The 189,670-nt window shown below is 74.3% G+C and carries 170 protein-coding genes, 2 tRNA genes and 3 pseudogenes; 75 read left to right on the forward strand and 100 right to left on the reverse strand.

All coding sequences use genetic code 11. The features are described 5' to 3' along the window. Positions 1–408: pseudogene (locus tag BM093_RS11580) on the forward strand (HD domain-containing protein); the annotation flags it as partial. An 83-nt stretch (positions 409–491) separates the two neighbouring features. Next, positions 492–1,238: a DUF4190 domain-containing protein gene (locus BM093_RS11585; RefSeq protein ID WP_093341467.1), complete on the forward strand. Its 747-nt coding sequence runs from the start codon at positions 492–494 to the stop codon at positions 1,236–1,238. 152 nt (positions 1,239–1,390) lie between these two features. Here the strand turns inward: BM093_RS11585 and BM093_RS11590 are convergent, their stop codons facing one another. After that, a complete protein-coding gene (locus BM093_RS11590) occupies positions 1,391–1,810 on the reverse strand; it encodes a MarR family transcriptional regulator (protein ID WP_093341469.1) in 420 nt (139 codons plus the stop codon). 79 nt (positions 1,811–1,889) lie between these two features. Here BM093_RS11590 and BM093_RS11595 point away from each other — a divergent pair, with 79 nt between their 5' ends. From BM093_RS11595 to BM093_RS11615, 5 genes are all read left to right on the forward strand, one after another. Continuing rightward, a complete protein-coding gene (locus BM093_RS11595) occupies positions 1,890–2,381 on the forward strand; it encodes a DUF1059 domain-containing protein (RefSeq protein ID WP_093341471.1) in 492 nt (163 codons plus the stop codon). A gap of 297 nt (positions 2,382–2,678) precedes the next feature. Next, positions 2,679–3,362, forward strand: coding sequence for a hypothetical protein (locus BM093_RS11600; RefSeq protein WP_093341473.1), 684 nt, complete (start codon positions 2,679–2,681; stop codon positions 3,360–3,362). Positions 3,363–3,651: 289 nt separating this feature from the next. Continuing rightward, positions 3,652–4,788 (forward strand): acyl-CoA dehydrogenase family protein, encoded by a 1,137-nt coding sequence (locus BM093_RS11605; RefSeq protein WP_245773463.1) that lies wholly within the window; start codon positions 3,652–3,654, stop codon positions 4,786–4,788. Then, positions 4,788–5,630, forward strand: coding sequence for a phosphate/phosphite/phosphonate ABC transporter substrate-binding protein (locus tag BM093_RS11610; RefSeq protein WP_218162741.1), 843 nt, complete (start codon positions 4,788–4,790; stop codon positions 5,628–5,630). The genes BM093_RS11605 and BM093_RS11610 overlap by 1 nt, the downstream gene beginning before the upstream one ends. After that, entirely contained in the window at positions 5,627–6,835 is a 1,209-nt protein-coding gene (locus BM093_RS11615) for a ferritin-like domain-containing protein (RefSeq protein WP_093341476.1), read from the forward strand. Before BM093_RS11610 ends, BM093_RS11615 begins: the two co-directional genes overlap by 4 nt. Here BM093_RS11615 and BM093_RS11620 read toward each other — a convergent pair. Continuing rightward, positions 6,828–7,778, reverse strand: a complete 951-nt coding sequence (locus tag BM093_RS11620) for a LysR family transcriptional regulator (RefSeq protein ID WP_093341478.1) — start codon at positions 7,776–7,778, stop codon at positions 6,828–6,830. The two genes, BM093_RS11615 and BM093_RS11620, sit on opposite strands and share 8 nt — an antisense overlap. A gap of 144 nt (positions 7,779–7,922) precedes the next feature. Here BM093_RS11620 and BM093_RS11625 point away from each other — a divergent pair, with 144 nt between their 5' ends. The 3 genes from BM093_RS11625 to BM093_RS11635 all read left to right on the forward strand — a co-directional run bounded on the left by BM093_RS11625 (position 7,923) and on the right by BM093_RS11635 (position 14,264). Further along, positions 7,923–11,405, forward strand: coding sequence for a bifunctional proline dehydrogenase/L-glutamate gamma-semialdehyde dehydrogenase (locus BM093_RS11625; protein ID WP_093341480.1), 3,483 nt, complete (start codon positions 7,923–7,925; stop codon positions 11,403–11,405). A gap of 31 nt (positions 11,406–11,436) precedes the next feature. After that, on the forward strand, positions 11,437–12,948 hold the full coding sequence (gene putP, locus BM093_RS11630) for a sodium/proline symporter PutP (RefSeq protein ID WP_093341482.1): 1,512 nt from the start codon (positions 11,437–11,439) through the stop codon (positions 12,946–12,948). An 83-nt stretch (positions 12,949–13,031) separates the two neighbouring features. Beyond that, positions 13,032–14,264, forward strand: coding sequence for an AI-2E family transporter (locus tag BM093_RS11635; RefSeq protein WP_245773464.1), 1,233 nt, complete (start codon positions 13,032–13,034; stop codon positions 14,262–14,264). 683 nt (positions 14,265–14,947) lie between these two features. Here BM093_RS11635 and BM093_RS11645 read toward each other — a convergent pair. Then, the gene (locus BM093_RS11645; protein ID WP_093341487.1) at positions 14,948–16,384 is read right to left on the reverse strand and encodes a DUF2252 domain-containing protein; all 1,437 of its coding nucleotides are present in this window, start codon (positions 16,382–16,384) and stop codon (positions 14,948–14,950) included. A gap of 24 nt (positions 16,385–16,408) precedes the next feature. Beyond that, on the reverse strand, positions 16,409–16,906 hold the full coding sequence (locus BM093_RS11650; protein WP_093341490.1) for an NUDIX domain-containing protein: 498 nt from the start codon (positions 16,904–16,906) through the stop codon (positions 16,409–16,411). A gap of 211 nt (positions 16,907–17,117) precedes the next feature. Here BM093_RS11650 and BM093_RS37150 point away from each other — a divergent pair, with 211 nt between their 5' ends. Both BM093_RS37150 and BM093_RS37155 read left to right on the forward strand, forming a co-directional pair. Then, on the forward strand, positions 17,118–17,867 hold the full coding sequence (locus BM093_RS37150; RefSeq protein ID WP_245773465.1) for a diacylglycerol/lipid kinase family protein: 750 nt from the start codon (positions 17,118–17,120) through the stop codon (positions 17,865–17,867). 31 nt (positions 17,868–17,898) lie between these two features. Further along, positions 17,899–18,483 carry a diacylglycerol/lipid kinase family protein gene (locus BM093_RS37155; RefSeq protein ID WP_245773466.1) on the forward strand — a complete coding sequence of 195 codons (585 nt, stop codon included), beginning with the start codon at positions 17,899–17,901 and terminating at the stop codon, positions 18,481–18,483. 16 nt (positions 18,484–18,499) lie between these two features. On the opposite strand, the gene BM093_RS11660 is transcribed toward BM093_RS37155, so the two are convergent. Next, positions 18,500–19,039: a hypothetical protein gene (locus BM093_RS11660; RefSeq protein WP_245773467.1), complete on the reverse strand. Its 540-nt coding sequence runs from the start codon at positions 19,037–19,039 to the stop codon at positions 18,500–18,502. An 84-nt stretch (positions 19,040–19,123) separates the two neighbouring features. Further along, the gene (locus BM093_RS11665) at positions 19,124–19,330 is read right to left on the reverse strand and encodes a hypothetical protein (protein WP_093341492.1); all 207 of its coding nucleotides are present in this window, start codon (positions 19,328–19,330) and stop codon (positions 19,124–19,126) included. Positions 19,331–19,493: 163 nt separating this feature from the next. On the opposite strand from BM093_RS11665, the gene BM093_RS11670 reads away from it, so the two are divergent. The 4 genes from BM093_RS11670 to BM093_RS11685 all read left to right on the forward strand — a co-directional run bounded on the left by BM093_RS11670 (position 19,494) and on the right by BM093_RS11685 (position 27,744). Then, a complete protein-coding gene (locus BM093_RS11670; RefSeq protein ID WP_177238408.1) occupies positions 19,494–22,055 on the forward strand; it encodes a winged helix-turn-helix domain-containing protein in 2,562 nt (853 codons plus the stop codon). A 120-nt stretch (positions 22,056–22,175) separates the two neighbouring features. After that, the gene (locus BM093_RS37895) at positions 22,176–24,872 is read left to right on the forward strand and encodes a winged helix-turn-helix domain-containing protein (RefSeq protein ID WP_093341496.1); all 2,697 of its coding nucleotides are present in this window, start codon (positions 22,176–22,178) and stop codon (positions 24,870–24,872) included. 173 nt (positions 24,873–25,045) lie between these two features. Further along, positions 25,046–27,454 carry a winged helix-turn-helix domain-containing protein gene (locus tag BM093_RS37900; protein ID WP_143105341.1) on the forward strand — a complete coding sequence of 803 codons (2,409 nt, stop codon included), beginning with the start codon at positions 25,046–25,048 and terminating at the stop codon, positions 27,452–27,454. Positions 27,455–27,534: 80 nt separating this feature from the next. After that, the gene (locus tag BM093_RS11685) at positions 27,535–27,744 is read left to right on the forward strand and encodes a hypothetical protein (RefSeq protein ID WP_093341502.1); all 210 of its coding nucleotides are present in this window, start codon (positions 27,535–27,537) and stop codon (positions 27,742–27,744) included. A 31-nt stretch (positions 27,745–27,775) separates the two neighbouring features. Here BM093_RS11685 and BM093_RS11690 read toward each other — a convergent pair whose 3' ends face one another. Continuing rightward, entirely contained in the window at positions 27,776–28,192 is a 417-nt protein-coding gene (locus BM093_RS11690) for an SHOCT domain-containing protein (protein ID WP_093341813.1), read from the reverse strand. 210 nt (positions 28,193–28,402) lie between these two features. Between BM093_RS11690 and BM093_RS11695 the strand changes: the two genes are divergently transcribed. After that, complete coding sequence (locus tag BM093_RS11695; protein WP_245773468.1) at positions 28,403–28,930, forward strand: potassium channel family protein; 528 nt, start codon at positions 28,403–28,405, stop codon at positions 28,928–28,930. Positions 28,931–28,948: 18 nt separating this feature from the next. Here BM093_RS11695 and BM093_RS11700 read toward each other — a convergent pair whose 3' ends face one another. The 4 genes from BM093_RS11700 to BM093_RS11715 all read right to left on the reverse strand — a co-directional run bounded on the left by BM093_RS11700 (position 28,949) and on the right by BM093_RS11715 (position 31,833). After that, on the reverse strand, positions 28,949–29,170 hold the full coding sequence (locus BM093_RS11700) for a lipopolysaccharide assembly protein LapA domain-containing protein (protein ID WP_093341506.1): 222 nt from the start codon (positions 29,168–29,170) through the stop codon (positions 28,949–28,951). Continuing rightward, positions 29,170–29,589: a DUF7144 family membrane protein gene (locus tag BM093_RS11705; protein ID WP_093341508.1), complete on the reverse strand. Its 420-nt coding sequence runs from the start codon at positions 29,587–29,589 to the stop codon at positions 29,170–29,172. Before BM093_RS11705 ends, BM093_RS11700 begins: the two co-directional genes overlap by 1 nt. A gap of 110 nt (positions 29,590–29,699) precedes the next feature. Continuing rightward, a complete protein-coding gene (locus BM093_RS11710) occupies positions 29,700–30,200 on the reverse strand; it encodes a DUF1269 domain-containing protein (protein ID WP_093341815.1) in 501 nt (166 codons plus the stop codon). A 103-nt stretch (positions 30,201–30,303) separates the two neighbouring features. Continuing rightward, positions 30,304–31,833 carry an MFS transporter gene (locus tag BM093_RS11715; protein ID WP_093341510.1) on the reverse strand — a complete coding sequence of 510 codons (1,530 nt, stop codon included), beginning with the start codon at positions 31,831–31,833 and terminating at the stop codon, positions 30,304–30,306. Between the two features lie 283 nt (positions 31,834–32,116). Here BM093_RS11715 and BM093_RS11720 point away from each other — a divergent pair, with 283 nt between their 5' ends. Together BM093_RS11720 and BM093_RS11725 are read left to right on the forward strand one after the other, a co-directional pair. Continuing rightward, complete coding sequence (locus BM093_RS11720; RefSeq protein ID WP_245773469.1) at positions 32,117–33,466, forward strand: aromatic ring-hydroxylating oxygenase subunit alpha; 1,350 nt, start codon at positions 32,117–32,119, stop codon at positions 33,464–33,466. After that, entirely contained in the window at positions 33,463–34,566 is a 1,104-nt protein-coding gene (locus BM093_RS11725) for a mandelate racemase/muconate lactonizing enzyme family protein (RefSeq protein WP_093341513.1), read from the forward strand. The genes BM093_RS11720 and BM093_RS11725 overlap by 4 nt, the downstream gene beginning before the upstream one ends. 57 nt (positions 34,567–34,623) lie before the next feature. Here BM093_RS11725 and BM093_RS11730 read toward each other — a convergent pair. The 5 genes from BM093_RS11730 to BM093_RS11750 form a co-directional block, all read right to left on the reverse strand. Next, positions 34,624–34,700 (reverse strand) — tRNA-Thr (locus BM093_RS11730). A gap of 59 nt (positions 34,701–34,759) precedes the next feature. After that, positions 34,760–35,911, reverse strand: a complete 1,152-nt coding sequence (locus BM093_RS11735; RefSeq protein WP_093341515.1) for a DNA polymerase III subunit delta' — start codon at positions 35,909–35,911, stop codon at positions 34,760–34,762. Next, entirely contained in the window at positions 35,908–37,914 is a 2,007-nt protein-coding gene (locus tag BM093_RS11740; protein ID WP_093341518.1) for a bifunctional MFS transporter/dTMP kinase, read from the reverse strand. The genes BM093_RS11735 and BM093_RS11740 overlap by 4 nt, the downstream gene beginning before the upstream one ends. 103 nt (positions 37,915–38,017) lie before the next feature. After that, on the reverse strand, positions 38,018–38,635 hold the full coding sequence (locus tag BM093_RS11745) for a hypothetical protein (RefSeq protein ID WP_143105342.1): 618 nt from the start codon (positions 38,633–38,635) through the stop codon (positions 38,018–38,020). An 89-nt stretch (positions 38,636–38,724) separates the two neighbouring features. Continuing rightward, positions 38,725–41,127, reverse strand: a complete 2,403-nt coding sequence (locus BM093_RS11750) for a penicillin-binding protein (protein WP_342742984.1) — start codon at positions 41,125–41,127, stop codon at positions 38,725–38,727. Positions 41,128–41,287: 160 nt separating this feature from the next. Between BM093_RS11750 and BM093_RS11755 the strand changes: the two are divergent. Together BM093_RS11755 and BM093_RS11760 are read left to right on the forward strand one after the other, a co-directional pair. Beyond that, positions 41,288–41,638 (forward strand): annotated as a pseudogene (locus tag BM093_RS11755) (WhiB family transcriptional regulator); the annotation flags it as partial. Between the two features lie 116 nt (positions 41,639–41,754). Further along, positions 41,755–42,450, forward strand: a complete 696-nt coding sequence (locus tag BM093_RS11760; RefSeq protein ID WP_093341525.1) for a class I SAM-dependent methyltransferase — start codon at positions 41,755–41,757, stop codon at positions 42,448–42,450. Here the strand turns inward: BM093_RS11760 and bagB are convergent. Next, complete coding sequence (gene bagB / locus BM093_RS11765) at positions 42,422–43,591, reverse strand: ArsA family ATPase (protein WP_093341526.1); 1,170 nt, start codon at positions 43,589–43,591, stop codon at positions 42,422–42,424. The two genes, BM093_RS11760 and bagB, sit on opposite strands and share 29 nt — an antisense overlap. After that, positions 43,588–44,640, reverse strand: coding sequence for an ATPase BagA (bagA, locus tag BM093_RS11770; protein ID WP_093341528.1), 1,053 nt, complete (start codon positions 44,638–44,640; stop codon positions 43,588–43,590). The genes bagB and bagA overlap by 4 nt, the downstream gene beginning before the upstream one ends. Before the next feature lie 147 nt (positions 44,641–44,787). Between bagA and sp36 the strand changes: the two genes are divergently transcribed. The 4 genes from sp36 to BM093_RS11790 are packed head-to-tail and all read left to right on the forward strand — an operon-like array spanning position 44,788 to position 49,569. Then, a complete protein-coding gene (sp36, locus tag BM093_RS11775; protein ID WP_093341530.1) occupies positions 44,788–44,958 on the forward strand; it encodes a Sp36 family protein in 171 nt (56 codons plus the stop codon). Continuing rightward, positions 44,955–45,413, forward strand: a complete 459-nt coding sequence (locus BM093_RS11780) for a RidA family protein (protein WP_093341532.1) — start codon at positions 44,955–44,957, stop codon at positions 45,411–45,413. The genes sp36 and BM093_RS11780 overlap by 4 nt, the downstream gene beginning before the upstream one ends. Position 45,414: 1 nt before the next feature. Beyond that, the gene (locus BM093_RS11785; RefSeq protein WP_093341534.1) at positions 45,415–45,981 is read left to right on the forward strand and encodes a hypothetical protein; all 567 of its coding nucleotides are present in this window, start codon (positions 45,415–45,417) and stop codon (positions 45,979–45,981) included. Between the two features lie 45 nt (positions 45,982–46,026). Next, positions 46,027–49,569, forward strand: a complete 3,543-nt coding sequence (locus BM093_RS11790) for a hypothetical protein (RefSeq protein WP_093341536.1) — start codon at positions 46,027–46,029, stop codon at positions 49,567–49,569. Here the strand turns inward: BM093_RS11790 and BM093_RS11795 are convergent, their stop codons facing one another. Then, entirely contained in the window at positions 49,570–50,469 is a 900-nt protein-coding gene (locus BM093_RS11795; RefSeq protein ID WP_093341539.1) for a Gfo/Idh/MocA family protein, read from the reverse strand. A gap of 52 nt (positions 50,470–50,521) precedes the next feature. On the opposite strand from BM093_RS11795, the gene BM093_RS11800 reads away from it, so the two are divergent. Both BM093_RS11800 and BM093_RS11805 read left to right on the forward strand, forming a co-directional pair. Next, entirely contained in the window at positions 50,522–51,322 is an 801-nt protein-coding gene (locus tag BM093_RS11800) for an NUDIX hydrolase (RefSeq protein WP_093341543.1), read from the forward strand. Between the two features lie 11 nt (positions 51,323–51,333). Then, positions 51,334–52,122 (forward strand): MBL fold metallo-hydrolase, encoded by a 789-nt coding sequence (locus BM093_RS11805; RefSeq protein WP_093341546.1) that lies wholly within the window; start codon positions 51,334–51,336, stop codon positions 52,120–52,122. An 8-nt stretch (positions 52,123–52,130) separates the two neighbouring features. On the opposite strand, the gene BM093_RS11810 is transcribed toward BM093_RS11805, so the two are convergent. From BM093_RS11810 to BM093_RS11825, 4 genes are all read right to left on the reverse strand, one after another. Further along, positions 52,131–52,829 carry an HD domain-containing protein gene (locus BM093_RS11810; RefSeq protein WP_093341549.1) on the reverse strand — a complete coding sequence of 233 codons (699 nt, stop codon included), beginning with the start codon at positions 52,827–52,829 and terminating at the stop codon, positions 52,131–52,133. Between the two features lie 266 nt (positions 52,830–53,095). Beyond that, positions 53,096–54,358 (reverse strand): MFS transporter, encoded by a 1,263-nt coding sequence (locus BM093_RS11815; protein WP_093341822.1) that lies wholly within the window; start codon positions 54,356–54,358, stop codon positions 53,096–53,098. Between the two features lie 94 nt (positions 54,359–54,452). Further along, entirely contained in the window at positions 54,453–55,127 is a 675-nt protein-coding gene (locus BM093_RS11820) for a Crp/Fnr family transcriptional regulator (protein WP_093341552.1), read from the reverse strand. Between the two features lie 184 nt (positions 55,128–55,311). After that, positions 55,312–55,560 carry a hypothetical protein gene (locus BM093_RS11825; RefSeq protein WP_093341554.1) on the reverse strand — a complete coding sequence of 83 codons (249 nt, stop codon included), beginning with the start codon at positions 55,558–55,560 and terminating at the stop codon, positions 55,312–55,314. 223 nt (positions 55,561–55,783) lie between these two features. On the opposite strand from BM093_RS11825, the gene nth reads away from it, so the two are divergent. From nth to BM093_RS11845, 4 genes are read left to right on the forward strand one after another with little or no spacing between them, the layout of a single operon-like run. Continuing rightward, positions 55,784–56,584, forward strand: coding sequence for an endonuclease III (nth, locus tag BM093_RS11830; protein WP_218162742.1), 801 nt, complete (start codon positions 55,784–55,786; stop codon positions 56,582–56,584). Continuing rightward, positions 56,581–57,234, forward strand: coding sequence for a TlpA family protein disulfide reductase (locus tag BM093_RS11835; protein WP_218162743.1), 654 nt, complete (start codon positions 56,581–56,583; stop codon positions 57,232–57,234). Before nth ends, BM093_RS11835 begins: the two co-directional genes overlap by 4 nt. Continuing rightward, a complete protein-coding gene (locus BM093_RS11840; protein ID WP_093341556.1) occupies positions 57,231–58,109 on the forward strand; it encodes an NUDIX hydrolase in 879 nt (292 codons plus the stop codon). Before BM093_RS11835 ends, BM093_RS11840 begins: the two co-directional genes overlap by 4 nt. Before the next feature lie 2 nt (positions 58,110–58,111). After that, a complete protein-coding gene (locus BM093_RS11845) occupies positions 58,112–59,311 on the forward strand; it encodes a MarP family serine protease (RefSeq protein WP_093341830.1) in 1,200 nt (399 codons plus the stop codon). A gap of 41 nt (positions 59,312–59,352) precedes the next feature. Here BM093_RS11845 and BM093_RS11850 read toward each other — a convergent pair whose 3' ends face one another. Beyond that, positions 59,353–60,480 carry an aminotransferase class V-fold PLP-dependent enzyme gene (locus BM093_RS11850; protein WP_177238409.1) on the reverse strand — a complete coding sequence of 376 codons (1,128 nt, stop codon included), beginning with the start codon at positions 60,478–60,480 and terminating at the stop codon, positions 59,353–59,355. A 58-nt stretch (positions 60,481–60,538) separates the two neighbouring features. On the opposite strand from BM093_RS11850, the gene BM093_RS11855 reads away from it, so the two are divergent. After that, on the forward strand, positions 60,539–61,729 hold the full coding sequence (locus BM093_RS11855) for an MFS transporter (RefSeq protein ID WP_093341561.1): 1,191 nt from the start codon (positions 60,539–60,541) through the stop codon (positions 61,727–61,729). Between the two features lie 6 nt (positions 61,730–61,735). Here the strand turns inward: BM093_RS11855 and BM093_RS11860 are convergent, their stop codons facing one another. Next, positions 61,736–63,010, reverse strand: a complete 1,275-nt coding sequence (locus tag BM093_RS11860) for an adenylosuccinate synthase (RefSeq protein ID WP_093341563.1) — start codon at positions 63,008–63,010, stop codon at positions 61,736–61,738. A 218-nt stretch (positions 63,011–63,228) separates the two neighbouring features. On the opposite strand from BM093_RS11860, the gene BM093_RS11865 reads away from it, so the two are divergent. The 7 genes from BM093_RS11865 to BM093_RS11890 all read left to right on the forward strand — a co-directional run bounded on the left by BM093_RS11865 (position 63,229) and on the right by BM093_RS11890 (position 70,762). Further along, on the forward strand, positions 63,229–63,804 hold the full coding sequence (locus BM093_RS11865) for a hypothetical protein (RefSeq protein ID WP_093341566.1): 576 nt from the start codon (positions 63,229–63,231) through the stop codon (positions 63,802–63,804). Between the two features lie 116 nt (positions 63,805–63,920). Further along, the gene (locus BM093_RS38340) at positions 63,921–63,989 is read left to right on the forward strand and encodes a putative leader peptide (protein WP_425439143.1); all 69 of its coding nucleotides are present in this window, start codon (positions 63,921–63,923) and stop codon (positions 63,987–63,989) included. A 191-nt stretch (positions 63,990–64,180) separates the two neighbouring features. After that, the gene (locus BM093_RS11870; RefSeq protein ID WP_093341833.1) at positions 64,181–65,818 is read left to right on the forward strand and encodes an ABC transporter substrate-binding protein; all 1,638 of its coding nucleotides are present in this window, start codon (positions 64,181–64,183) and stop codon (positions 65,816–65,818) included. Continuing rightward, complete coding sequence (locus BM093_RS11875; RefSeq protein WP_093341568.1) at positions 65,799–66,761, forward strand: ABC transporter permease; 963 nt, start codon at positions 65,799–65,801, stop codon at positions 66,759–66,761. Before BM093_RS11870 ends, BM093_RS11875 begins: the two co-directional genes overlap by 20 nt. Next, the gene (locus BM093_RS11880) at positions 66,758–67,618 is read left to right on the forward strand and encodes an ABC transporter permease (protein WP_093341570.1); all 861 of its coding nucleotides are present in this window, start codon (positions 66,758–66,760) and stop codon (positions 67,616–67,618) included. The genes BM093_RS11875 and BM093_RS11880 overlap by 4 nt, the downstream gene beginning before the upstream one ends. Before the next feature lie 7 nt (positions 67,619–67,625). Beyond that, on the forward strand, positions 67,626–69,332 hold the full coding sequence (locus BM093_RS11885) for a dipeptide ABC transporter ATP-binding protein (RefSeq protein ID WP_093341572.1): 1,707 nt from the start codon (positions 67,626–67,628) through the stop codon (positions 69,330–69,332). Next, positions 69,329–70,762 (forward strand): NtaA/DmoA family FMN-dependent monooxygenase, encoded by a 1,434-nt coding sequence (locus BM093_RS11890; RefSeq protein WP_218162744.1) that lies wholly within the window; start codon positions 69,329–69,331, stop codon positions 70,760–70,762. Before BM093_RS11885 ends, BM093_RS11890 begins: the two co-directional genes overlap by 4 nt. Here the strand turns inward: BM093_RS11890 and BM093_RS11895 are convergent. The 4 genes from BM093_RS11895 to fbaA all read right to left on the reverse strand — a co-directional run bounded on the left by BM093_RS11895 (position 70,723) and on the right by fbaA (position 74,187). Next, complete coding sequence (locus tag BM093_RS11895; protein ID WP_093341837.1) at positions 70,723–71,358, reverse strand: lysophospholipid acyltransferase family protein; 636 nt, start codon at positions 71,356–71,358, stop codon at positions 70,723–70,725. The genes BM093_RS11890 and BM093_RS11895 overlap by 40 nt on opposite strands. Before the next feature lie 145 nt (positions 71,359–71,503). Then, the gene (locus tag BM093_RS11900; RefSeq protein ID WP_093341574.1) at positions 71,504–72,670 is read right to left on the reverse strand and encodes an FUSC family protein; all 1,167 of its coding nucleotides are present in this window, start codon (positions 72,668–72,670) and stop codon (positions 71,504–71,506) included. A 4-nt stretch (positions 72,671–72,674) separates the two neighbouring features. After that, positions 72,675–73,088 (reverse strand): DUF3151 domain-containing protein, encoded by a 414-nt coding sequence (locus BM093_RS11905; protein ID WP_093341577.1) that lies wholly within the window; start codon positions 73,086–73,088, stop codon positions 72,675–72,677. 61 nt (positions 73,089–73,149) lie between these two features. Next, the gene (gene fbaA / locus BM093_RS11910) at positions 73,150–74,187 is read right to left on the reverse strand and encodes a class II fructose-bisphosphate aldolase (RefSeq protein WP_093341580.1); all 1,038 of its coding nucleotides are present in this window, start codon (positions 74,185–74,187) and stop codon (positions 73,150–73,152) included. A gap of 177 nt (positions 74,188–74,364) precedes the next feature. Here fbaA and BM093_RS11915 point away from each other — a divergent pair, with 177 nt between their 5' ends. The 3 genes from BM093_RS11915 (at position 74,365) to BM093_RS38155 (ending at position 76,502) form a co-directional block, all read left to right on the forward strand. After that, positions 74,365–75,045 carry an RNA polymerase sigma factor gene (locus tag BM093_RS11915; RefSeq protein ID WP_177238410.1) on the forward strand — a complete coding sequence of 227 codons (681 nt, stop codon included), beginning with the start codon at positions 74,365–74,367 and terminating at the stop codon, positions 75,043–75,045. After that, positions 75,042–75,404, forward strand: coding sequence for a hypothetical protein (locus BM093_RS11920; protein WP_093341589.1), 363 nt, complete (start codon positions 75,042–75,044; stop codon positions 75,402–75,404). The genes BM093_RS11915 and BM093_RS11920 overlap by 4 nt, the downstream gene beginning before the upstream one ends. A gap of 87 nt (positions 75,405–75,491) precedes the next feature. Then, positions 75,492–76,502, forward strand: coding sequence for a DedA family protein (locus BM093_RS38155; protein WP_143105343.1), 1,011 nt, complete (start codon positions 75,492–75,494; stop codon positions 76,500–76,502). A gap of 3 nt (positions 76,503–76,505) precedes the next feature. On the opposite strand, the gene BM093_RS11930 is transcribed toward BM093_RS38155, so the two are convergent. The 3 genes from BM093_RS11930 to BM093_RS11940 are packed head-to-tail and all read right to left on the reverse strand — an operon-like array spanning position 76,506 to position 78,519. After that, a complete protein-coding gene (locus BM093_RS11930; RefSeq protein ID WP_093341592.1) occupies positions 76,506–77,198 on the reverse strand; it encodes a TrmH family RNA methyltransferase in 693 nt (230 codons plus the stop codon). Continuing rightward, a complete protein-coding gene (gene pyrE, locus BM093_RS11935; protein ID WP_093341594.1) occupies positions 77,195–77,749 on the reverse strand; it encodes an orotate phosphoribosyltransferase in 555 nt (184 codons plus the stop codon). The genes BM093_RS11930 and pyrE overlap by 4 nt, the downstream gene beginning before the upstream one ends. After that, positions 77,746–78,519 (reverse strand): SDR family NAD(P)-dependent oxidoreductase, encoded by a 774-nt coding sequence (locus BM093_RS11940; protein ID WP_093341596.1) that lies wholly within the window; start codon positions 78,517–78,519, stop codon positions 77,746–77,748. Before BM093_RS11940 ends, pyrE begins: the two co-directional genes overlap by 4 nt. Before the next feature lie 151 nt (positions 78,520–78,670). Between BM093_RS11940 and BM093_RS37905 the strand changes: the two genes are divergently transcribed. Beyond that, positions 78,671–80,266 (forward strand): flavin-containing monooxygenase, encoded by a 1,596-nt coding sequence (locus tag BM093_RS37905; protein ID WP_093341599.1) that lies wholly within the window; start codon positions 78,671–78,673, stop codon positions 80,264–80,266. Between the two features lie 15 nt (positions 80,267–80,281). Here the strand turns inward: BM093_RS37905 and add are convergent, their stop codons facing one another. The 9 genes and pseudogenes from add to BM093_RS11985 form a co-directional block, all read right to left on the reverse strand. Next, positions 80,282–81,019: an adenosine deaminase gene (gene add, locus BM093_RS11950; protein ID WP_245773470.1), complete on the reverse strand. Its 738-nt coding sequence runs from the start codon at positions 81,017–81,019 to the stop codon at positions 80,282–80,284. 100 nt (positions 81,020–81,119) lie between these two features. Then, a pseudogene (locus BM093_RS37180) lies at positions 81,120–81,305 on the reverse strand (adenosine deaminase); the annotation flags it as partial. Positions 81,306–81,330: 25 nt separating this feature from the next. After that, positions 81,331–82,422 carry an SDR family NAD(P)-dependent oxidoreductase gene (locus BM093_RS11955; RefSeq protein ID WP_093341600.1) on the reverse strand — a complete coding sequence of 364 codons (1,092 nt, stop codon included), beginning with the start codon at positions 82,420–82,422 and terminating at the stop codon, positions 81,331–81,333. A 90-nt stretch (positions 82,423–82,512) separates the two neighbouring features. Next, positions 82,513–83,160 carry a type III secretion system chaperone family protein gene (locus tag BM093_RS11960; protein WP_093341602.1) on the reverse strand — a complete coding sequence of 216 codons (648 nt, stop codon included), beginning with the start codon at positions 83,158–83,160 and terminating at the stop codon, positions 82,513–82,515. 92 nt (positions 83,161–83,252) lie between these two features. Beyond that, positions 83,253–84,188 carry an SPFH domain-containing protein gene (locus BM093_RS11965; RefSeq protein WP_143105344.1) on the reverse strand — a complete coding sequence of 312 codons (936 nt, stop codon included), beginning with the start codon at positions 84,186–84,188 and terminating at the stop codon, positions 83,253–83,255. Positions 84,189–84,247: 59 nt separating this feature from the next. Beyond that, a complete protein-coding gene (locus tag BM093_RS11970) occupies positions 84,248–84,589 on the reverse strand; it encodes a type VII secretion target (RefSeq protein ID WP_093341606.1) in 342 nt (113 codons plus the stop codon). Then, positions 84,586–84,918: a YbaB/EbfC family nucleoid-associated protein gene (locus BM093_RS11975; protein WP_093341608.1), complete on the reverse strand. Its 333-nt coding sequence runs from the start codon at positions 84,916–84,918 to the stop codon at positions 84,586–84,588. The genes BM093_RS11970 and BM093_RS11975 overlap by 4 nt, the downstream gene beginning before the upstream one ends. Before the next feature lie 48 nt (positions 84,919–84,966). Then, a complete protein-coding gene (gene clpB / locus BM093_RS11980) occupies positions 84,967–87,600 on the reverse strand; it encodes an ATP-dependent chaperone ClpB (RefSeq protein WP_093341610.1) in 2,634 nt (877 codons plus the stop codon). A 999-nt stretch (positions 87,601–88,599) separates the two neighbouring features. Continuing rightward, on the reverse strand, positions 88,600–89,403 hold the full coding sequence (locus BM093_RS11985; protein ID WP_425439136.1) for a pyridoxamine 5'-phosphate oxidase family protein: 804 nt from the start codon (positions 89,401–89,403) through the stop codon (positions 88,600–88,602). Between the two features lie 326 nt (positions 89,404–89,729). Here BM093_RS11985 and BM093_RS11990 point away from each other — a divergent pair, with 326 nt between their 5' ends. Then, positions 89,730–90,902: a globin domain-containing protein gene (locus BM093_RS11990; protein ID WP_093341612.1), complete on the forward strand. Its 1,173-nt coding sequence runs from the start codon at positions 89,730–89,732 to the stop codon at positions 90,900–90,902. 4 nt (positions 90,903–90,906) lie between these two features. On the opposite strand, the gene BM093_RS11995 is transcribed toward BM093_RS11990, so the two are convergent. The 4 genes from BM093_RS11995 to BM093_RS12010 form a co-directional block, all read right to left on the reverse strand. After that, positions 90,907–91,716, reverse strand: coding sequence for a TauD/TfdA family dioxygenase (locus BM093_RS11995; protein ID WP_177238411.1), 810 nt, complete (start codon positions 91,714–91,716; stop codon positions 90,907–90,909). A gap of 90 nt (positions 91,717–91,806) precedes the next feature. Then, on the reverse strand, positions 91,807–92,667 hold the full coding sequence (locus tag BM093_RS12000; RefSeq protein WP_093341617.1) for an ABC transporter permease: 861 nt from the start codon (positions 92,665–92,667) through the stop codon (positions 91,807–91,809). Beyond that, entirely contained in the window at positions 92,664–93,605 is a 942-nt protein-coding gene (locus tag BM093_RS12005; protein ID WP_093341619.1) for an ABC transporter permease, read from the reverse strand. The genes BM093_RS12000 and BM093_RS12005 overlap by 4 nt, the downstream gene beginning before the upstream one ends. Further along, positions 93,602–95,161, reverse strand: a complete 1,560-nt coding sequence (locus BM093_RS12010; RefSeq protein WP_093341622.1) for an ABC transporter substrate-binding protein — start codon at positions 95,159–95,161, stop codon at positions 93,602–93,604. The genes BM093_RS12005 and BM093_RS12010 overlap by 4 nt, the downstream gene beginning before the upstream one ends. A 156-nt stretch (positions 95,162–95,317) precedes the next feature. Here BM093_RS12010 and BM093_RS12015 point away from each other — a divergent pair, with 156 nt between their 5' ends. After that, complete coding sequence (locus tag BM093_RS12015) at positions 95,318–96,628, forward strand: MDR family MFS transporter (RefSeq protein ID WP_245773471.1); 1,311 nt, start codon at positions 95,318–95,320, stop codon at positions 96,626–96,628. 31 nt (positions 96,629–96,659) lie between these two features. Here the strand turns inward: BM093_RS12015 and BM093_RS12020 are convergent, their stop codons facing one another. Further along, positions 96,660–97,067, reverse strand: a complete 408-nt coding sequence (locus tag BM093_RS12020) for a RidA family protein (RefSeq protein WP_093341628.1) — start codon at positions 97,065–97,067, stop codon at positions 96,660–96,662. Positions 97,068–97,133: 66 nt separating this feature from the next. Between BM093_RS12020 and BM093_RS12025 the strand changes: the two genes are divergently transcribed. Next, positions 97,134–97,766 carry a TetR/AcrR family transcriptional regulator gene (locus tag BM093_RS12025; protein WP_245773472.1) on the forward strand — a complete coding sequence of 211 codons (633 nt, stop codon included), beginning with the start codon at positions 97,134–97,136 and terminating at the stop codon, positions 97,764–97,766. Between the two features lie 19 nt (positions 97,767–97,785). Here the strand turns inward: BM093_RS12025 and BM093_RS12030 are convergent, their stop codons facing one another. From BM093_RS12030 to dnaK, 4 genes are all read right to left on the reverse strand, one after another. After that, on the reverse strand, positions 97,786–98,211 hold the full coding sequence (locus BM093_RS12030; RefSeq protein WP_093341842.1) for a heat shock protein transcriptional repressor HspR: 426 nt from the start codon (positions 98,209–98,211) through the stop codon (positions 97,786–97,788). Between the two features lie 50 nt (positions 98,212–98,261). Next, a complete protein-coding gene (dnaJ, locus tag BM093_RS12035; RefSeq protein WP_093341634.1) occupies positions 98,262–99,482 on the reverse strand; it encodes a molecular chaperone DnaJ in 1,221 nt (406 codons plus the stop codon). Between the two features lie 88 nt (positions 99,483–99,570). Further along, positions 99,571–100,293, reverse strand: a complete 723-nt coding sequence (gene grpE / locus BM093_RS12040; protein WP_281248703.1) for a nucleotide exchange factor GrpE — start codon at positions 100,291–100,293, stop codon at positions 99,571–99,573. Continuing rightward, positions 100,290–102,158: a molecular chaperone DnaK gene (gene dnaK / locus BM093_RS12045; protein WP_093341640.1), complete on the reverse strand. Its 1,869-nt coding sequence runs from the start codon at positions 102,156–102,158 to the stop codon at positions 100,290–100,292. The genes grpE and dnaK overlap by 4 nt, the downstream gene beginning before the upstream one ends. Before the next feature lie 255 nt (positions 102,159–102,413). Between dnaK and BM093_RS12050 the strand changes: the two genes are divergently transcribed. From BM093_RS12050 to BM093_RS12060, 4 genes are all read left to right on the forward strand, one after another. Beyond that, complete coding sequence (locus BM093_RS12050) at positions 102,414–102,980, forward strand: DUF3558 family protein (RefSeq protein WP_177238412.1); 567 nt, start codon at positions 102,414–102,416, stop codon at positions 102,978–102,980. Positions 102,981–103,052: 72 nt separating this feature from the next. Further along, a complete protein-coding gene (locus BM093_RS12055) occupies positions 103,053–103,436 on the forward strand; it encodes a hypothetical protein (RefSeq protein ID WP_245773473.1) in 384 nt (127 codons plus the stop codon). A 9-nt stretch (positions 103,437–103,445) separates the two neighbouring features. Next, on the forward strand, positions 103,446–104,897 hold the full coding sequence (locus BM093_RS35885) for a hypothetical protein (RefSeq protein WP_177238413.1): 1,452 nt from the start codon (positions 103,446–103,448) through the stop codon (positions 104,895–104,897). Continuing rightward, entirely contained in the window at positions 104,894–105,715 is an 822-nt protein-coding gene (locus BM093_RS12060) for an ESX secretion-associated protein EspG (protein ID WP_177238414.1), read from the forward strand. The genes BM093_RS35885 and BM093_RS12060 overlap by 4 nt, the downstream gene beginning before the upstream one ends. Positions 105,716–105,724: 9 nt before the next feature. Here BM093_RS12060 and BM093_RS12065 read toward each other — a convergent pair whose 3' ends face one another. The 6 genes from BM093_RS12065 to BM093_RS12090 are packed head-to-tail and all read right to left on the reverse strand — an operon-like array spanning position 105,725 to position 113,178. After that, positions 105,725–106,753, reverse strand: a complete 1,029-nt coding sequence (locus BM093_RS12065) for a C40 family peptidase (RefSeq protein WP_093341649.1) — start codon at positions 106,751–106,753, stop codon at positions 105,725–105,727. Beyond that, positions 106,750–107,343, reverse strand: a complete 594-nt coding sequence (locus BM093_RS12070; RefSeq protein ID WP_245773474.1) for a hypothetical protein — start codon at positions 107,341–107,343, stop codon at positions 106,750–106,752. Before BM093_RS12070 ends, BM093_RS12065 begins: the two co-directional genes overlap by 4 nt. Next, positions 107,333–109,243, reverse strand: coding sequence for a hypothetical protein (locus BM093_RS12075; RefSeq protein ID WP_093341653.1), 1,911 nt, complete (start codon positions 109,241–109,243; stop codon positions 107,333–107,335). The genes BM093_RS12070 and BM093_RS12075 overlap by 11 nt, the downstream gene beginning before the upstream one ends. Next, positions 109,240–112,191: an ATP-binding protein gene (locus BM093_RS12080; RefSeq protein ID WP_425439137.1), complete on the reverse strand. Its 2,952-nt coding sequence runs from the start codon at positions 112,189–112,191 to the stop codon at positions 109,240–109,242. The genes BM093_RS12075 and BM093_RS12080 overlap by 4 nt, the downstream gene beginning before the upstream one ends. Beyond that, positions 112,178–112,897: a hypothetical protein gene (locus tag BM093_RS38160; protein ID WP_177238416.1), complete on the reverse strand. Its 720-nt coding sequence runs from the start codon at positions 112,895–112,897 to the stop codon at positions 112,178–112,180. The genes BM093_RS12080 and BM093_RS38160 overlap by 14 nt, the downstream gene beginning before the upstream one ends. A gap of 5 nt (positions 112,898–112,902) precedes the next feature. Next, the gene (locus BM093_RS12090) at positions 112,903–113,178 is read right to left on the reverse strand and encodes a hypothetical protein (RefSeq protein WP_177238417.1); all 276 of its coding nucleotides are present in this window, start codon (positions 113,176–113,178) and stop codon (positions 112,903–112,905) included. 538 nt (positions 113,179–113,716) lie between these two features. Here BM093_RS12090 and BM093_RS12095 point away from each other — a divergent pair. Continuing rightward, entirely contained in the window at positions 113,717–116,173 is a 2,457-nt protein-coding gene (locus BM093_RS12095) for a (Fe-S)-binding protein (protein ID WP_093341656.1), read from the forward strand. A 60-nt stretch (positions 116,174–116,233) separates the two neighbouring features. Here the strand turns inward: BM093_RS12095 and BM093_RS12100 are convergent, their stop codons facing one another. Genes BM093_RS12100 through BM093_RS12110 form a run of 3 tightly spaced genes read right to left on the reverse strand, consistent with a single transcriptional unit; the run spans position 116,234 to position 119,102 of the window. Beyond that, positions 116,234–117,274 (reverse strand): hypothetical protein, encoded by a 1,041-nt coding sequence (locus BM093_RS12100; RefSeq protein ID WP_093341658.1) that lies wholly within the window; start codon positions 117,272–117,274, stop codon positions 116,234–116,236. A 36-nt stretch (positions 117,275–117,310) separates the two neighbouring features. Continuing rightward, positions 117,311–117,895, reverse strand: coding sequence for a dCTP deaminase (gene dcd / locus BM093_RS12105; protein WP_093341661.1), 585 nt, complete (start codon positions 117,893–117,895; stop codon positions 117,311–117,313). 25 nt (positions 117,896–117,920) lie between these two features. Next, entirely contained in the window at positions 117,921–119,102 is a 1,182-nt protein-coding gene (locus BM093_RS12110) for a UDP-N-acetylglucosamine 2-epimerase (protein ID WP_093341665.1), read from the reverse strand. Between the two features lie 166 nt (positions 119,103–119,268). On the opposite strand from BM093_RS12110, the gene BM093_RS12115 reads away from it, so the two are divergent. Both BM093_RS12115 and BM093_RS12120 read left to right on the forward strand, forming a co-directional pair. Beyond that, a tRNA-Gly gene (locus BM093_RS12115) sits at positions 119,269–119,339 on the forward strand. A 288-nt stretch (positions 119,340–119,627) separates the two neighbouring features. Further along, positions 119,628–120,095, forward strand: coding sequence for a transposase (locus tag BM093_RS12120; RefSeq protein ID WP_093341668.1), 468 nt, complete (start codon positions 119,628–119,630; stop codon positions 120,093–120,095). 358 nt (positions 120,096–120,453) lie between these two features. Here BM093_RS12120 and BM093_RS12130 read toward each other — a convergent pair whose 3' ends face one another. Beyond that, positions 120,454–121,011 (reverse strand): YceI family protein, encoded by a 558-nt coding sequence (locus BM093_RS12130; RefSeq protein ID WP_093341671.1) that lies wholly within the window; start codon positions 121,009–121,011, stop codon positions 120,454–120,456. A 143-nt stretch (positions 121,012–121,154) separates the two neighbouring features. On the opposite strand from BM093_RS12130, the gene BM093_RS12135 reads away from it, so the two are divergent. Further along, positions 121,155–122,045: a universal stress protein gene (locus tag BM093_RS12135; protein ID WP_177238418.1), complete on the forward strand. Its 891-nt coding sequence runs from the start codon at positions 121,155–121,157 to the stop codon at positions 122,043–122,045. A gap of 4 nt (positions 122,046–122,049) precedes the next feature. Here the strand turns inward: BM093_RS12135 and BM093_RS12140 are convergent, their stop codons facing one another. Beyond that, on the reverse strand, positions 122,050–123,198 hold the full coding sequence (locus BM093_RS12140; RefSeq protein WP_245773475.1) for an HNH endonuclease signature motif containing protein: 1,149 nt from the start codon (positions 123,196–123,198) through the stop codon (positions 122,050–122,052). Positions 123,199–123,597: 399 nt separating this feature from the next. On the opposite strand from BM093_RS12140, the gene BM093_RS12145 reads away from it, so the two are divergent. Beyond that, positions 123,598–124,380: an aminoglycoside phosphotransferase family protein gene (locus BM093_RS12145; RefSeq protein ID WP_245773476.1), complete on the forward strand. Its 783-nt coding sequence runs from the start codon at positions 123,598–123,600 to the stop codon at positions 124,378–124,380. Here BM093_RS12145 and BM093_RS12150 read toward each other — a convergent pair. Together BM093_RS12150 and BM093_RS12155 are read right to left on the reverse strand one after the other, a co-directional pair. Beyond that, positions 124,358–125,017 (reverse strand): class I SAM-dependent DNA methyltransferase, encoded by a 660-nt coding sequence (locus BM093_RS12150; RefSeq protein ID WP_093341680.1) that lies wholly within the window; start codon positions 125,015–125,017, stop codon positions 124,358–124,360. The two genes, BM093_RS12145 and BM093_RS12150, sit on opposite strands and share 23 nt — an antisense overlap. Positions 125,018–125,027: 10 nt before the next feature. Further along, positions 125,028–125,687, reverse strand: a complete 660-nt coding sequence (locus BM093_RS12155) for a TetR/AcrR family transcriptional regulator (RefSeq protein WP_093341848.1) — start codon at positions 125,685–125,687, stop codon at positions 125,028–125,030. Between the two features lie 137 nt (positions 125,688–125,824). On the opposite strand from BM093_RS12155, the gene BM093_RS12160 reads away from it, so the two are divergent. Further along, positions 125,825–127,009, forward strand: a complete 1,185-nt coding sequence (locus BM093_RS12160) for a cytochrome P450 (RefSeq protein WP_245773477.1) — start codon at positions 125,825–125,827, stop codon at positions 127,007–127,009. A gap of 9 nt (positions 127,010–127,018) precedes the next feature. Here the strand turns inward: BM093_RS12160 and BM093_RS12165 are convergent, their stop codons facing one another. From BM093_RS12165 to BM093_RS12200, 8 genes are all read right to left on the reverse strand, one after another. After that, complete coding sequence (locus BM093_RS12165; protein WP_093341685.1) at positions 127,019–128,782, reverse strand: MFS transporter; 1,764 nt, start codon at positions 128,780–128,782, stop codon at positions 127,019–127,021. 101 nt (positions 128,783–128,883) lie between these two features. Next, positions 128,884–129,522 carry a pyridoxamine 5'-phosphate oxidase family protein gene (locus BM093_RS12170; RefSeq protein ID WP_093341688.1) on the reverse strand — a complete coding sequence of 213 codons (639 nt, stop codon included), beginning with the start codon at positions 129,520–129,522 and terminating at the stop codon, positions 128,884–128,886. A gap of 46 nt (positions 129,523–129,568) precedes the next feature. Continuing rightward, positions 129,569–130,525 (reverse strand): ketopantoate reductase family protein, encoded by a 957-nt coding sequence (locus tag BM093_RS12175; protein WP_093341690.1) that lies wholly within the window; start codon positions 130,523–130,525, stop codon positions 129,569–129,571. Beyond that, positions 130,522–130,860 (reverse strand): MmcQ/YjbR family DNA-binding protein, encoded by a 339-nt coding sequence (locus BM093_RS12180; RefSeq protein WP_177238419.1) that lies wholly within the window; start codon positions 130,858–130,860, stop codon positions 130,522–130,524. The genes BM093_RS12175 and BM093_RS12180 overlap by 4 nt, the downstream gene beginning before the upstream one ends. 43 nt (positions 130,861–130,903) lie before the next feature. Further along, positions 130,904–131,629 (reverse strand): alpha/beta fold hydrolase, encoded by a 726-nt coding sequence (locus tag BM093_RS12185; RefSeq protein ID WP_093341695.1) that lies wholly within the window; start codon positions 131,627–131,629, stop codon positions 130,904–130,906. Between the two features lie 9 nt (positions 131,630–131,638). Beyond that, complete coding sequence (locus BM093_RS12190) at positions 131,639–132,451, reverse strand: hypothetical protein (RefSeq protein ID WP_143105345.1); 813 nt, start codon at positions 132,449–132,451, stop codon at positions 131,639–131,641. Positions 132,452–132,524: 73 nt separating this feature from the next. Further along, the gene (locus BM093_RS12195) at positions 132,525–132,872 is read right to left on the reverse strand and encodes a hypothetical protein (RefSeq protein ID WP_143105346.1); all 348 of its coding nucleotides are present in this window, start codon (positions 132,870–132,872) and stop codon (positions 132,525–132,527) included. Positions 132,873–133,155: 283 nt separating this feature from the next. Further along, complete coding sequence (locus BM093_RS12200) at positions 133,156–135,093, reverse strand: Hsp70 family protein (RefSeq protein WP_093341702.1); 1,938 nt, start codon at positions 135,091–135,093, stop codon at positions 133,156–133,158. 234 nt (positions 135,094–135,327) lie between these two features. On the opposite strand from BM093_RS12200, the gene BM093_RS12205 reads away from it, so the two are divergent. The 4 genes from BM093_RS12205 (at position 135,328) to BM093_RS12220 (ending at position 140,622) form a co-directional block, all read left to right on the forward strand. Next, a complete protein-coding gene (locus tag BM093_RS12205; RefSeq protein WP_093341705.1) occupies positions 135,328–136,164 on the forward strand; it encodes a hypothetical protein in 837 nt (278 codons plus the stop codon). A 118-nt stretch (positions 136,165–136,282) separates the two neighbouring features. After that, entirely contained in the window at positions 136,283–137,116 is an 834-nt protein-coding gene (locus tag BM093_RS12210) for an IniB N-terminal domain-containing protein (RefSeq protein WP_093341708.1), read from the forward strand. 198 nt (positions 137,117–137,314) lie between these two features. Beyond that, on the forward strand, positions 137,315–139,144 hold the full coding sequence (locus tag BM093_RS12215) for a dynamin family protein (protein ID WP_093341710.1): 1,830 nt from the start codon (positions 137,315–137,317) through the stop codon (positions 139,142–139,144). After that, positions 139,141–140,622 (forward strand): dynamin family protein, encoded by a 1,482-nt coding sequence (locus BM093_RS12220; protein WP_093341711.1) that lies wholly within the window; start codon positions 139,141–139,143, stop codon positions 140,620–140,622. The genes BM093_RS12215 and BM093_RS12220 overlap by 4 nt, the downstream gene beginning before the upstream one ends. On the opposite strand, the gene BM093_RS12225 is transcribed toward BM093_RS12220, so the two are convergent. After that, positions 140,619–141,515 carry a DUF2268 domain-containing putative Zn-dependent protease gene (locus BM093_RS12225; RefSeq protein ID WP_093341714.1) on the reverse strand — a complete coding sequence of 299 codons (897 nt, stop codon included), beginning with the start codon at positions 141,513–141,515 and terminating at the stop codon, positions 140,619–140,621. The genes BM093_RS12220 and BM093_RS12225 overlap by 4 nt on opposite strands. 47 nt (positions 141,516–141,562) lie before the next feature. Beyond that, positions 141,563–142,609, reverse strand: coding sequence for a zinc-binding dehydrogenase (locus BM093_RS12230; protein ID WP_342742986.1), 1,047 nt, complete (start codon positions 142,607–142,609; stop codon positions 141,563–141,565). A 76-nt stretch (positions 142,610–142,685) separates the two neighbouring features. Here BM093_RS12230 and BM093_RS12235 point away from each other — a divergent pair, with 76 nt between their 5' ends. Next, entirely contained in the window at positions 142,686–143,264 is a 579-nt protein-coding gene (locus BM093_RS12235; protein WP_218162746.1) for a TetR/AcrR family transcriptional regulator, read from the forward strand. Positions 143,265–143,268: 4 nt separating this feature from the next. On the opposite strand, the gene BM093_RS12240 is transcribed toward BM093_RS12235, so the two are convergent. After that, positions 143,269–145,917, reverse strand: a complete 2,649-nt coding sequence (locus BM093_RS12240; protein WP_143105347.1) for a helix-turn-helix transcriptional regulator — start codon at positions 145,915–145,917, stop codon at positions 143,269–143,271. Positions 145,918–145,999: 82 nt separating this feature from the next. Between BM093_RS12240 and BM093_RS12245 the strand changes: the two genes are divergently transcribed. Then, positions 146,000–146,653, forward strand: coding sequence for an IspD/TarI family cytidylyltransferase (locus BM093_RS12245; protein WP_218162747.1), 654 nt, complete (start codon positions 146,000–146,002; stop codon positions 146,651–146,653). 160 nt (positions 146,654–146,813) lie between these two features. Here the strand turns inward: BM093_RS12245 and BM093_RS12250 are convergent, their stop codons facing one another. Next, the gene (locus tag BM093_RS12250; protein WP_093341722.1) at positions 146,814–148,439 is read right to left on the reverse strand and encodes a GMC oxidoreductase; all 1,626 of its coding nucleotides are present in this window, start codon (positions 148,437–148,439) and stop codon (positions 146,814–146,816) included. A gap of 24 nt (positions 148,440–148,463) precedes the next feature. Then, the gene (locus BM093_RS12255) at positions 148,464–149,093 is read right to left on the reverse strand and encodes a TetR/AcrR family transcriptional regulator (protein WP_177238420.1); all 630 of its coding nucleotides are present in this window, start codon (positions 149,091–149,093) and stop codon (positions 148,464–148,466) included. A gap of 57 nt (positions 149,094–149,150) precedes the next feature. Here BM093_RS12255 and BM093_RS12260 point away from each other — a divergent pair, with 57 nt between their 5' ends. Continuing rightward, a complete protein-coding gene (locus BM093_RS12260) occupies positions 149,151–149,594 on the forward strand; it encodes a hypothetical protein (RefSeq protein WP_218162748.1) in 444 nt (147 codons plus the stop codon). Here the strand turns inward: BM093_RS12260 and BM093_RS12265 are convergent. After that, positions 149,525–150,739: a class I SAM-dependent methyltransferase gene (locus BM093_RS12265; RefSeq protein ID WP_177238421.1), complete on the reverse strand. Its 1,215-nt coding sequence runs from the start codon at positions 150,737–150,739 to the stop codon at positions 149,525–149,527. The genes BM093_RS12260 and BM093_RS12265 overlap by 70 nt on opposite strands. Before the next feature lie 77 nt (positions 150,740–150,816). Then, positions 150,817–151,995 (reverse strand): peptidoglycan recognition protein family protein, encoded by a 1,179-nt coding sequence (locus BM093_RS12270; protein WP_143105348.1) that lies wholly within the window; start codon positions 151,993–151,995, stop codon positions 150,817–150,819. A gap of 262 nt (positions 151,996–152,257) precedes the next feature. Here BM093_RS12270 and BM093_RS12275 point away from each other — a divergent pair, with 262 nt between their 5' ends. Then, on the forward strand, positions 152,258–154,093 hold the full coding sequence (locus BM093_RS12275) for an acyl-CoA dehydrogenase (protein ID WP_093341732.1): 1,836 nt from the start codon (positions 152,258–152,260) through the stop codon (positions 154,091–154,093). Positions 154,094–154,198: 105 nt separating this feature from the next. Here BM093_RS12275 and BM093_RS12280 read toward each other — a convergent pair whose 3' ends face one another. From BM093_RS12280 to BM093_RS12295, 4 genes are all read right to left on the reverse strand, one after another. Then, entirely contained in the window at positions 154,199–154,624 is a 426-nt protein-coding gene (locus BM093_RS12280) for a CBS domain-containing protein (protein ID WP_093341734.1), read from the reverse strand. A 90-nt stretch (positions 154,625–154,714) separates the two neighbouring features. Next, entirely contained in the window at positions 154,715–157,060 is a 2,346-nt protein-coding gene (locus tag BM093_RS12285) for a VanW family protein (RefSeq protein ID WP_093341736.1), read from the reverse strand. 70 nt (positions 157,061–157,130) lie between these two features. Beyond that, positions 157,131–157,451, reverse strand: coding sequence for a GroES family chaperonin (locus BM093_RS12290; RefSeq protein WP_093341851.1), 321 nt, complete (start codon positions 157,449–157,451; stop codon positions 157,131–157,133). A 194-nt stretch (positions 157,452–157,645) separates the two neighbouring features. After that, positions 157,646–158,836 carry an ATP-binding protein gene (locus BM093_RS12295; RefSeq protein WP_093341738.1) on the reverse strand — a complete coding sequence of 397 codons (1,191 nt, stop codon included), beginning with the start codon at positions 158,834–158,836 and terminating at the stop codon, positions 157,646–157,648. A 317-nt stretch (positions 158,837–159,153) separates the two neighbouring features. Here BM093_RS12295 and BM093_RS37910 point away from each other — a divergent pair, with 317 nt between their 5' ends. After that, on the forward strand, positions 159,154–159,288 hold the full coding sequence (locus tag BM093_RS37910) for a hypothetical protein (RefSeq protein ID WP_281248704.1): 135 nt from the start codon (positions 159,154–159,156) through the stop codon (positions 159,286–159,288). Between the two features lie 16 nt (positions 159,289–159,304). Here the strand turns inward: BM093_RS37910 and BM093_RS12300 are convergent, their stop codons facing one another. The 6 genes from BM093_RS12300 to BM093_RS12325 form a co-directional block, all read right to left on the reverse strand. Further along, positions 159,305–159,844, reverse strand: a complete 540-nt coding sequence (locus tag BM093_RS12300; protein ID WP_143105351.1) for an FxsA family protein — start codon at positions 159,842–159,844, stop codon at positions 159,305–159,307. A gap of 59 nt (positions 159,845–159,903) precedes the next feature. Then, positions 159,904–161,478 (reverse strand): dihydrolipoamide acetyltransferase family protein, encoded by a 1,575-nt coding sequence (locus BM093_RS12305; protein WP_093341742.1) that lies wholly within the window; start codon positions 161,476–161,478, stop codon positions 159,904–159,906. Positions 161,479–161,492: 14 nt separating this feature from the next. After that, entirely contained in the window at positions 161,493–162,479 is a 987-nt protein-coding gene (locus BM093_RS12310; protein ID WP_093341744.1) for an alpha-ketoacid dehydrogenase subunit beta, read from the reverse strand. 3 nt (positions 162,480–162,482) lie between these two features. Next, on the reverse strand, positions 162,483–163,670 hold the full coding sequence (locus BM093_RS12315; protein ID WP_093341747.1) for a thiamine pyrophosphate-dependent dehydrogenase E1 component subunit alpha: 1,188 nt from the start codon (positions 163,668–163,670) through the stop codon (positions 162,483–162,485). Between the two features lie 205 nt (positions 163,671–163,875). Beyond that, positions 163,876–164,208 (reverse strand): antitoxin, encoded by a 333-nt coding sequence (locus tag BM093_RS38165; RefSeq protein WP_093341749.1) that lies wholly within the window; start codon positions 164,206–164,208, stop codon positions 163,876–163,878. A 149-nt stretch (positions 164,209–164,357) separates the two neighbouring features. Continuing rightward, positions 164,358–164,942 (reverse strand): peroxidase-related enzyme, encoded by a 585-nt coding sequence (locus BM093_RS12325; protein ID WP_093341751.1) that lies wholly within the window; start codon positions 164,940–164,942, stop codon positions 164,358–164,360. A 62-nt stretch (positions 164,943–165,004) separates the two neighbouring features. Between BM093_RS12325 and BM093_RS12330 the strand changes: the two genes are divergently transcribed. Beyond that, complete coding sequence (locus BM093_RS12330; protein ID WP_093341753.1) at positions 165,005–165,349, forward strand: DUF3024 domain-containing protein; 345 nt, start codon at positions 165,005–165,007, stop codon at positions 165,347–165,349. Between the two features lie 8 nt (positions 165,350–165,357). Here the strand turns inward: BM093_RS12330 and BM093_RS12335 are convergent, their stop codons facing one another. The 5 genes from BM093_RS12335 to BM093_RS12355 form a co-directional block, all read right to left on the reverse strand. Next, positions 165,358–167,466 (reverse strand): hypothetical protein, encoded by a 2,109-nt coding sequence (locus BM093_RS12335; protein ID WP_093341755.1) that lies wholly within the window; start codon positions 167,464–167,466, stop codon positions 165,358–165,360. Positions 167,467–167,791: 325 nt separating this feature from the next. Further along, a complete protein-coding gene (locus tag BM093_RS12340; protein WP_093341757.1) occupies positions 167,792–167,971 on the reverse strand; it encodes a YbdD/YjiX family protein in 180 nt (59 codons plus the stop codon). Further along, positions 167,968–170,166 (reverse strand): carbon starvation CstA family protein, encoded by a 2,199-nt coding sequence (locus tag BM093_RS12345; protein WP_425439141.1) that lies wholly within the window; start codon positions 170,164–170,166, stop codon positions 167,968–167,970. The genes BM093_RS12340 and BM093_RS12345 overlap by 4 nt, the downstream gene beginning before the upstream one ends. A gap of 208 nt (positions 170,167–170,374) precedes the next feature. After that, entirely contained in the window at positions 170,375–172,198 is a 1,824-nt protein-coding gene (locus tag BM093_RS12350) for a phosphoenolpyruvate carboxykinase (GTP) (protein WP_093341760.1), read from the reverse strand. Between the two features lie 389 nt (positions 172,199–172,587). After that, on the reverse strand, positions 172,588–172,947 hold the full coding sequence (locus BM093_RS12355) for a hypothetical protein (RefSeq protein WP_093341855.1): 360 nt from the start codon (positions 172,945–172,947) through the stop codon (positions 172,588–172,590). 351 nt (positions 172,948–173,298) lie between these two features. Here BM093_RS12355 and BM093_RS12360 point away from each other — a divergent pair, with 351 nt between their 5' ends. Further along, positions 173,299–173,754: a hypothetical protein gene (locus BM093_RS12360; protein WP_093341762.1), complete on the forward strand. Its 456-nt coding sequence runs from the start codon at positions 173,299–173,301 to the stop codon at positions 173,752–173,754. A gap of 67 nt (positions 173,755–173,821) precedes the next feature. On the opposite strand, the gene BM093_RS12365 is transcribed toward BM093_RS12360, so the two are convergent. After that, positions 173,822–174,079, reverse strand: coding sequence for a DUF6802 family protein (locus BM093_RS12365; protein ID WP_143105352.1), 258 nt, complete (start codon positions 174,077–174,079; stop codon positions 173,822–173,824). Between the two features lie 100 nt (positions 174,080–174,179). Next, entirely contained in the window at positions 174,180–175,190 is a 1,011-nt protein-coding gene (locus BM093_RS12370) for a hypothetical protein (protein WP_093341766.1), read from the reverse strand. A gap of 251 nt (positions 175,191–175,441) precedes the next feature. Between BM093_RS12370 and BM093_RS12375 the strand changes: the two genes are divergently transcribed. From BM093_RS12375 to BM093_RS12390, 4 genes are all read left to right on the forward strand, one after another. After that, positions 175,442–176,407: a glycosyltransferase family 2 protein gene (locus tag BM093_RS12375; RefSeq protein ID WP_245773478.1), complete on the forward strand. Its 966-nt coding sequence runs from the start codon at positions 175,442–175,444 to the stop codon at positions 176,405–176,407. Between the two features lie 60 nt (positions 176,408–176,467). Continuing rightward, positions 176,468–177,487 carry a glycosyltransferase family 2 protein gene (locus BM093_RS12380; RefSeq protein WP_093341769.1) on the forward strand — a complete coding sequence of 340 codons (1,020 nt, stop codon included), beginning with the start codon at positions 176,468–176,470 and terminating at the stop codon, positions 177,485–177,487. After that, the gene (trmB, locus tag BM093_RS12385) at positions 177,480–178,235 is read left to right on the forward strand and encodes a tRNA (guanosine(46)-N7)-methyltransferase TrmB (RefSeq protein WP_093341772.1); all 756 of its coding nucleotides are present in this window, start codon (positions 177,480–177,482) and stop codon (positions 178,233–178,235) included. The genes BM093_RS12380 and trmB overlap by 8 nt, the downstream gene beginning before the upstream one ends. Positions 178,236–178,297: 62 nt before the next feature. Then, a complete protein-coding gene (locus tag BM093_RS12390) occupies positions 178,298–179,866 on the forward strand; it encodes a nitric oxide synthase oxygenase (RefSeq protein WP_425439142.1) in 1,569 nt (522 codons plus the stop codon). Positions 179,867–179,884: 18 nt separating this feature from the next. Here the strand turns inward: BM093_RS12390 and paaI are convergent, their stop codons facing one another. Next, on the reverse strand, positions 179,885–180,340 hold the full coding sequence (gene paaI / locus BM093_RS12395) for a hydroxyphenylacetyl-CoA thioesterase PaaI (RefSeq protein WP_093341777.1): 456 nt from the start codon (positions 180,338–180,340) through the stop codon (positions 179,885–179,887). Positions 180,341–180,418: 78 nt separating this feature from the next. Between paaI and BM093_RS12400 the strand changes: the two genes are divergently transcribed. Beyond that, entirely contained in the window at positions 180,419–181,063 is a 645-nt protein-coding gene (locus BM093_RS12400) for an NYN domain-containing protein (protein WP_093341780.1), read from the forward strand. After that, entirely contained in the window at positions 181,060–182,403 is a 1,344-nt protein-coding gene (locus BM093_RS12405; protein WP_093341783.1) for an amidohydrolase family protein, read from the forward strand. Before BM093_RS12400 ends, BM093_RS12405 begins: the two co-directional genes overlap by 4 nt. Positions 182,404–182,435: 32 nt before the next feature. On the opposite strand, the gene BM093_RS12410 is transcribed toward BM093_RS12405, so the two are convergent. Continuing rightward, positions 182,436–183,665 carry a D-arabinono-1,4-lactone oxidase gene (locus BM093_RS12410; protein ID WP_093341786.1) on the reverse strand — a complete coding sequence of 410 codons (1,230 nt, stop codon included), beginning with the start codon at positions 183,663–183,665 and terminating at the stop codon, positions 182,436–182,438. Between the two features lie 599 nt (positions 183,666–184,264). Continuing rightward, entirely contained in the window at positions 184,265–184,732 is a 468-nt protein-coding gene (locus BM093_RS12415; protein WP_093341789.1) for a hypothetical protein, read from the reverse strand. 531 nt (positions 184,733–185,263) lie between these two features. On the opposite strand from BM093_RS12415, the gene BM093_RS12420 reads away from it, so the two are divergent. Both BM093_RS12420 and BM093_RS12425 read left to right on the forward strand, forming a co-directional pair. Further along, the gene (locus BM093_RS12420) at positions 185,264–186,673 is read left to right on the forward strand and encodes an AI-2E family transporter (RefSeq protein ID WP_245773479.1); all 1,410 of its coding nucleotides are present in this window, start codon (positions 185,264–185,266) and stop codon (positions 186,671–186,673) included. A gap of 71 nt (positions 186,674–186,744) precedes the next feature. Beyond that, positions 186,745–188,367 carry an SDR family oxidoreductase gene (locus tag BM093_RS12425; protein WP_093341795.1) on the forward strand — a complete coding sequence of 541 codons (1,623 nt, stop codon included), beginning with the start codon at positions 186,745–186,747 and terminating at the stop codon, positions 188,365–188,367. A gap of 15 nt (positions 188,368–188,382) precedes the next feature. Here the strand turns inward: BM093_RS12425 and BM093_RS12430 are convergent, their stop codons facing one another. Next, a complete protein-coding gene (locus BM093_RS12430) occupies positions 188,383–188,877 on the reverse strand; it encodes a universal stress protein (protein ID WP_093341798.1) in 495 nt (164 codons plus the stop codon). 79 nt (positions 188,878–188,956) lie between these two features. Further along, positions 188,957–189,670 (reverse strand): MFS transporter (locus BM093_RS12435; protein WP_143105353.1); only part of this gene is annotated, 714 nt, incomplete at its 5' end.

Here is a 189,670-nt window from a genome sequence, read left to right on the forward strand (position 1 = left end):
CAGCGCTTCGAGATCGACGGCGCCGACGAGGCCCGCCGCTTCCTGCACGGCCACGGCATCACCGGCGACAGCGCGGACCGGGTGTGGACCGCGATCGCGCTGCACACCACCCCGGAGATCCCGCTGCACATGGCACCCGAGATCGCCCTGCTCACCCGGGGTGTGGAGCTCGACGTGCTCGGCATCGGCTACCACGCGCTCTCCGAGCAGCAGCGCGCTGCGGTGGTCGAGGCCCATCCCCGCCCGGACTTCAAGAACCGCATCCTGGCCGCGTTCACCGAGGGCATCCGGGACCGCCCGGAGACCACCTTCGGCAACGTCAAGGCCGACGTGCTCGCCCACTTCGTGCCCGGATTCGTCCGCGGGGACTTCGTCGAGGTCATCCGGAACTCGGACTGGCCGGAGTAGCCCAGCGGCGCGGCCTCTCATCAAAGTGGATGATCCGTCGCCCCGGCGAGAAACAACCGGGTCGACAGCGCGACAGAGTTGGCGTGACTACCTCACGCGAGCCGGAGTACCGGCCCATCCCGCCCCAGCCCTACCAGCAGCAGCCGCCCCAGGGCTGGGCCCCGCAGCCGCCCGCCCCGAAGAACGGGTTCGGCACGACCGCGCTCGTTCTCGGCATCCTGGGCGCGCTGTTCTCGTTCATCCCGTTCATCGGGGTGGTCGCCTGGCCTCTGGTTATCCTCGGTCTGATCTTCGGCATCATCGGATTCCTCCGCTCGAGGTCCGGGAAGGCCACCAACGGCGGTGTCGCCATCGCCGGCGCGGTCCTGTCGCTGATCGGTCTGGTCATCTGCGTGGTGTACGCCTCCGCGTTCACCTCAGCGGTCTCGAACCTGCCGGCCGCCCCGGCGTCTCCGGCGACTGCCGGCACCCCGACGGCGACCGGCAACCCCGGTGACACCCTCACCTCGGGCGACCTGCAGCTGACCGCCGGACCGCTGACCGACCGGACCCAGTTCGGCATGGCCATGAAGTGCGCCGAGGTCACCTACCTCAACAACGGCACTGCACAGGCGCCGTACAACACCTTCGACTGGAAGCTGCAGGACCCGGCGGGCGCGATCACCGCGCCCGGCATCAGCGGCGAGAACACACTGGCTTCCGGCCAGCTCGCGCCGGGGGGCACGACCTCCGGCCAGGTCTGCTTCGACACGAAGGGCACCCAGACCGGTGCCTACACGCTCACCTACGACGGCATGCTGTTCGGCAACGCCGTGTCCTGGAACAACTGACGGTCCACCCGCCCACCTCCCTCGTGCCCCCTGCCCGGACCCGAGGTAGTCACGCACCATCCCGGGCAGTGCAGGAGAGGTCCCCTCGCCCTCGGGCGGGGGGACCTTCGCCGTCCCGGCACGGCACCTCCGGTCGCCGCGGCCGACCTACGTCACGGCCGGGGCGCGAGCGCCTCACCCGCCGCCCGCAGGAAGCCCAACAGCTGCGGGCGCCCCGTGGCCGGCAGGGCGGGTACCAGCCGCTCGGCGAAGTCCCGGTAGGCGCCGGTCACCAGCTCGTGCCCGCTCATGGTGAGCTCGACCAGCAGCTTGCGACGGTCGGTGGGGTGCGCCCGACGTCGCACGTGCCCGGCCCGTTCGAGCTTGTCGAGCAGCTCGGTCGCGGACGCGGTGCTCACCCCCAGGTTCCGGGCGATCCCGGTCGGGGTGCACGGGCCGTCGTGGAAGAGCTGCCCGAGCGCGCTGAGCCGGGTCGGGTCCAGCTGCCGGGACCGGCCGGCCGCGAGCCGGTATCGCTCGCCCGCCACGACAAGATCCCGCACCGCCCGCGTGAGGGCCACGTCGTCGTCCATATTGATTAGGTTACCTAGCTGCTCGGTTTCCTGGTGATACGTTCGAACCGGCCACCACCGCGACGACCAGGAGCCGATCATGGCCCGGATGACGCTCGACTGCCGGAAGATGCCCAGCGACAGCGGATGCAGCCTGACCCTCAGCGGGGAGGCCGAGGAGGTGCTGCGCGCGGGTGTCGCGCACGCGGTCGACGTCCACGGCCACACCGACGACGAGGCCCTCCGCACCGGGATGCGCGCCGCGCTCGCGCCCGCGGCGGACGCCGCGATGGCCGAGGGCTCGTTCGTGCAGCTGATCGAGATCGGGACCGGCCGGATCGACGACGTCGTCGCCGCCGACCACGAGTGGACCGACGCGATCGGGGACGCCCGCACCGTGCGGTGGGCGCTCTACACCGCCGAGCGCGACCGGCCCGACCACTACGTCGCGATCGTCGGTTTCACCGACGCCGACAGCGCCGCCACCAACTCCGGGCACCCGGCCACGGCCGCGTTCGCCGACCGCCTGAGCAAGCTCTGCGACGACGGCCCGACCTTCCGCGACCTCGACGTGCGCGGCGCGCTGAGCTGACGCGCCCGGCGCCGGAATCCGCCGCCCGTGGGTGTGAGGCGCCGATTCCGGGGAACCCGGTGTGCACGGAGAGACTCCGTGATCGCGGTGCCCGTGACGGCACCGCATGTGGTGGATGAGGCGGGGCGTGGCGGTGCGGGGCACCACCGCCACGCCCCCACCGCCCGGGCGTCGCGGCATGGTCCCGTCATCACTTCCGATGAGTGACCGATCGGCGGTCTAACGTTGCTCCGGTCGCCGCGATGGAGTGGGCGGGTGGGTCGTATCGGGCGGCCCGGACCGAGTGGAGACCGGACGATGGCCTCGCACCGCCGCCGAAGGGATTCCGTCCGCCGCCCCTTCCCGTGGAGCCCCGGCCCGTGGAGCACCGCCCTCTGGCGCGTCGCCCTGCGGAGCGTCGCGGCGACGACCCTCGTCGCCGCGCTCGTCGTCGCCGGCACGCTCTCGTTCGCCCAGGAGTCGTCGAGCCTGCAGCTCGCGGCCGAGACCCCCGCCCCCACCACTGCCGCTCCGGTGGTGGCCGACCTCGTTCCGGCACCGCCGCTGCCGGCCCGGGTCGTCCCCGATTTTCCGCTCCCGGAGCCCCGGCCGGAGCCGACGAGCACGGACGGCTCCACCGACCGGTGCGAGGATCGCGCCTGGTGGCAGTCACGCAACCACGGCGACCCGAGCGACTACGTCGTCGCCTGCGGGAGCTGGCCGTCGTGGGTCGACCGTGGTGAGACCCCGTGCCTGCCCGGTGAGCGCGACTGCCCCGATGCGATGACCTCCGGTTCCGGGGCTGCCGGTTCCGGGGCTGCTGCTTCCGGGGCTGCTGCTACCGGGGCTGCTGCTACCGGGGCGTTGCCCTACACCGGTCCGACCGTCGGACGGGAGTGGTCGCCGGAGCACGGCTACTACGAGGGCCGGACCGACGGTCCGAAGAACAGCCACGGCGAGCCCTGCATGCAGGGACGGGACAACCACGACCCGAACTGCTGACGCCGTCCCGGCGAGCCCGACGACCGCCACCGCACCCGCGACCGTCCGATGTGACCCGATCTCCGGATTGCCGCCGTCACCGGCACGACCGATGCTGGCAGCGCGTGCGCGCCGTCGCGCCGAGGTCCGCCTGCGACCGGAGGGAGGGACCGTGTTCCGCCGTCGTTGAGCCGTCCCCCAACGCCGTCCGGTCGGGCGGCCCCCACACGGTCGTGACGGCGCACCGGGATCGAGCTGAGCTCTCCACTCCGTCGCGATCGCCACCCGCGATCCTTCAGGAGGAGCGCTCGTGACCACTGCTGCCATCCCGTCGTCTGCCCTGGCCGACGTGGCCGAACGAACGATCTCTCCGCACGCTGCGGAGACCGACCGCACCGGGGTGTTCCCCCGCCCGAGCATCGACGCGCTGGCCGGCGCCGGAACCCTGGGCCTGCTCAGTGCCCCCGAGGTCGGCGGTTCCGGCGGTTCGCTCGCCGACGTCGCCGCGACCGTGGAGCGGATCGCCCGCGCCGACGCCTCGGTCGCGATGATCGTGCTGATGCACTACGCCGCCGTGTCGGTGATCGAGGCCCACGGCCCCGACGACGTCCGCCGCGCGGTCGCCGCCGGGGAGCACCTGAGCACGCTGGCGTTCTCCGAACGCGGTTCCCGCAGCCACTTCTGGGTCCCGGTGAGCACCGCGACCGCCGCCGGTGACCGGGTCCGCCTGGACGCCGCGAAGAGCTGGGTGAGCGCGGCCGGCGAGGCCGACAGCTACGTCTGGTCGAGCCGTCCGGTCTCCGCCGAGGGCCCGATGACGTTGTGGCTGATCCCCGCGGCCACGCCGGGCGTCGAGGTCGCCGGGGAGTTCGACGGGTTCGGGCTGCGCGCCAACGCCTCCCTGCCCGTCGTCGCCGACGGCGCGCTCGTCGACGCCTCCGCCCGGCTCGGTGACGACGGCGACGGGCTGGACATCGCGCTGGGGAGCGTGCTGCCCACGTTCCTGGTGGGCAACGCCGCGGTCTCGCTGGGGCTGATGGAGGCCCTCGTCGAGGAGGCCGCCGGGCACCTGCGGAACTCCCGCCTCGAGCACCTCGACCAGACCCTGGCCGAGCAGCCCACCAGCCGGCACGCGTTCGCGGCCCTGCGGACCCGGGTCGACCTGACCCGCGCGTTCCTGTCCGACACGCTCACCGCCCTGGGCACCGGCCGGGAGGACGCCACCCTGCGGGTCCTGCAGGTCAAGGCGGTCGCCGCCGAGGCGGCGGCCGAGGTCGCCGACGGGGTGATGCGGCTGTGCGGCGGCGCGGCCTTCCGCAAGGAGCTCGGCATCGAACGCCGCTACCGCGACGCCCTCGCGGCGCGGGTGATGGCGCCGACCACCGAGGCACTGCACGACTTCGTCGGTCGCGCCGCGCTCGGCCTGCCGCTGTTCGGGGGTGCGTGATGACGCTGATCATGGGCGGGGTCGCCTACGACCCCAAGGTCCTCACCATCTGGGACGGGTTCCGGCAGTGGCTGCGCGGCCAGGGCCTGGACTTCGACTACGTCCTGTACTCGCACTACGAGCGGCAGGTCGAGGACCTCGCCGACGGCCGGATCCACGCCGCGTGGAACTCGCCGCTGGCCTGGCTGCGGACCGAGCGGCTCGCCGCCGCGCGGGGCCGGACGGTCCGGTCGGCGGTCATGCGCGACACCGACCAGGACCTCACCTCGGTCGTCGTCGTCCGCGCCGACTCGCCGGCGACCACGCCGGGCGACCTCGCCGGCGGGACGGTCGGCGTGGGGGCAGTCGACTCGCCCCAGTCGACGCTGATCCCGTTGTCGTTCCTGCGGCACTCCGGTCTCGACGACGTGCGGGTGCGGCGCTTCGACGTCGGGGTGGGGCTGCACGGCGACCACATCGGCGGGGAACGCGACGCCGCCCGCGCGCTGGTCGCCGGGGAGATCGACGCCGCCTGCATGATCGACGGCAACCACCTGCTGTTCGGTCAGGAGGGCACGCTCCCGGCCGGGTCGACCCGCGTGCTCGCCCAGACCGGCGTCTACGACCACTGCACGATGGCGATCGTCGACACCGCACCCGCCGACGAGGCCGACGAGTTCGTCCGGCTGCTGCTGTCGATGTCCTATGCGGACCCGCAGGTGCGGCCGCTGCTCGACCTCGAAGGACTCAAGCAGTGGGTCCCGGGACGCACGAGCGGTTTCGGCCCGCTCGCCCGGGCCGTCGACGAGACCGGCTTCTACGACGCCGCCGGCACGGTCACCGCCCGGGAGTACGACCCGTGACCGAGCAGCACCACCCGGGCGCCCCGCTCGACCTCGGTGTCCTGGGGTTCGAGCGGGGCGCCCACCTCCTCGTCCGGCGGGCGCTGCACGGGGTGCCGGTCGGCGGCCGGATCACCGTCACCGGCGGCGACCCCGCTCTCGGAGTGCACCTGCGGGCCTGGGCCCGCCGGGAGGGGCACGGGTTCTCCGCGGTCACCGGCCGCACCGCCACCTGGGAGCTGGCCCGCGGTTCCGCGGAGACCGACCGGTGGGCCGGCGCCGAGCGCGCCGGCGGCCCCGGGCCGGACGGGATCGTGGCCCGGCCGCCGGCGCACTGGGGTCTCGCCGCCCGTGGTGCACTCGTCGAGGCCGGCGGCCCCGACGTGCGCTTCGACGTCGACGACCGCGACGTCGTCTGGGCCGACCTGGCGCCGCGGCTCTACGCGCACGCCGCTGCCGCGCAGTGGGATCCGGCCACCGCGGTCGACTGGGACGCGACCACCGACGTGCCCGCCGAGGTCGAGGCGGCCGTCGTGCAGGTCATGACCTACCTGGTGGAGAACGAGCAGGCCGCCCTCGTCGTCCCGGCCGGCCTGCTCGCCCGCGTCCACCCGCACTTCCGGGAGGTCCAGCAGCTGCTCGCCGTGCAGGCCGCCGACGAGGCGCGGCACATGGACGTCTTCACCCGGCGGGCCCTCCTGCACGGCGGGCGGATGGGGACCTCCTCGGCCGGGGGACGCTCGTCGCTGGCGACGCTGCTCGCCGAGCCGGACTTCTCGCTGGCGTCGTTCCTGCTCTCGGTCCTCGGGGAGGGCAGCTTCCTCTCGCTGCTGGCCTTCCTCGAGCGGCACGCCCCGGACCCGGTCACCGCGCAGATCACCCACCTGGCCCGGGTCGACGAGGCCCGGCACGTCGCGTTCGGCGTCGCCCATCTGGAGCACCAGAGCGGCGTCGATCCGTCGTTGCGCGGGAAGCTGCGCACCGCGATCGAACGTCGGCACGACGCGCTCGCCGACACCGCCGGACTCAACGCCGACGTGTTCGACGCGCTCGTCGTGCTGGCCGCCGGAGCCTGGACCCCGGAGGCGATCGCCCGCGGTCACGACGCCGTGCAGGAGCTCCACCACGCCATGGACGAGGGACGGCGGCAACGCCTGGCCCGGCTCGGCTTTCCGCCCGACGAGGCGGCCGAGCTGTCGGCGCTGCACACCCGTAACTTCATGTGAGCGCGGTGGGGCCGGCCGGCTGTCCGCGCTCGCCCCGGGACGGCGCGGCCGGCCGGGCCCGCCCGACGGCCTCGAACGCCTCGGCGAGGGCGGCCCGGACCGCCCGGACCGCGGGCCGGGACGCCGCCGCGCTCCGGACCGAGGTGAACAGCTCCCGGTGCGACGGACCGGGCAGCTCGATCAGCCGGACGCCCTCGGTGTTGCCGGTCCACACCAGATCGGGCAGCAGCCCGACGGCGTGCCCGGCCCGCACCAGGTGCACGTGGATCTCCAGGTCCGCCGAGTCGAACCGGATGTCCGGGTCGAACCCGGCCGCGCGGCACTGCTGCACCGCCCAGTTGCGTGCCGCGGTCCCCTCCGGCTCCAGCACCCAGGGCAGGGTCCCGGCGTCGGCCAGCCCGCCGACCCCGGAGCCGGCCGGGACCACCAGCCGCACCGGGTCCGTACCGAGGGTCTCCCGGTCGAGCCGTTCGCGGTGCGCGCGGGTGTGGCCCGGGTACTGCTCGGCGATGGCCAGGTCGAACCCGCGGGCCTCCAGCTCGGTCAGCCCGATCTCGGGCGGCACGACCGCGGCCTCCACCCGCAGGTGCGGTGCCGTGGTCCGCAGCCGGGTCAGCGCTGCGGGCAGCAGCGCGCGTCCGGTGGTCTCCAGCGTCGCGATCCGGACCGTCTCCGCGACCGCGTGCCCCGGACCGAGCTCGCTGCGGACCCGTTCCTCCAGGTCGAGCACCTGCGCCGCGTGCCGGGCGACCCGCTCGCCGTGCGCGGTGAGCCGGATCCGGCGGCCGTCCGGCTCGAGCAGCCGGACACCGACCTCGTCCTCCAGCTTGGCCAGCTGCGCGGACACGCTCGACGGGCTGTAGTTCAGCGTCCGCGCCACCGCGGTGACGGTGCCGCGGCGCCGGAGTTCGTGCAGCAGGTGGAGCCGGTGCAGGTCCCACATGGTCGCTCGTCCTCCCGGGGAACCACCCGTCATCGAACCGTGCGGTTCTTCCGAACACTACCCTTCTCGAATCATCGCTGTTCTCGAAGCGTGAGTGCTGGGACTCTCCTCCGAACGGACCACGCCGAACGACGGGGAGAGGACATGAGCACCGACCACGCGATCGCGGTGGACGACCAGCAGCCCACGCTCGAGGAGATGGCCGACGACGCCGTCGCCCTCGTCCGGCGCTGGCTGGAGGCGGCCCGGCACGAGCCGGTCGACGCGTCCGCCCGCCGGCTCGCCGGTGTACTGGCCGATCCGAACGGGCTGGCGTTCACCGTCGGGTTCGTCGACGGCGTGATCCGCCCCGAGGACCCGCGGGCGGCGGCCCGGAACCTGGCGTCGCTGGTGCCGATCGTCCCGCGCTTCCTGCCGTGGCCGCTGCGTGCCGCCGTCCGGACCGGTGCGGTGGTGGGACGGGTGCTGCCCGGCGTGGTGGTCCCGCTCGCGCAGGCGTCGCTGCGCCGGATGGTGCGCCACCTGCTCGTCGACGCCTCCGAGCGCCGGCTCGGCCCGGCGATCGAACGGATCCGCCGCTCCCAGGGCGACGCCCGGCTCAACATCAACCTGCTCGGTGAGGCGATCCTCGGCGACGACGAGGCGGCCCGCCGGGTCGAGGGCACCCGCGCGCTGCTCCTCCGCGACGACGTCGACTACGTGTCGATCAAGGTATCGTCGACCGTGTCGCCGCACGACCCGTGGTCGTTCGACCGGGCGGTCGCCGACGCCGTCGAGGCACTCGCCCCGCTGTACCGGGTGGCCCGCACGGCCCCCGGCGGGCCGAAGTTCCTCAACCTCGACATGGAGGAGTACAAGGACCTCGACCTCACCCTCGCCGTCTTCACCGCCCTGCTCGACCGGCCCGAGTTCCACGACCTGCAGGCCGGGATCGTCCTGCAGGCCTACCTGCCCGACGCCCTGTCGGTGATGATCCGGCTGCAGGAGTGGGCCGCGGCCCGGGTCGCCGGCGGCGGCGCGCCGATCAAGGTCCGGGTGGTCAAGGGCGCCAACCTGCCGATGGAGCAGGTCGACGCGGAGCTGCACGGCTGGCCGCTCGCGACCTGCGGCAGCAAGCAGGAGTCCGACGCCTCGTACAAGGCCGTGCTCGACTACGCGCTGCGGCCCGAGCACACCGCGGCGGTGCGGATCGGCGTCGCCGGGCACAACCTGTTCGACATCGCGCTGGCCTGGCTGCTCGCGCAGCGGCGGGATTGCACGGACGGTGTCGAGATCGAGATGCTGCTCGGCATGGCGACCGCGCAGGCTGCGGCCGTCCGCGCCGACGTCGGTTCGCTGCTGCTCTACACCCCCGTCGTGCACCCGGACGAGTTCGACGTCGCGATCGCCTACCTGATCCGCCGGCTCGAGGAGGGGGCCTCGTCCGAGAACTACATGTCCGCCGCGTTCGACCTCGACGCCGACCCGGGCCTGTTCGAGCGGGAGAAGCAGCGGTTCCTCGCCTCGGTCGCCGCGATGCCGGTCGCACCGCCCGCACCGAACCGGGTGCAGGACCGCACGCGTCCGGCGCCGTCGGGTAGGTGGATCGGCGCGGCACCCTTCGTCAACACCCCGGACACCGACACCGCGGTCGCGGCGAATCGGGGATGGGGCGCGGCGATCCGCTCCCGGATGCGCGACTCCGCGCTCGGTGAGCGGACCGCCGCCGACGGGGTCGTCACCTCCCGCGGCGCGCTCGAGGAGCTCGTGACCGGCACCCGGGCGGCGGGCGAGGCGTGGCGCGCGCTCGGCGCCGACGAGCGGGCCACGATCCTGCACCGGGCCGGGGAGGAGCTCGCCGCCCGGCGCGCCGAGCTGCTGGAGGTCATGGGCTCGGAGTGCGGGAAGCTGCTCGAGCAGGGCGACCCGGAGGTCAGCGAGGCCATCGACTTCGCGCACTACTACGCCGAGGCCGGCCGCAGGCTCGAGACCGTCGAGGGTGCCCGGTTCGAGCCGCCGCGGCTCACCGTGGTGACCCCGCCGTGGAACTTCCCGGTCGCCATCCCGGCCGGGTCCACACTGGCCGCGCTCGCCGCCGGGTCACCGGTGGTGCTCAAACCGGCCGACCCCGCGCACCGCTGCGGTGCCGTGGTGGCCGAGGCGCTGTGGGCGGCCGGGGTCCCGCGCGACGTGCTGCGCTACGTCCGCCTCGACGAGGGCGACCTCGGCCCGGAGCTGATCGCGCACCCGTCGGTCGAGCGGGTGATCCTCACCGGCGCCTACGAGACCGCCGAGCTGTTCCGCTCGCTGCGGCCCGACCTGCCGCTGCTGGCCGAGACCAGCGGAAAGAACGCGATCATCGTGACCCCGGCCGCGGACCTCGACCTCGCCGCCCGCGACGTCGCCCGGTCGGCCTTCGGGCACGCCGGTCAGAAGTGCTCGGCCGCGTCGCTGGTCGTGCTCGTCGGCTCGGTCGCGACCTCGACGCGGTTCCGCCGCCAGCTCGCCGACGCGGTGTCCTCGATGCGGGTCGGTCTGCCCTGGGAGGAGGGAACCCAGGTCGGCCCGCTGATCGGGCCGGCGCAGGGCGGGCTGCTCTCGGCCCTGACCACGCTCGGCCCCGGGGAGCGCTGGATGATCACCCCCGAGCGGCTCGACGAGGACGGGACGCTGTGGCGCCCCGGCGTGCGGGAGGGGGTGCGGCCCGGGTCGGAGTACCACCTCACCGAGTACTTCGGACCGGTGCTCGGGATCATGACCGCGCAGACCCTGGAGGAGGCGGTCGCGCTGGTGAACCGGATCGAGTACGGCCTCACCTCGGGCCTGCACTCGCTGGACCCCGACGAGATCGACACCTGGCTGCGCACCGTCGAGGCGGGCAACCTCTACGTGAACCGGGGCATCACCGGCGCGATCGTGCAGCGCCAGCCCTTCGGCGGGTGGAAGAAGTCCGCCGTCGGCACCGGCGCCAAGGCCGGCGGCCCGAACTACCTGGCCGGGCTCGGTGGGTGGACCGACGCCCCCGTCCCGGCCGGCTCCCCCGGCGACGCGCTCACCGAGCGGGTGCTGCAGGGCGCCCGCGCGGCCGGGATCGGCGCCGACGACCTGGCCTGGCTGACCGGCGCGCTGGGTACCGATGTCACGGCGTGGCGGGACGAGTTCGGCCTCGCCCGGGACGCGACCGGGCTGACCGGCGAGCACAACGTGCTGCGCTACCACCCGATGCCGGTCACCGTCCGCCACGACGGCGGCCGGGCGGTCGAGCTGCTGCGGATCGTCGCGGCCGGAGCACGGGCGTCCGCGCCGGTGACGGTCAGCACCGCCGGCCCGCTGCCCGCCGCGCTGCACGACGCACTGGTCGCGCTCGGGGCCTCGGTCCGCCACGACGACACCGGTGCCTGGCGCGCGCTCGCCCGCCGGCTCGGCGTCGAGGGCGGCCGGCTCCGGCTGGTCGGCGCCCCGGCCGACGAGGTCACCGCCGTCACCGGTGGCTCGCCCGCGCTGGCCGTGTACGACGGCCCGGTCGTCGGCGCGGGCCGGGTCGAGCTGCTGACCTTCCTGCGCGAGCAGGCCGTCTCGGTGACCGCGCACCGGTTCGGGACCCCGCACCCCCACGCCGTACCGGCCGTCGTGCCGGCCCACCACTGACCCCCTGCCGGAACGAGCACAGGAGCTCCCGATGCCGGACCAGACCTTCCAGATCAGTGCACTCGTCGTCTACTTCGCCGTGATGATCGGCATCGGCTGGTACGCCTACCGGCAGACCAGCGACCACGAGGGCTACATGCTGGCCGGGCGGCAGCTCCCACCCGGGACGGCGGCCCTGAGCGCCGGGGCGTCGGACATGTCCGGCTGGCTGATGATGGGTCTGCCCGGGGCGATCTACGCCGCCGGCCTGGTCGAGGCGTGGATCGCCATCGGCCTGACCGCCGGGGCGTACCTCAACTGGCGCTACGTCGCCCCGCGGCTGCGCTCCTACACCGAGGTCGCCCGGAACTCGATCACGATTCCGAGCTTCTTCGAGAATCGCCTGCACGACACCTCGCGCAGCCTGCGGGTCGCCTCGGGGGCCATCGTCCTGGTGTTCTTCACCTTCTACGTCTCGTCCATGCTGGTCGCCGGGGGTGAGTTCTTCGGGCTCGCGTTCGGTGGCTCGTACCTGACCGGCATGCTGATCGTCGCCGTCGTGACCGTGGCCTACACCGTGATCGGCGGCTTCCTCGGGGCGTCGCTGACCGACGTCGTGCAGGGCGTGATGATGATGCTGGCACTGCTGGTCGTGCCGGTCGTCGCCATCGGTGCGATCGGCGGGCCGGGCGAGACCCTCGCGGGGGTCCGCGAGATCGACCCCGCGCGGCTGTCGCTGCTGGGCGGGGAGGCGCTGTCGGCCACGACCCTGCTCGGCGTCGTCTCCGCCGCGGCCTGGGGCCTGGGCTACTTCGGCCAGCCGCACATCATCGTGCGGTTCATGGCCATGCGCGACGCCGCCTCCGCCACCGCGGCGCGCCGGATCGGGATCAGCTGGATGGCCGTCTCCCTGCTCGGGGCGGTCGCCTGCGGGCTCGTCGGCATCGCGTTCTTCCACCGCACCGGGAACACGCTGGACAACCCGGAGCTGGTGGTGCTGGCGATGTCGCAGATCCTGCTGCACCCGCTGGTGGTCGGGTTCGTGTTCGCGGCGGTCCTGGCCGCGATCATGAGCACGGTGTCCAGCCAGCTGATCGTCAGCTCCTCGGCGTTCGTCGAGGACCTGTACAAGGTCTTCGGCCGGGAGACCTCGCCGCGCACTCTGATGCTGCTCGGCCGGGTGTGCGTGGTGGGGGTCGCGGTGATCGCCGGCCTGCTCGCGCTCGACCCCAGCGACACCATCCTCGACCTGGTCGGCTTCGCCTGGGCAGGCTTCGGTGCATCGTTCGGGCCGGCGATCCTGCTGTGCCTGTTCTGGCGCCGGCTCACCAACTGGGGCGCGCTGACCGGGATGGTCGCCGGCGCGGTGACGGTCTTCGCCTGGGACTCCTTCGGTCCCGAGATCGCGGGCACCGAGCTGTACGAGATCATCCCCGGGTTCGCGGTGAATCTGCTGTTCGCCGTCGTCGTGAGCCGGCTGACCTGGACCGCGAACGAGGAGATCGACCGCGAGTTCGACGCGGCGGTCGAGGGCTCCGGGGCCCGGAAGGCCGTCGCCTCCTGAGCGCCGTTCCGAACGGCCGCGCACCCGGGATCACCCCGGGAAGGTGAGGCCGGGGCCCCGCACCTTCCCTACCGTCCCGCCCCGTGAGCTCGTCCACCGTGGTCCCGCGCCGGCCGGCACCCGGGAGCCGTGCGCCCCTCGTGCCACGCACCCTGGTCATCCTTCTCGGCGCGGCGTCCATGGTGATCGTCCTGACCGGGGCACGGGCGGTGGCGTGGCTGATCGGCCCGGCGGCCCTCGCCCTGATCATCGTGATCGCGATCGCGCCGCTCCGCACCCGGTTGCACCGCCTGGGCTGGCCGGGCTGGGCGAGCACGCTGGTGCTCGTCGTGGCCATCTACGCGATCATGATCGGGCTCGCGCTGGGCATCATCGTCTCGATCGCCCAGCTCGCCACCGAGCTGCCGCGCTACACCGGCCAGGCCACCGCGATGCTCCACTCGAGCTCGGCCCGGCTCGCCGAGCTGGGCATCGGTCCGGAACAGATCGCGGCAGCGCGCGAGTCGCTGGACCCCGGCAAGGTGGCCGCACTGCTGGGCTCCCTGCTCAGCAGCGTGGCGGGGCTGGCCTCCAACCTGGTCTTCCTCCTGGCCCTGCTGCTGTTCCTGGCGCTCGAGGCCTCCGGGGCCGGCGAACGCCTCGCGTCGATCGCCGTCGACCGGGAACCCGTCGCCGACGCCCTGCAGCGGTTCGCGCACGGGTCCCGGCAGTACCTGATCGTGACCACGGTCTTCGGACTGATCGTCGCGGTGCTCGACACGATCGCGCTGGCCCTGCTGGGCGTCCCGCTCGCCGTCACCTGGGGCCTGCTGGCCTTCATCACCAACTACATCCCCAACGTCGGCTTCGTCATCGGCGTCGTGCCGCCCGCGCTGCTGGCGCTGTTCGTCGGCGGGCCGGGGCTGGCGGTCACCGTGATCGTCGTCTACATGGTGCTGAACTTCGTCGTGCAGTCACTGATCCAGCCGCGTTTCATCGGGGACGCGGTGGGCCTCTCGGTCACCGTGACGTTCGTGTCCCTGATGTTCTGGGCCTGGCTCCTCGGTGCGCTCGGCGCGATCCTCGCCGTCCCGCTGACGCTGTTCTGCAAGGCCGTGCTGGTCGACATCGACCCGCGGGTCGGCTGGGCCGACGCGCTGCTGCGCTCGACCCCGGGCGCCACCGAGCCCGATCACGAGCCCGCCGAGCCCGATCAGCGAACCGTCGCGCCGCGCGACCGGACGAGCTCGGAGCTGACGACCGCGGACCCGACCAGCAGCAGCCCGAGCACCAGCAGCCAGGAGAGCACCGCCACCGCGACCCCCACCGTGCCGTAGCGCGCGGCGTCGCGGCCCACGGCCACCGGGAGGTAGAGCCCCGAGGCCATATTCACGACCTGGCCGGTGCCGGTGAGGGCCGCGCCGGGCAGCAGCGTCCACCATCCGATGCGGCCGCCGAGCAGCAGGAACAGGATCGGCCACCACAGCAGCACCGCCGCCACCGCCCGCACGAGCAGCCCGGCCCAGGAGTCGTTCAGGATCCCGGCGAACACCGGCCCGAGGCAGGCGAGCAGGGTGAACTCACCGACCAGGGCGACCGCGGCGAGCAGGCCGTACACGTACCCGCGTCCCCCGCGGGGCGGCAGCTCCCAGGACGCCTGGTACACCCGCTGCAGGGTCCGGGTGAAGCCCAGGACCGACAGCACCAGCAGGACCATCCCGAGCACGGTCAGCGGCTGCACCCCCGGCGGCTGCGTGTACAGCTCGGACAGCGCCGCCCCCGCCTGCCCGGAGGGGTCCAGACCGGACACGAGCCCGCGGGTGGCCGCACCGTCCGACGGGTCGAGCGCGGCCACGGTCATGACGAGCGGGGCGAGTGCGACGAACGCCTGCGCCGACAACGCGAGGGCACGGTCGTACCCGCCGATCGCGGTCATCCGCCGGAACACGCGCAGCGGGACCGCGTCGCCGTGGCGCAGCAGCACGCGGTCGTAGCGGTCGCGCAGGGACACCCGCGACGCCTACCCGCCCGTGGGGTCCGCGGCGATCCGGCCGTCGTCGATCGCCGCCACCAGGTCGCGGTGGTCACGCTCGTTGCGGTCGGCGTAGACCCGGGCGAACTCCGCCACCGCCCGGTCGAAGACGGGGCCGGAACCGAGGTAGGCGGCGATGGCGATGCGGTCACCGGAACGCGCGTGCGCCTTGGCCAGGGTCCAGCCGCACAGCTCGCCGTAGACCTGCAGCTCCCGCGGGCCCATCGACCCGATGTCCGCGGAACCCTTCCAGTCCCGCAGCTGCCGCAGGTGGAAGTCGCGGTCGCGACCGTCGAAGCCCTCCGCCCGCACCCAGCTGAGGAAGATGTCGCCGACGGTCTGGACGAGCCGCTGCCCGACGACGATGCGCTCACCGTTGTTGCCGAACCCGCTCGGCCCGAGGAACCGTTCCAGGACCGACGGGCCGGCCTCCTTCGCCTGCAGGAACAGCGCGTCGTCGGGGTCGTCCCCGAGCAGCAGGACCATGTACGTGCGGGTGCCGACGCTGCCGACACCGACGACCTTGCGGGCGACGTCGACCAGCCGGTACCGGTCGAGCAGGACCCGCCGATCCGGCTCCAGGTTCGCCCGGTAGCGATCGAGGACCCGCTGCAGGCCCTGTGCCACGTCGGCACCGTCCACGACCAGGTCACGGACCGGGGTGATCAGCGGCGGGGCCGCGGCGATGCACGGCCGGCCGTCGCGGACGCCGGCGAACCGTCCGAGCGATCCCAGGTGGTCGCGGGTGTAGGCCTTGGCGATGGTGCCGCGCAGCTTCGCGCGCCGGGCCCCGGAGAGGCGGGGTGCCAGCCCGGCCTGCAGCGTGGCGACGTCGCCCAGGGCGTACCAGACCTCCAGCGCGGGGCGTCGGGCGAAGTCGCGCATCGCGTGCCGGTACGCCGCCACCGCGGCGACGACGATGTCCCGGCGCCGCCCCGCCCCGACGTCGTTGTCGCGCCCGGCGACCTCCAGGCTCGCCGCGAGCCGCTTCACGTCCCACTCCCAGGGCCCGGGGGCGGTCTCGTCGAAGTCGTTGATGTCGAAGATCAGGCGCCGCTCGGGGGAGCCGAACATCCCGAAGTTGCCCAGGTGGGCGTCCCCGCACAGCTGGGCGGTCAGCCCGGTCCGGGGCGTGCCGGCGAGGTCGCTCGCCATCGGGAGCGCCGCACCCCGGAAGTAGCTGAACGCCGAGGCGGCCATCCGGCCGTAGCGGAGCGGAACCAGTTCCGGCACCCGCTCGGCGTCCTGTCCGGCCAGCAGGGTCAGCGGATCCGGGCACGCGGGATCCCGGACGAACTCCGCGTGGCTGCCCCGGGGCGTCCCGCGACGCGCCGCCTTCCCGTACGCCGCGCGCTGCTCCCGCGTCGGTGACGGGACCTCGCCGATCGCACGGGCGTCCCTGCCTCGTGCGGCGTCTACCGCCATCGGTGCACCTCCGGTCCGCCGCGCTCAGTCCAGGTACGGGTCGGGTGCCCCGGACAGCGCCGCCGCGACCCACTGGCCCGCGCCGGGCTCGACCGGGAGCGTCGCGACGTCCGCCGGGTCGAACCAGGCCGCGGCGACGGTCTCGTGCCGGTCCGGTCGCGGCTCCCCGCGCACGTGCCAGGCGTGCAGGCACACCACGAACTGCTGGCGGACCTCCTCGCCGGTCGCGCTGACCACCACGAGCTCCGGGTCGGTGAACAACCCGACGACCCCGGTGACCCGCACCAGTACCCCCGCCTCCTCCACGGTCTCCCGGACCGCCGCGGTGAGCAGGCTCTCCCCGACGTCGACCCGGCCGCCGGGCAGCTCCCACATCCCGCTGTCCACCCGGCGCACGAGCAGCAGCCGGCTCCGGTCGTCCCGCGCGGCGACGAACACCGACGGGGTCACGACGGTCGCGGGCGGGGCCGAGCGGTCGTGGAAGTGCACCCGCCGGACGGGCATCGGGATCGTTCCGCTCATCCTGCACCCCCGTCTCCCGCACCCCGGAGAGCAGGATCGGCCACCCGGTCGCCCCGGCACATCCCCTGGACGGGGTGACCCGGTGCGGAGTCATCCGGGCCGGGTGACGCGACGGGGCACGGGACGGGCCACGGTCGAGGTGCCCGGCCGGAGGAGTGCCCGTGTCGAGGAAGTGCCCGTTGCGAGGAAGTGCCCCGTAGGAGTGATTGCCATGCCGGATCCCGCGGTGCCGGCCCCACCGTCCGTTCCACGGCGCGTCGCCGCCGCCGTCGCGCTGCTCGCACTCCTCACCGCGCTCGCCGTCGTCCTCACCGCGGTGCTGCGCGACCCCCTCCGGGCGCTGCTGCTGCCGGTGCTCCTCCTCGCGTGCGTGACCGCCGCCTGGACGGCACTGGTGAACGTGGACGGCCGACGCATCGTCGCGGCCCTGGTCGCGCTCGTCGCGTTCGTGGCGCTCGCGGCGCTGCTGCTCGCCGGGCCGCTGCTGCGGACGGCGCTCGTCGTGGTGCTCGTCGTGATCGCGGTCGGGGCGGCCCAGCTCGCGGTCGCCCGGGATCTCGTCCACGGGCCGGGGGAGCGGCGGCCGGTCGGCGCGGCCCGCCACGGCGTGCTGTTCCTGAACCCGTGGTCCGGAGGCGGAGCGGTGGCCCGGTCGGGTCTGGTCCAGCGGACCCGGGAGCTGGGCGTCGACCCGGTCCTGCTGGGTGAGGGCGAGGACCTGCGGGAGCTCGCCGAACGCGCGGTCGCGCGGGGCGCGGACGTGATCGGGATGGCCGGTGGCGACGGGTCCCAGGCGGTGGTCGCCGACGTCGCCCGGCGGCACGACGTCGCGTTCGTCTGCGTCCCCGCGGGCACCCGCAACCACTTCGCACTCGACCTCGGGCTCGACCGGGCCGACCTGCGCGCTGGAGGCGTTCGGCACCGCCGTCGAGCGACGGGTCGACCTGGCCACGGTCGGTGACCGGGTCTTCGTCAACAACGCCTCGCTGGGCGTGTACGCCACCGTCGTCCGGTCGGAGGACTACCGCGCGACGAAGCTCGCGACGACGGCGCGGCTGCTGCCGGACCTGCTGGGGCCGGACGCGGCGCCGTTCGACCTGCGGTTCCGCTCGTCCGACGGGCAGAGTGCCCGCACCGCGGATCTCCTGCTGGTCTCCAACGGTCCGTACCGTCTCGGCCATCTCGGTGGGTTCGGCACCCGGGAGCGGATGGACACCGGGTTGCTCGGTGTCGTGACGGTGACGGTGGACCGCGCGTGGGACGTGACCGCGCTGCTCGCCGCGGAGGCCGGTGGGCACCTCGAGCGGTTCCACGGCTACCGGGAGTGGACGACCCCCGCGTTCCGGGTCGACTCCGGGGTGGCCGCGATCGACCTCGGGATCGACGGGGAGTCGGTGCAGCTGGCCCCTCCGCTGGAGTTCCGCTCCCTGCCGGGTGCGCTGCGCGTGCGGGTCCCGGTGGAGGCTCCGGGCGCACCCCCCGCCGCGGTCGCCCCCGCCGGGCTGTCCGCGGCCGTCACCGCGCTGTTCCGGGTGCTCGCGGGCCGGTCGGCCCGGCCGCCGGCCCCCGGCGGGTGATCCGGCGGCGCCGCGGTCAGTGCAGCGACAGCTTCAGCACGATGATGACCACCCCGAGCCCGGCGCTGAGTGCGCCCCACCCGACCGCCGCGGCCGGTGGGGCCCCCGCCCGCCGCGCGGCGAGGTGCCCCAGGCCGCCGAGCAGCACCGTGGCGACGACGAGCGCGATGAGCACCCCGGTGCGCAGGTCGTCGGTGACGCTCTCGACCAGCACCAGCACCACGAGCGGGGTGGAGGCCGCCTGCACCATGGGCCAGCCGTGCCGGAGCACCTCCGCCACCGCGTCGAGCCGGTGCGTGCCGTCGACCACCACGCTCAGCACGCGGGCGTACCGCTCGGCCACCCAGTACACGAGCACCGTCACGACGACCGTGACCACGACCTCGCCCAGCGTGCCGTGCAGGCTGGCGGCGGTCAGGGCGGCGGCCCCGACGACGGTCCCGTGGATCGCGTGGGCGAGTTCGCGGGCGTCCGACCACTCCCGATGACCCCAGTGCAGCAGGCGGGTCAGCCGGGTGGGACGCCGGCGCCTGCCGCGCGCCGGGGACTCGGTCACGGCGCCGTCCCCATTGCCGCTCGTGCCATGCCGGCACCATGCTCCACCGTCCCGGTGCCGGCTCCACCCGCGCGGGGTGAGCCGTCACTCCCGCAGCGGCTGTGCCGAGACGACGACCAGCCCGTGCACCCGGAACCGCGCCATGATCCCGTGCAGGTGCGACTCGTCGACGACCTCGCCACGCAGGACGAGACCGGCGGGCACCTCTTCGATGTCCAGGTCCGCGAACGACTCGCGGCCCTGTTCCGCGAGGTACCCCTCGACCTGGAACTCGTACGGTCTCACCGCCATGACACCTCCGTCGGGGATCCGCACGGATGGTCGCGCTCCTGCCGGTGGCCCGGCATCGCCCGCACGGGACGAGGCGGGCTCACCCCGGGCCGACGCACACTCGCCGCGGGTGGCGGCGGCCGGGCGATCGGGAACGGATCCGTCCACCGGGGCCGGAGGGGAGATGGCGACCATCGCGCTGTCCAGGACCACACCGCCCGCGCTGCCGCGGGACCTCGTCCCCCGCCCGGCGTTGCGCCGGGTGCTCGACGAGGGTGCGGACCGGGCGCTGACCCTCGTGTGCGCGCCGCCCGGTTTCGGGAAGTCGCTGCTGCTCGCGGAATGGGTGCGGCGGTGCCCGCAGGCCCCGGCGGTGTGGGCGTCCCTCGACGAGGAGGACGACGATCCGCGGCAGTTCCGGAGCGTGCTGCTCGAGGCGCTGCGCGACAACCCGGCCGTGCCGGCGTCGAGCGGGCTGCAGCGGCTGCTCGTGTCCCGCACGGGCCTCGACCGGGACCTCCTCGACGAGCTGTGCGCCGCCCTCGGCGAGCTGCCACGGCCGCTGCGGCTGATCCTCGACGACGTCCACCACCTCCGGAGCGCACCCGTCGTCGAGGACCTCCGCACGCTCGTCCGCGGGTCCGGACCGGCCCTGCAGCTCGTGGTCGCGAGCCGGCTCGACCCGCCGCTGCCGCTGTCCCGGCTGCGGCTCGACGACGAGCTGTGCGAGCTGCGTGCCGGACAGCTGCGGTTCTCGGAGGCGGAGACCGCGCTGCTGTTCGAGCGGGGCGGCGTCCGGCTCGGTCCGGATCACCGCGGGGTCCTGCAGGACCGGACCGGCGGCTGGCCCGCCGGGCTGCGCCTGGCCCAGCGTTCGCTGCACGGTCATCCCGACCCCGACCGGTTCGTCACCGCGTTCTCCGGCGACGAGTGCTCCGTCTCCGACTACCTGATCGGGGAGGTCCTCGCCGGCATCGGCCACGTGGCGCGGGAGGTGCTGCGCCGGACGAGCATCGCCGATCCCGTGCCGGCCGCGCTGGCCGTGGAGCTCTGTGAGCGGGAGGACGCCGCCGACATCCTCGACACACTGGTACGCGACCTCGGCCTCCTCACGACGACCGGTGCCGGCCGGTGTGACTACCGGGTCCAGGAGCTCCTCCGCTCCCACCTGCTCGCCGACCTCGGGCGGGGCGGCGACGAGTGCGTCGCGGCGCTCCACCGGCGCGCCGCACACTGGTGGGACCGGCAGGGACACCCGGTACAGGCCCTGCGGCACGCCTCCCGGTCCGCCGACCGGACGGTGCTCACCGACCTGCTGCACCGCCGGGCGGGCGTGCTCGTGGCGCGCGGGGAGCACGCCGCGGTGCAGGGCGCCGCAGCGGCCCTCGCCGCCTCCCCGCCGGCCACCGCCTGGCAGGCCACGGCGGCCGCCTGGGGAGCGCTCGAGCGGGGCGACCGCCGTGCCGTCACCGCACAGGCACGACGGGCACGGGGCGCCGGGGCGCCGCCCGACCCCACCAGGGACGCGCTGCTGCGCACGGTCGAGCGGTTCGCCGGGCTCCGCACCTGCGCACCGGAGCCCGCCCCCGCGCCCCGGGACCCGGCGCTGGGCGCACTCGTCCTCGCCGGCCGGGGGACCACGCGCGGCCTGCTCGCCGCGGGCCGGCAGGACCTGGGGTCGGCCCTCGCCCGAGCCCACCGGCTCGACCTGCCCCTGCTCGAGGTGCACTGCCGGTGCGTACTCGGCGTGTCGGCCTGGGCGGACGGCGATCTCCGGGCGGCCGCGGACGCCGCCGGTGCGGCGACGGCCGCGGTGCGCGACGGTGGGTGGGCGGGTACGGGCTGGGCGGCGTGTGCGCACGCGCTGACCGGCCTGGTCGCGCTCGAGCGGGGCGAGGCCCACGCCGCCTCGGAGACCGCCGAGGCGGGGCTGCGCACCGCGCCCGCCGGGCTCGACCCGGTCCTCGACTTCGCCCTGCGCGCGGTGCACGGGGGCGCGCTGTTCGACCGCGGGGAGAAGGCCGCCGGCCTGCTCGAGCTGCGGCAGGCGCACGCCGCCGTGGCCGGGACGGTCGTCCCCGCGGTGCTCGCCGCAGCGGTCGCCCTGATCGAGCACCGGATCGCGCTCGGGCTCGGTCATGCCTCGGCGGCCGCGGGTGCGGCGGACCGGCTCACCGGCCGGCCGGGTACCCGGGCCGAACGGATCCTGATGCAGGCGCGGACCGAGTCGGCGGCCGGGGCGTTCGCCCGGGCCCGCACGACCCTCGCCCCGCTGCTGCACCCGTCGGCGGGTCCGGCACGACCGGCCACGGTGGTGGAGGCCTGGTTGGTCGCGTCCGAGGTCGCCCTCGCGTCCGATGACCGGCTCGCCGCCCGCCAGGCGCTGCGGGCGGCGCTGGACCGGGCCCGCCCCGTCGACGTGGTGCGCCCGTTCCTGCTCGCCCGGGCCGGGGTGCGGGCCCTGCTCGTCGACGAGCTCGTCGACACCGACGACCGCGGTCGCTTCGCGGCCCGCCTGCTCGGCCCGCGGCCCGCGGTGCTCCCCGCAGCCGTGTCGCTCACGCCACGCGAGCACGAGGTCCTGACCCGGTTGCCCTCCCTGCTGAACCTCGCCGAGATCGCCGACGACCTCGTGGTCTCGGTCAACACCGTCAAGAGCCACGTCCGGTCGATCTACGACAAGCTCGGCGCCGGGACCCGGCGCACCGCCGTGCTGGCCGCGCACGAGCGCGGGCTGCTCGGCTGACCGGCCGCCCAGGACAAGGACAAGGACAAGAACACGGACACGGTCCGGGTCGAACGGCCGATGCACGAGGCAACGGTGGCTCGGTAGATTCCCGCTCCGCTACCGAGGTGGTGGAGCCGGATGGACGCGACGCGGCGGGACCCGACGGTGACGGGCGTCGGGGTGGGGCCGGACCACCCGTCCGGGGTGAGGTCCGTCCTCGCCGGGCGGCACGGGCCGGCGGGCCCCGCGGTACCGATGGCGAACCACGTGGTGCCGCGCCCTCGTGTGTTCGACCTGCTCGACGGGTGTGCCCGGTGCCCGGTGACGCTGGTCGCCGCCCCCGCGGGCTGGGGCAAGACGCTGCTCGCGGCCTCCTGGACCGCGGCGGGCGGAGGTGGCTGGTCCCCGGCGTGGGTGCGGTCGGCTCCCGGCGGCGACGCCGGTTTCTGGCCCGCCGTGGCCGGCGCGCTCGCGGCGGTGTCCGGCCCGGAGGCGGCTACGCACCTGCGCCGGCTCGCGGTGGACGGCGACGCCGTCGACGATCCGCCCGGCGCGATCGCGGCCGCGCTCGCCCGCGCCGGCCGGCCGGTCCTCCTCGTGCTCGACGACCTGCACGAGGTGACCTCGCCCGCGGTGCACGCCGGGCTGATCCGCCTCGTCGAACGCCCGCCCCCGCAGCTGTCGCTGCTCGTCCTGACCCGCCGGGATCCGCCGTGGCCGATCGCCCGGCTGCGGCTCGCGGGTCTGCTCACCGAGGTGCACGCGCCGGACCTCGCCTTCCGGGTCGACGAGGCGGCCGAGCTCCTCGCCCTGCTGCGCGTCGACCTCGACGACTCCCGCATCGCCCGGCTGGTCGAACGGACCGAGGGGTGGCCGGCGGCGCTGCGCCTGGTCGCCCTGCACCTGCAGGGACAACCGGATGCCGGGGCCGCCGTCGCGGCGTTCTCCGGCGCCGACCACAGCGTGGCCCGGTATCTGGACACCGAGGTACTCGGGTCGCTGCCCCCCGGGCCGATCCGGTTCCTGGAGCGGATCAGCGGCCTCGACCACGTGTGCGCCGACCTCGCCGACGCGCTGACCGGGCGGCGGGACGGTGCGGCGCTCCTCGCCGAGCTCGCGGCGGCACATCTGGTCGTCCCCGTCACCGACCGGCCCGGACGGTGGTACCGCCCGCACCGGCTCGTCGCCGACCTGCTCCGGGCCCGGCCGGTGCCGCGTCGCGCACGCCGGGATCTGTGGCGCCGGGCCACCGAGTGGTTGCAGCGCAACGACATGCCCGTCGAGGCACTCTGGTCGGCCGTACACGGCGAGCTGTGGTCGCTGGCCGCGGTCCTGGTGGGCCGCCAGCTCCTCACGCTGACCTCCGACGGGCGGGCACAGGAGCTGGAGCGGGCGCTGGAACAGGTACCCCGCACCACCCTCGTCGCCCACCCCGAGCTCGTGTGCGGGCTCGCGGCGGCGCGCCTGGTGCGCGGGGACGGGACCGAGGTCGCCGAGCTCGTCGCGTACGGCCGCACGCGGCTGCGGTTCCTGTCCGCGCAGCGCGCCGCGCGGGCGCAGGTCCTGCTCGACCTGGTCGCCGGGGCCCTGGCCCGGATGACGGGGAACTGGGACGAGGTCGTCGCGCTCTACCGGTCGGCGCCGACCGACCCCGTCACGCTGGCCGGTCTCGGCCTCGCCCGCGCCGAGCTGGTGCCGGCGCTGGTGAAGAACTTCCTGGGCGTCGCGGCGTTGCTCTCGGCCGACCTGGTGACGGCCGAGCGCGACCTCGGCGCGGCCGCATCGGCCGGGGTGCCCCGCCCCGGCTCACAGCTCAATGCGGCGGCCCATCTGAGCCTCGTGCACTGCGCCCGGGGCGAGCTCGGCCCGGCTCAGCGCGCGGCGATGGACGTCGTCCGGTGGGCGGAGGACGCCGGGCTCGCACGCACCGGTCAGGTCGTGGCCGCCCACCTCGCGATGGCGCACGTCGCGCTGGACCGGATGCATCCGGAGGAGTTGGACACCTGGCTCGGTCGCGCGGCAGCGGCCGAGGCCGTCGGCACGGAGGTCCACCTCCGGGTCGAGGCCGTCCTCCTCCTCACCGCGCGGCGCGCGGCGGCGGGGGACCGGGAGCAGGCGCTGACCGCCCTCCGGGTCGGTGCGACGGAGCTCGACCTCGCCACGCTGCCCCGGACGCTGCAGGAACGGTGGTCGCTCGCCGAGGCCGGGCTCCTCGCCGGTTCGGGCGTTCCACAGCAGGCCCGCGCGATCCTCGACCGGCTGGGGCGGCCGGCGACCGCGGCCGCACGGCTCGCCACGGCACGCCTGTGGCTGCAGCTGGGTGACCTGCCGTCGGCGCTGGCCGTCCGGGCCGGGGTGGAGCCCGAACGGCACCCGCGCGGCACCGTCGACGCGGCGCTGCTGGACACGGCACTCGCGACCGCGTCCGAGGACGAGGAGACCGCGCTGGACCGGCTCGAGGACGCGCTCGCCGCGGCCGCGCCGTGGTACCTGCGTGGTCCGTTCCGCAGCGAGGTGCTCGACCTGCGGCCGCTGCTCGAACGCCGGTTGGAGCAGGGGACGGTCGCCCCGGTGTTCACCGTCGACCTGCTGGCACGGCTGTCCGGGACACCGGTCCCCCTCACCGGTCCGTCGGTGCTCACCGAGCCGTTGACCGGGCGGGAGCGCACCGTCCTGCGCTACCTGGCCAGCACCCTGTCGAACGCGGAGATCGCAGCGGAGCTCGTCGTGTCGGTCAACACCGTGAAGACCCACCAACGGGCCGTGTACCGCAAGTTCGGCGTGACCAACCGGCGCGACGCGGTGGAGCGGGGCCGGCGGCTGGACCTGTTCTGAACGGGCCGGGCACCGGGCCGCGGCCGGGCTCATCCCGCCAGGAGGACGCCGCCTCACCCGGGCGGCGTGATCCTCGACCACGGAGGGGGCATGATGCGGATCCCGCCAGGCAAGATCACGGTGCCGTCACCGCCCGCGGGGGCGGTGTCCCGCCCCGACCTGTGCTGCGGCGGTTGGACCGGGCGGGCGCGGGCCGGCTCGTCGTCGTGACGGCGCCACCCGGCTACGGCAAGACGACACTGTTGGCCGACTGGCTGCGCAGCCCGGACGGCCGGCCGTCGGCCTGGGTCGGCGTCGAGGCCGGCGACGACGCCCCGCGGCTGCGGGCCGCCCTCCTCGCCGCGCTGCGGGCGGTCCCCGGCCTCCCGCCCGCCGGCCCGCTGCAGGCGGTCGGGGCCGGCGGCGGCGCGGGTCCGCCGGAGCGCGGCCCGATCGGGGAACTGGTCGCGGCCCTCGACGCGACGCATCCGGGCATCCGGCTGGTGCTCGACGACGTCGACGAGCTGACCGACCCCGAGGCGCTGCGCGATCTGTCCCGGCTCGTCCGCGGTCGCCCGGCGGGCCTGCGCCTGGTGCTGTCCGGCCGGACGGACCCGCCGCTGCCGCTGGCCCGGATGCGTCTGGAGGGCCGGCTGCACGAGCTGCGCGCGGAGGATCTGCGTCTCGACCTCGACGGGGCGGCCGCGCTGCTGGGTGCGGCCGGGACCGCCCTCACGCCGGCGCAGGTGGCGACCCTGCACGCCCGGACCGGTGGCTGGGCGGCCGGTCTCCGGCTGGCCGCCCGCGCGCTGCGGGGTCGCGACGACCCGGCGGCGTTCGTCGCGCAGTTCTCCGGCAGCGAGGGCGCGGTGGCCGACTACCTCACCGACGAGGTGCTGGCGGTGCTGCCGGAAGAGACCCGGCGGCTGCTCCTGTCCTGCGCCGTCTGCCCGCAGCTCCCGGCCGGGCTGGCCACCGCGCTGAGCGGGCGGGCCGACGCCGAACGGGTGCTCGCCGATCTCACCCGGGTCACCGCGCTCGTCGAGCGTGTCGAGCCGCGCACCTACCGCGTCCACACCCTGCTGCGGACCTGTCTCGCCGCCGAGCTGGAGCGGCACTTCCCCACGCTGCGCAGGAGGTCCGATGCCACCGCCGCCCGCTGGTGGCTCACCGCCGGCGAGCCCGAGCACGCGCTGCGGCACGCCGAACGCAGCGGCGACGCCGGCCTGGTCCTCGAGATCCTGCGGGCGGGCGGGGACCGGCTCGTCGCGACCGGGCGGCTGTCGGTCGTGCGACGCGCCCTCGCCGCCTGCGACCCCGCGACCGGCGATCCCACCGCCGGCACCGTCGGCACCGTCGGCACCGCCGGCCGGGCCGCACCGGGTGCGGCCCCGGTCCCCGGTCCGGGAGGACCCGGGGGCCGGCATGTCCGTGTCCCGCCGGAGCGGGAGGCGCTGCAGCGGTTGAGCTCGATCGCCGCGCTGGTGCGGGCGGAGACGGCCGTCCCCGGCGACGGCGTCGCGGCACGCCTGGCCGAACTGGCGATGTTCGCGCGCGAGCACGGCTTCCCGTACGTCGAGGGGCAGGCGCTGTCCCTGCTCGCGGGCGTCGAGGCGATGCGGGGCGAGTACCGCTCGATGAGCGTCACGGCCGCGGCCGCCGTCGCTGCGGCCGCAACGGTCGACGACGACGCGGCGGCCCGGTCGCCCCGGGCGGCGGGCCTGCTCGCCTACGGTGACCTGCTGGCGGGCGACCCCGGCTCGGCCTCGGCGCGTGCCCGGGAGGTGCCGGCGGCGCCGGGGTGGCCCGCACCGGCGGACGACCCCGTCGCCCGGGTGGTCCGCCGGGTGGCGGACGCGGACCTGGCCGGACCCACCGGCCGCCGCGGTCCGGGTCGACCGGCCGAGGTCGGCGACGCCGCGCTCCCGGTCGCGTTGCTGGCCGCACTGGCGCTGCTCGAGCATCCCGTGGACCTGGCGCAGGGCGGGCCGCGGCAGGCCGCGGAGACCGCCGCCCGGCTCGGGCGACGGGCGGGGGACGTCGGTGAGCTGCGGCTGATGGACGCGTGGGTGCACCTCCACGCCGGCCGGCCGGATGCGGCCCGCACCGCGGTGGACCCGCTGACCGACGGCTCGGTCGCGACGCTCGTCCCGTACACACTGCTCGAGGCGCATCTCGTCCGGACCGAGGCCGCGCTCCGCGGCGGGGACCCGGTCACGGCCCGGACGGAGCTCGACGCGGCACTCGCCCGGGGCGCCGCACTCCGGATCCTCCGGCCGTTCCTGCGCACCGGCGCCCTGACCAGGGAACTGCTCGGGACCGGGCCGACGGCCGGGACGGACGCGGAGTTCGCCGGGCGGCTCGCGGCGGCGCTGCCGGGCGGCCGCGCGGTGAGCGAACGCGAACTCGTCGTCCTCGTGCTCCTCCCGTCGCTGCTGACCACCCGGGAGATCGCCGCGGAGCTCACGGTGTCGGTCAACACGGTGAAGAGCCACATCCGCTCGATCTACGTGAAGCTCGGCGTCGCGACCCGGCGCGACGCCATCCGCCGCGCCCACGAGCTCGGCCTGCTCGCCGGCGGCGCCTTCACCCCGACGAGGTGACACGCTCCGGCCCGCGGCACGGGACGGTGTCCGGTACACGCCGGCCGAGGACGGGCGTGCTCACCGGGAGGAGGCCCGCCGTGGCCGAGCGACGCTACGAGTTCCGGATCGCCGGACGGCTCTCGGCACGGACCCGGGGTGCCTTCCGTGGGATGGAGGTCCGAGAGGTGCCCGCCGAGACGGTGATCTCGGGAGCGGTCACCGAGGAGGACGGCGTGCACGAGGTGCTGACGCTGATCCAGTCGCTGGGCCTCGAGATCGTCTCGGTCCGCCGGACCCCGGTGACCTGAGCGCAGCCCGGTCCCGCCCCGGCAGGCCCGGTCACGACGGCGGGGCCGCCGTGACGGTGCCGGGTGCGGTGCCCAGCACCGTGCGCTTGAGCTGCTCGAACTCCTCGAGCGTGATGGCGCCGGACGAGAGCAGCCGCTCCGCCTTCGCGATCTGGTCCGCCGGCCGGTCCCCGTCGCCTGCGATGCGCCGGACGTCCTGCTCGAACCGCTCCCGGCCGGCCGCGGCGTCCTCGTTGCGCCGCCGGGCCATGGCCCGGCCCTGCGCGATCAGATAGGCGAAGACGCCAAGGAACGGCAGGACGATCATGAGCAGCAGCCAGCCGGTCTTCCCCCACCCGGAGACGTCGTCCCGGCGGAAGACGTCACCGATGACGACGAAGAGCAGCCAGAACCACAGGACGAACCCGAAGATCACCAGCATGGTCCAGAAGAACTCGAGCACGGGCATCGTGATCACCTCGGTGGTCGGCGGTGGATGGATCGGGGTCACCGACCCTGCCCCGCCGAACAGCGCCGGACCTCACCCGCGCAGGAGGAACCGGGCCGGAATCGCCTTCCGTGGGTGGTCCGCGGGACGGGTCCCGTTCGTGAGAGTCGGTGCTCCCCGGACCGGAGGGACGGTGAACGAGGGATGGGGCACCGACCCACACCACGGCAGGTGGCCGTCAGCCTGCTCCGCACGGCGTTCACCGTCGTGTCGATGGTGGCCGTGTACTACCTCGCCCCGCTCGGCCCGGTCGGCCAGATGCGGATCGGCCTGTGGCTGCTGGTCGCACTCGCCGGTCTGGGGGCGGCGCTCACCTGGCAGATCCACGCGGTGACCGTCTCGACGACGCCCCGGCTGCGGGCCACCGAGACGATCGCCGTCGGGCTGCCGCTGCTGCTGTTGCTCTTCGCGGAGGTCTACCTGCTCCTCTCCTACGACGCGCCCGCCAGTTTCACCCAGCCGCTCAACCGGACGGGCGCGCTCTACTTCACGATGACGGTGTTCGCCACGGTCGGCTTCGGCGACATCGCGCCGCTGACCGACCAGGCCCGGGTCATCACGATGACCCAGATGCTGGCGGGGCTGATCGCGGTCGGCCTGGTGGCCCGGGCGCTGGTCTCCGCCGTACAGCGGGCCGTCGCCCGCGAGTCGGACGCCCGCGAACCGGACCACGGCGGGGACGAGCAGCCGCGGACGTAGCGGGCACTGCAGGGACCGCTACTTCCGCCGGGTGGCGAGCACCCCGATGACGACGCCGAGCACCAGCACGATGAGCAGCACGAACCACAGCGCCGCGGTCACGGTGAGCGTGAAGAACGCGATCTGCACCGCGTCCCGGTTCTGCAGGATGAAGATCAGCGTGAGCACCGCGACGGCGAGCGCGACGATCTGCTTCGTGCTCACCGTGCGCCGGGCGGGCCCGGCCGGTGCGCTGCTCATCAGGCGTCGCGCCGGTACGTGGCCAGCGCCCAGATCACCGCGACGTCCAGGGCGATGATCAGCAGTGACCAGATCGGGTAGTGCGGGATGAACAGGAAGTTCGCGATCAGGCTCAGGCCGGCCAGCACGATGCCGACCCCCCGCGCCCAGGTCTGGCCGCGGGCGACGCCGAAGCCCGCGAGCAGGAGCAGGACACCCATGAGCAGGTGGACCCAGCCCCAGGCCGTGAGGTCGAACGAGTAGACGTACTCCGGGGTGGCGACGTAGACGGTGTCCCGGAACAGCGCGGCGAGTCCGGCGAGCAGGTGCCATACACCGCCCACCACCATGAGGACTGCTGCGAAGAGGCTGAGGCCGCCTGCCCACGGGGACACGCGCTCCGTGCTCTCGACGGGCCGGGGCGGGATCGTCGTACTCATGTGGTCCTCCTTGACCGTGGGTGGAGAGGCGCCGATCGTCGCGGTGCGTGCCGGGAGCGGCGTCGCCCGGAAGGGGTGAAGCCGGTTCCCGGCACGCGGCCGACGGGGTGTCAGGCCTTGATCTCGACCTCTTCGAACGCCTCGCGCAGCTTCGCCTCCTGCTCGGCCGACAGGTTCGTCGAGATGAGCTCGGCACGGGTGCCGCGGAACTGCTCCAGCACCCGGTCGGTGACCGCGTCGGTGGTCATCGCGAACAGCGCGGAGGTGCCCGGGGTGACCTCGTCACGCACCCGGCGGATGAAGCCGTCGTCGATGCCGACGTCGGCCAGCGAACCGCTCAGCGCGCCCATGGCGGCACCGACGGCCAGGCCGAGCAGCGGCACGAAGAAGATCAGGCCGAACAGCAGGCCCCAGAAGCTCCCGCCGAGCGCCCCGGTTCCGACGAGCCGGTGCAGCTGCTCGGTCCGTGGCTTCGACCGTCCCTCGGGCCAGGTCACGACCGCCGCGTCGACGACGTTGATCAGTTCTTCCTTCTGCAGGCGTTCGATGGTGGTCAGGGCGTCCCGCGCACCCTCGGCCGTGTCGAACCGCCATACCGTCAGTGTCGCCATCTCGTGGACCTCGCTCACTCGTCGCAGGACTGGTGCTGTCGCAGAACGTGAGCGGCCACCCTCCGGGGCCGGGGCGGCGGACGGCATCACCCCGGCCGGGTGGTCAGCGGGGTTCCGGGGCCGGGTCGCCGGCACCGGGTGCCGGCTCCGGGTCCCGGACGGGCACGGTGTGCGCGGTCGACGCCGCCGCGGCCGCGTAGTCCGCGACGCCGGGCCGGCCCGGGCGCCGGGCGGCCAGCAGGGCGAGCAGGATCCCGGCCGCGGAGAACAGCGTCAGCGCGAGCGAGGCCGCGGCGAAGCCCGCGGACAGGGCGGCGTCCGGTCCGGCCCCGGTCGTCGCGCGGGCGGCCGTCACGTTCGCGTAGATCCCGGCCGCGACCGCGGTCATCACCGCACCCCCGACGTAGCGGGCCATGTTGGAGATCCCGGAGGCCGCACCGACCTGCTCCGGGGACACACAGGCTGTGGAGATCGACGACGCCGGACCGTTGGACAGCCCGAGCCCGACCGCGATCGCGAGCAGCGGGAGCACGAACGCGCCGTAGCCCCACGACGGCCGGACCGCGACGAGCGTCGCGAACCCGGCGGTGAGCAGCACGAACCCGGCCATGATGACCGGCCGGGTACCGAAGCGGTGGGCGAGCGGGGTGATCGCGGGCGCGACGAGCACGACGACGGCCGCCACCGGCAGGGTGGCCAGACCGGCGGCGAAGCTGGACATGCCGAGACCGGCCGGGTCCTGGAAGTACAGGCTCAGCAGCAGGCCCAGCGCCGCGATCGCCCCCGCACCGATGAGGATCGCCAGCGTCGAACCGACCAGGAGCGCGTTCCGCAGCAGCCGGAGGTCGACCAGCGGGGCCGCGACCCGCCGCTCGACGACGACGAAGCCCACGACCGCGAGCACCGAGACGACCAGGCAGGCCAGCGTGGGCACGCTGACCCATCCCCAGGACGCGCCCTCGGTCATCGCGAACACGAACGGGACCAGGATGCAGGCGATCAGCGCGGTGCCGGCGAGGTCGATCGTGCGGGGCCGGGCCGCGTCCGACGACTCGAGGACCGTCCGCAGGGTGAGCGGGATGCAGGCCAGCGCGATGGCCGCGTCGATCCAGAACAGGCCCTGCCACCCCGTGGCCTCGTCGAGGACACCGCCCACGAGCGGGCCCGCCGCCGCGCCGGCGGCCGCGGCGGCGCCCCAGAGGGCGACCGCCCGCATCTGCCCGGCGCCCGAGGACGCGACCGAGAGCAGGCTCAGGCCGCAGGCCAGGATCGTCGCACCCGCCGCGCCCTGCACGACCCGGCCGAGCACCACCATCCATCCCGACCCGGCGAGCGCGATCAGGACGCAGGAGGCGATGAAGACCCAGAGCCCGGCGAGGAACACCCGGCGCCGGCCGAGGACGTCACCGAGCGCACCGGAGGTGACGATCACCGCGGCGCCGACCAGCAGGTAGCCGGTGACGGCCCACTGCAGCAGCCCGAGCGGGGCGCCGAGGTCGGTGGCGATCGAGGGCAGCAGGATGCTGACCGCCGAGGTGTTCGCGTTGACCACGAACGTCGAGACGCAGGCCGCCGTGAGCACGCCCCGGCCGGGGCGGACACCGGCCTCGGTGAGGCTGCCCGAGCCGGTCACGTCGGGCCGTCCGCGGTGGGAACGCGCTGCTCGGTCATCACTTCTCCTCGGCCGGAGCCGGCAACCGGGTCGACGGCAGGGGGACGCGAGCCTGCTCCGCGCCGTCGCCGCCGGCCTCACCCGGGCCGGGTGAACGCCGGCGCGGGAGAACGGCCGGTCGCGTCCACCGTCCGATTCCCGTACAAGATCACGGGTTCGAATCTGAGATGGACCGCAATGATGTGAGCCCCGACACTCGGCGGCACCGGCCCCCGGTCCTCGCCGCACGAAGGGAGACCCCGCGTTGGCACCCGACCCGACGTCCACCCACGGTGTGGATCTCCACAGCCCCGGCGACCTCTCCGGCGCGGACCTGTACCGGACACTCCCCGCCCGGCCGATCGACCCGGCCGGCTTCACCCACGAACACACGTACCGGCACACCCGCCTGCCGGTCGAGCTCGCCACGACCCTGATCCCGGACGCCTACAGCTCCCCGGAGTTCTTCGCGCTGGAACAGGAGAAGGTGTTCACCACCGGGTGGGTGGCGGTCGGATTCGTCGCCGACGTCGACCGCCCCGGCGCCTGCATCGTCGTCGAGGTCGCCGGCCGGTCGGTCATCGTCACCCGGAACCGGCACGGCCAGCTGCGCGGCTTCCACAACGTGTGCCGGCACCGCGCGACGCGGCTGCTCGACGCCGACGCCCGCGAGGTCGGGCACCGCGGCCGCATCCGCTGCCCGTACCACAGCTGGACCTACGACACCGACGGCACGTGTCTCGGCACCCCGCTGTTCGAGGGCTCCGACGTGCCCGCCGGGCAGGAGGCCGTCTTCGACACCTCGGGCGCCCGGGGGTTCGACAAGGCCGACCACGGCCTGCTCGGCGTCGCCGTCGACACCTGGGGGCCGTTCCTCTTCGTCACCCTCGCCGCGGAGCCCGCACCGCTGGCCACCCAGCTCGGGGACCTGCCGTGGCGCTTCGCCGACCACCAGCTGCACCGGTGGAGCCCGCAGCGCCGCCGTACCTACGACGTCGCCGCGAACTACAAGCTCATCGGCGAGAACTTCATGGAGTACTACCACCTGCCGTGGGTGCACCCCGAGCTCAACAAGGTCTCGCGCTTCTCCGACCACTACCGGTGGCAGGGGCCGGGCATGTACACCGGCATGTGCACCACCCCGGTGTCGCGCAACACCGAGGCCGGCGGCTGGGACGGCCTGTCCCCGTTCAGCGCGCTGGGCCCGCGGGACGCCGACGCCGGCCGGTTCGTCTGGCTGTTCCCGAGCACCGCGCTCGTCGTGCTGCCCAACCACGCCTTCGTGCTGCTCACCCGGCCCGTCGGCCCGGACCGCACGGTCGAGACCGCGGCGCTGCTCACCCATCCCGAGTCCCTCGACGACCCCGGCGCCGAGCAGGGGCTCGACCAGCTGGAGTCGTTCTGGGACCTGGTCAACCGCCAGGACGTCGAGATCGTCGAGCGGGTGCAGGACGGCATCGCGAACCCGGCCTACCGGGGCGGGCGGATGTGCTTCCGCTTCGAGGAACCCCTGCACCGGTTCCAGAACATGATCATCGACCGGATGGTCGGCGTCGACCGGGTCCCCGCGGGTGACGAGCACACCATGACCCGCATGTTCCCGGACCCGGGATGAGGATCGCCGAGATCCACGTCCACCGGCACCGCCTGGCGATGCGCGACGGGCCCTACACGCTCGCGCACACCGAGGTCCGCTCCCTGTCGACGGTGCTGGTCGAGGTCGTGGCCGACGACGGGCTCGTCGGCTGGGGCGAGACCTGCCCGATCGGCCCCACCTATGCCGAGGCCCACGCCGCCGGGGCGGTGGCGGCGCTGGGCGAGCTGGCGCCGGGGCTGATCGGCACCGAGGTGCTGCCGGTACCGCTGCACCGCACCATGGACGGGCTGCTCCACGGCCACCGCTACGCCAAGGCCGCCGTGGACATCGCCGCGCACGACCTGCTGGGTAGGAAGCTCGGGGTCCGCGTGGCCGACCTGCTCGGCGGCGCCCTCACCGACCGCGTGCCGTCCTACTACTCCACCGTCGTCGGGCCGCCGGACGACACCGCCCGCCTCGCGGCGGAGAAGGTCGCCGAGGGGTACCCCCGCCTGCAGATCAAGATCGGCGGACGACCGGTCGAGGTCGACATCGAGGCCGTCCGCAAGGTCTGGGAGGTCGTCCGGGGTTCGGGGGTGGGCCTGGCGGTGGACGCCAACCGCAGCCTCACCACCCGGGACGCGCTGCGCCTGAGCCGCGAGTGCCCGGACATCCCGTTCGTCCTGGAGCAGCCCTGCGACACCGTGGAGGAGCTGCGGACGATCCGCCCGCAGCTCGGCCACGGCCTCCACATGGACGAGAACGGCACCAGCCTGAACACGGTGATCACCGCCGCCGGGACCGGGCTCGTCGACGGCTTCGGCATGAAGGTCACCCGCCTCGGCGGGCTGCACCCGATGCGGGCCTTCCGCGACCTGTGTGCGGCGCGCACCCTGCCGCACACCTGTGACGACTCCTGGGGCGGCGACGTCATCGCCGCCGCGTGCACCCATGTCGGCGCGACGGTCGCGCCGGGCCTGCTCGACGGCGTCTGGCTCGCGGCCCCGTTCATCGACGGCCACCTGGACCCGGGCAACGGGATCGGCATCGACGGCGGTCACATCACGCTGCCGCGGGGTCCCGGCCTGGGCGTCGCACCGGACCGGAGGCTGCTCGGTGCCCCGGTGGCGTCGTACTGACCAGCGATCCGGGTGCCCAGCAGAAAACCCCCGATAGCGCTGCTACCAGGGGCTTCGTGGAGCCGCCTGCGGGAATCGAACCCGCGACCTACGCATTACGAGTGCGTCGCTCTGGCCGTCTGAGCTAAGGCGGCGTGCTGCGGAACCAGTGTAGCGACCGCCCACCTGCGGCCCGCGCAGGGCCCCGTATCGGTCACCCCTGATACAGCGCGGTCATCATCGCCTCGACCGCGATCCGCGGTTTCACGTTCTGCTCCAGGGCGTCGCGGCAGGCGAGGACGGCCTCCAACCTGCGCAACGACGACTCGGCGCCCCACTCCGCGGCCGCGACCCGGATCTCCTGCTCGCGGTCCGGGTTGGTCAGCGGCACCGGCGCGCCCGAGGCGGCGACGATCGTGTCCCGGTAGAACCCGGCCAGGTCGACCAGCGCCCGGTCGAGGGCGTCGCGCTGGGTGCGGGTGGCGCGGCTCTTCTGCCGTTTCTCCAGGTCGCGCTCGGCCGCCTTCGCCGACCGGGCCGCCGCGGCGGCGCCCTTGCCGGACCCGCCGGCCCCCATCGCGACGGCGAGCTCCTCGCGCTCGGCCTCGTCGCGGGAGGACCGCAGCTCGTCGGCCTCGTTCTCGGCGGAACGGATCAGCACGTCGGCGTGGAAGAACGCGTCGCCGAGGCGGCGCAGCCGGCGCGGGACGCCGAGGATCTCCTCGCGCCGGGACCGGGCCTGCGGGTCACGCGCGAGCCGGCGGGCCCGGCCGACGTGCCCGCCGCAGACCGACGCCGCCCACTGCGCCTGGTCCGGGTCGATCCCGTCGCGTTCCCGCAGCACCCCGGCGACCGCCTCGGGGGCCGGGCTGCGCAGGTGGACCGGGCGGCAGCGGGATCGGATGGTGACCGGCACGTCGTCGGGGTGGTCCGACGGCGCGCAGAGCAGCCACACCGTCTCCGGTGCCGGCTCCTCGATCGCCTTGAGCAGCGCGTTCGACGCCCCCTCGGTGAGCCGGTCCGCGTCGGCGATGATCACGACCTGCCAGGTCCCGGTGGCCGGGCGGCGGGCGGCCAGCTGCACCAGGGCACGCATCTCGTCGACCTTGATCGACAGGCCTTCGGGGTTGATCTCACGGACGTCGGAGTGCGTGCCGGCCAGCGTGGTCCGGCAGGCGGCGCACTCGCCGCAGCCGTGGTGCGGGCACTGCAGCGCGGCCGCGAACGCCCGCGCCGCGTTCGAACGGCCGGAGCCGGGCGGGCCGGTGAACAGCCAGGCGTGCGTCATCGCCGACGGGTCGGCCGCCGCGCCCCCGAGCTCCGCCACCGCAGCCGGCTGCCCGACGACGTCGCCCCAGACGCTCACGACGCACCCTCCGTGATCCCGGTCGTCGGCAGCAGCGGCAGCACGCCCTCGACCACGCGGGCCGCCACCTCGTCCTCGGTGCCGTCGGCGTCGACGACGACGCTGCGCTGCGGCTCCTGCGTGGCCACCGTGCGGGCCAGCAGCTTCTGCACCCGCGCGTGCTCGACCCCGGCCACCCCGGCGTCGGCGCGGGCGCCGGGGGCGCGGTCGAGCAGCACCGACAGGTCCGGACGCAACCCGCCGGTGGCCCAGCGGGCGAGGTGCTCGAGCTCGCCGTCGTCCGGGCCGTCGCCGATCTGCTCGGCCGCGGCGCCGAACCGGGCGAGCGGGCTGGCCATGAACCGTTCCATGACGACGACCGCACCCCCGTCGAGCGCCGGGCGCACCTCGCGTTCCACCAGGTCGGCCCGGACCGCCGCGGCGGCGAGCGCCTTCGCCCGCAGGCCGGCCAGGTCGGCCTCGCGGGTCGCGGCGGTCCAGCGGGCGGCGTCCTGCGCGCCGGGGCCGGGCTCCACCACCCGGTGCCCGCGCTCGCGCAGGGCGGCGGCGAGCCGGGCGGCCTGCACGGCCGTCTCTTCCGGGGTGGCCCCCTCGACCGCGACCAGCACCCCCGACCCGGTCCGCTGCTGCCCGGAGCGCAGCGCGCCGACCAGGTCCTTGACCAGCGGCTCGAACCGGCGCTCGTCCATCTGCCGGTAGGCGAGCATCCCGACCACCGCCGCCACGATCCCGCCGCCGGCCAGCACGAACCGGGTGCCGTCGACGACGAACGCGGCGCCCCCGATCGTCAGCGTGCGGGTGGCGACGACCCCGACCACGACCGGCACCAGCGACATCGAGCCGAGCAGCACCAGCCGCACCAGCGACTGGACGAACGCGTTGATCCGGCCGCGGATCCCGTCGGCCACCTGGGTCCCGATGATCGTGAGGCCGGTGAGGAAGGCGATCCCGGCGAACGCGCCGACCAGCATCACCGCGGCGATCGCCATGAACAGGTGCACCGCGACCGCGACGACGATCAGCGACAGCCCGGCCGCGACGATCGCGGTGCCGAACAGGCGGTTGTGCGGCAGCCGCTGCGCCAGCCGCGGACCGATGCCCATACCGATCGCGAGCCCGCCGAACACGGCCACGAACAGCACCGAGTACGCGGCGTCGCCGCCACCGAGGCTCGCCGCGTAGAGCTTCGCGGTGGCGATCACCGCGCCGCCCGCGGCGAACGCGCCGATGATGCCGACGACCAGGCCGCGGACCAACGGCGTGTCGACGACGAACCGGAAGCCGTCCCGCAGCAGGAACAGCATCGACGGCGGTGCCTCCCGCCGGTCCTCGGCCACGGCCCGCCCGGAGATCTCGGGGATGCGCAGCAGCACCACGAGCGCCGAGAACAGGAACACGAACGAGTTCAGGAACAGTGCCACGTTCACCGCGGCGACCGGGTCCCCCTCGCCGACCAGCGGTGCGATCTTGGTGACCAGGGCGAACAGGCCGGCCCCGCCGAGCACGGCCACGCCGTAGGTGACGACCAGCCCCAGCTGCGCGGCGGCCTCCATCTGGTCGGGGCGGCGCAGCAGGTTCGGGACCGCCGCGTCCTTCGCCGGGATCCAGAACATCGTGCACAGCTCGATCAGCAGGGTGACCACCAGCAGCCACCACAGCGACCCGGCGAACGGGACCGAGGCCAGCAGCCCGAACTTCACCAGGTCGCAGGTGACCATCACCTTGCGCCGGTCGAAGCGGTCGGCGAGCACCCCGGCCAGCGGCCCGAACAGCAGCGACGGGACGAGCTTGGTCGCCACGACGCCACCGAGGGCGAAGCTCTGCGCGGTGTAGCCGGCACCGGCCGTCAGGTGGGTGGCCAGCGACGTGAGCGCCAGCAGCGACATCCACTCGCCGGTGGAGGTCAGCGCGGTGACCGACCAGAGCCTGCGGAACGCGGGGATCGCGAGCACCGACGACACGCGGTGCGCGGTCGAGGCCGGGGAGGGTTGCGGTGACACCATCGCCGCTCCACCTCCTGACCCGTTGCCGCAGCCCGGGAACACCGCCGTGTTCCCGGCCGGTCCTGCCAGGGTAGTCGGGGGGACCGACGGATCCGCCCGGGCCTCAGACGATCGTCGACAGCGTGTGGACGATGATCACGAGGTAGATCCCCACGAAGAACAGCGTGAACACCCGCGACCCGGTACGGCCGCGGGTGAGCCGGGAGAAGCCGACCAGGCCGGGCTCGAGGTCGACCCGGGGACGCGCGGAGACCGCGGGCGGCCGGTAGACGGGGCCGTCGTCGGCTGCCGCGGCACGCGGGCGGCGCGGGCCGTGCGGGCCCGGTGCGGTCCGCTCCGGGGGCCGGCGGGGCCGCGGTGGCGCGGCCGGGGCCGGCTCCGGGGTGCGGGGCGGGCGGGGGGCCGGGACGGAGTCCACGGAGGACGACCGCGGGGTGTCCGGGGTGGACTCCTCCTCCGCGGCGGCGGGCTCGGCAGCGGGCTCCACAGCAGTCTCCGCAGCGGGCTCCACGGTGAGCTCACCCTGATCGACCGGATCGGCGGCGGGCGCGGCGGGTTCCTCGGTGCCCGGCTCCGCGACGGGCGCGGCCCGCACCGCGGCCGCACGCTCCCGGGCGGACCTCCGTTCCGCCTCGCGCTGCGCGACGAGCCGCGCCACGCCCCAGCGCCCGTCGTCGGCGGGGGCCGGCGCGGTGCGCCTGGTCCTCCACCGCACGGCCATTCCCGCATGCTAGGGCCGCAGCGGAGCCGGCGTCGCCCTCGACGGACGGCACGCCGGGCACTGGCCCCCGGCCGGGTGACGGCCGGGGATCAGCCGCCGTCCGGCGGCGGGCCGCCCTCGGGCTCGCCGCCCTCCGGCGCGCCCCCGTCCGGGCCGGGTGGCGGCCCCTCCGCGGGCGGGCCGGTCGGCAGCGGCGGCGGCGCAGGCACCGTGCCGCTGCTGACCTGCAGGGTCACCGCCTCCCCCGGCAGCGCCGCACCACGGGGCTCCTGGCCGACGACCGTCCCCTCGGGAGCGCGGTTGTCCACCGTCCGGGTCGACACCTGCCAGCCGGCGCCCTCGAGCTCACCGCGGGCGTCACCGGCCGCGCGGCCGACGACGTCCGGGATCCGGGACTCGGCGCCACCGTCGAGGTAGCGGGGGTCCGTCGGCGGCAACGGTGTCGGCGGGGTGCCCTCGACCAGTGGCTTCACCGCGCCGTACCAGGTCCGGGCGGGCGTCTTGCCACCGAAGATGTTGCCCTCACCGCAGGCGAACGGGGCACCGCCGCCGTCGCACAGCGGACGCGGGGAGTTCCCGTTGTCGAACGTGATCACCGCGCCGGACATCTCGGGGATCGCGCCGAGGAACGCCGCCGACTTGTGCTGCTGGGTGGTCCCGGTCTTGCCGGCCATCGGGCGGGTCCAGCCGGCGGCCTGGGCCGCGGCCGCGGAGGTGCCGTTGATGTCGTCCTTGCTCATCCCGTGGACCAGCGTGTTCGCCAGACCGGGGTCGACCACCTGCTCGCAGGGTTCCTCGGTGATCGGGACGTTCTCCCCGTTCGCGTCGGTGATCGACTCGATCGGCGTCGGCGGGCACCAGGTCCCCTCGGAGAACAGCGTCGCGCCCACGTTGGCCATCTCCAGCACGCTGGTCGGCGTCACGCCCAGGGTGAACGACGCCAGCTCCTGCTCCTTGATCACCTCGGCGATCGAGCGGTCGGTGCGCTTGCCGCTGCCCGGGTCCACGAACGGGGTGGTGGCCAGCGACCGCAGCCCGAGCCGGACGGACATGTCGACCACGTCCGGGACCCCGGTGAACTCCTCGAGCTTGATGAACGCGGTGTTCGGCGACTGCGCCAGCGCGTCGGTCATGCTCATCCGCGCCGGCAGCCCCTCGCTGGCGTTGCCGACCGGGATCGGGCGACCGCTGCCGTCGACGTAGATCGGTGAGGCGTAGCCCGAGGGCGGCACCTGCATCGAGTAGTTGATGCCGAGGCCCTTCTCCAGCGCGGTGGCCGCGGTGAAGATCTTGTACGTCGACCCGGCGCCCAGGTTGACCGGCTGGAACGGCAGGCCGTAGCTGGTCTCGTACTCGTCGGCGTTGAGACCGAACGTCCGGCTGGACCCCATGGCCAGCACCCGGTGCGCCTCCTTGCCCGGCTGCACCAGCGACATCACGTTGGCGACGTTCGGGGCGTCCGGCGGGACCTCCTTGTTCAGCGAGGCCTTGACCTGCTCCATCGCCCGCCGGTCCAGGGTCGTGCGGATCGTGTAGCCGCCGCGGGTGATCTGCTCCTCGGTGAAGCCCGCCTCGGTCAGGTACTGGACGACGTACTTGCAGAAGAAGCCGGTGTCGCCGGCGCCGTTGCAGCCGTTCGGCACCCGGACCAGCGGGTCGGCGACGCCGAGCGGGGCGGCCGTCGCCTGGCGCGCCTGGGCGTCGTCGATCATGCCCTGCTGGCGCATCTGGTCGATCACCAGATTGCGCCGCTGGGTCGCGGTGTCCGGGTTCTGCACCGGGTCGAACTGGGTGGTCGAGCGGACCATGCCGGCCAGCAGCGCGGCCTGCGGGATCGACAGCTTGTCCGGTGTGGTGTTGAAGTAGGTCCGGGCCGCCGCCGCGACCCCGTAGCTGCCGTTCCCCAGGAAGACGATGTTGAGGTAGCGGTTGAGGATCTCGTCCTTGGACAGCTGGCGCTCCAGCTGCAACGCGATCCGCGCCTCCTTCAGCTTCCGGGCCGGGGTCTGCTCGGTCGCCTTGAGCCGCTCGGCCTCGGTCTGGGCGTCGACGTAGAGCATGTAGTTCTTGACGTACTGCTGGGTCAGCGTGGACGCGCCCTGCACGACGTCCCCGGACGCGGAGTTCGCGACGACCGCGCGCAGCGTGCCCTGCCAGTCGACGCCCTCGTGGTCGTAGAACCGGCGGTCCTCGATCGCCAGGATCGCCGCCTTCATGGCCGGCGAGATCTGCTCGTTGGGGACCTCGGTGCGGTTCTGGTCGAACAGGTAGGCGAGCGGCTGCCCGTCGGAGTCGGTGACCGTGGTCGTCAGCGGGGCCGGGTTGTTCACCAGATCGACCGAACTGGACGTGACGCTGTCACCGGCCTCGTTGGACAGCATCCCGAGACCACCGGCCAGCGGGAACACCATCCCTGCGGTCACCACACCGAGCAGAACGCACAGGCCCGCGAGCACACCGATCGGGCGGAGCAGGCGCCGGGGGAACCTCACGGGGAGCCAGCCTACGGCCCGCGGCGTCAGTAGCCCGTCAGGTGCGTGTCCCCCGGGTTGCGTAGTTTTGCGCGCTGCCCCGCGCCGCCGCGCCTCCCGAGAATCGAGCCATCGCACCGCGGGCCCCCGAGCAGCCCGCCCGGCACGGGAGGCACACCCCATGACCGCGCACCCCGAGATCACCCGCATCGGCCCCCGGCGTGTCGGGAAGCCCCGGCTGCAGCCCGCCGGACGCCGGCCGTCCGGCCCGGTCTGGAACTGGCGGGTCGCCGCCCGCTGCCGCACCGAGAACGCCGAGGACCTCTTCGTCTCCGGCGCCGACCAGCGCCGGGTCCGGGACTTCTGCCTCGCCTGCCCGGTCCGCACCGAGTGCCTGGCGCACGCGCTCGACCAGCAGGTCGAGTTCGGCGTCTGGGGCGGGATGACCGAACGGGAACGACGGGCGGTGCTGCGGCGACGACCGGAGGTCACCGACTGGGCGGGCCTGCTCGGCCGGGCACGCACCGATCACTACGCCGTGCGGGACCACGCTGCCGTACGGGACCACGACGCCGTGCGAGACCACGATGCCGTACGGGCGACTGTGCCGGGCGGATCCGCGGAGCCCGACCCCGCTACCTTCCCCGCGTGCTCGACTTGATCGCGGACCTCTACCGGACCCACGCCGACGACCTGGCCGCGGTGGTCGCCCAGCAGAAGACGTTCCTGGCCGGGTCCCCGACGGTCACCCCGCAGCTCGACGACGTCGAGGCCGAGCTGACCTACCTGCTGCTGCGCCACCACCGCCCGGCCCACGTGGTGGAGATCGGCACGTACTGGGGCTGGTCGACCACCTGGCTGCTGTCCGCGCTGCGCGACAACGGCCACGGGCACCTGCACTCGTTCGACCTCGTCGACCACGTCCGCACCACCGTGCCCGCCGCGCTGGCCGCGGACCGCTGGACGTTCCACCACGGCGACCTGCGGGAGACCGTCGACGAGGTCCCGCCCGGGACCGGCTACCTGTTCGTCGACGCCGACCACGGCCGCCGGTTCGGCCGCTGGTACCTGCAGAACCTGTTCCCGCGGGTCGCCCCGGGCACCCCGACGAGCGTGCACGACGTGTTCCACCTGCGCTGGGCGCGCCCGTTCACCGAGGGGGCGGAGGTGCTGGGCTGGCTGCGGGCGCGGGGCGCCGGCTGGTTCACCGCCGCGCGGCCGGCCGCGCGGGCGACCCTGCGGGCACTCGACGCCGTCCGCGCCGAGGTGGGCATCGCCGGGGCCCGCGGCACCGACCGGAACCCGATGATCTTCTTTACGATGCCCCCTGCGCGCGGGAGGTAGCGCCCGGCTCCTCCGCACCGCGCACGGCGCCCTCGGCCAGCAGGCCCCCGACCCGGCGCAGGCCGTCCAGGTCGGCGATGTCCCCGGCCAGCGCAGGCACCCGCACCACGGAGACCGACGGGTGCGCCGCGGAGAACCGGGTCAGCAGGTGCTCTTCGCGCTGGTGCAGCTCGACCCGGTCGGCGTGCAGGCGCAGCACCGCGGCCGCGATCTGCGAGCCGGGCCCCCCGACCTGCTCGGCCGCGGCCCGGGCCCGGGCCGCGGACACCGGCGCCAGCACCGGGTGGGTCCGGTTGAGCACCAGACCGGCCAGCGGCATGTCCTCCGCCGAGAGGCGGTCGGTGAAGTACGCCGCCTCGCGCAGCGCGTCCGGCTCCGGCGCGGCGACGACGAGGAACGCCGTCCCCGGCGAGCGGAGCAGCGCGTACGTCTTCTCCGCGCGGTCGGCGAAACCGCCGAACAGGGTGTCGAAGGCCTGCACGAACGCCGAGGCGTCCTGCAGCATCTGCCCGCCGATGATCGTGCTGACGGCCCGGGCGAACAGCCCGAAGCCGGCCTCGACGATCTTGCGCAGCCCGCGCCCGCCGGCCCGCGCGGGCGCGGCCAGCAACTTGATCATCCGTCCGTCCAGGAACCGGGACATCCGCTGCGGGGCGTCCAGGAAGTCCAGCGCCGAACGCGACGGCGGGGTGTCGACGACCACGAGGTCCCAGGTGCCCGCGGCGACGAGCTGACCGAGCTTCTCCATCGCCATGTACTCCTGCGTCCCGGAGAACGAGGAGGAGATGACCTGGTAGAACGGGTTCTCGATGATCTTCTGCGCCTTCTCCGGCGGCGCGTGGCCCTGCACCATCTCGTCGAAGGTGCGGCGCATGTCCAGCATCATCGCGGCGAGCTCGCCCTCGGCGTCGGGCACCGGCGCCGGGTCGTTGCTCAGCTCGTCGACCCCGAGCGCCTGGGCCAGGCGCCGGGCCGGGTCGATGGTCAGCACGACCACCTGGCGGCCGCGCTCGGCCGCGCGCAACGCCAGCGCCGCCGACGTCGTCGTCTTGCCGACGCCGCCGGATCCACAGCAGACGATCACCCGGGTCTCCGGGTCGTCGATCAGCGTGTCGACCTCGAGGGTGTCCGATGAGCTCATCTCCGCGCCTCCACGCGCACGCCCTGTTCGGTCAGCGACTCCGCCAGCTCGTACAACGCGCCCAGGTCGACGCCGCTGAGCAGGTTCGGCAGCGTCAGCCGGGACAGCGGCGGGTCGGGTTCGGTGTCCAGCCTGCCCAGCGCGGCCGTCTCACCGGCGACGGCGACCGCGTGCTCCACGGTCTCGGCCACCAGCCCGTCGATCTCGGCGGGGGCCAGCTCGAGGCCCGCGCTCGACAGGCCGTTGCGGATCCGGGAGGCGTCCACCCGGCCGCCGGCCGCCGCGGTCACCGACCGGTCGGGCAGCCACTGCTCGCGCATCCGGTTGACCACGACCGCCCCCGTCCCGATGTCGGCCCGTTCCAGCTCGGCGACGGTGTCGAGGGTCTCGGTGACCGGCAGGTCGGACAGCAGCGTGACCAGGTGCACCGCGGTCAGCGGGGAGTGGATGAGCTGGTTGACGCCCTCGGCCTGGCCGTGGATCGGGCCGACCTTGGCGAGGTCGGCCATCGCCTTGGTGACGTCGAGGAACGTCACGAGCCGCCCGGTCGGCGGGGCGTCGAGGACGACGGCGTCGTAGGCGGGCCGGCCGTCGGCACCGGTCCGGGTGACGCACTCCTTCGCCTTGCCGGTGAGCAGGACGTCGCGCAGGCCGGGCGCCAGCGTCGTCGCGAACTCGATCGCGCCCATCCGGCGCAGCGTCCGACCGGCCATGCCGAGCCGGTAGAACATCTCGAAGTACTCGAGCAGCGCGGCCTCGCTGTCGACGGCCAGCGCCCGCACCTCGCCGCCGCCCGCGGCGACCGCGATCCGGCGCTCCTCGTAGGGCAACGGGGCGGTGTCGAAGACCTGGGCGATGCCCTGGCGGCCCTCGACCTCGACCAGCAGCACCCGCTTGCCGCCGGTCGCCATGGCCAGCGCGAGGGCGGCGGCCACGGTCGTCTTGCCGGTGCCGCCCTTGCCGGAGACCACGTGCAGACGGGCGTGCGCCAGCTCGTCCGGCCAGGGTGCGGGACGTGCCGGGGATTCGGGGTGGACGGTCGACGTCACGCGATCAAGCGTACGGAGTCGCCGCGCCCGCAGCCCGTCGGCGAGGCAGGCCCCACACGAACCGCCACACGAACGTCCGTCGCAGCGGGAGCGCCTTCCGTCGCGGGAGTCCGGTTCGCCGACGGTGGTCCGGGTTAGAGTCCGGCCATGAGCTCCCCGGTCGTGAAGTGGGAATACCTGACCGCCCCGCTGTTGATCCACAACACCAAGGCGATCCTCGACAACTTCGGCCAGGAGGGGTGGGAGCTGGTCACGGTGACCGCCGGCGCCAACCCCGAGCAGCTGGTCGCGTTCTTCAAGCGCCCGGTGCAGCAGTGAGTGCGCTCGCCCGCCTGTCCGAACTCGGCCTGAGCCTGCCCCCGGTCGCGACGCCCGCCGGCGCCTACGTCCCGGCGCGCCGCACCGGGAACCTGGTGTTCACCGCGGGCCAGGTCCCGCTCGTGGACGGCACGGTCGCCGCGACCGGCAAGGTCGGTGCCGCGGTCTCCGCCGAGCAGGCCTACGACCTGGCCCGGATCTGCACGCTGAACGCGCTCGCCGCCGCCGACGGCCTGGTCGGGCTGGACAACATCACCGGCGTGGTGAAGGTCGTCGGCTTCGTGGCCTCCGACCCGTCGTTCACCGGGCAGCCCGGTGTGATCAACGGTGCGTCCGACCTGCTCGGCGAGGTCTTCGGCGAGGCCGGCGGGCACGCCCGCTCCGCGGTCGGGGTGGCCGTGCTGCCGCTGGACGTGCCGGTCGAGGTCGAGCTGGTCGTCGAGGTCCGGGACTGACATGACCGCGCCCGCCGTGGCGCCGGCCGGGCACGAGCTGCTCCTGCGGCTGGCCGGCCGGCTCCCCGACGAGCTGCTGTGGCGGCTGCGCGGGTGGGTCGCCGGAGGTGACCGCGCCGCGGCCGGTGCGGTGCTGTCGCGGACGCTGCTGCGCCAGCGGATCGGGCTGACCGACGAGGAGCGCGGGCTGCTGTCCGAGCTCGTCGAACCGGAGTCACCGACGCGCCGACTGGTGGACGCCGTGCGGGCCGGCTCGCCGCCGGACCCGCCGTCCTTCGGCCCGGAGGAACCGGATCTGGCCGCGTGGTCGGCGGCCTCGGTCGTCGCGGGGGAGGCCGGCGCGCTGTCGCTCGCCGTCCGCGACGACGGTGCCCGGGTGCTGCTGGTGCGCGGCGCCGACCGGCCGCACGCGCTGACCGGGAGCCTGCAGCGGCTGCTGCGGGTGCACGGCGAGCGCGTCCCGCGGGTCGAGGTCTGGGCCGGCGAGGAGCCGCCCACCCCGTATCACGAGGCGGCGTGCGCGGCCGCCGTGCCGCTGTGGACCCGGGTGCCGGTGTCCACCGCCTGAGCCCGCGGGTTCCCCGCTCCCCGGCCCGCCCGCGAAGGAGGCCCCATGTCCGACCCCACGTACCGGCTGCTGCTCGAGCTGGCCGGCCGGGTGGACGACGACCTGCTCGCCGCCGGGCGGGAGCTCGTCGCCGTCGGCGAGGAGGGGCACGCGCTGGAACTGGTGGTGGCCGAGCTGGTCGCCGGCCGGACCGTGCTGCCGCCCGCGGTGCGGTCCGCCCTGGTCGCCGAGACCGCGGCCCGGCGCATCCAGCCGGACGCCGACCGCGGCCTGCCGCCCGCCGGTTCCACCGACGAGCTCCTGCACCGGTTCATCGGGGACGGCCCGCCGGAGCAGGCCCGGGACCTCGCCGCCGCACTCGCCGGGACGAGCGCGCCCGGCGGTGGCTGGTCGCTGGCCTGGCGCGTCACGCCGGCCGGGGCCGCCCCCGGCCCGCTGCCCCAGCCGGTCCTGCTGGGCCGTGCGGGCAGCGACGAGTCGGCCGAGGTGCTGACCTACCAGGCCCAGTCGGCCCTGGGCCGGGCCGGCCTGGCCGCCTCGGTCGAGGTGCACGACGACGGCGATCCCGACACGACCTACCACCGGGCCGCGTGGGCGGTCGCGCGGCCGCTGCCCGCCGGCCCGGTGGCCTCCCACGACCGACCGACCGGCGGCAGCGGCCCGAGCACCGCACCTGCTCCGAATGATGGGGGCACCACTGCCCGAACCGTCGAGCGGCAGACAGGGGCGGCTGAGGACGCCTCCGACGCGGTCGCGGAACAGGGCCCGGCCGGGTCGTCGCGTGCCGAGGCGCACCCGACGGCCGGGGCTGCCGTGCACGCGGTCGCCGGGTCCGCCGCAGCGGCGCACGACGGCACGCCGGTGGCCTCCGAGGCCGATCACGGGCTCCCGGCCGGCGGACCGGACGAGCAGCTCCCGCCGGCAGCACCCGACGACCCCGCGCCGGCCACGCACGACGTGCGCGTGCACCACACCGCGGCCGGTCCCGCCGAGCCGTCGGCGACGAGTGGGCACGACGCGCTGCGCCCCGGCACCGGAGCGGACGGCGACCTCCCGGCGCGTCTGCACACCGCCATCGGATCCGACGGGCCCAGCACGGACGCGATCCCCGGCCCCGCCGGCACGCACACGACGCCCGTGGCCACCGAGCAGGACCCGGCGGATCGCTCCGACGGGTGGCAGCACGCAACCGGCTCTCCCGAGCAGCCGGAGCAGGACCCCGACCGGCCCACCGACCAGCAGCCCGCCGATCGGTCCGACGGGTGGCAGCACGCGACCGGATCCCCCGACCAGCCGGAGCAGGACACCGTCCGGCCCGTCCAGCTGCTCGCGACCGGCCCGTCCGCCGGCCCGGACGCAGCCGGCCCGGCCGGCGACGGACGCCCCGCGGAGCGGTCCGCCCCGGACACCGCCGCCGACGGGCCCGCGGCCGAGGAACCCACCGGCACGGAGCCGGCCGGAACGCCGGACGACGAGGCCGCCGGGGTCGCCGCACCGGACCCGACCGGCGCGACCGGTCCGGACGTCGCCGAGGAGCGCGCGGAACAGGACCCGACCACCACCGTGCTGCCCCGCCGGGGCGTCACCGACCGGACCCGGGAACTGCCGTTCCGGGACCGGAACGTCCGACCAGGACGATCGACTTCCCGGACGCGGTACGCGAACGTCACGTCGCTCCCGGGGATCGCCGGCCCGGGTGTCGGCACGCCGCCCCGGCGCCTGCGGGACACGGCAGCGGGCCCGACCGACGCGGCCGCACCGGGCACGCCGGGCCCGCAGGCCGATCCGGCAGGACCGGGCCCGGCCGACGGTCACGGAACCGGAACCGCGGGCAGTGCCGGGGCCGGGGCCGGGGCGGAGCCGTCCCCCACCGGGCCGCTGCCGCCCCACACCGCCGGGCCGGCCGGCATTCCCACCGACACCGAACCCCCGGCCTTCCTGCCCCCGGACGCCGGGTCACCGAACTCCGAGCTGCCGGACCCCGGCTTGCCGCACTCCGGGCTGGCGAACACCGGGCTGGCGGACACCGAGCCTCCGAACCCTGAGCTGCCGGACGGGCTCCCGGGACGGGTCACGCCGCTGCGCACCGGGTCGTTCCCGCCTCCCGCCGCGGCGCTGAACGGCGTCACCGACCCGACCGGTCCACCGGAGCCGGCCGGACCGGGCGGCGTCCCCCGGGACGTCCAGTGGGGCGCCACCCAGGCCGGGCAGGGTCCGGCCGCACCCGACATCTTCGGCACGCCGCCGGTCGGTTCCGGCCCCGAGCCGAGTCCCGACGAGTACGCGTCCGGGCCCGGCCCGCACCTGCTCGGCCCCGGGGGCGCGACGCCGTTCACCCGCGGACCCGCCGGGCCCATCCCGCCGACGGATACGGCCGCGGACGGGACCGGACCGATCCCGCCCGTCCGGCCTCCACCGCCCCCGGCCGGTCAGGACGGCCCGGGGCTCGGGCCCGCTCCGGGGGCCGGCATGTTCGACGCCGTCGTCCCCGGGCCGGGCGGTCACCGTCCCGCCCCCGGCGACGACCCCACTCCGGCCGGCCCCGGCGACGACCCGACCGGTGCAGGACATCCGGCACCGCGGCCGTCCCCACCGATCCGGGCGTTGCGCCGGGCGACGGGCGACTGGTTCGACGCCGACGACCACCCCCGCGAGGCCGGACCCACCGGCGCGGTTCCCGGGGCCGGTGCTGCACCGTCGGCGGCTGGTTCCGCGGCTCCCGGCGCACCGCGGCCGGAGGGCGACCACGGCTACGCGCGGACCGGGACGGACCCGGGCCCCGCCGAGCCGCCGGCCGGGCGACCGGAGGTTCCCGGGGCCGCGGAGGACGCCTGGCAGCAGGACTGGGCGTCCGGTGCGTGGGTCGGGGACGTGCTGCCGGTCGCCGACCCGGTGCCGGGGACCGAGCTGCTCCCCACCGCGGACGGTGCCGAGATCGACGCGCCCACCCCGCCGCCCGGGGTGCCGATCGCGTACGCGCCCCCGGTACCCACATCGGCACTGCCAACAGCCGGTCCGCAGGGCCCCCGGCACCTGCTGCTGACCGAGGACTCCGACGACCCGGGCCAGGACGACCCGGGTTACGGCGCCACCGACCCTGGCACCGCGGACTACGGCACCGCGGGCTACGCCGACTCCGGCCACGGCGACTCCGGCCCTGACGGCTCGGGGCGCGACGGCTCGGGGCGCAGCGACACGGGGCTCGGGGACACGGGGCTCGAGGACACGGGCCAGGCCGACACCGGCCAGGTCGCCCCGGGCTACAGCGGCTCGGGCTACGCCGACGACGGCCACAGCAACGACGACCGCGACGGCGAGGGGCACGACGGTGTGAGCTCCGGTGCTGTGGGCGCCACCGGCGCGGACACCAGCAACGGGAACCCCGGCGGCATGAGATCCGGAGCCGCGCCCGCCGCGGAGACACCCGGCGACATCCCGGAGATCCCCCGGCCGACCGGCGGCCTCGCCGACCGGCTCAGCCCGACCGAGCACGACCTGCTGCAGCGGCTGCACGAGGAGCTTGCGGCCCGGGAGAACGGCGGCGAGCCCACACCGCGGAACGGGACCGCCCGCCCCGACCGGAACTGATCAGCCCGCGACGCGGCGCAGCACCTCGTCGACGATCCGCTGCAGATGCAGGGCCCGGTGCGCGCCCACCGGGAGCCTCCGGTCCCCGGTGTCGATCGCGGTGGCCAGGTCGTCGAGCAGCCGGCCGTAGCAGGCGGCCGCGTCGTCCGGGCGGTGGTCCACGACGTGACGGCCCCGCCCGCCGGGCCCGACGCCGCCGATCACGGCGATCTCGAAGTCGGTCGGCTCGACCGGGGTCCGCAACGACAGCACGACCGAGCTCCGGGCACCACCGGCGTGCTCCAGGCCGATCCGCCAGAGGTCCGGGTCGTCGCGCCGCGCCTGGTCGACGCCGGTCACCGGTCCGAGCGCGGCGTCGAGCAGGTCGATCACGTGCGGTCCGACGTCGAGCAGCGCCCCGTGCTCGGCCCGCCACGCCGACGCCGCGAACGGACCGCCGAGCAACGCGCCCGACAACCAGCGCGCCGTCCCGACCGTCCCGGCGCCGTGCGGGCCCTCGTCAACCCCGTCCAGCCAGTCCCGGACCACCGGGTCGAACCGCAACGTCAGCACGGTCGCCGAGCAGACCCCGGCGTCGTCGATCGCGGTGGCCGCCCGCTCCGCAGCCACCAGGTCCGCCGCCAGTGGCTTCTCCAGCACCAGGTGCCTGCCCGCGGCCGCGGCCGCGGGAACCAGCTCGCCCTGCAACCGCGGCGGGACCGCGAACGCGACGGCGTCACAGGCGTCGAGCAGCTCCTCGAACGACGCGTGCGCGGGGCCACCGGCGATCGCGGCGACCTCGGCGGCCGCCTCGGGCCGCCGGGCCCACACCCCCGCCGACGACCAGCGCGGATGCGCGGCGATCGCGGGCGCGTGCACGGTCCGGGCCCACGGCCCGGCACCGACGAGTCCGATCCGCATGCGGGCATTCTCACCATCGGAACCGGACGCCGGTGACCTAGGGTCGGCATTCATGAGCACCGCAGCTCCTGAACCGGCGGAGCCGAAGCCCGCAGCCACCGTCCTGCTGCTGCGCGACGAGCCCGGCGCCGGCGAGCTCCAGGTCTTCCTGCAGCGACGGGTCGCCGGGATGGCGTTCGCCGGCGGGATGACGGTGTTCCCCGGCGGCGGGGTCTCCACCGACGACGTACCCGACCCGGCCCGCTGGCGTGGACCCGACCCGGACCGCTTCGGTGCCCGGCTCGGACAGCCCACCCCGCTCGCCGCCGCGCTGGTGACGGCGGCGGTCCGCGAGACCTTCGAGGAGTGCGGGGTCCTGCTGGCGGCCCGCCCCGGCACCGAACCCGGCCCCCTCCCCGTGACCACCGCGTGGCGCGACGCGCTCGTCGGACGGCAGGCGACCCTGCCCGGGCTGCTCGACGAGCACGACCTGGAGCTGCGGGCCGACCTGCTCGTGCCCTGGGCGCGGTGGATCACGCCGCCGCGGAACCCGAAGCGGTACGACACCGCGTTCCTCGTCGCCCGCGTGCCCGACGGCCAGGTCGCCGACGACTCCACCACCGAGGCCGTGGAGGCCGGCTGGTGGAGTCCCGCTGACGCGCTCGCCGGCTACGAGGCCGGTGACATGCAGCTCATGCCACCCACCCTGCGCACGCTGCAGGAGCTGTCCCGCCACGACACCGCCTCCGGAGTGCTCGACGCCGCGGCCCGCCGCGACATCGAGCCGATCACGCCGGAGGTCCGCCGGGAGGGCCGCGTCGTGACGATCACGCTGCCCGGTGATCCGGACTGGCGATACGAGGAGGCGCGATGACCCCACAGGCAGTGGGCCACCCGCTCTACGGCAGCCTGCGCGCGGTGCACCCGCTGGCATCGGTGCTGCTGCAGGACAACCCCGGCACGATGACGCTCGACGGCACGAACACCTGGATCGTCTCGGTCCCGGACTCCGGCAGGCGGATCGTCGTCGACCCCGGTGAGGACGACGGTGTCCACCTCGAGGCGCTCGCCGACGGCGCACCGGTGGCCGCGATCGTGCTCACCCACCGGCACCCCGACCACGCCGGTGGGGTCGGCCGGTTCGTCGAGCTGACCGGGGCGCCGGTCCACGCCGCCGACCCCTCGCTGGCCACCGGCACCACGCCGCTGACCGACGGCACCGTGATCGAGGAGGCGGGCGTCGAGCTTGAGGTCATGACGACCCCCGGACACACGTCGGACTCCGTGTCGCTGCTGCTCACCGGGCCCGGCTCGGACGGCACGGCGCTGCTGTCCGGCGACACGATCCTGGGCCGCGGCACCACCGTGATCGCCCACCCGGACGGGGCACTGGGCCCCTACCTGGACTCGCTGCGGCGGGTCGCCGAGCTGCCCGCCGGCACGCCGCTGCTGCCCGGGCACGGCCCCGAGCTCCCGGACGCCGCCGAGGTCGCGAACGCCTACCTCACCCACCGCGAGCAGCGCCTCGAGCAGGTGCGCGAGGCGCTGACCGACCTCGGTCCCGACGCCACGCCCCGGGACGTGGTCGAGGTCGTCTACGCCGACGTCGACACCTCGCTGTGGCCGGCCGCGGAGCTGTCCGTGCGGGCCCAGCTGGATCACCTGCGCGGCTGACGCACCGGTCAGGGCACGGGCGGCGCGGTCGCCGTGTCGCCGTGGGCGTCGATCCACTCCTCGCGGAAGCGGTGCAGGAACTCCTCCAGCGCCGCGTGCCGGCGCTCGCCCAGCTCCCGCCCGGTGGCCGTGCGGAGCTCCCCGCGCAGCCGGAGCAGCTTCTCGTGGAAGTGGGCGACGACCGAGCCGGTCGGCCCGGAGCGGTACCCGTCCTCCGACGGCGGCGCCGCCGGGTCCCACAGCGGCTCACCGATCGCGCCGCCGTAGGCGAAGGCGCGGGCGATTCCCGTGGCGCCCATCGCGTCGAGCATGTCCGCGTCGTGCAGGCAGGCCGCGATCGCGGTGGCGGCGGCCGTCGGGGGCGGGCCGGGCTCGGCGGCGTCGCCCCCGTCGCCCGCGGCACGCCCGTCGCCCGCGGCACGCACCGAGAACGAGTAGCGGCCGGTGGCCTCGACGGCGTCCAGCACCGGTTCCCACAGTGCGGGGTCGATCCCGCTGCGGCGCAGCGCGTCCCGTGCCTCCGTGCGGCACTCGGCCGGCGCGACGACCCGGCCCAGCCGCGCCTCGGCCGCCCGGTGGTGGTCGTGCACGTACGCGGCGACCGCGGCGACGAACCCGTCGAGTCCCTCGCGCGTGGCGAGCCGCGCGGACAACCCGGCCACCCGATCGAGGTGCCCGAGGTCGTGTGCGACGTCCGCGCCCGCCATGTCCGCCGCGACGACCTCGCGCAGCCGGCGCAGGTCCGCCGCCGAGGCCCGGGCCGTGCTCCCAGGGGCACCCTCGGGGCGTCCGGCGCCACCAGGGGCACCCTCGAGGCACCCGGCAGTCCCGGCGTCCCCAGGGGCACCCTCGGGGCACCCCGCGTTCCCGGCGTCCCCAGGGGCACCCTCGGGGCACCCGGCGCTACGAGGGGCACCCTCGGGGCGGCCGGGCGGCGTAGCGGGGCCGGCGGGCGGCGTGCCGGGGCCGCCGCTCACGCGAGGCTCCCGGCGGGCTCGCGGGCGGCGTCGGCCGCGGCGACCGTGCCGCGCCGCAGCCACAGCAACGCGGCGACGAGCAGGCCGAGCGCACCGCCCGCCGCGTACCCGCCCGGCCCCAGGACGTCGATCAGCGTGCCGGACAGCGCCTGCCCGGCCGAGACCCCCAGCACCGCCGCCATCACCATCCAGTTGAACGCCTCGGTGGCCGAGTCCGCGGGCGCGGTCAGCTCGACGCCCAGCGAGTGCGCGGTGGTCTGCGGTGTGATGAGCCCACCGGCGACCAGCATGATCACCGCGAGCAGGACCAGCGAGCCGAGCGGGGAGACCAGCCCCATCGCCGTCACCAGCAGGGCGAACCCGCCGAGCAGCACCGGGAGCCGCAGGTGCAGCGGGCGGGGCCAGGGCCGCATCCCGTAGAGCACCCCGGCCAGCACCGACACGACCGACCACGCCGACAGCAGCAGACCACCGGCGGCGGGGGAGCCGGCGAACTCGGCGGCCGCCAGCACGCCGACCTCCGCGGTCCCCGCGACGAGGCCGAACCCGAGCGACGCCAGCGCGACCGTGCGCAGCCCCGGCCGCCGGAACACGCCGAGCAGCCCGGCCTCGCGGGTGAGCGAGCCGGCCGCCCGGGCGGCGCGGATCCGGGCCGACCGCCGCCGGACCGCGGCACTCAGTGCGAACCAGGTGGTGCCGACCAGTTCGGCCGAGGCCGCGACGACGAGCGCGGTCCCCGGCCACGGCGTCGCCACGACCAGCATCGCGGCCAGTGCCGGGCCGAGGATGAAGAACGTCTCGAGGCTGATCGCCTCGTAGGTGTAGGCGGCCTCGCGGCGCGGCCCGGCCGGCACCAGGTCCGACCACAACGCCCGTGACGAACCTTCGATCGCCGGGGTCAGCAGACCCGCGAGCAGGCCGACGAGCAGGGTGCCGGCGAGCGGGACGCGGCCCTCGATGCAGGCGATCAGCCCGGTGATCGCGATCAGATAGCCGGTCGCGAGCGCGAGCAGCGGACGCGACGGGCCGAGCCGGTCGAGCAGGCGCCCCTGGACGACCGTGCCGGCCGCCGTCCCCACCAGCAGCGCCGCGGACACGGCGCCGGCGACGGTGTAGGACCCGTCGATCTCACGGACGTAGAGCAGTGTCGCCAGGCTGTGCATGGCGATCGGGAACCGGCCGATCGCGGAGGCGCAGACCGGGCCGGCGGCACCGGACGCGCCCAGCGCGGCGCGGTAGTCGGGCAGGGAGGCGGGCACGACAGCCAGGATCACACGAACTGGTACGGGCGTACCAGAGGATTCCCCGGGAACGCCTCGCGAGTGCGATGCGCCCGGGCGCGACCGACCGGGGTCAGCGGGCCCGGCGGGCCAGGCGCTCGGGCTCCAGGATCAGCACGCTCTTGCCCTCGAGCCGCAGCCAGCCGCGATGGGCGAAGTCGGCGAGCGCCTTGTTGACCGTCTCGCGGGAGGCACCGACCAGCTGGGCGATCTCCTCCTGGGTGAGGTCGTGGGTCACCCGCAGCAGGCCCGACTCCTGGGAGCCGAACTGGCGCGCGAGCTGCAGCAGCGACTTCGCGACCCGGCCCGGGACGTCGGTGAAGATCAGGTCCGCGAGCATGTTGTTGGTGCGGCGCAGCCTGCGGGCCAGCACGCGCAGCAACTGCTCGGCGATCTCGGGACGCTTGCCGATCCACTCGCGCAGCGCGGTGCGGTCCATGGTGTAGGTCCGCACCTCGGTGACCGCGGTGGCCGACGACGTGCGCGGACCCGGGTCGAAGATGGACAGCTCACCGAACATGTCGGACGGGCCGGCCACCATGAGCAGATTCTCCCGGCCGTCGGGCGACTTGCGGCCGAGCTTCACCTTTCCGCCCGCCACGATGTAGAGGCGGTCGCCGGGCTCGCCCTCGGAGAAGATGACCTGCCCGCGGGAGAAATCAACGGCTTCCAGCGCCTCGGCCAGCGCCTCGGCGGCCTGGGGCTCCACACCCTGGAAGATCCCAGCCCGGATCAGAACCTCGTCCACTGCAACTCCTCGTTCACCGGCCGCGATCCTCACGGCGGGTCGTCGGCGCGCCAGTGTAGAGGCCTTCGCCACACACGTGCGCACCACCGGCCCGATCGACACTCGTCCGATCGGGCCTGTTTCGTGCATCGGGCGCGCCACCGCCCCCGTAGACGATCTTGTCAGACCGCCCCTCGGACCGCTGTCACACCGATGGCACCTGGCTGCGCCGACCGCCCCGGCGACGACGGTTGCGCAGCCGGAAGAGCTCCAGCGCCCGGCTCGTGCCGGACCGGAACAAGGCGCGCACCTCGTCGGGGCGGGGCTGCTCGAGCATCTCGTCGAGCTCGTCCTGCCGCACCGTCGACTCCCGCAGGCGGGACTCGACGCGCTCCATGCCGAGCGCGAAGAACATCACGAGCAGCGGGACGAGAACGCTCAACCAGGCAGTCATGGCACCTCCGATCCTCTCGCACTGATTCGTACGTGTCCGCATCGGGGGTAGCCGATGCACCGGCTTCGTGATGCTTTCGTGATCTCGTCGGCCACCGGCCGGACGCTCGGCGGTGGTGGTGGACCGTTCGGCGTCGCCCGGCGTCGGCGACCGGTGTGCCCGGCGGCACGGCCCGCACGACACCGTGACAGGAGTGTCGGGGGCCACCCGTACGCTCGGTGACGTGAGTACCTCCGTCCGGCGTCCCACCCGGCGCGCCGCGGCCGGTCTCGCCGCGCGGGTCGCAGCCGGGGAGAACCCGATCGGGCGAGCGCGGCGGGTCAACCGGATCCTGCGCGCACTGGCCGAGGCCTACCCGCACGCGCACTGCGAGCTCGACTTCGCGACACCGATCGACCTCGCCGTGGCCACCATCCTGTCCGCGCAGTGCACCGACGAGCGGGTCAACCAGGTGACGCCCGCGCTGTTCGCCCGCTACCCCACCCCCGCCGACTACGCCGCGGCCGAGCGCACCGAGCTCGAGGAACTGATCCGCTCGACCGGCTTCTACCGCAACAAGGCGACGTCCCTGATCGGGCTGGGCGCCGCGGTCGTCGAACGGCACGGCGGCGAGCTGCCCGCCACCCTCGACGACCTGGTGAAGCTGCCCGGGATCGGCCGCAAGACCGCGAACGTCATCCTCGGCAACGCGTTCGACGTCCCCGGGATCACCGTGGACACCCACTTCGGACGCCTGGTGCGTCGCTGGGGCTGGACCACCGAGGAGGACCCGGTGAAGGTCGAGCACGCCGTCGGCGCGCTCGTCCCGCGTCGCGACTGGACGATCGTCTCGCACCACGTCATCTTCCACGGCCGGCGCGTCTGCCACTCCCGCAAGCCGGCCTGCGGCGCCTGCACCCTGGCCGCGGACTGCCCCGCCTACGGACTCGGCCCGACCGACCCCGGCGAGGCGGCGGCCCTGGTCAAGGGCGTGGAGCGGGAGCACCTGCTGGAGCTCGCGGGGATCACCGGGGACGGCCCGTGAGCCGGATCGGCGCCCGCCGTTCCGAGATCGTGTCGACGGCCGTGGTCGTGCTGCTGGCCGCGCTCGCCGTCTGGGCCCTGTGGCCCGCCTCCCCGGCGCCGCCGGGCCCGGCCGCACCGTCCGCGGCCGCCCCCGTGGAGTCCGACCCGGCCACCGCCGACCCGGCCGCACTGGGCGCCGCGCGCGACGCCGCCGGCCTGCAGCCCTGCCCGGCCCCGACCGGAACCCCGGCGGCCGGCCCGCTGGCCGGGATCACCGTGCCCTGCCTGGGCGCCGACGGCGAGGTCGAGCTCGGCGCCGCGCTCGCGGGCCGGCCGGCGCTGGTCAACTTCTGGGCGTCGTGGTGCGTGCCCTGCCGGGAGGAGCTGCCCGCGCTGGCCGAGTACGCCGGGCGTCCCGGCTCGGTGCCGGTCCTGACCGTGGACGTGCAGGACGACCCGGTCGCGGCGCTGCGGCTGGTCGCCGACCTGGGGATCACGCTGCCCGCGGTGACCGACCCGCGCGGCGAGCTGCGTGCCGTGCTCGACACGCCGCCGGTGCTGCCGTTCTCCTACGTCGTGCGGGCCGACGGTACCCCGGCCCGGGTCGACCCACCGATCCCCTTCCGGTCGGCCGACGAGGTCGCCGCGGCCGTGGAGCGGCTGCGATGACCGCCGTCGAGATCCCCGCACCGGACCCGGACGCGGCCCCGGAGGCGTTGAAACCGCTGGTCGAGGGCGTACTCGGGCTCGACCCGGCCTGGTTCGGGACGCGCCGGGACCCCGCGGGCCAGGAACGGGGCGTCCGCCGGGCCGCCGTACTGATGCTGTTCGGCCGGCACGACGACCGGCGGCCGGGCGCCGACGGCCCGGACGAGGGGCCCGGCCTCGACGTGCTGCTCACCGAGCGCTCCTCGACGTTGCGCTCGCACGCCGGGCAGGTCGCGTTCCCCGGCGGTCGCGTCGACCCCGGCGACACCGGGCCGGTGCACGCCGCGCTGCGCGAGGCGCAGGAGGAGACCGGGCTGGACCCGGCCGGCGTCGTACCGCTGGCCGTGCTGCCCGAGCTGTTCATCCCGCCGACCGGCTTCCTGGTGACCCCGGTACTGGCGCACTGGGCCGACCCGGTCCCGGTCCGGGCGATCGACCCGGCCGAGGTCGCGCGGGTGGTCCGGGTGCCGGTCCCGGTGCTCACCGACCCGGCCAACCGGTTCACCGTGCGCGGGCCGCGGGGCCACACCGGGCCGGCCTTCCGGACGTCGGGGCTGGTGATCTGGGGGTTCACCGCCGGCCTGCTGTCCGCCCTGCTGCAGCGGTCCGGCTGGGAGCGCCCCTGGGACGGCACGCAGGTCGAAGAGCTCGAGGACGCCTGGACCGTCGCCCGGCGGCTCCACGGGAGCCCGGGACCCGCCGCTCCGGACGACGGCGACCGGCACCATGCCGACCGGAACCATGCAGACCGGAACCACGGCGACCAGTACGACGCCGAACTGCGAGGAGAACGTGTGACCGATCCCGGCGGGTCCTCCCACGAGGTGGGCCGGTGATCATCAGTTGGGTCGACGTCGTCGTCGTCATCCTGGCGCTGCTGGCCGCGGTCTCCGGCTGGCGGCACGGGGTCGCGGTCGCGCTGCTGTCGTTCGTCGGCGTGCTGACCGGCGCCGTGCTGGGTCTGCGGCTCGCGCCGCTGGTGGCCGCCCAGGTCGAGTCCCAGCAGGCCAAGGTCCTGCTCGGGGTCGGCGCGGTCGTGCTGCTGGTCGCGCTCGGCGAGGCCACGGGTGTGTACCTGGGCCGGTTCATCCGGGACCGGATCCGCCGCGAGGGCACGCTCAAGGTCGACTCCACGCTCGGCGCCGGGGTGCAGGCGGTCGCCGTGGTGGTGGCCGCCTGGCTGATCGCGTTGCCGCTGGCCTCGACCGGTTTCCCCACGCTGACCGGCGGGATCCGCGACTCGCGGGTGCTCGCCGGGGTCGACGGGGTGATGCCCGACGCCGCCCGCCAGCTCCCCGCCGAGCTCCGGCAGATCCTCGACGACTCCGGCTTCCCGGACGTCGTCAGCCCGTTCTCCCGTACTCCGGTCGCCGCCGTCGGCCCGCCCGACTCGAGCCTGGCGCAGGACCCGATCGTCACCGAGGTCCGCGACCGGGTGCTCAAGGTCCGCGGGCGGGCACCGTCGTGCCGCCGGGCCCTGGAGGGCACCGGGTTCGTCGTCGCGCCGCAGCGGGTCATGACGAACGCGCACGTCGTCGCCGGTACCTCCAGCACGACCGTCGAGGTGACCACCGACAGCGGCCGTTCCCGCAGGCTGGACGCCGAGGTGATCCACTACGACCCCCAGGTCGACGTGGCCGTGCTCGACGTGCCCGCCCTGGAGGAGGAGCCGCTGCGGTTCACCCCGGACCCGGCGAGCGTCGGCGACGACACGATCATCGTCGGCTACCCGCTGGACGGCCCGTACACGGTCACGCCGGGCAAGGTGCGCGAGCGGATCCGGCTGCGTGGCCCGGACATCTACGAGCAGGGCAGCGTGGTGCGCGACGTCTACACCGTGCGCGCCGTGGTCCGCTCCGGGAACTCCGGCGGACCGATGATCACCCCGGACGGCCGGGTGGTCGGCGTGGTGTTCGGGGCCGCGCTGGACGACTCCGAGACGGGCTTCGTGCTCACCGCCGAGCAGGTCGCGGAGGCCCTGAACGTCGCCGCGGACGACTCGGCGACACCGGTCGACACCGGGGAGTGTGCTTCCTAGGGCTCGTGAGTGGTTGTCGCGGTCGGAGCCGCGACAACCACTCACGGAACGAGTGCGGCGCGCACCCGGTCGAGGTCGTCCGGGCGGGTGAAGTGGTGCGGCGCCAGCCGCACCCCACCGGCCCGCAGCGAGCAGACGACGCCCCCGGCTCGGAGCCGCTCGTGCAGTGCCGCACCGGACCCGTCCGCCGGGGACGCGAGGACGATCCCGGAGTGGCGCGCGGGCGGGCCGGGCCGGTGCACCGCCAGGCCTGCCGCGCGCAGCGTGTCCGCGAGCGCGTCGGCGGCGCCGAGGACGCTCCGCTCGACCCGGTCCCGGCCCAGCTCCAGGACGAGGTCGGCGGCGGCGCCCAGCCCGGCGATCCCGGCGGCGTTCTCGGTCCCGGACTCGAAGCGGCTCGCGCTCGCCGACAACCGGGGCTGCGGGGCGAAGGCGAACGGGTCCTCGACGCTGAGCCACCCGACCGTGGACGGCTGCAACTCCTCCATCGCCCGCTCGGACAGGTGCACGAACCCGATCCCGAACGGGCCGAGCAGCCACTTGTGCGCGCTCACCGCCAGCACGTCGATCCCGGTGTCGTCGGCGTCGACCCGCAGGGCGCCCACGCACTGGGTCCCGTCGACGACGAACAGCGCGGAGTGCCGCCGGCAGATCCCGGCGAGCCGGGCGAGGTCGTAGCGGTGACCGGAGCTGTACTGGACGGCACTGACGGCCAGCACCCGGGTCCGCGCGTCGACCAGCTCGGCGACGCGGTCGCCGTCGGCGAACCCGCCGGGCGCCGGGACGGTGCGGATCTCGACACCGCGCCGCCGCAGCGCCAGCCACGGGTACAGGTTCGACGGGAACTCCCCCTCGGGGACGACGACGTTGTCCCCGGGCAGCCATCCGGTCCCGTTGACGACGAGCGCGAGTCCGGTGCTGGTGTTCTGCGTGAAGGCCACGCGCTCCGCGGCCCCGCCGACGAGCGCGGCCACCGACCGCCGCACCCGTCCGGCCCGCGCACGCCAGCCGGCGGTCGCCGCGATCCCGGACGCCAGGTGCTCGTCGAGCACGCTCCGGGCGGCGTCCCGGACCCGGGTCGAGATCAGGCCCACGGCCGCGCAGTCCAGGTAGCCGGCCGCGCCCGGGTAGAGGTCCGCCACGCGCTCGTCGAGGGGGAATGTGCTCACCGTCCCATATCCTAGGACGATTTGGTCAGGGAGTGGGACGCCGGGCTAGCGTGGCCGGGTGCCCACCACGCTCGACGTCACCCGGAGCCGCCGTCGCTGGGTGGTCCTCGCGGTCGGTGTGCTCGCCCAGACGGCCGCCTGCTCGTTCGTCTACGGGGTGCCGTTCCTGGTCCCGCTGCTGCGCGACGCCGAGGGGCTGTCGCTGGCCCGGGTCGGCGCCTACGTCGGGGCCCCGACGGCGGGGCTGCTGCTCACCCTGATCGCCTGGGGCGCCGCGGCCGACCGCACCGGGGAGCGCCGGGTGATGGCCGCCGGGCTGACCGTGTGCGGGCTCGGTGTCGCCGGGACCGCGTGGGTGCCGGACCCGGCCGTCCTGCCGCTGCTGGTGCTCGGCGGCGCCGGGGCGGCGTCGGTGTTCGCGGCCAGCGGCCGGATGGTGATGGGCTGGTTCGGCGCCCACGAGCGCGGTACCGCGATGGGGATCCGGCAGACCGCGCAGCCGCTCGGCGTCGCGCTCGCCGGCCTCACGCTGCCGTCGCTGGGCGCCGCCGTGGGGCCGTGGACGGCCCTGCTGCTGCCGGCCGGGCTGTGCCTGCTCTCGGCGGTGCTGGTGCCGGTGCTGGCACCCGACCCGCCCCGGGCCGTGCGCCCGGCCGGGGCCGCCCGGGAACGCTCCCCGTACCGCACGCCGGTGCTGTGGCGGGTGCACGGCGCGTCCGCGCTGCTGGTCGTCCCGCAGTTCGCGGTCGCCTCGTTCGGCACCGAGTACCTGGTGCGCGAGCAGGGGTGGGGCGTGGCGGCGGCCGGTGCGTTCGTCGCGGCCGGCCAGGTGGCGGGCGCGCTCGGCCGGATCGCGACCGGCTGGTGGTCGGACCGCGCCGGCTCCCGGATGCGGCCGATGCGCCACATCGCGGTCGCCGCCGCGGCCGTGCTCCTGCTGTTCGCCCTCGGGGACGCCGTGGCCGGCGCGCTGGCGGTGGCGATGCTGGCGGTCGGGGCGGTCGTCACCGTCGCGGACAACGGGCTGGCCTACACCAGCACCGCCGAGCTGGCGGGCCAGGCCTGGTCCGGGCGGGCGCTCGGGATCCAGAACACCGGCCAGAACGCGCTCGCCTCGGTCGTCCCGGTCGCGCTCGGCGCGCTGGTCGGGGCGGCGGGGTACGGCGTCGGGTTCGCCGTCGCCGCCCTCGCCCCGCTGGCCGCCGTCGCCGTCACCCCGGTGCGCGACGAGCCACCGGTGCGCGGCTGAACCCGCTCAGCGCGTGATCGTCTGGTCCCGGCCGGGGCCGACGCCGATCGCGGACACCGGCGCACCGGTGAGCTCCTCGATCCGCTCCACGTAGGCCTGGGCGGCGCTGGGCAGGTCCGCCCAGCTGCGGGCGCCGGAGATGTCCTCGAACCAGCCGGGCATCTCCTCGTACACCGGCACGGCGTGGTGGAAGCCGGTCTGGGTCATCGGCATCTCGTCGACCCGGTGCCCGTCGACCTCGTAACCGACGCAGATCGGCACGTTCTCCAGCCCGGACAGCACGTCCAGCTTGGTGAGGAAGAAGTCGGTGATCCCGTTGACCCGGGCGGCGTAGCGGCCGATGACGGCGTCGAACCAGCCGCACCGCCGGGCGCGGCCGGTGTTCACCCCGACCTCGCCGCCGGTCTTGCGCAGCCACTCGCCCATCTCGTCCTGCAGCTCGGTCGGGAAGGGGCCGGAGCCGACACGGGTGGTGTAGGCCTTCAGGATGCCGATCACCCGGTCGATCCGGTTCGGGCCGATGCCCGAGCCCACCGACGCCCCGCCCGCGGTCGGGTTCGACGAGGTCACGAACGGGTAGGTGCCGTGGTCGACGTCGAGCAGGGTGCCCTGCGAGCCCTCCAGCAGCAGCGTCTCGCCGCGCTCGAGGGCCTGGTTGAGCAGCAGCCGGGTGTCGACGATCTTGTCGGCGAACTCCCGCGACTGCTCCAGGACGGTGTCGACGACCTCGGTGAAGTCGAGCGCGCGCCGGTTGTAGACCTTGACCAGGATCTGGTTCTTCAGCTCGAGGGCGGCCTCCACCTTCTGGTGCAGGATCTTCTCGTCGAGCAGGTCGGCGGCGCGCACCCCGACCCGGGCCACCTTGTCCTGGTAGGCCGGGCCGATGCCGCGGCCGGTGGTGCCGATCTTGGCCTTGCCGAGGTAGCGCTCGGTGACCCGGTCGATCGCCACGTGGTACGGCATGATCAGGTGCGAGTCGGCCGAGATCAGCAGGCCGGAGGTGTCGACGCCGCGCTTCTCCAGCCCGGCCTTCTCCTCGATCAGCGCCTCGGGGTTGACGACCACGCCGTTGCCGATGACGTTCTTGACGCCCGGGGAGAGGATCCCGGACGGGATGAGCTTGAGCGCGAAGTCACGACCGTCGGGGGTCACGACGGTGTGCCCGGCGTTGTTACCGCCCTGGTAGCGCACGACCCAGCCGAACTCGCCGCTCAGCAGGTCCGTCGCCTTGCCCTTGCCCTCGTCGCCCCACTGGGCGCCGATCAACACGATTGCGGGCATGTAAGAGACTCCAGTTCAACACGCTCGTCACGGCCGCGGACCCGGGCGTGGTTTCCGGATTCCGCGGCGGGGAGGGTACTCGATCAGTGGGTTCGACCGATCCCGAAGCAGTGCTGCTCACCTGCGTACCGCAGGAACGTCACCGACTTCGGCTCCACGGTATCCGGCCGGGCGCGCGCCGGGAACGCCCACCTGCGGCTCTGCTGGGCGACCCGGCGGTGCGCTCGGTCACCGCGGGCCCGCGGCCGGGCAAGGATGTCGTCGATCCGCTGCTCGACAACGGCGCGGTGCGCCGGTTGATCGTGCACGGTGACGACGCCGACCTGGCCGCGGTGCTGGTCCGGTTGCTGCGCCGCTCCGCGCTGACCACCGAGGTCGCCTACCTGCCGGTGTCGCGCCGGTCGCGCGCGGCGGCGAACTGGGGCCTGCCGCGGTCTTACGCGGCGCTCGTCGCCCTCGCCCGCGGCGGGACGGCCCGGCCGCAGCCGCTGCTGCGCGACGACTCCGGCGGTGTGCTGGTCGGCCGCGGCGAGATCCCCGGCCTGCACGGCGAGGCCTACTGCGACGCGACCCGGGTGTTCCACGGCCGGATCCCGCGGCTGGTCGTCGACGCCGGCCCGGCCGGGGTGCAGGTCCGCGCCGGGCGCGGGGTGCGGGCCGCGGACGGGCGGGCCGTCCAGATCGGGACGACGGGCGCGACCCCGATCCGCGACGGCGAGCCCTACCCCCGCGAGATCAAGCGCTGGGCCTGGTACAGGCACACCGAGCCCTGGCACCCCGTCCTGCCGGACTGACCGCCGCCCCCGTGCAACGCGGGTCACAGTCCACGCCGGACTGTTGACCCCGGACCGCACCGTGTACCTAGAGTGAATCCGGTTCGAGGATCGTCCACTCGAACGAGGGGGAGGACATGTTCCACGGGGTGCAGCGCCGCCACGTCGACCTCCTCCGTACCGCCAGCGCCGGCTGTCGGGGCTGACACCGGCCCCGGCGCTGCGACGATCGCGGCGCCGGACACGCGGCCCGCCCCCTGCCGTCCTCCGGCACCGGCCCGCCGTCACCGCATCGCCGGGACACGCCCGCCGGCCCTCTCACCGGCGCCCGTGCCTCCCCGGGCAACCCGTGCTCGAGCGCCTCCGCGCGCCCGCCGTTCCCGAGGACGCCATCGCCGTGAGACCGACCCCTGCCCGCCTGCTGCTCGCCGGCCTGACCGCCGCGCTCCTGTCGCCCGTCACCGCCTGCACGACCGGCCCCCGGGTCGAGCCGGCCGCGCTCGTCGCGCCCGCGGCCGCGTCCGACACGATCGTCTACGGCCACCAGCAGGAACCTCCCTGCGTGTACGGCGGATGGATCGAGCAGGGCTACCTGTCCGGCCAGATCCTCGACAACGTCGTCGCGCTCGACGACGACGGCCGCGTCGTCCCGTGGCTCGCCGAGTCCTGGACCGTCGCACCGGACGGTCTGACCTGGACGTTCCGCCTCCGCCGGGGCCCGACGTTCAGCGACGGCACCCCGGTCGACGCCGCCGCGGTCGCGGCCAACTTCGAGTACTGGAGCACCGGCGGCAACTCCACGGTGCAGGCGTGGATCGGCGGCTACTTCGACGCGGCCCGCGCGCTCGACGACCGCACCGTCGCCGTCCGGCTCAGCCGCCCGTACCCGCGGTTCGCCGAGAACATGACCCAGCCCTACTTCGGGCTCCAGTCGCCGCGGGCCCTCGCGACCCGCAGCGAGGAGGAGAACTGCACGGCGCCGATCGGGTCCGGCCCGTTCGTCGTCGAACGGTGGAACCGGGGCAGCGACATCCAGCTCGTCCGGCGCGCGGACTACGACTGGGCGCCGGCGAACGCACAGCACTCCGGCCCGGCGCACGTGGCGCGGGTCGACTGGCGGTTCGTCGCCGACCCGACGGCGCGGACGGCGGCGCTGCGCTCGGGTGAGCTCGACGCGATGTACGACGTGCCGGCGTTCGAGTGGGCCGGGCTGGAGGCCGAGGGCTACGCACTCGCGCGGTACGTGACCGGCGGCCGGCCGCAGCAGATCAGCTTCAACACCGAGCGCGGCCCGTTCACCGACCAGCGGGTCCGGCAGGCGTTCGCGCTGAGCCTGGACCGTCGCGGGGCGGTCGAGGCGGTCGGCAAGGGCGTCATCCCCTACGACGGCAACGGCCCGGTCAGCCGGTCGACCCCGGCCTACGACGAGCGGGCCGCGGCCCGCTACGGCCACGACCCCACGGCCGCCGCCGCGCTGCTCGACGAGGCCGGCTGGCACCCGGGCCCGGACGGTGTGCGCACCCGGGACGGACACCCCCTCGAGGTGGTGTTCCCGTACGCGGTCAACCGGACCGTCAACCAGGACGGTGTGGCGATCATCCAGGCGCTGCAGCAGCAGGCCGGGACGGTCGGGTTCCGGGTCCGGCTCGTGCCCTACCCGCCGAGCGCCGCCGCGGCCGGTGCCTACTCCGGCCCCGGCGACTACGACCTGATGATCGGCTACTGGACCGCGGTGAACGCCGGGATCCTGCACGTCAACTGGCGTCGGGACCTCCCGGACGCACCGAACAAGGCCAACTCGGCGTTCTACGACGACCCGGCCCTGGAGGACCTGATCCTGCGGGCGAACTCCGAGGCGGACCCGGACCGGCAGGCCGAGCTCTACCGCTCCGCGCAGCGCTACATCGCCGATCGGGCGCTCTCGATCGGTGTCTACGACCGGCTCAGCACCCTGGCCGTGAAGCCCGGCCTGCGCGGGGTGCGCCAGGAGCAGTCCCAGGGAGGGCCGATCTTCCATGACGCGCATTTCGCCTGATCAGAGCAGGTGGTGGCGGCGCTGGGCCGGCCGGGCCGGGTCCGCGGTGGTCGTGGTCTGGGGTGCGGCCACCGTCGCCTTCCTCGCCCAGCTCGCCCAGCCCGGTGACCGGGCGACGGCGGTGCTGAACCTGCGGACCGGCCAGACTCAGGAACGCTCGCCCGACGAACTCGCGCCGATCAACGCGGAGTACGGGTTCGACCGCTCCGCTCCGGCCCAGTACCTCGAGTACCTCACCGGTCTGCTCCGCGGCGACCTGGGCACGTCGTACCAGCAGCACCGGCCGGTGTGGGACGTGGTCTCCGAGCAGCTGCCCGGCACACTCGCCCTCACCGGCACCACCCTGATGCTGGCCTGGGTGCTGATGCTCGCCTGGGTACTGCTCACCGCCGGCCGCGGCCGCCGGATCGGGGGCTGGGGCGCCGCGGTCGACTCGGTCCTCGCGAGCCTGCCCCAGTACTGGCTCGGGGTGGTGCTGCTGCTGGTGTTCGCGTTCGGACTCGGCTGGTTCCCGGTCGTGGGCGGAACGGGGCCGGTCAGGATCGTGCTCCCGGCGCTGACCCTGGCGCTGCCGCTGGCCGGGTTCCTCGCCCAGTCCACCCGCACCGAGTTCGAGCGGGTGCTCGAGCAGCCGTTCGTGCTCTCGGCGCGGCTGCGCGGCTCCGGTGACCTCGCCGTGCGGCTGCGGCACGTGCTGCGGCACGCGGCGCTCGCCCCGCTCACCCTCACCGGCTGGGCGCTCGGCGCGACGATCTCCGGCGCGGTGATCGTCGAGACGGTGTTCGCCCGGCGCGGCATCGGTCGCACGCTCGTCACCGCCGTCGAGTCCCAGGACCTGCCGATCGTCACCGGGATCGTCGTGCTCACCGCGGTGGCCTACGTCGTGATCAACCTGGTGCTCGACGCCCTGTACCCGCTGCTCGACCCGAGGGTGACGCCATGACCACGACCACCACCCGGCCCGAGGCACCGGCCGCGGCGCGGCCCGCACGGGCGGCCCGGCCGCGGCCCGGTGTCCTGTTCACCGGTCTGGCCGCGGTCGTGCTCGGCGTCGCCGCCGCCGCACCGTGGCTGCTCGCCCCGGCCGACCCGGACGCGATCGATCTGGCGGCGACCCTGCAACCGCCGTCCCCCACCCACTGGTTCGGCACCGACGAGATCGGCCGCGACCTCTACACCCGCGTCGTGCACGGCGCCGGCCAGTCACTCACGATCGGGGTGGGGGCGGCCGCGGTGGCCCTGCTGCTCGCCGTGCTGCTCGCGCTCGCCGCGACCCTGGCCCCCGGCCCGGTGGCCACCGCGACCGACCGCGTCATCGACGTGCTGTTCGCCTTCCCGACCCTGCTGCTGGCGTTGCTGCTGGTCAGCGTGCTCGGTCCGGCACCGCAGACGCTCGTCGTCGCGGTCGGGGTGGGCGTGGCGCCGGGCTACGCCCGGATGGTCCGGGCCCAGCTGCTCGGGGCGCGGCGCTCGCCCTACGTCGAGGCCGCGACCGCGCTCGGGCACCGCCGGACCCGCATCGTCGCCCGGCACGTCCTGCCCAACGCGCTCCGGCCGCTGGTCGCGGTGTTCGCGCTGTCGGTGGGCCAGTGCGTGGTCTGGGCCTCGAGCCTGTCGTTCCTCGGCCTGGGCGTCGCCCCGCCCGCCTCCGAGTGGGGCGCGCTGCTCGAGGCCGGGCGCGCCTACGTCACCGTCGCCGGCTGGCTCGTCGTGCTGCCCGGCCTGGCCATCGTCGCGCTCGCGGTCACCGCCACCGCGCTCGGGCGCGCACTGCAGTCCCATCTCGAACCCGGGGAGTGAGCACCGCATGTCCTCTGCCACCGTCACCACCCACCCCACCGCCGCGGACGCGCCGGTAGCCGGCCCCGCCGTCGTCGTGGAGAACCTGCGGGTCGCCTTCGCCGGCCGGGAGGTCGTCCACGGCATCTCCTTCGCCGCGGAACGCGGGAGCTGCCTGGCCATCGTCGGGGAGTCGGGTTCGGGCAAGAGCGTCAGCGCCCGCAGCCTGGTCGGGCTGGCCGGGCCGGGCGCCGAGGTCCGGGCCGACACCCTGGCCGTCGGCGGCCTCGACGTCCGCGGGTTCGGCGAGCGTTCCTGGCGCCGGGTCCGCGGCGACCGGATCGGATTCGTGCTGCAGGACGCGCTCGTCTCCCTCGACCCGGTGCGCCCGGTCGGCCGGGAGATCGCCGAGGCGTTGCGGGTGCACGGCGTCGTGCCCCGCTCCGGCCGCCGGGAGAAGGTCCTCGAGCTGCTGCGCGACGCCGCGGTGCCCGAGCCGGAGCTGCGGGCGGCGCAACGCCCGGGTGAGCTCTCCGGCGGGCTGTGCCAGCGCGCCCTGATCGCCTCCGCGCTCGCCGCCGACCCGGACGTGATCGTCGCCGACGAGCCGACCACCGCGCTCGACGTGACCGTGCAGGCCCAGGTCCTGGAGCTGCTCGCCGACCTCAAGCGGGCCGGCCGGACGATCGTGCTGATCAGCCACGACCTGTCCGTGGTCGCGCACCTCGCCGACCACGTGCTCGTGATGGCCGGCGGCCGGGTGGTGGAGGAGGGCCCGGCCGGGCAGGTGCTCGGCGCGCCGCGCGAGCCCTACACCCGGGCCCTGCTGCAGGCGGTGCCCGGCGCCGGCACCCGCGGGCAGCGGCTGTCCCCGGCGCCGCAGGTGCCGCTGCCCCCGTCACCGGGCCGCCGGCGCAGCGCGCCCGGCGCGGACGGGTCGCCGGTGCTGGCCGCGCACGGCCTCGTGAAGGACTTCCCGCTCCCGGACGGCGGCCGGTTGCGTGCCGTCGACGACGTCGGCTTCAGCCTGCGGGCCGGCTCGACGCTGGGGGTGGTGGGCGAGTCCGGATCGGGCAAGTCGACCACGGCCCGGCTGGCGCTGGCCCTGGAGAGCGCCGACCGCGGGTCGGTCGAGCTGCACGGCGCCGCGTGGTCCGGCCTGGCCGAGAAGCACCGCCGCGGCCGCCGCGGCGCGATCAGCGTGGTCTCCCAGGACCCGCTGAGCTCGTTCGACCCCCGCTGGAGCGTCGAGCAGGTCCTGCTCGACGCCGTCCCGGGCGCGGACCACCCGACGGCGGCGGCCCGCCGGGCCCGCGTCGCCGACCTCGTCGCCCGGGTCGGGCTGGACCCCGCCGTGCTCGGGCGCCGGCCGCTGACCCTGTCCGGTGGCCAGCGTCAGCGGGTCGCGATCGCCCGGGCGCTCGCCCCCGACCCGGACGTCGTGGTCCTCGACGAGGCCGTCTCGGCGCTCGACGTGTCCGTGCAGGCGCAGATCCTCGACCTGCTCGTCGACCTGCAGCAGGCGTTCGGCCTGGCCTACCTGTTCATCTCGCACGACCTCGGCGTGATCAGCCACCTCAGCGACCACGTGCTCGTCATGAAGGACGGCCGGGTCGTCGAGGAAGGCCATCCGGAGCAGCTGTTCACCCCCCCGGCCGACCCCTACACCCGCCGGCTCGTGGCGTCCCTGCGCCGGCTGGAGACCCGTCCCGCACTCGAGAGGACCACCCCGTGACCACACCGCTGCTGTTCAACGCGTTCCTGATGAACACCCCGTCGCACATGCAGCACGGCCAGTGGCGCCACCCGCAGGCCCGGCAGACGGAGTTCGACACCCTCGACCTGTGGGTCGAGCTCGGCCGGACCCTGGAGGCCGGGCTGTTCGACGCGATGTTCTTCGCCGACGTGTCCGGGCTCTACGGGCCGGCCGACGGCAGCTATGTCGACAACGTCCACGAGGGACTGCAGATCCCGAGCAACGACCCGACCGTGCTGCTCGGCGCGCTGGCCGCGACCACGAAACGGATCGGGCTGGCGACCACGTCGAACGTCATGCAGAACCCGCCGTTCAACTTCGCCCGGCAGATCTCCACGCTCGACCACCTGACCCGCGGCCGGGTCGCCTGGAACATCGTCACCTCCACCCAGGAGAACGCGGCGCGCAACTTCGGCCTCCCGGGCCTGGTCGAGCACGACCAGCGCTACGAGTGGGCCGAGGAGTACGTCACCGTGGCCTACAAGCTGTGGGAGGGCTCCTGGGAGGACGACGCGCTGCTGGTCGACCGGGACGGCGGCCGCTACTCGGACCCGGCGAGGATCCACAAGATCCACCACGAGGGTCCGCGGTACCGGGTCGAGGGCCCGCACCTGCCCTCGCCGAGCGCGCAGCGCACCCCGCTGCTGTTCCAGGCCGGTGGCTCGCCGCGCGGCATCGCGTTCGCCGCCCGGCACGCCGAGGCCGTCTTCATCAGCACCCCGTCGCCGGAGGTCGCGGCCGAGCACATCGCCCGCACCCGGGCGCTCGCCGAGGCCGAGGGCCGCCGGGGGGACGACATCCGGTTCTTCCAGGGGCTGAGCATCGTGCCCGGGCGCACCGACATCGAGGCCCAGCAGCGCTACGACGACCTGCTCGCGCACGCCTCGATCACCGGCTACCGGACGCACGCCGCGCTCGGCATCCGCCCGGACGGGACCCGGCTGCCCGACGACACCCCGCTGCGCGACATCCCGAACAACGGCGGCCGCGGGCACGTCGACTGGCTGCGCGCGGAGAACCCGGACCGCGAGCCGGTGCTGGCCGACCTCGCCCACCGGCGCATGATCGGGCAGTCCGTGGTCGGGACGCCCGACTCGATCGCCGACGAGCTGGCGCGCTGGCGCGACGCCGGGGTCGACGGCATCAACCTGGTCAATCATCGGCTGCCCTCGAGCTACGAGGAGTTCATCGAGCTCGTGCTCCCGGTGCTGCAGGACCGCGGCCTGGCCAAGACCTCCTACGGTGACGCGCACACGCTGCGCGGGCGGCTGTTCGGCCACGACCGGCTGCCCGACCGGCACCCCGCGGCCCGGTTCCGCGGCGCGTTCGGTGACCGGGAGCAGGCCGTCGCCGGTGCGGGCGGCGGTTCTCAGGCGGCGTCGCGCAGCTCGTCCGGGCGGCGGTGGTAGGAGTCCACGTAGGTCTGGCCGGACAGCTCGGCGATGGCGTCCATGATCTCGTCGGTGACGGCCCGGCGGATCGCCGGTGCACCGTCGAGCCCCTCGTACCGGCTGAACTCCAGCGGCGTGCCGAACCGGATCTCCACCCGGGCCAGCCGGGGGAGCAGCCGTCCGACCGGCTGCACCCGCTCGGTACCGCGCAGGCCCACCGGGACGACGACGGCGCCGGTCGACAACGCCAGGCTGGCCACCCCGGTGTGCCCGCGGTACAACCGTCCGTCCAGCGACCGGGTGCCCTCCGGGTAGATCCCGAACGCGCCGCCGGCCTCGAGCACCTCGCGGCCGGCGGCGAGTGCGGCCAGCCCGGCGCGGGCGTTGCCGCGGTCGACCGGGACGTACCCCAGTGCCCGCAGGAACGCGGCCGTCAGGCGTCCGCGCACGCCCCGGCCGACGAAGTACTCGGCCTTGCCCAGGAACGCGACCCGGCGCGGGGCCACCAGCGGGATGAACGCGGTGTCGATCGCGGCCCGGTGGTTGGCGGCCAGGATCACCGGCCCGTCGAGCGGGATCCGGTCGGCGCCGTGCACACGCGGACGCCACAGCATCCGCACCAGGGGAGCCAGGACGTAGCGGATGAGCAGTTGCACGAGTACCCCGTTCGCCTGCCGAGCCGCGGGCGGGACTCCCGTCCGCGTCGGACAGTGCCCGATTCTGCTCCGCGACCGGCACGGGACGGAACCCCGCCGGCCGTCATTCCGGGCCGGGCCGCGCTTCCGTGTCGGGCAACCGTTCCGGGTCGGGCAGCTGCTCGCGCAACGCACGCATCGCCTCGGTGCGGGTCATCCCGGTCGCCTGCAGGAGGTCGACGGCGATCGAGCGCACCTGGGCGGTCAGCACCGGCAGCGAGGTGGCCGGGACCGGCTCCTCCCAGGTGGGGGCCGGCACCGGCGCCCCGCTGAGCACCGGAGCGTCGCACGCGTCCAGGATCGCGGGCCGGGCCTGCTCCCGGTGGCCGTCGCGGCTCAGCTCGCGGATCAGCGCACCGGCCGCGGTCGCGAGGTCGGTGATCGCGTCGGCCAGCTCGGGCGGGACCTGCTCGCCGTCCTCCAGCGCGGTCAGGGCACGGCGGGCCAGCACGCGGGCGTTGCGGTGGGCGTAGTCGGCGCGTTCGGTGAGCTCGCGGTAGCGGCGCAGCAGCCGCCGCCGCGGGCGGTGCAGCGGCGAGACCACCGCGACCTCGCCCGCCGAGCGGACCGCCGTGCGCATCTCCTCGATCGCGGTCTGGGTGTCGCGGGCCCGGCGCAGCGCCCGCGACGCCGACCGCGGGTCGGCCTCGCGCAGCGCGGCCGCGATCTCGGTGAGCACCGTGACCAGGTCGTCGAGCACCCGCCTGGCCTCGCGCCGGACGATCCGGACCGGGTGCACCGGGATCGCGGCGGCCACCAGCAACCCGGCCGCACCGCCGACGAGCGCGTCCAGGCAGCGTTCGAGGCCGCCCATGTCGCCCGGGGGCAGCAGCGTGGTCACCAGCACCGCGGACGCGCCGGCCTGCACCGCGATCACGTTGCCGCCGTCGAAGAACGTCGCGAGCAGGATCGCCAGCGCGACGACCAGCATCAGCTGCCAGACCCCGCTGCCGATCTGCGCGATGATCAGGTCACCGACCAGCACGCCGAGCGCCACCCCGACCACCAGCTCGGCGGAGCGGCGCAGCCGCGAGTTCAGCGAGATCCCGAGGCTGACCACCGCGGCGATCGGGGCGAAGAACGGCCGCGGGTGCCCGAGCACGTCGGCCGCGACGAAGAGCGCGAGCCCGGCCGCGAACGCGCACTGCAGGATCGGCAGCCAGGACGCCCGCACCCGCCGGGTGCCGGCCCGGAACCGGTCCCGGACCCGGTCGGCGGCGCTCCGCCCCACGGCGTCAGTCGACGCCGAGTGCGGCGAGCGCCGCCGGGTCCGAGTCCGAGATCAGCGTGCGCAGCCGATCCACCTCGGCGCTCTCGCCGACCCGCTGCGCGGCCTGCAGCAGCACCCCGCAGGACCGCAGGAAGCCCCGGTTCGGCTCGTGCGACCACGGCACCGGGCCGAAGCCCTTCCAGCCGTTGCGCCGCAGCTGGTCGAGCCCGCGGTGGTAGCCGGTGCGCGCGTAGGCGTACGCGGCGACGGTCTCGCCGGCCGCCAGCGCCCGCTCGGCGAGCTCGGCCCAGGCGACCGACGACGACGGGCTCCCCGCGGCCACCTCGGCCGGGTCGGCCCCGCCGTCCAGCTCGGCCGCCGCCGGGTCGACGGGCAGGCGCGTGGCGTCCGGTTCGAGCAGGTTGCCGTGCAGACTCATACCCCCATCTTGGCCCTTCGGGCCCGTGAGTGGTTATCGCGGTCCCGACCGCGACAACCACTCACGAGCGCGACAGCGCCTTGCCGGCCGACTTCAGCGCCTCGCACGACTCGACGACCCGCTCGCTCATCGCGACCTCGGCCTTCTTCAGGTACGAGCGCGGGTCGTAGACCTTCTTGTTGCCGACCTCCCCGTCGATCTTCAGGACGCCGTCGTAGTTCTCGAACATGTGCGACGCGATCGGCCGGGTGAAGGCGTACTGGGTGTCGGTGTCGACGTTCATCTTCACGACGCCGTAGCCCAGCGCCTCGTGGATCTCCTCCAGCAGCGAGCCGGACCCACCGTGGAAGACCAGGTCGAACGGCTTCTCCGCGGCACCGGAGCCGAGCTTCGCCCGGGCGACCTCCTGGCCCTTGGCGAGGATCTCCGGACGGAGCTTGACGTTGCCCGGCTTGTAGACGCCGTGCACGTTGCCGAACGTCGCCGCCAGCAGGTAGCGGCCCTTGTCGCCGGCGCCGAGGACCTCGACGGTGCGCTCGTAGTCGCCGGGGGCGGTGTAGAGCTTCTCGTTGATGTCGTTCGCGACGCCGTCCTCCTCGCCGCCGACGACGCCGATCTCGACCTCGAGGATGATCTTCGCCTTGGCCGCCTCGTCGAGCAGCTCGGCCGCGATCGCGAGGTTCTCCTCCAGCTCGACCGCCGAGCCGTCCCACATGTGCGACTGGAACAGCGGGTTCTCACCCTTGGCGACGCGCTCCTGGCTGATCTTCAGCAGCGGGCGGACGAAGCCGTCGAGCTTGTCCTTCGGGCAGTGGTCGGTGTGCAGCGCGATGTTCACCGGGTACTTGTCCGCGACGACGTGCGCGAACTCGGCCAGGCCGACCGAGCCGGTGACCATGTCCTTGACCCGGGTGCCGGAGAGGAACTCCGCACCGCCGGTGGAGACCTGGACGATGCCGTCCGAGCCCGCCTCGGCGAACCCGCGCAGCGCTGCGTTCAGGGTCTCGGTGCTGGTCACGTTGATCGCCGGGTAGGCGAACTCCCCGCTCTTGGCGCGGTCCAGCATCTCGTTGTAGATCTCGGGCGTGGCGATCGGCACGGCCGGCCTCCTCGTCGTCGACGGTCGCTGCTGCTCGCAGCGCTTCTCTCCCCGGTGAGTATCACGTACCCGCCGAGCGGTGGCAGCCATCCCGCGAATGGGTCTGGTCACCTGTTCCGGACGGCGCAACCGATAAGCCCGTGAGGCGTGTCGGGGGTGGTCGCTACCCTGGGGCCCGTGGAGGAGGAGCGGGCCGAGAACGCGGTCGACCGGACGCTGGGCCGGTTGCGCGCCATCGACAGCCGACCAGCACCGGAGGACACGGGTGCCCGGCCGAGCCCGTTCCCGCCCGGGGCGGTGCCCGACGCGCCCGTGCCGGACGGGCCGGAGGGACCGGACGGGCCGCCGCTCACGCTGGCCGATCTCTACCGCGACCACCGGCTGCGGCTGATGCGGCTGGCGATGCTGCTCGTCGACATCCCGGCGACCGCGGAGGACGTCGTGCAGGAGGCCTTCACCGGCCTGCACCGGCACTGGACCGGCCTGCGGGACGAGACGGCCGCCGTCGCCTACCTGCGCGCTGCCGTGGTCAACGGCTCCCGCTCGGTGCTGCGCCGCCGGCGCACCGCCCGGGAGTACGTCCCGCCGCACTCGGCCAACGCCCGCTCGGCGGAGTCGCTGGCGATGCTCTCGGCCGAGCACCAGCAGGTCGTCGACGCGCTGTCGCTGCTGCCGCCGCGCCAGCGCGAGGTGCTGGTGCTGCGCTACTACGGCGGCCTGACCGAGTCCGAGATCTCGGAGGCGGCCGGGATGAGCCGGGGCACGGTCAAGTCGACCGCCAGCCGGGCCCTCGACGCCATCGCACGGATCATGGAGGAGCGGGCCGGGGCGGCCGCCCGCCGTGGGGAAGCACGATGAACGGTCAACCGGGTTCGTACGACCACCACGAGGAGGCCGCCCGCCGGGTCGGGGAGGCCCTGAACGCGCAGGCCCGCGGCCGCCCGATGCCGCCACCGCGCCCGGGCGGCCCGCCACCCGCACCGCCGCGCGTCCCGGGCCGGGTCCCGCCACCGGCGCCGCGCCCGCTGCCACCGCAGCAGCAGCACCGGCCCGCCCCGGCCGCCGCACCCGCGGCCGCGGCCCCGGCGGCGTCCGGATCGGCGGGCAGCCAGATCCTCTGGGCCGCGCTGATCGCGCTGCTGGCCGGCGCGCTGCTCGGTGGCGGGATCGCACTGGTGTCGGTACTGCTCCCGGGAGCGCTCCCGGCCCTGGGATGACCGGTTTCGAAGCCGGTGTCCGATTGACCCTTTTCGCAGGTGACGCGGCGCCCGGACGCGATCACCCGACCGGTAGCGTTTCGCTGCGTGACGGTTCTCGCCGCGACCCAGACGCTCGCCCTCGGCCCTTCCTGGCTGGACCCTGCGGTGATCATCGAATCCCTCGGCCCGTGGGCCCTGGTCGGTGTCGCCGCGATCATCTTCGCCGAGTGCGGCCTGCTGCTGGGCTTCTTCCTGCCCGGTGACTCACTGCTGTTCACCGCGGGGCTGTTCGTCGCGCAGGGCGCGATCGGGGTCCCGCTGTGGCTGGTGTGCGTGGTGCTCGTGGTGTCCGCGTTCGCCGGGAACGCCGTCGGGTACGGCATCGGCTACCGCGCCGGCCCGGCGGTGTTCGACAAGCCGCGCTCGAAGCTGTTCAACCCCAAGCACGTGGACAAGACCCACGAGTTCTTCGAGCGCTACGGCAACCGGGCGATCGTGCTGGCCCGGTTCGTGCCGATCGTGCGCACCTTCATCACGGTCAGCGCCGGTGTCGCGCGGATGGACCCGAAGCGCTACCTGACCTACTCCCTGATCGGCGGGGTGGCCTGGGCCGCCGGGGTCACGGTGCTCGGTTACTTCCTCGGCCAGTTCAGCTTCGTGCGCGAGCACATCGACCTGATCCTGGTCGGGATCGTGCTGATCTCGGTGCTGCCGATCCTGTTCGAGGTCCTCCGGGCGCGGGCGCTCGCCAAGCGCGGTGCCCCGGCCGGTGAGGTGGACGCCGTCGGGGCGACCGCCGCCGGGGCCGCCGCGGCGACCGTCACGGGCCGGGCCGGGGACGCCGACCCCACCTCCGCCACCGTGCGCATGCCCGCCGTCGGCCGGCCGGGGGCCCGGCCGCACACGCAGCCGCCGGCACACCCCGCACCGCAGCCCGCCCCGGCACCGCACCCGGGCACCGCACCGCATCCGCACGCCGCACCGCCCCCGAATGCTGCAGCCCGTCCGGACGCTGCACCCCGTCCGAACCCGGCGCAGCCCCCGGCCCCGGCCGCGCAGGAGCCGCCGTTGCGGCACAGCAGCGGCCGCCCGACGATGCCGCCCCGCCAGGGCTGAGCCTCACCAGGCCGCGGTCAGGTCCGCGTGCTCGCGGACCCAGGCGTGCATCACGATCCCGGCCGCGACCCCGGCGTTGATCGAGCGCGTGGAGCCGAACTGGGCGATCGAGACGGCGAGGTCGGCGGCGTCGCGGACGGCCGGCGACAGCCCCGGCCCCTCGGCCCCGAACAGCAGCACGCAGTCCCGGGGCAGCGCGGTCTCCTCCAGCCGGACGGCACCGGGCAGGTTGTCCACCGCCACCAGCGCGAGCCGGTGCGCCCGGGCGAAGTCGACGAGCCCGCCGGCGTCGGGATGGTGGTGCAGCGACAGGTAGCGGTCGGTGACCATCGCGCCGCGCCGGTTCCACCGCCGGCGTCCCACGATGTGCACGCCGGCGGCGCCGAAGGCGTTCGCCGTCCGGACCACCGTGCCGATGTTGTGGTCGTGCCCGAGGTTCTCGATCGCCACGTGGAACGGGTGCGCCCGGCGCGCCAGCTCCTCCGCGACGGCCTCGCGCCGCCAGTAGCGGTAGGCGTCGACGACGTTGCGCCGGTCCCCCTCGGCGAGCAGCTCGGGATCCCAGTGGTCGCCCACGGGCGTCGGCCCGGTCCACGGTCCGACCCCGACCTGACCGGGCACCTGCCACTCGCTCGGTCCGGGTGCTGCGTCGCCGGGTGCTGCGTCGCCGGGGTCCGGCTCGCCGGAGCCGGTCATCCCAGCTGCAGGTCCGCCAGCCCCAGCAGGGCGCGGTAGGGCACGCCCTCGGCCTCGACGGCCTGCCGGGCGCCGGTGTCGCGGTCGACGACCGTGCACACGCCGGCGACGTCCGCCCCGGCCGCCAGCACCGACCGCACCGCCGTCAGCACCGATCCACCGGTGGTCGAGGTGTCCTCGACGACCAGCACGGACCGGCCGGTGACGTCCGGACCCTCGATGAGGCGCTGCAGGCCGTGCTTCTTGGTCTCCTTGCGGACGACGAACGCGTCCACCGGGTCGGCGCCCTCCAGCGCGGCCGCATGCAGCACGGCGGTCGCGACCGGGTCGGCGCCCAGTGTCAGCCCGCCCACCGCCGAGTACGCCCAGTCCGCGGTGAGCTCGCGCAGCAGCCGCCCGATCAGCGGCGACGCCTCGTGGTGCAGCGTGACCCGGCGCAGGTCGACGTAGTAGTCGGCCTCCGCGCCCGAGGACAGCGTCACCTTCTCGTGGACCACGGCCAGCTCGCGGACCAGCGCGGCGAGCCGGGCCCGGTCGGCGTGCGCGGTCATGTGCGGTCCCGGTCGAAGCTCGCCGTGATCCGCCGCAGGACCCCGCGGGGCAGCGCCCCGGCCAGTCCGACGATCGCCTTGTACTGCCTCGAGGGCACCGACACCACCCGTCCCCGGTCCAGGTCCGCCAGGGCCTCGTCGACCACCTGTGAGGCCTCCAGCCAGAGCGGGCCGCGCCGGGCTCCCGCGTCGATCCCGGCCCGCTCGTGGAATTCCGTTCGTACGTACCCGGGGCAGAGCGCCATCGCCCGTACCCCCGTGCCCTGCAGCGACGCGGCCACACCCTCGGTGAAGGTGATGACCCAGGCCTTGTCGGCGGCGTAGGTGGAGCCGCGCCCGGCGAGGAAGCCGGCCACGCTGGCCACGTTCACCACCGCCCCGGTGCCGCGGTCGACCATCCCGGGCAGCGCCGCCCGGGTCAGCTCCAGCACGCTCGCGACGTTGACCTGCAGCTGGCGGGTCAGCTCCGCCGGCTCGTTGTCCAGGAACGCCGCGCCGAGCGAGAGCCCGGCGTTGTTGACCAGCAGGTCGACCGGGGCGACGTCCGGGTCCGCCAGCCGGCGGGTCACGCGGGCGCGCTCCCCGGCGTCGGCCAGGTCGGCCGGCAGCACCTCGACGGCGACGCCCAGGTCGCGGTAGCGGTGTGCGGCCGCCTGCAGGCGGTCGGTGTCGCGCGCCACGAGCACGAGGTCGCGGCCGTCGGCGGCGAGCCGGTCGGCGAACGCCGCCCCGATCCCCGACGACGCGCCCGTGATCATGACGGAGGGCACGCGGGGAGCGTAGTCCGTCGGCCGGGCCGGGACGCAGCCGCGGCGCGGTCCGCGGACCCGTGTGTGATCTCCGCTACACCGGTTCCGGACTCTCCGTGAGACGTGCCGCTCTCGCGTGCCGCACTGTTACGGAGCCTTTACCGTCGAGACCATGACGTCCGAGGCGCTGCCGATCCAGCGACCGGCCGACCAGACGCCGGACGCCGACGACCTCCCGGCCGGTTCGTCCCCGCGGCACTCGCGCGTCGCCGTCGTCGGTGCGGGCTTCACCGGTCTGGCCGTCGGTCTGGCGCTGCTGCGCCGCGGGGTGCACGACTTCGTCCTGCTGGAGCGGGCCGACGACGTCGGCGGGGTCTGGCGGGACAACACCTACCCGGGCGTCGGTGTGGACACACCCTCACCGCTCTACCAGCTCCGCGCGATGACCAACCCGGACTGGTCCGACCTGTACGCCCCCGGGCACGAGGTACAGGACTACGCCCGCCGCCTCGCCCGCTCCACCGGGCTGCTCGAGCACGTCCGGTTCGGGGCCGACGTGCTCTCGGCCCGCTGGGACGACGCCGGGTCCCGCTGGCGGATCGAGACGCCGATCGGGCGGTTCACCGCCGACGTCCTGGTCAGCGCGGCCGGGCTGGTCGCCGACCCGAAGCTGCCCGACGTGCCCGGGCTCGAGGAGTTCCCCGGGCCGGTGTTCCACTCCGCGCGCTGGGACCACTCGGTCGACCTGGCCGGCAAGCGCGTCGCGGTCGTCGGGACCGGGGCGACGGCGATCCAGCTGATCCCGGAGCTGCAGCCGGAGGTCGCGGAGCTGCACGTCCTGCAGCGCACGCCGCCCTGGATCCTGCCGAAGCCCGAGCGTCCGGTCGGCGACCTGACCCGCCGGGCGCTGGCCGCCAGCCCGGTGCTGTCCCGGATGCAGTTCGACCTGATCTACGTCGGCGCGGAGCTGCTCGCCGCGACCCGCCGGTCCCGGCTGCTGCGCGAGACCCTGGCCCGGGTCGGCCGACGGCACCTGGCGACCCAGGTCCCCGACCCGGACCTGCGGGCCCGGCTGACCCCGCAGTTCGACTACGCGTGCAAGCGCCCGCTGGTGTCGAACACCTACCTGCCCGCGATGTGCGCCCCCGGGACCACCCTGCACACCGGCGGGCTGTCGCACGTGGACGGCAGCACCGTCGTCTCCGGCGACGGCACCCGGGCCGAGGTCGACGCGCTCGTGCTCACCACCGGGTTCGAGGTCGGCGCGACCGCACCGATCGCCCGCCGGCTCCACGACGCGACCGGCCGGTCGCTGCACGACCACTGGGGCGCCTACCCCCGCGCCTACCTGGGGATGAACTACCCCGGCTTCCCCAACCTGTTCCTCATGCAGGGTCCGAACGCGACCAGCGGCGCGAGCTCGACCCTGCTGTTCTCCGAGGCCCAGGCGCGCTACGTGGCCGACGCGGTCTGCCGGATGGCCGAGGAGGGGATCCGCGCGCTCGACGTGAAGCCCGAGGTCGAGCAGCGCTGGACCCGCCGGGTCCGCAGGCGCTCGGCCCGCACCGTGTACGAGACCGGTGGCTGCACGAGCTACTACCAGAACGACGAGGGCTTCAACGTCGTCATGTGGCCGGCCAACACCGCCGAGTACCAGCTGCGCACCCGCCGGTTCCGGCTCCCGCCGTTCCGGGCCGTGCGCGGCCGGACCGGGGCCGGCCGCCCGCTGGAGCCGCTGCGCCCGATCCGCCTCGCCGCGACGGCCTGAGCCCGCACGACCCGCTCAGCCCGGCTGCCCGCTCTCCCACGCCCGGACCTCCCGGGTGAACGCGGTCCGGGCGGCCTCGTCCAGGAACGACGACCGGAACGAGTTCTCGGCCAGGGTCCGCAGCTCCTCGGTGGACAGCCCCAGACCGTCCCGGGCGGCGGCGTAGTTGGTGTCGGCGTAGCCGCCGAAGTACGCCGGGTCGTCGGAGTGCACCGAGACGTTCAGCTCCGCGGCGAGCATCTCCGGCAGCGGGTGCAGCCCGATCCCGGGGACGCACCCCAGTCGCACGTTCGACAGTGGACAGACCGTGAGCGGTGTCCGGTCGCGACGGAGCCGGGCGACCAGGTCGTCGTCCTCGATCGCGCGGATGCCGTGGTCGACCCGCAGCACGCCGAGCTCGTCCAGCGCCTCGCGCACGTACCCGGCCGGGCCCTCCTCGCCGGCGTGCGCCACCGGTTTGAGGCCCAGCTCGCGGGCGCGGTCGAACACCGCGGTGAACTTCGACGGGGGGTGCCCGACCTCGGCCGAGTCGAGCCCGACCCCGACGATCCGGTCGAGGTGGGGCTCGGCGGCGCGCAGGGTCGCCTCCGCGTCGGCCACGGGCTGGTCGCGCAGGAAGCAGAGGATCAGCGCGGCGGAGACCTCGCCGGCGTGCTCGTCGATCGCGTCGGACAGGCCGCCGATCACGTCGGCGATCGGGACGCCACGGGCCATGTGCGCCTGCGGGTCGAAGAACATCTCGACGTGGCGCACCCCCTGCTCCGGGCAGCGGCGCAGGTACGCCGACGCGAGCTCGGCGGAAATCGTCCCGGGTGCGCAGGACGACCATGTTGGCGTAGTAGACGTCCAGGAACGACTGCAGGTCGGTGAAGGCGTAGCGGGACCGCAGGTCCTCGACCGAGGAGTACGGCAGCTTCTCGGACGGCAAGGCGATGTCGTGCCTGCGGGCCAGCTCGAAGACCGTCTCCGGTTCGAGCGTGCCCTCGATGTGCAGGTGCAGCTCCGCCTTCGGCAGCGGCGGGGTCCCCGTCGTCGTCATCGGTGCATCCTCCCCCGCCTCGCGATCACGTGTCGCCGGTAGCTCCGGTGATCTCCGTCCGGGCCGGGGTGTGCCGCCGGCGGGCGCGGCCGTGGGCCGCGGCCTCGGCCGAGGCACGCGCCCGGGCCCGCTGTTCGGCGGTCCGCGGCGCCCCGCCGACGTAGTGGGCCGACCGCCCGCAACCCGCGGTCGCGACCATCCGGTGCCCGGCGTCGGGCCGCGCCGGGAGGTCCGGAAGACGCGACGGCAGGCGCACCGGCCCGGCCTCGCCGTCCGTCAGGATCTCCTCCGGGGTGCGCCCGCAGCCGGGCGCCGGCACCGGGCGGCGCGTCGCGGACGGCACGGGCCCGTGCGCCACCGGCTCCGGTGGGGCCGGCGCGGCGGTGGGCGGCACGAGCGGCCCGCGGGTGGCGTCGGAGACCAGTTCGGCGCTGCGACGCGCGGCCCGGGCACCCGCCTCGACCGCGCGGCGCGGCAGGCCTCGCAGCGCACCGGGCCCGGCGCCGGGGAGGCTCACGGTGCGGCCCGCATCGAGGTCGGCGAGCACGGCCTCGGCCTCGGAGCGGGTCCGCCGGGAACGCCCGTCCGGGCGGACCGCGAGGGCGCGCACCCCGGTGCCACCCAGGGTGGTGGCCAGTGCCGAGACGAAACTGACCGCCCAGGCCGTGACCGGCTCCCCGCCCGGCCCCGACGGTGCGCCGATCGCGACGACCGCACCCGAACCACGGCGCAGCATCCCGGGCAGGACGGCGTGGGTCAGGCGCATCGTCGCCGTCACGCCCAGGTCGATGCGGTCCTGCTCGCGGTCGGCGACCTCGGAGCCGGCGACCTTCGAGACGGCGACCTCGGAGACGGCGTCGTGCACGAGCACGTCCACGGCCGGCGCCTCCGGGCCGGAGAGCAACGCCGCCAGGCGGAACAGCCCGTGCCGGGTCGCGAGGTCGGCGGTCAGGACGTCGGCCCGGACGCCGTAGCGCCCGGAGAGCTCCCGGGCGGCCGGGTGCATCCGGCCGGGGTCACGGGTGACGAGGAGCAGGTCGTGTCCGCGGGCCGCGAGCCGGTCGGCGAGCGCCGCACCGATCCCGGACGCACCGCCGGTGATGAGAGCCAGAGCCACCCGAAAAGGTTAGCGAGCCCCGTTCGGGGTAGCGCGTTCGGGTGGTCACGTGTCGTGTCGGTCAGCAGACGGAGAGTGAGAACCGTCTGGTCAGGACTCGACAGCGGGCCGCTTGACGTGCAGGCCCTCCTCCAACGCGGTGGCCACCTCGGCGAGGTCGGCGAGCAGGTCCTGCATCCGGTCGGCGGAGATGCCGACGGGCGCGGCGGCGAGCACCCAGGCCTCCTCGGCCCAGAGCAGCTCGACGTCCTCCCCGACCGCGTCGCTGGCGTCGGCCAGCCGCGAGGTGAGCAGCGGGCGCACGGCGTCGGCGTCGGAGACGAACGCGTAGCGCTCACCGACCGGCTCCAGCAGGTCCAGCCCGGCGTCGTCGGGCAGCGGGGCGGACGGCAGCCGCAGCTCGACGGCCGCCGGCAGCGACTCCTGGACCTGCACGGCGCAGAGCACGGAGCTGATCCGCCCGGCCTGCTCGTGGTCGAAGGCGTGGGCCTTGCGCGGGCCGTCCGGGGTGGGGACGTCACCGGAGACCAGGTTGCGGGCGACCCCGGGGCCGCCCTGGTGGATCGTCCCGTAGCGCCAGCGGCTGGGCAGCACGGGGTCGGAGTCGAGGTACTCCCATTCCCGCAGCTGGGCCCAGCGCTTCCGGTCGCGGGTCGCGCCCCCGCGGAACCGGTCGTAGACCAGCAGACCGACGCCGACGACGATCGCGACGAGAGCGATGACGAACCAGACCGACATGCGGCGGAGCGTAGTACCGGAAGGGGCTGTGACGTGGTAACGCCACGACTCCGACGTGCCCCTTTCCGGGAACGACGGGTGCCGGGGACCGCTCACGGGGCCGGTTCGGCCCGCCCCTCGGCCGCACTCACACGGGCCGCCGCGTCCTGTTTGCCGTGCTCGACGGCCCGGTCCAGCTGCGGGAGCGCGGCCCGCAGCACCCGCTCGGCCTCCTCCGCGACGCCGGCCGCCCGCCGGAGCGCCTCGATCAGGGCCGTCACGCGATCGCTGAGCCGGTGACCGAGCTGCACGGCGTCGAGCACCGCGTTCGTGACGGTGAGCGGGGCCGCGGCCCCGCTGGTGATCAGTGACAGCACGCCCGCCGACACCAGCGAGGCCAGGAAGTCGGCCACGGCGTCGCGCAGGATCGCCCGCTCGGCACCGACCGTCGCGCCCGTCCGCAGCACCAGGTCCGCCACCAGCATCGACTGCTCGGCGGCGCGCGCCGCGGCCGCGGCACCCTCGCCCGCCGTGTCGGCGAACCCGTCACAGGCCGTGCCCTGCCAGGCCCCGCAGGCGTCCGCGGCGGTCGCGCGCAGGGCCGCGGCCGCGGCGGTCAGCTCCCGGGCGAGCTCCTGGCGGCTCCGCGCGACGGCGGCGATCTCGTCCGGATCACCGGCGAGGGCGTCGAGCGGCTCCCGGAGGAACCACAGGTGCTCGATCGCCCAGCCGGCCAGGGCGGAGCCGAGCGCGCCGAACGGGTCGGCGACGAACCCCAGGGTGTCCAGGCCCGCGGCGGCCGCGGCCCAGGCGACGCCTGCGCCGTCCTGGTCCTCGAGCGCCGCGCCGAGGTCGTGGTACGACGAGACGATCCCGCTGCCCTCGGCCCAGCTGCTCCCGCTCCCCTCGGCCCCGCTGCTTCCGCCCTGGCCGCCATCGGCGTCACGACCGGCACGCCCGTCTCCATCGGCGTCACCACCTGGGCGCCCGCCACCGGGACCGCCGCCGTTCGCCGGCCTGCCGTCGTCGGCACCGCCGGCGTCGCTCACGGCACTCCCGCCCGGCTCGCCGCTGCGCCGATCGGTCCCGTCGGCGGGCGCGGGTGCCGTCATCGGCCGGTGCCGGTGCTCGGGGTTCGCGGCACCTCGACCTCGAGGAACGACCGGGCCGCGTCGAGGTCGGTGAGCTCGTAGTCGCGCACCGCGGCGCGGAGCGTGTCGGCCGCCTCGGCCAGGCTCCGGCCGAGGTCGGCGACCGCCGCGTCCCCGGCGCGCATCGCCGAGGTCGCGGCGCCGGCGAAGAACCCGCCGACCAGCCCGAACGCGTCCCCCGAGACCTGCGCACCGGGCGAACGCACCCGGTCGACACCGGCGACGATCCCGGCGATCCGGTCCGCCACCGCCTCGAGCCGGGAGGGGTCGAGCCGGAACCCGCCACCGGCCCCCGTCACGGCGCGCCCTCCGCGGTCAGCGGCTCCATAATCGCTGCGACCCGGGCGCGGGCGTCGGCGGCCGCCTCGGCCGACAACCGCAGGACCGTCTCGGCCAACCGGGCCCGGGACAGCTCCTCGGACCGGACGCCGAGCCGCAGCTCGGTCAGCGCCCCGGAGGCGTCGACGGTGACCGCGACCGCACCGTCGCGGGTCTGCGCGGTCGCGGTCACCATGAGCACCCGGGCCCGGGCGTGCTCCGCCCGGGCCCGGATCTGCTCGATGCGCGTGCGGTATTCGGCGAGCCACGTCTCCGCCGTCGGCGGAGCGGAGGACGGGGTGCGTTCCATGGCCCGACGATGCGCCGGTCGGCCCGGCCCCGCGGCCGGAGCCGGGGATCAGTTCGCGATCGCGACCGTGTCCAGCGCCTTCCCGACGACCAGCGCCCCGGTCCCGCCGGACGCCGCCGGATCGAGATCGACCCGGACGGTGTCGCCCTCGCGCACGGTCCCGGCCAGCAGCTCGCGGGCGAGCTGGTCCCCGATCGCGGACTGCACCAGCCGGCGCAGCGGCCGCGCCCCGTAGACCGGGTCGAACCCGTTCATCGCCAGCCACTCGCGGGCCGCGTCGGTGACCTCGAGGGCCAGCCGCCGCTTCGCGAGCCGCCCGCCGAGCACGCCGACCTGGATGTCGACGATGTGGGTCAGCTCGTCGGTCGACAGCGCGTGGAAGACCACGACGTCGTCGAGCCGGTTGAGGAACTCCGGCTTGAAGTGCGACCGGACGACCGACATGACCGCGTCCCGGCGGCCCTGGTCGTCGAGCGACTGGTCGGCGATGGCCTGTCCACCGAGGTTGGACGTCAGCACCAGGATGGTGTTGCGGAAGTCCACCGTGCGGCCCTGGCCGTCGGTGAGCCGGCCGTCGTCGAGCACCTGCAGCAGCGTGTCGAACACGTCCGGGTGCGCCTTCTCCACCTCGTCCAGCAGCACGACCGTGTACGGCCGTCGCCGCACCGACTCGGTGAGCTGGCCGCCCTGGTCGTAGCCGACGTAGCCGGGCGGGGCACCGACGAGACGGGCCACCGAGTGCTTCTCGGAGTACTCGCTCATGTCGATGCGGACCATCGCCCGCTCGTCGTCGAACAGGAACTGCGCCAGCGCCTTGGCCAGCTCGGTCTTGCCGACGCCGGTCGGGCCGAGGAACAGGAACGACCCGGTCGGCCGGTTCTCGTCGGCGATCCCGGTGCGGGCCCGCCGGACCGCGTCGGACACCGCGCGGACCGCCTCGGCCTGACCGACGACCCGCTCACCGAGCTCGTCCTCCATCCGGAGCAGCTTCGCCGTCTCACCCTCGAGCATCCGGCCGGCCGGGATGCCGGTCCAGGAGCTGACGACGTCGGCCACGTCGTCCGGGCCGACCTCCTCCTTGAGCATCACGTCCGTGTCGCCGCCGGCTGCGCGCTCGACGCTCTCGGTCGCCGCGGCCAGCTCCTTCTCCAGTTGCGGGATGCGCCCGTAGCGCAGCTCCGCGGCCCGGCCCAGGTCACCGTCGCGCTCGGCCCGCTCGGACTCGCCGCGCAGTTGCTCGAGCTGCTCCTTGAGCTCGCGGGTCGACTCGATGGCGCCCTTCTCGTTCTGCCACCGTGCGGTGAGGGCGGCGAGCTCCTCGCGCTTCTCGGCCAGCTCGGCCCGCAGCGCGACGAGCCGGTCGGCCGAGGCGGCGTCGGACTCCTGGGTCAGCGCCATCTCCTCGATCTCCAGCCGGCGCACGGCCCGCTCCACGGTGTCGATCTCCACCGGGCGCGAGTCGATCTCCATCCGGAGCCGGGACGCGGCCTCGTCGACCAGGTCGATGGCCTTGTCGGGGAGGAACCGGGCGGTGATGTAGCGGTCCGACAACGTCGACGCGGCGACCAGCGCGGCATCGGTGATCCGGACGCCGTGGTGCACCTCGTAGCGTTCCTTGAGCCCGCGCAGGATGCCGACGGTGTCCTCCACGCTCGGCTCGCCGACCAGCACCTGCTGGAAACGGCGCTCCAGGGCCGCGTCCTTCTCGATGTGCTTGCGGTACTCGTCGAGCGTGGTGGCACCGACCATCCGCAGCTCACCGCGGGCGAGCATCGGCTTGATCATGTTGCCGGCGTCCATCGCGCCCTCGCCGGACGCGCCGGCGCCGACGATCGTGTGCAGCTCGTCGATGAAGGTGATCACCTCACCCGCCGAGTCGGTGATCTCGGTGAGGACGGCCTTGAGCCGCTCCTCGAACTCACCGCGGTACTTCGCGCCGGCGACCATCGAACCGAGGTCGAGCGCGATGACCCGCTTGCCCCGCAGCGACTCGGGCACGTCACCGGCCACGACCCGCTGGGCGAGGCCCTCGACGATCGCGGTCTTGCCGACGCCCGGCTCGCCGATCAGCACCGGGTTGTTCTTGGTGCGCCGCGACAGCACCTGCACGACGCGGCGGATCTCGGTGTCGCGGCCGATCACCGGGTCGAGGTCGCCCTCGCGGGCCCGCGCGGTCAGGTCCTGGCCGTACTTCTCCAGGGCCTGGTAGCTGCCCTCCGGGTCCGGGCTGGTCACCCGGGCCGAGCCGCGGACGTGGGCGAACGCGTCGCGCAGCGCGTCCGGTGTGGCGCCGTGGCGCTGCAGCAGCTGCGCGACCTGGCCGCCGGCCCGCGCGAGGCCGACCAGCAGGTGCTCGGTCGAGACGTACTCGTCGCCCATCTCGGTGGCGAGCTGCTGCGCCGCGGTGATCGCGGCGAGCGCGTCCCGCGACAGCTGCGGGGCGCTCACCGAGGATCCGGACGCCGACGGCAGCCGGTTCCCGAGCACGGTCAGCTCCTGGCGCACCGTGTCGGGGCTCGCGCCGACCGCCTCCAGCAACGGGGCGGCGATGCCGTCGCCCTGCGCGAGCAGGGCCCCGAGCAGGTGCGTCGGCCCGACGTCGGGGTTGCCGGCCAGCGTCGCAGCCTGGACGGCGGCGGAGACGGCCTGCTGTGTACGGGTGGTGGGGTTGAAGGAGTCCATGCTCCGCGTTCCTCCCGGTCCTTCTCTTCGAACATCGTCTCTGGGTGGGGAGCGGCACCCCGGCCCGTCTCTCGACACAGTCTGCCCGGCTGGTGCACCTCTCGACACATTCAACGGCAGGAAAGTTGAGTCTGTTCCGCTCAGGGCGAAGAATTTCCGGACGGCCGGACTCCCTCACGGGGCACGCGGGCCCGGCGGCCCACCCCGGTCGCGGCACGGGTCGCGGCACGGCACTCGGGGCCGAAACGTGCCGCTCGGCGGGGTCCGGGCGTCCAGCCGCACTCCTCGGCCCCGGCACGGGCGGAAACGTGCTGATCACGAGCGTCCGTGCGGCCGGCCTGCACGCTCCCGCCCCCGCGTGGGCGAGAGCGTGCCGATCAGCGGCGCGCACGAGCCGGCCGAACCATTTCTCATCCGTGCGACGAGAACATGCGGGCACCTGGGTCTGCGTCGACCTGCACCCGGCACGGCACCGGCCCGGAGCCAGAGCTCTGCGAGCCGGTGCGCGTTGCCGCCCTCGCGGGGCCGACAGCGTGCTGATCACCCGAGCCTGCGCGATCCGGATGCCCGCATCCGCCCGCACGAGGGCGAGAGCGTGCACGTCACCGGGCGACCGCGACCCAGATGCGCGACAACGCCCTCCCGCGGACGGCAGCGTGCAGATCACCCGACCCCGCGCGATCCAGACGCACACATCCGCCCGAAAGAGGGCGAGAGCGTGCACGTCACCGGGAAACCGCCATCCAGGCGCGCGTCAACGCCCTCGCGAGGGCAGCAGCGTGCTGATCACCCGACCCCGCGCGATCCAGACGCACACATCCGCCCTCGTAAGGGCGGCAGCGTGCTGATCACCCGAGCCGGCGTGATCCAGGTGCACGCATCCGCCGTCGGCGGGCGCGAGCGCGCTGAGCATCCGGGCCCGGTGTGGGAGTCCGGCGCGGCGCGGGTGCCGGGTGGTGCGGGGACCGACCAGCGAGTGCCCGCGTGGCAGGGACCCGGTCAGCGGCTGTCCGGGCGGCGACGCAGCGTCCGGGAGGCGCCGGCGCCCAGGTGCGTCGTGCTCGGGAAGCGGCGCCGCGGGCGCGGGGCGCGCCGCGGGGTGCCCTTGGCGCCGAAGAAGTCGCCGCCCTTGCGGGCCGGGTCGTCGGTACCCCAGGCCCGCCGCTCGGTCACCCGCTCCATCCGCGGGATGTGCTTGCGGCAGTGGATGTAGGCCTCCTCGACCTCCACGACCACCCAGCGCTCCGCACGCCGTCCCCCGGTGCCGTCCTTCGCGTGCTCGGGGAAGGCGCCGCGGAAGGCGTCGTCGTCCATGATCCGGGCACGGCCGTTCACGTGCAGCCCGATCAGCGACTCGGTGAAGTCGACCATGAGCAGGCCGATGTGCGGGTTCTCGACGAGGTTGCCCAGGCTGGCGTAGACCCCGTTGCCGCGGTACTCGGGGTAGGCCAGCGTGAACGCGTCGATGACCTGCACGAACCCGGGCGGGCCCGCGCGCAGCGAGCTGTCGCACTCGCCGTGACCGTCGGACGTGGCGACGAACGCCATCTCCATCCGCCCGATGAACTCGATCATGCGGGGCAGCAGGCGGTCCCGCATCTGGTCACCGTAGAAGCGATCCGCCCGCGCGGTGCTGCCGCGCTCGTCCTGCAGGACGTGTTCACCCGCGGACCCGGGCCGCTCGGGAACGTCCGGCTCGACCACGGGGGGAGCGGGACGCGGGAGGGTGTCCGGATGGGCGGCGGGGCGCTCCTGGCCGGGGAGCTGGCCGGGGAGCACCGGTACGGGGGTTCGCAGCGGCACGGACACCACCGTGCCATCCGGGCCGCCGAGTACCAAATGGATCAGGGCCGGCGCGACCCACCCGTCGACCGTCCCACTCCACGTCGGCATTCCGGCAGACGGACGCTATCCTTGGCTCCGGCGCCACCCACGCCGACCCGAGTACCCCCGTCCCCGAACGGATGATCAGTGACCGTGCGAACCCACTCCACACCCGTCGGCGGGCCGGTGGGCAGGCGAGGTCCAGTCGCGTGGAGTCGCTCACGTACCCTAACCGGCGGTGACCAGGCGGTGACACCCGGTGTCATCGCGGCACGGAGCACGACCGAGGAGAGTGTCCGCCAGGCATGACTGCTGACCAGCTGATCGCCGGCGGCGTCGCCCCGCAGCGACGCCCCGCCTCGGAGGCGGACCGGACCGTCGAGCTCATCCGCGACAGCTTCGCCGTCGCCGAGCCGCACTCCGAGGAGCTCGGCAAGCACTTCTACTCGAACCTGTTCCGCCTGGCCCCGGAGACCCGGGACCTCTTCCCGGTCAACATGGAGGTGCAGCGCAGCCGGCTGCTGCGGGCGGTCGTGTACGTGGTGCAGATGGTCGACCAGCCCGACGACCTCGTGCCCTTCCTGCGCCAGCTCGGCCGCGACCACCGCAAGTTCGGGGTCCTGGCCGCGCACTACAACGCGCTCGGCCAGGCACTGATCGGGAGCATCCGGGACTTCGCCGGGTCGGTGTGGACGCCGGAGGTCGAGCGGGCCTGGCAGGACGCGTACGCCCTGGTCGCGAAGTCGATGCAGGAGGCCGCCGCCGCCGAGCGCGGCCCGGCGTCCTGGCTGGGCCGGGTGGTCTCCCACCGCCGGATCGGCTGGGACCTGGCCGTCGTCACCCTCGAGACCGACCAGCCGGTTCCCTACCAGGCCGGTCAGTACGTGTCGGTGGAGACGCCGCACCGCCCGCGGTTGTGGCGCTACCTGTCCCCGGCGAACGCCCCGCGCCACGACGGGACGGTCGAGTTCCACGTCCGCGCGGTGGAGAACGGCTGGGTGAGCCGGGCGATCGTCGCGCACAGCCAGGTCGGCGAGACGTGGCGGATCGGCCCGCCGATGGGGCGGATGTCGGTCCCCCAGAACTCGGACCGCGAGCTGCTGATGGTCGCCGGCGGCACCGGCGTCGCCCCGATGAAGGCGCTGCTCGACGAGGTGCGGCAGCGGCCGCGCCCGCCGCGCACCCAGGTCTTCGTCGGCGGTCGCAGCTGGGAGGACCTCTACGACTTCACCTCGCTGCGCAAGCTCTCCTACAGCTACCCGTGGCTGGACATCATCCCGGTCGTCGAGCAGGAGGACGACCCGTCCGGTGCCGAGGTCGGCACCCTGGCCGACGTCGTGACCCGCTTCGGCGCCTGGAGCGACCACGACGTGCTGGTCTGCGGCTCGCCGGCGATGATCCGTTCGACGGTGTCGCGGATGCTGGTGGCCGGTACGCCGTTGGACCGGATCACCTACGACCCCTTCACGATGGACTGATCCGCTAGAAGGCCTCGGTCGTCCGGACCGACAGCACGTGCAGGGCGCGGGACCCGGTGAAGGCGTCCCGGCCGTGCAGGAACCGGTAGTTGTCGAGGACCAGCAGGTCCCCGGCGTCCATCCGGAACCGCGGGGCCGCCTCGAATGCCGTCGCGAGCAGGTCGGCGTACTCCTCGATCCGGGCGAGGTGCTCGTCCCACTGGGGTTCGCGGGGCACCGGCAGCGCGTAGTCGCTGGCCCGGACCGCCCGCCGTCCCCCACGGGTGTGCTCGATCATCCGGCGCAGCAGCGGGGTGTCCGGCACGCCCCGCGGCGGGTTCACCCGGCTGCCGAAGAAGTCGACGTCGGCGCCGGTCAGGAACGCGTGCAGCCCCGGGTCGTCGGTGGCGAGCCGGTCGGCCAGCGCGTAGCCGTCGACGAGCACCGAGTCCCCGCCGGACGGCGCCGGTACCGAGCAGTGCATGAGCAGGTAGTCCTCGTCCGGGTCGCGCAGCCGCACGGTCCGCCCGTGTACGTCCCCCTCGAGGAACGCGCCGTCGTTGTGCAGACCCAGGACGGGTGAGTCGGTGCCGCCCTGCGGCCGGATCCCGAACAGCTCCCGCAGACGCCCGCCGAGCACGCGCGCGGCGGCGACGACCAGCACCTCCGGGTCGTTCCCGGCACCGGGGACCCGCACGACGCCGTCCGCGGCCAGTACGGCCCCGGCGTCGTCCAGCGACGCCGCACGCGGCGTCACCCCGACGTCGTCCACCAGGCCCTTCAGCTCGGGCCGGGCCTCACCCCGCCGCCGTCCGTCCGCACCGGTCTGCGCCACGCCACGTCCTCCTGCCTTACGCCTGCACTCGCACCATGCTGTACTCGCACAATCCTGTACTCGCACAATTCTGGCAGGAACGAAGGCGTATCAGAACTGGCCGGACGGCCCGGTCGGCCGGCGCCGCTCCAGCGCCCGGCCGATACCGGTGACGACCAACGCCGTTCCCACGACGGCGAGCGCGGGCAGCACGACGAGCTGTGGCGCGTTGAACATGAACTGCCGGCCCTCAGCGAGCATCGCGCCCCACTCCGGGGTCGGCGGCTGCGGTCCGAGCCCGAGGAACGACAACCCGGCCACTGTGAGCAGGACGTTCGCGAACCGCAGGCACAGGTGCGCCAGCAGCGGCCGGCTCAGGTTCGGCAGCACGTGCCGGAACGCGATGCGGCCCGGGGAGGCACCGATCGCGAGTGCCCCCTCCACGTACTCGCGGGACCGCTCCCGCACGACGAGCTGGTGGGTGAGCCGGGCGAACGGTGTCCAGCCGGTGATCACCACCGCCAGCAGCAGCGACCACAGCCCGGGCGCGCCGCCCGAGGCCGCGACGACGACCAGCCCGATCAGGATCGCCGGGATCGCGACGAGTACGTCGATCGTGCGCTGGAACAGCTGTCCGAGGGTGCGTCCCACCCAGCCGGCGAGGGTCCCGATCAGCGTGCCGGCCACCCCGCAGATCACGAGCACGACCAGCGTGAAGCCGATCGAGATCCGGGCGCCGACCACGAGCCGCACCAGGACGTCCCGGCCGAGCTGGTCGGTGCCCAGCGGGTGCTCGAGCGACGGTCCGGCGAAGCGTTGCGACAGGTCGTTCGCGGTGGGATCGAGCGGCAGCATCATGACCAGCACCAGCACACCCAGCAGCAGGACGGCACCGGCCCGCAGCGGCCGCTGCAGGCGTCGTACCCAGGGGGCGGCGGCGAACCGGCGCCCGGTGACGACCTCGGCGCTCACCGGACCGCGCTCCGGGCGACGGGGTCCAGCGCGAGCGCGAGCAGCTCGGCGGCGATGCCGGCGAGCGCGGCCAGCACGATGACCACCAGCAGGCCGGCCTGGACCACCGGGAGGTCCTGGCCGAGCACCGCGTCGTAGAGCAGGCGACCCACCCCGGGGACCGAGAAGAGCACCTCGACCACGACCGAGCCGCCCAGCAGACCGCCCAGGAACAGCCCGGACAGCGACGTCACCGAGGTCAGCGCCAGCCGGCCACCGTGCCGCCACAGCACGACCCGGTCCGGCAGCCCCTTCGACCGGGCGACGGTCACGTGGACCCGGCCGAGCACGTCGATGGTCTCGGCCCGCACCAGCTGGGCGGCCAGCGCGGCCGGGAACGCGGCGAGGGTGACCACCGGCAGCACCGCCTGCGCCGGGGAACCCCACCCGGTCGCCGGCAGCACCGGCACGGTCACCGCGAACGTCAGCACCAGCACCGTCCCGAGCACGAACTCGGGCACCGCGACCCCGAGCACCGATCCGGCGGTCAGCGCGCGGTCGAGCCGGCCACCGGGCCGTCGGGCGGCGTGCACCCCGGCCGGGATGCCGACGAGCCCGGCCACGACGAGCGCCGCGACCGTCAGCGTCAGCGACACGCCCAGTGCGGGCCAGAGCAGGCCCGAGACCGGCGTGCGCGCGGTGTAGGAGACCCCGAGGTCACCGGTGAGCACGGCACCCGCCCAGGCCGTGAACTGGTCCCACCAGCTGCCGTCGAGCCCGAACCGCTCCCGCAGCGCGGCGAGGACCGCCGGGTCCGGGTCGGCCTCGCCGGTGCGGCTGCGCAACACCGCCAGCGCGGTGTCCTGACCGGAGAAGCGGGGCAGCAGGAACACCAGCACCGCCGCCGCCACGACGACCAGCGGCAACGCCAGCAGCCGGCGGAGCAGCAGCGCCGTCACCCCGTCTTCGCCAGCCCGGGTACGACGAGCGTCTTCGCCAGCGGGTCGACCGTGTAGCCGGCGACCTGGTGGCCCACCCCGTTCGCGCGGGTGTGCACCAGCGGGACGCCGACCGCGTCCGTGACGAGCTTCGCCGACGCCTGCCGGAAGACCTCCTGGCGGGCGGCCGGGTCGGTCTCGCTCGCGAGCGGCGCGAGCAGCGCGTCGAACTCGGGCGAGCAGTACCGGTTGATGTTGTAGGAGCCCGCGCAGGAGTAGTCGCTCTGCAGCGTCGCGCCGGCGTCCGGCACGTCGAGCAGGTAGCTGCGCGAGACCAGGTACATGTCGTAGTCACCGGCCAGCAGATCGGGCTCGCGCGCGTCGTAGTCGCCCACCCGGATGTTCGCCTCGATCCCGGCCGCGCGCAGCATCTCCTGCACCGCGGTCGCCAGGGTCGGCAGCTCGGGGCGGTTGGCGTAGGTGCCGAGCTCGACGCGCAGCGGGTTCTCCGGGCCGAAGCCGGCCTCGGCGAGCAACTGCCGGGCGCGGGCCGGGTCGGCCGGGGGCGGCGGCTCCTGCGCCCCCCAGGTCACGGCGGGGCCGAACAGCTCCGCGGCCGGGACCGCGGAGCCGGCCAGCGCCTGCTCACCGAGTGCCGTCCGGTCGATCGCGGCGGTGACGGCCTGCCGCACCCGGAGATCGGAGAACGGCGCGCGCGACTGGTTGAGCTGCAGCGACGCCGTCCGCGGCGCGGCGACGGTCTCGTTGGTGTACTCGTCGCCGGTGAACTCGAGGGTGGCCGTGTCGGGGAGCTCCTGCGCGATGTCGGCGTCGCCCGCGCTCAGGGCCAGCGCCCGGGCCGCCGGGTCCGGGACGAAGTTCGCGGTGACCCCGGCCAGCTGCGGGCGCTCACCCCAGTAGGTGTCGTTGCGCTGCAGCGTCGCGGACTGGATGCCGTCCGCCCGGGTGAGGGTCATCGGCCCTGTACCGGTGCCCTGCACGGCGGGCGGGGTGGACGCGTAGGCCGAGGGCGCGAGGATTCCGGTGTTCGCGCTGCTCAGCCGCAACGGGAGGACCGGATCGGGGGCCGTGGTGGTGACCCGGACGGCGGTCGCGCCGTCGGCGGCGGCGTCGAGGCCGATGCTCTTGATCGCGCGCGGTGGCGCCTCGACGCCGGCCAGCCGGTCGAGCGCGTTGGCGACGGCCTCCCCGGTCAACGGCTCACCGTTCTGGAAGGTCACTCCCGGCCGCAGCTCGAACCGCCAGGTCCGCGGGTCGGGCTGCTGCTCCCACGCCGTGGCCAGTGCGGGCCGGGCCTGCCCGTCGGCTCCGGAGGCGACGAGCGTCTCGGTCACGCCGAGCTGGGAGAGCACGAACGCGTCATCGGTGTCGATCGCGTAGCCGGCCCCGGGGGCGAAGGCCATGGCCACGGTGAGCTGCGCGTCGGGGACGACCTGTCCGGTCCCCTCCCCGGAGCCACCGCAGGCGGCCAGGACCGCCGCGCTCGCGGCGAGGGCCGCGGCGATGCGCAGACGGGGTCGACGATGTGGTGGAGCGGCGGCCGGTGCGGCGGGCATCAGACGGAGTCCTTTCCGGCGCCGACAGGGGGTGACCGGGCGCCCGAAAGATCGTCGGAAAGTGTGAGCAAGCGGTCAAGGATGTGCGTGAGTGCGCATATGTGCTTACTGCCATGGAGTCGCGACTGCAATACCGAACCTGATAACACTGCGTTCGTGCTCCGCAGCCTGCTCCGCCGGCCGGCCGACCCCGGCTCGGACCCGCGCCCCACCGCCCCGCCGCGTACCGGTCGCCGGGCCCGCTTCGCCGCCCTGCCGCCGGTGATGAAGCTGCTGATCTCGACGCAGCTGGCGTTCAACGTGGGCTTCTACATGGTGCTGCCGTACCTGGCGACGCACCTCGCGGACGACCTCGGGCTGGCCGCGGCGGCCGTCGGGCTGGTGCTGGGACTGCGGACGTTCAGCCAGCAGGGCATGTTCGTGGTCGGCGGGGCGCTGACGGACCGCTACGGCGCGAAACCGGTCGTGCTCGTCGGCTGCGCGCTGCGTGTGATCGGGTTCATCGCGCTCGGGGCGGCCGGGACCCTGCCCGCGGTGGTCGGCGGCGCGCTGCTCACCGGCTTCGCCGCCGCGCTGTTCTCCCCGGCGGTCGAGTCCTCACTGGCCCACGAGGCCGGCGTGCGGGAGCGGGCCGGCGAGGGTCCGGCGCGGACCGAGGTGTTCGCGCTGTTCGCCGTCGCCGGGCAGATCGGGACCGTCACCGGCCCCCTGGTCGGGACGGCACTGCTGCTCGTCGACTTCCGGACCGCGTGCCTGGTCGCAGCGGCCGGGTTCGTACTGGTCGGGCTCGCGCACTGGCGGTGGCTGCCGCGACGCGCCGCCGAACAGGCCGGGCACCCCGTCCTCGCCGGTTGGGGCGAGGTGCTGGGCAACCGGCGGTTCATGATCTTCGCGGTCGGCTACTCGGGCTGGCTGCTCTCCTACAACCAGCTCTACCTGGCACTGCCGGCCGAGCTGGAGCGCGTCGAGCGGACCGCCGCCCTCGGGTTCCTGTTCGTGATGATGTCGGTGCTGGTCATCGGCCTGCAGCTCCGGGTGACCGGCTGGTCGCGACGGCTGGGGGCCGGACGGTCGGTGGTGCTCGGCTTCGGGCTGATGGCCACGTCGTTCGGGGTCGTCGCCCTGGCCCGGCTGCTGCCGGACCTGCCCGGCTGGTGGGCGCTCGCCCCGGCCGTGGCGATGGTGCTGCTGCTGACCTTCGGCGAGATGTTCGCGGTGCCGGTCGCGCAGGACCTGGTGCCCCGGCTGGCCGGGGAGCGGCGGCTCGGTGCCCACTTCGGGGTGCTCGCCTCGTTCGGCGGGCTGATGGTGCTCATCGGGTCGACCGGCGTGGGCGCCCTGCTCGACCCGACGTTCCCGCCCGCCGTGCCGTTCCTGGTGCTGGCCGCGATCCCGCTGGCGGGGGCCGTGGTGCTGGGGATGCTCGCGCGCCGGGGTGGACTGGCCGCGGCGCCGGCGGCCGCCTGATCGTCTCCGGCGGCGGCCGTCGGCCCCCACCTCACGGCATGACGGCGACGGCCTCCACCTCGACGAGCAGGTCCGGCTCGCCCAGTGCGGCCACGCCGAGCAGGGTGATCGGCCGGATCAGGTCGCGACCCAGCCGGGCCGACGCCCGGCTGATCCCCTCACCGAGCGCCGCTACTTTGGACTGGTCCCACTCGACCACGTAGAGTGTCAGCTTCGCGACGTCGTCGAAGCTGCCGCCGACGCCGCACAGCGCGATGTCGACGTTGACGTAGGCCTGCTCCACCTGAGCGGCGAGATCATCGGATCCCACCGGCTCACCGTCCGCCGTCCGCGCGACCTGCCCGGCGACGTACACCGTCCGCGAGCCGGATGCCACCGCGACCTGGCGGTAGTGCTCCGGCTGCGGGAGTCCGGGCGGGTTCAGCAGTTCGATCGGCATGACGTCTCCTCGTTCCACAACGCTGCAAATGGGCGATGCTATAGCAGCGCTATGTATTCTGGACAGGTGCCTCGTCGCGCCCCCACCGCTGTCCGGACGATGCTCATCGAACGCGCCGCCGCCATGCTGGGGCGTCACGAACCGGTCAGTCTCCGCAGCGTGGTCGCCGGTACCGGGGTGTCGACGATGGCCGTGTACACCCACTTCGACGGCATGCCCGGCCTGTGGCGCGCGGTCCGTCAGGAGGGTTTCGCCCGCCTGGAGGAGCAGATCGCGGCCGTGGGGATCACCGACGACGCGGTCCGGGACCTCACCGCGCTCGGGGTCGCCTGCACCGAGAACGCGCTGAGCGCCCCGGATCTCTACCGGGTCATGTTCGACGCGGCCACCGGCTCCGAGGACGCCACGGCAACAGCCACCACCAGCGCCGCCGCCACCGACGAGACGTTCGACGCGCTGGTCGACGCCGCAGCCCGTGCCCGGGCCGCCGGGCGGTTCCGGGCCGACATCGACCCCGCCCGGCTGGCGTTGCGCTGGCGGGCGGCCGGGCACGGCCTGACGATGCTGGTGCTCGGCGGGGTGATCACTGCGAGCACCGCCCGCGCCGAGGCAGAGACGGTCGCGACCGCGCTGTTCGTCGATGCGGGCGACGATCCCGACCGGTGCCGCCGGTCGGTGGCAGCCGGGTGGGCGGACTGAGCCGGGCCGCCCGGCCCCGTCACTCCGGCTGGGCCGGCCGCCACCGGACGACCGCCTGCCGGCGATCGACCGGGACCAGGTCGCGCCGGTAGGAGCGGTGCACCGCGGCGGTCGCCTGGGCCGCGGCGGCGCGGACCGCGTCCAGCTCGGCCGTGGTCTCGTCGAGCCGGGCCTGCAGCTCGTCGACGAGCTGTTCCAGCTCGATGATCCGCTTCACCCCGGCGAGGCTGACGCCCTCCTCCTGGGACAGTCGCTGGACCTCGCGGAGCAGCGCGATGTCACGCTGCGAGTAGCGGCGACCACCGCCGGCGGCGCGGCCCGGGCTGACGAGCCCGAGCCGGTCGTAGCTGCGCAGGGTCTGGGCGTGCAGGCCGGAGAGCTGCGCGGCCACCGAGATGACGAACACCGGGTTGTCGTGCCCGACGTCGGAACTCACGGCGTCGATCGGGGTCCGGTCCCGTCCCGTGCCGTCCGAGGAACGTCCGGCCACCGCACTCACCTCCTGGCGCCACCGAGCAGGTCGCTCCGCGGGTCGAACGACGTCGTCGCCTCCGCATAGGCCTGCAGGGCGTCGGCCGCCGCCTGGTCCAGCTTCTGCGGTACCGCCAGCTCGACGGTGACCAGCAGGTTGCCGGTCTTGCCGTTCTTCCGTTCGACCCCGCGCCGGGCGACCCGGAAGGTCCGCCCGCTGGAGGTCCCGGCGGGGATCTTCAGCGAGACGGTGCCGTCCAACGTGGGCACGGTCAGCGTCGCACCCTGGACGAGCTCGGGGAAGGTCACCGGCACGGTGATCGTCAGATCGTCGGGATTCTTGCGCGACCGGCTGAAGATCTTGTGGGGAGTGACGCCGACCGTGACGTACAGGTCGCCGGCCGGCGCGCCGCCCCGGCCGGGCTCGCCCTGACCGGCCAGCCGGATCTTCTGCCCGTCGTCGACCCCGGCCGGGACCCGCACGGTCAGCGAGCGGGTCCGGGTGGACACGCCGTCGCCGCGGCACTCCGGGCAGGGGTCGTCGATGAGCCGGCCGGTCCCGCGGCAGTCACGGCACGGCTCGGAGAACGAGAACGCGCCCTGGCTGCGGCTCACCAGGCCGGCACCGTTGCAGGTGGGGCAGGTGCGCGGGGTGCTGCCGGGCCGGGAACCGGTCCCGCCGCAGCGTTCGCACCGCCCGGGCGAGGACAGCGTGATGGGCACCGTGGCGCCCCGCACCGCGTCCTCGAAGGAGATGGTCAGGTTGCTCTCGACGTCCTGGCCGCGCCGCGCACCGGTGGGGCCGTAGCCACCGCTGTTGCGGGCCGCCCGGCCGAAGATGTCGCCGAGGATGTCGCTGAAGTCGCCGGCGCCACCAGCGCCGCCGCGCCCGGCTCCGCCGAACAGGTCATTGATGTCGAACCCGCCGGCGCCGGCGCCGCCACCCGCACCGCCGCCGCCGGGGAAGCCGCCGCCGGTACCGAAGCCGCCGAAGCCGCCACCGCCGCCCGCGAACATCGCGCGGGTGTCGTCATACTCCTTGCGCTTGCCCTCGTCGCCGAGCACGCCGTAGGCCTCGGAGACCGCCTTGAAGCGGGTCTCGGCCTTCTCGTCGCCGGGGTTGGCGTCCGGGTGCAGCTCGCGGGCGAGCTTCCGGTACGCCTTCTTGATCTCGTCCTGGGACGCCGTCGAGGAGACGCCCAGCTCGCGGTAGTAGTCCTTCTCGATCCAGTCGCGCTGGGTCACTCCGCCTCCTTTCCGTGTACGCCTGCCGTGCGGCGGGCCGCGCGCACGCAGCCCGCCGCACCGCTCGGCACCGTCCCTGCCGTCCCGGTCAGGCCGGGGCGGACCCGTCCTCGCCGGACCCGTCCGGCTGCGCCGCGGCCGCTTCGGGGGCCTCGGCCTCCGGACGGTCCTGCACCGTCACCATCGCCGGCCGGAGGATCCGGTCGGCGATCCGGTACCCGCGACGCAGCACCGCGGACAGCACGGTGACCGTCGGGCCGGAGCCCTCGGCCGGCTCGTGCTGCACGGCCTCGTGCAGCTGCGGGTCGAACGGCTCGCCCTCGGCCCCGAAGGCCTCCAGCCCGAGCCCGGTGGCGACGCCGGTGACCTTGTCGGCCGCCGACTTGAACGCTCCCGTCAGATCCCCGTGCTGCTCGGCGCGCTCGAAGTCGTCGAGCACGACGAGCAGGTCGGAGAGGAACGAGACCTTCGCCGCGAGCTTGGCGTCCTCGCGGTCCCGGTCCGCCCGGCGCCGGTAGTTCGCGTACTCGGCGGTGACCCGCTGCAGGTCCGCGGTGCGCTCGGCGACCTCGGTGGTGAGCTTCTCGATCTCCGGGTCGGCCCCGTCGGCCGGCCCGGCGACCGGGTCGGCGCCCGCCCCGTCCGGGGCCGCCTCCGCGGCGGCCCCGGACGCAGTGGCGTCCTCGCTCAGACGGGCCTCACCCGTCTCCGGGTCGATCTTCCGGCGGTCCCGGAAGGTCACGGGCTCGTCCTGCTGGTTCTCGTCTGCCATGTCGACCGTCCCGTCTCCTGGATGGCCGTCGGCCCTCACTTGTCGCCCTTGTCCTTGTCCTCGTCCACGATCTCGGCGTCGACGACGTCGTCCTGCTGCTCACCGGCGGACCCGCCGGCCGCACCGGCGTCGCCGGCCGCACCCGCGGCGCCCTCCGCGCCCGGCTGCGAGTACAGCGAGGACCCCATCTTCTGGGACTCGGTGGCCAGCTTCTCCATCGAGGACTTGATGGCCTCGTGGTCGGTGCCCTTGAGCGCCTCCTGGGTCTCACCCAGCGCGGCGTTCACCGAGTCCTTGACCTCGGACGGGAGCTTGTCGTCGTTCTCCTTGACGAACTTCTCCGTCTGGTAGACGAGGGTCTCCGCCTGGTTGCGGGTCTCGGCCTCCTCGCGGCGCTTCGCGTCCTCCTCGGCGTGCGCCTCGGCCTCCTGCACCATGCGGTCGATGTCGTCCTTGGACAGCGCCGACCCGCCGGTGATCGTCATCTCCTGGCTCTTGCCGGTGCCCATGTCCTTCGCGGACACGTTGACGATGCCGTTGGCGTCGATGTCGAAGGACACCTCGATCTGCGGGACGCCGCGCGGGGCCGGCGCGATGCCGGTCAGCTCGAACATGCCGAGCTTCTTGTTGTACGCGGCGATCTCGCGCTCGCCCTGGAAGACCTGGATCTGCACCGACGGCTGGTTGTCGTCCGCGGTGGAGAAGACCTCCGAACGCTTGGTCGGGATCGTGGTGTTCTTCTCGATCAGCTTGGTCATGACGCCGCCCTTGGTCTCGATGCCGAGGGACAGCGGGGTGACGTCCAGCAGCAGGACGTCCTTGACCTCGCCGCGCAGCACGCCGGCCTGCAGGGCGGCGCCGGCGGCGACGACCTCGTCCGGGTTGACGCCCTTGTTGGGCTCCTTGCCGCCGGTCAGCTCCTTGACGAGCTCGGTGACGGCGGGCATCCGGGTGGAGCCACCGACGAGCACGACGTGGTCGATCTGGCTCACCGAGATGCCGGCGTCCTTGATGACCTGGTTGAACGGCTGGCGGGTGCGGTCCAGGAGGTCCTGGGTGATCCGCTGGAACTCCGCGCGGGACAGCGACTCGTCGAGGAACAGCGGGTTCTTGTCGGAGTCGACCGTGATGTAGGGCAGGTTGATGTTGGTCGAGGACGAGCTCGACAGCTCGATCTTCGCCTTCTCCGCGGCCTCACGGAGCCGCTGCATCGCCATCTTGTCCTTCGTCAGGTCGATGCCCTGCGAGGACTTGAACTTGTCGACGAGCCAGGTGACGATCCGCTCGTCCCAGTCGTCGCCACCGAGGTGGTTGTCGCCGTTGGTCGCCTTGACCTCGACGACGCCCTCGGCGATCTCCAGCAGGGACACGTCGAACGTGCCGCCACCCAGGTCGAAGACCAGGATGGTCTGCTCCTTCTCGCCCTTGTCGAGGCCGTAGGCCAGCGCGGCCGCGGTCGGCTCGTTGACGATGCGGAGCACGTTCAGGCCGGCGATCTGGCCGGCCTCCTTCGTCGCCTGCCGCTGCGCGTCCTCGAAGTAGGCGGGGACGGTGATGACCGCGTCGGTGACCTCGTCGCCCAGGTAGGACTCCGCGTCACGCTTCAGCTTCTGAAGGACGCGGGCGCTGATCTCCTGCGCGGCGTAGGTCTTGTCGTCGATCTCCGGGGTCTTCCAGTCGGTGCCGATGTGGCGCTTGACCGAGCGGAAGGTGCGGTCGGAGTTCGTGACGGCCTGGTTCTTCGCGGACTGACCGGTGAGAACCTCGCCGTTGCGGGCGAACGCGACGACCGACGGAGTGGTGCGGGCACCCTCCGAGTTCGCGATCACCGTCGGCTCGCCACCCTCGAGGACGGCGACGACGGAGTTGGTGGTCCCGAGGTCGATACCGACCGTACGAGCCATGGTGACTGCCTCCGTTGAGCATTGACTGCAGGGAATGAGTGCGTCCGGCTCAAGTTGTACCAGGCCGGCGAGCGCGGTGCGTACAGGCCCTGAGTGGGGCCTGCTCAACTTGCTCTCGACCGGATCAACGAGCACCCCGGCAGAGTTGTTCCCACCCGGCTCAACTTTCTCCCCGATTTCTCGGATGCGTCGAGTCGCCGTCGATCCCGGCGAACCGGGCTACCCTGCAGACCGCTCCTCGACGCCGGAGGTCCCGTGGCACGACAGGTCCGGCGCCACGCGCCCGCACCAGCTCTCCTGACCCTCGGGCTCCTCGCGGCGGTTCTCGTCGGGTGTGGAGGGTCACCGGCGGAACCGGAGAGCCCGTTCCCCGCGCGGCCGGCGGACATCGACGTCTCGACACTCGATCCGTGCACAACGCTCACCGAGCAACGACGCGCTGACATGGAGCTCTCGGAGGGGCGCCCGACGAATGTTCCGGTAGGCGAGGTGACGTCACGAGCGTGCGCGTGGAGCAACTTCGACGACGGCTTCAACTACACCGTGCAGCTTCTCCCCATGGACGCTGCCGACGCCGTCGGCTCGGACGATTCCTCGCTGACACAGATCAACGGCTTCGGGGCGGTACAAGGAACCGGGCTCGGCAGCTCGACCCCGATCTGTCAGCTCATCATCGACGCCGGTCCGGGACAGGCCATTCGGGTACAGGCACAGTCGACCCTCCTCGACGACGAGGGACAACCGCTGACGTTCGACCAGGTGTGTCCACGGGTATCCAACTTCGCGACCGCAGTCGTGGAGAGCGCTCTCGCACGATCGTGAGCGGTTCACGATTGCGATCGGGACTCCTCATCACGCCCTGGGCGCCAAGTCCGTGCACGTAGCTTCGCATTCATGCCGATCGATGCAGCGCTCCCACGAGGCACGGCGTCAGACACGCTCATGACCCAGATCGATCAGGACAACGTCCTGGCCGCGTATCGGGTCTTCCGGGAGCAGGCCGAGAACATGCAGATCACGATCACCGAGGCTGCGTGGATGAACGACATCCCGCGCTGCGGGGAGGACGTGATCTCCCGCGACGCCAAGGCGGTCTTCCAACCAAAGATCGACGAGATCCTTCTCGTACACGCGGCCCACCAGAAGGAGGTGCACGAGGCCGCGGAACGACTCCGCGAGGCAGCCGTGCAGTACGGGTTGATCGACGAACATGCCGCGAGTTCACTACGCCCGACGGATCGTTCCTCCGGAGGTCGTGGTCATACGGTGGAGAAGTAGGCGGCCGACGTGGCTCTCCCCGTCTGCTACAACTTCGAGGCCTTCGACATGGCGACGAAGTTCGCCTGGGTGAACGACCAACCCGGGATGGCTGCCGCCCAGCAGGTCTCGGACGGCCTGACGACGCTCACCGGCTCCCTCGAGACCGCACGGACCGCCACCGACGACGCGACGTCCCGGCTCGGCATCTCGTGGCAGGGCCCGGCGGCCGAGGCGGCTCGGACGTCACTGACCGCGACCGCGGACGGCGTCTCCGACTCCGCGACGATCGCCCGCAACGGCGCCGACCGCATGCTCGACCACGGCCACTCGTTCGAGGCGATGCGCCGTCAGATCACGTACCTGGATCCCGCGGACTACTCCTGGGTGCAACGGGTCGGCGACAACCTCAGCGAGGCGTGGCACTCGGCGTGGGGCGCCGGCGCCGATCATGTCACGATCGCCGAGCACAACCAGGTCAACGACGAGGTCGCGAACCGCGCGCTGCAGCAGTACGCCACCGAGACCTCCGCGACCGACGACCGGTTCACGACGGCCGCGGCTCCTCCACCGGATACGCCCGGAGCCTCCGGGGCCGGCGGAGCGCCCGGCCCTGCCGGAGCCGGGCCCGGAGCCGGCGCGTTCGGTACCGGCAGCCCGGGAAGCGGTGGCCCCGGCGACGGTGGAGCCGGGAGCAGAGGGGCCGGTGACGGTGGGGTGGGGGCCGGGGCCGGTGGGGCCGGTGGGGTCGGTGGGGCCGGCACGGGCGGGAACGCGGGGCCCGCGGGTGGGCCGCGGCCTCCGGAGCAGGCCGGTCCACCGACAGGCGGCGCGGAGCCCCGTGCCGGCGGATCCGTCCTGTCGCCCGACCGGCCCGGTAGCGCGGCGACCGGCCCGGACGACCCGCGTGCGCACGCCGGGGATCCCGCGCCGCGGTACCCGACGACCACCGCCGAGGACGCCGGCCAGGTCCGCGGCGAGCGCGTTCCCGCACCGCTTCCCGAGCGCCCGGCGTACCCGGCGGCACCCGAACGCTCGGCGGCCCTCCCGGCACCGTTCCTCACCGCGCCCGGCACCGATCCCGGCCGCGCCCGCGACGAGCTCGCCCGCCGGTTCGCCGAGGGCGCGCGACAGCATCAGCCGGCCCGCCCCACGACGGGCCCGCCCGACGCGCTCCGCGGCCCCGACCAGCCGCGCGGCCCCGCCGGGCGCGGCGCGGGGCCGGGGGCCGGCGCCTGGGCCACCGAGCCCCGCGCTCCGGGCGGCCGGGCCGGCGTCGGCGAACCGGCCGCCTGGACCGGGCGCGGAGCCGACCCGGGCCGGGGCGCCGGCACCCCCGGGTACGGCCCGATGATGGGAGGCGCCGCCCCGCGGGACGGGCAGGACCACCGCAACCGCTACATCGTCCCGACCGACGAGGTGTTCGCCGTCGAGGTCACCGCGACCGACGCCGTCCTGGGACCCGAGCAGGACCCGCGGTGATCGACTGGACCCGCGCCACCGTCCTGACCGGGACGGAGTTCGACGTCGTCCGGGACCTGCTGGGGCTCGGCCCGAACCCGGCCGTCCTGGACCTGCTCGCACCCGGGACGACCGACCTGGAACGGGCCCGGGTCGTACGGGCCGCCACGGCCTCCGCGGCGGCGCGCGGCCTGGTCGTCGACGGCGTGCCCGTCCCGCAGCTCGCCGACGACATCCGGACCCTGACCACCCCGGATTTCCGGTTCGACCTGGTCGTCGCACCGCCGTACCGGCAGCGCGCGCTGGTCGGGCTCCGCGCGGGCCGCGCGGTGCTCGCCGCCCGGATCGACGACGACGTCGCGCTGCTGCGGCTCCGCCCGGCCGACGCCCCCGCCACGCTCGTGGGCCTGCTGGGTGACGTCGTGCCCGGCCCCGGCCCGACGGTGCGGATCCCGGTCGAGGTGCTGGCCGGCGCGGTCGACGCGGCCGGTGACGACGCCGACCGGTTCGTCCGCGAGCTGCTGCGGCGCGGCTGCACCGACGCGGAGGCCGACCTGGTCCGGCGGATGGGCCGGGTCGACGGGATGGCCCAGCTCGGGGCGGGCCGCGGAGGAGCCGACCCGTGCCGGGCACCGGCCGTCCTGCTGGTGCACGTCACCGCGCAGGGCTGCTACTACCAGCGGCGTCCGGCACCGGACATGCCCGGACGACCGCTCCCGCAGGGCGCGACCGTGCACGCGGGACCGGCCGACGTCACCGTCCTGGCCGGCGAGCTGGAGCGCCTCGCCGACGCCGCGCGGCGGCGCCGCACCCCGGTCGGTGCGCGCCGGGCCTGGTGACCGGCCGCCTCACGCGGGGTTCGGCGTCGTCCCCGGCCGGGTCGCGAGCGGGACGAGGTCCTCGAAGTCCCACGGCACCGGCTGCACCCGCACCGGGTGGTCCTTGTTCGGCGCCTCGACCATCTTGTCGTCGCCGATGAACATCGTGACGTGGTAGATCGTCGACGGGTCCGAGGGGTCGTGGGCGTAGAACAGGAAGTCGCCCGGCTGCACGTCCTGCACCGGCAGGTGCCCACCGGAGTTGTACTGGTCGCGCGAGACCCGCGGGATCGTCATGCCCGCCGCCTCGTAGGCGCGCAGCAGCAGCCCGGAGCAGTCGTAGGCGTTCGGGCCGGTCGCCCCCCACACGTACGGCTTGCCCACCTCGCCGAGCGCGAACCCGATCGCGGCACCGGCGGCACCCGGCGGCAGCGCGCCCGTCGTACCGGGCTCGCACCCGGTCGGGTTCGTGACGTCGCCGATCTGCTCGACGATCGAGACCGCCAGCGGCTCCCACTTGGCGTACGCGTCGGGGAAGGCCGAGCGCTGCACGGTCTGCGCTGCGACGGTGACCGGCATGCTGTCCCAGCCCGGCACCTCCAGGAGCCGCTCGTAGAAGATCCGGCTGCTGTAGGCGGGGTCGGTGACCTCCGCCGGCGTCCCCCACCCCATCGACGGCCGCTGCTGGAACAGTCCCAGCGAGTCCCGGTCGCCGTAGTCGATGTTGCGCAGGGTGGACTCCTGCATCGCGGTCGCCAGCGCGACCAGCCACGCGCGGGGCGGCAGGTCCATGTCCTTGGCGACCGAGATGATCGCGGACGCGTTCTGCTTCTGCTCGTCGGTGAGCGTCTCGATGGTGGCGCCGGCGTTGCCGCCACGCCCGGCGGTCGCGGTGGAGATCCCGGTGTCGCACCAGTCGGCGCCCGACTGGCGCCCGCCGATGTTCGGGCTGAACGCCAGGAAGCCCACGGTCAGGAACAGCACCAGGGCCATCCCGATGACCACGAACGGCAGCAACAGCCGCAGGGGCCGCAGGGCCCGGGTGAACGGCGTGCTCATGCCCGGTCGTAGCGGGACACCTTCCAGCCCGCGTCCGTGTCCACGACCAGGATCGTCAACCGGAGCGCGTCGGTCGGCACGTCGACCTCGACGCTCTTCTCGGCCACCCGGGTCGGGGTCGCCGGCCCGGTCACCCGGTTCGCCGGGATGTTGACCGGGTCGACACCGGCCAGGACACCGAGGAACTCGTCGGTCGTGTACGGCCGCAGCCCGGCCAGCCACTGCTGGGAGGTCGTCCCCTCGGGGTGGTTGACCCACGCCGAGGTCCAGACCCGCGCGACCTCGAGCGCCTGCGGCGGGGCCTGGTCCAGCGGCTGCGCCTCGGGCGTCAGCTCGGGCACCGGTGGCAGCATCGTCGGGGTCGGGGTGGCGGAGACGCCGGACCCGCCGGCGTCCCACCGGTCGCCCTGGGTCGCGCCCGGGCCGCCACCCCCGGTGGTGCCACCGACCTGACCGGCGAGGTGCACGAGCCCGAACACGAGCGCTCCGAGCACGACGACGGTGACCGCCAGCCGGACGGGCGAGCGCAGCGGCCACTGCCAGATCGCGCGGTAGGCCGCGGCGCGGCCGCGCGGGGACCTAATCGGCACGGCCACCCCTGCCGTCGGAGGTCCGCGCGGCCCGCGGCCGGTAGATCTTGTAGACGGGAACGCCGTCGACGAGCTCGGGAGCCACCGGCGCCGGGTCGCCCGGCCGGCGCGGCCCCGCGTCGTCGCGGCGGTAGATCGACCGGTCGTCGATCTCACCCGGATCGGTGCGGCCCGGCACCCCCGTGTCCGGGCGCCCGGACGCCCCCACCGGCAGCTGGGCGCGCCGTGGGTCGGCGAGGCGGGTGTCCCGCCCGCCGTCGGCCGGGTCGGCCACCGGACGGCGCCGCCACGGCCGGGCACCCGGACCGGCGACCGTCTCCGCCTCCGGACGGGCCGTGTCGGGGTCCCCGCCCGCGGCGCCGGGGCCACGCTCGGACCACCAGCGGGCCTGCCGCTCGTCACCCGGCAGCGGGCCGCGCATGCGGTTCCACACCCGCGACATCGGACCGTCACCGGCCCCGGGGACGATCCCGCCGAACTGCTCGCGGGTCAGCGACACCATCGACACCAGCCGCCGGAACGGCCGCGCGACCGCCCACATCACCAGCGTGACGACCCCGGTGACCAGCAGGGCGAGCCACAGGTCGATGCCGGCGCCGGGCGCGAACAGCGACACCACGAGCAACGCGTGCAGGCCGGCCAGCGCGCCCACGACCAGCGTGTTCACCACCGCGGCGCCGGCGACGCGCAGGATCGCCGGGATGACGTCCGGTTTGAGCAGCGCGATCACCGCGACCGCCGGGGCGCACACCACGAGCAACCGGATGATCAGCAGCGCGACCAGCACCAGCACCTTGGCCAGCAGCTGGAACAGCGCGATGCACGCGGCCTGGATCAGGGCGAGGGTCCCGGCCCCGATCCGGCTGCCCGACGCCCCGGTGAAGTAGGGGTACCGGTCGCCCATCCGGTCGGCGATCGCGGCGTAGTCGGCCTTCTTCCGCTCAGCCGTCTCCGAGGTGTCCTGGCCCTGGTCGACCTCGTCGATCGTGAACGCCTGCGCCCGCAGCAGGTCCCGGCCCAGCTCCTGGGCCTGCGGGACGTCCGGCGCGCCGAAGGTCCCGCGCAGCCAGTTCTGGTAGGCGACCTGGTCGACGAGCACGGTCGGGAGCGTGTCGCGGGTGCCGAGCCCGACCTGGCCGAGGAAGCCCTCCTGCATCTGCGTGACGCCGTCGAGCAGCAGGTCGTCGGCCGCCTTGGACCAGTCCACCGGGGCGAGGTAGGCGGCGGAGCCGAGCATCAGCGCGAGGACCGCGATCCCCGTGCGCTGGGCCTGCCGGGCGAGTTCCCCGCGCATCGCCAGCAGCAGGATGATGATCGCGAACCCGAGCAGGGCCAACCCGACCCAGGTGGTGAACACCGTCTCGTACATGGCCCGGGTCGCGGTCGTGATGACCTCGTCCAGCGGCTCGAACAGCGCCCCGCCGTCGGCGATCAGGTAGTGCGCCCAGTTCACGCCGCCGACGGCGAGCTTGGCCAGGTTGAAGACCTGGTTGCCGAGCCAGGTGTCGGTCGTGACCGACGGGTTCAGCACGCCGGACGCCGCGCAGCCGAGGTCGTAGTTGTGCCAGATCATCCCGGCGTAGCCGACCTCGGTGTAGACGCTGCCGGCCTCGCCGTGCAGCGCCGACGGCCGGTCCAGCGACCCGACGAGGCCGGTACCGGGGCGGTCCGGTTCCGGCGGGGTCTTGCAGTCCAGCGCCTGGGCCATGGCCGGCGTGCCGATCAGCAGCGTTCCGGCGGCCAGCGCCGCGACGACGAGCACCGCCCGGCGGCGGCGACGCGGCCGGGCCGGGGTGTCCCGGCGGACCGCACGGCGGACCGCGACCAGCACCGCGGCGAGCAGCACTCCCAGCACGACCCAGAGGCCGGCCCCTCCGGACGGATCCAGCCCGTGGGTCACTGCCGGGTACCGCCGGGGTCGTCCGGCCGGTGCCCGGCACCGTTGCGGGCGGCCGGCGGCGGCTCGTCCACCACCCAGTCCTCGTCGAACTCGTCGAGCAGGTCGATCTGCTCGTCGTCGTAGAGCTCGGCGGACACGACCCGCACGCTCCCGGCCCGGACCTCACCGGCCAGCACCGGATCGGCGTCGCCGGGCCCGATGCGGGTGTCGACGTCGAGGTCGTCGCCGTCGAGGTCGGGCAGCACCGACGGGAGCTCCTGGCGCGGCGCCGGCGGCAGTGGGGCCGGCTCGTCCGGTGCGTTCATCTCGGGGCCGGACTCGCGGGGGACGGCCGCGCGGGTGGCGTCCGGGTTGGTGTCCAGCGCCTCACGGACGTGCTCCAGATGGGGACCCTCCAGGTCGATCCGGATCTTCTCGACGCCACCGTGGCCGTCGGCGAAGACGAACTGGCGCGGGGTGTCGTCCGGGCGGTCGTCGTGCCGCGGCCGCGGCGACAGCGTCCCGAGCATCTCCTCGTAGCCGACGTCGGTGGGCACCCGCAGCAGCCGCAGCGCCTCGGACTGCGCCTCCTCGTCGTCGGTCCGGCCGACGAACACCGCGTTGACCAGCGACGCGAACCCGGACACCCGCAGCAGGTCACCGGCCAGCTGGGAGGCGAACAGCGCCCGGACGTTGAACTTGCGGGAGTCGCGGGCCAGCCGGTCGATCAGGACCTTGCCGGTGGGGACCTGGGACAGGAAGTGCGTCTCGTCGAGCGCGACGCCCTTGCGCAGGTTCCGGTCGGCGTCGTAGATCGTGCGCTGGGTCAGCCAGGACGCCAGGTTGAGCAGCTCGACGCCGAGCGACTCGTTGTCGGTCCACTCCTCGCGCGGGCTGCCCGGCCGCGGCAGCGACAGCCCCTGCATGGTCAGCACGGTGAGGCGGTAGTCGCGGTCGGCGCGCCACGGGTCGTACCGCGTCTCGTCCGGGAACAGGAGCGCGGCCTGCGGGAGCTCGCGGCGCTCGTCGAGGAAGTCCGCGACGACACCGGCGTGCTCCTCGCCCTCGGACGCGTGCCGGCGCAGCGTGTCGATCACCATGCCGGGATGCCGGTCCGGTGCGCCGCCGACCTCGCGGACCGCGCGCAGCAGCACGATCCGGGTGTGCGGCTGGCGCGCGACCTCGTAGGGCAGCAGGCCGGACAGCACGTCCAGCACGAGCCGGCGGCGGGTGGCCGCGGCCAGCGAGCGTTCCCGCTTCCAGGCCCGCTCGGGGTCCTCGTCGTCGGCGAAGTGGTCCGGGCGCGGCTCGGCGACCACCCGGTACGGGTTGAGGATGCCCGGGTCGGCGCGCAGCAGGTTGATGTGGCGGGAGAACGGCTGCAGCTCCGGCAGCCGGGCCAGCTCGGCGAGCGGCCCGGACGGGTCGAGCACCGTCCAGCGGGCCCCGGCGCGCAGCGACTTGTAGACGATCAGTCCGGTGAGGAACGACTTGCCGGACCCCAGGCCACCGACGATCGCGGTCAGCCCGGACGCCCGGCGGACCTCCTGGGCCAGCCACGGGTCCCACGCGACGGGGCGCCGGGTCGCGGTGCAGGTCTCGCCCAGCATGATCCCGCGCCGGTCGCCGACGCTCGCGGTCGCCGCGGGCACCCCGGCCGCGGCCCAGATCACCGAGCCGCGACGCCGGTAGGCGGTCGAGGCCAGGGGCTCGCCGGGGATGAACTCGCGGGCGTAGCGGTACTGGGCCTCCGGGTGCTCGATCTGCACCTTCGGCCGGTACAGGTCGACGACCTGCTGGGCCCGCGTCGTGGCCTCGGCCTCGTCGCGGCCGGAGACCGCGATCCGCCACCAGCCGGAGATCCGGGTGTTGAGCTGGGTGAGCCCGGTGGTCAGCTCGTCCTCGACCTCGAGGACCCGGTCGGCCTGGCGGGCCAGCGACATCGGCGGGTCGAGGTCGTGGTCGTGGGTGTAGTGCCGGATCTGGCTGCGGACCCGCCCCATCTGGCGCTGCAGCTCCCCCGTGACGTCCTCCGGGCGCCGGACGTAGATCCGGGCGGACCACTCGACGGGGAACGGCAGGCGGTCCGAGTGCTGCATCCACGGGTCGTCGATCTCGGGGATGCGCAGGCCCTCCATCAGCCCGACCGACAGCACGGCGACGTTGCGCGACACCGCCTGCGAGCGCATCCGGCCGACCACCTGCACGGTCGGCGCGTACGGCTCCTGGTGCAGGTCGACACCCTCGGTGAAGGCGGCGAGGTCCTCGGCCTCCCAGGTGGAGACCCCCCGGGGCACCGACGACAGCCCGCGCGGCGCCGGCAGCCCGAGCGCGACCGAGCGGTGCATCAGCCAGGCCATGTCCTCGGCGCTGGCCGGGACGGCGTCCAGCCCGGACCCGGCGACGAGGACGTCGAGGTGGTTGACCTCGGACTCCAGCGCGGCGAGCTCGGCCCGCACCGCGGACGGCGCGATCCGGTCGAGGACCGGGGCGGCGCGCTCGACCCAGCGGTCGAGCAGGCCGCGGCCGGAGACCTCGATCCCGAGGAAGACCTCCTTGTCGGCCATCGACAGCCCCATGAGGTGGCGCTGCTCGCCTTCCAGGAAGCCGTCCCAGCCCAGCGCCCCGGGGACGTCGGGCATACGGGCGAGCGCGTTCTGGTCGAACGACTCCGCCCACATGTGCACCGGGTAGGGCCGGGTCGTGACGCGCAGGTGCAGCCAGCGGCCCTGCAGCTCGCCGAGCTGGGCGGCGATCTGGCGGATCAGCACCTCGCGCTGGGTGTCGCTGCGGAAGCTCCAGGCCTGCGCGGCGAGCCGGTACCAGGCCATGACCTGGGTTCCGGTGCGGGTGAGGTGCCCGTCGATCGAGCGCAGCGCGATCGAGGGCGTGTAGTCCGACCCGCCCTCGCCGGCCTTGGCCCGGCCTCGCCTGCGCAGCCGGCGGGAGGTCTTCTCAGGTGCGGCCACGGTGGCCACCCCTGCGCCACGGTTCCGGACGGCTGGTGCGGGCCGGCGCGGTGGCCCCGCGACCGCGGGTGCGGCCGCGGGCCTTGCGGAACCGGCCCGGCTTCGGGGCACTGCCCGGCTCGGGCAGCGGCGGCACGACGCGGGCCGGCGCGACGGGGGCGGCCTCGGCCCCGGCCTCGTCGGGGGCAGCCTCGTCGGGCCCGGCCGCCTGCGTCACGGGTGCGTCGACGACGACCGGCTCCGCGGGCGGCGGTGTGACCGCACCCGACCGCGGCAACGGCGTGCGGGAGGAACCGGAGACCTTCCAGGGCCGGGTCCCCGCGCCCAGGGCCGGCGTGCCCGGGTGGGCCCGCGACGTGTGCACCCGCACGTGTCCCGCCCGGACCGCGCCGCGGGCCGGCTTCCGCCCCGCGCGCGGGCCGGTGACCTCGGCCCAGAACTGGGCGAGGACCTGGCCCAGCGGCCGCTCGTAGTCGATCTTCTTGCCGAGGATCCGGGTGATCGCGACCGTGCCGACGAGTGCCCAGGCGACCGAGAAGAAGTCCAGGCCGATGCCCAGCTGCCGCTGCACCATCATGATCAGCATCATCGCGAGGAGCCCGACGCCGTAGCTGACGTAGCGGGCACGCCAGGGGAACGTGGCCCGGGGCGGGCCGAGCCAGACCGCGTCGACGCGGTAGACCTCGTCGTCCGTGCGAACCAGCAACCGGATCAGCCCGTGGACACGAGCAGGTTGGCCAGCGCCTGACCGACGGCCGGACCGTTCCCGGTCACGGCGATGCCCAGCGCGACGAGCCCCACCAGCAGCCCGACGCTGCGCCGGGCCACGCCGGCGTTGTCCCCCCGGCCGCCGATCCACAGCAGGATGACGGCGATCGCGAGCAGGATCAGCGGCACGATGTTGTTCGTGATCCAGTCGCGGAGGTTGACGGTCGTGAGCTCGCCCTGCGCGAGCACCAGCTGGATCGCCTCGAACGAGGTCTTCACAGCTCCTCCTAGCGGATTCCGCTTCCTGATCGCTCCCGCAGGCGAGTAGACCACGAGACTCGTCGGTGATAGTAGAGGAGTGGCCCGTACGCGCGGTGTGAGCACCACGCAGCGCGGTCGGTCGAACACGGTCGGCCGAACGGCCCCTCCACCGCGGAGCGTGACTCCTACCTCACCTCGGCCGCCCCCGGTAGGCCCTTCCCGGGTGCGAATGTCATGGTCAACGGCGGCTACTGTTCGGTAACAAGATGCCGCCCGTCCTTCGAGGGGGCGGGGACACGCGGGACCGGGCGCACTACCCTTCGCCCGACCACCGTCGCGTCCCACCACATCCACGCGACGGTGACGTTCGAGGAGGCACTGCGATGGAGAGGCCCGCCCCGTCCCGGCGGCACGGTCCGCCGTGCGCGCGGTCGCGCGGCTCCCGCCCGGCCTCCCTCGGACGCCGATTCACGATTCCCGTCCCGTTCCGCCGCGACGACCGCGTCCAGCCGGACGCCCGTCCCAGGCCGGCAGCTCTCAAGGGAGGTTCCTCCACATGACCTGGGTGCAGTACCTGTTCGGCACCATCACGGTGGTGTCGGCGATCGTCGCGGTCGCTCTGGTCACACGGACCGTCGCGAAGATGGTGTCGATCATCCGGCTCGGGGAGTCGGACCCGACCCGCACCGGCCCGTTCGGCCCGCGGTTCGTCACGATGCTCAAGGAGACCCTGGGTCACACCAGGATGCTCAAGTGGAGTCACGTCGGTGTCTTCCACTGGCTGGTGATGGTCGGCTTCGGCGGGCTGTTCCTGGCCCTGATCGAGGCGTTCGTCGAGGTCTGGAACCCGACGTTCCACCTGCCGCTGATCGGCGAGTGGTCGATCTACTCGCTGTTCGTCGAGATCCTCGGCGTCGGGACCGTGGTCGGCATCGCGGTGCTGATCGTGATCCGGCAGCTCAACCACCCGCGCAGCCAGGGCCGGATGTCGCGGTTCTACGGCTCCTACCAGGGCCGTGCCTACTTCGTCGAGGCGATCGTGTTCCTCGAGGGCCTGGGCATCCTGGTGGTGCGCGGCGCGAAGGACGCGCTGGGCGTGTTCGACGTGCCGACCTGGTCGGCGCCGGTGTCGAAGGCGCTGGGCACGATCCTGCCGGCCTCGCCGACGCTGGTGACGGTGTTCGCGACGGTGAAGGTGCTCTCGGCGACGATCTGGCTGATCGTGATCGCCGCGAAGCCGACGATGGGTGTGGCCTGGCACCGGTTCACCGCGTTCCCCAACATCTACTTCAAGCGCAACGACGACGGCTACAAGGCGCTCGGCGCGGTGCGGCCGATGATGTCGAACGGCAAGCCGCTCGACTTCGAGGAGGCGGACCCGGACGAGGACACCTTCGGCGCGGGCAAGGTCGAGGACTTCACCTGGAAGGGCCTGCTCGACTTCACCACCTGCACCGAGTGCGGCCGCTGCCAGTCGCAGTGCCCGGCCTGGAACACCGAGAAGCCGCTCTCGCCGAAGCTGCTGGTCAACGCGCTGCGTGACCACGCCTACGAGAAGGCCCCGTACCTGCTCGCCGGCGGCAGCAAGGACATGGCCGGCGACGAGGTCGGCATCACCGGCGACGACGCCGAGGCCCGGCTCGCGGCGATCCCCGAGTCCGCGCGCAACGCGGCCGAGCGCCCGCTGATCGGCGGCGAGGACGTCCTCGGCGTGATCGACCCGGACATCCTGTGGTCCTGCACGATGTGCGGTGCCTGCGTCGAGCAGTGCCCGGTCGACATCGAGCACGTCGACCACATCGTCGACATGCGCCGCTACCAGGTGATGATCGAGTCGGAGTTCCCGACCGAGCTGAACTCGCTGTTCAAGAACCTGGAGAACAAGGGCAACCCCTGGGGCCAGAACGCCAAGGACCGCCTGGAGTGGACCAAGAGCCTCGACTTCGAGGTCCCGGTCGTGGAGAGCGAGCTGCCGGCCGAGACCGAGTACCTGTTCTGGATCGGCTGCGCCGGCGCGTTCGACGACGGCCAGAAGAAGACCGTCCAGGCCACCGCGGAGCTGCTGCACCGCGCCGGGGTCGACTTCGCGGTCCTCGGCTCCGGCGAGACCTGCACCGGTGACCCGGCGCGGCGCTCGGGCAACGAGTTCGTGTTCCAGATGCTGGCCCAGCAGAACGTCGAGACCCTCAACGGCGTGTTCGAGGGCCGCGAGCCCGGCACCCGCAAGATCGTCACGACCTGCCCGCACTGCCTCAACACCCTGGGCCGGGAGTACCCCCAGCTCGACGGGCACTACGAGGTCGTGCACCACACCCAGCTGCTGAACAAGCTGGTGCGCGAGAAGAAGCTGGTCCCGGTCAACGCCCCCGCGGGCGAGGAGTCGGGCCCGGTCACCTACCACGACCCCTGCTACCTGGGCCGGCACAACGAGGTCTACGAGGAGCCGCGTGCCCTGATCAACGCCACCGGCGCTGCCGGGTCGACGACGCTGTCGGAGATGCCGCGCCACGCCGACCGGTCGATGTGCTGCGGTGCAGGTGGCGCCCGGATGTGGATGGAGGAGCGCATCGGGCAGCGCATCAACTTCACCCGCGCCGAGGAGGCCGCCGACACCCTGACCAAGGCCGGCGGGAACGGCGAGCCGTCGGGCACGCTGGCGGTCGGCTGCCCGTTCTGCCGCACGATGATGACCGACGGCGTCAAGCAGACCGCCGGTGAGGCCGTCACCGTCAAGGACGTCTCGCAGATGCTGCTCGCCGCGGTCAAGCGCGGCGACCCGGCGCCGGCCGAGGCGACCGCCGAGGACGCGCCGACGACCGACACCCCGGCCGTCGCCACCCCGGCCGGTGAGATCGCCGAGGAGAAGGCCGAGCACGACGAGGGTCAGCACGACGGCGGCGAGCCCGCCGGCTCCGACGGCGCGTCCAGCACCGGGACGGCGGCGTCGGGGAACGGCTCCTCGAACGGCTCGACCCCGGAACAGGTCTCGCAGGAGAAGTCGAGCGAGAACTGACCGGACCCTCCGACACCGGAACGGCCGGGCACCCACAGCGGGTGCCCGGCCGTTCCGCGTTCAGCAGGGGGCGAAAGAGCCGACCTGGAAGGTCGGTTTCACGGCCTCGGTCCGGGTGAGCACCACCCGGCCCAGCTCCCGGCCCGCGGCCGCGCCCCAGGCGGAGTCGCACGCGTCGACGGTGAGGGTGCCGCCGGGCGGGACGTCCGGTTCGGACTCGCGGTCCGGCCGGGTGATCTCGGCGTCGGCCGGGACCCGGGCGTGCAGGACCGCGACGGCGTCCTCACAGCTCGTGGTGCCGGTGGCGGCGCGGAGCTGCTCGATCGCCGGGTCCTGGGCGACCCGGCAGACCCGGGAGGCGTTGCCGTCGGCGACACCGGTGTCGAGGGCGACCAGCGCCAGCTGAGGCCGGTCGACCCCGAGCGCGGTCCGCATCTGCGCACCCGCCTGGGCGTCGACGCGGGCCTGGTCCTGCTGCAGCTCCACCGAGCGGAACGTGTAGCCGATCCCGGAGAGCACGAGCAGCACCCCGCCTGCGGCGAGGAGCTTCCAGCGCGGCAACAGCAGCAGGCCGGCGACGACGACGCCCACGCCGAGCGCCAGCCCCCACGCCCACGGGTTGCGCGCCGTCCCGTACACCAGCGCGCCGACCAGGACGACGCCCGCGACATGGGGGGCCCAGCCGTTCAACAGCCGGTCGAGCCGCAGCAGGGTGAGCAGGACCAGGGTGCCGAAGCCGAGTCCGACCGGCACCCACCAGCGGTCCGGGTCGTCGAGGAAGGGAAGGAGCAGCACGGCGGCGCCGACGAGTCCGAGCGCGGTGGCGCCGCGCACCGTGCGCGGACGGAGCCTGCGCCAGTGCCGCCAGGGGTCCTCGCCGTCCGGACCGCGCCCGGACGCGGACCCGGGTTCGGGCGCGGGTTCGGCGACCGAGCCCTCCACCGTCGTCGGCGGCGGTTCCCGGTCGGCGGCGGGACGGCGTTCGAGTGCCTGCCCGGGTGTGGCGGCCGCGGACGGCCGGCCCCGGTCCGGACGCCCGGGACGGCGCCGCCCGGTCGCCCAGGGGTCGGGATGCTCCGGTGAGCTGCGGTCGGCGTCCATCACCGGTCAGGGTAGCGAGCGCGCGGCCCGCCGCCGTCAGATCCGGCGGGTGTCCGTGCGGTGGAAGCTGCGGAACGCCCGGGACGGTGTGGGCCCGCGCTGACCCTGGTAGCGGGATCCGACACCCTCGCTGCCGTAGGGCCGCTCGGCCGGGCTGGACAGCCGGAACAGGCACAGCTGACCGATCTTCATGCCGGGCCACAGGGTGATCGGCAGGTTCGCCACGTTGGACAGCTCGAGGGTGATGTGCCCGGTGAAGCCGGGGTCGATGAACCCGGCGGTCGAGTGGGTCAACAGGCCCAGCCGCCCCAGCGAGCTCTTGCCCTCCAGGCGGCCGGCCAGGTCGTCGGGCAGGCCCACCCGTTCGAAGGTCGACCCGAGCACGAACTCGCCGGGGTGCAGCACGAACGACTCGCCGTCCGGTGTCTCGACCGGGGTGGTCAGCTCGTCCTGCTGCTGGGCCGGGTCGATGTGGGTGTAGCGGGAGTTCTGGAAGACCCGGAAGTACCGGTCCAGCCGGACGTCGATGCTGGACGGCTGGAGCATCTCGACGTCCCACGGGTCGAGCACCAGTCGGCCGGACTCGATCTCCTTGCGCAGGTCGCCGTCGGAGAGCAGCACGTCGACACCCTAGCGAGCGGGCCGGTCAGGCCTCGGAGGCCTCCTCCGAGGACGGGCCGTTCGCGCTGTGGCGGCCCTCCTCGGCGCGCGGCAGATCGTCAGGGAGCTGCGGTGAACGGCAGAGTCCGAACATCCAGGCCACCGCCTGCTCGGCGCGGGCGGCCTCGAACCCGTCGGACGGCGCGGGCCGGCGGCCGTGGTCGCCGTCCATCACCTGGGCGACGGCCGGGGCGGCGTCGCGCGCGGCGATGCTGCGGATCGAGTCGCCGGGCTGCGGGACGTTCGGCCCGTCGACCAGCACGGCCAGGGTGCCCAGGCCGGGGGCGTCGGCGACGAGCTCGTGGTCGTCGCTGAGCAGGACCGTCGCCGCGGCCAGCACCGCCAGCTCGTCGGGCGCACTGAGGTCGGGTACGACCGTGACCCGCGGATGACCCGCCAGCGCCGATGCCGGATCACCGGCCGCGAGCGCCCCGGTCACCACGAACTCGATGCGCGGGTAGCGCTCCAGCAGGTCGGGCAGCCCGTCGAGCACCGGCGACGACGACGCCCGTTCCAGGTCCACCAGCACGAGCCTGCGGTGCGCGTCGCACACCCGCGCCAGGACGTCCGCGCACCCGGGGTCCGACGGGCCGGGCAGCGAGTTGATCGTGTCGCCGATGGTGAGCACGTTCGGGCCGAGCGGGCTGCCGAGGGCGGACCCGCTCGTGGTCAGGAACAGCGACGCGAGCTGCCCGATCACGCGGCGGTGCGCCTCCTGCGGGAACGGGCAGAGCAGGTCGTCGGTGCCCATGCCGGCCTGCAGGTGGACGATCGGGATCCGGCGCCAGAACGCGACCGATGCGGCGACCGCGGCGGCCAGCCCGCCCCCGTGCACGAGGACGGCGGACGGGTCCTGGTCGACCAGGACCCGGTCGAGCCGGGTGAACAGGGCGGCGGCGACGTCGGCCATGCCCGGGCCCGCGTCGGCGGGCAGCAGGATCGTGATGTCGGTCGGCACGCCGAGCGCCTCGAACGCCTCGTGCACGGCCATCGGGTCGGGACCGGTGGCGACGGTGATCCCGCAGATCCGGTCCGCGGCAGCGATGGCGGACGCGACCGGTGCCAGCCGGGCGACCTCGGGGCGGCTCCCGGCGATCAGGAGGATGTCGTGTTCATGATCCGGCCCGTCACCGACCGAGCCGCCCGTCAGCGGGTCGAACACGCTCATCGTGGTCCCTTCCGGTCGGGGAGCTGACCGACGCCTGCGAGTGTGCGCGCGGACCGGCGGGCGGGTCGACCCGCCCGCGCCCGGTGGTCGGATCCTGCGGCGACCGGACCTGCCGACGGCCCGTGACAGGGCCCGGGACGGTGATGCTAAGCTGATCTCACCCGATGCGGATGTAGTTCAATGGTAGAACATCAGCTTCCCAAGCTGAATACGCGGGTTCGATTCCCGTCATCCGCTCGCAAGACGAAGGCCCAGGTCAGCGGGTTGTTCCCGCCGAGCCTGGGCCTTCGTCGTTCCGTAGGTACCGGTCCGCGTGCGATCCCCGTGCGACCTGGGTCCGCGCCGGTGGTCGTCGACCAGGCCGCGCAGCTCGTCGGCAATCCGTCGGTCCACTTCCAGGATCCGGCGACAGACGGGGCAGCACGGGAGATCATTCGCTTGACCTCGACTGCACTTGAGGTTCTACGTTCCTCATGACCTGCACGGATGCAGGCTCCGCATCGAAGCAGCAGGAGGGGACACCTCATGACGACCCAGCAGATGTCCGACGCCGAACTCGCCGGACAGCCCGCCGCCTACTGGACCGGCGTCGCCTACGAGGCGCTCATCGCCCACACCCGGGCCCGGCAGTCCGAAAAGGGCTACACCCAGCCCCAGTTCTGGCTACTGCGCAACCTGTCGGGCAACGACATCTCACCCGACGGAAAGGGAATGACGCTCCCCGAACTGCAGGCCGCCATGGCCTCCTACATACGGCCCGAAGATGATCTGGCAGCGGAGGCCGGAGTGCTCCTGGAACGCGGCTGGCTGACCCGGGACACCGAGGACCGGCTGTGGATCTCCGAGGAGGGAGAACGGGCCCGCGTCGAGCTCGCGCGCAACGCTCCCGCGATCCGCGCCGCCCTCCACGAGGGCATCGACGACGCGGACTACGTCACGACGGTGAAGGTGCTTCAGAAGTTGATCCTCAACGCGGGCGGGGTGGCCGCCTGACAGACTCCGGAGGGCGGCTACCCGAAGTCCGTGTTCGAGCAGGTCGAAGACGGCATCGAGCGCGGCGCGAGGATCGCGTTCGTCGCTGACGAACCGTGGGATCTCCAGAACGTAGCGTGCCATGGCACGCGCAATGACGTCGTCAGGATCCAACGACCCAGCCAGTGGGGCGGCCGGCCCGGCACCGGAATGTTCGACGCTCGATCTGTTCCACCGCGGCTGGGTCCTGCTGTCCGAAGACGGGCGGTGGGCCACCGCAGCCGGCCGGACGGGTACATCGCTCGTAAGACGAAGGCCCAGGTCAGCGGGTTGTTCCTGCCGAGCCTGGGCCTTCGTCGTCCGCGGACACCCCGGGTCCTCAGCCCTGCTTGATGGCCGAGACCTCGAACTCGAGCACGACCTTGTCGCTGACCAACACACCGCCAGTCTCGAGCGCGGCGTTCCAGGTGACGCCGAAGTCCTTGCGGTTGATCGTGGTCGAGCCCTCGAAGCCGACGCGGACGTTGCCGAAGGGGTCGGTCGCCTGCCCCTCGAACGCGAACGGGACGGTGACCGGGCGGGTGACGTCCTTGACCGTCAGGTCGCCGGTGACCTCGAACTCGGTGTCGCTGACCCAGGTCACCGCGGTCGAACGGAACACGATCTGCGGGTACTCGTCCATCTGCAGGAAGTCGTTGCTGCGCAGGTGACCGTCGCGGTCGGCGTTGCGGGTGTCGATGCTGGCGGCCTGGATCGTCAGCTCGACGGTCGAGTCGGCGGGGTTGGCGCCGTCGATGCGCGCCGTGCCGCTGAACTCGTTGAACGCGCCCCGGACCTTGGTGACCATCGCGTGCCGCGCGACGAAGCCGATCCGGGTGTGCGCCGGGTCGATCTCGTAGGTCCCGGCGAGCCGGCTGATGTCGATCGAGGTGGTCATGTCGTCCTCCGTGTTTGTTGACGTAACAACTACATCTGACGATAGCCAGAACTAGTTGAGCTGTCAACTTCATGGGCGGGGCTTGCGCTGTGGCCGCGGGTGCCCGACGCTTCCGGGCCCGGGCATGTCCTGATCGGAGAGAGATGAGCGCACGAGCAGTCGTCGTCGGGGTGGACGGGTCGGAGCCGTCGCAGCAGGCCGTTCGGTGGGCCGCGCACGAGGCGGGTGCGCGGAACGCCCGGCTGGTGCTGGTGCACGCCTTCGACACCGAGCGGCTGCGCACCAGTGCCGGTGCCCAGATGTGGATCGACGAGGTCGAGGCGTCGATCGCCGCCGAGTCCACGGCGATGCTCGACCGCGCGATGGCCGAGGTGGAGCGCCTCGACTCCGGCGTGGCGGTGGAGACCCGCTGGGACCGCGCGGATCCCGCGGAGGCGCTGTGCACCGCGTCGCGGGACGCCGCGCTGGTCGTGCTGGGCTGGACCGGTCGCGGCGTGCTCGGTACCGCCCTGGGGTCGGTCACGCTGGCGGTGGCCTCGCACGCCGAGTGCCCGGTCGTCGTGGTCCGCGGGGAGACCACTCGCAACGAGCCTCGCCCGGTCCTGGTCGGCGTCGACGGCGGTCCGCTGTCCGACGTTGCGCTGGCGCACGCCTTCGACGCGGCCGCGCTGCACCGCGACCCGCTGGTCGCCCTGCACACGTGGACCGACGCCGACACCCGGCGCGCCCATCTGAGCACGCTGTTCGAGGCGAGCCCGTGGCAGACGATGCGTGAGGAGGAGGAACGTGCACTGGCCGAGCGACTGGCCGGTTGGCGGGAACGCCATCCCGACGTCTCCGTGGAGCCGGTCCTCGAACAGGCGGACCCGCGCAAGGCGCTGGCCGAACGCAGCACGCACGCCCGGCTCGTCGTCGTCGCGACCCGGGGCCGCGGCGGGTTCACCGGACTGCTGCTCGGCTCGACCGGGCTGGCGCTGATCCAGCACGCCGGCTGCCCGGTGATGCTCGTCGGGCCGGACGCCGCCTCCCCCTGACCGCTCACTCCCGCCGAGTGTCGAAACGGTCCTCGGGGGCGAGGTAGGTGTGCCCGGTCGGGGTGGTGGTCCGTACGCCGTCGGGGCTGCGTGCCACGTTCCAGCCGGGTTGTTCGCGGATGTAGTTGTGGAACTCGCAGACGGCGCGCCCGTTCTCGAGCGCGGTCGGCCCGTGCTCGGCGGAACGGTCGATGTGATCGATGTGCCGGGCCGGGGCGTCGCAGTACGGCTCGGTGCAGCGACGGCGGGCGCGGGCTTTCACCAGTTCGGCGAGCAGCCCGGTGAAGAAGCGTTGCCGGGACCCGCCGCCGATGATGAACCCGTTGCGGGTCAGCAGCCGGCGGAGCGCTTTTCGTCCGGTGGTGGTGGCCAGCAGGTCGACCGGGACGGGGCCGTGGCCGGGGACCTCGGCCGGCAGCGGGCTGTCGGGGTCGATCAACGCCTCGACCGGCACCAGTACCTGGACCTCGATGTCGACGTCGGTCGCGGCGGACTTTCCCGTGGCGCGTTCGACCAGGGTGTCGGCCATGACCTGCCCGCGGGAGCGGGTCAGCGGTGCCGGGGCGATCGAGACCTCGGTGAACGCCTTGCGCAATGCGGCCAGGCAGGCGACGCCCTGCTCCACGGGCAGGTAGGCGGTCAGGTAGCTCATCCCGTCCGGGGCGGGGCGCAGCGTGACCCGGCGTTGGGCGCGGGCGGCCTCGACCCGGGAGCGGAACTTCTCCGGGGCGATCTCGGCGACCAGCCGGCGCACCAGGTCGCGTAGCCGTCCGATCCCGAGCCGGGTCAGGTCGTGTGCGGCGAGGCGGGCGTCGACCGCGGCGCGTTGGCCGGTGTCGAGGTCGGCGGTCGCGGTGACGATCGCGGCGATCTTGTCCCGGCTCAGCTCCCCGGCCACGAACAGGCCACGGATGTGGTCGAGGCCCTCACGCAGGTCCCGGGCGGCGCGCAGCCGGGAGCGGGCCTCGGTCGGTGAGACTCGGCAGGCCAGCCCGAGCTGGGCGATCACCCCGCGTTCGAGCTTGTCCGGGTCGACCACCCCCGCGCTGATCCGTCGGTCGACGTGGGTGCGGGCGAAGGAGCGGATCCGGTTCGCCTGCAACGCCGCGAGAGAATTCTGCAGGGATTCGATCTGCTGGATCTGATCGATCAACTCGGATTCCCCACACGATTCCGCGTCAACCGTGGCGGCCTGTTCGACCGCGACCTGCATCAATACGAGATCGACCTGTGGGAATCCGGGCTCGCCGGCACCCGGGTGGGTGCCGGGAATCGGGGGATCATGAACTGCGGTCACGCATCCCAATCTACTCGAACTGGTGTTCGATGCCACGAATCTGGAAGATCGTTTGCAATCGCGAATCGCGAACGGAAGCCGACGACCCGGGGCGTACGGAGCCGCATGTGCCAACCTGCACCGACGAACAGCCGACAGGGGACGACGGTGGACTTCACCTACACGCAGGACCTGGTACGCGCACTCCTGAGAGACCAGCACCCGGACCTCGCCGCTCTCGAGCTCCGCGACGTCGAGGGCGGCTGAGACAACCAGATGTGGCGGCTCGGGGACGAGCTGGCGGTGCGCCTGCCCCGCACCGAGCGCGCACCCGCGCTGCTGCGCACCGAGCAGGCATGGCTGCCGGTGCTGGCGCCCCGCCTGCCGCTGCCGGTTCCCGCCCCGGTGCGCATCGGCACGCCGTCGAGCCGCTTCCCGCACACCTGGACGATCGCGCGCTGGGTCCACGGCGAGCCCGCCGACCGGTCACCGCTCACCCGGATCGACGCGGCCGACGTCCTTGCGGGGTTCCTCCGCACCCTGCACGACCGGGCGCCCGCCGAGGCGCCGGCCAACCCGGCCCGCGGCGTCCCGCTCGCCCGCCTGCATCACGGGGACGACGACCCGTTCGCAGCGCTCGCCGACCATCCGGGCATCGACGGCGCACGGGAGCTCTGGCAGGACGCGCTGGCCGCACCCGACCGGCAGGGACCGCCGCTCTGGCTGCACGGCGACCTGCACCCGGCGAACGTGGTCGTCCGGAACGGGACGCTCGCGGGGGTGATCGACTTCGGCGAGCTGTGCGCAGGCGACCCCGCGACGGACCTGTCGGCCGCCTGGCTCCTCCTTCCCGCCGGCGCGGCGAGCCGGTTCTTCGACGCCTACGGGCCGGTCGACGACGCGACCATGGCCCGGGCTCGCGGCTGGGCCCTCCTGCGGGCCGCCGGCCTGATCGGGATCGGGCGGAACGGCCGGCTCGGCCTGCCCGGGGGCAAGCCGACCCGGGAGCCGGCGGGTCACGCCGCACTGGAACGGATCACCCGGGCCGGCGCGCGATGACGGCGGCCTGCGGCACCGCAGCGGCCGAGCTGCGCCGCTCGGGAGCCCGGACGAGCCGGGCGACGAGCTCGAGACCCGCGCCCTCCGTCATCGCCACGACCGCGTCGGGATCGAGCCGGTGGAAGTCGAGCGACACCTGCTGTCCGAACGCCTCGTCGAGGCGCAGCGTGTCCGTGCCGGCCTGGAAGCCCAGCAGCAGGTAGCCACCGGGCCGGAGCACCCGCCGGAACTCCGCCAGCACCGCGGGCCGGTCGCCCTCCGGGACGTGGATGAGCGAGTACCAGGCCACCACCGCCGCGAGGGTCGCGTCCGCGGCGTCGAGCCGGCCCATCTCACCGACCGCGAAGCCGACCTGCGGGAACGTCCGCCGGGCGAGCGCCACCATGGCCGGCGACAGATCGATCCCGCGGACCTGCAGCCCCAGCCGTCGCAGTTGGTCGGTCACGACGCCCGGCCCGCACCCCGCCTCGACCGTGCTGGGATCGGCGTGCTCGCGCCGGACCGTCTCGGCGAACCCCGTGAGCAGGGCGCGGTCGAGCGGGGCGTCGTCGAGCTCGGTCCGGAACAGTTCCGCGTAGTCCTCGGCGATCGCGTCGTAGAAGGTCCTCGTCGCGATCACGTGTGCAGGCTCGGTCACGAGCCGGAGGTTAGGGCGCACCCCCGACATCCGGGCCGGTCACCGGCGACAGCCACACGCCCACGACCGCGTCGACCAGCCCGGTCGCGGCCTCCGACCAGGTGGCTCGCGCGGTCGGGGCTCCCTCGGCGACCGCACGTTCGCGGTCCGCGAAGAAATGGATCATGAGGAGCCGGCAGATGTCGGTGCGCTCCAGCCGGACCTCGACCGGCAACGCCGGCAGGCAGGAGTTCAGCCCCTCCAGCGCGGTCGTGAGGACCGGCGACCCGAGCGACTCGGCCACCATGAGGTCGCGGGAGGCCGGATCGGTGAGGAGCTGGGCGGCGAAGCGGGCGTACCAGGTGGGGGAGCCGAGCTCGCCGAGATGGTCCGCCGTCGGCCGGACGAGGCAGTCCACCCACTCGCGGACCCCCGGCCCCGGCGGGAGCGCCGCGACCCGCGCGGCGCGGAGCCGGTCGATCTCCACCGTACGGCGGCGGACGAGCGCGCGCACGAGGTCGGCCTTGGTACCGAAGTGATAGCTGACGACGGCGTTGTTGCCCTGGCCCGCCGCCTCGGCCACGGCCCGGTTGGAGATCGCGTGGACGCCGTGCTCGGCGAAGAGCCGCTCGGCGGCGTCCAGGATCCGCTCCCGGGTCGCGCCGCTGCGGTCCGTCCGCGCTCGAGCCATCACGGCCACCCCCTCTCCGTCCGACCGTTTCCGCTGGTCACGGGCAATTCTCGATGCACCGTTCGATTAAGTCAAGCGGATGATTTACGTTTCAGCGGGTCTCCGACGACCCTATGCCCACCACCGAGGAGCACCGGATGAGCACCACCGCCACCCGCCCGGCCGGCTTCGGCCCGGCACCCGACGTCGAGGCCCTGCGCGAGCGGCCCGGACCCGTGCAGGTCCCGACCCTCTTCGGGCCTCCGGCCTGGCTGCTGACCCGGCACTCCGACGTCCGCCGGATGCTCGGCGACGCCGAGACCTTCCGCAACGGGTGGACCCCCGCCGACCTGCAGGGCGACACCGCCCGCGACCCGCGGCAGCTCTCCGGTGACCGCAGCGGCAACCTGCTGGCGCTCGACCCGCCCGACCACACCCGGCTGCGCCGGATGCTCACGCCGGAGTTCACCGTGCGCCGGATGCGCCGGCTGGAGCCCCGGATCGTCGAGATCGTCGACGACCACCTCGACGCGCTGGAGCGGCACGGCCCCCCGGCCGACCTCGTCTCCCGCTTCGCGCTGCCGATCCCCTCGCTGGTGATCTGCGAGCTGCTCGGCGTCCCGCCCACCGACCAGGACGAGTTCCAGACCCGCACGGCCCGCCAGCTCGACATGACGCTGGGCGAGGAGGAGCGGACCTCGCTCGCCGCGGAGGCGCTCGCGTACATGCAGGACCTGGTCGCCCGGGCCCGCCGCACGCCCGGTGAGGACCTGCTCGGGATGCTGATCCGCGAGCACGCCGACGCGATGAGCAACGACGAGCTCGTCGGCGTCGCGAACCTGCTGCTGGTGGCCGGGCACGAGACGACCTCGAACATGCTCGCGCTCGGCACGCTCGCCCTGCTGCGCCACCCCGAGCAGCTCGCGCTCGTCCGGGACGACGACGCGGCCGTCCCCGCGGCGGTGGAGGAGCTGCTGCGCTGGATCTCGATCGTGAACTCGGGCTCGCCGCGGCTGGCCACCCGCGACGTCGAGTTCGACGACGCCGTCGTCCGCGCGGGCGACCTGGTCCTGTTCAACCTGCCCACGGCCAACCGCGACCCGGCGGCCACCGACGACCCGGACCGCCTGGACGTCACCCGGGGCCAGACCGGCCACCTCGCGTTCGGGCACGGGGTCCACCACTGCCTGGGTGCCCCGCTGGCCCGGATGGAGATGCGGGTGGCCTTCCCCGCGCTGCTGCGCCGCTTCCCGGGGCTGCACCCGGCCGTCGCCGACGAGGACATCGCCTGGGCCCCGCACAAGGCGATCTTCGGCCTCGAGGAGCTCCCGGTCGCCTGGTAACCGGAGCGGTCAGCCGCGGTGGCGGCCGTTCGCCGAGAGGGCCTCCGCGAACGGCATCACCGGGGTGACCGCCGGTCCGTCGGTCCGCTCCGGCCGGTCGGCCGGGTGCAGCTGCACGTCCCGGTGGTGCGGGCCGGCGCCGGTGAGGTGCTCGGCGTGCGACAGCCCGTCCCGCTGGACGACGAGCAGCTGCGACGCGCCGGGCTCCGCCGCCGGCACCGCGTAGGTGCCGTCCGGGCCGCTCCGGGACCGCCCCAGCAGCACCCCGCCGTGTCCGACGACGGAGACGACGGCGTCCGGCACCGCGGCGCCCGCGGTGCGCACCACGCCGCGCACCAGCGCGTCCGCGGGCGCCTCGTCGGCCGGGGCGGCGGCCGGCGGCGTGGCCTCCGGGCGGCGCGGGATGAACCCGGTGATCACCAGGGCGACCAGGGCGGTCGCCGAGCCGAGCAGCATGGCCAGCACGAACGCGGCCTCGGTCGGCACCGCGCTCCCACCCGTCGAGACCGTTATCCGGGCGAGCAGGACGCCGGTGACCGCGCTCGCCGTCGAGGTGCCGATGGCCCGCATCAGGTTGTTCAGGCTGTTCGCCGCCGCGGTCTGCGTGACCGGGACCGCGGCCATCACCAGCGACGGCATCGCGCCGTAGGCCAGACCGACGCCGGAGCTGATCACCACCGAGCTGAGCAGCAGGTGCCAGACCGCGGAGTGGAACGCGGCGCCGAGCAGGTAGCCGGCCGCGACGACCGCGGCGCCGACCATGAGCGTCGTCCGCGGGCCCGACGCGGCACTGATCCGCGCCGACACCGGCGACATCGCCATCATGCACAGACCACCGGGCGCCAGGATCAGACCGGCGACGACGATCGACTGGCCGAGTCCGTAGCCGGTCTCGGCCGGCAGCTGCAGCAGCTGCGGGAAGACCAGCGACATCGCGAACATCGAGAAGCCGAACACCGCCGAGGCGGCGTTGGTCAGCAGCACCTGACGGCGACGGCTGATCCGCAGGTCCACCAGCGGGTGCGGGGTGCGCAGCTCCCACAGCCCCCAGCCCAGCAGGGCGACCACGGCCACCGCGAACAGCGAGAGGGTGGTCGGCGACGCCCAGCCCCAGCCGCCGCCCTTGGACACCGCCAGCAGCAGGCAGATCAGGGCCACCGACAGCGCGACCGCCCCGAGCAGGTCGAACCGGCCACCCGCGCGCTGCGGCGACTCCGGGACCAGGGTCACCACCAGCACCGCGGTGACCAGGCCGAGCCCGCCCGCCGCCCAGAACAGCACGTGCCAGTCCGCGACCTGGGCCAGCAGCGCCGACAGCGGCAGGCCCAGCGCCCCGCCCACCCCGAGCGAGGCACTCATCAGTGCCGTGGCCGACCCGAGCCGCGACGCCGGCAGCTGGTCGCGCATGAGGCTGATGCCCAGTGGCACCACGCCCGCGGCGAGGCCCTGCAGGGAGCGGCCGACGACGAGCGGGACCAGCGTGCTGCTCAGCGCGGAGATCGTGGAACCGACGACCAGCACCATCAGGCAGAACAGGAGCATCCGGCGTTTGCCGACCATGTCGGCGAGCCGGCCCACCACCGGGGTCGCGACGGCCGCGGCGAGCAGGGTGGCGGTCACGACCCACGTGGCGTCCGCGGCCGAGGCGTCGAGCAGCCGGGGGAACAGCGGGACCAGCGGGATCACGATCGTCTGCTGCAGCGAGACGACGATGCCGGCCAGTGCTAGTACGGCGACGAGCACGTTGTCGCGGCCGGCGACGGGGCGGGTCATGGAGACTCCGGGAGGGGGAGGCGAGCAGAACCTCCTCAATGTAAATCAGGTGCTTGACTTAAGCGAATCCGGCAAATCCGGCCGGAGTGCTTCCTCCCCGGTCAGTACAGGCGTTCGGCGAGGGACCGGCCGTAGTACTCCTCGAGCTTCTCCAGCGGCTCGTCCGGGCGGGCGAGCTGCTTCGCGATCGCGGCGACCGAGGGGAGCCGGTCCTCCTGCGGCCAGCTGTCGGTCCGCCACAGCTCGGAGCGCATGAAGGCCTTCGGGCAGTGGAAGAACACCTGCTCGACGGTGACCTCGCAGGCGAGCAGCGGGCGGCGCCCCCGCACGGCGAGCGCGTCGAAGTAGTCCGCGTCGCGCACCAGGCGGGCCCGGCCGTTGATCCGGAGCGTGTCGGTGCGGCCGGGCACCAGGAAGATCAGCCCGGCGTGCGGGTTCTCCAGCACGTTGCGCCAGCCGTCGACGCGGCCGTTGCCCGGGCGCTCCGGGATCACGACCGTGCGCTCGTCGACGACGTGCACGAAGCCCGCCGGGTCGCCCTTCGGGGAGACGTCGCAGCTGCCGTCCGCGCCGGCGGTCGCCAGCAGGAGGAACCGGGACACCGCCAGCCACTCGCGATGGACGTCGAGCAGACGGTCGCGTTCCTTGGCCAGGGCCGGGCCCATCGGCTCGCCGGTGATCTCCTGCAGGTCGGCGAGCGTGCGGATCTCGGTCGCGGAGTGCTCGGTCGTACTGGTCATGGGCCCACGGTAGGTATCGCGCGACCGGTGGACGTCCTCTTTTCGGCTACAGCTCCGCGGCCCGCCGCGAGGCGGGCGGCTCGCCGGCGGCGGCCATCTCCTCGGCCACGCGCAGCAGCTCGGCGTTCACCGGGGTCGGGACACCGTGCACCGCACCCAGCGCCACGATCTCGCCGTTGAGGTGACGGGCCTCGATCGAACCGCTGCCGCGGGAGAGGCTCTGCCAGGACGACGAGCCCCGCCGACGGTGCCCGGCGACCGGCCGCTCGGTGATGATCCCCTCCCGGCGGACGCGGTCGTCGTCACCGGTGCGGGCGGTGATCCCGGCCGCGGCCAGGCACGCCCGGCCCTCCGCGGTGGCGGCCCGGACCACCCGTCCGGCGTCCGGGTCGGCGAATCCACTGATCGCGTCCACCGCGTTGCCGAGGTTGGTGAGCAGCTTGCCGTACTTGGCGTCCAGCACCGCGGGATCGGTTCGGGAGGCGAACCCGGCGGCCGTGAGGTCCGCGGCGATCGCCGTGCTCGTCGCGTCCACCCCGCACGGGTAGGCGCCGACGTCGAGCACCCCGGGCACCGGAGCCGACGACGCGATCACCACGCCGGGCGCGTAGTGCTCGGCGGGGAGGATCACCAGCACCGCCTGCACCCGGTCGAACAGCTCCGCGGCGGCACGTTCGTTGGCGACGCCGTTCTGCGCACAGGCCACGGTGACCCCCGGCGCGACGGCGGCCAGCTCCGCCAGCACCGCGGCGGTGTCCTGGGACTTCACCGCCAGCACCGCGACATCGCCGGGGCACCAGGACACCTCGGTCACCGACCCGGCCACCGGGACCCGGTGCACGGTCGAGCCCTCGGGGGTGTCCAGGCGCAGGCCGTGTGCCCGGATCGCGTCCCGGTGCGCGCCGCGGGCGACCAGCACGACCTCGCGGCCGGCGCCGTGCAGCCGGGCGCCGATCGTCCCGCCCACGGCACCGGCGCCGACGACCACGTAGCGGGCGCTCACGCGTCGAACCTGCGGACCACTGTCACCGGCGCCTTGCGCCGCCACGCCTCCTCGATCAGCTCGGCGAGCTGAGCCGGGTCGACGCGGTCGAGGTCGACGAGGATCGCGCCGTAGCCGTCGTAGTGCGGGGTGGTGGTGAAGGCCGGGTCACCGGAGGCGAGCAGGGCCTCCTTCTCCTCGAGCGAGCACATCAGCACCAGCAGGTCGTCGGCCTCGGTGCGCAGCCGGGCGAAGCTCCGGGAGCGGACCTTCAGCGCCGGCGTCCGGTAGGACGTCGACTCCTCGACCTCCGGCAACGCGCATCCGATGCGCACGACGTCGTCCCAGCTCGGCATGCGGACCATCCTGCCCTGCCCGGGCCGCGCGTTCGTGGAGGAATCAGACCGGTAGGTGCTCCGCCAGGAAGCCGTCGACGGCGGCCCTCCCCGCGGGCACGTACTCCCCGGCCTTCCACCGCTCCACCAGCTCCGCACCCGGCGCGAGGTCGGCGAGCCGCCGGGACACCGACTCGGGGTGGTACTCGTCGCCGCCCATGAGGACCAGCCACGGCGTCGTGACCCGGGCGAGCGCCTCGTCGGGCACGGAGAACAGCATTCCGCCGCCGCCGTACATGTTCGTCCGGAACGAGGCCCAGTCGTCCTCGGACGCCTCCGGGTGGCCGGCCGCCAGCCCGTCCCGCCAGGTATCGAAGATCTCCTCGAACCGGTGCTGGTTGCCGTCCCGGCCGATCGGCTGCAGGGCGACCGCCGCACGGACCCGCTCCGGTGCGGTGACCAGCAGGTTCGCGATGTAGGCCCCGCCGATGCACATGCCGAGCACCGCGCACTCGTCGACACCGAGGTGGTCGAGCAGGGCGAGCTGGTCGGCGGTGTAGGTGGGCCAGCCGTCCGAACCGTGCACCTCGGCGACCGAGGACCCCGCGTTCCGCTGGTCCATCGCGATCAGCCGGTACCGGTCGGCGAGGTGCTCGATCGGGTTCCACGGCGCCGAGTCCCAGGCGCTGATCGCCGACCGCATCCCACCGGGCGCGATCAGCAGGATCGGGGGTCCGGAGCCGTACTCCTCGTAGTGCAGGGTGACGCCGGGACGCTGCAGGGTCGGCATGCCGGGAGGTTAGGTCACCCGGGAGGGGGCCCGCTTTTCCGGACGCCGGCGCGCCAGGACCGAGGTCCCGTAGACGACCAGCACCAGGCCGAGGACGAGCAGCCAGGTCGCGCCGGGTCGCACGGTGTCGTCGAGCAGGGTGATGCCGACCATCCCGGGCACCACGACCTGCACCACCATGTACAGCGCGGTCACGGTGGCGATGTCACCCAGCTGCAGCGCGCGGGCGTAGTTGTAGAGCCCGGTCACCGCCATCCCGGCCAGCACGTAGACCAGCGGCTCGGCCAGCAGCCCGGCCAGCTCGATCCCCTCGGAGACGTGCATGGCGCGGATGCACACCGAGCCGCCGCCGAGGCCGAGCCCGGCGAGCACCGCCGACGGCCACGGCCTGGTGAGCGGCCGGACCGCGAGCGTCGCCACCATGAACAGGACCAGCGCGGCGACCAGGACGGTGACCGTGGTGCCGTGGCCGGTCAGGGCCTGCTTGCGCTCGGTCCCGGCGCTCCCCGCGACCAGCGCGAGCCCGATCATGCTGGCACCGATCGCGAGCCGGTGCACCGGGCGCAGCCACTCGCCGCGGAAGTACCGGGCGTAGAGGGCCGTCATCGCGATCGCACCGGCCAGCGTCGCCTGCACGGCGAAGATCGGGATGAACTGCAGGGCGACGACCAGGCAGAGCCAGGTCACGATGTCCATGCCGATCCCACCGACGAAGCGGGGCCGGGTCAGCACCGCGCTCGTCCGGCCGCCCTTGCGGGCCGCGTCGGCCTGCAGGATCGCCGCGACCGTGCTGCACAGCATCGCCAGCACGGCGAAGAGCATGCCGATCAACACGGACGCCCCCGGACGAACCGGATACGAGCGGTCACGGAGATCGGCACCGCTCGATTGTCGCCTATCGCTTGCGGGTCTCCGCCGGGCGGGCGGGCGACGACAGGGCGCTGCGCTGCTCCGGCACCGTCCTCGGCTGCGGGCTGATCTCGAAGAACCCGCTCATCAGGCCGGCGCCGCCGTTCTCCCCGCGCTCGGCGGCGTTCTTCCAGGCGGAGGCACCGGTGACCGCAGCGCGCCGCTCGACCAGCAGGGCCCGGGGGCGCTCGGTGAGCACCAGGACGAGCACCGTGATCGTGACGCCGACCAGCAGCGGTCCGCCGATCAGCAGGATCGGCCAGCCGAAACCCAGATATGCGAGTGCCAGGGCACCCGTCGCCATGGCGATGACCGCCCCCGCCAACCGTGTCACCACGCGCTCCCCTCGAACCGTGCTCACCGCGTGACCACCCGTAGTTTAACCACGTCAGTGGGGTGATCCGGCGCGACGCGGCCGGGTGCGCGGTCACACCTTCGCGGGCGGTCGGCCGACGGTCACGAGGGGCCGAGCCGGCGTGGGGGCTCCCGGTTCCACGCCGGCCCGGCGGTCCGAATCATCCCGCCCCACACGGAGTGCCGGGGGGCCGGGGGTCACTGGCCGCTGTCGTTGCAGCGCAGTGGGTGATCGGGTCGATCGGGCGGGGAGTGCCGAACGGTCAGGCGACCGCCTCCGACGCCGCGGTCGGCTCCGGGGTGACCGGCGTGGCCGGGGTCGTCTCCCCGGCCCCTTCGGTCGGGGCCGGTGCCGGGGACGCGGCCGAGTCGGTCGGGTCCGGTGTCGTCTGGTCCGAGGTGGCCGGGGGCGGTGTCGTCGTGTCCTCGGCGGGAGCCGGCGGAGTCGGGGCCGGCGGCACGGCGGGTGCGGACGTGCCCGCACCCGGGGTGGCGGTGCCCGGGCGGGCCGGTGCCGTCGTCCCCGGCGCCGTGGCGGTCGCCGGCCCGGCGGCCCCGCTCCGCCCGGCGACGGTCGCGTCGGCGGCGCGTGGGGCGGCCGGACCCGGGCCCGTGGAACCTCGCGGGGCGGTGGCCTCTTGCGAGTTCGTGGTGTCTCCCGGGGTGGCGCCTACCTGGGCAGCGCCTCCCGGAGCCGTGGTCCCGGGCGGCGGGGCGACGGGAGCCGGCGTGGGCACCGACGTCGACGGCAGGACCGGTGCGGCGCTGAGCTCCCCGATCGACGACTGCGTGGACGGCCAGAACAGCAGCGCCCCGGCGATCAGGGCCGCTCCGGCGACGCCGCCGGCGCCGAGCAGCAGCCGCTGCCGGGCCGCGGTGCGCGGCACGACGGGTGCCGTGCCGGTGTCCTGGGTGACCAGGGTGTCGAGGGCGGGCCGCTCGGGGTCGGCGGCCGCCGACGGTGCGGCGGCGTGGCGGGGCCGGCCGGGAACCCGGTGGGTACGCACGGACGGGAGCGGGCCGGTCGGTGCCCCCAGCAGCCCGACCGCAGCACCGGGCGCGGGGTCGTGGCGCGGCACCGGCTCGGGCCCGCGCGGGGCCGGAACCCGCTGCTGGGCGATCCCTCCCGGGACCGGCGCGATCCGGGTGCCCGGCCACGAGGTCCCCGCACCGGGGGCCACGGCCAGTGCCGCGCCCCGGGCGGCGTCGAGCACCGGGTCGGCGGCGACCGACAGCGGCCTGCCGAGCGCGGCCGAGAGCACCTGGACGGCCATCGGCATCCGCGCGGTGCCCCCGGCGAGCAGCACCTCGGCCTCCGGGGCCTCCGCGAGGGCCGCCTCGACCAGGTCGGCCACCGGATCGAGGACCGGGCGGGCGAGCTCGTCGAGATCCGAGCGGTGGATCCGGACCGTGGTCCGGATCCCCGGCAGCTCCACGCGGACGGTCGCGACGGTGTCGCTGGACAGCAGCTCCTTGGCCGAACGGCACTCGTCACGCAGGACGGTCAGGGCGGCGAGCACCGCGGGGGCCTCGACGTCCAGCGCGTCGAACGCGGCGGCCAGGTCCGGGGTGGCCCGGCGGACGAAGTCGAACACGGCGTCGTCGACGTCGGCACCGCCCGCGTCGGCCGCAGCGGTCGGTGCCGTGATCGACGGCAGCACCCCGGCAGCGGCCGGGGCCAGCACGGTCGCGGTGGCGCCGTTGCCGCCCAGGTCGACCACGGCGAGCGGCCGGGAACCGGGGGCACCGGTGCGGTGGGCCAGCGCCACCGCCTGCGGGGCCGCCACCAGGGAGACGGTCAGGCCGATCCGGTCCAGGGCCGCGGCCAGCAGGTCCCGCTTGTGCCGGCCCCAGGACACCGGGTGGGTCAGGCCGATGCGGGCCGGGAGCGCACCGCGGCGGGAGGCCACCTCGTCCACCAGGTAGCGGACCAGGCGCGCACAGAGGTCCTCGGCGTGGTGGGGGACGCCGCCGAGCGAGAGCGGGGTCGGGTCGCCGACCCGCGCGAGGAACCCGCGGGCCACCCGGTCCGGGTCGGCGGGCGCGCGCCGGCGCGCCGCCGTGCCGCAGAGCAGGTCACCGGCCGGGGTCGTGACGATGACGGCGGGCAGCTCGTGCACCGCACCTCCGCCGCCGGAGAGCGGGCGCACGGCGGCGGTCACCGTGGTCGCGCCCAGGTCGATCCCGAGCAGATAGGACATGTCCCTTCCCCTCGTCGGCGGCAGGTCCCCTCCCGAGTCCCATCGCTCGGTGACACCCCGTCGTTAGCCGGTCTCGCACAGCGATCCCCGTTGGGGGGCCGATCCCCTAACGCCCCCCATCGGGACCCGGAGCGATCCCCGATGGCCGGTGCGGCCGGCCCCCTTAACTTCGTTCCCATCACCGGCCGACGCCCTCGAGCCGGTCACACACCGAAACCCTCGGAGGCGAGTTCCATGGCGAACATCCACAGCCTGATCGACCTGATCAAGGTCCTGCTCAGCGGCGACAGCGAGAGCGTCCAGATCCAGGACTGGTACGAGAAGGACCCGCAGGCGGTCCTGCAGTACTACGGCCTCGACGAGTACACCCCCGAGGACGTCCACGACGCCATCGTCCTGATGCAGGACAACGACACCGTCTCCTTCGACCGGAACTACGACACCGGCTTCGACGGCGGCAAGGGTGGCTGGAACTGGGACGGCGGCAAGGAGGGTGGCCACGACGGCGGGCACCACCACGCGGCCGCGAGCCACGAGAAGGTCCACGTCACGGACAACTACTACGAGTACGACGTCGACGACCGCGACACCATCGTCGACAACTCGATCAACCAGAACGTCGACACCGGCGGCGGCGACTTCCGCCAGGACATCGAGACCAACTCGGTGACCGCCTCCGGCGACGGTGCCGTGGCCGCCGGTCGCGACATCGACGACTCCACGATCACCACCGGCAACGGCAACATCGTGGGCGACGACAACAACGTGGTCGACGGCGACGGCAACACCACCGCGTTCGGCTCCGGCGACGCCACCAGCGTCGGCGACATCAAGGCCGACAACGGCTCCGCGGTCTCCATCGGCGGCAACGCCACCGGCTCGAACGACACGGTGGACTCGTACAACGAGGACAACGACACCACCACGAACGAGACCGAGATCGAGGACTCGTACAACCAGGACAACAGCACGGACAACAGCCAGGACAACGACTCCTACCGCGAGGACAACAGCGTCACCGAGAACCACTTCGGTTCGCACAACTCGCTCGACATCGGCGTCGAGGCCTGATCGGTCCGACCGACCCGGTCACCGGGCCGGGCCCTGACCCGGCCCGGTGACCGCCCCCTCCCCGTTCCCGCCTCCCGTCGCCCGCCCGAGTGCGACGGCCCCCTCAGAGGAGATCGCCATGTCCGCCGAGAAGTCCCTGATCGAGTTCATCCTGGACCTGCTCCGGGACCCGGAGAAGCTGGCCGAGTTCAAGGAGAACCCGCACGGGATGCTGGCCTCCTGCGGCCTGTCCGAGGTGAGCGCCGACGACGTCCGCGACGCCATCGTCCTGGCCCAGGACAACGACGACGTCTCGTTCGACCGGAACTACAGCACCGGCAGCGACAAGGGCGGCGACCACAGCGGCGGCGGCCACCACGCCCCGCCGCCCCCGGTCGAGCACCCGAAGCCCGGCCAGGACCCGGTCGAGTACATCGACAAGTACGTGACCAACAACCACTACACGTACAACGTCGACGACCGCGACACCATCGTCGACAACTCGATCAACCAGAACATCGACACCGGCGGCGGCGACTTCCGCCAGGACATCGACACCAACTCGGTGGTCGCGTCCGGCGACGGTGCCGTGGCCGCCGGCCGTGACATCTCGGACTCGACCATCACCACCGGCGACGACAACATCGTCGGGGACGGCAACAACGTGGTCGACGGTGACGACAACACGACCGCCTTCGGCTCCGGCGACGCCACTCGGACCGGCGACATCTCGGCCGACGACGGCTCCGGCGTGTCCGTGGGCGGCAACGCCACCGGCTCGAACGACACGGTGAACTCGGGCAACGAGGACAACGACACCACCACGACGACGACCGACACCTCGGACTCGTACAACCAGGACAACAGCACGGACAACAGCCAGGACAACGACTCCTCGGTCGTCGACAACAGCGAGACCGTGGACCACACGCTGTCGCACAACGACGCCACCGCAGACGTCGTCCTCGGCTGACCCCCGTGAGTGGTTGTCGCGGCTCTGACCGTGATAACCACGCACGGGCGACTGGAGCAGTCGGTTCCACCGCACGACCCATCGGCCCCGATCACCCACCCGTGGGGTGACCGGGGCCGATGGCGTTCGTGTATCCATGACAGGAACGTGACGAGCGGTGTCCGGACCGCTCCGACAGCGATGGGGGGCGCAACGCACGTGGCGGTACCGGAAGCGGTCGGCCTGATCGATCTGGCCCTGAAGGCGGTGACCGCCTACGACCGCCCGGACCTCGCGCCCCGGCTGAAGCAGGCGAAGGGCCGGCTGACCGACCCGGCGGTGCGCGTGCTGGTCGTCGGCGAGTTCAAGCAGGGCAAGAGCCAGCTGGTGAACGCCCTGGTCAACGCCACCGTGTGCCCGGTGGACGACGACATCGCCACCGCCGTCCCCACCCTGGTCCGGTACGGCGAGGACACCACCGTGACCCTGGTCCGCGAGTCCACCGGCGGCGACGGCACCCCCGGCGAGCACGCCGAGCGCACCCCGGTCCCGCTCGAGAAGCTCGCCGAGTACGTCTCCGAGGGCGGCAACCCCGGCAACCGGGCCGGCCTCACCCGCGCCGAGGTCACCCTGCCCCGCAAGCTGCTGCAGAGCGGCCTGGTCCTGGTCGACACCCCGGGCGTCGGCGGGCTGGGCTCCGCGCACGGGGCGGCGACGATGTCCGCGCTGCCGACCGCCGACGCCGTCCTGCTGGTCTCCGACGCCAGCCAGGAGTACACCGCGCCGGAGATCGAGTTCCTGCAGGCGGCGCGCAAGCTCTGCCCGAACGTCGCCTGCGTGGTCACCAAGACCGACCTGTACCCGCACTGGCGGCGGATCGTGGAGCTCGACGAGGGCCACCTGCGGAACGCCCGGATCGGCGCGGAGCTGCTGCCGGTGTCGTCGGCGCTGCGGCTGCACGCGGCCCGCACCCAGGACCTCGACCTCATCGCCGAGTCCGGGTTCCAGGCGCTGGTCGGCTTCCTGCTGCGCAAGGTGGTCTCCCGGGCCGACGACCTGAGCCGCCGCTCGACCAGCCAGGACGTCCTCGCCACCTGTCAGTCGCTCGAGTCGCGGATGCGCGCCGAGCTGATGTCGCAGAACGACCCGGAGAAGGCCGGGGCGCTGGCGAAGGACCTGGAGGCCGCCCGGGCCCGGGTGGACGCGCTGCGGCAGCGCTCGGCCCGCTGGCAGACCACGCTGAACGACGGGGTCGCCGACCTGATCGCCGACATCGACTACGACCTGCGGGACCGGCTGCGCGCCGTCTCCCGGGACGCCGAGCAGCTGCTGGAGGACGCCGACCCGGCCGACATCTGGGAGCAGTTCGCCGAGTGGTTCCACAAGCAGGTCTCGCACGCGGTCGCGCAGAACTTCGTGTGGACGACCGAGCGGGCCCGCTGGCTGGCCGAGCAGGTCGCCGAGCACTTCGCCGAGGACGTCGACGTGCAGCTGCCCGAGCTGCGGATCTCCGGCGGCGCGGTGGCCGGCAAGGTCGACGCGCTGGAGATGCCGGTCGGGGAGAACTTCGGGGCCGGGCAGAAGCTCTTCGTCGGCATGCGCGGCGGGTACGGCGGGCTGCTGATGATCGGGCTGGCATCCACGGTGGCGGGGTTCGCGCTGCTCAACCCGCTCTCGATCGGCGCCGGTCTGCTGTTCGGCGCGAAGACCGTGCGGGACGAGAAGAAACGGCTCGTGCAGCGCCGTCAGGCCGAGGCCAAGAACGCCGTCCGCCGGCACATCGACGAGGTGACCTTCCAGGTCGGCAAGGACTCGCGGGACAACCTGCGCCAGATCCAGCGCGAGCTGCGCGACCATTTCACCGCCCTGGCCGAGGAGCTGTCGGCGTCGTTGAAGGGCTCGGTGGAGGCGGCGCAGACCGCGGTCAAGGACGACGCCGCCCGGCAGAAGCGGGTCGCGGACCTGGAGGCGGAGCTGGAGCGGGTCGAGGGCCTCGCCGAGCGGGCACGGAAACTGGCCGCGGCTGTGGACACAGCGGAGGCGTCGTGAGCGCACTGACCGACCAGACCCGGGCGCTGCTGCGGGCCGCCCTCGAGGTCTACGGCGACTCCCCGCAGGCCGCGGGCTGGTTGCGCCACCACCTGGAGCGGTTCGACGAGCCGTTGCGCGTGGCGATCGCCGGCAAGGTCAAGGCCGGCAAGTCGACCCTGCTCAACGCGCTGGTGGGGGAGCGGATCGCGCCCACCGACGCGGGCGAGTGCACGCGGATCGTCACCTGGTACGCCGACGCGCCCGCCCCCGGCGTACGGATGCGGATGCGCAACGGCGGGCCCGAGCGGCCGCTCACCCTGACCCGCCGCGACGGCGCCCTGCAGATCGACCTGCAGGGCACACCGGTGGAGAACGTGGACCGGCTGGTCGTCGACTGGCCGTCGCAGCACCTGCGGCGCACCAACCTGATCGACACCCCGGGCATCGCGTCGCTGTCGGCGGACACCTCGGCCCGGGCCGGGGAGTTCCTCACTCCCGAGGACGCGCCGTCACCCGCCGACGCCGTCGTCTACCTCATGCGTCACCTGCACGCCGGGGACGTGCGGTTCCTGGAGTCCTTCCACGACCGCGGCGTCGCCCGCGCGACCCCGGTGAACACGATCGCGGTGCTGTCGCGGGCCGACGAGATCGGCGTCGGCCGGCTCGACGCGCTCACCTCGGCCCGGCGCATCGCGCGCCGCTACCGCGGTGACGACAAGCTGCGCGGGCTGTGCCAGACCGTCGTCGCGGTCGCCGGGCTGCTCGCCGAGACCGCCCGCACGATGCGCCAGGACGAGTTCGTCGCGCTCGGCGAGCTGGCCGCCCTGCCCCGCGCCGACGTCGAGGCCCTCCTGCTGTCCGCGGACCGGTTCGGGCGCACCGAGCTGGACCGGCCGGACTCCACGACCCGGATCCGGCTGCTGGAGCGGTTCGGCCTGTTCGGGGTGCGGCTGGCGACCACGCTGATCCGGCAGGGGGTGAAGGACCCGACCGCGCTGGCCGACGACCTGGTCCGCCGGTCCGGGCTGGACGAGCTGCGCCGGGTGCTCGACACCCAGTTCTCCGAGCGCCGGGACCTGCTGAAGTCGCGATCGGCGCTGCTCGCGGTGGACCTGGTGCTGACCCGGGAACCCCGCCCGGCCGGGGCCCGGCTGCGGGCCGAGGTGGAACGCATCCTGGCCGGAGCGCACGAGTTCGTGGAGCTGCGGGCCCTGTCCGACCTGCGCGCCGGGAAAATCGTCTTCCCGCCGGAGGCCCTGGCCGACGCCGAACGCCTGCTCGGCGGGGACGGCGGCTCCGCGGTCGCCCGCCTCGGCCTGGGCGACGGCGCCGGCCCCGGCGAGCTGCACGGCGCGGCCACCGAGGCGCTGCGGCGCTGGCGGCGCCGGGCGGAGAGCCCGCTGACCGGCCGGGCCTCGGCGGAGGCCGCGCGGATCGTCGTCCGGTCCTGCGAGGGCCTGCTCGCCGCGCCCGCCCGGCACCACGCCCACCACTAGCGGGAGACCTGCAGCCGCCGCAGTGCCGTGTCGATCACCTCCCGGGAGTCGGTCAGGAGCGCCTGCGCGGCGGACCGTCCGGTGGCCGCGAGGTAGGCGTCCACCAGCCGGTTCCCGGCCGCGTACCCGGCTCCGGTGGGCAGCCCCACCGGCTCGGCGCCGAAGCGGGCGGCGTGCGCGTCGCCGTGCACCCAGGCGGCGAACTGCGCCATCCCGGTCACCTCCAGGCCCTCGAGCACGCGGGCGAACGCCGCGTCGTCGTGCCGCGGCGCGACGCCGATCCGGGCGAGGCCGAGCTCGTCGCCGTAGCGCTCACGGGCGAAGGCGTCGGCCAGCCCCTCGGAGACCACGTGCTCCCCGACGGTCACCGCGGCCGGGTCCCAGACGACGTTGCCGGGCGCGTAGCGGACGTTGTGGTGCAGCTCGTGCACCGCGGTCGCCTCGAGCCGGTCGAGGTTCTCCGGGTCGCGCCACAGGCAGAGGTGCAGGTAGCCGGTCACCGAGCCGTTGGCGGTGAGCCCGAGGTTGGTGGTGTGGAAGAAGTCGTCGCCGGGGTCGCCCAGCACCAGCAGGACGACGACGTCCGGTGCGGTGACCCCGGGGTTCGCGGCCTCCAGCACGGCCGCACCCTCCCGCACGGCGGTGTCCACCCGGTTCCACGCGTCGGCCTCGCGGAGCAGGCGCAGACCCTCGGCACACGCCTCGATGTCCCGGTCGATCGGGAAGCCCCCGCCCATCCGGTGCAGGGCGACGAGGTCCGGTTCACCGGGGAAGTACCGGTAGAGGCCGGCGGCCGGTTCGAGCATCGCGCGGAGCAGCGGCTCCCGCTCGGCCGCGGGGGCCTGCAGGATCCGCTCCATCGCGGGGGCGGTGTCCAGAACGGTGACGGTCATGCCCGGAAGGATCGGCCCTCCAGCGGCTGGAGAGGCAAGTCCTCCGATCAGGGCAGCACCACGATCTTGCCGGTGTGCTCGCCCCGGGCGAACTCCTGCTGGGCCGCGTGGATGTCGACCAGCGCGTGCCGGGCGGCCACGCGGGGCCGGATGCCTCCGGCGCGGGCGATCCCGGCGAGCCGGGCGAAGTGGGCCGGGGTGTGCATCGACGAGCCGATCAGCGCGATGTTGTGCAGGTACAGCCGCCGCAGGTCGAGATCGATCACGGCCCCGCCGAGCGCGCCGGCGACCACCCACCGGCCGCCGTCGTGCAGCGCGGGCAGCAGCGCCCCCACGGCGGCCCCGCCGACGACGTCGGCCACCGCGTCGAGCCCGTCCGGGGCGGCCGTCGCGACCGCGGCGGCGAGGTCCCCGTCGTCGCGGTGGACCACCCGGTGGGCACCGGCCTCGGCGACGAGCTCGCTCTTGGCCCGGCTGGTCGACGCGACGACCCGGGCGCCACGCGCGGCGGCGAGCTGCACCAGCGCCAGCCCCACCCCGCCGGACGCCCCGGTGACCAGCAGCGTCTCCCCGGAGCCGACCCCGGCGCGTTCCAGCATCCCCATGGCCGTGCCGTAGGAGACCGGCAGGCAGGCCAGCTGCTCGTCGGTCAGCGGGGAGCCGGTCACGTCGTGCACCCGCTCGGCGGCGACCAGCACGTGCCCGGCGAACCCGCCGTCGGCCTCGCTGCCCAGCAACCCGACCGGGTTCGCCCCGTCGCCGGGACCGTCGTAGAGCGCGGGGTCGACCAGCACCCGGCGCCCCGTGAGCTCCGGGTCGCCCCCGGGCCCGACGGCGTCGACCGTGCCGGCGATGTCCCCGCCCTGGATGCGCGGGAACTGCACCGGGCCGCGCCATCCCGCGAGGGCGTCCGGGCGTCCGGGCAGCCCGTACGCGCCCTGCCGGGTCCACACATCGGTGTTGTTCACCGCCGCCGCGGCCACCCGGACCCGCACCTCGCCCGGGCCCGGCTGCGGCACCGGGACCGCGCGCACCTGCAGCATCTCCGGACCGCCGAACCCGGTCAGCACCGCGGCCGTCATCGTGCCTGCCACCACAACCTCCTACACTGATCTGTGAAGTTCGGGGCCGACGATAGGTACACAGGTCTGTGAACACAAGGAGGGCGGCGTGAGTCCGGAACCACCACCGTTGACCCGGGGCGCCCGGCGCATCCTCGAGGTCGCGTCGGAGCTGTTCTACTGGCGCGGCATCCACGCGGTCGGGGTCGACACGATCGCCGCGGAGTCGGGGGTGACCAAGCGGACCCTCTACGACCGCTTCGGTTCCAAGGACAACCTGGTCGCGGCCTACCTCGCCGCCCGGGACCGGCGCTGGCGCGAGCTGGTCACGGCCCGTCTCGAGGCGGCATCGCCCGATCCGGTGGCCCGGGTGCTCGTGCCGTTCGACGTCCTGCCCGGGTGGCTCGCCCCGGCGACCCGGGGCTGCGGGTTCGTCAACGCCTTCGCCGAGCTGCCCGACCCCGAGCACCCCGGCAGGCGGATCGTCGTCGCCGAGAAGGCGTGGCTGCGCGACCTGTTCCACGACCTGCTGGTCGAGGCGGGCGCCCGCGACCCCGACGTCCTCGCCGCCCAGCTGCTCACCCTGCACGAGGGCGCGATCGTCACCCACGCCGTCGCCGGCGACACCCGGGCCGTGGCCGGCGCCCGGTCGGCCGCCGAGGCGCTGCTCGCCGCTGCACGCCCGTAGCGGGTCAGGACTCGCGGCCCTCGAGGATCCGGCGCAGCTGGGCGAGCAGCTCGCCGCGGCTCCCCGCGCCGAGCCGCTGCCGGATCCGCGCCACGTGGTGCTCGACGGTCTTCGCCGAGATGAACAGCGTCTCGCCGATCTCCTTCTGGGTGCGGCCCTGCACGACGAGCTCGGCCACCTCCAGCTCCCGCTCGGACAGCAGCGAGGGGGCGGACTCGCCCTCGGGCTCGCTCCGGGCCGCCGGGACGGCCGGCGCGGCACCGCCCGGCGGCGCGGCCGGGGCCGCCCCGGCACCCCCGGCCTCGGACGGCGCCGGATCGGTCGCCGAACGGACGTCGGCACCCGCGGCCTGCAGCGCCCGCGCACACGCCAGCAGCGCCGACACCGCGCGCCGGTCCTCGGTCCGCAGCGCGGCCTGCCCGGCGAGCCGGCCGCCGTCGAACGACAGCCCGACGGCGTGCAGCCCGCGTGCGGCGTCCTCGACCGTCTCCGGGTCGACCCGGTTCTCCAGCACGCCCACCCAGTGCGGCGCCGCGATCGCCATGGCGTGCGCGAACCGGCTGCCCCCGGCCGCCTCCTGCAGCGCGGCCGTGTGCGACCGGGCCGCCTCGACGTCGTCGACCAGCACGGCGGCCTGCAGCTGCGCCCAGTGCAGCGGGGCCGACCACAGCGCGGGCCTGCCCAGCCGCTCCAGCAGCGCGGTCGCCTCGTCCAGGTGCGGCGCGACCCAGCTCTCCTCCCGCAGCCGGGTCGCGGCCGTGACGAGCTCACCGAGCGGCTGCAGCACGAACAGGTCCACCGGGTGACGCACGATCGCCTGCCGGGCCCGGGTCCAGGACCGCATCAGCGCCCCGAGGTCGGAGTTGCGGCGGGCCAGGGCCACCTGCAGCGCGGCGGCGAGGAACTCGTCGCGCGGCTCCAGCGGCCGCCCCGCCCGGGCGGCCTCGGCGTCGACCGTGGCGAGCCGCTCCTCCGCCGCCCCAGTGGCGCCGCGCAGCAGCGCGATCCAGCCCAGCAGCAGCCGGTGCCGGGGCCGGGCGGGGGTACCGCCGAGCCCGGTGCGCAGCGCGCGGTGCAGCACCGACGCCGCGACGTCGAACTCCCCGGTGTGCACCGCGACCAGCGCGGCCAGTGCGGCCGGGGTGTCCGGCAGCAGCGCCGCGCCGCGGGCGCTCTCCAGCAGCCCGGCCGCGCGGGCCAGGCCGGACAGCGCCGCCGTCGGCGAGCCCTGCACCGAGTCCAGCATCCCGCGGGCGGTGAGCTCGTCGGCGCCGTCGACGAGCGTCGGGGCCCGGCCGGGGACCGGCCCGCCGGTGCCGTCGAGGATCTCGCGGGCCTCGTCCCGCGCGCCGGTCCCGATCAGGACCGGGACGGCGGCCGCGGGCGGGTGCTCGCCGGCCACGGCCGCGGACCACCGGTACAGCTCGGCGCTGCGGGACAGCAGGCCGCGGCGGGCGAGCACCGCCGCCGCCACCCCACCGGCCCGGACGGCGTCCTCCGGCTCGACCGCGCCGGTCGCGGACAGCACGGCGTCGGCGTGGGAGAGCGCGCCGTCGAGGTCGCCGGCGACCAGGTGCGCCTCGGCCCGGCCGGCCGCCACGGTCAGCGGCGACGTGCCGGCGGCGACGGCCTCGGCGTAGAACCGGACGGCGTCGGGGTGCTCCTCCCGGGCGGCCTCCGCGGCCGCGGCCACGAACACCGCCGCGGCCCGCTCACCGGTCGCGCCGGACCCGCGCAGCGTGCGGGCGACGGCGAGCACGCTGCCCCCGCGCTCCAGCTCGATCTCGGCCAGCATGCGGCGCAGCTCGGTGCGCCGGGCCGGGGCGACCCGGGCGCGGACGGCCTCCCCGACCAGCGGGATCACCCGGCCGTCCGGGGTGCACAGCCCGGCCGCGACGGCCCGCTGCACCAGCTCGTCGAGCTCGTCGATGCCGCTGCCCGCGGCGTCGGTCAGACCGAGCAGCGGGACCAGCACCTCGCTGTCCGAGGGGGCACCGAGCGCAACCGCGGTGATCATCTCGACCACCCGGGGGTCCTCGGCGTCGACCACGTAGCCGATCTGCTCGGCGAGCTGCGGCGGGACGGCCCCGGTCGCGGACCCGGTCCCGAGGAGCCGGTCGACCAGCATCGGCGAGCCGGCCGTGCGCTCCAGGACGGCCCGCAGCGCGTCGTCGGGCAGCGAGGTCCCCGCCCGCACGGCCCGCGCCGCGACCCCGGCGGCGTCCAGCGCGCCGAGCACCAGCGGCGGGGCGCCCGCGGCGAGCGCCGCACCGAGGCGGGCCAGCGCCCGCCCGCGCGGCCAGGGCCGGAACGCCACCACCATCCGCGCGCCGGGCAGGCCGGCGAACCGGCGGAGCCGGTCCAGCTCGTCCTCGGGGAGCTCGTGGGCGTCGTCGACGACGAGCACCGGCCCGGCCTCGGCACCGGCGGCCCCGGCACCGGCGATCTGGGCACCGGCGTCGGTCCAGGCCCGCACGAGCGCGCGCAGCACGGTGGACTTGCCGGCCCCGGCGGGCCCGGTCAGCGCCACGGTCCGCGGCTCGGCGGGCTCCGCGACGACCGCGCGGACCAGCGCGATCGATCCCGGCCCGCCGGCGAGCGGGCCGGTGGTGGACACGTCCGGGGACGTGCTCGCCGGTGCCACTGCGCTCACGCCGCCTCCTCACCCGTCGGAGTGGCCGAGGTTATCGGGTCCGGTGTCCGGTTCGGCCCGAACCCCGGGCAGGATCACCGGTGTGCGTGACGAGGTCTGGGCGATCGTGCTGGCGGGCGGGACCGGGGCCCGGTTCGGCCGGCTCAAGCAGCTGGCGGAACTGGCCGGATCGCGCCTGGTCGACCACACGGTCGGCGCGGCGCGGCGGACGTGCGACCGGGTCGCGCTGGTCCTGCCGGCCGGGGTGGAGTGGGACGGCGAGCCGGTCGACGCGCTGGCCGTCGGTGGCGACCACCAGTCGGAGTCGCTGCGGTCCGGGCTCGATGCCGTCCCCGCCGACGCCGGGATCCTGGTGCTCGCCGACCCGGCGCACCCGCTGGCCGCGGACCGGCTGTTCACCGACGCGATCGCGGCGGTCCGGGCCGGTGCCGACGGCGCGGTGCCGGTCGTGCCGATGCTGGAGGTCGTGCAACGGGTGGTGGACGGCGTGGTGGTCGAGACCCTGCCCAAACAGGACACGGTGATCACCCAGTCGCCGCAGGCGTTCCGCGCGGACGTGCTGCGGGCCGCGCACGCCGGCGCACCGCGCCCGGTGGAGAACTCCGGGATGCTCGCCGCGTCCGGGCACCGGGTGGTCACGGTGCCCGGCGACCCGGCGAACCTGCACGTCGCGACGGCCGAGGACCTGGCGGTCGTGCGGCGCCTCGCCCGGGCCCAGGCCCCCTCGACGAGTTAGTGCCCCGTCAGGAAACGTCCAGCACCGAACTCGGCGGCCCAGCTGCCCGCTCGCGGCGTTGCCGGACAGGCCGAGTACCTCCGGTACTGGGCCTGCCCGGCGCCTTGCGAGCGAACACCTGGATCCACCGATTCCGATGCCGACGTTCCCCGACGAGGCACTAGAAGACCGTTCCCGCGTCGGTCGCGACCAGCTCGTCGGTGGCCCGCTCCACGACCGCGGCGATCGTCATCGACGGGTTGCAGGCCGCGGTCGTGCCGGGCATCAGTGCGCCGTCGAGCACGTAGAGGCCGCGCTGGCCGTGCACCCGGCCCGCCGCGTCGCACACGCTGCCGATGCAGGCCCCGCCCAGCGGGTGCCAGGTCGTGGGAGCGACGTAGGTGGTGTCGGCGAACGTCCCGCCGGGGCCGGTGATCCGGTGCATCCGCTCGTGGATGCGGCGGGTCAGCGCCGCGTCGCCGTCGGGCGGCCAGTGCAGGACGGCCTCCTGCCGGACCGGGTCCCACCGGTAGCGGCCGCGGCCGTCGCTGACGCCGTAGCCGACGATCATCGTGGTCCGCAGGTCCGGCACCGGCGGCAACGACGCCTGGATCACGGTGTTCGCGGTGGCCGGGTCGGCCCAGTCCTTGCTCCCGTAGACCACCGGCCCGCCCTGCGGGGTACCGAAGTCGTCGCCCAGCGAGGTCCAGGTGCAGATCCGGTCGCCGTTGGTACCCCAGTTCTCGCCCAGCCCGTCCGGCAGGTCGCCGATCGTGCCGTGCTCGCGGGCCCGCAGCAGCAACCGGTTGGTGTTCGCCGTGCCGGCCGCCAGCACCAGCGCCGGCGTGGTGAGGATCTTCTTCTCCAGGACCGTGCCGTCGGAGTCGATCCGGTCGACGTGGGCCTCCCAGCGGCCGTCCGGGGTACGCGCCACGTCGGTGACCTGGTGCTGCGGGGCGACGGTGACCAGCCCGGTCGCCTCGGCCGCGGCGAGGTACGTGACGTCGACGGTGTGCTTGCCGCCGTTGTTGACGCCGAACGAGCAGTCGCCGTTGGTGTAGGAGGGCGCCATCTCCCCGCGCAGCTCGCGCAGCGCGACGTCCCAGTCGATCGGCATCGGGATCTTCTCGACGTCGTACCCGGCCGCCTCGGCCCGGCGGCGGAAGGCACGCGCGGCGGCGTAGGTCGGGCTCCGGACCAGCTCGTCCGGGGCGGTGGCCAGGCGCAGCATCCGCGCCACCCGCGGGTAGTGCTCGCGGGCGAGCAGGCCGTAGTCCAGTTCGGACGGCATGGTCGCCTCGAACAGCTCCCGGGTCGGCTGCAGCGACATGCCCTGGTAGAGCAGTGAACCGCCGCCGACACCGGCCGCGCAGAAGGTGTCCATGCCCAGCCCGGAGACCCGCTCCAGGACGCCGACGTAGCGTCCCAGCGCCCCGAGCGGGGTGCCCCCGCCGAGAGCGCCGAGCAGCAGCGACAGCGGGGTCGCGAGCTCGTCGAACGGGTCGGTGACCGAGCCCATCCAGATCATCCGCTCGTCGGGCGAGCGGGTGGGGCGCGCGAAGGTCTCGGCGTCCGGGCCGGTCGGCCAACGGCGGCCGCGTTCGAGCACGGTGACCGGGACACCGGCCTCGGCGAACCGCAGGGCCGTCACCCCGCCGCCGAACCCGGAACCGACCACGACCACCCGGTGCTCCTCGCGGGTCACCGGGACCCGGGCCGGGGAGGCGGCGGCGACGCCGCCGAGCAGGCCGATCCCGGTCAGGGCGGCCCCGCCGGCCAGGACGGACCGGCGGCTGATCGTGCGCACGTGGTGGTTCTCCCTCGTTCTCGCTCAGGTCCCGTCCGGGTCGGCTGCATGATCATCGAGCAGCGCCCCGGACACCAGGCCGCGCGCCGCGTCGGCGACGTACTGCTCGTCGGCCTCGGGAGCGAGGCCGAGGACGACCCCCTGGGTGATGCCGACCAGCAGCGCGCGGAGCGCGGTCGTCAACCGCCGGGCCTGCCGGTCGCCGACGACGCCGCCGTCGTGCTCCCGGCCGGTGAACAACGCGACGAGCTGATTCTCCTGCGCGGCCACCGTCTCCGTGAGCCGGGTCCGCATCCCGGGGGTGCGCAGCGCCATGTCGAGCAGGGTGAGCTGCAGGCCCAGCTCGGACCGGGCGCCGGGCAGATCGCAGCGGCGCCGCAGGAACCGCGCGACGGCGTCGACCGCGTCCCGCAGGTCCGCCCCGGCCGGGACCGCCCGCTCGAGCCCGGCGTACTCCGGGCGCAGGTGATCGGCGACGAGTGCGGCCACGAGCTCGTCCTTGCTGCCGAACAACGAGTACACGGCACCCGTGGTCAGGCCCGCCCGGTCGGCGATCTCGTCGAGGCGGGCGCGGTACCCGTCCCGGGCGACGAGCTCGAGTGCGGCGTCGAGCAGGGCGCGGCGATTGCGTTCCTTGATCTCCGCTCTCGTCACTCTCATAATTTGGTTATCTTAGTAACGAGATTACTGAAATCGACAGGGGGTGCGGTCATGACACAGGGCGCAGCGGTGCCGAGGGGCGGAATGGCGGCGGGGATCATCGCCGACGGTCTGGTGAAACTCGCGCTCGGCACCGTCGTCACGGCCGGCGCCGGCCGGCTCGGTGCGGCGCTGGGCGTGCCCGTCCGGTCGACGGTCGCCGGCGGTGTCGCGCTGGTGCTCGCGGGCGGGCTGGAGCTCGGCCACCTCCGCCGGCGGCCACTACGCACCTACCTGCGGCTGATGACCGGCTTCGACAGCGGCCTGGCCCTGGCGTCCCTCGCCGCCGTCGTCGTCGCCCGGCAGGGCGGGGCCGGGGGCTCGGTGTGGGTCGGCTACCTGACGGTCGCCTCCCTCGGGTTCGCGGCCGTGCTGGCGGCGCCCCGTCAGACCGTCAGCAGCTCCGTCGACCCCAGCCCGAGCTCGTCCAGAGTGGACCGCACCTCGCCGGCGTAGACCCGGTTCATCAGCAGCACCGCCCGCGGGGGCGCCACCGTGAGGTCCTTCGGTGCCCGGATCGGCAGCCCGAGCCCACCCATGTAGCGCCCCTGCAGGCCGGGGTTGATGTCGACGACGCACTGCACCGCGCCGGGGGCGGCGCTCCCGGCGGCATCTCCACCGACGGCGATGTTGAGGAAGGTCAGCCCCTTCGCGCCGCCGCCCCACACGGCGACCTCGTCGCCGGCGCCGGCCCGGTCGCCGAGCCACGCCCGCCAGTGCCCGATCTGCTCGTCCACCCGGGCGGCGAAGTCGTGGCAGGCGGTGCGCAGCGCCTCCCGCAGGTGCGCCGGCAGCTCGGGCACGCCGGGGGTGCCGCCCGGCCCGGCCTCGGCGACGACGTACTGGTCGGCGTAGGTGAGCCGCACCGCGGGCTCGGGCCCGTCCACCCCCGCGAAACCGGCACCGAGCAGGAACGTGCGCAGCGTCGCCGGGGTGAAGTAGGAGCAGTGCTCGTACTGCAGGTCCCAGAACGCGCCCTCGTCGAGGATCCGGCCCAGGTCCGGCACCTCCGCGAGCAGGGCCCGGCCGCCACCGCGGACCAGGCCCGCGTGCAGCTCCGCGGCGAACGGCGCCAGTGCCGGGATGTGCTCGAGCGTGTGCCGGCAGACCAGCGCGGCGGTACCGGGCTCGACCTGCTCCCGGGTGAAGGTCTCCGGGACGGCGGTGAGCCGGTCGGTCCACTCCGGACGTACCCGCTCGGGGCCGAAGTGCGGGTCGACGCCGGTCACCCGGCCGACCCCGGCTCCCAGCAGCTCGACGGCGAAGTCGCCCGACCCGCAGCCGACCTCGACGACGTGCTCCCCGGCCAGCCCGAACCGCGACACCCAGTCGGCGGTGATCTCCGCGGCGTAGGCGGCGAACCGCGGCGAGTGGTGCTGGGACTCCTCGTGGTCGCCGGTGTAGTCGAGCAGGCCCGAGTCGAAGTCGCGGTTGAAGACCGTGCCGCAGCGCTCGCACAGCACCAGGACCTGGTCACCGACACTCACGGCCCGGGCCGCCCCGGGGTCGGGGAGCACCGCGGTGCCGTGCACCGGGAGACCGGTGACGGAGAAGAACGGGTCGCCGGCGGGGGTGTCGCAGGCGGGGCAACGGGACAGCACCCGGCGAGCGTAGTCGTGCGGCATGTGGGTCAGCAGTTCAGTGGGTCAGCAGTCCAGTGGGTCAGCGGTTCAGTGGGTCAGCGGTCCAGGACACCCGGCGGGTCCTCGGCCGAGGACGCCGGCGAGCCGCCGGTCCCGAGGAGCTTCTGCCACACCGGATGGTCGACGACGTCCGGAACGCTCTCCACCTTCCGGTACGCCGCCAGCACCTCGACGGCCCGGGCGGCGTCGCTCTCCGCACCCGCCCGCACCGTGCGGGCCAGCTCCGGCCAGGACTCGCCACCGAGGATCCCGTTGGCGTCGTCGGCGTCGTGCGCGACCTGGAACTCGGTGAGGGAGGAGCGGGTGCGCTCGTCGAACCGCCCGTCCGGCTTCCCGTGCAGCGTCCCGGCGTCCCGGAGCAGGTACTGAGCCGCCTCGACCAGCGGCCCCGAGTCGCCCGTGCGCAGCAGCGGCCAGGCCGCCTTGCTCACCTCCTTGCGGGACAGCCGCCGCCCCAGCAGGCCCGCCACCTCGGTCCGCAGCCGCGGCAGCATCCCGTAGAGCCGGTCACCGGGGCAGATCGTGTTGCGGTAGTCGCGGTGCCCGTAGAGCTCGGTCGGCGCGATGCCGTACTGCGCGCAGATGTAGGCGCACGTCGCCCGCAGCGAGTCCCACAACGGCGCGGGCGGATCGACGTCGATGTAGGTGCCCTCGTTCTCGATCCCGATCGCGATCACGTTCTGGCCGGGCGAGTGCGCGCCCTCGACGACCCGGCGCCCGCCGTTGAGCTCACCCAGGCTCCAGAGCCGCCCCTCCATGACGTGCCCGCCACGGGAGATCGTGAAGTGCTGGCCCGAGTCCAGCCAGCCGTTGCGGTCCATGTGGAAGTTCTGGATGCCGCGCGCCATCCGGTGCGCGGCCGGCACGCTGAAGTCACCGGTGTTCGACCCGGCGGTGTGGTGCACCAGGATCCGGATCGGCCGCTGGTCCCAGATCTTCGGCGGGTACTTCGGCTTGCGGGCGCCCCACTCCGCGCAGCGCGCGATGTAGGGCGCCCGGACCTGTTCGGCCCGTGCGCCGGCACCGGCAGCGGGTCCCGGCACACCGTCCGGGCCCGGCACCTGCGGAGGCCCCGGCACCTCCGGTGGGCCCGGCACCCGCGACGACGGCGGGGCCGGCTCGGTCGTCGGTGGTGTGCCGGCGAACGCCCGCCCCGGCACCACCAGCCCGGCTCCGGCGGCGGCCCCGACGACCAACGCCCCTCGCCGGCTCACCCGTCGTCCGCCTGCCTCACCCATGACCGTCCTCCCGAGTCACACGCACCACGGACGCCCCCTGCGTCCCTGATGTCACGCGCATCTTTCGGGCAGAAGCGCGAAAACCCGGCACGGCGCGCCGGGGTGTCGCATCACCCGGTCGTGTCGGTGCGCCGGACGGCGGTCCGCACCTTGCCCCGGTTACCGACGAGTAATACTCTGGAGTCAGTTACCGGCCGGTAGTGGAATCGGCCCTGGCAGGAACGGCGGTGAAGGACAGATGGGCCACTACAAGAGCAACCTGCGCGACCTCGAGTTCAACCTGTTCGAGGTGTTCCGGGTGCAGGACCACCTGGGGACGGGCCCGTTCGAGGGCGTCGACCTCGACACCGCCAAGGGCGTGCTGTCGGAGCTGTCGACGGTGTGCACCGGCCCGCTCGCCGAGCACTACGCGACGATCGACCGCAACCCGCCGGTGTTCGACCCGGCGACGTTCTCGGTCACCACGCCGCAGGAGCTCAAGGACGCCTACCAGATCCTGTGGGACGGCGAGTGGTGGCGCCTCGGCCTGCCCGCCGAGCTGGGCGGCTACGGCATCCCGCCGTCGGTCCAGTGGGCGGCCGCCGAGATGATGCTCGGCTCCAACCCCGCCGTGTTCATGTACATGGCGGGCCCCAACTTCGCCTCGATCCTGCACGCGAACGGCACCGACGAGCAGAAGCACTGGGCCGAGCTCATGATCGACCGTGGGTGGGGCGCCACGATGGTGCTGACCGAGCCGGACGCCGGTTCCGACGTCGGCGCCGGGCGCACCAAGGCCGTCCAGCAGGAGGACGGCACCTGGCACATCGAGGGCGTGAAGCGCTTCATCACCTCGGCCGAGCAGGACTTCACCGAGAACATCATGCACCTGGTGCTGGCCCGCCCCGAGGGCGCGAAGCCGGGCACCAAGGGCCTGTCGCTGTTCCTCGTGCCCAAGTTCCACTTCGACACCGCGACCGGCGAGCCGGGCGAGCGCAACGGCGCCTTCGTCACCAACGTCGAGCACAAGATGGGCCTCAAGGCCTCCACCACCTGCGAGCTGACCTTCGGGGCGCACGGCACCCCGGCCGTGGGATGGCTGCTCGGCGAGGTGCACGACGGCATCGCCCAGATGTTCCAGGTCATCGAGTACGCCCGGATGATGGTGGGTACCAAGGCCATCGGCACCCTGTCGGCCGGCTACCTGACCGCGCTCGAGTTCGCCAAGGAGCGGGTCCAGGGCGCCGACCTGACCCGGATGACCGACAAGACCGCGCCGCGGGTCACGATCACCCACCACCCGGACGTCCGCCGCAGCCTCATGCTGCAGAAGGCCTACGCCGAGGGGCTGCGCGCCGTCTACACCTACACCGCCACCTACCAGGACCGGATCCGGCTCGGTGGCGACGGGGCGATCAGCACCGAGCTCGCCGAGAAGGTCAACGATCTGCTGCTGCCGATCGTCAAGGGCGTCGGTTCGGAGCGGGCCACCGAGCAGCTCGTGCAGTCGCTGCAGACCCTCGGCGGCTCCGGCTTCCTGCAGGACTACCCGATCGAGCAGTACATCCGGGACGCGAAGATCGACTCCCTGTACGAGGGCACGACCGCGATCCAGTCCCAGGACTTCCTCTTCCGCAAGATCGTCCGGGACAACGGCCAGGCGCTCGCGCACGTGGCCGGTGAGGTGCAGGCGTTCATCGACTCCGACGCCGGCAACGGCCGGCTGAAGGAGGAGCGCGAGCTGCTGCGCACCGCGCTCACCGATGTCCAGGGGATGCTCGGTGCGCTGACCGGCTACCTCTACGCCTCCGCGGAGGACGTGACGAACCTCTACAAGGTCGGCCAGCACACGGTGCGGCTGCTGATGGCGGTCGGCGACCTGCTGGTCGGCTGGCTGCTGCTGCGTCAGGCCACCGTGGCGCTGGAGGCCCTGGGCACCGACGGTGTCCCGGCGAGGGACCGCGCGTTCTACGAGGGCAAGGTCGGCGTCGCGTCGTTCTTCGCCCGGACCGTGCTGCCCCGCCTGACCGCGGAGAAGGCGGTCGTCGAGAACGCCGACAACGCGCTGATGGAGCTCGACGAGGCCGCCTTCTAGCGAAGCGACCGGCCGACGGACCGGCCCCGGGCGCGGACTCCCCGCCCGGGGCCCTTCGCCTTCCAGCCCCCGCGCGGCGCTACGGCGCGGCACTGCAGCGCGGCACTACTGGGCGATGTAGCTCTCCAGCTGCTCGCGCTCCTGCTCCAGCATGTCGATGCGGGCCTTGACCAGGTCGCCGATCGAGACGATCCCGGCCAGCGCACCGTCGACCACGACCGGCAGGTGCCGCACCCGGTGCTCGGTCATGACCTTCGCCAGGTCACCGACGCCGTCGTCCGGTGAACAGGTCACCACCTCGGTGGTCATCACCTCGGACACCCGGGCGTTCAGCAGGGCGCTGCCCTGCTGGTGCAGCCGGCGCACCACGTCCCGTTCGGACACGATCCCGACCAGCCTGCCGTCGTCGACGACCGGCAGCGCACCGAGGTTGCCCTCGGAGATGAACCGCAGCACGTCGGTGACCGCTGCGTCGGACGCCACCGTGGTCACCGCGCTGCCCTTGCCCTTGAGAACGTCCGCGATCCGCATCAGTACCCCGATCCCTCGCCCGTCGGCCGAGGGATCAGGGTACGAATGTGATGCGGGTCTCGTCAGCTCCTGCGGCCGACGATCACCGGATCAGCCGCCGCAGTTCACGATCGGTTGCGGGTTGTACTTCACCGTCCGGGTGTCGCTCGTGGTCTCCCCGGTCTGCACGTTGCGCATCGTCCGGGTGTCCGTGGCGGTGAAGCCCGGGGAGCCCTTGCTCGGGCTGCACGGCTCACCGGCCGGGATGTTGACGACCTGCGGCTCGGTCGGGTTGGTCCGCGGCCCGGTGGACGACGTGACGTCCCACATCTTCTGTCCCAGGAACGACACCGTCACGTTGCTCGGCGTCCACGCCGTCTTGATCAGCACGGCCGTCGGGCCGTCGTTGCGGAACTTGACGTCGATCAGGTTGTTGAAGACCGTCGCCTCGCGGGCCACCGGGTAGCGGCTGATGTAGTAGCTGTGTTCCTTGTGCTCGACGTCGGTCATCCCGGCGAAGTACGACGCGTTGTACAGCGTCGTCGCGAGCTGGGAGACACCGCCGCCGACGCCACGCGCCGGGTGGCCGTCCTCGATGATGCCCGCCTCCACGTAACCGTTGCCCTTGTTGCGCGGGTTGGTCACGCCGTTGAGGCTGAACGTCTCGCCGGGCTGGACGATCTGGCCGTCGATCGCCTCGGCGGCCCGCTTGATGTTCTGGCCGGAGTCCGCGGCGAAGCCCTGGGTCGTGAAGCTGCCGATCTCCACCGCGTTGCCCAGCGACTCCAGGTCCGCGGTGGTGATCTCGGCCGGCTTCTCCGCGTAGACCGCCGCCACCTGCCGCGGCCCCTCCCCGGTCAGGATGGGCAGCACGTTCGTGAGCGTGGCGTCGTAGTCGATGCCACGACCGTCCTGCGAGGGGATGACCGTCGGCGGGGTCGCGGCGAAGTCGAGCCGGGCGTCGACGGCCGGCTTCTCGGTGCTCTCCAGCTGCGGCTTCGCCGCCTCCTCGAGCGTCTTGTTCGCGATCACCGGCTTCAGCTTGGCGGCGCCCTCCGGGTCCGCGCTGAAGCTGAGCGCCTCGGCGATCTGCTCCGGCGTGATGGTGGCGTTCGCGCCCTCACCGGTGATCGTGAGCGGCCCGGAGACGGCCGGCTTCGCCACCTCGTCGATGGCCTGCTGCACGTCGGCGGGGGTCGTGACGGCCTGCTCGATGATCAGCGGCAGCTCCACCGGCTCGCCGGAGGCCCACCGCTGCTCGACGACGCCGACGGCCGCGTCGACGTCGAGCTGCTGGCCCGGCTCGGGCGCGACCGGGACCGGGTTGAGCCCCTCGAAGTCGACCGAGCCCTCCTTCGGCTCCTTCATGACCAGCGGCGCGATCTGCTCCAGCGCGGTCCGGACGGCGCGGTCGTCGGCCGAGTTGACCACCTGCACGTCGCGGTCGGTGAAGAACGAGGAGATCCGGGTGATCGGGTTCAGCGGCTGCTCCCCGGCCTCGTCCAGGGTGCGCTCGTAGTCGACCTCCAGGCCGGCCGCCTTCGGGTCGATCTCGCTGCGGACCTCACCGGCCTGCACCGGCACCGGGGCGGTGGACCGCGGCTCGATGGCGGCCTGCAGCTTCTCGGTGGCCGCGGCGCGCGACATCCCGCCGATCTCCTGGCCCGCGACGGTGACACCGCGCGGAACACTGCCCGAGGAGAACACCAGGTCGCCGACATAGCCGAGGGCCAGCACGCCGAGCACGGCGGCCGCGACGATCAGGCCGGTCGGGCGCTTGCGACCGGAGCCGCCCTCGCCGTCACCGCCACCGGATCCGGCACCGGAGCCGTCCCCCGGGCCACCCGGGCCGCCGGGACCACCGGGGCCGCCCGGGCCACCGGGGCCACCCGGGCCGGGGGCGCCGGTCGCGCCGCCGAACGCGGCGGTACCGCCGGTCTCGATGCGATCGGTCTGCCCGGTCGCCTCGGTGCCGCCCTGCTGGGCGACCGCGGGCGTGACCCGGGGCAGGACGTGCGTGCGCTGCTCGCTCAGCGGCGCCGCGGGCTCGGCGGGCGCCTGCTGCGCCGTGGGTGCGGCGGACGGCTGCTGGGCCGTGGGTGCACCGGCAGGCTGCTGGGCCGGGGGAGCGCCGGCCGCCTGCTGTGCCGTGGGTGCACCGGCCGGCGGCTGTGCCGTGGGTGCACCGGCCGGCTGCTGCTCCGGGGGAGCACCGGCCGGACCGGACGCGGGTGCCGGGGCGGGCGCAGGTGCGGGGGAGGCCACGGTCGGCTGCGCGGCGGGGTCGGGCGCGTCGGCCGCGCCGCGGGGACCGGGCGAGGGACGGCGCGCGGACATCACCGGACGGCCGGACGCAGCGGCCCCGTCGGGCGTGCCACGGTCTCCCGCTCCCGCATCCGGCGCGGGCGTCACCGAGTTCTCGGTGGCCTCGCCGGGCGGGGACTGACGCTCGGGCATGAGGTGGAGATTCCTTTCCGCACCGCCGTCGGACCGGCCGTGCTGCACGCCTCGGGCGGCGGGCCCGGGATCAGAGGTAGAGGCCGGTGCCGTACTGCGTGGCTTCGGACGCCACCGCGTGCAGGTCCCGCTCGCGCATCACCATGTGCCCGACCCCACCGATCTCGACCTCGTACTGGTCCTCGGGAGCGAGCAGGACACGGTCGCCCGGCTTCACCGTCCGCACGTGCTGACCCACCCCCACGACCTCTCCCCAGACCAGACGCTTGGCGACCTGTGCGGTTGCCGGGATCACGATTCCGGCCGAACTCCGCCGCTCCCCGGCGCCCTCGATCTTCTTGATCATGACCCGGTCGTGGAGCATCTGAATCTCGAGCTTCGGCTCCGCCACGGCCGTGATGCTACGGGCCGGGCCCGACGGTTCCCGCAGCGCCCGGCCGCGCGACACCGGGCCCCGAACGTGGAAGGCCCCGCGACACCACCAGGTCGGGGGTCCGGTGGCGTCGCGGGGCTCAGCAGGGCGTTCGTCCGCCGACGGAGTTCCGTTACACCGCAACGATCTTTCACCCGTGCGGAGTACGGATCTCAGGAGTTGGCGAGCAGGTACCGCCCGAAGTGCGGCACCGTGAACGCGATCTTCCCCCGTTGGGCCGAGAAGACCAGCCCCTTCTTCAGCAGGCTGTCCCGGGCGGGTGAGAGCGACGACGCCCGCCGGTCGAGGTGCTTCGCCACGGCCGCGGTCTCGATCGGCAGGTCCTCGCCGTCGGTCAGCTCCGCCATCGCCCGCAGGTACTCCCGTTCGGCCGGGGTGGCGCGCTCGTAGCGCGAGCCGAAGAACCCGACCGCGAGCTCGGCCTCGGCCTCCGGTGCCGCCATCGCGACGTCCTCGGCCCCGATCGGGCTGGTGGGTGCCGCGTCCCAGGCCGCCTTGCCGTAGGCCTGCACGAAGTACGGGTAGCCGCCGGAGCGGTGGTAGAGCTCCTCGAGTGCGTCCTCGTCGAACGTCGCGTCCTCCCGCTCGGCCGGCGCGAGCAGCGCGAAGTCGGCATCCTTGCGGTCGAGCCGGTCGATCCGGGAGTACTTGAACAGCCGCTCCGAGTACGACTTCGACGCCGACAGCACCGCCGGCAGGTGCGGCAGCCCCGCGCCGACCACGACCAGCGGGGCCCGGGCCTGGGACAGCTCGTGGCAGGCCGCGCAGAGCGCGGACACGTCGTCCGGTTTGAGGTCCTGCATCTCGTCGACGAGCAGCGCGACCCCGGACCCGACGTCGAGCGCCAGCTCGGCCACCTCGGTGAACAGCTCGACGAGGTCGATCTCGATGTCCCCGGAGTCGGCGCGGCCGTTCTTGACCGGGACGTCGATGCCGGGCTGCCAGCGGTCGCGCAGCTTGGTCCCGTCCGGTGAGGACCGCAGGGCGAACGCCTTGAGCACGCCCAGCACCTCGTCGATCCGCTCGGGCGCACGGTGCCGGACGGCGAGGTCACGGATCGCCCGGTGCAGGGCGGCCGACAGCGGACGGCGCAGGTCCGCGTCCGGCCGGGCCTCGATCTTGCCCGCACCCCAGCCGGAGTGCATCGCCATCGAGCGCAGCTCGCCGAGCAGGACCGTCTTCCCGACGCCGCGCAGCCCGGTGAGCACCAGGCTGCGTTCCGGGCGCCCGCGGGCGACCCGCTCCAGGACGATCTCGAAGGCGTCGACCTCCCGGTCCCGGCCGGCCAGCTCGGGCGGGCGCTGCCCCGCTCCGGGGGCGAACGGGTTGCGCACCGGGTCCATGCCGGGGACGGTATCGGTCGATCTTCCGGATTCCGTAGACGGCGACGGCGGACACCCCGGCGTGTCGCGACCGTCCACCCGGCCGGCCCAGTGGCCCGCGCGGTCACGGAACGTGGTCGTTCCGGGCGTCTATGCCGGCTCCGGGGCCGGACGAGCGAGTGGTCGTGGACGGTCGGTGCACATCCTCCGGTGAATCACACTGATGTCGTCACGATCCGGTGGCGCTCCCCGGATGACCTTCAGAACAGGACTCTCACCAGCGACACTTGTCGGAGAGTCACCCTGTCGCACGCTCGTGGCCCCGGGAGGGAAGCGCCGTGAACCGACACCGTGGGCGGCACCGGGCCGCCGCGACGCACCACTCGACCCTGCGCATGCGGCCGGGCACGCAGCGTCGCCGGGTACTGCACGGGTTGCGGTCGCTGCTGGGCGGAGCCCGGCCCGGCTGGTGAGCGCCGGGCGGCGGGATCAGCGGTCCCGGCGGTCCGGCTCGTCGACGACCTCCCCCTCGACGATCTCGCCCTCGATCACCGGGGGCGATCCGGCGGTGCCCGGGCCCCGGCCCGCGCGGCCGGGCTCGGCGACCGTCTCGCCCTCGACCACGGTCGCGCCGTACCGGATCCGGGCGGTCCGCAGCCCCGGGGAGGCCCGCTCGGCGGCCCGCACCATGCGGCGCCGCGCGAGCCCGCGGGTCGGCGGGAAGACCAGGGCCAGGCCGAGCACGTCGGTGATCAACCCCGGCAGGAAGAGCAGCACGCCGCCGATCGCGATGAGCAGGCCGTCGGTCGCCTCCTCGTGGGCGAGCCGGCCGCGCTGCACCGCGGTGGCCAGCGCCCGGGCGGCGCGGGCCCCCTCGCTCCGGGCGAGCAGCAGGCCCAGCACCGAACCGGCGAGCAGGACGAGCAGCGTCCAGCCCAGCCCGATCCAGGCGACCAGCGCGGCGATCGCCACCACCTCGAGCACGACGTAGAGCAGCACGAACGGCATACCCGTAGAACGCACGAGCACGCCGTTCTGCTCCCGGTCCGCCCGAATTTCCCGGATCGATCACCCGGGGCCGCCCGGGCTCACCAGGTGAGGGCGACCCCCGGATCCTCCAGCAGTGCCCCGACGTCGGCCAGGAACCGTGAGCCCTCGGCCCCGTCGACGAGCCGGTGGTCGAAGGAGAGCGCCAGCCGGCCGACCGTGCGCACGGCCAGCTCACCGTCCACCACCCACGGCGCCTGTTTGATCGAGCCGAGCGCGAGGATCGCCGACTCCCCGGGGTTGAGGATCGGCGTGCCGGTGTCGACGCCGAAGACGCCGACGTTGGTGATCGTGAACGTGCCGCCCACGAGATCCGCGGGTGCGGTCCGCCCGGCGCGCGCGGTCTCGGTCAGCTCGTTCAGCGCGACGGCCAGTTCCCTCAGCCCGAGCAGGTCGGCGTCGCGGACCTTCGGCACGACCAGCCCGCGCGGGGTCGCCGCGGCGATCCCGAGTTGGACGTGTTCGTAGTAGACGATCTCGCCGGCCCGCTCGTCCCAGCTGGCGTTGACCGCCGGGGTCCGGGCCGCGGCCAGGCAGGCCGCCTTCGCGACGAACGCCAGCGGGGTCAGCTTGATCCCGGCGAACTCCTTCGACGCCCGGAGCCGCTCCCGCAGCGCCATCGTCCCGGTGACGTCGACGTCGAGGAACTCGGTCACGTGCGGGGCGGTGAAGGCGCTGGCGACCATCGCGGCCGCGGTCGCCTTGCGGACACCCCGGATGGGCTCGCGCCGGTCCCCGGCCCCGCCCGGGCGCGGGCGCGGTGGGGCGGACGACGGTGCGGGAGCCGCCGGCGCTGCGGAGGCAGCGTTTTCGGAGGGTGCGGCCTCGACGGGGGCGCCCTCGACGCGTGTGGCCTCGAAGAGCGCGGCCTCGCCGGAGTGTGCGGTCTCGCCGGAGTGTGCGGTCTCGCCGGGGGCGACACCGGGGGAGGCTGCGCCGGGGGACGCGGGCCCCGCGGCCGCGGCCGCGACGTCGTCCCTCGTGATCCGGCCGTGCTTCCCGGTCCCGGTCACCGTCCGCAGGTCGACGCCGAGGTCCCGGGCGTACAACCGGACCGGCGGGGCCGCGAGCGGGACCGGCTCCCGGGCGGCGGGTGCGGGTTCCGTCCCGGCGCCGGTGACCGGCTCGGGGGCGTCACCGGCCGGTGCGCCGCCGGGGACCTCCGTGCGCACCCCGGCCGCCTCCCCGGGCCCGACCGCCCCGGCCGCGGCGACACCGGCGGGCGTTCCGGTCGCCGCACCGCGCCGTGGCCGCCGCTTCGCCGCACCCTGCCGCGGCCCGTAGCCGACGAGCGTCGCGATGCGCCCGTCCCGGCCCGGTTCCCCGATCTTCGCGCCGCCCTCGTCCGCGGGCCCGGCCGCACCGGACCCGGCGGACCCGGCGGTGTCGATGGCGATGATCGGCGTCCCCACCTCGACCGTGGCCCCCGGTTCGGCCAGCAGCTCACCGACCGTCCCGGCCCACGGCGACGGCAGCTCCACCGCGGCCTTCGCCGTCTCGATCTCGACCAGCACGTCGTTGACGGCGACCGCGTCGCCCGGCTCGACCCGCCAGGCGATGATCTCGGCCTCGGTCAGTCCCTCGCCCACGTCGGGCAGCTTGAACAGTTCACGCATCGTCGAACAGATCCTCACCAGGCCAGCGCACGGTCGACGGCATCGAGTACCCGGTCCAGGTCGGGCAGGTAGGCGTCCTCGAGACGGGACGGCGGGTAGGGGGTGTCGAACCCGGTCACTCGCAGCACCGGCGCCTCGAGGGAGAAGAAGCACTCCTGCTGGACGCGGGCGGCGACCTCGGCGGTCACCGACGACTCGGCCGGGGCCTCGGCCACCACGACCAGGCGCCCGGTCCGGCGCACCGACGCCGCCACCGGCCCGAGGTCCAGCGGGGACAGCGACCGCAGGTCGATCACCTCGAGGTCGTGCCCGTCCTCGACGGCGGCCGTGGCGGCGTCCAGGCAGGTCTTCACCATCGGGCCGTAGGTCGCGACGGTGAGCGTCGAGCCGGGCCGGACCACCCGCGAGGCGTGGAGCGGGAAGGCCGACTCGAGGGTCGTGGCACCGACGTCGACCTCGCCCTTCTCCCAGTACCGGCGCTTCGGCTCGAAGAAGATCACCGGGTCGTCCGAGACGATCGCCTGCTGGATCATCCAGTGGGCGTCGGCCGGGTTGGAGCACGCGACCACCTTGAGGCCCGCGACGTGCGCGAACAGCGACTCGGGGGACTCCGAGTGGTGCTCGACGGCCCCGATCCCGCCGCCGAACGGGATCCGCACCACGACCGGGACCGGCACCGCGCCCTGCGTCCGGTACCGCAGCTTCGCCAGCTGGGACACGATCTGGTCGTATCCGGGGAAGACGAAGCCGTCGAACTGGATCTCGCAGACCGGCCGGAAGCCCCGCACCGCGAGCCCGACGGCGGCCCCGATGATCCCCGACTCGGACAGCGGCGTGTCCAGCACGCGCTGCTCGCCGAAGTCCTTCTGCAGCCCGTCGGTGATCCGGAAGACGCCCCCGAGCCTGCCGACGTCCTCGCCCATCACCAGCACCTTGGGGTCGCGTTCCATCGCGGCGCGCAGGCCGTCGGTGAGCGCCCTGGCCAGCGTCGTCGTCGCCACCGCTCAGCCCTCCTCGTCCACGAACGACGCGTGGTAGGCGAGGTACTCCGCGCGCTGCGCGTCGACCTGCGGCGACGCGGCCGCGTAGACCTCGGAGAACATCCGCTCCGGGTCGGGCTGCGGCATCGCGCGGCAGAAGGCACGCAGCCGCTCGCCGAGCTCGTCCGCCTCGGCGTCGACGCCCTCGAAGAAGTCCGGCTCGACGCCGTGCCGGCGGGACAGGTGCACCCGGACCCGCTCGATCGGGTCCTTCAGCTTCCACAGCTCCACCTCGTCGGCCAGCCGGTAGCGGGTGGCGTCGTCGGAGGTGGTGTGGGAGTCCATCCGGTAGGTGAACGCCTCGACGAGCACCGGACCGTTGCCGGTGCGGCACTCCTCGAGCGCCCATCGGGTGACCGCCAGGCAGGCCAGCACGTCGTTGCCGTCGACCCGGACGCCGGGGAACCCGTAGCCGCGGGCCCGCTGGTAGAGCGGGACCCGGGTCTGCCGGTCCAGCGGTACCGAGATGGCCCACTGGTTGTTCTGGCAGAAGAAGACCAGCGGGGCGTCGTAGGCGGCGGCCCAGACGAAGCCCTCGTGGACGTCGCCCTGGCTGGTCGCGCCGTCACCGAAGTAGCAGATGGTGGCCTCGCCGGTGTCCGGGTCGCCCACCCGGGACTCGAACCGCTGCCCCATGGCGTAGCCCGCCGCGTTCAGGCACTGGTTGCCGATCACGATCGTGTACGGGTGGAACCGGCGGCCGACGAAGTCCCAGCCCCCGTGGTCGGTGCCGCGGAAGATGCCGAGCAGCTCGGTCGGGTCGATCCCGCGGCACCAGGCGACGCCGTGCTCGCGGTAGCTGGGGAAGGCCATGTCGGTCGGGCGCAACGCCCGGCCGGAGCCGACCTGCGCCGCTTCCTGCCCGAGCAGCGGGACCCAGATGCCGAGCTCGCCCTGCCGCTGCAGCGCGTTGCCCTCGCGGTCGGCCCGGCGGACCAGGACCAGGTCCCGGTACAGCGCCTTCAGCTCCTCGACCGTCACGTCCGCGACGTGCCGGTCGAACCGCTCGTCCGGTACGCGCTCGCCCTCCGGGGTGAGCAGCTGGACGAGCTCGGGGCCGCCCTCGTCGACGCCCTTGAGACCCTTGACGACCTGGTCACGGCTGGGCCGTGCCCGCGGATCGGTCGGTACCCACGCCTGCGGTTGCTCCACGGCGTACCTCCTCGCTGTCGCCCGGGCCGGGTTCCGGCCGGACGGCCTGTCGCCGCGGCCCGCGCGGGTGGGCGGGCCTCGGGACGCGTCGCTGCGTCACCACCGATCCTGGCACGGGATCGACCGGGGAGGACAGGAACGCCGCCCGTGGGTGTCCACAGACGACGACCCCGGCACCGTCGGGCGGTACCGGGGCCGGAGCGGTTCAGGAACCCTGCGGCGTGCCGGGGCTCGGCGGCGGGAAGGCGGGCGGCTGCTGGTTCGGCGTGGCCGGGCCGCCCTGCGGCGGGGTGCCGGGCGCGGGCGGCGTGGTGCCGGGCGCGCCGTAGCCGTAGCCCGGCTGCGGGACACCGGCCGCGTCCTTCGCCTTGCGGGCCGCGCCGGCGATCTGGTTCGTGTACTTGCCGTGGGTCTGCTTGTCCACGAACTGGGCGGCCGAGTCCAGCATCTTGCCGGCCTTGTCCGGGTTGGACCGGGCGTAGCGACGGGCCACCTCGACCGCGCCGGCGAGAACCGTGAGTCGGCGGAACAGGGACATCTGTCAGGACCTCCGTGACGGGCGCGGCCCCTCGCCGGGGCCGCGGGCTCGTGAGTCGCGTGGACCCACGGTAGGGGAACGCGCGGGTACGGGCAGGGAGTTCCCGCTCCGGCGCGTCCGACACCACCGGGTTGATCGGCTGCTGCGGGTTACCGCCCCATCAGGAAGAACTCGCGGTTGGGGCGCAACGCGGTCAGGTGGGCGAGGCGGTTGGACATCGCGAACAGCGCGGTGATCGCCCCGACGTCCCAGATCTCCTCCTCGGTCAGCCCGGCCGCGCGGGCGTCGTCGAGGTCGGCCTCGGCGAGCGCCTCGGACTGCCGGGCGATCAGCAGCGCGAGGTCGACGATCGCGCGCTCCCGCTCGGACAGCTCGGCCGCGTACGGGTTGGTCGCGACCCGGTCGGCGATCTCGGGGTCCTTGGCCCGGATCCGCAGGATCGCGCCGTGCGCGACGACGCAGTACGTGCAGTGGTTCGCCCCCGAGGTGGCGACGACGACCAGCTCCCGCTCGGCCTTGGTCAGCCCGCCGTCCCCGCCCGCGCGGTCGGGTTCCATGAGCGCGTCGTGGTAGTCGAGGAACGCCCGCAGCTCGCGCGGGCGCCTGCCCAGTGCCCGGAACACGTTCGGGACGAAACCCGACTTCTCCGCAATCGCACCGATCCGCTCGGCCAGGTCCGGCGGGAGGTCCTCGACCTCGACGTGCCCGAACCGGCTCACCTCGTGCTCAGCCATACCCGGAAGCTAGTACCCCCGCCTCTTCCGGGACACCGGCCGATCCGGGACCATGTCGCGCCATGGGAGTCCCGGAGCAGGTACGCCAGCAGCTCGCGGCGTGGTGCGCGGAGCTGGTGCCCGAGTCCGAGCGCGACCGGCGCCGGATCGGCTACACGACGGCGGGCAGCACCGTCACCGTCCTCGACCGGCGGCCACCGGCGTTCCCCGAACTGGGCGCGGCCTGGACCTCGACGTCGCTGGCCCAGCTGCGCGCCGACGACCCGGAACCGGGCAGCTGGACGCTCTACATCCCCGCCGCCCGCGGGTCCGGTGAGCGCTGGGAACGCGTGCGTCCCGCGGCCGAGGACCCGTTCGTGCTGCTGGAACGGGTCGCCGACGGCATCCGTGCGGTCGGCTCCGGCTGAGCTGGGCCCTACTCCCCGCTGCCGCCCCGGGCGGCCTCGCGTGCCGCCGGGGCCATGGCCGACGGTGTCGAGGGGCGCCGGTCCTCGTCCTGGGCACCGGCCGGCGCCGACGCGCTGCGCGGCGTGGGGACCGCGGGTGCCGGGGACTCGTCCACCGGGCCCGCCTTGGCCGGGCCCGCCTGGGCCGGGACCGATACCTCCGGCGGGACCGCGGGGACGGCGACGGTGGCCGGTGTGCCCGGCTGCTCCCCGCCCGCCGGTGTGTCCGTACCGCCGGGCTGCTCCGTACCGCCGGGCTGCCCGGTGCCGGTGGCAGTGCCGGTTCCGCGCAGGAACCGGGCCGAGGCCTGGTTGAGTACCTCGAGCAGCGTCGTGCCGGAGGACCCGGCCCGCGGCTCGTCCCCGACGACGGCCAGCATCCGCGGCGCGGCCGCGGTCAGCAGCAGCCCGTCGGCCTGCAGGGCCGCGGCCCCCAGCACGACGACGAGGTCGGCCGAGTCGGCGGGCGGCAGGGCCCGCAGCAGGTCGTCGCTGCGGGCCACGCGCAGCAGCCCGAAGCCCGGGACACCGCGCGCGGCGTCCGCGACCCACGCGTCGGCCAGGTCCCGGTGGGTGCCGCCGAGCTCGCCCAGCAGCCGCCCGAGCTCGGCCCGGTCCGCCACCTCGCGCCGCGCCCGCCCGAGCTCACCGAGCGCGTCCTCGTAGGCCACCGGGTCGTGCGCGCGCAGGGCCGCGACCGCGGCCGCGTGCTCGGGAGCCGCCGAGCCGGCCGGGACCGCCGACTCGCACGCCGCCGCCAGCCGCTCGAGTTCGTCGGCGGCCTCGGCCGGGTCGCCGTGCTCGTCGTAGTCGACGATCGCCCGGGAGACCCGCTCGGCCGCCGCCAGGTCGGGCACCGACACCGGCGAGTCCTGCTGCAGGAACAGGACGTCGTGCCGGATCGCACCGACCGAGCGTGCCGCCGCGGCCACCATGTCCAGGGCCTCGGTCAGCGCGGGCAGGTCCTGCGCGGTCCGCGGGATCGGCAGGCCCAGCACCGAACACAGGCGGGCGATCTCGTCGTCGCGGCGCGCCAGGTGCAGGTGGTGGGCGACCGCGAGGACCTGGTCGTAGTCCTGGGGGATCTCGCCGTCGACCCGGAACGCCCGCAGCAGCGGCTCGGCGTCCTTCTGCTCCTGCGGACGGAAGTAGGACCGGCTGCGGCCCCCGCCGTCCAGGAAGTCCAGGTAGGCGCGGATCGTCTCGGCGCCGCCCTCGGGCAGGGCCTCCACCGGCTCGACCCGGGGCCCGGTCTCCGCCAGGCCGGCCCGGTCGTCGCGCTGCCGGGCGGCGAGGCCCTGCAGCGACTCGAACTCGGCGTGCAGCCCGCTGTGCACCAGCCGCCCGACGACGTCGCGCAGCCGCTCGGCGTCCGGCGTCCGGTCGAGCGTCGCGAGCTTGTCCAGCACGCACCGGGCGACCTGGGTGACGGCGGCCCGGCGGTCGGCGTCGAGGTCGCGCAGCAGGCCCGGGACGATCCGGGCCTCCCCGTCGTCGGCACCGGCGACCGTGCGGGCGGCCCGGGCACAGCACCCGGCGACGTCGGCCGGCGCGGGCACCGCGGACTCCGGCGGCAGCTCCTGGCCGTCCCGGACCGACCGGTCCGCGCCGACGGTCGCGAGCAACCGGCGCAACCGGCGCAGCTCCGGTGCCGGGAGTGCGGGCAGCCGGTCGACGACCCGGCCCGCGACGGACTCCGGCAGCGCACCGCGCACGGCGGTCAGCCGCTCCGGCGACGCGCCGGTCAGCAGGATCCGCATGCCGTAGCCGGTGAGGTCGGCGAGCGCACGGGCCAGCTCGTCCGGTTCGGTGTCGGACAGGACGACCAGCGACTCGGCGGCCACGACCCCGGCGAGGGTCTCCGGCCCCTCGGCGCCGGGCCGGGGCGGGGCGGGGGAGCCCAGCGCCCCGGACAGCGTCCGCAGACCTGCCGGGGGCCGCCCGTCGCGGAGGTCGGCGACGATCCGGGTCGTCGCCGCGCGTACCGCCGGTCCGCCTCGGCCGCTGCCCGCCAGCCGCTCGACGAAACCGACGAGCGCCTCCGGCTCCATGCCCTCGGACACCCGCACATCGAGCATCTCGCCTCACACCTCCGCCATGCCGGCAACGCCGTACCGGGGACGGCGTCCACGATGTCCATCGGCCGTGGCTCGTCCGCCGTTCCGCCTCCCCGCCGTGCTCCGTCCGGCCGACAGCACCGTTCGTCACTCACTGTGACGGTGTCGACACGTACGGGCACACGAGGGGGAGGAGGCCCGATCCCCCCGGAGGCTACCCGCCACATCGCCGTGATGCCGTGACCTCGCTCATCACACCGGTGACGCCACTCGTTGCAGCCCCCGGCGCCCACAGTGGGTCACGAGCACCGGCCCAGTACTGGGCCATCTGTGTGAAATACGGGTCTCAGCAACACCGGGCGGACGGTTCGCGGTCCTGGCGGTCGGTCCGCTCCCGCCAGAACACCCGCTCGGACATCACCGGCTCGCCCGGGTGGTGGGCCGCGCAGTGCTCCAGGTAGCGCTCGTAGTCGCGTTCCCCGGCCAGCTCGCGCACGAACTCCCAGAACGCGCGCAGCCGGCTCATCCGGACCCTCCTGCCCGCGCGAGCTCACGCTGCTTCGCGCGTTCCTCCCGGGTCGGCACGAGTCCGGACGGCGCCCAGATCTGCGACTCCACGTACGGGTCCTCGGAGCCGCTGTCCAGCGGTCGGCCGCGCAGCGCGGTGATCCACACCCGGACCGAGTCCACCAGCACGATCACGATCAGGATGGCGAACAGCGCGGTGAGCACGGTGTCCAGCGTCGTGTTGAACACGACCTGCTGCATGTCCTCGACCGACTTCGCGCTGCCCAGGCTGGTCTTCCCCGCGTCGAGCGCCTCCTGGTACTGGGTGCGCTGCGCCCAGAAGCCCAGCTTCGGGTTGTCGGAGAAGATCTTCTGGTAGCTCGCGGTCAGCGTCACCGCGGCGTCGAACGCGAGCGGGACCAGCGTGATCCAGGCGTACCGGGCGCGGCCGTTCTTGATCAGGAGCGTGGTGCAGACCGCCAGCGCGACGGCGGCGAGCAGCTGGTTCGCGATGCCGAACAGCGGGAACAGCTGGTGGATGCCGCCCAGCGGGTCGTTCACGCCGGCGTAGAGCAGGTAGCCCCATGCCCCGACGATGACGGCGCTGGAGATCCAGGCCGCCGGGCGCCACGACGTGTCCTTGAACCGCGGCCAGACGTTGCCCACCGTGTCCTGCAGCATGAAGCGCCCGACCCGGGTGCCCGCGTCCACCGTGGTGAGGATGAACAGCGCCTCGAACATGATCGCGAAGTGGTACCAGAACGCCCGCAGCGCATCCCCGCCGAAGAGCTCGGAGAACACCGTCGACAGCCCCACCGCCAGGGTCGGCGCCCCGCCCGAGCGGCCGACCAGGCTCTGCTCCTCGACCGCGGCGGCGGCCGCGGCGAGGTCGGCCGGGGAGATCGTGAAGCCGATCTGCTGGACCGCCGCCGACGCCGACTCGAGCGTCGGGCCGAGCACGGTGGCCGGCATGTTCATCGCGAAGTAGAGGCCGGGGTCGAGGATGCAGGCCGCGGCCAGCGCCATGACGGCGACGAACGACTCCATCAGCATGGCGCCGTAGCCGATCACCCGGACCTGCGACTCCTTCTGGATCAGCTTCGGGGTGGTGCCCGAGGAGACCAGGGCGTGGAAGCCGGAGAGCGCACCACAGGCGATCGTGATGAACACGAACGGGAACAGCGAGCCCGCGGCGACCGGGCCGAGCCCGTCGAAGGCGAACCGGGTCAGCGGCGCCATCTGCATCGCCGGCCAGGCCAGCACGATCGAGGCCGCCAGCAGCACGATGACGCCGATCTTCATGAACGACGACAGGTAGTCCCGCGGGGCGAGCAGCATCCACACCGGCAGCACCGACGCGGCGAAGCCGTAGATCACCAGCGCCAGCGTCAGCTGGTTCGCGCTCAGGTGGAAGGTCTCGCCCCACGACGAGTCCTGGACCCAGCCACCGGCGACGATCGCGAGCAGCAGCAGCGCCACCCCGATCACGGAGATCTCGATGATCTTCCCGGGGCGCAGGTAGCGCAGGTAGAAGCCCATGAACAGGGCGATCGGGATGGTCATCGCCAGCGAGAACGTGCCCCACGGCGACTCGGCGAGCGCCTGCACCACGACCAGCGCGAGCACCGCCAGCAGGATCACCATGATCACCAGGACGGCGACGATGGCGGCGATCCCGCCGACCGGGCCGATCTCCTCGCGGGCCATCTGGCCGAGGCTGCGCCCACCTCGCCGGGTGGAGAAGAACAGCGTGACCATGTCCTGGACCGCGCCGGCGACGATGACGCCGACGATGATCCAGATCGTGCCGGGCAGGTAGCCCATCTGCGCCGCGAGCACCGGCCCGACCAGCGGCCCGGCCCCGGCGATGGCGGCGAAGTGGTGGCCGAACAGCACCCGCCGGTCGGTCGGCTGGTAGTCCTGCCCGTCGTCGAGCCGCTCGGCCGGTGTGGCGCGGGTGTCGTCGACCCGCAGGGCCTTGTAGGCGATGTAGCGGGAGTAGAAGCGGTAGGCGATGGCGTAGGACGCCACGGCGGCGAACACCAGCCACGCCGCCGAGATCTGCTCACCGCGGGTGAAGGCGACGATCGCCCACGCCACCGCGCCGAGGACGGCGACCGCCGTCCAGATCGCGATCTGCTGGGGATCGCGGCGCCGGGTCGCCGGACCCCCGCCCCGTCCCTCTGGCTCCCCCGACCGTTCCGTCGTGACCACCGTGGCCCCCCGCTCCGTGCACCGTGTGCGACCGGTTGCACGCCGAACCGGCCCGGGCGAGGAGGTTACGTCCGGCAATCGGCGGTGTCACCGTTGTGCGACACGACGTTATGGAGTCTCGACCCGCCCCGGCGGGCGACCCCGTCCGGCACACGACCGAGCCCCCGCCCGCCGGGACGGCGGACGGGGGCTCCGGGTGTCGCGCGGGTCAGGCTCCGAGGCGCTGCTTCAGTGCCTCGAACTCGTCGCGGATCGAGCTCGGCAGGTTGTCACCGACCTTGGCGAACCACTCCTCGATCAGCGGGATCTCGGCCTTCCACTCCTCGACGTCGACCGCCAGCGAGGCCGCGATGTCGGCCGGCTCGGCATCGAGGCCCTCGAGGTCGATCTGGTCGGCGGTGGGCACGAAGCCGATCGGGGTCTCCGTGGCCGAGGCGGTGCCCTCCATCCGCTCGACGCACCACTTCAGCACGCGGCTGTTCTCGCCGAAGCCCGGCCACAGGAACCGGCCGTCCTCGCCCCGGCGGAACCAGTTCACGTAGAAGATCTTCGGCAGCTTGCCGGCGTCCGCGCTCTTGCCGACGTCGACCCAGTGCGCGAAGTAGTCCCCGACGTTGTAGCCCAGGAAGGGCAGCATGGCCATCGGGTCGCGGCGGACCTCGCCGACCTTCCCGGCCGCGGCCGCGGTCTTCTCCGACGACATCGTCGCGCCCATGAAGGTGCCGTGCTGCCAGTCCCGGGCCTCGGTGACCAGCGGGATGGTCGTCTTCCGGCGCCCGCCGAACAGGATCGCCGAGATCGGCACACCGTTCGGGTCGTTCCACTCGGGTGCCACGACCGGGCACTGCGAGATCGGCGTGGTGTAGCGCGAGTTCGGGTGGGCGGCGTTCACGCCGGACTCGGGGGTCCAGTCGTTGCCCTTCCAGTCGGTCAGGTGGGCCGGGTCGCCCTCCAGGCCCTCCCACCAGACGTCGCCGTCGTCGGTCAGCGCCACGTTGGTGAACAGCGAGTTGCCCTGCTCGATCGTGCGCATCGCGTTGGGGTTGGTCTTCCAGTTCGTCCCCGGCGCGACGCCGAAGAAGCCGAACTCGGGGTTGATCGCGTAGAGCCGGCCGTCGGCGCCGAAGCGCATCCAGGCGATGTCGTCACCGACGGTCTCGGCCCGCCAGCCGGGGATCGTCGGCTGCAGCATCGCCAGGTTGGTCTTGCCGCAGGCGCTCGGGAACGCCGCGGCCACGTAGTACGCCTTCTCCTCGGGGCTGATCAGCTTCAGGATCAGCATGTGCTCGGCGAGCCAGCCCTCGTCGTGCGCGATCGCCGACGCGATCCGCAGCGCGTAGCACTTCTTGCCCAGCAGCGCGTTGCCGCCGTAGCCGGAGCCGAAGCTCCAGATCTCGCGGGTCTCCGGGAAGTGGCTGATGTACTTGGTCTCGTTGCACGGCCACGCCACGTCGGCCTGGCCCTCGGCCAGCGGGGCGCCGATCGAGTGCAGCGCCTTGACCCAGCGGTCACCGGCGGCGTCGAGCAGCGGGACGACGTGCGCGCCCATCCGGGTCATGATCTTCATCGAGATCACGACGTACTCCGAGTCGGTGATCTCCACGCCGAGCATCGGGTCGTCCGAGTCGGTGGGGCCCATGCAGAACGGGACCACGTACATGGTCCGGCCCTTCATGCAGCCCCGGTAGAGCTCGGTCATCGTCTGCTTCATCTCGGCCGGGGCCATCCAGTTGTTGGTCGGCCCGGCACCGCGCTCGGTCTCGGTGCAGATGTAGGTGCGCTCCTCGACCCGGGCGACGTCGTCGGGGTCCGAGGCGGCGTAGAAGGAGTTCGGCTTCTTGTCCGGGTCCAGGCGCGTCAGGGTGCCCGCCTCGACCAGCTGGTCGGTCAGCCGGGTCCACTCCTCTTCCGACCCGTCGCACCACACGACGCGGTCCGGGGTGGCCAGCTCGGCGATCTCCTGAACCCAGGCCACGACGCCCTGGTTGGTGGTCGGTGCGCGGTCGGTACCCGGAACGGTCGCTGCAGTCATGTCGTCCTGTTCTCCTCGCCGGCCCCGGCCCGCCGTCCGGGGGAACAACTACGAGCCCGCGACCTGATCGGCACGGGCCCAGACGGGAAAAGATGTACCAGGAGGCTACCCGCGGAATGGGGCGTCACCCATGGGGCTCCTTGAGAGGTCAGGCACAACACCGATCAGGTAGATCGATTCAGTCAGTTGTGACGACCGCGGGCGTCGTCGCTGCTGACGGGCTTGTCACAAGGACGCAACCCGGCCGGAACAGCCGATTCGGACACGAGTGGTGATCCGGGTGCGGAAATGCGGGGAGCAACGTCGGAGACGAACTCTCATCGGTCTGAAGAATCCGATTCAACGTACATTTAGCATTCCTCTTCGGTACTTATCGTGCAGAAGGGGTGTCACCGCGCCGGAACGACCGGAGCGGCGGGACGCGCGAGCTCCGGGACCATGATCGGCAGCCGGTGTGCGGTGACCTGCCAGTAGCGCGCCGTCGGGTCCGCCGCACGCCAGGCGTCGGCGAGCCGGACGACCGCGTCCGGGTCGATCTGCCGGCGCGGCCGCGGGCGCATCCCGCATCGGGCGCGGACACCGGCATCCAGCGCCCGCCAGGCGTCCTCGGCGGTGGAGTGCACCGAGACCTCCGGCTGCGCCGCACCGGCGGCGCCGCCGGTCGTCCCGGCTGCGGCGTCGTCGGCCGGTCCCGGCCCGGCCGCCTCACCGAGGACCAGGGTGTAGGCGCTGACCACCTCGTAGGGCACGGCTCGCTCCCGCGTGACGTCGGCACCGGCGGCCCGGACGGGACCGCCGCGGTCGGCGGTAGTGAACCAGCAGGGAGGCCCCGGACCGGTCGATCGGGGGACGGCGGGCGGCGGCGCGTCGCCGGAACCGCCCGTCCGGGCCGCCGGACGGTCACCTGCCGCGGTCACGGGCGACCCCGACCGTTCACCGCGCGCGACCGGCGCCCGGGCCGCACGAAACCGCCGGACGGGCCGGCGACGGAAGATCGACAACTGCTCCCGGGCCGGGTGAATCCGGGCCCGCGCGGAACGCATCGACGCGGTTGCTCAGGGTAGGCTCGACGTTCGCGAACGGACGGGGAGGGGCCCACTGTGGAGGGAACCGGCAGCTACCTGACGCTGGTGATCGTCGGCGTCCTGATCACGTTCGGGGTCGGGCAGATCCTGCTGCGTTCCGGGCAGCCGTTCCTCGACGACGTGTTCCGCAACAAGGAGAGCGCCCACTCGATCAACCGGCTGCTGGTGGTGCTGTTCCACCTGCTGACGCTCGGCGTCCTCGGGATGATCTCGATCATCGACGTGAGCGAGAGCGCGGGGCCGGCGCAGACGATCGTGTTCAAGCTCGGTCTCGTGCTGCTGATCGTGGGCATCGCCTACGGCATCTCGATGCTGGTGCTGCTGCGGATCCGGGAACGCCGCCGGCAGCAGGCGGTGTCCGCCGAGATCGACCAGACGATCGCCGAGCAGCGCCGCGGGCCGGGCCGGTTCCGCCGCGGTGGCGCGCCCGACGGTGAGCCGCGCTCGCCGTCGGAGCAGCCGGAGGACTGAGACACCGGACGGCCGGGACACCGGAGGACCGGGACCGGGCCACCGGGCCGGGAGTCCTGCCCGGGCTTCAGTGCCCCGCGCCCTCCCCGGTGACCACGGGGAACAGTCCCTCCACCGGTTCCGGGGGCGGGCCGAGACCTCGCACCCGGTCCGCGAGACCGTCGCCATCCAGGTCGGACCACAGCGAGATGCCACCCGGGGTGTCGACGACCAGGGTGTCCGGCACACCGTCCCCGTCGGCGTCGCGGGCGGCGGGGCCCGACACCGGCACCGCCGACCCGGGCTGCACCGGGCCGGCCGGCCGGTCCGCCCGCGGAACCTGCACCGCCCGCCACCACGGGACCGTCCCGGCTGCCGGTGCCGCGGCGACGACGAGCGTTCCCCACGGCCACCGCACCGGGCGCGCCGGAGCCGGGACGTCCCGCTCAGGCCGCACGACCCGCCCCCGCCCGTCGCGGTGTCGTCGCCCGCACCCGGGGACCGGCCGCGCGTTCGACGTCGAGGGTCCGGCGGATCAGCTCGCGGTCGGCGGCGGCCAGCACCGCCGCACGCACCCGGACGGCGACCGCACGGGCCCGCGCCGCCCGGACCGTCCGCACCCGGGCGCCCACCGCCACCGCGGCGAGCAGCACCAGCCCGGACAGCACCAGGAACAGGCCGGGCCCCGCCGACTGCAGGGCGCGCGACGCCGCGGCGAGCACGGGGAGCAGCGCCAGCACCGTTCCGGACGCCAGGTACCCGGACGGCAGGGACCCGGACAGCACCGACCCCGGCAGGGCTGAAGCCGGCGGCGCCGAACCGCCCGGCAGCGCTGAACCGGACGGCGGCGCCGAACCCGCCGGGCGCACCGACCCGGTCGGCCACGCCGATCCCGCCGGCTGGGCAGAACCGGCCGGCTGCGCTGTACCGGACGGCGCCGACCCCCACGGCGTCGGACCGGACGGGCCCGCCGCGGCACCGGATCCCGCCGCCGGCAGGCGGGCCCGGCCGGTGGCGCGCCGGGAGCACCGGGACGGGAGGGCAGCGACGGCCGCGGCGACGAGGACCGGGCCGGCTCGTCGCGCCGACCCGCCGCACGCCACCCCGCTCCGCGGCACCGGTCCGCGCGGCACCCGGCTTCGGGGGGCCGGGCCTCGTGACCCACCGTGAGTGATCTCCGTCACTCCGAACCCCGGATGTCGCAACGTGCGGCTCGCGCCCGCCCGGCGCAGCGCCGGACCGCACCGGCGCGCCCAGCCGTCGTCGAACTCCGCGGCCGGCTCCTGCAACGCCGCCGCCCACCAGTCCGGGTCCACCGCCCGGCCCGGCCGCCGGGCGATCCGCTCCAGCAGCTCGTCGACCTGCGACGACAGTGTCGCGGCACAGTCCATCCTGGCCAGTGCGAGCACCGACCGCAGCTCGCCGGCCGGGTCCGAACGGAAGGGGTTCGACGGCATGCGGCGAGTCTGCTGCGGCCCGCTGGGGCAGGGATGCGTAGGACTGCGCAACCACCCCCGGTGACCGGGAGTCGCCAACGGTGGGCCAGGCTGAACAGCAGTGCGGGCGGGACGAGTCGACCGACCGGGGCAACCCCATCGAGGCTCCGGACGTCTTCCAGACAGGTCCGAGGAAGCTGCCCGGCACGAGAACCGCAACCAGACCGCGCTGCCGTCGTTGAACGAGTAGAGCGGACCTGTATGGAGGAAGTGTGAGCGCCGTTACGCCCGCCCGCCCGGCCGTCACCCCCGAGTCGAGCGCGCCCGCGCGCCCGGGGCACCAGTCCGGCTCCGGCGTGGGACAGACGCCCCTCCCGGCGAGTCCCGCCCGCCCGTCGAACGGCGCGAGCCGCGCACCGCAGCCGGAGGGCCCCGAGGGCTTCCGCCGCCCGCGTCCGCGCCCCGCACCGCGCCGCAGCCCGAACCCGGCGGTGTCGGTGATCGTCCCGACCCGCAACGAGGCCCGGAACCTGGAGATCGTGCTGCCGGCCATCGCCGCGGTGCGCCCGGCCGTGCACGAGGTCATCGTCGTGGACGGCAACTCCACCGACAACACCGTCGCCGTGGCCCGGCGCACGCTGCCCTGGGCCCGCGTGGTCACCCAGACCCGCAAGGGCAAGGGCAACGCGATGGCCTGCGGCTTCACCGCCGCCACCGGTGACGTCGTGGTCATGTTCGACGCCGACGGCTCGGCCGACCCGAACGAGATCCCGGCGTTCGTGGACGCCCTGGTGCGCGGCGCCGACTTCGCCAAGGGCAGCCGCTTCCGCAAGGGCGGCGGCTCCGACGACATCACGCTGCTGCGCAAGACCGGCAACGCCGGCCTGAACGGTGTCGCGAACCGGCTGTTCGGCACCAGCTACACCGACCTCTGCTACGGCTACAACGCCTTCTGGGCCGACCTGCTCCCGCAGCTCGAGCTGCCGGACCCGGCCGCCCCGCAGCCGGAGGACGGCTCGATGCTCTGGGGTGACGGCTTCGAGATCGAGACCGTGCTCAACTGCCGGGTCGCCGCCGCCGACCTCAAGATCACCGAGGTGCCGTCGGTCGAGCGCGAGCGCATGTTCGGCGAGACCAACCTGCGGACCTTCGCCGACGGCACCCGGGTGCTGCGTACCCTGATGTCCGAGCACCGTCGCATGGAGCAGCGCCGGAAGGCCTCGGGCTACGCCCGCTAGGCCCACACCCGCCAGGACCGGCACCACCGCTGCTCCGACCATCCGAGGAGCGAGGACATCGTGAGCGCCCTGCCGACCGCCAGCGTGGTGGTCTGCGTCTACACCGAGAAGCGCTGGTTCGACATCAAGGCCGCCGTCGAGTCGGTGGAGGCCCAGTCCGCCGGACCGGACGCCACCGCGCCGGTGGAGACGATCGTCGTCGTCGACCACAACGACCGCCTGCTCGAGCGGGCCGAGCGTGAGTTCGGCCCGCGAGGGGTGACGGTCGTCGCGAACGACCGCACCCAGGGCCTGTCCGGGGCCCGCAACACCGCGGTCGCCCTGGCCACCGGCGAGGTCGTCGTCTTCCTCGACGACGACGCCTCGGCCCGCCCCGGCTGGCTGGCCGCGCTGCTCGCCCCGTACGCCGACCCCGACGTCATCGGGGTCGGCGGGATCGCACACCCGAAGTGGCCGGACGGGCGCCCGCGCACCCTGCCCGGTGCCGCGCCGGCGGATCCGGACGCCACCGGCGAGCTGGACTGGGTCGTCGGCTGCACCTACACCGGCCAGCCCACCGAGCGGGCCGAGATGCGCAACCTCATGGGCTGCAACATGTCGCTGCGTGCCGAGGTGTTCAAGCGCGTCGGCGGCTTCGCCGAGGACATGGGCCGCATCGGCAAGAACCCGCTGGGCTGCGAGGAGACCGAGCTCTGCATCCGGGCCCGGCAGGCCTACGCCGCCGACGGCCGGACGCCACGGATCCTGTTCGAGCCGAAGGCCGCCGTGGACCACCGCGTCTCCGACGACCGCGTCTCCTGGCGCTACCTGCTGCGCCGGGGCTGGGCCGAGGGCATCTCGAAGGCCGCGGTGTCGAAGGTCGTCGGCACCGGGGACTCGCTGTCCGCCGAGAGCAGCTACACGATGAAGATCCTGCCCAAGGGTGTCGTCCGGGAGGCCAAGGAGCGCAACCCCGCCTCCGCCGCCGCGATCGTCGCCTGCTTCGGGGTCACCGCCGCCGGATACGTCCGCGGCCGGCTCCCCGGCGCGACCGCGCACGTGCGGCTGCCCGCCGCCGGCCGGACCGACGCCGGTGCCTGAGCAGGCGACACGGCCGTACGACACCCGGATCCGCTCCTACGTCCACCAGCGCGTCCGGCTCTCCGACGGGCAGGAGTCGGCCTGGCGGCGGCTGTGGCCCGAGCTGGGCGGAGAGGTCGCCGATCTCCTCCCCGGGCCGGACCGGCCGGCCGAGGACCTGCGTGCGGCGTTCGGACGCGGTGCCCCGCTGATCCTCGAGATCGGTTCCGGGATGGGCGAGACGACCGCGCTGCTGGCCGAGGCCGAGCCGGAGATCGACCACATCGCCGTCGAGGTGTACGAGCCGGGGCTGGCGCAGCTGCTGATGCGCGTCGAGCAGGCCGGGCTGACCAACCAGCGGCTGCTGCGCGGGGACGCCGTGGAGCTCCTCGACCGGGTGGTCGCCCCCGGCACGCTGGACGGCCTGCGGATCTTCTTCCCGGACCCGTGGCCGAAGCGCCGCCACCACAAGCGGCGGCTGATCCAGCCCGACTTCGTGCGGCTGGCCGCGTCCCGGCTGGCTCCGGGCGCCCGGCTGCACCTGGCCACGGACTGGCCGCCGTACGCCGAGCAGATGCGCCGGGTGGTCACCGCGGAGCCGGGTCTGCGCCCGGACGACGACTTCCCGCCGGGCCCCGACGGCTGGCAGGCCCGGCCCGCGTGGCGTCCGGTGACGAAGTTCGAGGACCGGGCACACCTCGAGGGGCGTCCGGTCCGCGACCTGCTCTACGTCACCACGGATCAGCCACAGAGGACTCACGGAGAGTAACGGGTTACCGTCGGAGCGCCCCCCGAGATGCCTCCCCGCTCGAGTGACCCCGAAGGACGCCTGTGACGACGGTGGACCCCGCCGCGAACACGCCCTCCGCCCCCGCCGGACCGACCCGGCCGGTCCGTCGCCCGGACGGCTTCCGGCCCAGCCCGACCCCCCGGTCGCCGGGCACCGCACCGGCCGACACGCCTCCGGCCCCGCCCCGCCCGGCCCCGGACGCCTCGGCCACGGCCGAGCCTCCGACCGAGGTGGTCACCGTCGTCCCGCCCGCCGGGGCCGCCGAGGCCACCACCGCGGTCACCGCCGTCCCCCCGGAGGCACAGGCCACGGTCGCGACGCCGCTGCCGGAGCGCGCGACCGTCGCCGTCCCGCTGCGTGAACCCGTCCCGCCGACGGTGCGGGTGGCGGTGGACGGCCCGGGTGCCGGTGCCACGACCGTCGTCCCGGCGGCCCGCCCGGGCTGCCCGGTCACCGGGCACGGCCGCTCCGGCGGGCACCCACCGCCCGGCGGCTCCGTGGACCCGGCTCCCGGCCCGGTCGACCCGGCCGCTGCCGAGGCGTTCCTGGAGCAGGTCTACGCCGAGACCGAGCCGGAGGTGCCGTTCGCCGACCGGCTCCACCAGGTGCGCGGCGAGATCGACCGGACCGGGACCTACCGCCACACCACCCACGAGCTCGAATTCGGCGCCCGGATCGCCTGGCGCAACTCCGCGCGGTGCATCGGCCGGTTCTACTGGAAGTCCCTGCAGGTCCGTGACCTGCGCCGGCTGCACGACCCGGCGGACGTCGCGCAGGAGAGCATCGGGCACCTGCGGGCCGCCACCCGTGGCGGGAAGATCCGGTCCACGATGACCGTCTTCGCCCCGGACGCGCCCGGCCGCCCCGGCCCGCGGATCCGCAACGACCAGCTCGTCCGCTACGCCGGCCACCGCGCCCCGGACGGCTCGGTGATCGGCGACCCGGCCCAGGTCGGGTTCACCGACCACGTCGCCGCCCTGGGCTGGCCGCGGCCGCAGCCGCCCGGCCGGTTCGACGTCCTGCCGTTGCTGGTCACCGGCCCGGACGGCCGGTCGCGACTGTTCGACGTCCCGCCGGACGCCGTGCACGAGGTGCCGCTGCGGCACCCGGAGCATCCGTGGTTCGCCCGGCTGGGGCTGCGCTGGCACTCGGTCCCGGCCATCAGCAACATGCCGCTGGAGATCGGTGGCGTGACCTACCCGGCCGCACCGTTCAACGGGTGGTACCTCGACACCGAGATCGGCGCCCGCAACCTCGCCGACCGCGAGCGCTACGACCTCCTCCCGGAGATCGCCCGCGGGCTCGGGCTGGACACCTGCTCGGAGCGGACGCTGTGGCGGGACCGGGCGGTGGTCGAGGTGGTCCGGGCGGTGCTCCACTCGTTCGACACCGACGGCGTCACGATCGCCGACCACCACACCGAGGCCGAGCGGTTCCTGCGCCACCTGGCGAAGGAGGAGTCGGCCGGGCGCCGCTGCCCGACCGACTGGAGCTGGATCGTGCCGCCGATGTCCGGCGCGCTGACCCCGGTGTTCCACCGCTACTACGACGAGCCGGACCCCGCGCTGCGGCCCGCGTTCCTGGAACCGCACGGCCCCGCCGGGCCGTAGGCGCGCGCGTCCGTGCGGCTACCCGCCCGCGGGCGGCGGCGCCGCCAGCCCCGGAACCTGCCGGGTCCGCCCTCGGAACTCCGCGACGGCTGCACCGTCACCGGTCCGCACGGTCACGTCGTAGAGCCCGGACCGTCCCGCCAGGGAGCGTTCCACCGCCTCGGCCCGCAGCACGTCCCCGGTCCGGGCCGGGCGCAGGAACGCGATGTCCGCGCCGGTGGCCAGGGCCGAGGTCCCGTGGGAGTTGCTCGCGTAGGCCATCGCCGCGTCGGCCAGCAGGAACAGGTACCCGCCGTGGCAGACGCCGTGCCCGTTGGCGTGCTCGTCGGCCACCGTCATCGTCGCCACCGCCCGGCCGGGGCCGACCTCCACGACGTCGACCCCCGCCGCCCGGGTGGCCCGGTCCGCCGCGCGCATCGCCGCCGCCGTCTCCTCCGCGGTCCGCTGGGGGCCGGGGGTCTCCGTCTCGCTCACCGGCCCAGTCTCTCCCGGCGGGCCCGCCCGGTCGCCGCGGCGCACGGCCCCGCGGAACGGACGACTACGCTCGCCCGCATGAGCAGCGGCACGGGGCAGCACGGACGGGGCGCGCCGGCGGGGCCGCTGGAGCGGTTCCTCCTGGTCTGGGACGCCCCGAACATGGACATGAGCCTCGGGTCGCTGCTGGGGGCCCGCCCGACGTCGGCGTTCCGCCCGCGGTTCGACGCCGTCGGCCGCTGGCTGCTCGACCTCGCCGGCCCGGACGCGGAGGCGGAGGCCTGCGTGTTCACCAACGTCGCCCCGGGCAGCATCGAGATCGTCCGGCCGTGGGTCGAGGCGCTGCGCAACGTCGGGTTCGCCGTCTTCGCCAAGCCGAAGACCAGCGAGGACTCCGACGTCGACGACGACATGCTCGCCCACATCGACCTCCGCTCCGGCGAGGGGCGGCTGCGGCACGTGGTCGTCGCGTCCGGGGACGGGCGGGCGTTCAAGGATCCGCTGGAGAAGCTGATCGACGGCGGCACCGACGTCACGGTGATCGGCTTCCGGGAGTACGCCGGCTTCGCGCTGTCCTCCGAGGTGATCTCGTTCCTCGACCTCGAGGACATCGACGGCGTGTTCCGCGAGCCGCTGCCGCGGGTCTCGCTCGACACGCTGCCCGACGAGGGCGCCTGGCTGCCGCCGTTCCGTTCCCTGCGTTCGCTGCTGGACCGCCGATGACCGATCGCACGACCGACCGCACGGTGCTGCAGCGCCTCACGGCGCCGGTCGCGCTCAGCTGCGCACCCGGGTTCCCGATCATCCGGGACGCGGTGCTCGACGTCGACGACGCGGGCCGGATCGCCTGGTTCGGGCCGGCCCCGGCCGCCCCGCCGACCGACGCCGTCGTCCGACCGCTGCCGGGCCTGCTCATGCCCGGCCTGGTCAACACGCACTGCCACACGCCGATGTCGCTGCTGCGGGGGATGGGCGGCGACCTGCCGCTGATGCCGTGGCTGACCGACGTCATGTGGCCCGCCGAGGGGCTGCTCACCGAGTCCGACGTGCACGCCGGGATGCTCGCCGGCTGCCTGGACCTGCTGCGGACCGGCTGCACCACCAGCGTCGAGATGTACTTCTTCACCGACGCGCTGATCGACGCCGTGCGGACCGCGGGCTCGCGGGCCGTGCTGACCCCGGGGATCATCGCCGCGCCCGGCTGGGACCGGCTGGGGACCTGGGAGCAGATGCGCGACGACGTCTCCGCCCGGATCGACGCCGGCGGCCTGATCCCGCACGAGGACGGCCGGATCGAGCTGGGCTACGGGCCGCACTCGGCCTACACGCTGCCGGCGGGCGCCCTGGAGTCGGTCACCGCGGCCGCCCGCGAGCGGGGCGCGCTGGTGCACACCCACGTCGCGGAGTCCCGCGGCGAGGACGCGGGCGTGCGCGCCGAGCACGGGTCGGTCCCGGCGATGCTCGATGCGGGCGGTGCGCTCGGCGGGCGGATGCTGGCGGCGCACTCGGTGCACCTCTCCGACGACGACATCGCCACCTACGCCCGGCACGGCGTCGCCGTCGCGCACTGCCCCGGCTCGAACGCCAAGCTCGCGGCCGGGACCGCACGGCTGCTCGACCTGCGCCGTGCCGGGGTCCCGGTGGGGCTGGGGACCGACGGCCCGGCGTCCTGCGACGACCTGGACCTGTGGCACCAGGCGCGGCTCGCGGGCCTGCTGGCCCGGGTCGGTGCCGACGACGCCGCGGCCCTCACCGCGGCCGACGTGCTGCTGATGGGCACCGCCGACGCGGCGCACGCGATCGGCCGCGACGACCTCGGCGTGCTCGAGGCCGGCCGGCGGGCCGACGTGGTGCACGTCGACACCGACGACTCGGCGTTCATCGCCCCCGAGGACGACGCGACGCTGGTGTCCAACCTGGTCTGGGCAGGCGGGTCGCGCCTGGTGCGCGACGTCTGGGTCGGCGGCGAGCAGGTCGTCGCCGACGGCGAACCGACCATGGCCGACCGCCGCGAGTCACTGGCCGCGGTCCGGGCGATCTCCGCGCGGCTCCGCCGCCCGTGAGTGGTTATCGCGGTCAGGACCGCGATAACCACTCACGGGCCGAGGGACGAGGCCAGGTGCGGGTCGGTGAAGCGGCGGTCCGGGTCGAGCCGGTCGCGGACCTCGCGGAACGCGGCCCAGCCGGGGTAGGAGACGGCCAGCTCGTCGGGGCCCCACTCGTGCCGGGTGGTCCAGCACGGCCGGCCCGCCGCGTCCTCGAGCACCGCGCAGGCCAGCCGGCGGACCGGCTCCTCGGCCGGGCCGCGGGTCCGGATCCGCAGGTAGGCGCTGTCCCGGCCGGAACCGGGGTGGACCAGCCCGGTCTCCGCGGCCCCGGTGCGCACCCGGACCGGGCGCAGCTCGTGCCCGCGGGCGGCGACCGCCGCGCCGAGCTCGCGCAGCACGGCACCGAGCGCCTCGCGGGGCACCGCCCACTCGGCCAGGTCCGGGTCCCACGGCTGCGGGTCCGGGAGCACCTCGTGCGGGGGGCCGGTGGTGCCCGGCGCCCAGCGGGGCGGGGGCGGCCAGGACGAGCGCAGCGCCTTCCCCGACGACCACCAGGACGCCGCCAGCCGGGACACCGCCTGCCCCCACCCGGCCCGGGCGTCGGGGGCCGCCCCGTCGGTGTCCGGGTCGGGTTCGGCCCAGCGCAGGATCGCCTGTCCGGTGTGGAGGGCGACGTCGCACTCGGTCCAGGCGTGTGCGTGCAGCAGTCCGTCGGCGAGCAGGTCGGCGAAGCGGATCGCCTGCTCGTGCACCCGTAGCCGGTGCAGCGCGACGGTGCGCAGCTCGAGCGCGGTGATGACGCCGAGCGCGCCGAGCCCGCAGCGGGCGGCGTCCAGGTCCGGGCCGGTGATCTCACGGACCTGCCCGCGCCCGTCGACGAGGCGGACCGCGAGCACCTGGTCGGACAGCGACCCCGCGGCCGGCGCACCGCCGTACATGCCGAGCCCGGTGGCACCGGCGATCGTCGCGCGCGGGGCGTCCGGGACGGTGGCGAGCGTGCGGCCCGACGCCGCCAGGGCGGTGCACAGACCGGCGACGGTCTCCCCGCCGCGGACGCGGACCGTGTCCTCCGCGATCTCGACGACCCCGGTCAGCGCGGACGCGTCGAGCAGCACGTCGTCGGTGCGGACGAGTGGTCCGGGCGCCCGGCCTCCTGCCCCGGTCGGCCGTACCGAGGTGCCGCGCTCGGCGGCGCGGCGGACGGCTGTCGCCACACCTGCCTCGTCCAGCGGGCGGTCCGTGCGACGGGGTCCGGTCGCCGCGGCATCGGTGCTCATCACCGCGAGCGTAGAACGCGCGACGGCACTCTGCGGAGAGATGCCGTGCGGCGCGCGCCCGGATGGGATCGCCCCCTTGTGACCCGGACGGTCGCCCGATACGGTCACACTCCGTGGCGATCATGTCGCCACCCGAGCCGGGTCGACGGAGTCCCGAACTCGGCGGGTCGTCCCGCCCGGAACCGCGCTCCCCACGGCTCCGGGTGCAGGCGCGACCGCATCCGGTGCCGCACGCGGTGTGCCGCCGGTGATGTGTGCACATGCGTGGGCCGGGTCCGCGGTCGGCTCCCTCCGACCCCGGACCCGGCCCGCGCCGTGCGTGCTGACGACCCTGCTCCCCAGCCGGTCGTCGTCACCACCCCGCGGCACCGAGGTCGCCGCGGGACGAACGTGCGCCCCTGTTCCGGTCCCCACCGGATCGGGCCGCGGTCACCGGCCGGTCCCCACCGGCCGGGCTGCTGTGACACCCCCGACAGCCCGCCTGCGCGCGCCGTCACCTCCCGAGACGTCCCGGGGGCGCCGTGGTTGCCTCCGTCGTGCGATCCGCCCTGCGGGTCTGCGGGCCTGCGGGTCGGCTGGGGCGGGACAGATGCGGCGGGTCAGGCGCTGCGGGTCAGGCGGTGGCGGCCCGCGCCCCCGAGCAGGCCGGCGATCGCGGCCCGGTCCGCGGCCCGCTCGGCGTCCCGGCGCCGGTGCAGCAGCGCGGGCACCGCACCGACGGCCTCGGCGGCCTCCGGCCCGGCCGGCACCGGCTGAGCGGGGACCGCCGCGTGCGGGTCGGTGTGGAACGCGGCGACGGCGGCCGCGGTCCGCTCCGCCCCGCTGCTGCGGCGCGTGGTGCGCAGCGTCCCGCGATGCACCCGCCGCACGGCGTTGCCCGCTGTCCCGGACCGCTGCCGCTCGCGCCAGTCGCCGACGGTGAGCGCGTGGAAGATCGGCGTCTCGTCCTGGATCTCCGCGTGCGACTCGTGGCGGCCGGGGAACGGCCAGCCGTCCCGTGCCGCGCGCCGATCACGGATCGAGGACTCGAGACCGCTGCTGCCGGACGCGTGGTCGAACTCGTACACCCGCCGTACCTCCTGCTCCCCTGGTCGGTCGTGGAGCCATCCGACGCTGGTCCGGTACTCCTAGCCAGTACCGCCGTTCGGCTCACTAACGGTGTCAACGGGTGACACACGAGCGGGGAAACGGCCGTTACAGATTCCGACAGGAGTCCCCTCGGACGAGTGGCACAGCCGATCCGGCACCCTCCGCGTTCTCTACGGAGAGTATCGATCCGGCGCCCTGGTGGAGCAGCGAGTAACCATCCTCGCGCCGGACGCAGCGCGCGGACGCGCATCCCCGCCCTCGCGAGCCGGATGGATCAGCAGGTGACGAGCCGGGTTCTGCGTTCCGTGACCAACTCGCCACCCGATGATGCGCCGAACGGTCTTCGGTGTGTCCACTACACGGGTGTAGTTCGACACTGCGTGAGAGTTGGAGCCGGCGGCTGCTCCGTCTGCGCGCGCGCTGGGCTGTCCGAGGGTTCTCGGCGGTGTGCACGAATCACCGGATCGCGCACCGCACCCACCCGGTCGAGCGCCGATACCGTCGCATCCATGGCGGAGCGGAGCGGGCCGGCGGACGCTCCGGGTACGGGCGGGCAGCCGGCCCCAGGGGACGACCGGGCCGTCGCGCCGTTCCTCGCGCCGGGGACGGAGTCCTGCGGCACCGCCGACACCGCGGACCCCGACACCGCGGACCCCGCCACCACCGACCCCGGCGTCTCAGGCACCGGCGTCTCGGGCGCCGGGAGCACGGCCACCGGGGACACGACGACCGGGAGCGGGAGCACCGACACGGGAGCCACCGACGGGCCGCCCGGTGACCCCGTGGCCCGCAGCCGCATCCCACGCCGGTTCCAGCGCCCACCGCCCCACTCCGAGGTCCCCGCCCCGTTGCGCATCGCCTCCGAGGTGTGCGCCCGAATGCTGGTGATCGCGGCCGGCCTGGCACTGCTGATCTTCGTGATCGTCCAGCTGCGCGTGGTCGTGGTCCCGGTGGCGATCGCCGTGCTGCTCGCCGCGCTGCTCGCCCCGCTCGTCCAGTGGCTGCACGACCGCCGCGTCCCGCGCGGGCTCGCGACCGGGCTGGTGATGGTCGGCGGCCTGGCGGCCCTCGGCGGGCTGCTCACACTCGTCGTCAACACCCTGGTCGACGGCACCGCGGACCTGGTCGGGCAGCTGACGATCAGCGCAGCATCGCTGCAGGGCCTGGTGGACGCGACCCCGTTCGACGTCGACGTCGAGCAGGTCGGGGAGCAGCTGCTGCGGACCCTGGAGGCCAACCAGCAGACGCTCACCACCGGCGCCGTGAGCACCGCGGCCACGGTCGGCGAGGTCCTCGCCGGCGTCGCGCTGTGCCTGTTCGCGTTGATCTTCATGCTCTACGACGGCCGCCGGATGTGGGCGTTCCTGCGCCTGCTCGCCCCCGCACAGCGGCGCGAGCGGGTGGACGTCGCGGGCCGGCGCGGTTTCGCGTCACTGGTGGGTTTCGTCCGGGCGACGGTCCTCGTCGCGATCGTCGACGCGATCGGGATCGGGCTCGGCCTGTGGATCACCGGCGTCCCGCTGGCGCTGCCACTGACCGCCCTGGTGTTCGTGGGCGCGTTCGTCCCGATCGTGGGGGCCGTGCTGACCGGGGCGATCGCCGTGCTGATCGCGCTGGTCGCGAACGGCCTGCCGACGGCGCTGGTCGTCCTCGGCGTCGTGCTGGCCGTGCAGCAGCTGGAGAGCCACGTGCTGCAGCCGCTGCTGATGGGCCGGGCGGTGCGGCTGCACCCGCTCGCCGTCGCGCTCGCGGTCGCCGCCGGTGTCGTGATCGCCGGGATCGCCGGCGCGCTGCTCGCGGTCCCGCTGCTGGCGGTGCTGACCGCCGCGGTCCGCTCGCTGGTCGCCCCGCACGAGGTGGCGCCCGAGCAGGTCGACCCACTGGTCCCGCGGGACGGCAGGCCACCGGCACCGGGCTGACCGGCCGGGCCCGGACCGGCGCCGCCCCGCGTGCCCTGCCGCGCGGGTGGACCGGTGGGACGATCGGCGCCGTGCGTTATCTCGTCACCGGAGCGACCGGGTACATCGGCGGGCGGCTGGCGCCCCGGCTGCTGGGGTACGGCCCGGAGACCGACCTCGTGCCGGACCCGGGCACCGGGCCGGTGCACGTCCGGTGCCTGGTCCGCGACCCGGGCAAGCTCGCCGACGTCCCGTGGGCGGCCGACGCCGAGATCGTCCGCGGGGACCTGCTCGACCCGCAGAGCGTGCGGGCCGCCTGCGCGGACGTCGACGTCGTCTACTTCCTGGTGCACTCACTGTCCGGCACCGACTTCGCCGCGACCGACCGGCGGGCAGCGCTGATCATGGCCGAGGCGGCGCGGGAGGCCGGGGTACAGCGGATCGTCTACCTCGGCGGTCTGCACCCGGACGGTGACCCGGCGGACCTCTCGGCTCACCTGGCGTCCCGGGTGGAGGTCGGCGAGACGTTGCTGCGCTCCGGTGTCCCGACCGTCGCGCTGCAGGCCGCGGTGATCCTCGGGTCCGGCTCCGCGAGCTTCGAGATGCTGCGCCACCTGACCGAGCGGCTGCCGGTGATGGTCACGCCGCGCTGGGTCCGCAACAGGATCCAGCCGATCGCCGTGCGGGACGTGCTGCGCTATCTCGTCCGGGTCGCCGAGCTGCCCGGACGGATCAACCGGACGTTCGACATCGGCGGCCCGGACGTCCTCACCTATCTCGAGATGATGCAGCGCTACGCGCGGGTGGCGGGCCTCGGCCGCCGCCGGGTGCTGCCGGTCCCGGTGCTGTCGCCGTCGTTGTCCGCGCACTGGATCGACATCGTGACGCCGGTGCCGAAGTCGATCGCGGCCCCGCTGATCGAGTCGCTGGTGCACGAGGTCGTCTGCACCGAGGACGACATCCGGTCCCACGTGCCGGACCCGCCCGGCGGGCTGATCGGCTACGACCGCGCCGTCGAGCTGGCACTGGCCCGGATCTCCGCGGGCGAGGTGGAGACCCGGTGGTCCAACGCGACCACCGCGAACGTGCCGTCCGACCCGCTGCCCAGCGACCCCGGCTGGTCCGGCGGCAGCGTCTACCTCGACGAACGCGACCAGGACTGCGCGGCCGACCCGCACCGGCTGTGGCAGGTCGTGGAGGGCATCGGCGGCGAACGCGGCTGGTACTCGTTCCCGCTGGCCTGGTCGGTGCGCGGGTGGATGGACCGGGCCGTCGGCGGGGTCGGCCTGGCCCGCGGCCGCCGTGACCCCGACGATCTGCACACCGGCGACGCCCTGGACTGGTGGCGGGTGGAACGCATCCTGGAACCGGGCGGGCACCGGCCGCCCGGCAGCGACCTGGGTCCGGACGAGGGGCTGCTGCGGTTGCGCGCCGAGATGAAGGTGCCCGGCCGGGCCTGGCTCGAGATGTCGGTGTCCCCGCGCGACGGGGGGTCGGCCTACCACCAGCGGGCCGTGTTCATCCCGCACGGGCTGCCCGGCTACCTGTACTGGTGGTCGGTGGCGCCGTTCCACGGGATCGTCTTCGGCGGGATGGTCCGCAACATCACCCGGACCGCCGAGCGGGCGGGGGCCGGCGACGCGGACGCGGTGGGCGGCACGGCCGGCACCCGGCCGCGGCGGGGACCGGGGTCGCGGTCCGGCCGGGCCGCCTGACCGGGCGGGCGACGGTCACCCGCTGCGGGCGGGGCCGCCGTCCGGGCGGCGCTGCCGCTCGGCCGGGACCACCAGCACCGGGCACGGGGCGTGGTGGGCGAGCTGCTCGGCGACCGAGCCCAGCCGTAGACCGGTCCGACCACCGCCGCCGCGGGCACCGACCACGAGCATGCGCGCGCGGCGTCCGGCCTCGAGCAGCACGTCCAGCGGCTGCCCGCGGACCGCCTCGCAGACCGTGGACCGCGGCTCCCCGAGCACCGCGGCGACCATGTCCTCCACCAGGTGCCGGGACTGCTCCTGGTGGGCGGCGACGTCGGGCAACCCGGAGGGTGGGCCCGTCGCGCCCGCCGAGCGGGGTGTCGGCAGCGTCCAGGCCGTGATCACCCGGAGCTCGCAGCCACGGTGTGTGGCCTCCTCCGCGGCCCAGGCCAGTGCGGCTCGCGAGTTCGGGGAGCCGTCGACGCCGGCGACGACGACGGCCGGTGAGTCGGTGGTGTCCGGTGTGCTCACCTCGGAGCTCCTTCGCTTCTCGGGACGACCGCGGTCCAGGGACAACAGTTCAGGGACAGCAGTTCAGGACAGCAGCGGTTCAGGACGCGCGGTCGTCGTGGGCGGTGAGGGGAGGGGCGATGTCCTCCAGCGAGCGGCCCGCGGCCTCGATCCCGAACACCACCTCGGCGAGCCCGCCGATCGCCATCGCGCCGGCGCCGATGTAGAAGCCGAGCGCGACCAGACCGACGTCGCCGGAGTCGATGAACGCGCCGAACAACAGCGGCCCGGCGATCCCGCCGGCCGCCGTCCCGATGGCGTAGAACACCGCGATGGCCAGCGCCCGCGTCTCCATCGGGAAGATCTCGCTGACCGTGAGGTAGGCCGCGCTCGAGCCCGCCGAGGCGAAGAAGAACGTCACCACCAGCATGACCAGGAACGACCACGAGCCGAGGACCCCGCCCTGCATCAGCAGTGCGGTGACCACGAGCAACGCCGAGGCCGCGAAGTAGGTCCCGGCGACCATCGGCTTGCGGCCCACGGAGTCGAACAGCGGGCCCAGCAGCAGCGGCCCGGCCAGGCTGCCCAGCGCGTAGACCGCGAAGTAGTACGGCACCGCCCCCGACGACACCCCGAAGTAGCTGCTCAGCAGCGTGCCGAGGTTGAACGTCACCGCGTTGTAGAGGAACGCCTGGCCCAGGAACAGCGCCAGGCACAACACGCTGCGCTTCGGGTAGATCCGGAACGCGACCTCCAGGATCTCGGTGATCCGCAGGGACCGGCGCTGCCGGACGGTGATGCTGCCCGAGGCCGG

This window comes from Pseudonocardia ammonioxydans (assembly GCF_900115005.1).
In the GTDB taxonomy this organism is placed as follows: domain Bacteria; phylum Actinomycetota; class Actinomycetes; order Mycobacteriales; family Pseudonocardiaceae; genus Pseudonocardia; species Pseudonocardia ammonioxydans.

Bases quoted from the DNA above. Each gene is read 5' to 3' on its own strand.
- BM093_RS11590 (WP_093341469.1), bottom strand. From the start codon at position 1,810: ATGGACGACGACGTGGCCCTCACGCGGGCGGTGCGGGATCTTGTCGTG.
- BM093_RS11595 (WP_093341471.1), top strand. From the start codon at position 1,890: ATGGCCCGGATGACGCTCGACTGCCGGAAGATGCCCAGCGACAGCGGA.
- BM093_RS11600 (WP_093341473.1), top strand. From the start codon at position 2,679: ATGGCCTCGCACCGCCGCCGAAGGGATTCCGTCCGCCGCCCCTTCCCG.
- BM093_RS11610 (WP_218162741.1), top strand. From the start codon at position 4,788: ATGACGCTGATCATGGGCGGGGTCGCCTACGACCCCAAGGTCCTCACC.
- BM093_RS11620 (WP_093341478.1), bottom strand. From the start codon at position 7,778: ATGTGGGACCTGCACCGGCTCCACCTGCTGCACGAACTCCGGCGCCGC.
- BM093_RS11625 (WP_093341480.1), top strand. From the start codon at position 7,923: ATGAGCACCGACCACGCGATCGCGGTGGACGACCAGCAGCCCACGCTC.
- putP (WP_093341482.1), top strand. From the start codon at position 11,437: ATGCCGGACCAGACCTTCCAGATCAGTGCACTCGTCGTCTACTTCGCC.
- BM093_RS11645 (WP_093341487.1), bottom strand. From the start codon at position 16,384: ATGGCGGTAGACGCCGCACGAGGCAGGGACGCCCGTGCGATCGGCGAG.
- BM093_RS11650 (WP_093341490.1), bottom strand. From the start codon at position 16,906: ATGAGCGGAACGATCCCGATGCCCGTCCGGCGGGTGCACTTCCACGAC.
- BM093_RS37150 (WP_245773465.1), top strand. From the start codon at position 17,118: ATGCCGGATCCCGCGGTGCCGGCCCCACCGTCCGTTCCACGGCGCGTC.
- BM093_RS11665 (WP_093341492.1), bottom strand. From the start codon at position 19,330: ATGGCGGTGAGACCGTACGAGTTCCAGGTCGAGGGGTACCTCGCGGAA.
- BM093_RS11670 (WP_177238408.1), top strand. From the start codon at position 19,494: ATGGCGACCATCGCGCTGTCCAGGACCACACCGCCCGCGCTGCCGCGG.
- BM093_RS37895 (WP_093341496.1), top strand. From the start codon at position 22,176: ATGGACGCGACGCGGCGGGACCCGACGGTGACGGGCGTCGGGGTGGGG.
- BM093_RS11690 (WP_093341813.1), bottom strand. From the start codon at position 28,192: ATGCCCGTGCTCGAGTTCTTCTGGACCATGCTGGTGATCTTCGGGTTC.
- BM093_RS11700 (WP_093341506.1), bottom strand. From the start codon at position 29,170: ATGAGCAGCGCACCGGCCGGGCCCGCCCGGCGCACGGTGAGCACGAAG.
- BM093_RS11705 (WP_093341508.1), bottom strand. From the start codon at position 29,589: ATGAGTACGACGATCCCGCCCCGGCCCGTCGAGAGCACGGAGCGCGTG.
- BM093_RS11710 (WP_093341815.1), bottom strand. From the start codon at position 30,200: ATGGCGACACTGACGGTATGGCGGTTCGACACGGCCGAGGGTGCGCGG.
- BM093_RS11725 (WP_093341513.1), top strand. From the start codon at position 33,463: ATGAGGATCGCCGAGATCCACGTCCACCGGCACCGCCTGGCGATGCGC.
- BM093_RS11740 (WP_093341518.1), bottom strand. From the start codon at position 37,914: ATGGTGTCACCGCAACCCTCCCCGGCCTCGACCGCGCACCGCGTGTCG.
- BM093_RS11745 (WP_143105342.1), bottom strand. From the start codon at position 38,635: ATGGCCGTGCGGTGGAGGACCAGGCGCACCGCGCCGGCCCCCGCCGAC.
- bagB (WP_093341526.1), bottom strand. From the start codon at position 43,591: ATGAGCTCATCGGACACCCTCGAGGTCGACACGCTGATCGACGACCCG.
- sp36 (WP_093341530.1), top strand. From the start codon at position 44,788: ATGAGCTCCCCGGTCGTGAAGTGGGAATACCTGACCGCCCCGCTGTTG.
- BM093_RS11785 (WP_093341534.1), top strand. From the start codon at position 45,415: ATGACCGCGCCCGCCGTGGCGCCGGCCGGGCACGAGCTGCTCCTGCGG.
- BM093_RS11790 (WP_093341536.1), top strand. From the start codon at position 46,027: ATGTCCGACCCCACGTACCGGCTGCTGCTCGAGCTGGCCGGCCGGGTG.
- BM093_RS11795 (WP_093341539.1), bottom strand. From the start codon at position 50,469: ATGCGGATCGGACTCGTCGGTGCCGGGCCGTGGGCCCGGACCGTGCAC.
- BM093_RS11800 (WP_093341543.1), top strand. From the start codon at position 50,522: ATGAGCACCGCAGCTCCTGAACCGGCGGAGCCGAAGCCCGCAGCCACC.
- BM093_RS11810 (WP_093341549.1), bottom strand. From the start codon at position 52,829: ATGGCGGGCGCGGACGTCGCACACGACCTCGGGCACCTCGATCGGGTG.
- BM093_RS11825 (WP_093341554.1), bottom strand. From the start codon at position 55,560: ATGACTGCCTGGTTGAGCGTTCTCGTCCCGCTGCTCGTGATGTTCTTC.
- BM093_RS11840 (WP_093341556.1), top strand. From the start codon at position 57,231: ATGACCGCCGTCGAGATCCCCGCACCGGACCCGGACGCGGCCCCGGAG.
- BM093_RS11860 (WP_093341563.1), bottom strand. From the start codon at position 63,010: ATGCCCGCAATCGTGTTGATCGGCGCCCAGTGGGGCGACGAGGGCAAG.
- BM093_RS11875 (WP_093341568.1), top strand. From the start codon at position 65,799: ATGACGCGCATTTCGCCTGATCAGAGCAGGTGGTGGCGGCGCTGGGCC.
- BM093_RS11880 (WP_093341570.1), top strand. From the start codon at position 66,758: ATGACCACGACCACCACCCGGCCCGAGGCACCGGCCGCGGCGCGGCCC.
- BM093_RS11885 (WP_093341572.1), top strand. From the start codon at position 67,626: ATGTCCTCTGCCACCGTCACCACCCACCCCACCGCCGCGGACGCGCCG.
- BM093_RS11895 (WP_093341837.1), bottom strand. From the start codon at position 71,358: ATGCTGTGGCGTCCGCGTGTGCACGGCGCCGACCGGATCCCGCTCGAC.
- BM093_RS11905 (WP_093341577.1), bottom strand. From the start codon at position 73,088: ATGAGTCTGCACGGCAACCTGCTCGAACCGGACGCCACGCGCCTGCCC.
- BM093_RS11920 (WP_093341589.1), top strand. From the start codon at position 75,042: ATGAACGGTCAACCGGGTTCGTACGACCACCACGAGGAGGCCGCCCGC.
- BM093_RS11930 (WP_093341592.1), bottom strand. From the start codon at position 77,198: ATGACCGGCTCCGGCGAGCCGGACCCCGGCGACGCAGCACCCGGCGAC.
- pyrE (WP_093341594.1), bottom strand. From the start codon at position 77,749: ATGACCGCGCACGCCGACCGGGCCCGGCTCGCCGCGCTGGTCCGCGAG.
- BM093_RS37905 (WP_093341599.1), top strand. From the start codon at position 78,671: ATGACGTCCGAGGCGCTGCCGATCCAGCGACCGGCCGACCAGACGCCG.
- BM093_RS11960 (WP_093341602.1), bottom strand. From the start codon at position 83,160: ATGTCGGTCTGGTTCGTCATCGCTCTCGTCGCGATCGTCGTCGGCGTC.
- BM093_RS11975 (WP_093341608.1), bottom strand. From the start codon at position 84,918: ATGGAACGCACCCCGTCCTCCGCTCCGCCGACGGCGGAGACGTGGCTC.
- clpB (WP_093341610.1), bottom strand. From the start codon at position 87,600: ATGGACTCCTTCAACCCCACCACCCGTACACAGCAGGCCGTCTCCGCC.
- BM093_RS11990 (WP_093341612.1), top strand. From the start codon at position 89,730: ATGACTGCTGACCAGCTGATCGCCGGCGGCGTCGCCCCGCAGCGACGC.
- BM093_RS12010 (WP_093341622.1), bottom strand. From the start codon at position 95,161: ATGCCCGCCGCACCGGCCGCCGCTCCACCACATCGTCGACCCCGTCTG.
- BM093_RS12020 (WP_093341628.1), bottom strand. From the start codon at position 97,067: ATGCCGATCGAACTGCTGAACCCGCCCGGACTCCCGCAGCCGGAGCAC.
- dnaK (WP_093341640.1), bottom strand. From the start codon at position 102,158: ATGGCTCGTACGGTCGGTATCGACCTCGGGACCACCAACTCCGTCGTC.
- BM093_RS12055 (WP_245773473.1), top strand. From the start codon at position 103,053: ATGCCGATCGATGCAGCGCTCCCACGAGGCACGGCGTCAGACACGCTC.
- BM093_RS12065 (WP_093341649.1), bottom strand. From the start codon at position 106,753: ATGAGCACGCCGTTCACCCGGGCCCTGCGGCCCCTGCGGCTGTTGCTG.
- BM093_RS12095 (WP_093341656.1), top strand. From the start codon at position 113,717: ATGACCTGGGTGCAGTACCTGTTCGGCACCATCACGGTGGTGTCGGCG.
- BM093_RS12100 (WP_093341658.1), bottom strand. From the start codon at position 117,274: ATGGACGCCGACCGCAGCTCACCGGAGCATCCCGACCCCTGGGCGACC.
- BM093_RS12110 (WP_093341665.1), bottom strand. From the start codon at position 119,102: ATGAGCGTGTTCGACCCGCTGACGGGCGGCTCGGTCGGTGACGGGCCG.
- BM093_RS12120 (WP_093341668.1), top strand. From the start codon at position 119,628: ATGACGACCCAGCAGATGTCCGACGCCGAACTCGCCGGACAGCCCGCC.
- BM093_RS12130 (WP_093341671.1), bottom strand. From the start codon at position 121,011: ATGACCACCTCGATCGACATCAGCCGGCTCGCCGGGACCTACGAGATC.
- BM093_RS12135 (WP_177238418.1), top strand. From the start codon at position 121,155: ATGAGCGCACGAGCAGTCGTCGTCGGGGTGGACGGGTCGGAGCCGTCG.
- BM093_RS12145 (WP_245773476.1), top strand. From the start codon at position 123,598: ATGTGGCGGCTCGGGGACGAGCTGGCGGTGCGCCTGCCCCGCACCGAG.
- BM093_RS12155 (WP_093341848.1), bottom strand. From the start codon at position 125,687: ATGGCTCGAGCGCGGACGGACCGCAGCGGCGCGACCCGGGAGCGGATC.
- BM093_RS12160 (WP_245773477.1), top strand. From the start codon at position 125,825: ATGAGCACCACCGCCACCCGCCCGGCCGGCTTCGGCCCGGCACCCGAC.
- BM093_RS12165 (WP_093341685.1), bottom strand. From the start codon at position 128,782: ATGACCCGCCCCGTCGCCGGCCGCGACAACGTGCTCGTCGCCGTACTA.
- BM093_RS12170 (WP_093341688.1), bottom strand. From the start codon at position 129,522: ATGACCAGTACGACCGAGCACTCCGCGACCGAGATCCGCACGCTCGCC.
- BM093_RS12180 (WP_177238419.1), bottom strand. From the start codon at position 130,860: ATGCCGAGCTGGGACGACGTCGTGCGCATCGGATGCGCGTTGCCGGAG.
- BM093_RS12185 (WP_093341695.1), bottom strand. From the start codon at position 131,629: ATGCCGACCCTGCAGCGTCCCGGCGTCACCCTGCACTACGAGGAGTAC.
- BM093_RS12190 (WP_143105345.1), bottom strand. From the start codon at position 132,451: ATGCTCTTCGCCGTGCTGGCGATGCTGTGCAGCACGGTCGCGGCGATC.
- BM093_RS12200 (WP_093341702.1), bottom strand. From the start codon at position 135,093: ATGTCCTATCTGCTCGGGATCGACCTGGGCGCGACCACGGTGACCGCC.
- BM093_RS12205 (WP_093341705.1), top strand. From the start codon at position 135,328: ATGGCGAACATCCACAGCCTGATCGACCTGATCAAGGTCCTGCTCAGC.
- BM093_RS12210 (WP_093341708.1), top strand. From the start codon at position 136,283: ATGTCCGCCGAGAAGTCCCTGATCGAGTTCATCCTGGACCTGCTCCGG.
- BM093_RS12225 (WP_093341714.1), bottom strand. From the start codon at position 141,515: ATGACCGTCACCGTTCTGGACACCGCCCCCGCGATGGAGCGGATCCTG.
- BM093_RS12260 (WP_218162748.1), top strand. From the start codon at position 149,151: ATGACACAGGGCGCAGCGGTGCCGAGGGGCGGAATGGCGGCGGGGATC.
- BM093_RS12275 (WP_093341732.1), top strand. From the start codon at position 152,258: ATGGGCCACTACAAGAGCAACCTGCGCGACCTCGAGTTCAACCTGTTC.
- BM093_RS12280 (WP_093341734.1), bottom strand. From the start codon at position 154,624: ATGCGGATCGCGGACGTTCTCAAGGGCAAGGGCAGCGCGGTGACCACG.
- BM093_RS12285 (WP_093341736.1), bottom strand. From the start codon at position 157,060: ATGCCCGAGCGTCAGTCCCCGCCCGGCGAGGCCACCGAGAACTCGGTG.
- BM093_RS12295 (WP_093341738.1), bottom strand. From the start codon at position 158,836: ATGGACCCGGTGCGCAACCCGTTCGCCCCCGGAGCGGGGCAGCGCCCG.
- BM093_RS12305 (WP_093341742.1), bottom strand. From the start codon at position 161,478: ATGCGTGAACTGTTCAAGCTGCCCGACGTGGGCGAGGGACTGACCGAG.
- BM093_RS38165 (WP_093341749.1), bottom strand. From the start codon at position 164,208: ATGTCCCTGTTCCGCCGACTCACGGTTCTCGCCGGCGCGGTCGAGGTG.
- BM093_RS12325 (WP_093341751.1), bottom strand. From the start codon at position 164,942: ATGGCTGAGCACGAGGTGAGCCGGTTCGGGCACGTCGAGGTCGAGGAC.
- BM093_RS12330 (WP_093341753.1), top strand. From the start codon at position 165,005: ATGGGAGTCCCGGAGCAGGTACGCCAGCAGCTCGCGGCGTGGTGCGCG.
- BM093_RS12335 (WP_093341755.1), bottom strand. From the start codon at position 167,466: ATGCTCGATGTGCGGGTGTCCGAGGGCATGGAGCCGGAGGCGCTCGTC.
- BM093_RS12340 (WP_093341757.1), bottom strand. From the start codon at position 167,971: ATGAGCCGGCTGCGCGCGTTCTGGGAGTTCGTGCGCGAGCTGGCCGGG.
- BM093_RS12350 (WP_093341760.1), bottom strand. From the start codon at position 172,198: ATGACTGCAGCGACCGTTCCGGGTACCGACCGCGCACCGACCACCAAC.
- BM093_RS12370 (WP_093341766.1), bottom strand. From the start codon at position 175,190: ATGCCGTCGAACCCCTTCCGTTCGGACCCGGCCGGCGAGCTGCGGTCG.
- BM093_RS12400 (WP_093341780.1), top strand. From the start codon at position 180,419: ATGAGCAGCGGCACGGGGCAGCACGGACGGGGCGCGCCGGCGGGGCCG.
- BM093_RS12405 (WP_093341783.1), top strand. From the start codon at position 181,060: ATGACCGATCGCACGACCGACCGCACGGTGCTGCAGCGCCTCACGGCG.
- BM093_RS12410 (WP_093341786.1), bottom strand. From the start codon at position 183,665: ATGAGCACCGATGCCGCGGCGACCGGACCCCGTCGCACGGACCGCCCG.
- BM093_RS12420 (WP_245773479.1), top strand. From the start codon at position 185,264: ATGGCGGAGCGGAGCGGGCCGGCGGACGCTCCGGGTACGGGCGGGCAG.